The organism is Pandoraea sp. NE5 (genome assembly GCF_024363545.1).
GTDB lineage: Bacteria > Pseudomonadota > Gammaproteobacteria > Burkholderiales > Burkholderiaceae > Pandoraea > Pandoraea cepalis.
Genome location: NZ_AP025517.1, coordinates 2,680,779 through 2,911,464 on the forward strand (window position 1 = coordinate 2,680,779; position 230,686 = coordinate 2,911,464).

195 protein-coding genes, 4 tRNA genes, 3 rRNA genes, 2 pseudogenes and 1 riboswitch (2 of these 205 only partly in view) are annotated in these 230,686 nt (G+C 63.7%); of the genes and pseudogenes, 110 read left to right on the plus strand and 94 right to left on the minus strand.

Annotated features, from left to right (window positions below):
* The 4 genes from nadB to radC form a co-directional block, all read right to left on the minus strand.
* Positions 1–462: the start of an L-aspartate oxidase gene (nadB, locus tag PanNE5_RS12300; RefSeq protein ID WP_261938061.1), read on the minus strand. 1,143 nt of this gene lie to the left of the window's left edge; 462 of the gene's 1,605 nt are visible here — the first part of the coding sequence; its start codon is at positions 460–462; the stop codon falls past the left edge of the window.
* A gap of 242 nt (positions 463–704) precedes the next feature.
* Positions 705–872 (minus strand): 50S ribosomal protein L33, encoded by a 168-nt coding sequence (gene rpmG / locus PanNE5_RS12305; RefSeq protein WP_017232785.1) that lies wholly within the window; start codon positions 870–872, stop codon positions 705–707.
* A gap of 16 nt (positions 873–888) precedes the next feature.
* On the minus strand, positions 889–1,122 hold the full coding sequence (gene rpmB, locus PanNE5_RS12310; protein WP_017232786.1) for a 50S ribosomal protein L28: 234 nt from the start codon (positions 1,120–1,122) through the stop codon (positions 889–891).
* Between the two features lie 225 nt (positions 1,123–1,347).
* Positions 1,348–2,022, minus strand: coding sequence for a RadC family protein (radC, locus tag PanNE5_RS12315; RefSeq protein ID WP_017232787.1), 675 nt, complete (start codon positions 2,020–2,022; stop codon positions 1,348–1,350).
* A gap of 162 nt (positions 2,023–2,184) precedes the next feature.
* Here radC and PanNE5_RS12320 point away from each other — a divergent pair, with 162 nt between their 5' ends.
* The 7 genes from PanNE5_RS12320 to PanNE5_RS12350 all read left to right on the plus strand — a co-directional run bounded on the left by PanNE5_RS12320 (position 2,185) and on the right by PanNE5_RS12350 (position 9,378).
* Complete coding sequence (locus PanNE5_RS12320; RefSeq protein ID WP_150562640.1) at positions 2,185–2,640, plus strand: peptidylprolyl isomerase; 456 nt, start codon at positions 2,185–2,187, stop codon at positions 2,638–2,640.
* Positions 2,641–2,648: 8 nt separating this feature from the next.
* Positions 2,649–3,623, plus strand: coding sequence for a 4-hydroxy-3-methylbut-2-enyl diphosphate reductase (gene ispH, locus PanNE5_RS12325; protein WP_017232789.1), 975 nt, complete (start codon positions 2,649–2,651; stop codon positions 3,621–3,623).
* A gap of 720 nt (positions 3,624–4,343) precedes the next feature.
* A complete protein-coding gene (locus PanNE5_RS12330) occupies positions 4,344–5,552 on the plus strand; it encodes a branched-chain amino acid ABC transporter substrate-binding protein (protein WP_017232790.1) in 1,209 nt (402 codons plus the stop codon).
* A gap of 212 nt (positions 5,553–5,764) precedes the next feature.
* The gene (locus PanNE5_RS12335; protein WP_017232791.1) at positions 5,765–6,715 is read left to right on the plus strand and encodes a branched-chain amino acid ABC transporter permease; all 951 of its coding nucleotides are present in this window, start codon (positions 5,765–5,767) and stop codon (positions 6,713–6,715) included.
* An 18-nt stretch (positions 6,716–6,733) separates the two neighbouring features.
* Positions 6,734–7,870, plus strand: coding sequence for an ABC transporter permease subunit (locus PanNE5_RS12340; RefSeq protein ID WP_017232792.1), 1,137 nt, complete (start codon positions 6,734–6,736; stop codon positions 7,868–7,870).
* Positions 7,871–7,891: 21 nt separating this feature from the next.
* Positions 7,892–8,665, plus strand: coding sequence for an ABC transporter ATP-binding protein (locus PanNE5_RS12345; RefSeq protein ID WP_017232793.1), 774 nt, complete (start codon positions 7,892–7,894; stop codon positions 8,663–8,665).
* Complete coding sequence (locus PanNE5_RS12350) at positions 8,665–9,378, plus strand: ABC transporter ATP-binding protein (protein ID WP_017232794.1); 714 nt, start codon at positions 8,665–8,667, stop codon at positions 9,376–9,378. The genes PanNE5_RS12345 and PanNE5_RS12350 overlap by 1 nt, the downstream gene beginning before the upstream one ends.
* A gap of 118 nt (positions 9,379–9,496) precedes the next feature.
* Here the strand turns inward: PanNE5_RS12350 and PanNE5_RS12355 are convergent, their stop codons facing one another.
* The 4 genes from PanNE5_RS12355 to PanNE5_RS12370 form a co-directional block, all read right to left on the minus strand.
* The gene (locus tag PanNE5_RS12355; RefSeq protein ID WP_017232795.1) at positions 9,497–9,976 is read right to left on the minus strand and encodes a GNAT family acetyltransferase; all 480 of its coding nucleotides are present in this window, start codon (positions 9,974–9,976) and stop codon (positions 9,497–9,499) included.
* Positions 9,973–10,470 carry a GNAT family N-acetyltransferase gene (locus tag PanNE5_RS12360; RefSeq protein WP_150562643.1) on the minus strand — a complete coding sequence of 166 codons (498 nt, stop codon included), beginning with the start codon at positions 10,468–10,470 and terminating at the stop codon, positions 9,973–9,975. Before PanNE5_RS12360 ends, PanNE5_RS12355 begins: the two co-directional genes overlap by 4 nt.
* Before the next feature lie 83 nt (positions 10,471–10,553).
* The gene (locus PanNE5_RS12365; RefSeq protein ID WP_051060096.1) at positions 10,554–11,786 is read right to left on the minus strand and encodes an acetylornithine transaminase; all 1,233 of its coding nucleotides are present in this window, start codon (positions 11,784–11,786) and stop codon (positions 10,554–10,556) included.
* A gap of 320 nt (positions 11,787–12,106) precedes the next feature.
* Positions 12,107–13,141: a CDP-6-deoxy-delta-3,4-glucoseen reductase gene (locus PanNE5_RS12370; RefSeq protein WP_261938062.1), complete on the minus strand. Its 1,035-nt coding sequence runs from the start codon at positions 13,139–13,141 to the stop codon at positions 12,107–12,109.
* 15 nt (positions 13,142–13,156) lie between these two features.
* On the opposite strand from PanNE5_RS12370, the gene PanNE5_RS12375 reads away from it, so the two are divergent.
* The 4 genes from PanNE5_RS12375 to PanNE5_RS12390 all read left to right on the plus strand — a co-directional run bounded on the left by PanNE5_RS12375 (position 13,157) and on the right by PanNE5_RS12390 (position 17,197).
* A complete protein-coding gene (locus PanNE5_RS12375; RefSeq protein ID WP_261938063.1) occupies positions 13,157–14,227 on the plus strand; it encodes an SDR family NAD(P)-dependent oxidoreductase in 1,071 nt (356 codons plus the stop codon).
* Between the two features lie 560 nt (positions 14,228–14,787).
* Entirely contained in the window at positions 14,788–15,009 is a 222-nt protein-coding gene (locus tag PanNE5_RS12380; protein WP_174974972.1) for a hypothetical protein, read from the plus strand.
* A 17-nt stretch (positions 15,010–15,026) separates the two neighbouring features.
* The gene (locus PanNE5_RS12385; RefSeq protein WP_150562645.1) at positions 15,027–15,869 is read left to right on the plus strand and encodes a response regulator; all 843 of its coding nucleotides are present in this window, start codon (positions 15,027–15,029) and stop codon (positions 15,867–15,869) included.
* A gap of 2 nt (positions 15,870–15,871) precedes the next feature.
* Complete coding sequence (locus PanNE5_RS12390; RefSeq protein ID WP_026131744.1) at positions 15,872–17,197, plus strand: ATP-binding protein; 1,326 nt, start codon at positions 15,872–15,874, stop codon at positions 17,195–17,197.
* A 54-nt stretch (positions 17,198–17,251) separates the two neighbouring features.
* Here the strand turns inward: PanNE5_RS12390 and ppk2 are convergent, their stop codons facing one another.
* Complete coding sequence (ppk2, locus tag PanNE5_RS12395) at positions 17,252–18,172, minus strand: polyphosphate kinase 2 (protein ID WP_017232804.1); 921 nt, start codon at positions 18,170–18,172, stop codon at positions 17,252–17,254.
* Between the two features lie 332 nt (positions 18,173–18,504).
* On the opposite strand from ppk2, the gene PanNE5_RS12400 reads away from it, so the two are divergent.
* Positions 18,505–19,521: a transporter gene (locus tag PanNE5_RS12400; RefSeq protein WP_150562646.1), complete on the plus strand. Its 1,017-nt coding sequence runs from the start codon at positions 18,505–18,507 to the stop codon at positions 19,519–19,521.
* A 37-nt stretch (positions 19,522–19,558) separates the two neighbouring features.
* Here the strand turns inward: PanNE5_RS12400 and PanNE5_RS12405 are convergent, their stop codons facing one another.
* The 3 genes from PanNE5_RS12405 to PanNE5_RS12415 all read right to left on the minus strand — a co-directional run bounded on the left by PanNE5_RS12405 (position 19,559) and on the right by PanNE5_RS12415 (position 21,720).
* The gene (locus tag PanNE5_RS12405) at positions 19,559–19,975 is read right to left on the minus strand and encodes a VOC family protein (RefSeq protein WP_017232806.1); all 417 of its coding nucleotides are present in this window, start codon (positions 19,973–19,975) and stop codon (positions 19,559–19,561) included.
* Positions 19,972–20,529: a helix-turn-helix domain-containing protein gene (locus PanNE5_RS12410; protein WP_261938064.1), complete on the minus strand. Its 558-nt coding sequence runs from the start codon at positions 20,527–20,529 to the stop codon at positions 19,972–19,974. The genes PanNE5_RS12405 and PanNE5_RS12410 overlap by 4 nt, the downstream gene beginning before the upstream one ends.
* Positions 20,530–20,646: 117 nt before the next feature.
* The gene (locus tag PanNE5_RS12415; RefSeq protein ID WP_261938065.1) at positions 20,647–21,720 is read right to left on the minus strand and encodes a porin; all 1,074 of its coding nucleotides are present in this window, start codon (positions 21,718–21,720) and stop codon (positions 20,647–20,649) included.
* Positions 21,721–22,079: 359 nt separating this feature from the next.
* Between PanNE5_RS12415 and PanNE5_RS12420 the strand changes: the two genes are divergently transcribed.
* Positions 22,080–23,780, plus strand: coding sequence for a sulfatase-like hydrolase/transferase (locus PanNE5_RS12420; protein WP_261938066.1), 1,701 nt, complete (start codon positions 22,080–22,082; stop codon positions 23,778–23,780).
* A gap of 42 nt (positions 23,781–23,822) precedes the next feature.
* Here PanNE5_RS12420 and PanNE5_RS12425 read toward each other — a convergent pair whose 3' ends face one another.
* Both PanNE5_RS12425 and PanNE5_RS12430 read right to left on the minus strand, forming a co-directional pair.
* A complete protein-coding gene (locus PanNE5_RS12425; protein WP_198288668.1) occupies positions 23,823–25,073 on the minus strand; it encodes an autotransporter strand-loop-strand O-heptosyltransferase in 1,251 nt (416 codons plus the stop codon).
* A 218-nt stretch (positions 25,074–25,291) separates the two neighbouring features.
* Positions 25,292–26,254 carry a LysR family transcriptional regulator gene (locus PanNE5_RS12430; RefSeq protein WP_026131747.1) on the minus strand — a complete coding sequence of 321 codons (963 nt, stop codon included), beginning with the start codon at positions 26,252–26,254 and terminating at the stop codon, positions 25,292–25,294.
* Positions 26,255–26,459: 205 nt separating this feature from the next.
* Here PanNE5_RS12430 and PanNE5_RS12435 point away from each other — a divergent pair, with 205 nt between their 5' ends.
* Complete coding sequence (locus PanNE5_RS12435) at positions 26,460–28,748, plus strand: NADP-dependent malic enzyme (RefSeq protein ID WP_017232812.1); 2,289 nt, start codon at positions 26,460–26,462, stop codon at positions 28,746–28,748.
* Between the two features lie 141 nt (positions 28,749–28,889).
* On the opposite strand, the gene PanNE5_RS12440 is transcribed toward PanNE5_RS12435, so the two are convergent.
* Together PanNE5_RS12440 and PanNE5_RS12445 are read right to left on the minus strand one after the other, a co-directional pair.
* Complete coding sequence (locus PanNE5_RS12440; RefSeq protein ID WP_017232813.1) at positions 28,890–29,294, minus strand: YXWGXW repeat-containing protein; 405 nt, start codon at positions 29,292–29,294, stop codon at positions 28,890–28,892.
* A gap of 209 nt (positions 29,295–29,503) precedes the next feature.
* Positions 29,504–29,905 carry a tautomerase family protein gene (locus PanNE5_RS12445; RefSeq protein ID WP_017232814.1) on the minus strand — a complete coding sequence of 134 codons (402 nt, stop codon included), beginning with the start codon at positions 29,903–29,905 and terminating at the stop codon, positions 29,504–29,506.
* Positions 29,906–30,034: 129 nt separating this feature from the next.
* Here PanNE5_RS12445 and PanNE5_RS12450 point away from each other — a divergent pair, with 129 nt between their 5' ends.
* Positions 30,035–30,922: a LysR family transcriptional regulator gene (locus PanNE5_RS12450; RefSeq protein WP_261938067.1), complete on the plus strand. Its 888-nt coding sequence runs from the start codon at positions 30,035–30,037 to the stop codon at positions 30,920–30,922.
* Here PanNE5_RS12450 and PanNE5_RS12455 read toward each other — a convergent pair.
* Positions 30,909–31,778: an MBL fold metallo-hydrolase gene (locus PanNE5_RS12455; protein ID WP_150562651.1), complete on the minus strand. Its 870-nt coding sequence runs from the start codon at positions 31,776–31,778 to the stop codon at positions 30,909–30,911. The genes PanNE5_RS12450 and PanNE5_RS12455 overlap by 14 nt on opposite strands.
* A 109-nt stretch (positions 31,779–31,887) precedes the next feature.
* Between PanNE5_RS12455 and PanNE5_RS12460 the strand changes: the two genes are divergently transcribed.
* From PanNE5_RS12460 to PanNE5_RS12470, 3 genes are read left to right on the plus strand one after another with little or no spacing between them, the layout of a single operon-like run.
* Positions 31,888–32,250, plus strand: a complete 363-nt coding sequence (locus PanNE5_RS12460) for an ArsR/SmtB family transcription factor (RefSeq protein ID WP_150562652.1) — start codon at positions 31,888–31,890, stop codon at positions 32,248–32,250.
* Positions 32,251–32,273: 23 nt separating this feature from the next.
* Positions 32,274–32,720 carry a YeeE/YedE family protein gene (locus tag PanNE5_RS12465; RefSeq protein ID WP_130026812.1) on the plus strand — a complete coding sequence of 149 codons (447 nt, stop codon included), beginning with the start codon at positions 32,274–32,276 and terminating at the stop codon, positions 32,718–32,720.
* Entirely contained in the window at positions 32,717–33,139 is a 423-nt protein-coding gene (locus PanNE5_RS12470; RefSeq protein WP_017232819.1) for a DUF6691 family protein, read from the plus strand. The genes PanNE5_RS12465 and PanNE5_RS12470 overlap by 4 nt, the downstream gene beginning before the upstream one ends.
* Positions 33,140–33,149: 10 nt before the next feature.
* Here PanNE5_RS12470 and PanNE5_RS12475 read toward each other — a convergent pair whose 3' ends face one another.
* On the minus strand, positions 33,150–34,484 hold the full coding sequence (locus PanNE5_RS12475; protein ID WP_240756328.1) for an MFS transporter: 1,335 nt from the start codon (positions 34,482–34,484) through the stop codon (positions 33,150–33,152).
* A 124-nt stretch (positions 34,485–34,608) separates the two neighbouring features.
* Complete coding sequence (locus tag PanNE5_RS12480; protein WP_157211386.1) at positions 34,609–35,217, minus strand: GNAT family N-acetyltransferase; 609 nt, start codon at positions 35,215–35,217, stop codon at positions 34,609–34,611.
* A gap of 774 nt (positions 35,218–35,991) precedes the next feature.
* On the opposite strand from PanNE5_RS12480, the gene PanNE5_RS12485 reads away from it, so the two are divergent.
* On the plus strand, positions 35,992–36,282 hold the full coding sequence (locus tag PanNE5_RS12485; protein WP_017232823.1) for an H-NS family nucleoid-associated regulatory protein: 291 nt from the start codon (positions 35,992–35,994) through the stop codon (positions 36,280–36,282).
* A gap of 286 nt (positions 36,283–36,568) precedes the next feature.
* Here PanNE5_RS12485 and PanNE5_RS12490 read toward each other — a convergent pair whose 3' ends face one another.
* Positions 36,569–37,843 (minus strand): ATP-binding protein, encoded by a 1,275-nt coding sequence (locus PanNE5_RS12490; RefSeq protein ID WP_017232824.1) that lies wholly within the window; start codon positions 37,841–37,843, stop codon positions 36,569–36,571.
* Positions 37,844–37,964: 121 nt separating this feature from the next.
* Positions 37,965–38,684, minus strand: coding sequence for a response regulator (locus tag PanNE5_RS12495; RefSeq protein ID WP_017232825.1), 720 nt, complete (start codon positions 38,682–38,684; stop codon positions 37,965–37,967).
* 628 nt (positions 38,685–39,312) lie between these two features.
* On the opposite strand from PanNE5_RS12495, the gene PanNE5_RS12500 reads away from it, so the two are divergent.
* The 5 genes from PanNE5_RS12500 (at position 39,313) to PanNE5_RS12520 (ending at position 49,876) form a co-directional block, all read left to right on the plus strand.
* On the plus strand, positions 39,313–40,566 hold the full coding sequence (locus PanNE5_RS12500) for an MdtA/MuxA family multidrug efflux RND transporter periplasmic adaptor subunit (protein ID WP_261938068.1): 1,254 nt from the start codon (positions 39,313–39,315) through the stop codon (positions 40,564–40,566).
* 92 nt (positions 40,567–40,658) lie between these two features.
* Entirely contained in the window at positions 40,659–43,841 is a 3,183-nt protein-coding gene (locus tag PanNE5_RS12505) for an MdtB/MuxB family multidrug efflux RND transporter permease subunit (protein WP_261938069.1), read from the plus strand.
* The gene (locus PanNE5_RS12510; protein ID WP_261938070.1) at positions 43,838–46,978 is read left to right on the plus strand and encodes a multidrug efflux RND transporter permease subunit; all 3,141 of its coding nucleotides are present in this window, start codon (positions 43,838–43,840) and stop codon (positions 46,976–46,978) included. The genes PanNE5_RS12505 and PanNE5_RS12510 overlap by 4 nt, the downstream gene beginning before the upstream one ends.
* Positions 46,979–47,177: 199 nt before the next feature.
* Entirely contained in the window at positions 47,178–48,677 is a 1,500-nt protein-coding gene (locus PanNE5_RS12515) for an efflux transporter outer membrane subunit (RefSeq protein WP_232424555.1), read from the plus strand.
* 560 nt (positions 48,678–49,237) lie between these two features.
* Complete coding sequence (locus PanNE5_RS12520) at positions 49,238–49,876, plus strand: response regulator (protein ID WP_017232830.1); 639 nt, start codon at positions 49,238–49,240, stop codon at positions 49,874–49,876.
* 58 nt (positions 49,877–49,934) lie between these two features.
* Here the strand turns inward: PanNE5_RS12520 and PanNE5_RS12525 are convergent, their stop codons facing one another.
* On the minus strand, positions 49,935–52,157 hold the full coding sequence (locus PanNE5_RS12525; RefSeq protein WP_017232831.1) for an FUSC family protein: 2,223 nt from the start codon (positions 52,155–52,157) through the stop codon (positions 49,935–49,937).
* A 256-nt stretch (positions 52,158–52,413) separates the two neighbouring features.
* Between PanNE5_RS12525 and recC the strand changes: the two genes are divergently transcribed.
* From recC to recD, 3 genes are read left to right on the plus strand one after another with little or no spacing between them, the layout of a single operon-like run.
* Positions 52,414–55,830 carry an exodeoxyribonuclease V subunit gamma gene (recC, locus tag PanNE5_RS12530; protein WP_261938071.1) on the plus strand — a complete coding sequence of 1,139 codons (3,417 nt, stop codon included), beginning with the start codon at positions 52,414–52,416 and terminating at the stop codon, positions 55,828–55,830.
* On the plus strand, positions 55,827–59,648 hold the full coding sequence (gene recB, locus PanNE5_RS12535) for an exodeoxyribonuclease V subunit beta (RefSeq protein WP_261938072.1): 3,822 nt from the start codon (positions 55,827–55,829) through the stop codon (positions 59,646–59,648). The genes recC and recB overlap by 4 nt, the downstream gene beginning before the upstream one ends.
* Entirely contained in the window at positions 59,645–61,783 is a 2,139-nt protein-coding gene (gene recD, locus PanNE5_RS12540; protein WP_261938073.1) for an exodeoxyribonuclease V subunit alpha, read from the plus strand. The genes recB and recD overlap by 4 nt, the downstream gene beginning before the upstream one ends.
* Here recD and PanNE5_RS12545 read toward each other — a convergent pair.
* Positions 61,740–63,092, minus strand: a complete 1,353-nt coding sequence (locus PanNE5_RS12545; RefSeq protein WP_017232835.1) for a hemolysin family protein — start codon at positions 63,090–63,092, stop codon at positions 61,740–61,742. The two genes, recD and PanNE5_RS12545, sit on opposite strands and share 44 nt — an antisense overlap.
* Before the next feature lie 469 nt (positions 63,093–63,561).
* Between PanNE5_RS12545 and PanNE5_RS12550 the strand changes: the two genes are divergently transcribed.
* Positions 63,562–64,665, plus strand: coding sequence for a hypothetical protein (locus PanNE5_RS12550; RefSeq protein ID WP_261938074.1), 1,104 nt, complete (start codon positions 63,562–63,564; stop codon positions 64,663–64,665).
* 139 nt (positions 64,666–64,804) lie between these two features.
* Here PanNE5_RS12550 and thiC read toward each other — a convergent pair whose 3' ends face one another.
* Positions 64,805–66,721 (minus strand): phosphomethylpyrimidine synthase ThiC, encoded by a 1,917-nt coding sequence (gene thiC / locus PanNE5_RS12555; protein ID WP_017232837.1) that lies wholly within the window; start codon positions 66,719–66,721, stop codon positions 64,805–64,807.
* Positions 66,722–66,794: 73 nt separating this feature from the next.
* Positions 66,795–66,893: riboswitch (TPP riboswitch) on the minus strand.
* A 392-nt stretch (positions 66,894–67,285) separates the two neighbouring features.
* Here thiC and PanNE5_RS12560 point away from each other — a divergent pair.
* The gene (locus PanNE5_RS12560) at positions 67,286–67,741 is read left to right on the plus strand and encodes a carboxymuconolactone decarboxylase family protein (protein WP_017232838.1); all 456 of its coding nucleotides are present in this window, start codon (positions 67,286–67,288) and stop codon (positions 67,739–67,741) included.
* Positions 67,742–67,778: 37 nt separating this feature from the next.
* On the opposite strand, the gene PanNE5_RS12565 is transcribed toward PanNE5_RS12560, so the two are convergent.
* The gene (locus PanNE5_RS12565) at positions 67,779–69,464 is read right to left on the minus strand and encodes a hypothetical protein (RefSeq protein ID WP_017232839.1); all 1,686 of its coding nucleotides are present in this window, start codon (positions 69,462–69,464) and stop codon (positions 67,779–67,781) included.
* A 233-nt stretch (positions 69,465–69,697) separates the two neighbouring features.
* Here PanNE5_RS12565 and blaOXA point away from each other — a divergent pair, with 233 nt between their 5' ends.
* The gene (gene blaOXA / locus PanNE5_RS12570; protein ID WP_017232840.1) at positions 69,698–70,570 is read left to right on the plus strand and encodes a class D beta-lactamase; all 873 of its coding nucleotides are present in this window, start codon (positions 69,698–69,700) and stop codon (positions 70,568–70,570) included.
* Positions 70,571–70,643: 73 nt separating this feature from the next.
* On the opposite strand, the gene wrbA is transcribed toward blaOXA, so the two are convergent.
* The 3 genes from wrbA to PanNE5_RS12585 form a co-directional block, all read right to left on the minus strand.
* The gene (gene wrbA, locus PanNE5_RS12575; protein ID WP_017232841.1) at positions 70,644–71,276 is read right to left on the minus strand and encodes an NAD(P)H:quinone oxidoreductase; all 633 of its coding nucleotides are present in this window, start codon (positions 71,274–71,276) and stop codon (positions 70,644–70,646) included.
* 121 nt (positions 71,277–71,397) lie between these two features.
* Entirely contained in the window at positions 71,398–71,691 is a 294-nt protein-coding gene (locus PanNE5_RS12580; RefSeq protein ID WP_017232842.1) for a hypothetical protein, read from the minus strand.
* 239 nt (positions 71,692–71,930) lie between these two features.
* A complete protein-coding gene (locus PanNE5_RS12585; RefSeq protein ID WP_017232843.1) occupies positions 71,931–72,893 on the minus strand; it encodes a LysR family transcriptional regulator in 963 nt (320 codons plus the stop codon).
* 213 nt (positions 72,894–73,106) lie between these two features.
* Between PanNE5_RS12585 and PanNE5_RS12590 the strand changes: the two genes are divergently transcribed.
* Both PanNE5_RS12590 and PanNE5_RS12595 read left to right on the plus strand, forming a co-directional pair.
* Positions 73,107–74,174 carry a bile acid:sodium symporter family protein gene (locus PanNE5_RS12590; RefSeq protein WP_017232844.1) on the plus strand — a complete coding sequence of 356 codons (1,068 nt, stop codon included), beginning with the start codon at positions 73,107–73,109 and terminating at the stop codon, positions 74,172–74,174.
* Positions 74,175–74,434: 260 nt separating this feature from the next.
* On the plus strand, positions 74,435–75,946 hold the full coding sequence (locus PanNE5_RS12595; RefSeq protein WP_017232845.1) for a DEAD/DEAH box helicase: 1,512 nt from the start codon (positions 74,435–74,437) through the stop codon (positions 75,944–75,946).
* A 112-nt stretch (positions 75,947–76,058) separates the two neighbouring features.
* Here PanNE5_RS12595 and gluQRS read toward each other — a convergent pair whose 3' ends face one another.
* Both gluQRS and PanNE5_RS12605 read right to left on the minus strand, forming a co-directional pair.
* Positions 76,059–76,904 carry a tRNA glutamyl-Q(34) synthetase GluQRS gene (gluQRS, locus tag PanNE5_RS12600; RefSeq protein WP_051060099.1) on the minus strand — a complete coding sequence of 282 codons (846 nt, stop codon included), beginning with the start codon at positions 76,902–76,904 and terminating at the stop codon, positions 76,059–76,061.
* 113 nt (positions 76,905–77,017) lie between these two features.
* Positions 77,018–77,917, minus strand: a complete 900-nt coding sequence (locus PanNE5_RS12605) for a sulfurtransferase (RefSeq protein WP_261938075.1) — start codon at positions 77,915–77,917, stop codon at positions 77,018–77,020.
* Positions 77,918–78,134: 217 nt separating this feature from the next.
* On the opposite strand from PanNE5_RS12605, the gene dnaE reads away from it, so the two are divergent.
* Positions 78,135–81,728, plus strand: coding sequence for a DNA polymerase III subunit alpha (gene dnaE, locus PanNE5_RS12610; RefSeq protein ID WP_026131748.1), 3,594 nt, complete (start codon positions 78,135–78,137; stop codon positions 81,726–81,728).
* Between the two features lie 74 nt (positions 81,729–81,802).
* Positions 81,803–82,654 (plus strand): glycosyltransferase family 2 protein, encoded by an 852-nt coding sequence (locus tag PanNE5_RS12615; protein WP_017232849.1) that lies wholly within the window; start codon positions 81,803–81,805, stop codon positions 82,652–82,654.
* A 16-nt stretch (positions 82,655–82,670) separates the two neighbouring features.
* Here PanNE5_RS12615 and PanNE5_RS12620 read toward each other — a convergent pair whose 3' ends face one another.
* Entirely contained in the window at positions 82,671–83,471 is an 801-nt protein-coding gene (locus tag PanNE5_RS12620) for a glycosyltransferase family 2 protein (RefSeq protein WP_410007528.1), read from the minus strand.
* A gap of 47 nt (positions 83,472–83,518) precedes the next feature.
* Positions 83,519–85,339: a DNA helicase RecQ gene (recQ, locus tag PanNE5_RS12625; protein ID WP_261938076.1), complete on the minus strand. Its 1,821-nt coding sequence runs from the start codon at positions 85,337–85,339 to the stop codon at positions 83,519–83,521.
* A gap of 160 nt (positions 85,340–85,499) precedes the next feature.
* On the opposite strand from recQ, the gene msbA reads away from it, so the two are divergent.
* The 5 genes from msbA to rfbC are packed head-to-tail and all read left to right on the plus strand — an operon-like array spanning position 85,500 to position 90,471.
* On the plus strand, positions 85,500–87,251 hold the full coding sequence (gene msbA, locus PanNE5_RS12630; RefSeq protein ID WP_017232852.1) for a lipid A export permease/ATP-binding protein MsbA: 1,752 nt from the start codon (positions 85,500–85,502) through the stop codon (positions 87,249–87,251).
* Between the two features lie 57 nt (positions 87,252–87,308).
* Complete coding sequence (locus PanNE5_RS12635; protein ID WP_017232853.1) at positions 87,309–87,890, plus strand: peroxidase-related enzyme; 582 nt, start codon at positions 87,309–87,311, stop codon at positions 87,888–87,890.
* Between the two features lie 29 nt (positions 87,891–87,919).
* Positions 87,920–88,984, plus strand: coding sequence for a dTDP-glucose 4,6-dehydratase (gene rfbB / locus PanNE5_RS12640; protein ID WP_017232854.1), 1,065 nt, complete (start codon positions 87,920–87,922; stop codon positions 88,982–88,984).
* Positions 88,985–88,991: 7 nt separating this feature from the next.
* Entirely contained in the window at positions 88,992–89,879 is an 888-nt protein-coding gene (rfbA, locus tag PanNE5_RS12645) for a glucose-1-phosphate thymidylyltransferase RfbA (protein ID WP_017232855.1), read from the plus strand.
* 43 nt (positions 89,880–89,922) lie between these two features.
* Positions 89,923–90,471: a dTDP-4-dehydrorhamnose 3,5-epimerase gene (gene rfbC, locus PanNE5_RS12650; RefSeq protein WP_017232856.1), complete on the plus strand. Its 549-nt coding sequence runs from the start codon at positions 89,923–89,925 to the stop codon at positions 90,469–90,471.
* Positions 90,472–90,527: 56 nt separating this feature from the next.
* Here rfbC and PanNE5_RS12655 read toward each other — a convergent pair whose 3' ends face one another.
* From PanNE5_RS12655 to PanNE5_RS12725, 15 genes are all read right to left on the minus strand, one after another.
* Entirely contained in the window at positions 90,528–91,814 is a 1,287-nt protein-coding gene (locus PanNE5_RS12655) for a cation diffusion facilitator family transporter (protein WP_017232857.1), read from the minus strand.
* Positions 91,815–91,844: 30 nt separating this feature from the next.
* Positions 91,845–93,314, minus strand: a complete 1,470-nt coding sequence (gene rng, locus PanNE5_RS12660) for a ribonuclease G (protein WP_017232858.1) — start codon at positions 93,312–93,314, stop codon at positions 91,845–91,847.
* A gap of 45 nt (positions 93,315–93,359) precedes the next feature.
* Entirely contained in the window at positions 93,360–93,959 is a 600-nt protein-coding gene (locus PanNE5_RS12665) for a Maf family protein (protein WP_261938077.1), read from the minus strand.
* 213 nt (positions 93,960–94,172) lie between these two features.
* Entirely contained in the window at positions 94,173–94,952 is a 780-nt protein-coding gene (ugpQ, locus tag PanNE5_RS12670) for a glycerophosphodiester phosphodiesterase (RefSeq protein WP_261938078.1), read from the minus strand.
* The gene (locus tag PanNE5_RS12675; protein WP_017232861.1) at positions 94,949–96,046 is read right to left on the minus strand and encodes a sn-glycerol-3-phosphate import ATP-binding protein UgpC; all 1,098 of its coding nucleotides are present in this window, start codon (positions 96,044–96,046) and stop codon (positions 94,949–94,951) included. The genes ugpQ and PanNE5_RS12675 overlap by 4 nt, the downstream gene beginning before the upstream one ends.
* A gap of 2 nt (positions 96,047–96,048) precedes the next feature.
* The gene (gene ugpE / locus PanNE5_RS12680; RefSeq protein ID WP_017232862.1) at positions 96,049–96,894 is read right to left on the minus strand and encodes a sn-glycerol-3-phosphate ABC transporter permease UgpE; all 846 of its coding nucleotides are present in this window, start codon (positions 96,892–96,894) and stop codon (positions 96,049–96,051) included.
* Positions 96,891–97,787: a sn-glycerol-3-phosphate ABC transporter permease UgpA gene (ugpA, locus tag PanNE5_RS12685; protein ID WP_017232863.1), complete on the minus strand. Its 897-nt coding sequence runs from the start codon at positions 97,785–97,787 to the stop codon at positions 96,891–96,893. The genes ugpE and ugpA overlap by 4 nt, the downstream gene beginning before the upstream one ends.
* A gap of 157 nt (positions 97,788–97,944) precedes the next feature.
* Complete coding sequence (gene ugpB, locus PanNE5_RS12690) at positions 97,945–99,276, minus strand: sn-glycerol-3-phosphate ABC transporter substrate-binding protein UgpB (protein ID WP_017232864.1); 1,332 nt, start codon at positions 99,274–99,276, stop codon at positions 97,945–97,947.
* Between the two features lie 263 nt (positions 99,277–99,539).
* Positions 99,540–100,010: a 23S rRNA (pseudouridine(1915)-N(3))-methyltransferase RlmH gene (rlmH, locus tag PanNE5_RS12695; RefSeq protein ID WP_017232866.1), complete on the minus strand. Its 471-nt coding sequence runs from the start codon at positions 100,008–100,010 to the stop codon at positions 99,540–99,542.
* Between the two features lie 27 nt (positions 100,011–100,037).
* Positions 100,038–100,478 (minus strand): ribosome silencing factor, encoded by a 441-nt coding sequence (gene rsfS, locus PanNE5_RS12700; RefSeq protein ID WP_017232867.1) that lies wholly within the window; start codon positions 100,476–100,478, stop codon positions 100,038–100,040.
* Between the two features lie 62 nt (positions 100,479–100,540).
* Positions 100,541–101,272, minus strand: a complete 732-nt coding sequence (locus tag PanNE5_RS12705; RefSeq protein ID WP_017232868.1) for a nicotinate-nucleotide adenylyltransferase — start codon at positions 101,270–101,272, stop codon at positions 100,541–100,543.
* A gap of 13 nt (positions 101,273–101,285) precedes the next feature.
* Positions 101,286–102,221 (minus strand): oxygen-dependent coproporphyrinogen oxidase, encoded by a 936-nt coding sequence (gene hemF, locus PanNE5_RS12710; RefSeq protein WP_017232869.1) that lies wholly within the window; start codon positions 102,219–102,221, stop codon positions 101,286–101,288.
* Positions 102,222–102,346: 125 nt separating this feature from the next.
* Entirely contained in the window at positions 102,347–103,231 is an 885-nt protein-coding gene (locus PanNE5_RS12715; RefSeq protein ID WP_261938079.1) for a mechanosensitive ion channel family protein, read from the minus strand.
* Positions 103,232–103,534: 303 nt separating this feature from the next.
* Positions 103,535–104,812: a phosphoribosylamine--glycine ligase gene (gene purD, locus PanNE5_RS12720; RefSeq protein WP_261938080.1), complete on the minus strand. Its 1,278-nt coding sequence runs from the start codon at positions 104,810–104,812 to the stop codon at positions 103,535–103,537.
* A gap of 1 nt (position 104,813) precedes the next feature.
* Positions 104,814–105,539 (minus strand): YebC/PmpR family DNA-binding transcriptional regulator, encoded by a 726-nt coding sequence (locus PanNE5_RS12725; RefSeq protein WP_017232872.1) that lies wholly within the window; start codon positions 105,537–105,539, stop codon positions 104,814–104,816.
* 467 nt (positions 105,540–106,006) lie between these two features.
* Here PanNE5_RS12725 and PanNE5_RS12730 point away from each other — a divergent pair, with 467 nt between their 5' ends.
* Entirely contained in the window at positions 106,007–107,503 is a 1,497-nt protein-coding gene (locus tag PanNE5_RS12730; protein WP_261939841.1) for a DUF853 domain-containing protein, read from the plus strand.
* Positions 107,504–107,621: 118 nt separating this feature from the next.
* The gene (locus PanNE5_RS12735) at positions 107,622–108,557 is read left to right on the plus strand and encodes a DMT family transporter (RefSeq protein ID WP_261938081.1); all 936 of its coding nucleotides are present in this window, start codon (positions 107,622–107,624) and stop codon (positions 108,555–108,557) included.
* A 53-nt stretch (positions 108,558–108,610) separates the two neighbouring features.
* Here PanNE5_RS12735 and upp read toward each other — a convergent pair whose 3' ends face one another.
* A complete protein-coding gene (upp, locus tag PanNE5_RS12740; protein ID WP_017233957.1) occupies positions 108,611–109,261 on the minus strand; it encodes a uracil phosphoribosyltransferase in 651 nt (216 codons plus the stop codon).
* A gap of 211 nt (positions 109,262–109,472) precedes the next feature.
* Between upp and PanNE5_RS12745 the strand changes: the two genes are divergently transcribed.
* Genes PanNE5_RS12745 through PanNE5_RS12755 form a run of 3 tightly spaced genes read left to right on the plus strand, consistent with a single transcriptional unit; the run spans position 109,473 to position 111,712 of the window.
* Positions 109,473–110,252 carry an SDR family oxidoreductase gene (locus PanNE5_RS12745; RefSeq protein WP_017233956.1) on the plus strand — a complete coding sequence of 260 codons (780 nt, stop codon included), beginning with the start codon at positions 109,473–109,475 and terminating at the stop codon, positions 110,250–110,252.
* A gap of 19 nt (positions 110,253–110,271) precedes the next feature.
* Positions 110,272–110,685 (plus strand): methylglyoxal synthase, encoded by a 414-nt coding sequence (locus tag PanNE5_RS12750; RefSeq protein WP_017233955.1) that lies wholly within the window; start codon positions 110,272–110,274, stop codon positions 110,683–110,685.
* Between the two features lie 52 nt (positions 110,686–110,737).
* The gene (locus PanNE5_RS12755; protein ID WP_150562687.1) at positions 110,738–111,712 is read left to right on the plus strand and encodes a quinone oxidoreductase family protein; all 975 of its coding nucleotides are present in this window, start codon (positions 110,738–110,740) and stop codon (positions 111,710–111,712) included.
* Between the two features lie 133 nt (positions 111,713–111,845).
* On the opposite strand, the gene PanNE5_RS12760 is transcribed toward PanNE5_RS12755, so the two are convergent.
* Positions 111,846–112,136 (minus strand): YkvA family protein, encoded by a 291-nt coding sequence (locus PanNE5_RS12760; protein ID WP_017233953.1) that lies wholly within the window; start codon positions 112,134–112,136, stop codon positions 111,846–111,848.
* Positions 112,133–112,450, minus strand: a complete 318-nt coding sequence (locus PanNE5_RS12765; RefSeq protein ID WP_232424617.1) for a hypothetical protein — start codon at positions 112,448–112,450, stop codon at positions 112,133–112,135. The genes PanNE5_RS12760 and PanNE5_RS12765 overlap by 4 nt, the downstream gene beginning before the upstream one ends.
* Before the next feature lie 35 nt (positions 112,451–112,485).
* Between PanNE5_RS12765 and PanNE5_RS12770 the strand changes: the two genes are divergently transcribed.
* Complete coding sequence (locus PanNE5_RS12770; protein WP_261938082.1) at positions 112,486–113,895, plus strand: gamma-glutamyl-gamma-aminobutyrate hydrolase family protein; 1,410 nt, start codon at positions 112,486–112,488, stop codon at positions 113,893–113,895.
* A 113-nt stretch (positions 113,896–114,008) separates the two neighbouring features.
* On the opposite strand, the gene PanNE5_RS12775 is transcribed toward PanNE5_RS12770, so the two are convergent.
* A complete protein-coding gene (locus tag PanNE5_RS12775; RefSeq protein WP_017233951.1) occupies positions 114,009–115,169 on the minus strand; it encodes a porin in 1,161 nt (386 codons plus the stop codon).
* An 832-nt stretch (positions 115,170–116,001) separates the two neighbouring features.
* On the minus strand, positions 116,002–117,234 hold the full coding sequence (locus PanNE5_RS12780) for a sigma-54-dependent Fis family transcriptional regulator (protein ID WP_157211460.1): 1,233 nt from the start codon (positions 117,232–117,234) through the stop codon (positions 116,002–116,004).
* 181 nt (positions 117,235–117,415) lie between these two features.
* On the opposite strand from PanNE5_RS12780, the gene PanNE5_RS12785 reads away from it, so the two are divergent.
* The gene (locus PanNE5_RS12785; protein WP_017233949.1) at positions 117,416–118,360 is read left to right on the plus strand and encodes a LysR family transcriptional regulator; all 945 of its coding nucleotides are present in this window, start codon (positions 117,416–117,418) and stop codon (positions 118,358–118,360) included.
* 26 nt (positions 118,361–118,386) lie between these two features.
* Here the strand turns inward: PanNE5_RS12785 and PanNE5_RS12790 are convergent, their stop codons facing one another.
* From PanNE5_RS12790 to PanNE5_RS12800, 3 genes are all read right to left on the minus strand, one after another.
* Entirely contained in the window at positions 118,387–119,142 is a 756-nt protein-coding gene (locus tag PanNE5_RS12790) for an SDR family NAD(P)-dependent oxidoreductase (RefSeq protein WP_261938083.1), read from the minus strand.
* Between the two features lie 102 nt (positions 119,143–119,244).
* Positions 119,245–121,107: a TRAP transporter large permease subunit gene (locus PanNE5_RS12795; RefSeq protein ID WP_051060184.1), complete on the minus strand. Its 1,863-nt coding sequence runs from the start codon at positions 121,105–121,107 to the stop codon at positions 119,245–119,247.
* A 15-nt stretch (positions 121,108–121,122) separates the two neighbouring features.
* Positions 121,123–122,142, minus strand: a complete 1,020-nt coding sequence (locus PanNE5_RS12800) for a TRAP transporter substrate-binding protein (protein ID WP_017233946.1) — start codon at positions 122,140–122,142, stop codon at positions 121,123–121,125.
* Positions 122,143–122,727: 585 nt separating this feature from the next.
* On the opposite strand from PanNE5_RS12800, the gene PanNE5_RS12805 reads away from it, so the two are divergent.
* The 4 genes from PanNE5_RS12805 (at position 122,728) to PanNE5_RS12820 (ending at position 126,497) form a co-directional block, all read left to right on the plus strand.
* Positions 122,728–123,894 carry an acetyl-CoA acetyltransferase gene (locus PanNE5_RS12805; RefSeq protein ID WP_017233945.1) on the plus strand — a complete coding sequence of 389 codons (1,167 nt, stop codon included), beginning with the start codon at positions 122,728–122,730 and terminating at the stop codon, positions 123,892–123,894.
* Positions 123,895–123,976: 82 nt separating this feature from the next.
* The gene (locus tag PanNE5_RS12810) at positions 123,977–125,554 is read left to right on the plus strand and encodes an acyl-CoA synthetase (RefSeq protein ID WP_254440925.1); all 1,578 of its coding nucleotides are present in this window, start codon (positions 123,977–123,979) and stop codon (positions 125,552–125,554) included.
* Positions 125,551–126,087 (plus strand): hypothetical protein, encoded by a 537-nt coding sequence (locus tag PanNE5_RS12815; RefSeq protein ID WP_026131953.1) that lies wholly within the window; start codon positions 125,551–125,553, stop codon positions 126,085–126,087. The genes PanNE5_RS12810 and PanNE5_RS12815 overlap by 4 nt, the downstream gene beginning before the upstream one ends.
* Complete coding sequence (locus tag PanNE5_RS12820; RefSeq protein WP_017233942.1) at positions 126,084–126,497, plus strand: PPC domain-containing DNA-binding protein; 414 nt, start codon at positions 126,084–126,086, stop codon at positions 126,495–126,497. Before PanNE5_RS12815 ends, PanNE5_RS12820 begins: the two co-directional genes overlap by 4 nt.
* An 80-nt stretch (positions 126,498–126,577) precedes the next feature.
* On the opposite strand, the gene alaC is transcribed toward PanNE5_RS12820, so the two are convergent.
* Positions 126,578–127,795: an alanine transaminase gene (gene alaC / locus PanNE5_RS12825; RefSeq protein WP_017233941.1), complete on the minus strand. Its 1,218-nt coding sequence runs from the start codon at positions 127,793–127,795 to the stop codon at positions 126,578–126,580.
* A 175-nt stretch (positions 127,796–127,970) separates the two neighbouring features.
* On the opposite strand from alaC, the gene PanNE5_RS12830 reads away from it, so the two are divergent.
* Complete coding sequence (locus tag PanNE5_RS12830) at positions 127,971–128,300, plus strand: DMT family transporter (RefSeq protein ID WP_261938084.1); 330 nt, start codon at positions 127,971–127,973, stop codon at positions 128,298–128,300.
* A gap of 60 nt (positions 128,301–128,360) precedes the next feature.
* Here the strand turns inward: PanNE5_RS12830 and rocD are convergent, their stop codons facing one another.
* Entirely contained in the window at positions 128,361–129,578 is a 1,218-nt protein-coding gene (rocD, locus tag PanNE5_RS12835) for an ornithine--oxo-acid transaminase (RefSeq protein ID WP_261938085.1), read from the minus strand.
* Positions 129,579–129,765: 187 nt separating this feature from the next.
* On the opposite strand from rocD, the gene PanNE5_RS12840 reads away from it, so the two are divergent.
* Positions 129,766–129,842, plus strand: a tRNA-Arg gene (locus PanNE5_RS12840).
* Between the two features lie 148 nt (positions 129,843–129,990).
* Here the strand turns inward: PanNE5_RS12840 and PanNE5_RS12845 are convergent.
* Entirely contained in the window at positions 129,991–130,857 is an 867-nt protein-coding gene (locus tag PanNE5_RS12845) for a LysR family transcriptional regulator (protein WP_026131951.1), read from the minus strand.
* 100 nt (positions 130,858–130,957) lie between these two features.
* Between PanNE5_RS12845 and PanNE5_RS12850 the strand changes: the two genes are divergently transcribed.
* The 3 genes and pseudogenes from PanNE5_RS12850 to PanNE5_RS12860 form a co-directional block, all read left to right on the plus strand.
* A complete protein-coding gene (locus PanNE5_RS12850) occupies positions 130,958–132,382 on the plus strand; it encodes an MFS transporter (protein WP_261938086.1) in 1,425 nt (474 codons plus the stop codon).
* Between the two features lie 75 nt (positions 132,383–132,457).
* Positions 132,458–132,754 carry a YciI family protein gene (locus tag PanNE5_RS12855; protein WP_261938087.1) on the plus strand — a complete coding sequence of 99 codons (297 nt, stop codon included), beginning with the start codon at positions 132,458–132,460 and terminating at the stop codon, positions 132,752–132,754.
* 3 nt (positions 132,755–132,757) lie between these two features.
* Positions 132,758–132,891 (plus strand): annotated as a pseudogene (locus PanNE5_RS12860) (LysR family transcriptional regulator); the annotation flags it as partial.
* A 21-nt stretch (positions 132,892–132,912) separates the two neighbouring features.
* On the opposite strand, the gene PanNE5_RS12865 reads toward PanNE5_RS12860, so the two are convergent.
* The 4 genes from PanNE5_RS12865 to PanNE5_RS12880 all read right to left on the minus strand — a co-directional run bounded on the left by PanNE5_RS12865 (position 132,913) and on the right by PanNE5_RS12880 (position 137,341).
* Positions 132,913–133,722 (minus strand): sterol desaturase family protein, encoded by an 810-nt coding sequence (locus tag PanNE5_RS12865; protein ID WP_261938088.1) that lies wholly within the window; start codon positions 133,720–133,722, stop codon positions 132,913–132,915.
* 82 nt (positions 133,723–133,804) lie between these two features.
* Entirely contained in the window at positions 133,805–135,187 is a 1,383-nt protein-coding gene (locus PanNE5_RS12870) for an MFS transporter (protein WP_017233933.1), read from the minus strand.
* Positions 135,188–135,317: 130 nt separating this feature from the next.
* Positions 135,318–136,583 carry an iron-containing alcohol dehydrogenase gene (locus PanNE5_RS12875; protein WP_017233932.1) on the minus strand — a complete coding sequence of 422 codons (1,266 nt, stop codon included), beginning with the start codon at positions 136,581–136,583 and terminating at the stop codon, positions 135,318–135,320.
* Positions 136,580–137,341 (minus strand): alpha/beta fold hydrolase, encoded by a 762-nt coding sequence (locus tag PanNE5_RS12880; protein WP_083902299.1) that lies wholly within the window; start codon positions 137,339–137,341, stop codon positions 136,580–136,582. The genes PanNE5_RS12875 and PanNE5_RS12880 overlap by 4 nt, the downstream gene beginning before the upstream one ends.
* 314 nt (positions 137,342–137,655) lie before the next feature.
* Between PanNE5_RS12880 and PanNE5_RS12885 the strand changes: the two genes are divergently transcribed.
* A complete protein-coding gene (locus tag PanNE5_RS12885; protein ID WP_017233930.1) occupies positions 137,656–138,291 on the plus strand; it encodes a GntR family transcriptional regulator in 636 nt (211 codons plus the stop codon).
* A gap of 58 nt (positions 138,292–138,349) precedes the next feature.
* Here PanNE5_RS12885 and catC read toward each other — a convergent pair whose 3' ends face one another.
* The 4 genes from catC to PanNE5_RS12905 all read right to left on the minus strand — a co-directional run bounded on the left by catC (position 138,350) and on the right by PanNE5_RS12905 (position 141,910).
* Positions 138,350–138,625 (minus strand): muconolactone Delta-isomerase, encoded by a 276-nt coding sequence (gene catC / locus PanNE5_RS12890; protein WP_017233929.1) that lies wholly within the window; start codon positions 138,623–138,625, stop codon positions 138,350–138,352.
* A gap of 116 nt (positions 138,626–138,741) precedes the next feature.
* The gene (pcaD, locus tag PanNE5_RS12895; protein ID WP_261938089.1) at positions 138,742–139,578 is read right to left on the minus strand and encodes a 3-oxoadipate enol-lactonase; all 837 of its coding nucleotides are present in this window, start codon (positions 139,576–139,578) and stop codon (positions 138,742–138,744) included.
* Positions 139,579–139,732: 154 nt separating this feature from the next.
* On the minus strand, positions 139,733–140,878 hold the full coding sequence (locus PanNE5_RS12900; RefSeq protein WP_261938090.1) for a muconate/chloromuconate family cycloisomerase: 1,146 nt from the start codon (positions 140,876–140,878) through the stop codon (positions 139,733–139,735).
* Positions 140,879–140,983: 105 nt separating this feature from the next.
* The gene (locus PanNE5_RS12905; RefSeq protein WP_026131948.1) at positions 140,984–141,910 is read right to left on the minus strand and encodes a LysR family transcriptional regulator; all 927 of its coding nucleotides are present in this window, start codon (positions 141,908–141,910) and stop codon (positions 140,984–140,986) included.
* A 182-nt stretch (positions 141,911–142,092) separates the two neighbouring features.
* Here PanNE5_RS12905 and catA point away from each other — a divergent pair, with 182 nt between their 5' ends.
* The 6 genes from catA (at position 142,093) to PanNE5_RS12935 (ending at position 147,422) form a co-directional block, all read left to right on the plus strand.
* Positions 142,093–143,028 carry a catechol 1,2-dioxygenase gene (catA, locus tag PanNE5_RS12910; protein ID WP_017233925.1) on the plus strand — a complete coding sequence of 312 codons (936 nt, stop codon included), beginning with the start codon at positions 142,093–142,095 and terminating at the stop codon, positions 143,026–143,028.
* Positions 143,029–143,135: 107 nt separating this feature from the next.
* Positions 143,136–144,494, plus strand: coding sequence for a Rieske 2Fe-2S domain-containing protein (locus PanNE5_RS12915; protein ID WP_261938091.1), 1,359 nt, complete (start codon positions 143,136–143,138; stop codon positions 144,492–144,494).
* Positions 144,491–144,979, plus strand: coding sequence for a benzoate 1,2-dioxygenase small subunit (gene benB / locus PanNE5_RS12920; protein ID WP_017233923.1), 489 nt, complete (start codon positions 144,491–144,493; stop codon positions 144,977–144,979). The genes PanNE5_RS12915 and benB overlap by 4 nt, the downstream gene beginning before the upstream one ends.
* Positions 144,980–145,019: 40 nt before the next feature.
* A complete protein-coding gene (benC, locus tag PanNE5_RS12925) occupies positions 145,020–146,042 on the plus strand; it encodes a benzoate 1,2-dioxygenase electron transfer component BenC (protein ID WP_261938092.1) in 1,023 nt (340 codons plus the stop codon).
* Positions 146,039–146,812: a benzoate diol dehydrogenase BenD gene (benD, locus tag PanNE5_RS12930; RefSeq protein WP_017233921.1), complete on the plus strand. Its 774-nt coding sequence runs from the start codon at positions 146,039–146,041 to the stop codon at positions 146,810–146,812. The genes benC and benD overlap by 4 nt, the downstream gene beginning before the upstream one ends.
* A 151-nt stretch (positions 146,813–146,963) precedes the next feature.
* Positions 146,964–147,422, plus strand: coding sequence for a YaiI/YqxD family protein (locus tag PanNE5_RS12935; protein ID WP_017233919.1), 459 nt, complete (start codon positions 146,964–146,966; stop codon positions 147,420–147,422).
* Between the two features lie 31 nt (positions 147,423–147,453).
* Here PanNE5_RS12935 and PanNE5_RS12940 read toward each other — a convergent pair whose 3' ends face one another.
* Positions 147,454–148,326 carry a LysR family transcriptional regulator gene (locus PanNE5_RS12940; RefSeq protein WP_026131947.1) on the minus strand — a complete coding sequence of 291 codons (873 nt, stop codon included), beginning with the start codon at positions 148,324–148,326 and terminating at the stop codon, positions 147,454–147,456.
* A gap of 302 nt (positions 148,327–148,628) precedes the next feature.
* Between PanNE5_RS12940 and PanNE5_RS12945 the strand changes: the two genes are divergently transcribed.
* The 6 genes from PanNE5_RS12945 to PanNE5_RS12970 all read left to right on the plus strand — a co-directional run bounded on the left by PanNE5_RS12945 (position 148,629) and on the right by PanNE5_RS12970 (position 156,923).
* Positions 148,629–149,876: an efflux RND transporter periplasmic adaptor subunit gene (locus PanNE5_RS12945; RefSeq protein ID WP_261938093.1), complete on the plus strand. Its 1,248-nt coding sequence runs from the start codon at positions 148,629–148,631 to the stop codon at positions 149,874–149,876.
* A 2-nt stretch (positions 149,877–149,878) separates the two neighbouring features.
* Positions 149,879–153,016, plus strand: coding sequence for a multidrug efflux RND transporter permease subunit (locus PanNE5_RS12950; protein ID WP_017233916.1), 3,138 nt, complete (start codon positions 149,879–149,881; stop codon positions 153,014–153,016).
* A complete protein-coding gene (locus PanNE5_RS12955; protein WP_286798697.1) occupies positions 153,013–154,473 on the plus strand; it encodes an efflux transporter outer membrane subunit in 1,461 nt (486 codons plus the stop codon). Before PanNE5_RS12950 ends, PanNE5_RS12955 begins: the two co-directional genes overlap by 4 nt.
* A gap of 110 nt (positions 154,474–154,583) precedes the next feature.
* The gene (locus tag PanNE5_RS12960) at positions 154,584–155,477 is read left to right on the plus strand and encodes a LysR family transcriptional regulator (RefSeq protein WP_017233914.1); all 894 of its coding nucleotides are present in this window, start codon (positions 154,584–154,586) and stop codon (positions 155,475–155,477) included.
* Between the two features lie 148 nt (positions 155,478–155,625).
* Positions 155,626–156,393, plus strand: a complete 768-nt coding sequence (locus PanNE5_RS12965; protein ID WP_017233913.1) for a LuxR family transcriptional regulator — start codon at positions 155,626–155,628, stop codon at positions 156,391–156,393.
* A gap of 269 nt (positions 156,394–156,662) precedes the next feature.
* The gene (locus PanNE5_RS12970; protein ID WP_017233912.1) at positions 156,663–156,923 is read left to right on the plus strand and encodes a DUF4148 domain-containing protein; all 261 of its coding nucleotides are present in this window, start codon (positions 156,663–156,665) and stop codon (positions 156,921–156,923) included.
* Positions 156,924–157,135: 212 nt separating this feature from the next.
* On the opposite strand, the gene PanNE5_RS12975 is transcribed toward PanNE5_RS12970, so the two are convergent.
* The 6 genes from PanNE5_RS12975 to PanNE5_RS13000 all read right to left on the minus strand — a co-directional run bounded on the left by PanNE5_RS12975 (position 157,136) and on the right by PanNE5_RS13000 (position 163,051).
* On the minus strand, positions 157,136–158,647 hold the full coding sequence (locus PanNE5_RS12975; RefSeq protein ID WP_261939843.1) for an efflux transporter outer membrane subunit: 1,512 nt from the start codon (positions 158,645–158,647) through the stop codon (positions 157,136–157,138).
* 17 nt (positions 158,648–158,664) lie between these two features.
* Positions 158,665–159,630: an efflux RND transporter periplasmic adaptor subunit gene (locus PanNE5_RS12980; RefSeq protein WP_017233910.1), complete on the minus strand. Its 966-nt coding sequence runs from the start codon at positions 159,628–159,630 to the stop codon at positions 158,665–158,667.
* Entirely contained in the window at positions 159,627–159,836 is a 210-nt protein-coding gene (locus PanNE5_RS12985; RefSeq protein WP_017233909.1) for a DUF1656 domain-containing protein, read from the minus strand. Before PanNE5_RS12985 ends, PanNE5_RS12980 begins: the two co-directional genes overlap by 4 nt.
* Positions 159,833–161,842: an FUSC family protein gene (locus PanNE5_RS12990; protein WP_017233908.1), complete on the minus strand. Its 2,010-nt coding sequence runs from the start codon at positions 161,840–161,842 to the stop codon at positions 159,833–159,835. Before PanNE5_RS12990 ends, PanNE5_RS12985 begins: the two co-directional genes overlap by 4 nt.
* 3 nt (positions 161,843–161,845) lie before the next feature.
* Positions 161,846–162,319, minus strand: coding sequence for a MarR family winged helix-turn-helix transcriptional regulator (locus PanNE5_RS12995; RefSeq protein ID WP_017233907.1), 474 nt, complete (start codon positions 162,317–162,319; stop codon positions 161,846–161,848).
* A 180-nt stretch (positions 162,320–162,499) separates the two neighbouring features.
* Positions 162,500–163,051, minus strand: a complete 552-nt coding sequence (locus PanNE5_RS13000; protein WP_026131945.1) for a MarR family winged helix-turn-helix transcriptional regulator — start codon at positions 163,049–163,051, stop codon at positions 162,500–162,502.
* 144 nt (positions 163,052–163,195) lie between these two features.
* Between PanNE5_RS13000 and badH the strand changes: the two genes are divergently transcribed.
* The 11 genes from badH (at position 163,196) to PanNE5_RS13055 (ending at position 177,811) form a co-directional block, all read left to right on the plus strand.
* A complete protein-coding gene (gene badH, locus PanNE5_RS13005) occupies positions 163,196–163,963 on the plus strand; it encodes a 2-hydroxycyclohexanecarboxyl-CoA dehydrogenase (protein WP_261938094.1) in 768 nt (255 codons plus the stop codon).
* A gap of 108 nt (positions 163,964–164,071) precedes the next feature.
* The gene (badI, locus tag PanNE5_RS13010; RefSeq protein WP_017233904.1) at positions 164,072–164,854 is read left to right on the plus strand and encodes a 2-ketocyclohexanecarboxyl-CoA hydrolase; all 783 of its coding nucleotides are present in this window, start codon (positions 164,072–164,074) and stop codon (positions 164,852–164,854) included.
* The gene (gene aliB, locus PanNE5_RS13015; protein WP_017233903.1) at positions 164,851–166,023 is read left to right on the plus strand and encodes a cyclohexanecarboxyl-CoA dehydrogenase; all 1,173 of its coding nucleotides are present in this window, start codon (positions 164,851–164,853) and stop codon (positions 166,021–166,023) included. The genes badI and aliB overlap by 4 nt, the downstream gene beginning before the upstream one ends.
* A 47-nt stretch (positions 166,024–166,070) precedes the next feature.
* Positions 166,071–167,714: a cyclohexanecarboxylate-CoA ligase gene (gene aliA / locus PanNE5_RS13020; protein ID WP_261938095.1), complete on the plus strand. Its 1,644-nt coding sequence runs from the start codon at positions 166,071–166,073 to the stop codon at positions 167,712–167,714.
* 42 nt (positions 167,715–167,756) lie between these two features.
* Entirely contained in the window at positions 167,757–168,926 is a 1,170-nt protein-coding gene (locus PanNE5_RS13025) for an acyl-CoA dehydrogenase family protein (RefSeq protein ID WP_017233901.1), read from the plus strand.
* 378 nt (positions 168,927–169,304) lie between these two features.
* Entirely contained in the window at positions 169,305–171,764 is a 2,460-nt protein-coding gene (nirB, locus tag PanNE5_RS13030) for a nitrite reductase large subunit NirB (protein WP_261938096.1), read from the plus strand.
* A gap of 10 nt (positions 171,765–171,774) precedes the next feature.
* Positions 171,775–172,140, plus strand: coding sequence for a nitrite reductase small subunit NirD (nirD, locus tag PanNE5_RS13035; protein WP_017233899.1), 366 nt, complete (start codon positions 171,775–171,777; stop codon positions 172,138–172,140).
* A 47-nt stretch (positions 172,141–172,187) separates the two neighbouring features.
* Complete coding sequence (locus tag PanNE5_RS13040; protein ID WP_261938097.1) at positions 172,188–174,905, plus strand: nitrate reductase; 2,718 nt, start codon at positions 172,188–172,190, stop codon at positions 174,903–174,905.
* 90 nt (positions 174,906–174,995) lie between these two features.
* The gene (gene cobA / locus PanNE5_RS13045) at positions 174,996–175,799 is read left to right on the plus strand and encodes a uroporphyrinogen-III C-methyltransferase (RefSeq protein ID WP_261938098.1); all 804 of its coding nucleotides are present in this window, start codon (positions 174,996–174,998) and stop codon (positions 175,797–175,799) included.
* A gap of 248 nt (positions 175,800–176,047) precedes the next feature.
* Entirely contained in the window at positions 176,048–176,623 is a 576-nt protein-coding gene (locus PanNE5_RS13050; RefSeq protein ID WP_017233896.1) for an ANTAR domain-containing response regulator, read from the plus strand.
* A gap of 9 nt (positions 176,624–176,632) precedes the next feature.
* Positions 176,633–177,811: a CmpA/NrtA family ABC transporter substrate-binding protein gene (locus tag PanNE5_RS13055; RefSeq protein ID WP_017233895.1), complete on the plus strand. Its 1,179-nt coding sequence runs from the start codon at positions 176,633–176,635 to the stop codon at positions 177,809–177,811.
* Positions 177,812–177,834: 23 nt separating this feature from the next.
* Here PanNE5_RS13055 and PanNE5_RS13060 read toward each other — a convergent pair whose 3' ends face one another.
* A complete protein-coding gene (locus PanNE5_RS13060; RefSeq protein WP_017233894.1) occupies positions 177,835–178,176 on the minus strand; it encodes a zinc ribbon domain-containing protein YjdM in 342 nt (113 codons plus the stop codon).
* Between the two features lie 296 nt (positions 178,177–178,472).
* On the opposite strand from PanNE5_RS13060, the gene PanNE5_RS13065 reads away from it, so the two are divergent.
* Both PanNE5_RS13065 and PanNE5_RS13070 read left to right on the plus strand, forming a co-directional pair.
* Positions 178,473–178,808 (plus strand): hypothetical protein, encoded by a 336-nt coding sequence (locus PanNE5_RS13065; protein ID WP_261938099.1) that lies wholly within the window; start codon positions 178,473–178,475, stop codon positions 178,806–178,808.
* 136 nt (positions 178,809–178,944) lie between these two features.
* On the plus strand, positions 178,945–179,925 hold the full coding sequence (locus tag PanNE5_RS13070) for a bifunctional helix-turn-helix transcriptional regulator/GNAT family N-acetyltransferase (RefSeq protein ID WP_261938100.1): 981 nt from the start codon (positions 178,945–178,947) through the stop codon (positions 179,923–179,925).
* Positions 179,926–180,006: 81 nt separating this feature from the next.
* Here the strand turns inward: PanNE5_RS13070 and PanNE5_RS13075 are convergent, their stop codons facing one another.
* The 3 genes from PanNE5_RS13075 to PanNE5_RS13085 all read right to left on the minus strand — a co-directional run bounded on the left by PanNE5_RS13075 (position 180,007) and on the right by PanNE5_RS13085 (position 181,935).
* Positions 180,007–180,819 carry a class I SAM-dependent methyltransferase gene (locus PanNE5_RS13075; RefSeq protein WP_261938101.1) on the minus strand — a complete coding sequence of 271 codons (813 nt, stop codon included), beginning with the start codon at positions 180,817–180,819 and terminating at the stop codon, positions 180,007–180,009.
* Positions 180,820–180,976: 157 nt separating this feature from the next.
* Positions 180,977–181,053, minus strand: a tRNA-Met gene (locus tag PanNE5_RS13080).
* 153 nt (positions 181,054–181,206) lie between these two features.
* On the minus strand, positions 181,207–181,935 hold the full coding sequence (locus PanNE5_RS13085; RefSeq protein ID WP_017233889.1) for a transporter: 729 nt from the start codon (positions 181,933–181,935) through the stop codon (positions 181,207–181,209).
* A 340-nt stretch (positions 181,936–182,275) separates the two neighbouring features.
* On the opposite strand from PanNE5_RS13085, the gene PanNE5_RS13090 reads away from it, so the two are divergent.
* On the plus strand, positions 182,276–182,734 hold the full coding sequence (locus PanNE5_RS13090) for a metal-dependent hydrolase (protein WP_017233888.1): 459 nt from the start codon (positions 182,276–182,278) through the stop codon (positions 182,732–182,734).
* A 106-nt stretch (positions 182,735–182,840) separates the two neighbouring features.
* On the opposite strand, the gene PanNE5_RS13095 is transcribed toward PanNE5_RS13090, so the two are convergent.
* Entirely contained in the window at positions 182,841–183,851 is a 1,011-nt protein-coding gene (locus tag PanNE5_RS13095; RefSeq protein WP_261938102.1) for a serine/threonine protein kinase, read from the minus strand.
* A gap of 606 nt (positions 183,852–184,457) precedes the next feature.
* Here PanNE5_RS13095 and PanNE5_RS13100 point away from each other — a divergent pair.
* The 5 genes from PanNE5_RS13100 (at position 184,458) to rrf (ending at position 189,658) form a co-directional block, all read left to right on the plus strand.
* Positions 184,458–185,990 (plus strand): 16S ribosomal RNA (locus PanNE5_RS13100).
* Between the two features lie 64 nt (positions 185,991–186,054).
* Positions 186,055–186,131 (plus strand) — tRNA-Ile (locus PanNE5_RS13105).
* A gap of 46 nt (positions 186,132–186,177) precedes the next feature.
* Positions 186,178–186,253: transfer RNA gene (locus tag PanNE5_RS13110), tRNA-Ala, on the plus strand.
* A gap of 282 nt (positions 186,254–186,535) precedes the next feature.
* Positions 186,536–189,413: ribosomal RNA gene (locus PanNE5_RS13115) — 23S ribosomal RNA — on the plus strand.
* A gap of 132 nt (positions 189,414–189,545) precedes the next feature.
* A 5S ribosomal RNA gene (rrf, locus tag PanNE5_RS13120) occupies positions 189,546–189,658 on the plus strand.
* Together the 16S, 23S and 5S rRNA genes with 2 tRNA genes alongside form the textbook arrangement of a ribosomal RNA operon.
* A gap of 219 nt (positions 189,659–189,877) precedes the next feature.
* On the opposite strand, the gene PanNE5_RS13125 is transcribed toward rrf, so the two are convergent.
* Complete coding sequence (locus PanNE5_RS13125; protein WP_261938103.1) at positions 189,878–191,623, minus strand: 3'-5' exonuclease family protein; 1,746 nt, start codon at positions 191,621–191,623, stop codon at positions 189,878–189,880.
* Positions 191,611–192,135 carry a DUF2471 family protein gene (locus tag PanNE5_RS13130; RefSeq protein ID WP_017235080.1) on the minus strand — a complete coding sequence of 175 codons (525 nt, stop codon included), beginning with the start codon at positions 192,133–192,135 and terminating at the stop codon, positions 191,611–191,613. Before PanNE5_RS13130 ends, PanNE5_RS13125 begins: the two co-directional genes overlap by 13 nt.
* A 144-nt stretch (positions 192,136–192,279) precedes the next feature.
* Between PanNE5_RS13130 and PanNE5_RS13135 the strand changes: the two genes are divergently transcribed.
* On the plus strand, positions 192,280–192,999 hold the full coding sequence (locus PanNE5_RS13135; protein ID WP_017235079.1) for a glutathione S-transferase family protein: 720 nt from the start codon (positions 192,280–192,282) through the stop codon (positions 192,997–192,999).
* Between the two features lie 97 nt (positions 193,000–193,096).
* Here PanNE5_RS13135 and PanNE5_RS13140 read toward each other — a convergent pair whose 3' ends face one another.
* The gene (locus tag PanNE5_RS13140; RefSeq protein ID WP_261938104.1) at positions 193,097–194,275 is read right to left on the minus strand and encodes a GGDEF domain-containing protein; all 1,179 of its coding nucleotides are present in this window, start codon (positions 194,273–194,275) and stop codon (positions 193,097–193,099) included.
* A 128-nt stretch (positions 194,276–194,403) separates the two neighbouring features.
* Between PanNE5_RS13140 and PanNE5_RS13145 the strand changes: the two genes are divergently transcribed.
* On the plus strand, positions 194,404–194,955 hold the full coding sequence (locus PanNE5_RS13145; protein WP_083902373.1) for a DUF4019 domain-containing protein: 552 nt from the start codon (positions 194,404–194,406) through the stop codon (positions 194,953–194,955).
* Between the two features lie 126 nt (positions 194,956–195,081).
* On the opposite strand, the gene PanNE5_RS13150 is transcribed toward PanNE5_RS13145, so the two are convergent.
* Positions 195,082–195,648, minus strand: a complete 567-nt coding sequence (locus PanNE5_RS13150; protein ID WP_017235076.1) for a GNAT family N-acetyltransferase — start codon at positions 195,646–195,648, stop codon at positions 195,082–195,084.
* Entirely contained in the window at positions 195,648–196,238 is a 591-nt protein-coding gene (locus tag PanNE5_RS13155) for a helix-turn-helix domain-containing protein (protein WP_017235075.1), read from the minus strand. Before PanNE5_RS13155 ends, PanNE5_RS13150 begins: the two co-directional genes overlap by 1 nt.
* Before the next feature lie 91 nt (positions 196,239–196,329).
* On the opposite strand from PanNE5_RS13155, the gene PanNE5_RS13160 reads away from it, so the two are divergent.
* From PanNE5_RS13160 to PanNE5_RS13185, 6 genes are all read left to right on the plus strand, one after another.
* Entirely contained in the window at positions 196,330–196,842 is a 513-nt protein-coding gene (locus tag PanNE5_RS13160; RefSeq protein ID WP_017235074.1) for a GNAT family N-acetyltransferase, read from the plus strand.
* A 556-nt stretch (positions 196,843–197,398) separates the two neighbouring features.
* Positions 197,399–200,218 (plus strand): xanthine dehydrogenase family protein molybdopterin-binding subunit, encoded by a 2,820-nt coding sequence (locus PanNE5_RS13165; protein WP_261938105.1) that lies wholly within the window; start codon positions 197,399–197,401, stop codon positions 200,216–200,218.
* Positions 200,215–200,910, plus strand: a complete 696-nt coding sequence (locus tag PanNE5_RS13170) for a (2Fe-2S)-binding protein (RefSeq protein ID WP_261938106.1) — start codon at positions 200,215–200,217, stop codon at positions 200,908–200,910. Before PanNE5_RS13165 ends, PanNE5_RS13170 begins: the two co-directional genes overlap by 4 nt.
* A gap of 131 nt (positions 200,911–201,041) precedes the next feature.
* Complete coding sequence (locus PanNE5_RS13175) at positions 201,042–202,301, plus strand: cytochrome c (protein WP_410007588.1); 1,260 nt, start codon at positions 201,042–201,044, stop codon at positions 202,299–202,301.
* Between the two features lie 46 nt (positions 202,302–202,347).
* Entirely contained in the window at positions 202,348–203,031 is a 684-nt protein-coding gene (locus PanNE5_RS13180; protein WP_017235071.1) for a helix-turn-helix transcriptional regulator, read from the plus strand.
* A 162-nt stretch (positions 203,032–203,193) separates the two neighbouring features.
* Positions 203,194–203,571 (plus strand): VOC family protein, encoded by a 378-nt coding sequence (locus PanNE5_RS13185; RefSeq protein WP_017235070.1) that lies wholly within the window; start codon positions 203,194–203,196, stop codon positions 203,569–203,571.
* An 86-nt stretch (positions 203,572–203,657) separates the two neighbouring features.
* Here the strand turns inward: PanNE5_RS13185 and msrA are convergent, their stop codons facing one another.
* From msrA to msrB, 3 genes are all read right to left on the minus strand, one after another.
* Positions 203,658–204,401: a peptide-methionine (S)-S-oxide reductase MsrA gene (gene msrA / locus PanNE5_RS13190; protein ID WP_150563517.1), complete on the minus strand. Its 744-nt coding sequence runs from the start codon at positions 204,399–204,401 to the stop codon at positions 203,658–203,660.
* A 158-nt stretch (positions 204,402–204,559) separates the two neighbouring features.
* Positions 204,560–206,383 carry a cytochrome c biogenesis protein DipZ gene (locus tag PanNE5_RS13195; protein WP_261938107.1) on the minus strand — a complete coding sequence of 608 codons (1,824 nt, stop codon included), beginning with the start codon at positions 206,381–206,383 and terminating at the stop codon, positions 204,560–204,562.
* A 76-nt stretch (positions 206,384–206,459) separates the two neighbouring features.
* Complete coding sequence (gene msrB, locus PanNE5_RS13200) at positions 206,460–206,903, minus strand: peptide-methionine (R)-S-oxide reductase MsrB (RefSeq protein ID WP_410007589.1); 444 nt, start codon at positions 206,901–206,903, stop codon at positions 206,460–206,462.
* 389 nt (positions 206,904–207,292) lie between these two features.
* On the opposite strand from msrB, the gene PanNE5_RS13205 reads away from it, so the two are divergent.
* Positions 207,293–208,036 (plus strand): response regulator transcription factor, encoded by a 744-nt coding sequence (locus PanNE5_RS13205; RefSeq protein WP_017231399.1) that lies wholly within the window; start codon positions 207,293–207,295, stop codon positions 208,034–208,036.
* Complete coding sequence (locus tag PanNE5_RS13210; RefSeq protein WP_261938109.1) at positions 208,033–209,523, plus strand: sensor histidine kinase; 1,491 nt, start codon at positions 208,033–208,035, stop codon at positions 209,521–209,523. The genes PanNE5_RS13205 and PanNE5_RS13210 overlap by 4 nt, the downstream gene beginning before the upstream one ends.
* On the opposite strand, the gene PanNE5_RS13215 is transcribed toward PanNE5_RS13210, so the two are convergent.
* The 6 genes from PanNE5_RS13215 to PanNE5_RS13240 form a co-directional block, all read right to left on the minus strand.
* On the minus strand, positions 209,507–210,631 hold the full coding sequence (locus PanNE5_RS13215) for a hypothetical protein (protein ID WP_261938110.1): 1,125 nt from the start codon (positions 210,629–210,631) through the stop codon (positions 209,507–209,509). The two genes, PanNE5_RS13210 and PanNE5_RS13215, sit on opposite strands and share 17 nt — an antisense overlap.
* Positions 210,628–210,816 (minus strand): DUF2256 domain-containing protein, encoded by a 189-nt coding sequence (locus tag PanNE5_RS13220; RefSeq protein ID WP_150553297.1) that lies wholly within the window; start codon positions 210,814–210,816, stop codon positions 210,628–210,630. The genes PanNE5_RS13215 and PanNE5_RS13220 overlap by 4 nt, the downstream gene beginning before the upstream one ends.
* Positions 210,813–211,388, minus strand: a complete 576-nt coding sequence (locus PanNE5_RS13225; protein WP_261938111.1) for a lipocalin family protein — start codon at positions 211,386–211,388, stop codon at positions 210,813–210,815. The genes PanNE5_RS13220 and PanNE5_RS13225 overlap by 4 nt, the downstream gene beginning before the upstream one ends.
* A gap of 108 nt (positions 211,389–211,496) precedes the next feature.
* Positions 211,497–212,189, minus strand: a complete 693-nt coding sequence (locus PanNE5_RS13230) for a sigma-70 family RNA polymerase sigma factor (RefSeq protein ID WP_261938112.1) — start codon at positions 212,187–212,189, stop codon at positions 211,497–211,499.
* 45 nt (positions 212,190–212,234) lie between these two features.
* Entirely contained in the window at positions 212,235–212,966 is a 732-nt protein-coding gene (folE, locus tag PanNE5_RS13235; protein WP_261938113.1) for a GTP cyclohydrolase I, read from the minus strand.
* A 41-nt stretch (positions 212,967–213,007) separates the two neighbouring features.
* Positions 213,008–213,901 carry a MerR family transcriptional regulator gene (locus PanNE5_RS13240; RefSeq protein WP_261938114.1) on the minus strand — a complete coding sequence of 298 codons (894 nt, stop codon included), beginning with the start codon at positions 213,899–213,901 and terminating at the stop codon, positions 213,008–213,010.
* A 534-nt stretch (positions 213,902–214,435) separates the two neighbouring features.
* Here PanNE5_RS13240 and atzF point away from each other — a divergent pair.
* Genes atzF through PanNE5_RS13285 form a run of 9 tightly spaced genes read left to right on the plus strand, consistent with a single transcriptional unit; the run spans position 214,436 to position 223,748 of the window.
* Positions 214,436–216,280, plus strand: a complete 1,845-nt coding sequence (atzF, locus tag PanNE5_RS13245; protein WP_261938115.1) for an allophanate hydrolase — start codon at positions 214,436–214,438, stop codon at positions 216,278–216,280.
* Positions 216,281–216,311: 31 nt separating this feature from the next.
* A complete protein-coding gene (locus tag PanNE5_RS13250) occupies positions 216,312–217,409 on the plus strand; it encodes a BMP family ABC transporter substrate-binding protein (RefSeq protein ID WP_261938116.1) in 1,098 nt (365 codons plus the stop codon).
* 36 nt (positions 217,410–217,445) lie between these two features.
* Positions 217,446–218,561, plus strand: a complete 1,116-nt coding sequence (locus PanNE5_RS13255; protein ID WP_261938117.1) for an ABC transporter permease — start codon at positions 217,446–217,448, stop codon at positions 218,559–218,561.
* Positions 218,554–219,480 carry an ABC transporter permease gene (locus PanNE5_RS13260; RefSeq protein ID WP_261938118.1) on the plus strand — a complete coding sequence of 309 codons (927 nt, stop codon included), beginning with the start codon at positions 218,554–218,556 and terminating at the stop codon, positions 219,478–219,480. Before PanNE5_RS13255 ends, PanNE5_RS13260 begins: the two co-directional genes overlap by 8 nt.
* A gap of 23 nt (positions 219,481–219,503) precedes the next feature.
* A complete protein-coding gene (locus tag PanNE5_RS13265; protein WP_261938119.1) occupies positions 219,504–220,196 on the plus strand; it encodes a cysteine hydrolase family protein in 693 nt (230 codons plus the stop codon).
* 2 nt (positions 220,197–220,198) lie between these two features.
* Positions 220,199–221,845: an ABC transporter ATP-binding protein gene (locus tag PanNE5_RS13270; protein ID WP_261938120.1), complete on the plus strand. Its 1,647-nt coding sequence runs from the start codon at positions 220,199–220,201 to the stop codon at positions 221,843–221,845.
* A 56-nt stretch (positions 221,846–221,901) separates the two neighbouring features.
* Complete coding sequence (locus tag PanNE5_RS13275) at positions 221,902–222,564, plus strand: cysteine hydrolase family protein (protein ID WP_261938121.1); 663 nt, start codon at positions 221,902–221,904, stop codon at positions 222,562–222,564.
* A gap of 2 nt (positions 222,565–222,566) precedes the next feature.
* Positions 222,567–222,965: an oxalurate catabolism protein HpxZ gene (gene hpxZ, locus PanNE5_RS13280; protein WP_261939845.1), complete on the plus strand. Its 399-nt coding sequence runs from the start codon at positions 222,567–222,569 to the stop codon at positions 222,963–222,965.
* 45 nt (positions 222,966–223,010) lie between these two features.
* On the plus strand, positions 223,011–223,748 hold the full coding sequence (locus PanNE5_RS13285) for a GntR family transcriptional regulator (RefSeq protein ID WP_410007529.1): 738 nt from the start codon (positions 223,011–223,013) through the stop codon (positions 223,746–223,748).
* 83 nt (positions 223,749–223,831) lie between these two features.
* On the opposite strand, the gene PanNE5_RS13290 is transcribed toward PanNE5_RS13285, so the two are convergent.
* Positions 223,832–224,941, minus strand: a complete 1,110-nt coding sequence (locus tag PanNE5_RS13290) for a porin (RefSeq protein WP_261938122.1) — start codon at positions 224,939–224,941, stop codon at positions 223,832–223,834.
* Between the two features lie 472 nt (positions 224,942–225,413).
* On the opposite strand from PanNE5_RS13290, the pseudogene PanNE5_RS13295 reads away from it, so the two are divergent.
* Positions 225,414–226,694: pseudogene (locus PanNE5_RS13295) on the plus strand (IS4 family transposase).
* 56 nt (positions 226,695–226,750) lie between these two features.
* On the opposite strand, the gene PanNE5_RS13300 reads toward PanNE5_RS13295, so the two are convergent.
* Entirely contained in the window at positions 226,751–227,770 is a 1,020-nt protein-coding gene (locus PanNE5_RS13300) for a LysR family transcriptional regulator (protein WP_261938123.1), read from the minus strand.
* 134 nt (positions 227,771–227,904) lie between these two features.
* On the opposite strand from PanNE5_RS13300, the gene PanNE5_RS13305 reads away from it, so the two are divergent.
* The 3 genes from PanNE5_RS13305 to PanNE5_RS13315 all read left to right on the plus strand — a co-directional run.
* On the plus strand, positions 227,905–229,239 hold the full coding sequence (locus PanNE5_RS13305; RefSeq protein WP_261938124.1) for an MFS transporter: 1,335 nt from the start codon (positions 227,905–227,907) through the stop codon (positions 229,237–229,239).
* Between the two features lie 98 nt (positions 229,240–229,337).
* Positions 229,338–230,411, plus strand: coding sequence for a porin (locus PanNE5_RS13310; protein ID WP_261938125.1), 1,074 nt, complete (start codon positions 229,338–229,340; stop codon positions 230,409–230,411).
* Between the two features lie 56 nt (positions 230,412–230,467).
* Positions 230,468–230,686, plus strand: partial view of an FAD-dependent monooxygenase gene (locus tag PanNE5_RS13315; protein ID WP_261938126.1) — the 5' portion only. 1,281 nt of this gene lie beyond the right edge of the window; only the first 219 of its 1,500 coding nucleotides appear in the window; its start codon is at positions 230,468–230,470; its stop codon lies off the right edge, out of view.

The following is a 230,686-nucleotide window of genomic DNA, read 5'->3' on the forward strand; positions in this document are numbered from 1 at the left end:
CGCGAAGTGATTCTCGAAGACGGTGATATTCGGATGCTGGCGCACGCGTTCGGTGAGCGTGGCGATCACGGCGTGCCCAGTGGCGTCGGCGGCATGAATGATGCGGCGGTGGCTATGGCCGCCTTCGCGCGTCAGATGGAAGCCGAGTTCGGCGGCGTCGTCGCGGGTGAACGGCACGCCTTGCGCGATGAGCCATTCGATGGCTTCGCGGCTGTGTTCGACGATGAATCGCGTGGCGGCTTCGTCGCACAGGTCGGCGCCGGCGATGAGGGTGTCCGCAACATGCTCGTCGACGCTATCGGTCGAGTCGAGCACGGCGGCGATGCCGCCCTGTGCCCAGTCGCTGGCCCCTTCGGGCATGGGGCGTTTGGCGACCAGCGCTACGCGGCAGGTTTTGGCCAGGTGCAGGGCGACGGACTGGCCGGCGAGCCCACTGCCGACGATGACGACATCGAAATTCATGATACGCGCGCTCTCTGGAATCGACGCCACGGGCGTGGTGCCATTCTCGTGATGGGAAATGAGCCAGTATAGCGAGTCAATACGCGCGCGACACATGACCCTATGCGCACGTCGGAGAAATTCTGTGTTGCGTGACTACGCATAGCGTAGCGTTGCGAATTTCGGGACGCCCAAACGAAAAACCCCGCCTGTGGCGGGGTATCGAACGCAGCAGCGAACCGCTGCGAGAAAACCTGTTGATCTTATTTGATCTTGGTTTCCTTGTAAGCCACATGCTTACGAGCCACCGGATCGAACTTGCTGATTTCCATCTTTTCCGGATGGGTACGCTTGTTCTTGGTGGTCGTGTAGAAATGACCCGTGCCAGCGGTCGATTCCAGCTTAATCTTGTCGCGAGCGCCTTTTGCCATGATGATCTCCTAAAACTTAGATGGCGTTGCGCGAACGCAGGTCCGCCAGAACGGCGTCGATGCCGTTCTTGTCGATCAGGCGCAGGCCGGCCTTCGAAATGCGCAGGCGCACAAAGCGGTTTTCGGTCTCAACCCAGAACCGGCGATTTTGCAAGTTCGGAAGAAAACGACGCTTGGTTTTGTTGTTGGCGTGGGAAACGTTATTGCCGACCATCGGCGCTTTCCCGGTCACTTGACATACGCGTGCCATGAAGCACTCCTAACCCAGAATTCTGTGTAAAAAAAGGTGAGTCGAAAAGACAGACCGCGATGATACCACAAAAATCCCAGACAAATCAATCGCTTTCGCGATGCAGGATGCGAGTCCCTGGCGGGAAACGTCTGTCGGAGATTCGGGAAGGGACGGATTATAGCGCAAGCGCTGCGCGAACGCGACCCAACTGCCAAAATTCTGTGCAGATGTTGTTGTGGGGTGTCACAGCTCGCCGTTCTCCGCGAGTGAATACACGCGGGTTCCGGCCACGATGAAGTGGTCGAGCAGCCGGATTTCCAGCAGCGCCAGCGCGTCGCCCAACTGGCGCGTGAGCGCCAGATCGGCCGCACTTGGGGTAGGCACGCCGGACGGATGATTGTGCGCGACGATGACGGCTGCCGCGTGCACGTCGAGCGCGGCGCGCACAATCTCGCGCGGATAGGCGCAGGTCTGGGTGAGCGTTCCCTCGAACATGACGCGCGTGCTGATCAGCCGATGCGCGGCATCCAGAAAGAGGCACGCGAAGCGCTCGCGCGACCGATCCTGCAATGTGAGGCGCAGATAGTCGTGCACGCGCGCCGGAGAATCGAGCAGATTGCCGGACTGCATGCCTTCTCCCAGCATGCGGCGCGCCACTTCGAGGGCGGCCTGAAATTGCAGAATTTTGGCCTGACCTAGCCCCGGAATTTGCCGTAACGTCTCGAAGGGCGTGGCGAGCAGCCGAGTCAGCGATCCGCTGCGCGCCAGCAATTCGCGACCTAGATCGACGGCATTGCGCCCGTGCGAGCCCGTCCGCAACAGGATGGCGAGCAACTCGGCATCGGACAGCGCACCGGCACCGCGGGCCAGCATTTTTTCACGGGGACGCTCGGCGAGCGGCCATTGAGCGATGGACATGACGACTCCAAGGAGGGACACCATCGCGCGCATGATCGCGGGTGCCACGAATATCACAAACGATGCCGTAGACAGGAAAAAATCGGGGCTGCTTCGATGGGGAGCCGGACGCGCAACGCGCCGTCCTTTACAATATTAGCTTGACCTTGCTGTGAGACCCCCATGAGTTCTGCCGTAACCCCTGTGGTTCAAGACGATTCCTATCTGACGCTCCACTACCGGATCGCCGCCCCCGACGGCGCGGACATTGTCAACACTTTTGAAGGTACGCCGGCGACGCTGCAACTCGGCGGCGGCCAGATGGCGCCGACGTTGGAGCAGTCGCTGCTGGGGATGACGGTCGGGGAGCGCCGCCGGACCGAGCTGGCGCCGGAACAGGCATTCGGCCCGCGCAACCCGGAGCTGCTGCAACGCGTTTCGATGAAGACGTTGCAGGAAAACAGCAATTTTGGCGAAGCCTATAGCGTTGGCGATCTGGTCGAGTTCAACGCGCCGAGCGGCGGCCGCTATGCGGGCATCCTGCGAGAGTTGGGTGACGGCTGGGCCTTGTTCGACTTCAACCATCCGCTGGCCGGCCAGCCGATCGTGTTCGAAGTCCAGATTATCGGCATTCTGTAGGAATCGAAATGAGCGCCACCCAAGTCGTAGCACCGACCCTGTCGGATGCGGAAATTCTTCTGGCCCAGCCGCGCGGTTTTTGCGCGGGCGTCGACCGCGCGATCGAGATTGTCGAGCGCGCGCTCGCGATGTACGGCGCGCCGATTTACGTGCGCCACGAGATCGTGCACAACGCCTATGTCGTTGACAACCTGCGTAAGCAGGGCGCGATTTTCGTCGAGGCGCTGACCGACGTGCCGGCGGGCAACACGCTGATTTTCAGTGCCCATGGTGTGTCGCAGGCCGTACGGGCCGAGGCGGAAGCGCGCGGCCTGCGCATCTTCGATGCCACCTGCCCGCTCGTCACCAAGGTGCACGTCGAAGTCGCGAAGATGCGTAGCCAAGGGCTCGAGATCATCATGATCGGCCACAAGGGGCACCCGGAAGTGGAGGGCACGATGGGGCAGTCGGGCGAGGGCATGTTCCTCGTCGAGACGATCGACGACGTGCTGGCGCTCCAGGTCGCCGATGAGAGCAAGCTCGCCTATGTGACGCAGACGACGCTATCCGTCGACGACGCCGCCGAGGTGATCAATGCACTCAAGCAGCGTTTCCCTTCGATTACCGAGCCGAAGAAGCAGGATATTTGCTACGCCACGCAGAATCGCCAGGATGCAGTGAAGTTCATGGCGCCGCAGTGCGACGTGGTGGTCGTCGTTGGTAGCCCGAACAGTTCCAACTCCAATCGCCTGCGCGAAGTGGCCGAGAAGATGGGCGTGCCCGCGTACATGATCGATGCGCCGGAGCAACTCAAGCCGGAGTGGTTCGACGGCAAACGCCGGATTGGCGTGACGGCGGGGGCGTCGGCCCCGGAAGTGCTGGCGCAATCGATCGTTTCGCGTCTGCGTGAGCTGGGCGTCAATCAGGTCAAAGTGCTCGATGGCGTGGAAGAAAATATTGCGTTCCCGCTTCCGAAGGGTCTTGTGCCGGTGGCGGCCGGCTAAGCGCCGTCGTCGCAACAATGCCGATCGGCCAGCGGTAACCCCGCATGGCTGACAAACCGGGTGCCATATTACGTGGCCCCGGTTTTTTTATGCCTCCTTCCTTTGCCTCGCCTCCCCGCGCCGGATTCCCCACGACCCCGCGCGTCGACCCTCCCTGACGCAAGCGCCGCGTCGCTCACCGAATCGCAGATCGCGCTCGGGATTCGTCTTGCGGAATCTATGCAAAATCAAATTGAATTTCGCGGATAATCCGCGCGACGCATTTCATCGATTTTGGCGTCTTGTTAGATAAAACTTGTCGACTCGACACGCAATTCAGCGAATACAGAATTGATTGAGCAATTAGCATTCGCTTTCCAGAAAATCAATTATTTATTTATTCCCTTAATTAGAACAAGCGCTCCAGATAGCGCGGGCATGCAACTTGCATATCTAGTTATTGCTGTGTCCGAGCCCATGACTGGTGCATCGGTTGCACCATGACGTTACCCGCACCGGTGGGCACGGTGTGTAAAACCTTTAACCAATCCGGGGTTGCGCTTTTGAAAAAATCGGGTTGCACAAGTCGGTATAAAACCTTAGGCCTCCATTATGGAAAACCCTGTGGCGGCGAGCATCGCATCCGCAAAGAATGGAGTTACAATGCGCGCGTTTCGCATACGAAACGTTGAATTGGCGTTACTGGCGTTATTCATCCGCCGACAATTTGGAGATAATCACATGCAACTCAAGTTCGCGAAGGTACTGCCCGTCGTTGCCGCAGTGACGCTGTTGGCGGCATGCGGTCAGAAGGAAGAAAAGCAGGCCGATTCGGGCGCCGCTTCGGCGCCCGCCGCGACGACTGCCGCCAGCGGGGGCGGCGATGCGGTTGTAGTTAAAATTGGTCACGTTGCGCCGCTGACGGGCCAAATTGCTCACTTGGGCAAAGATAACGAAAATGGTGCACGCCTCGCTATCGAAGAAGCCAACAAGGCGGGCCTGACCATCGACGGCAAGCCGGTCAAGCTCGAACTGCTGGCTGAAGATGACGCGGCCGATCCGAAGACCGCAACGCAGGTCGCCCAGAAGCTCGTCGACGAGAAGGTCGTTGCCGTGGTGGGCCACTTGAATTCGGGCACCACGATCCCGGCCTCGAAGATCTATAGCGATGCTGGCATCGTGCAGATCTCCCCGTCGGCCACTAATCCGGCCTACACCCAGCAGGGCTTCAAGACGGCCTATCGTGTGGTGGCTACCGACGCTCAGCAGGGCCCGGCACTGGCCAACTACGCGACCAAGGCATTGGGTGCCAAATCGGTGGCCATCGTCGATGACGCAACGGCCTACGGCAAGGGCTTGGCCGACGAGTTCGAGAAGACCGCGAAGGCTAACGGCCTGAAGGTGCTCTCGCACGACGCGACCAACGACAAGGCCACGGACTTCCGCGCGATTCTGACGAAGATCAAGGGCGAGCGTCCGGACATCATCATGTACGGCGGTATGGACGCGACCGGCGGCCCGTTCGCCAAGCAGTCGAAGGAACTGGGCATTGGTGCCAAGGTGCTGGCCGGCGACGGCGTGTGTACCGACAAGGTGGCCGAACTGGCCGGCGACGCGATCGACAACATCGTCTGCTCGGAAGCGGGTATGGCGCTGTCGAAGATGGAAGGCGGCGCGGACTTCTCGAAGCGTTATGAAGCCCGTTTCAACCAGCCGATCCAGATCTACGCCCCGTTCACGTATGACGCTGTCAACGTGATCATCGACGCCATGAAGCGTGCCAACTCGACCGATCCGGCCAAGATCCTGGCCGCCATGCCGGCCACCGACTACAAGGGCGTTATCGGCCACATCGCCTTCGACAGCAAGGGCGACATGAAGGAACCGGTGATCACGCTCTACAACTACAAGGACAAAAAGAAGAGCGTGCTTGACGTGGTGAAGATGTAACTCTAAGGCATTTGCGCCATGAAACGGCACCGCTGCCTACCCGTTCGGTGCCGTTTCGATCTCTGCGGAAATACGCCGTGCCTGCATGACGGGCACGGCCCCCCCTCCTGACACAGGATTACGCCTCATTACCCGCAATTCTCTCGACCCCCTCGCGCGCCCGATCGGGCAAGCGTGTCGAGAGCCCGTTCTCGGGACAAGGAGTTAGCTTCATGGATATCTTTATCCAACAAATCTTGAACGGCCTCGTGCTTGGTAGCGTCTACGCGATCATTGCACTGGGCTATACGATGGTCTATGGCATTTTGGGCATCATTAATTTCGCCCACGCCGACGTGATGATGATCGGCGCGATGGTCGCGCTATCCACCATCAATCTCTTGTTGAAAATCGCGCCGGACATGAACCCGGCGCTCATGCTGGCCATTGCCACGCTCGTGTGTATGCCCGTGTGTGCCTTGACCAACTTCGTGATCGAGCGCGTGGCCTACCGGCCGTTGCGCAATGCGCCGCGTCTGGCGCCGCTGATCACCGCGATCGGTGTGTCGCTGCTCTTGCAGACGATCGCCATGCTGATCTGGTCGCGCAACCCGCTCTCGTTCCCGCAACTGCTGCCGACCGACGCCATGACCGTGATTCCGCAACACGGCGACCAAATCGGCGCCGTGACCAACGGCACGGGTGTCGTGATCGTGGTCGTTGCCTTCCTCGTGATGTTCGGTCTCACGCAGCTTGTGAACCGCACCAAGCTTGGCCGCGCCATGCGGGCCACCGCGGAAAATCGCAACGTCGCCGGCCTCATGGGCGTGAACCCGAACTTCGTGATCTCCGCAACGTTCGCGCTGGGCGGTGGGCTCGCGGCGCTCGCGGGCGTAATGATGGCGTCGAACTACGGCAACGTGCACTTCTACATGGGCTTCATTCCCGGGATGAAGGCGTTCACGGCGGCGGTGCTGGGCGGTATCGGCAACCTGCAGGGCGCGATGGTCGGCGGTGTGTTGCTGGGCCTGATCGAAGCGCTGGGTGCGGGGTACATCGGGGATCTGACCGGTGGTGTGTTCGGCAGTAACTATCAGGACGTGTTCGCTTTCATTGTCCTGATCGCGGTGCTCGTGTTCCGTCCGAGTGGTTTGCTCGGCGAGCGCGTGGCGGATCGTGCATAAGCGGGGAGAAACGACATCATGAATCAACCCGTGCAAACCTCCACTGGCGAGGCCACGCAGATCTCTGCGGCGGCGGCCACGCGCAAGGCCTATCGCGGCCTCGCATTCTTCCTCATTGCGGCGATTGTCGCGCCGGTGCTCGTCGGCTACGCCGGCGGCAACTACTGGGTGCGCGTGCTCGACTTCGCGCTGCTCTACATCATGCTCGCGCTGGGCCTGAACATCGTGGTGGGCTTCGCCGGCCTGCTCGACCTGGGGTACATCGCGTTCTATGCCGTGGGTGCGTACGTCACCGCTTTCCTCAGCTCGCCTCACCTCACGCTCCACTTCGCGTGGATCGCGCATCTGTTCCCGGGGGGGCTGCATGTGCCGATATGGTTCACGATTCCGATCGGGGCGGCGGTCGCGGCCACGTTCGGCATCCTGCTCGGCGCGCCGACGCTTCGTCTGCGCGGCGACTATCTGGCCATCGTGACACTGGGCTTCGGCGAGATCATCCGTATCTTCATGAACAACCTGGACCGGCCGGTGAACATCACCAACGGCCCGAAGGGGATCACCGGCATCGAGCCCGCGTCGTTTGCCGGCTTCGATTTCTCGAAGGTGCACAACTTCTTCGGGATCCAGGTCGCCTCGGTGTACATGTATTACTACCTGTTCGTCTTCCTGGCGCTGTTGATCGCGTTCGTCTGCGTGCGTTTGCAGCACTCGCGCATCGGACGCGCCTGGGTGGCCATCCGTGAAGACGAAGTTGCCGCCAAGGCGATGGGTATCAACACGCGCAACATCAAGCTGCTCGCGTTTGCCATGGGCGCGTCGTTCGGTGGTGTGGCCGGCGGCATGTTCTCGGCGTTCCAGGGCTTCGTCTCGCCCGAGTCGTTCACCTTCTGGGAGTCGATCATTGTGCTCTCGATGGTGGTGCTCGGCGGCATGGGCCACATTCCGGGCGTGATCCTGGGCGGTATCCTGCTCTCGGCGTTCCCGGAAGTTCTGCGCTCAACCATGGGCCCGTTGCAAACGAGCCTGTTTGGCAGCGTCATCGTCGATCCCGAAGTGATCCGGCAGTTGCTGTACGGTCTGGCCATGATCCTGATCATGCTGTACCGTCCGGCCGGCCTGTGGCCGTCGCCGCGTCCAGAAGAGCGGACACTGTAAGTTGAGGGAGATGACCTGACTATGAGCGAACAAATTCTTCTGTCCGTCAAGGGCGTGAACAAGCGCTTCGGCGGTCTGCAGGCCCTCACCGATGTGGGCCTGGAGATCAAGCCGGGGCAAATCTACGGGCTGATCGGCCCGAACGGTGCCGGCAAGACCACGTTCTTCAACGTGATCACCGGCCTTTATACGCCGGACTCCGGCGAATTCAGGCTCGATGGTTCGGCCTACAAGCCGACCGCCGTGCACGAAGTGGCGAAGGCGGGGATTGCCCGTACATTCCAGAACATCCGCCTGTTCGGCGGCATGACCGTGGTCGAGAACGTGATGGTCGGCCGTCACGTGCGAACGAAGATGGGTGTGATCGGCGCGATCGTCCGTTACCCGGGCGCGAAGGCCGAGGAGCGTGCCATTCGCGATCGCGCGATGGAGTTGCTTGAGTATGTGGGCGTGGCGAAGTATGCCAACTACACGGCGGCGAACCTCTCGTACGGCCACCAGCGCCGTCTGGAGATCGCGCGTGCGTTGGCGACCGACCCGAAGCTGCTCGCGCTCGACGAGCCGGCCGCAGGCATGAACGCGACCGAGAAAGTGGAGCTGCGCGGCTTGCTCGACAAGATCCGTAGCGACGGCAAGACGATTCTGCTCATCGAGCACGACGTGAAGCTGGTGATGGGCTTGTGCAACCGCATGACGGTGCTGGATTACGGCAAGGTGATTGCCGAGGGTTTGCCGCAGGATGTGCAGAAAAATCCGGCGGTGATTGAAGCGTATCTGGGTTCGGGAGGCCATTGATGAGCGCAATGTTGACGATCAAGGGCCTGAAAGTCGCTTACGGCGGGATCAAGGCGGTCAAGGGGATCGACCTGAGCATCCAGCCGGGCGAACTGGTCACGCTGATTGGCGCGAACGGCGCAGGCAAGACGACCACGATGAAGGCGATCACAGGTCTGCTGCCTTGGGCCGATGGCGACATCGAGTATCTGGGCAAGTCGATTCGCGGTGTGAAGGCGTTCGATCTGCTCAAGCGAGGGCTCGCGATGGTGCCGGAAGGGCGCGGCATCTTCACGCGCATGACCATTCTCGAGAACATGCAGATGGGCGCGTATCTGCGCAACGATACCGCGGGGATCAAGCAGGACGTCGACAAGATGTTCGGCATCTTCCCACGCCTCAAGGAGCGTCGTGACCAGCTCGCCGGCACGTTGTCGGGCGGCGAGCAGCAGATGCTTGCCATGGCGCGCGCGCTCATGAGCCAGCCCAAGCTGTTGCTGCTCGACGAGCCGTCGATGGGACTCTCGCCGATCATGGTGGAGAAGATCTTCGAGGTGGTGCGTACGGTGTCGGGCGAAGGGGTGACGGTGCTGCTCGTGGAGCAGAACGCGCGCCTGGCGCTCCAGGCCGCGCACCGCGCCTATGTGATGGACAGCGGTCTGGTCACCATGACCGGTGATGCGAAAGACATGCTCGACGATCCGAAGGTGCGCGCCGCGTATCTGGGGGAATAATCAAGCATGAGCGTCCGGCGTGAGCCGGACGACGATCGAAGGGCGCCGAAGGCAACTCCGGCGCCCTTTGTGTTTTTCGTCGAGCGCTATGCGCGCAACGCGGTCCCGTCGAACCGGACTATAGCGATGTCGACGGCGCCGCGCCCGGCGCGAGCGGCAAGCGTTTGCCGAGGCTCACGACATCGTCGGCCGCATAGCCGTGCGCGGTGTAGAACGCCAGCACATCGCGCGATTGCGTGAGCACTTGCAAGTTGAGCTTGAGGCAGCCGCGCTCGGCCAGCGCGCATTCTGCGTGGCGAAGCAGGGCGCTGGCCACGCCGCGACGTCGCAGCGCACGCCCTACCGCCAGGGAGTAGACCCAGCCGCGGTGGCCGTCATACCCGGCCATGACGGTGCCCGCGATTGTCTGCTCGCGTACGGCGACGAAGAACAACCCGTCACGCATGGCAACCTTGTTGGCGATCGAGCGGCGAGGCTCGCGGTGCGGCTTGTCGGCCGAGAGGTATTCGGGAAACGCGTCGCGCCAGAGAGCGAGCACGGCGTCGGTGTCGGCGTCGTCGAAGCCGCGGATATGAATGTCGGCGGGCGGGGCGATCATGGCGCGTCCTGTTGACTGGTGTAGATGTCGGGGCGATGGATCTGCATCATCTTGTTCACCGGGTCGAGCGGTTCGAATCCGTAGCGGGCATAAAGGCCCGCCGCGTCGGTGGTGGCGAGCAGAAAACGCCGCAACCCTTGCAAGGCGGGATGCGCCAGCACGTTCTCGCATAGGCGCTTGCCGATGCCGAGCCCGCGCATCGACGGATCAACGAACACGTCGGCCAGGTAGGCGAACGTTGCACGATCGGTGATCACGCGCGCGAAGCCCACCTGACGCGCCGCGCCGCCTTCAACCTGTGTGGCATAGGCGCCGAAGCACAGAGAGTGCGCGATGGCGCGCATGAGCGTCACGCGTGGGATGTCCTTCGCCCAATAGGTTTGCGTCGCGAGCGCGTGATGGATGAAGCCGATGTCGAGCCGTGCCGGATCGGAAGAAATGTCGACGATGGCGTCGGCGGGCGGTGTCGGGTGCGCGTGACTCAGATCGTTCATTGAGGGTGCCTCCTGTGCGATAGGGTGAGCGCCGCGCCGCCCGGCAGTGCCGGGCCTGTCGCGGCGCGCATCACGTCGATTCGTTAAGCGTGCTTGGCGAGCAGCGTGTCGAGCATCGAGAGCATCTGGTCGATCTCGTCGCGGCTCACGTTGAGTGCGGGCATGAAGCGCAGCAGGTTCGGACGCGCTGCGTTGAGCAGCAGCCCGTCGGGGGTCATCTCACGCGCAGCTTCCACCAGTTGCGGGCCAATGTCGCGCCCGAGCAGCAATGCCCGCAGCAGGCCGGCACCGCGCTCGCCCTCGCCACCGTAACGCGACGACAGGTGCTGCAATCCGGCACTCAGGTAGTCGGCCTGGGCGCGGACGAATTCGAGGAAGCCCGGTGCGCTGACCGTGCGCATGACCGCGAGGCCAACGGCGCACATGAGCGGATTGCCGTTGTACGTGCCGCCCTGATCGCCCGGCTGGAAGACCGCGAATTCGTCGCCGCAGAGCATCGCCGCGAGCGGCACGCCGCCGCCAATGCCTTTGCCGAGCGTCATGATGTCGGGCACGATGCCCGCCTGCTGATGCGAGAAGAGGGTGCCGGTGCGCCCGCAGCCGGTTTGCACTTCATCCACGATCAGCAACAGTCCGCGCGACTTCGTGAGTGTGCGCAGTTCCTTCAAAAACACGTCGGTGGCCGGCACGACACCGGCTTCGCCCTGAATCGGTTCGAGCATCACCGCGACGGTGTCGGGGCCGATGAGGGCTTCGACGGAGGCGATATTGTTCAGTTCGGCCTTCGGGAAGCCCGGCACCTGCGGCGCGAAGATCGTGTCCCAGCCGGGCTTGCCGCTCGCCGACATGGTGGCGAGCGTGCGGCCGTGGAAGGCATCCTTGAACGTGATGATCTCGAAACGAGCACCGCCCGACGGGTTCGGATGTAATTGGCCCCACTTGCGCGCGAGCTTGATCGCACTCTCGTTCGCCTCGGCGCCGCTGTTCGCGAAGAAGACCTTGCCGAGTCCCGAGAGCGTGGCGAGCAGGCCGGCCAGCTCGATCATCGGCACGTTGTAGTACGCGGGACTGGGATTGAGCAGCAACGCGCTTTGTGTGGCGAGCGCATCGCGCATCACCGGATGACAATGGCCGAGGCTGTTGACCGCCCAGCCCTGAATGAAGTCGAGATAGCGCTTGCCCTCGTGGTCATACAGCCAGCCGCCCTTGCCGTGCGTGAACACGAGCTCGGGGCGCGACGTGATGGGCAGCAACGCCTGCGTGGGGAATTCAGCGAACCTGGCGTGGCGTGCCGCCTTGGGGGCGGCGGACGCCATGGGCGATGCAGCGGCGGACGGGTTGGCAAGCGACATGACGGTCTCCGAAGGACGAGGGTGAGCGAGACGGAACAATAAAAAAAGCCACGGGGGTTGCCCGTGGCTTCGCTGTGCTTGAGAACCTGCGAGTTATCGCAGTCGATAGCGTGCCGCGCGGCATCCCGGTTGGGGCAGCGTATGGCGACGTCGGATCGAGGCGATGGCAATCAGGTTCATGTCGGCAAGCATAAGTCGGTGACGCGGCGCTTGTCAAAGGGTTCGCGCGCACTGTGGCGTGCGCGCCGCGTGGCGCCCGGTCAGCATCACTCGATTCGTGCGGCTCACAGACCGCCACCCGGGTTGTCGGCCTCGGTGGTGAACGCATCGGCGAAGAATGCCGCGTCGGGCAGGTGGTAATGCGCGATGAAGTCGCGGCGCGCCGATTCCACCATCACGGGGGCCCCGCAGGCGTAGATCTCGTACTCCGACAGATCCGGCAAGTCTTCCACCACGGCACGATGCACGAACCCTGTGCGGCCTTGCCACTGGTCTTCCGGTGCGGCGTCGGAGAGCACCGGCACGAACTTGAAGCCGGGAATCTCGCGCGCCCATTGTTCGGCCAGCTCGCGCAGGTAAATGTCCTTCAACTGTCGCGCGCCCCAGTACAGGGTCATGGGGCGCTTCAGTCCCTTGTGCACCGCATGTTCGACGATGGCCTTGATCGGCGCGAAACCGGTGCCCGACGCGAGCAGCACGATCGGCTTGTCGGTGTCTTCGCGCAGGAAAAACGTGCCGAGCGGGCCTTCGAAGCGCAGGATTTCGCGTTCCTTCATTTGAGTGAAGACGTGGTCGGTGAACACACCGCCGGGCATGTGACGCAGGTGAAGCTCAAGGAAACCTTCTTCGTGCGGCGCGGTGGCCATCGAGTAGCTGCGACGCTTGCCGTCTTTCAGAATGAACTCGATGTACTGCCCGGCGAGATATTGAAAGCGCTCATTGGCAGGCAGTTGCAGGCGCATGACGATGACGTCGTCGGCACGGCGCTCCAGCGCGTTCACGCGGCAGGGCAGGCGCTTGACCGGGATGTCGCCGAAGCCTTTGACTTCGCGCGATTCGATGACGAGGTCGCCCTTGGCATGGGCGCAGCAAAGCAGCGCAAAACCGCGTGTTTCTTCGTCCTTCGAAAGGGCTGAGCTGGAATGCGCGCCGTGCTCGACGTTGCCCTCGACCAGCTTGGCCTTGCAGGACCCGCAACCGCCGTTTTTGCACCCGTAAGGCAGGCCGACGCCCTGACGCAGCGCAGCGCTGAGTACGGCCTCGCCGTCTTCGACCTGGAACTCGCGCCCGCTCGGCACGAGGGTAACGTTGTAAGCCATACTACAATCCGAAAAATGAATAAATCGTCAAAACCCTTCGGTCGCCCGCGCCTGCTGGTGGTGGGCTGCGGCGACGTCGGCATGCGCGCGCTGCCGGCCCTCGTCAAACGCTTTCGTGTCTTTGCGGTCACGTCGAGCGATGCTCGCCATGCGGCATTGCGCGCGGCGGGGGCCGTGCCCGTTGTCGCCAACCTGGACGACGCGGCAAGCCTGCATCGCATCGGCCGATTGGCGCCGCGAGTGTTGCATCTCGCCCCGCCCACCGGGGTTGCCGGCAGCGGCACTCTGGACCGGCGAACTCGCCGTTTGCGCGCAGCGCTCGCCCAGCCGCCCAAGCCCACAATTGTACCCGAGGGAGGGCGGCGCGCCTTGTCGCGCCTGCCTCGAGCGCCGCGTCGCATTCTCGTCTACGCGAGCACCAGCGGCGTATATGGCGACTGCGGCGGCGCCCATGTGGATGAAACGCGCACACCGCGGCCGCGATCGCCGCGTGGCCAGCGTCGTGTGGACGCGGAGCGCACGGTGCGCACGCTCGGCCGACCGTCGCGGCACGGGCATGACGTGCATCGTGTGCTGGCGGCTGGGCCGGCACGCGCCCGTGCGACATCGGTGAGCGCCACGCCAGCCGTCTGGCGTTTCACCGAGCGTGCGCGCGTGCCGTGGCGAACGACGCTCGTACGCATTCCGGGGATTTACGCGGCGGATCGTCTTCCGGTCACGCGTTTGCAGAAGGGCACCCCGGCGCTACAGGCGTCCGACGACGTTTTCACCAACCATATTCATGCCGACGATCTCGCGGCGATCCTGGTGCGGGCGATGTGGCGCGGCAAGCCACAGCGCATCGTGCATGCGAGCGACGACACCGAATGGCGCATGGGTGAGTATTTCGACCATGTGGCCGACGCCTTGGGGCTGCCCCGGCCGCCGCGGATTTCGCGGGACGAGGCGCAGCGCGTGCTGGAGCCGACGCTGCTGTCGTTCATGTCGGAGTCGCGACGGCTCGCCAACACGCGGCTCAAGCGCGAACTGGGCTACCGGTTGAAGTATCCCGATGTGGCGGCGCTGCTCGTCACGCTCTCCCGCTGATCGATTCGCGATCCTGATTGAACGAGCTGTCGCCCACGGTTTGACGTTGTTGAGGCCACGACGCCAGTTCGATTCGTGCATGGCAGCGCCGAGCGGGAAGATCGGCAACGGCAGGAGAAATGTGGAGATGCGGATCGGGGTCAACGTTGCGCGTTGCCATCGGCACAATCGCCCGCGAGCAGGGGGGCGGCGGTTGCGATAGCCCAGCCGGGCAGGGGGCTGGGGGCGTTGGTGAGCAGGGTGGGACGCACAGCGGAGCGCGTCGCCACGCGGCTGCACAATGTGAAGATCGCACGCGCTGCGCGACCTCCGATGTCAATCGCGGCCTCGGCGTGCCCTCACTAAATTCGCTATAATTTACTTCTATGTCGGCTAACCTCGGTGAATTGTCGATATTTGTGCGCGCCAATCAAGGGCGACGCCGATGATGGACATCGACGCACCTTTCCAATCCTTTCTGAAATAAGGATTGAGCTGCATTTTGTAAGATGCTTCGGCCAATGCCGGTCTGGATGAACGCACACACTTCGGTGCATCTCGACACCAAGGGAGCACACGACATGACCACAGGCATAGGCGCGCCGGGTTCGGCGCTACATCGCGCCTGGCGTTTGCCGGGGCAGGGACCTGCCGCGACGCTCGGCACACGTCGCGCGTCGCCGGCGCCGGATCGATTTACGAATGCGCTGCGGGCGCTGTCCACGACCTCGGCGCCGTCTGCGGTGACGCAAGACAGTGCCGTGACACTGTCGCACGCCGCGAGCGCCCGGCGTCAAACTTAAACCACCGAGAGAATTTCATGAGTCTGCATGTTCTGCTGGTCGACGACGATCCTGTCGTTCGCGACCTCTTGCGCGAATTGCTGCATGCCAACGGCATGCAGGTCTCGGTGCTGCACAACGGGGCCTCGCTGCTGCGCCGGCTCGAACTCGAGCGGCCGTCGGTGATTCTGCTCGACATCATGATGCCGGAGCGTGACGGCTTGCGGGCGTTGCAGGATTTGCGCGCGGCCGGCGAAGACATCCCGGTGATCATGCTCTCGGCGCGTGGCGGGCCGCTCGACCGGGCGCTCGGGCTGGAACTGGGCGCCGACGACTATCTGGCCAAGCCGTTCGATCCGCGTGAGTTGCTCGCGCGGATTCACGCTGTGCTGCGCCGCCGCGGGCCGGTGGCCGCCAGCGCCCCCGACGCGCGCGCCCCGTACCGCTTCGGTCCGTTTGAACTCGATTACTCGCTGCGCACGTTGCAGCGCGAAGGCGAGCGTTTACCGCTGCGCGATACCGAGTTCGCCATGCTCAAGGCGTTCACGCAGCACCCCATGCAGGTGCTCCCGCGCGTCAAGCTGCACGCCATGCTCTATGGCGACGGCATCACGTTTCGCGATCGCAGCCTGGACGTGCCGGTGTGGCGTCTGCGACGGCTCGTCGAGGCCGATCCGTCCGAGCCTCGCTATATCCAGACGATTCGCAGCAAGGGTTACGTCTTCGTGCCGGGCGGCGAATTGTCCGATGGCGCGACGCCGGACTCGCGTGAGCGATCCAGGGCTGGCGGCGTAGGCAGTCAAGACGACGGGCGGGCGCTCGCTTCGCCCGCGCCAGTGGTCAAGCGTACGGTGCGCGGCTGGCGGGAGTCGGCGGCGTGACAATGCGTTGGCGGCTGCGCGACTCGCTCTTCGCGCGCATGGCAGGGCTAGGCATTGCCGTCCTGCTGGTGATGCATCTCGTGTGGAGTGCGTTGGTTTTCTATCAGCGTCCGCGTCAGCAGGTGGACGGATTTGCGCGCGGCCTGCTCATTGCCATCCAGAGCGTGGATCAACGCGCAGTGGACCCCGGCAGCCTCGCGCCGCCGCATGGCCTGCGTCGCGTGCCGCTGACGCGGGCGCCAGCGTTCGCCGATCGCGCAGACGACACACGCACCGCGCGCCTGCGCAGCGAATTGCTCGCGCGCTTGCCGGCCGGCACGCAGCTGCATCTGGTCGACGAGCGCAAGCAGGGTAGTTTGTGGGTCTTGCTGCCCCAACGCAGCGAGTGGATCGTCATCGGATTAGATTTGCCGCCGATGCCACCCTTCGTGCGCGAGACGGTCGGTATTCTGATCGGCGCGGTATTGCTGGCGTTGCTGGTGGCCTGGCAGATGCAGCGCCCGATTGCGCGCGTCGCCCACGCCGCGCGCGTGATCGCGCGTGGACGTCGTCCCGCCTTGTTGCCCGAGCAAGGGCCGCATGAGTTGCGCGACCTCACGCACGCCTTCAACGACATGGCCAAGCGCCTGGCCGAAGCGGAGGACAACCAGGCGATCATGCTGGCGGGCATTGCCCATGACTTGAAATCGCCGCTCACGCGTTTGCGTCTTCGCGCCGATTTGATCGACAGCGACAGCTCGCGCGACGGGTTTGTGCGCGACATCGCGTCCATCGATCACATCGTCCAGCAGTTCCTCGCCTACGCTCGCGACGAACCCGATACGAGTCCGCTTGTGGGCGTCGATGCGTTCTTGCGCGAACAGTTTCCGGCGCAGGGGGGCGACGAAGCCACGGCATCCTCGGCCACGGCGACCGAGTTGGCCGAGAGCGCGCCGCTGTTCGCCAGCCATTTGCGCGCGGGCCCGGCGTTCCAGTTGCCGCGCACGTTGCTCGACCGCGTCATGATGAATCTCGTCGACAACGCCCTCGAGCACGGCGCGCCGCCCGTGCGTCTGGCGACGTGGTGCGAGGGCGCGGTGGGCTGTATCGAGGTGAGCGACTGCGGGGAGGGGATTCCGGACGATCAGGTGGCGCTGGCGATGCGTCCGTTCGTGCGGCTCGACGCCTCGCGTGGTGGCGAGGGCCATTGCGGACTCGGTCTGTCGCTGGTGGCGCGGTTGGTCGAGGGGCTGGGCGGCGCCGTGCGTCTGGCGAGGTCGCCGGACGGCGGCCTTCGTGTCACGCTGCGCTTGCCCGTGACGCCTGCACCTGGGCTTACCGGCGGCTGAGATGATGCCTCAGGCGGCGTGCTGCCGCGCTGAGCCGCCATCGCGCCAGGCGCGTCAGTAGACCTCCGGCACGATCATTTCATCCGGCACCGGGTGACGCATATAGTCTTCGCTGCGGGCGCGTTCGGGCAATATCACCGACGAGCGCTCCACGTCGTGATACGGCACTTGCGCGAGCAAGTGATGCATGCAATTCAGGCGCGCGCGCTTCTTGTCGTCGGCCTGCACGACCCACCAGGGGGCTTCCGGAATGTGCGTGCGCTCGAGCATCACTTCCTTGGCGCGCGTGTAACTTTCCCAGCGACGGCGGCTTTCCAAGTCCATCGGACTGAGCTTCCATTGCTTCAGCGGGTCCTGAATCCGTGCGAGGAAGCGCGCCTCCTGTTCATCGTCCGAGATCGAGAACCAGTACTTCACGATCTGGATACCGCTGCGAACGAGCATCTTCTCGAACTCGGGCACCGAGCGGAAGAATTCTTCGTATTCGCTCTCGGTGCAGAACCCCATCACGTGCTCCACGCCGGCGCGGTTATACCAGCTGCGGTCGAACAGCACGATTTCGCCGGCGGCGGGCAGATGCTGAACGTAGCGCTGGAAATACCACTGCGTGCGTTCGCGGTCGTTCGGGGCGGGCAGGGCGGCCACGCGGCACACGCGAGGGTTCAGCCGTTGGGTGATGCGCTTGATCGCGCCGCCCTTGCCGGCCGCATCGCGGCCTTCGAAGATCACCACGAGCCGGTGGCGGCTGCGGATCACCCAATCCTGCAATTTGACGAGTTCGCCCTGCAGACGAAACAGTTCGCTGAAATAGTGCAGGCGGTCGCTGCGGGCCTCGGCGCTCAGGTCATTCAGCCCGGGCAGACGAAGATCGTCGATCTCCATCTCGATCTCTTCATCGTAGCTGTCGATCAGGTCATCCTGGAGGCGGCGCGCAAGCGAGGCGTCGCGGTCGGCATCGGAATCGAATTGGGTCATGGCGACGGACTCTTACGGACCAAAAAAATACGGAAGGCACCCGTCCAGCGTGGGTGAAGACAGGCCGGCACACGGCGCAGTCCCGCGTGCAGGGCGCACCCGAGAGTGAGCCAAAGTCTGCGACGATTTTATGACATTAGCATGGCGCGGACGAACGCCGCGCCAAGGCGTTTGCGTTCCGCCTCGCCCGGTGGGCGAAAGCGGCGTTGACAGGCGGTGTGCGAGGTGTGTGCGTTGTCACAAAAAAGCCATGTGACGGGGCCATGATGTCAGGTCGGCCCGCGCTGACGTACGGGTCACGCCGCCCCCACTTTCGCCTACACACCGCGCGCATGTTCGCCGACTTGGTTCACAACGCTTATGGCTGCGATCAGGCGGGTCTGATCTATGGCTATCGATTCACCGACGGCACCTCGCCTGAGCCCATCGATTCGGGCGAGGCCCTCGCGTGGCTGGCGCAGGGCGAGCGTGCGCCCGGCTTCCTGTGGCTGCATTTCAACTTCGCGCATGCCGCGTGCGAGCGGTGGCTGCAGCAGCATCTGCGCTTGCCGGACGAATTCTACGAGCATCTGAGCGAAGGTTCGCGCTCGACTCGCATCGAACATTCCGACGACTGGCTGCTGGCCGTCATCAACGATGTGATTTTCGCGTTCGACATTGCGCAGTCGGAGATTTCAACGCTGCGTGTCGCGGCCAATGCCCGGCTGCTGGTCACGGGCCGGGTGAAGCCGCTGCGATCCATCGATAAGTTGCGCGCATCGGTCAAACGTGGCGAAGCCTTCCGTTCGCCGCTGGCGTTGCTGGTGCATTTGCTGCGCGATCAGGCGGATGTGCTCGAACGCATCGTGCGCGAGACGAGCGGGCGCGTGGATACGGTGGAAGACCGGCTATTGCAGCAGCGTATCGAGAGCAATCGCGCCGATCTGGGGTCGTTGCGCCGGGTGCTCGTTCGCTTGCAGCGATTGCTGGCACCGGAGCCGGCGGCGCTTTTTCGTCTGCTGAGCCGTCCTCCGCCCTGGGGGCATGTCGAGGACGTGCAGGAGTTTCGTCAGGCAACCGAAGAATTTGCCGTCGTGCTCAATGACTTGTCGGCCTTGCTGGAGCGAATCAAGCTGCTGCAGGAAGAGATTGCGGCAATGGTCAGCGAGCGCACCGAGCGCACGATCTACACGCTCACCGTCGTGACCGTGCTCGCCTTGCCCATCAACATCGTGGCGGGTTTCTTCGGCATGAACGTGGGCGGTATACCGCTGGCGGATCACCCGCACGGCTTCTGGGTTCTGGTCGCGATTGTCGCCACGGGGACCGCCGCCGCTGGCGGATGGGCGTTTCGGCGGCGGCCGGATTGATGGTGTCACGTCGAACCGCGACGCCAACACGGGCGGCTCATTGACCGTCCGGCGCGGCTTGAATCATCTTCCATCCGTTGCCGGCCGGGTCGCGAAAGCCCGCGTCGACACTGCCGTAGCGCTCGACCGGCGCCTGCGTGAACTCGACGCCGCCGGCTTTCAGTCTGGCGTAGCTTTCCTGGCAGTCCGATACGTGAAGTACCAGTGGCGGCATGGCACCCTTGGCGACCATCGCCCGCAACGTTTGCGCGGTCGCGTCATCGTGGATGGGCGGGCCAGGGGTGAACAGGCCGAGCTGGAACGAGGGCTGGTCCGGATGCTGGACTGTCAGCCAACGGTACGGCCCGTTGCGCACGTCTGTGTGAACACGGAATCCGAGCTTCTCGACGTAAAACGCGAGGGCTTCATCCTGATCGTCGACGTACACACCGACCACTTGAATGCCTGGCTTCATAAGACCTCCTTGGTTGATGGAGGGACTGTACCTTGGGTTGCGCGGCGGCGCTTCTCCAAAACTGCGATCTTGAGATCGGGCCGCTGCGCCGCTTTCAGGACGCATGCGGGAACACGATCCAGGCAGTTGGGCGCAGTGGTCCGTGCCGACGCTCGGACGGCGCTCGGGCTTTGTCCATTGATGTCGCGAAAGATGCGGCCGAACGTGCCTACGCTCTCCCAGCCGGTGGCGAAGGCAATGTCGGTGATGCTCAGATCGGTGTCGCGCAACAGCGTGTTGGCCTGCTCGATGCGCCGTGTCAGCAGGTAGCGATGCGGAGGAATACCGAAGGCTCGCTTGAACGAGCGCGCGAAGTGCGCTTCGGAAGTGCCGCTGATCGCGGCCAGGCGCTTGACGGGCCAGGCCTCGTGCGAGGCCGAGTCCATGCGGTCTTTGGCGCGCAGCAGACGCCGCAGCAAGGCCGGGTCTTCCAACGGCGCGGTGTCGGCCGATTCGGCGCACGGGGTCGAAGACGGGGTCGGTATCGAGTCACGACGGCATTCGCGAGGGGCCATGAGTTCCAACGGCGCAGACGAGATCCGCCTAGTTTAGGCGAAACAAGGGGGGGCGGGTATGGCCATGTGCGCAAGGGGCGGCGGCGGGCGCCGCCGGAGGCCGAATTCCTGATGTCTTCAGAACGTATGGTGCATGCCGCTCAGCACAAGCACCTGATTTTCATTGCTTGATGCCCCCGCGATCGACAGATACGCCTTTGTTCCGGCGTTGGTGTGCTCGCACAGCGCTTGCAGATACAGTTGCGTCGACTTGGACAGCGAGTAGATGTATCCCACCTCGACCTGCGACCATCGGTGACCGGACATCGTCGTCGTCGCAACGCCTCCAGTCACTTGATTGGAGCGCGTTAGCTGGTACTCGGCACCGGCTTCGTAGCTCTGATACACGTCTGAGGCAACGCCTTTTTTAAGGCGAACGCGCGTGTAAAGCCCGTGAACGCGAAGATTGCCGAATGTGTACAGAAGGCCTGCACCGAATGTCTGCGAATGGTCTGCAACGTATGCAGAAGCTGCGCTTCCTTGAAATGTGGTGAGACCTGTTGCCGCCACGCCAAAGGCGCGATTGTGCTGGTTGGAGAAAATGGCTGCCGTTTTAAGATTCCCGGACGCGAAATCGACGCCGATGCTGAAGGTGTTGCCGAAGCCGAAATTGGCCGTATTGCCAAGGCCGAACACCGAACTCGCGGAGAGGCCGTGATAGTTCGCAGAACGATACTTGATCGCATTGTCGATCGATGACGTCGCCGAGTTTGCGAGATTGTCGATATTGCCAGGATGGAACGCGTTCCATGACTGTGCGAGATAGGCGTTACTGAGCGGGGTGAGCAAATCGAAGTTAAGAGAACTTTGGTGCCCGACGGTAAGGGTGCCGGTGGTCGGCGAGGCGAGTCCCACGTATGCCTGGCGATTCCACATGGTTCCGCTTGAGACGGAAGTTCCGGTGCCTGTGAAAAAACCGTTCTCCAGTCGAAAAACGGTATGTAGGCCACCCCCGAGATCTTCAACGCCTCTGAACCCCCATCGATCCGGCTGCATATTGCTCTGATTGAATTTGAACAGGGCACTGCCCGCGCTGTTACTGACATAAGCGCCCCCTGCATCCAAGCTCCCGTACATCGTGACACCAGTTTGCGCCGAGACATTGCCGGCGAGTGAGCACATCAGTAATCCAGTTGCGATCGAGACCTTCATATTTCCCCGTCGATTCGAAACGGAAGTCCGGACAAATCGAGACTTCGTTAGTTAGTCGAGATGGTGTTGTTAAATGTTCAAATATGAACATGTAGAACAAAATTTGAGATTTCGAGGCGGATGGTTACATACTCAAAATTTCCGAGATGCTAGTGATTTCACCAGTAGCGAAAGGGGAGGTCGTGATGGCTACAATTTCTCATTCGTGAATCAATGTTTCGTATGTAAAACAAAGGAAGCAAATGGATACTCGGAGCACGACAGAGACCGATGCCGATTTACGGCCGGAGGGTGAGCGCCGCCGCGCGTTCCTGAAGACGACGGGAGCCGCACTTCTGTCCACATCGATCAGCAATCTCGTGCCTGCGACCGCCGCTCCGACGCAGCACATTGCAAAATCTCCTCCGGCCTCGCCACCGACGGGTTACAACGTTCTGTTCATCCTCGTCGACCAGGAACGTTACTTCGACGAGTGGCCGATGCCGGTGCCTGGACGAGAAAAGTTGAAGCGGCGCGGGATTTCGTTCGTCAATCACCAGATCGCGTCGTGTGTGTGTTCGCCGTCAAGATCGAACATCTACACGGGCCGCCATATGCAGCACACCGGTATCTTCGACAATGCGGGACTGCCATGGCAACCCGATCTGGGGCAGGACGTCCGCACGGTCGGGCATATGATGAAAGATGCCGGCTATCACTCAGCGTACTTCGGCAAATGGCATCTCAGCGCGACCATGCATGAGTCGCGCAGCCCTTACGATGCCCCCGTCGCGGATTATGCGAAGACGATGCGGGTATATGGCTTTGACGATTACTTTGGCGTGGGCGATCTTGTCGGGGCCGCTCATGGTGGCTATATGTACGATGGCACGACGACCGAGGCGGCGGTGACATGGCTTCGGAATCGCCGACCGAACGCGAGCACCTCCGAAACGTCAGCCAAGCCTTGGTTTCTCGCGGTCAATCTGGTGAATCCGCACGACGCGATGTGGTTCGACCCTGCACCGAGCGACAAAGGGCATGCGGGGTTGCTGCCTACCCGCGGCGCGCCAAACGACAAGCTGTATGAAACGCCATGGCGAAATGTGCCACTACCGCCGTCGCGCAAGCAACCACTGAACGGTCAGGGGCGACCGGCAGCCCATGCCATGTACGGCGCGGCGCACGCAGCGCTGATCGGCAGGTTCGACTTCAGCGACAGGAGTGTCGGCCTCTATCAAGACAATTACTTGAATTGCATTCGCGATTGCGATCGGCACGTCGCACGGATTCTGGAAGAATTGGACAACCTCGGCATTGCCGACCAGACCGTCGTGATCCTGACGTCAGATCATGGGGAGCTTGGCGGATACCATCAAATGATTGACAAGGGGGCGAACGCCTACCGCCAACAAAACCATGTGCCATTCATCGTCGCGCACCCGGCATACGAAGGTGGGAAACAATGCTCGGCCATCACATCGCACGTCGACATAGCGCCCACGTTGCTGGCGTTGGCCGGGTTGCCGGAGGAAAAGGTGCGCGCCATCGCGGGAAAAGCATCGGTCGGCCGCAGTTTCGCGCATCTGTTGAAGGCGCCGGACACGGCGCCCGTGGACGCCGTTCGTCCTGCAGCGCTGTTCAACTACGCGATGCTGCTGTATTACGACAGCGAATGGATGCTCGCGGAGTTCAACACCATGCGGCAACGCGGTGTGCCGCCGCAGGAGATGCATCGACGCGCATGCGCCATGCAACCCAATCTAACGCTCAGGGGGGCGATACGGAGTGTATTTGACGGTCGTTATCGTTTCAGCCGGTATTTTGCGTTGTCGGATTTCAATCGTCCGACGACATTGGATGCGTTGATGCAACACAACGATCTGGAGCTTTACGATCTTCAATCGGACCCGGACGAAATGAATAATCTGGCGTCGCAGCCGGGGCGATATGGGACCGAGCTGCTTGCGATGAACGGCAAACTGAATGCCCTTATCGACGCGGAAGTCGGCGAGGACGCCCTAAGCAGTCTGCCGTTCATCGACAACCGGTTGCAATTCAATTTCCGGAAACATTCATAGCGAGGCGCTACCGGTGGGGGCGACTTGGCGCAAGCGCTTCCTTTACCCCGGCACGCGATCCAGCGCGGCCAACACATCTTCCGGGCGAATCTCCCGCGTGCACTCGAACGCGCGCGGCGTGTCGCGATGCCGTGGGCACCAGTGAAAGTCGTCGTGGTTGAAGCGCAGCGCCGGGTCGTGCCAGCAGCCGGTGCAGACGTCGCGCGCACTCACCCGGTAGGGCGTGGCGAACTCGTTGTGCGGCAGGGTGAAACCCGAGATCAGCACCGTAGGCGTGCCCATCGTCCAAGCGAGCCACGACAGTCCGCTCGACAAGCCGATAAAGGCACTCGCGTGCATCAGCCAGCGCGCGCGTTCGGTCAACGGCAGGTCGCCCGTGGCATCGATCGCGCCCGCCGGGATCGACTGCCAGAAATCCCCCTTGCCGTGCCGCGCCTTCTGATCGATGCACACGACCTGCATACCGCGTTCTCGCAGTCCGGCCACCACCGCATCCCATCCCCCCGGCCGATTCCAGTATTTGCATTGCGCGGTACTTTGCACGGCGATGCAGACGTAAGGTGCCGCCATCGGCCGCGACGCGTCCGGCAGCACCGTCTTCGCGCGCGCCTCGGCATCGTCTACGCCAAGAATGTGCGCCGCGGTGCGATGTAGCCCTGTCGCGCGGAAGTCGCGCGGTTGTTTCACGCGTGCCACGTCGTCGAAAAACAGGCCGATGTTGTACGTCGCGTAATACTTGCGTCGCTCCACCTTGTCCTGCGGGACGAAATCGACGTCCGGATACGCGTCGCGGAACAGCGACGCCACGGCCGGGGTAACGACACAGGCCAGACGGCACCCGTGCACTTGTGCAAAACGCAGCGCATAAGGCAGCCAGCCGAGCACATCGCCCAGGGCGGCCAATGGAAACTGGACCAGTACCGCCTGCTCGCGTGCATCGTAACGATGCGCAAAGACCTCCACGTCGTTCAGCCAGATCGTGATGCCATAGCGCACAAAATACTTGGCCGGGCTGCGCACGACGCCCGAGGAGAGGGAGACATCGGCCAGCGTGCTGTCGTCTCGCAGGTCGCTGATCCGCACGCGCCACGGCAGCGGCTGACCGAAATCGGGAATGACCACGCGTGCGCCGTCATTGAAATCGAAGCGCAGGCCGGCCGGGCCGACTTGCGTGGGCAGCAGGGCCGGCGACAGGAAAATCTGGTGCGGTGAGGGCGCAAACGGCGTGACTGCCGGCGAAGGGTCGGCGGGTGCAGTATCGGAGTGAGGCGGGGCGGGCATGGCATGGGTCATGCCCGACACCATACGCCGGACATAGCGCGAGCGATTGCGCGGCGAACGAGCGGAAAAGGGTCTATTTCTGGAAATTGGCTGGTTTTGGCGTCCAAAGGCCTTTCAGACCCTTTCGGTAATCCGTCCGGCAACGGGCCCGCAGACCCATTCGACGACGCCAAGCCCGGTCCATGGCGCCACTCGAACGCAACCGTAACCGGGGCCGCAGCGGCAAACGCTCATGCCGCGCCAGCCACCACCTGGTACTGCGCGCGCAGCGCCTGCGTGAACAGACGATGCGTCTCGCGCGGATTTTCCCGGCGCGTGAACATCGCCACCGGCGGCAGCGTCCATGTGAGCGACCAGGGTACGATCGCCACGCCGGCGATACGCACCAGCTCCTCGGCAATGTCTGCCGGCAACAGCGACACCGCGCGCTCGCTGCTGGCGAGCAACTCCCCCGTCAGCCGCGACGAGAAGCTCTCGACCACCGGCACCGGCGGTACCACGCCCGCGTGCAGGAACAGATCGGATAACTGGTCGCGCATCGGTGTGTGGGGCGCGCCCATCACCCAGTCGAGTTCGGCGAGCTGCGCCCACACCGGGGCGCTTCGTCCGAGCCGGGCGGCCAGACGGCGGTTGGCGACAACGCGCGGCATCTGGTGATGCAGCACTTCGAATTGCACCTGTGTCAGGTCGAGGCCGGCGCCCGCGCGTCCGATCACCACGTCGAGCGAGTGGTCGCGCAGTTGCGCCATCAGTGATTCGCTGGTGCCTTCATGGAGGGTGACGGTCAGTCGCTGGGGGATCTCGGCGAGCGTTTGCTGAATCGCGGCAGCCAGCGTCTTGCCGGAGATGTAGGGAATCACGCCCACCTGCAGTCGCGCCGCGTGTCCGGCCATCACGGCCTCGATGTCGCGGGTCAGGTGATCCAGGTCGTGCACCATCGCTTGCGCACGGGCGAGAACGACGTCGCCGAGCGGCGTGGGCGTCATGCCGCGCGGCGTGCGGTCGAACAGCGGGCCACCGAGCATGCTTTCCAGCTCCGCGAGGGCACTGGTGACCGCCGGCTGACTCGTCGCCATATGTTCGGCCACTCGCGTGAGCGAGCCGTGCTGCTGAATTTGCAGCAGCAGCACGAGATGACGCATCTTGAGCCGAGTGGTCAACCGCCGGACCACTTCCCCCGTGTCGAAAGGCACCGCCCCCATCTGTCCCCAATCCCCTGAAACCCCCGATGCTCCGGGCTTATAACGAAAACATGATGCCCCCATAGTAATTCAGAATCGTCCCCCGCTGGCGGCTGCCTAGAATGGCCTCACCTCTGATGCGCCAGGGCGGTAACCGTCTCCAGAATGGTCCGCGGCGCAAGGCAGAGCCGAGACATCGACCGAGGACGACACCCCCATGAGCCAAAGTAACGATCACCAGGCCGCCCTGGAATATCACCAGTTCCCGACCCCGGGCAAGATTTCCGTGACGGCCAGCAAGCCGCTCGTCACGCAGCGCGATCTGGCGCTCGCCTACACCCCGGGCGTCGCCATCCCGTGCCAGGAAATTGCCGCCGATCCCGCGCAGTCGTTCAAGTACACCGGTCGCGGCAATCTGGTCGGCGTGATCACGAACGGCACGGCCGTGCTGGGTCTGGGCAACATCGGCGCACTGGCCTCCAAGCCGGTGATGGAAGGCAAGGCCGTCCTCTTCAAGAAATTCGCCGGCATCGATGTGTTCGACATCGAAATCACCGAGAGCGACCCGGACAAGCTGGTCGAGATCATCGCGAGTCTCGAAGCCACGTTCGGGGGTATCAACCTCGAAGACATCAAGGCCCCGGAGTGCTTCACCGTTGAGCGCAAGCTGCGTGAACGGATGAAGATCCCCGTCTTCCACGACGATCAGCACGGCACCGCCATCACCGTTTGCGCCGCGTTTATCAACGGCTTGAAGGTCGTAGGCAAGGACATCCGCGAAGTCAAGGTCGTGACCTCGGGCGCCGGCGCCGCCGCGCTTGCCTGTCTGGACCTGATGGTCGACCTGGGCCTGCCCGTCGAGAATGTCTGGGCAACCGACATCGACGGCGTGGTCTACGAAGGCCGCACGGTGGGCATGGACCCGGACAAAGCGCGCTTCGCGCAGCCGACCGACAAGCGCACGCTCGCGGAAGTGATCGAGGGCGCCGACGTGTTCATCGGGCTGTCCGCCGGCGGCGTGCTCAAGCCGGCAATGCTGGGGACGATGGCGGCGCGTCCGCTGATTCTGGCGCTCGCCAACCCGACGCCGGAAATCTTCCCGGAAGAAGCGCGCGCCGCGCGCGACGACGTGGTGCTCGCCACCGGCCGTTCGGACTTCCCGAACCAGGTCAACAACGTGCTGTGCTTCCCGTATATCTTCCGCGGCGCGCTCGACGTGGGGGCGACCACGATTACGCGCAACATGGAAATCGCCGCCGTGCACGCGATTGCCGCGCTGGCCCAGGAAGAGCCGAACGACTCCGTGGCAACCGCCTACGGCGCGTATGACCTGTCGTTCGGGCCGGAGTACCTGATTCCGAAGCCGTTCGATTCGCGTTTGATCGTGCGCATTGCGCCGGCCGTGGCGCGCGCCGCCATGGAAGATGGCGTGGCCACGCGCCCGATCGCCGACTTCGACGCGTATGCCGATCAGTTGCAACAGTTCGTGTACCACTCGGGCGCGTTCATGAAGCCGATCTTTTCGGCGGCCAAGCAACTCGTGCGCGACGGCGGCAAGTCGCGCATCGTGTTCGCGGAAGGCGAGGAAGAGCGCGTGCTGCGTGCCGTGCAGGTGATCGTCGACGAAAAGCTGGCGCGTCCGATCCTGGTGGGCCGCCCGGAAGTGCTGCTCGCGCGCATCGAGAAGTTCGGTCTGCGCCTGCGTCTGGGCGAGGATGTCGAGGTGACCAATCCTTACTACGACGAGCGCTTCCACCAGTACTGGACCAACTACTGGGAGCTGCGTTGCCGTGACGGCATCACGAAGGAAATGGCGCGTGTCGAGATGCGCCGCCGTCTCACGCTGATCGGCGCGATGATGGTGCGCCTGGGCGATGCAGACGGCATGATTTGCGGCACCGTGGGCGCGTATCACGACCACCTGCGCTTCGTCGACGAAGTCATCGGCAAGCAGCCGGGCGCGAATACTTACGCGGCGATGAACATCCTGCTGCTCGACAAGCGCACCGTGGCGCTCGTGGACACGCACGTCAACGATGACCCGACGGCCGAGCAGATCGCCGAGTTCACGATGGCCGCCGCCAAGCAGATGTCGTGGCTGAACCTGAACCCGAAGGTCGCGCTGCTCTCGCGTTCGAATTTCGGCTCGGGCAGCGCCGCGTCGGGAACGAAGATGCGTCGAGTATTGGAGATGGTCAAGGCGCAGGCGCCGGAGTTGGAGATCGACGGCGAAATGCACGGCGACTGCGCGCTCGATGAAGGTCTGCGCAGCCGCATTCTGCCGCAGTCGCGTCTGAAGGGCGCGGCGAACCTGCTGGTGTGCCCGAACGTCGATTCGGGCAACATTGCCTACAACCTGCTCAAGACGGGCGCGGGCAGCAACGTGGCGGTAGGACCGTTCCTGTTGGGTGTCGGAGCACCGGTCAACGTGCTGACGTCGAGCTCCACCGTGCGACGCATCATCAACATGACGGCGCTGACCGTTATTCAAGCCAATCGCGACTGACGACTACACGGGGGGCACGCTTGGGGAGAATTTCCTGGGTGTGACACCCGTCACGGCCCCGGCCGGTCCGGCAGACGTATCGATCCGATACGCTGCCGGCCACGCCGGGGCTTTTTTCGTTTTCAAGCCTCGCGGCCCGAATCAGTTGCGGTGGTCGCGGCCGTGATCTCGGCCGTCGTGGCCATGGCCGCGGCCATGATCGTGGTCGTCACGACGATCCGGTCCCCGGCCGCGATCACCGCGATCCCAGCCGCCGCGACTCAGTGCCCAGCCGTTCGGGCCTTGATGCCAGGCCGGCGCGCGATACGCGTAGCCCGGACGGTCACGTTCCCAGTGACCGCCGCGCCACTCATGGCGATGGCCGTCCCAGTCCCAGAAACCCGGCGCCCAAACATATCCGACGCGCGGCGGCGGCATCGGCTCATAGCGCGGCGCCGGCGGCGCGCCGATGTTGATGGACACGCCCACCTGTGCATGGGCCGGGGCGGTGGCAATGCCCCCGAGCGTCGCGGTAACGAGGACAACGGTCAGCGTCAGTTTTTTCATGATGGCTCCCTTTGAGTTCGATTTTTGGGTACGTCTTCATCGTACGAGGAGCCGCGTCTGCCGCGAAGCGAATAGTCGTAAAAAAGTGTTGGAATTGTTTCGTTTTGTTTGTCGAAACGTGACGTGAGATGACGTAGCGCAAGCCGGAGCTTTGCATCGCCTGGCAGACGCTCGGGAGCGCCTCGCCAGTCAATGTGAGCGCCGAGGCGTCACGACTTCGACGCGTGCTGATGACGATATTCCTGCGTGCGTCCGCCGTAACCATAAGCCGCGCCGCGGGCATCGATCACGTGGATGTACGAGCACTCGTGCACGTTGCCGAGCAGGCCCGACAACGTTTCGAACACCTGAGCAATGAATTGCGCCTTTTCGGCCTTTGTATTCGTCTCGTCGGTCACGCTGATGTCCAGATGGAAGGCGTTTTTCCCTTGCTCCGAGAGGGGCGCTCCGCCGATGAACCAGCGCGTGTGCGGAATATAGTCGACGGTCACGGCGATGACCTCCGGCGCCTTGTGCAGCGTGTCGACGGTCAGTTGCGAGACCGCGCGAACGGCGTTGCGGGTGAGGGCGTCGTCGGGCGTGCCCGAGAGTTGCAGAACGATGTGCGGCATGGTGCGGCTCCCAAAGATTAAGCGGTGCTGAGTGATGTGAAGACAACGCCCTAAGTCTAGGGAGAGGATTGACATCGGAAAAGCTGGAATTTACGATTTGATCCATCGTTTTTGTCAATGGATGAATGCATGACGCCCGGTTTCGATTTCGATCAGTTGCGCACCTTCGTGGCGGTGGCCGAGGCGGGCAGTCTGTCGGCCGCCGCGCCGCGCGTGTTCCTGTCGCAGTCGTCAGTGAGCGAGCAGATTCGCAAGCTCGAAGTGCGCATCGGCGTGACGTTGTTCACGCGCGGCAAATTTGGCGTAAGCGCGACGCCGGCGGGCGAGCGGCTGCTCGGACACGCGCGGCAGTTGCTCGCGCAGTCCGAACGGGCGTGGCATGACGTGCGCGGATTCTCCCTCGCCGGCGAATTGCGGCTGGCGATCACAGACTACTTCCGTCCGGCCGAAGTCGCGCGCATGCTGCGGCATCTCGGCATGGCGTATCCGTCGCTGCGCATTCACGTCACGATTCTGAAAAGCGGGGAGATCGAGGCGGGCTATGACACGGGCGACTTCGACATCGGTCTGTCGATGCGCGTGCTCGGCAAGGCGCTCGGTCGCGAGGCGGTGGCCGGCACGCGCACGCTGGGGCGCGAGTCGCTCGAGTGGGTGGCGTCGCCGGACCTCGTTCTGGTGGCCGGCGCGCCGCTACCGCTGCTGGTGCTGCCCGATAGCTGTGCGCTGCATCGCTTCACCACGCAATGGCTTGACGACCACCGTGTGCCCTTCACGATTGCGCACGTGGCCTCGGGCGTGGCGGGGCTGCAATTGGCGTTGAGCGCGGGGCTCGGGGTGGCGTGCCTGAACGCGTCGGCGTCGGGACCGTCGCTTGCGCGTATCGAAACGTTGATGCCCGGGCGGCGCCTGCCCGCGCTGCCGGACGCCGAATTTCATTTGCTTCCCGCGCGCCGTGGCGAGCCTGAGTGGGTCACGCACGCGCGCGATGCGTTGGCCGAGCAGCTTACAGCGCGTTGAGGGGGATCTTCAGATAGCGCGTGCCGTTGGCTTCCGGCGCCGGCATGTCGCCTGCACGGATGTTGACCTGTACGGCGGGCAGAATCAGCGTCGGCATCTCGAGCGTCTTGTCGCGGGCCTCACGCATGGCGACGAAGGTGTGCTCTTCGATGCCGTCGTGCACGTGGATGTTGGCGCGCCGTTGCTCGTCCACGGTCGTTTGCCAGTTCGCCGCGCGTCCGGCGGGCGGGTAGTCGTGGCACATGAACAGACGCGTCGACGCCGGCAGCGCCAGCAGGCGGCGGATCGAGCGGAAGAGCGTGTGGGCATTGCCGCCGGGGAAGTCGCAGCGTGCCGTGCCGACATCGGGCATGAAGAGGGTGTCGCCGACAAACACGGCGTCGCCCACGCGATAGGCCATGTCCGCCGGCGTATGGCCGGGGACGAACATCGCTTCGGCCTGCAGCGCGCCAATGGCGAACGTCTCGCCGTCTTCGAACAAATGGTCGAATTGCGAGCCGTCGGGCGGCACGTCGGCGCCCAGATGGAACAGCGTCTTGAAGACGTGCTGCACCTCCCGGATGTGCGCGCCGATGGCAATGCGTCCGCCGACGCGTTCCTTGAGCCAGTGCGCTGCGGACAGGTGATCGGCGTGCGCATGCGTCTCAAGAATCCAGTCGACCGTGAGCTTGTGTGCGGCCACGAAGTCGAGCACGCGCTCAGCCGATTCCGTATGCGTTCGGCCGGCCTTGGGGTCGTAGTCGAGCACCGGATCGATGATGGCCGCGCGTGAGCCCGGCGCATCGAACACCACATAGGTCACCGTGGAGGTGGTGGTGTCGAAGAAGGCTTCGATGTTGGCGGGCGTGGCTGGCATGATCGGCTCCTGCATTAATTTATTAATTGATATATTATAGTCTAGTATAATGTTTATGGCGACGTGACCTCTCACCGCGCCGCAATGCTCTGAATGGTTCGATCCTGCCATGCCAAATGTGACTGCGCTATCCCCTGTCGACCGGGCCACGGCCTCCGCGGACACCGCGCCGCTGGATGTCGCACGGTTGCGCGCCGCCGCGTGCGATGCCACCGCGCTGCTGCGCGCGCTGGCCAACGAAGACCGTCTGCTGATCCTGTGCCAGCTCACACAGGGCGAACTGTCTGTGGGGGAACTGGAGGCGCAGCTCGACATTCGGCAACCGACACTCTCCCAGCAGCTCGCCGTGCTGCGTACCGAGTCGCTGGTGACGACCCGGCGTGACGGCAAACGTATCTACTATTCGGTCGCCGATGGCGCAGTGCTTGCCTTACTGGCATGCCTCTACGACCAGTTTTGTCCGAAATTCTGATTAATTGACGGGAAGCTCCGCACATGACCCTCGATACCCTTCACTTCACCCCATGGACCGCGTTGGCCGGCGGTTTGCTCATTGGCGTTGCCGCCGTCTGGCTGATGCTGGCGACCGGGCGCATTGCAGGCATCTCCGGCATTGCCGGAGGCCTGTTGCGTCCTCGCGCCGGCGATGTGGGCTGGCGCATCGCCTTCGTCGTCGGGTTGATGGCAGCCCCTTGGGCGTACCGCGCCGTGGCCGTCGTGCCCACGGCGCAGATCGACGCCAGTGCCGCGATGCTCGTGGCGGCGGGTGTGCTGGTCGGCTTCGGCACGCGACTCGGGTCGGGCTGTACGAGCGGCCACGGCGTGTGCGGCTTGTCGCGGTTGTCGTGGCGCTCGCTCGTCGCCACGCTGTGTTTCATGGCGATGGGTTTCCTGACCGTGTTCGTCGTGCGCCACGTACTCAATCTGGGAGGTGCGGCATGAAGAAGCTGCTTTTTGCGTTCATTGGCGGGCTCGTCTTCGGGCTGGGGCTGATACTTGCCGGGATGGCGAATCCGGCGAAAGTGCTGGGCTTTCTCGATTTGGCCGGCCGGTGGGATCCGTCGCTGGCGTTCGTGATGGGCGGGGCCATCGCGGTGGGGCTGGTCGGGTTCCGGCTGGCACGCTCGCAGGCACTGGCCTGGACGGGCGAGCCGCGTGCCTGGCCGGGGGCGAAAGGTTTGGACAAACGGTTGGTGCTCGGGGCGCTGACGTTCGGTGTCGGCTGGGGAATCGCGGGGATTTGCCCGGGACCTGCGCTGGTGCTGCTTGGCGCGGGTTCGGGCAAGGGACTGCTGTTCGTCGTCGCCATGATCGCCGGTATGGCGCTGCACGCGGTCATGACACGGGCCGACGCGAAGTAACGCGCGCGGCTCAGTGTTTTCTCGCCAACTCCGTGCCCGCGTCGGCAGCCAGTTGGCGGGTGACCGGAATCGATAGCCACGAGAACAGGCCGATCACGAGGAACGCCGGCAGGAAATCGCGGGTGGTCAGGTGTTCGTGGCCGGCCAGCCGGCTGCTCGCCTGCAGCACCATTCCCGAAATCGTCACGCCCAGCCCCAGCGATAACTGCTGAACCACGCTCGCAAGACTCGTGGCTCGGCTGGCGTCGGCGCTGGCAATGTCGGCGTACACGATCGAATTGAGGCAAGTGAACTGCAGCGACGGGAAGAAGCCGCCGAACGCCACGACGGCAAGCATCACGATCACCGGCGTGTCATGCGAGAAGAATCCGTAAGACGACAGCGCCAGACCGGCCAACGCCGCATTGACGATCAGCACGCGGCGAAAACCGAATCGCGCGAGCACGCGCTGTGCAATCGCCTTCATGAAAATCGCCCCGAACGCCGACGCGCAGGTAATCATGCCGGATTCGAACGGGTCCATATGCAGCCCCTCTTGCAGCGCCAACGGCAGCAAAAACGGCACGGCCCCCAACCCGATGCGAAAGAGCGATCCGCCGACGACACTGGCGTGGAACGTCGGGATGCGCAGCAACCTGAGGTCAAGCAGAGGCGCTTGCACACGATTGGCATGGCGCCAGTAGGCATAGACAAAGAGGGCCCCCACGGCGCACAGGGTGACGACAACGCTGCCGTCGATGTGGGGTTCGCCGATCATGGCCAGCCCGAGCATGAGCAGGCCGCTGCCGAGCGCGGAGAGGACGAAGCCTAGCGTGTCGAGGCGTCCGGCGTCGCCGCCCCGCTCGTTGTCGATGTATTTGCCCGCGAGGTAGATGCCGAGCAGGCTCACCGGGATGTTGACGAAGAAGATCCAGCGCCAGTGCAGATAGGCCGTGATCGCGCCGCCCAATGGCGGGCCGATGACCGGGCCGAGCAGCGCTGGCATCGTCAGGTAGCCGATGGCCTTGACCAGATCGTGCTTGGGCACCGCACGAAAGATGACGAGACGGCCGACCGGCACCATCATCGCGCCGCCCACGCCCTGCAGAAAGCGCGCGAACACGAACGTCGGCAGCGAAAACGACAGCGCGCAGAGAATCGAGCCGGCCATGAAGATGCCGATCGCCGTGCGGAAGACGTTGCGCGCGCCAAAGCGATCGGAGACCCAGCCGCAGATCGGAATGAAGATGCCGAGCCCGACCACGTAGGCGGTGAGCGCCATCTTCAGCGAAATCGGGTCTTGATGAAGATCTCGCGCCATGGCGGGCAGCGAGGTGGTGATCACCGTGGCGTCGATGTTCTCCATGAACAGGGCGCAAGCGATGATGAGCGGAATGATGACGGCGCGCGACACAATGGGGGGAATGGCTGGCGCAAAGACTCGGATTGTCCCACGATTTAAGCGACTGCTTCAATCGCCGAGGCGACGCCTAGCGCTGGTTGGCCGCCAATTCGTCGGCGTTGAGCCGGTACAGCACGTGACGGCGCATCCGGTGGCCGGCCGGAATCAGCGGATGCAGAAAGTCTTCATCGGGGCAATGGCGCATGCCGATGCGCTCCATGACCGCGCGTGAGCGAACGTTCGCGGGAACGGTGAACGACACCAGCGCGTCGAGGCCGAGCGTTTCGAACGCGAAATATGCGGCGGCGAAGGCCGCCTCGGTCGCGTACCCTTTCGACCACCAGGCACGCGCCAGCCGCCAGCCGATCTCCACGGCCGGCGCGAAAGGGGCGTCGAAACCCACGCGCATCAGGCCGACGAACCCCGCGAACGGCGTCACGCCTGGGATTTCCAGCACCCAGGGACCATAGCCATGCGTCTCGATATGTTGGGCCAGCCGGTGCGCGACGGCGTCGCTCTGGGTCCGGTCGAGTGTCGTCGGAAAGTGGCGCATGACATCTCGATCGGCATTGAGCGCGGCGAAAAGTGGCAAATCCTCCGGTCGCCACTGACGCAAGACCGTGCGCTCGGTAGTGAGCGCGCGCGCGGGGGTACCGAACGGCGAATGCGAATCCTCAGCCAGCGTCGACGTGCTCATGCGCTCAAAATTCCGTTGAATTCGCCCGAATCCGAATGGCAAATCGCCGATTGTGACAATTCTGGATTGACTTAATTCGATCTGCGCGAACATTGTGTTCGTGCCCGTCAATATTGCCATACGAACCGTGACGCGCAGTAGCGTCAGGCCCGACGGTTCTATTGTACGAAAATGCGATCGACTCGGGAGATGGCATCGACGCACGCGTTTGATGGCTACGATTCGACAATCGAGAGTGACACCAATGGCACGCCCGAGACGACGTCCGGCGAATCGCATGGATCCGGGCGCCAGTCGGGTTATCCGTGAATTACGGCGCTGGGATGCGAATAATCCGAATGAGTGAAGTCTTTCGGATCACGGAACGATCGGATAGCGATTGAATGTTTGGGGAGCACCTATTGCTCGAGGCATCGCGCAATGATGCCATCTGCGTCGTCGGCGCCAAACATGGCCCGGCAAAAAAGCCTTACGAAAACTTGCAGGGGAAAGTGTGAACTTATCATGCCGCCTCGCGTCCACATCGCACGATGGCGGGAATGCTTTTGCGATTACCGGCAATGGGGCACGCTAATGCCTCGATATCGACGAGGCCGATTTGATGATATTCCGGGAATCGCGCCCCGATTCTGTGCATTATCGGAAGCATCGATCGGACGATTCAATGCGATTTTGGCGTTTCCAGACTCATTCTCTGGAAATGCGGTTTTCAAATTATTAAAACTCGTGCTATTTTAAGTGGCGATCCATTTTAACAACCCAAGGACAGGCCAGATGGCAAGCTATAAAGAACTCGTCGCGCAGCGCGAAAAGATTGAAAAGCAAATCGAAGAGGCTCGGGCCCGTGAAGTCGCTCAGGTCATCGCTGAAGTCAAACAGAAGATTCAGGAATATGAACTGTCCGCCAAGGATCTGGGGCTTGTCGCAACCGATGGCCGTCGCCGTGCCGCGCGCGCCCAGATTGCGCCGAAGTACATGAATCCGGCCACGGGTGAAACGTGGTCAGGCCGTGGCCGCGCCCCGAAGTGGGTCGGCAAGAACAAAGAGAAATTCCTGATCAAGTAATTCGCTGACCCAATCCGAACCGGTACTGCCGGTCACATGTCAGGGGGGGGCGGGGAGCCACCATCGCTGCGCCGCGGTCACGTCCGCGGCGGCGAGCGTTGGCCGCCGTGTCCCTGTGCGCACTAGCGCAGCCATCCAGTCGTCGCATTGCCCCCAACCCGGATCGTCTGGCTGTGGCTTGATGTGATGCCGTGCCGTAAAGGACAAAACCCGCCGTTCGTACACCGACGGCGGGTTTTTTATGGTGTGTGCCGTGTATCCGGCACGCGTCGTACGCAGAGTTCGCTTATTCCGAGCCCGGATTCTCCGGCGGAAACATCAGCGTGACCTGCAAGCCGCCGGTGGGCCGATTGCTGAACGACACGCGTCCGCCCAGTTGCTGGGTGAGCTTATCGACAATGGCGAGGCCGAGCCCGCAATGCGCATTGCCGCCGCGAGCCGGATCAAGCCGGACGAACGGCCGCACGATGCGATTGATGTCTTCATTGGCAATGCCCGGACCGCTGTCTTCGATCACGAGACGCCATCCGCTCGCGTCGTGTGACGTGCGAATCGCGAGCGGCGCCTGTCCGTACGTCACCGCGTTATCGAGCAGGTTGTTTACGATGCGCTCGAGATAGGTCTGCCTGAGCTTGAAGCCCGGACCGGCCTGAAGATCCAGTTCGATGGCATAACCTTGATCGAGGAACGGGGCGACCAGTGCGGGAATGCGGGCTTCCACCGGCGACGTCGCACTTTCCATTTCGATCCCCCGGGCAAACAGCAGGAACTGATCGACGATGCGAGTCATCGATTCGGCGTCGCGTGTAATGCCCTCGCTCATCTGGGCGTCGTCGAGCATTTCGGCACGCAGACGTAACCGTGCAAGCGGCGTTTTCAGATCGTGGGCAATGCCGGCAAGCATGGTGTTGCGCTCCCGGTCGGTTTGCACGATGTCGTGGCTCATGCGATTGAAGCGCTCGGTCAGTTGACGCAACTCCAACGGGCCGCGCTCCTTGACCTGGGTGCGAATGCGATGGGTGGCGAGTTGCTCGGCGGCGGCGGCCATGTCCCGCACCGGCCGCTGCAATTGCCACGCCGCGAACAACGCAAAGATGACGGTAATGCCGAGGACTGCGGCCAGACCCGGCAAAATCATGGCCGTGCCTGGCGGATTACGCACGGACAGCACCGGCGTGGCGATCCAGTAGTCGCGGCCCGGCAGGCGGGCCCAGATGCGAGGCGGTGGCGTGCGCTCCACGCGCAACTGCGTGCCCGCGGGAAGGCGCCGGGCGAGTTCGGTCGTCAGGCGGGCGGTCTTGCTGGCGGCCTCGAAGACGTCGCCATGCGCGAACGAGACCGGCACGACCTGCACGAGATCCGGCAATGTGAGCGTCGAGCTGCCGTCGTGCACTTCGGCCGCCGCCTTGATGATGAAGGCCATTTGCTCAGCGGCATTTTGCACACGCGTCTCATCGTGATCGCTGCGCAGGATCGTGAGATATGAGAAATGGCTGATGACCAGCGCTGCGATGATGAGTAGCGCGAGCCGGCCAAATAAAGTGTCGAAACGGCCTTTCATGCAGGGCTCTGCCTGTGGGCTGGGGTAAGCAGTATCGGCAGCATGCCGGCGTCCTTGTCAGACGGGGAGGTGACGTCGTCGAACAGGGCGACGACGCAGCGTTGTGTCCGGCGCCGGGCCATCAACCGGTGGCCATGTCGGCGCGTTGACCGTCGGGAACGAAGATGTAACCGCGCCCGCGCACGGTCTGGATGAAGCGCGGGCTCTGCGCGTCTTCGTCGAGCAGACGGCGCAGGCGCCAGATCTGCACGTCGATGCCGCGATCGTTGACATCGCTGTCCGCGCCGTAGAGCAGTTCGATGATGCGCTCGCGCGAGAGCACCTGCATCGCGTGGTTGACCAGCAGGCGCAACAAGCCGTATTCGCCGTCCGAGAGCGTGAGCAACTGCGCATCGCGGGTGAGCGTGCGGCTGCGGAAGTCGAGCACGAACGGGCCGAATGTATAGTTCTCGCGCTGCTCGGGCACCGCGGCATCGGGCTGCTTGCGACGGCGCAACACGGCATTGATCCGGGCGAGCAGCTCGCGCGGACTGAACGGCTTGCCGAGATAGTCGTCGGCACCGATTTCCAGTCCGACGATGCGGTCGATCTCGTCGCTGCGCGCGGTGAGCAGGATCACCGGCACATCGTCGTTGCGCGCGCGCAGGTCCCGCAGGGCGGTGAGGCCATCGACCTTGGGCATCATCAGGTCAAGCACGATCAGCGACGGACGCTCACGCTCCAGGCGTGCGGCCAATCCGTCGCCGTCATGCATCACCGCCACCGAGAAGCCGTGGCGGCTCAGGTATTCGCGCAGCAGATCACGCAGATCGGGATCGTCGTCGACAACAAGAATCTTCATATTCGTTCGGACAGGGAGTGTTGTCATGATAGTGGCCTCCCCGCGCACCTTGACGCGGGTATTGTTTCCAGACATTACAGCATTGGTCACCCGTAACGTTGCGTAATAATAGAGCCAGCGCCGGTGATACACGAAATTCGTCCCCATCGCATAAGGTTCGATCTAACCGGCAAGCCACCCTGCCGGTGGCCGATTCCGCACACCCAGTCGTACGTCTCGCGTTGCGAGAGCGCTGCGACAAGGCAATGCAGCGCATCGCGACGCGCGGTGCCAACGCTGTCATGCGAACCATCGCGCGCGCGGCCGGTCTTTCCTTTGCCGCGCCAAGCGCGATTCCCCTTGGGGAAAGCGGGTGTAATCAGCCGTCCTATCGGGCTTCGACAACGGTCTGCTATGCTGATTGGCCGGATCTGGCGTGAGGCAAGGCCCCCGGGGTTGACGGACGCTTTGCTGCGCCGCGGCACTCGATCGCAAGACCATCGTCCACACGGGACGAATCCACCTACCACTGCGCTGTAATGAGGAAGTCATGACCGAGCACGGTCCCCACGGTTCCGAACCACCGAACGGTTCTGATCGGCCCGCACCCGCCACTGCCGGCACGCAACGCGACACCGGGCCAGCCCCTGTGGCTTCTGGCACGCGCCGCTGGCTCGTGCCCGCCGTGATCGGACTGATCGTCGTGCTCATCGCCGGAGGTGTTTATTACCGCCTGCATTCCCAAAGTGCGCAAGGTCCTGCTCAAGCGGGCGGGCGTCGCGGCGCAGCGCCGGGCGGCATGGCGGGTGCGGGTGCACCCGCCACGCCGGTGACGGCGGTCGAGGCGAAGACGGGCGACCTGCCGGTCTTCCTCAACGGGCTGGGCACCGTCACGCCCACGCGCAGTGTGACCGTGCATTCGCGTGTCGACGGACAGCTCATGAAGGTGCACTTCAAGGAAGGCGACATCGTCAAGGAAGGCCAGTTGCTCGCCGAAATCGATCCGCGTGCGTTCCAGGTACAGGTCACCCAGATGGAGGGCCAACTCGCCCGCGACCAGGCGTTGCTCAAGAATGCGCAACTCGACCTCGCCCGTTACGAGACACTGCTCAAGCAGGATTCGATCGCCGCGCAGACGGTGGACACTCAACGTGCGCTCGTCAAGCAGTACGAAGGAACCGTCAAATCCGACGAGGGGCAGCTCGGCAACGCCCGCCTGCAACTGAACTATGCCAGCGTGATCGCGCCGGTGTCGGGGCTCGCGGGGCTGCGCCAGGTCGATCCGGGCAACATCATTCACGCGTCGGACACCAACGGCATCGTCATCATCAACGAGGTGACGCCGATTACCGTCGTCTACACGATTCCCGAGGACAACCTGTCGAAGGTCCTCAAACGCTCGCGAGACGGGGAGACGCTGCCCGTGGAAGCCTTCGACCGCGCCGGCAAGGTGAAGCTGGCCACCGGCAGGCTCGCCTCCATCGACAACCAGATCGACACGACAACCGGCACCGTCAAGCTCAAGGCCGAATTCGCCAATCGCGATGGCTTGTTGTTTCCGAACCAGTTCGTCAACGTGAAGATGCTCGTCGACACGCTCAAGGGCGCCACGCTGATTCCGAGCGCCGCGGTACAGCGCGGCACGCAGGGCAGTTTCGTCTACACGGTGCAGCCGGATCAGACGGTCAAGCTCAAGACCGTGAAGCTCGGACCGACCGACGGCACCAACGTCGCGGTGGAGTCTGGCATCGCGCCCGGCGAGAAGCTCGTGATCGACGGCATGGACAAGCTGCGCGACGGCGCCAAGGTCGAGGTGATCACGGCCGCGAGCCGTGCGGCGGCCGTTGCGCCGCCCGCGCCGGGGGACAAGCGCAACGGCGGTCATCGCCGTCCGGCGCAATAGGGCGGTCTCGCGTGACGTCGCACGACCTCCCGCGTCCACGCCTCGCCCACGTTTGGCCCACGGCCCCCCAGAGACGCCCTTCGACGTAGCCAATGAATCCGTCCCGCCCGTTTATTCTCCGACCGGTCGCCACCTCGTTGCTGATGGTGGCGATCCTGCTTGCCGGTTTCGTCGCGTACCGGCTGTTGCCGCTCTCGGCATTGCCGGAAGTCGACTATCCGACCATTCAGGTGGTCACGCTCTACCCGGGCGCCAGCCCGGATGTGATGACCTCGTCGGTGACGGCCCCGCTGGAGCGTCAGTTCGGCCAGATGCCGGGCCTGAACCAGATGTCGTCGACCAGTTCGGGCGGCGCGTCGGTGATCACGCTGCAGTTCTCGCTCAATCTCGGGCTCGACGTTGCCGAGCAGGAAGTGCAGGCCGCGATCAATAGCGCCAGCAATCTGCTGCCCACCGATCTGCCGATGCCGCCGATCTACAGCAAGGTCAATCCGGCCGATACGCCGATCCTGACGCTGGCGATCATGTCGAAGACCCTGCCGCTGCCCAAGCTCGAAGATCTGGTCGACACACGTGTGGCGCAGAAGATTTCGCAATTGCCCGGCATCGGTCTGGTGAGCCTCTCGGGTGGCCAACGCCCGGCGGTGCGCATTCAGGTCAATCCCCGCGCGATTACGTCGTACGGGCTGAGTATCGAGGACGTTCGCACGTCCATCGCGGCGGCCAACGTCAACCAGGCGAAGGGCAGTTTCGACGGTCCGCTGCGTGCCTCGACCATCGACGCCAACGACCAGCTCGCGTCGGCCGACGAGTACCGCAACCTGGTCATCGCGTACAAGAACGGTGGCCCGATCCGTCTTTCCGATGTCGCCGACGTCATCGATGGCGCCGAGAACACCAAGCTTGCCGCATGGGCGGATACCACGCCGGCCATCGTGCTCAACGTGCAGCGTCAGCCGGGCGCCAATGTGATCGAGACAGTCAACCGGGTCAAGGCGTTGCTGCCGCAGTTGCAGGCCTCGCTGCCCGGCAGCATCGACGTGAAGTTGCTGACCGACCGTACCACGACGATCCGCGCCTCGGTCTCCGACGTGCAGTTTGAACTCCTGCTCGCGGTGGCCCTGGTGGTCATGGTGATTTTCCTGTTCCTGCGCAACGTCTCGGCGACGATCATCCCAAGCGTGGCCGTCCCGCTCTCGCTCGTCGGCACGTTCGGCGTGATGTACCTGGCCGGCTTCTCGATCAACAACCTCACGCTCATGGCGCTCACCATCGCGACCGGCTTCGTGGTCGACGACGCGATCGTGATGATCGAGAACATCGCGCGTTACATGGAGCAGGGGGAAAAGCCGCTGCAGGCGGCGCTCAAGGGCGCGGAACAGATCGGCTTCACCATCATTTCGCTCACGTTCTCGCTGATCGCCGTGCTCATTCCGCTGCTGTTCATGGGCGACGTTGTCGGCCGCCTGTTCCGCGAGTTCGCGATCACGCTGGCGGTGTCGATCCTGATCTCGGCCGTGGTGTCGCTCACCCTCACGCCGATGATGTGCGCGAAGCTGCTGCGTCACGTGCCCGAAGAGAAGCAGGGCAAGTTCTACCGCAAGACCGGCGAGATATTCGACCGCATCATCGCGAAGTACGGCGAGTGGCTCTCATGGGTGCTCGATCGTCAAACGGCCACGCTGCTCGTCGCGCTCGGCACGCTTGTGCTCACGGTGCTGCTGTATCTGTGGGTGCCGAAGGGCTTCTTCCCGGTGCAGGACACGGGGGTGATCCAGGGGATTTCCGAAGCGCCGCAGTCGATCTCGTTCGCGGCAATGGGCGAGCGCCAGCAGGCATTGGTCGCCGCCGTGCTCAAGGACCCGGCCGTCGAATCGGTGTCGTCGTTCATCGGCGTGGATGGGGTGAACACCACGCTCAACAGCGGGCGGCTGCTCATCAATCTGAAGGACAAGGCCGTGCGCGGACTCGACGCCTCGGCGGTGATCCGCCGCATCCAGCCCGAGGTGGCGAACGTGCCCGGCATCGCGCTCTATATGCAGCCGGTGCAGGATCTGACCATCGAAGACCGCATCAGCCGAACGCAATATCAGTTCACGCTGCAGGATCCGAGTCTCGATACGCTCGGCATCTGGGTGCCAAAGCTCGTCGACAAGCTGCAACACGTACCGCAACTGGCCGACGTGACGAGCGACCTGCAAGTCAATGGCTTGCAGGCTTACGTGGACATCGATCGCGACACGGCGAGCCGCCTGGGCGTGACGCCGGCGGCCGTCGACCAGACGCTCTACAGCGCGTTCGGCCAGCGACTGATTTCGACGATCTACACGCAGGCGTCGCAGTACCGCGTGGTGCTCGAAGTGGGTAACGATTTCCAGCGCGGCCCCGACGCGCTGAAGGGCATTTACGTTGCGTCGACCTCGGGGGTGCAAGTGCCGCTGACATCGTTCGCGAAGATCGTGGAGAAGCCCACCCCGCTGGCCATCAACCACCAGGCCCAGTTCCCGGCCGCCACGATCTCGTTCAACCTCGCCAAGGGCGCATCGCTCGGCGATGCCGTGAAGGCGATTACCGCGGCCGAGGCGTCCATCGGCCTGCCGGTGAGCACGCAGACGACCTTCCAGGGTGCGGCGCAGGCGTTCCAGGCGTCGCTCTCGAACACGCTGTGGCTGATTCTCGCGGCGGTCGTGACGATGTACATCGTGCTGGGGGTGCTCTACGAGAGCTACATCCATCCGATCACGATCCTGTCGACGCTGCCCTCGGCCGGTGTCGGCGCGCTGCTCGCCCTGATGGTCTCGGGCAACGACATCAGCATCATCGCGATCATCGGCATCATCCTGCTGATCGGCATCGTGAAGAAGAACGCCATCATGATGATCGACTTCGCGCTCGAGGCGGAGCGTGAACGCGGCATGGCGCCGCGCGAGGCGATCTATCAGGCCTGTCTGCTGCGTTTTCGGCCAATCCTGATGACGACGATGGCCGCTGTGCTGGGGGCGCTGCCGCTCATGCTTGGCTCGGGCGTGGGGTCCGAGTTGCGGCAGCCGCTCGGGATCACCATGGTGGGCGGGCTGATGGTCAGTCAGGTGCTCACCCTCTTTACCACGCCCGTGATCTATCTGTGGTTCGACCGCTTGGCCGCACGGGCGCGCGCCTGGCGCGATCGGCGTTTCGGTACCTCGGGGCCGCCGGACGATCCGGGGCACGGCGATCATGGCACGCCGGGCGGCGGCAGTGACGGCCCGGCCACCACAGGCGGCCCAGCGCGATGAACCTGTCGGCTGTCTTCATCAAGCGCTCGGTCGCGACCGTTCTGCTCACCATCGGGGTGACGCTGGCGGGCATCGTCGCGTTCGGGTTGCTGCCAGTCTCGCCGCTGCCGCAGGTCGATTTTCCAACGATCTCCGTTACGGCGTCGCTACCCGGCGCGAGTCCCGAGACGATGGCCGCGAGCGTGGCCACGCCGCTGGAGCGCTCGCTCGGCCGGATTGCCGGGGTGACGGAAATGACGTCGAACAGCACGCTGGGCTCGACCCGCATCACGCTGCAGTTCGATCTCTCGCGCGATATCAACGGCGCGGCGCGCGACGTGCAGGCGGCGATCAACGCCGCGCGCAGTCTGCTGCCGTCGGGCCTGCCGAGCAATCCGACCTATCGCAAGGTGAATCCCGCGAGCGCACCGGTGATGATTCTTGCGCTGACGTCGGACAGCATGACGCGCGGGCAGATGTACGACTCCGCGTCGACCATCCTCGCGCAGAAGATCTCTCAGCTCGACGGCGTAGGCGATGTCACCGTGGGCGGCAGTTCGCTGCCGGCGGTGCGGGTCGAACTCAACCCGACGGCACTCAACAAGTACCAGATTCCGCTCGAGACGGTGCGCACGACGATTCAGGCCGCCAACGCAAACCGCCCGAAGGGTGCGCTCGAAGACGGCGATCAGCGCTGGCAGATTCTCGCCAACGATCAGGCGAAGACGGCCAAGGACTATCTGCCGGTCGTCGTCAGCTATCGGGACGGCCGTCCGGTGCGCCTGTCCGATGTCGCCGACGTGGTCGATTCGGTGCAGGACTTGCGCAACGCCGGGTCGGCCAATGGCAAGCCGTCGGTGGTGCTCATCATCACGACGCAGCCCGGCGCGAACATCATCAAGACGGTCGACGGCATCAACAAGATCCTGCCGGTGCTGCGCGCCTCGATCCCGGCGGCCATCAATCTCGACGTGGTGATGGACCGCACGCCGACGATCCGGGCATCCCTCAAGGAAGTCGAGCGCACGCTGCTGATTTCGATTGCGCTCGTCATCCTGGTGGTGTTCCTCTTCCTGCGGAACTGGCGGGCGACGCTCATCCCGAGCGTCGCGGTGCCCGTGTCGCTGATTGGCACGTTCGGCGTGATGTACCTGTGCGGCTTCAGTCTCGACAACCTGTCGCTCATGGCGCTCACCATTGCGACGGGCTTCGTGGTCGACGACGCCATCGTGGTGCTCGAGAACATTGCCCGCCATATTGAAGATGGCCTGAGTCCGTTCGCCGCCGCGCTCAAGGGCACGCGCGAAGTCGGCTTCACGGTGCTCTCGATGAGCATTTCGCTGGTGGCGGTTTTCATCCCGCTGCTGCTCATGGGCGGCATCGTGGGGCGCCTGTTCCGCGAGTTCGCCGTCACGCTCTCGGCCGCTATCCTGGTCTCTTTGGTCGTCTCGCTCACAGCGACGCCGATGATGTGCGCGCGTCTGCTCAAGGGTAAGTCTGCGCCGGGCGCCGCCGCGCCGCCGCCGCGACCATCCGTCTGGACACGGATCGGCGGATGGACCGAGCGCATGTTCGACGGCATGCTGCGCGAATATGAGCGCTCGCTCTCGTGGGCGTTGCGCCACGGGCCGCTCATGCTGGGGATTCTGTTTGCCACGATCTGCCTGAACGTCTGGCTGTATACCGTCGTGCCGAAGGGCTTCTTCCCGCAGCAGGACACGGGGCGGATGATCGGCTTCATTCAGGCCGATCAGGCGATCTCGTTCCAGGCGATGGAAAAGAAGCTGGCCGACTTCATCAAGATCGTGCAGGCCGATCCGGACGTGTCGACCGTCACGGGCTTTACCGGCGGATCGAACCGAAACGGGGGCTTGATGTTCGTTACGCTCAAACCGTTGGGCGAGCGCAAAATCTCGGCCGATCAGGTGATTGCGCGATTGCGGGGCAAGCTGGCCAAGGAGCCTGGCGCAATGCTCTATCTGCAGTCCGTGCAGGACATTCGCGTCGGCGGGCGGGCGAGTAACGCGCAGTACCAGTACACGCTGCAGGCAGATGATCTACAGCAGTTGCGCGAGTGGGAGCCGAAGGTGCGCAATGCGCTCTCGCATCTGCCGAATCTCGTCGACGTCAACACGGACCAGCAGGACAAAGGCTTGCAGACGACGCTCGACGTCGATCGCGATCAGGCGTCCCGCCTCGGTCTGACGATGAGTCAGATCGATAGCGTGCTCAATGATGCGTTCGGGCAGCGGCAGGTCTCCACGATCTACAATCCGCTCAATCAGTACAAGGTTGTAATGGAAGTTGCGCCGCAATGGTGGCAAAGCCCCGAGTCGCTCAAGGACATTTATGTGGTGACCTCGGCGGGGGCGCAGGTGCCGCTCTCGGCATTCGCGCGGTATCGGCCGACCAATACGGCGCTGGGGGTCTCGCACCAGGGGCAATTCGCGGCGAGTACGATTTCGTTCAACCTCCCGCCGGGGGTATCGCTGTCGCAGGCGCAAGCCTCGGTCCAGGACGCCGTCGGCCGGCTGGGCATGCCGACGTCGGTGCATGGCAGCTTCCAGGGCACGGCGCAGGCGTTCCAGTCGGCCTTGTCGTCGCAGCCGATACTCATCCTGACCGCGCTGCTCACGGTATATATCGTGCTCGGCGTGCTCTACGAGAGCTACATCCATCCGCTCACCATTCTGTCGACGCTGCCGTCGGCGGGGGTCGGGGCGTTGCTCGCGTTGCTGCTCTTCAATACCGAGTTCAGCATCATCGCGCTGATCGGGGTGATTCTGCTGATCGGTATCGTGAAAAAGAACGCGATCATGATGATCGACTTCGCGCTCGATGCCGAACGGCGCCAGAACATGCCGCCGCGCGAGGCCATCTACCACGCGTGCGTGCTGCGCTTTCGCCCGATCATGATGACGACGATGGCCGCCATGCTCGGTGCGATTCCGCTTGCGTTGGGCACGGGTGATGGGGCGGAGCTGCGTCAGCCGTTGGGGATTTCCATCGTGGGCGGCCTGCTCGTGAGCCAGGTGCTCACGCTTTATACGACGCCGGTGGTGTACCTCTATCTCGATCGCTTGCGGCTGCGCTGGGCGCGATGGCGTGCGCGTGGTCAACGCGGCCAGGGCGACGTCGGGGAGGTGGGGCATGGCTGATGCCGCGCGCTGCCTGCACCGTGCGGGTCCGTGGGCGTCGCGTCCCGGAGCGTCTTTTGAAACTTCTGTTCTGGCCGAAGGGCCGATGCGTGCCATGTCCCGTAACCTGAATCGTCAAGTCGCCACCGCTGGATCTCATCCGCCCGCTGCACCCGCAGCGGTTGCGCTGCAAGGGCGAGGCGCGAGGACGCCGCCGCGCATGCGTCGCGCCGCCACGTGGCTTGCGGCAAGCGCCGTACTGTGGCTCGCGGGCTGCGCGGTGGGGCCGGACTATGTGCGTCCAGCCATCGACACGCCGGCCGCGTTCAAGGAGACGGGGGACTGGAAGCTCGCCGAGCCCAGCGATGCGGCGTCCAAGGGCGAGTGGTGGGCGATCTATCAGGACCCGGTGCTCGCCGACCTGATGGCGCAGGTCAACGTCGACAATCAGAACATCAAGGTTGCCGAGGCCAACTATCGGCAAGCGCTGGCCGTGGCCTCGCAGGCGCGCTCTGCCTTCTTTCCGACGATCGGCGCCGACGCCGGTCTCACACGCGCCAGCTCGCGCGTGAGCAGCTCGGCGGTGAGCGGATCGGGGGCGGGCGGGATCTCGAACAGCTACAGCCTGTCGGGCACGGCGAGCTGGGAACCGGACATCTGGGGTAGCGTGCGCCGCTCGGTCGAGGCCGGCAACGCGAGCGCCGAGGCGAGCGAGGCGGATCTGGCCAATGCACGTCTGTCGGCGCAGGCGCTGCTCGCCCAGAACTACTTCGACCTGCGGGTAACGGACGCTCAGAGGGCGCTGCTCGACCGTACGGTTGCGGCATACGAGCAAACGCTCAAGCTCACGCAGAATCAATACGCCGTCGGTGTGGCGCAGCGCTCCGACGTGATTCAGGCGCAGACGCAATTGCAATCGGCGCAGGCCTCGGCGCTCGATATCGAGGTGACGCGCGCTCAACTGGAGCATGCGATCGCGCTGCTTGTCGGCAAGGCGCCGGCGGCGTTCTCGCTTACGCCGATGCCGCTGCGCGCCGCGTTGCCGATGGCGCCGGTGAGCCTGCCGTCGACCTTGCTGGAACGGCGACCCGATATTGCGGCGGCCGAGCGCTCGGTGGCGGCGGCGAACGCGAAGATCGGCGTCGCCAAGGCGGCCTTCTTCCCGACCCTTACGCTCTCGGCGACGGGCGGTTTCCAAAGCAGCAGCTTCGCCGACTGGCTGACGCTGCCGAGCCGCTTCTGGTCGGTCGGTCCGGCGTTGGCGGCCACGCTCTTCGACGGCGGCCTGCGTCGCGCGCAGACCGACGCGGCCATCGCGGCGTACGACGCACAGGTCGCGACCTACCGTCAGACGGTGCTCACGGCATTCCAGTCGGTCGAAGACAACCTCGCCGCGCTGAATTATCTGGGCCGTGAGGCTGCCGTGCAGAACCAGGCGGTGCAGTCGTCGCGCGAGGCGCTGCAACTCATCCTCAATCAGTACAAGGCGGGCACTGTCGGGTTCCAGAACGTGTTGACGGCGCAGACGACGGCGTACACCACGGAGCGTACGGCGCTGACGATTCTCGGCCGTCAGTTCACGGCCAACGTGCTGCTCGTGACCGCGCTCGGCGGCGGCTGGCATGGTTTGTCGTCCGCGGGCGAGAACCCTGGTGCGTCGCAGGCGGTGAAGGCGTCCACGAACGCCAGCTCCGCCGATGGCCGCGACGGGCAGAAGTAACGCGCCTAATGTGCGTAACGTGCATAACGCGCGTAACGTGCGTAACGTGCGTAACGCGCCGTCCGAACCGCCTCGTCAGCGCCCGGTCGAGGTGTTCGCGACCGGGGCACACCCTCGGAATGTCCCCCTGCGCCAACTACGCATATTCCGACGCGCACAACGAGCCGATCACTAAATCGGGCGTTGGTGTTTAAGGTAATTCCGAACTTCGAGATTGGAATGTCGGAAGCGCTCACCGCGAATCGTCCGAATACCGGTAACGCGAGTAGCACAGACTGTGCTGCCGGACGTCTGAGCAATTTCACCTCCGGGCGAGTCCCGTCAAGCAGTTAGGCCGCAGTACCCGCTCTATCGGGCAGCATGCGGGCCGCGCGCGCATTGACCACACCGCGTGGCAAGGCGGCCCATGCGCATCGTCTATGTGACGTTTCCCAGCCGGTCGGGAGGATCCCTTTTTGCCAGAATGGACTCGCTTCGCGGCAATGGCAGGCGCGAAGCACCGTACGTGTCGTGCGGCGATGACGGTGCTGCCAGATGACGAATAAGGGGAGGGGGCAACGATGACGATCAATGTCGTGGTCGCGGACGACCATCCGATTGTGCGCTATGGAATACGACGTCTGCTCGAAGAGCGGGAAATGATTCATCTGGTCGGCGAGGCGGCCAATTCGTCAGAACTCGTGAATTTGCTGGCCAAGGCGCCATGCGACATTCTCGTGACCGATTTTTCAATGCCAGGGGGAAATTTCAAGGACGGCCTGTTTCTGATCGGCTATGTGCGCCGATATTTCCCGAACATCAAGATCATCGTTGTCACGATGCTGGAAAATCTGGCGATTCTTCGCGGCATGCTCAAGCTCGGTGTGCATTCGATTCTCTCCAAGCTCGACGAGCAGAGTTCGATTGCCGATATCGTGTGCGTGGTCGCGGACGGCAGCCGCTATATTCCGGCGGGACTGGCGACGCGCCTGCACGACTCGGTGGTCGACGACACCGAGATCGATGCGTCGAAGCTCTCGGGTCGCGAAGTGGAAGTGGTGCGGCTGTTCGTTTCCGGGCTCACCATCAGCGAAATCGCATTCCAGCTCAGTCGCAGCGTCAAGACGGTCAGCTCACAGAAGACCAACGCCATGCGCAAACTCGGGCTGGACCGCGACGTCGACCTCTATCACTACGCCACGCGCACGGGCATCGCCTGACGGAATCGTTGAACCCGCCGGCGAAGGGGGCGGCGGGGCCGCGATGCCCCGCGCGCGGTCAGGCCGGCAGGCGAATGGCTCGCATATCGCGCAGGATCAACTCGCCCGCCCGGAGCATCTGTTTGAGCTGATGCACCACCTGCTTGATTTCCTGGACGTGGGCCTCCGGCGTGTCCGATTGCTGCTCCTGGGCGACGACCAGCGCGTCGAGGCGCCGCGTGTAGTCGCGCATCGCTTCGCTCGCGGCCTGCGCATCCGTTGGCACCGAGGCGGCCGGGGCCGCCACGGCCTGAGAAAGCAGATCGCTGATCGCGGAGACGACCTGCGCCAGCTCGCCGCTCTTGTCCGCTGCAATCTGACGCGGCAGCACGTCCGACATCCCCGTGATGTACGACGCCATCACATGGTTCTGCACCAGCAGATCGTTGAGCTCCCCGACCGAGACCTGTTTGGACTTGGGCTCGAGCATCATGCGCCTGAAGGCCGCGCCGAAATTTCCGAACGCAATGTGCATGTCCTTGCGCGCCATGCGATAGGCGAGCTCGTCGCGCTTGCCGTCGCGGCCGGTGCACGATTCCAGGTACGCGCGCGTCGACTGCACCGCCTGCCGGATGAGAGGCCCCATCAGGCGGTATTCCCAGTACGGGAAAAGATAGGAGCACACCAGCGCCACGGCGGAGCCGATCAGCGTGTCGATCGCGCGCTCCCCGATCACCGACAGCGACCCGGGGAGCAGGAAGTGGAACAGCAACAGCACGTAGGACGACATGAATACGACCGACAGGCCGTAATTGAACAGCGACAGGCTGTTGCCCATGACCATGCAGAAGAACATGAGGGCGAGCAGCACCCACGCCTTGTGCACGAAGGCCAGAATGATCAGCACGCTTACGCATCCCACCAGCGTGCCGGTCAGACGTTGCGCGTTCTTCTGTTTGGTCAGGCTGAAACCGGGCTTCAGAATCACGATGATCGTGAGCAACACCCAGTAACTGTGGGCCTGCCCGGCGAGCAGCGACCAGTTCTCGCAAATGATCATTCCGGCCGTGATGGCGATCGTCACCCGCAAGGCATGGCGAAAGCTCGGTGACGAAAAAGTCAGATTCTTCCAGAGCAATTTCGGAGAATAGCTCTGTCGTGAGGTGAAGCGCACGAGCGCCTGATCGATCTGGACTTCGGTGGCCGACCCTGCCGTGGCGAGATTCGTGTTGCGGTGCATGCGTTCCACGACACGTGTGCTGCTCCAGACGCGGCGGAAGGTGCTCGTCAGCGCCTGATAGGCTTCGGGCGCGCGCTGCGGCAACGACTGCTTGCGCATCAGCTCGATCTCGTACTCGATGGCCCGCAATTCCGCGCGCCAACTGCGCTGCGCCCGCGATGGTTCGTTGGTGGCGATGGCGTAGCCGATGGCATCGACTTCGTTGGCGATCTTTCGGATCATGTCGCGGAAGAACAGGAGCACGTCATGGTCGGCGAACTCCCGGCGCAGCATCGGGTAATCGGTGTGCACCGACACCACGACCTCATGCAGGTCGACGATGTTGATGAACAGGTTGAACAGCATCGTGCGGCGCGGCTCCAGCGTGCCGGTGCGCAGGCGGGGCAGGTTGCGCAGAATGATCTCGCGCGCCGCCTGCTGCTTTTCCACGACGTTGACCTGCGCGGCGATCAGTCGCCGGTAGCATTCGTCGATGTCGGTCGACGTGTCGTAGAACGCCGCCTTGGCTTCGAGATACTGCGCCGTGACGAAGAAACACTCGGCCAGCGTCTGCTGTTCGATGCGAAACCACCAGACGCGGCAGACGACGAGGCTGAAGTAGGTGTACCAGAGGCCGCCCGCGAGCACGGCGCCGGCATCGAGCACGGCCTGATGCCGGGTGAGATCGCCCTCGACGTTGAGCACCATCATCATCAGGCAGGCGAAGCTCACGAGCGACGCGCGATAGCCGTAGATCACGAGCATCGACAGGCCGAACGTCAGGGTTAGCGACGTGATCCAGAGCTGCCACGGTTGCGCGGCGGTGGCCATGCCGGTGATCAGTACCGTAAGGGCGCCGAGCAGCGTGCAACTGAGCAGCTCCGCGTGCTTGTGACGCAGCGGTCCGTTGATGTCGACCACGCTCGCGCACAGCGCCCCCGAGGCGACCTCGATGCCGAGCAGGTGCTGGTCCATCCCCCAGAACAGCACGAGCGCCGGCAACACGACCCCCAACGCCTGACGGGTGCCGGTGAAAAAGTAATGGCTGAAGAGGAATTTCTTGATATCGGTCTGGTAGTCCATGCGTCGGGTGCGAGGGTTCCGCAGCAAAGCCGGCCGCGCGGCGGGGGGAGGGCGCGGTGCAGACAGAGTCTAGCCGAAGCCCCGCGTGGCGCGAAGAGGGGATGCCGCCGGTGACGGCCCACATGCCGACGGACCGGTAACGGCGCCTGACGCTGCCGTCACTCATGTCGGGGCAAGTTTTCGGATCTGCCCGATGGGCTTCGCGAGGAGGCTTTTGTTATGCTTGCGAACAGACTCGCTCAGCCGCCACGCCCGCATGCTCCACCTATTCTTTTCCAACCGGTTCACCACCCTTGAAGCCGCCCTGTTGCGCGATCTCGCCCAGGCGCCCGGCAGCACGGGGAAAGCCGGTAATCCGTTCGAGACGGAAACCATCGTCGTGCCAAGTGTGGCCGTGCGGCGCCGGCTCGAACTGGACTATGCCGATGTGTTCGGCGTGTGTGCCAACGTTCGTCTGACCTATCTCGCCCAGTGGCTGTGGGACATGGCGGGGCAACTGGTCACGGTGCCCGAGAGTTCGCCGTTTGCGCCGGACCGGCTTGTCTGGCCGCTGTATCAGTGCCTCGCCCAGCCGTGGGGGGACGCCTCGCCGCGACTGGCGGGCTATCTGACGGGCGCGGACGATGTCATGCGCTTCGAATTGGCCGACCGACTGGCGCATCTCTACGACCAATATCTGACCTATCGGCCGAACTGGCTTGAGCGGTGGCAATCCGGGGAGACGATCGCGCCGGGCGCCGCCACGGGCTGGGGTGAGACGCAGCGTGCCGACGAAGTGTGGCAGAGCGCCTTGTGGCGGCAGGTGTTGGCGCATCTGGAGATTCGCGAGCGTCACCCAACGTTGCGGGCCATCGACCGGATCGAGGCGTTGACGCCGCAGACGGTGCCTGCCGGATGGCCGTCACGCGTGTCGGTGTTCGCGCTGTCGTCGATGCCGCCGCTTTCGATGGCGCTGCTCAAGGCGATGTCTCGTCTGATCGAGGTGCACCTGTATGTCCTGAATCCGTGTGAGAGCTATTGGTTTGACATCGTGTCGCCGTCACGACTGTCGTATCTGGCGCGGCGCGATGGGGGGGCGCACCGGGAAGTGGGGCATCCGTTGCTCGCCGAATGGGGGCGCCAGACGCAGTCGCATATCGATGCGCTGTATGCCGACCTCGCACCGCAGGCGGTGGAGGACCGGGCGCTGTTCCAGCCCAATCCCGCACCGACGCTGCTCGCCGCCCTGCAAAACGGCATTCTCACGTTGGACGATGGCCGTCACGGCGCGCCCGATGGCGTGAGCGTCGACGGGTCGGTGCAGGTGCATGTGTGCCACAGCCTGGCGCGTCAGATCGAAGTGCTGCATGACCGGTTGTTGGCGTGCTTCGACGAGATTCCCGATTTGCGTCCCGATGATGTGCTCGTGACCGTGCCGGATCTGGGGCGCGCGGCCCCGCTGATCGACGCCGTGTTTGGTACCGCGACACCTCGCATTCCTTATCTGGTGACGGGGTTGCCGCCGACGCGGACCAACCCCGTCGCGCGGGCGTTCGCCGCCATCCTGGCCTTGGCGCAGCAGCGGGTGGCGGTGTCGAGTCTGGTGGAACTGGCACGCACGGAGGCCATCGCACAACGCTACGATCTCGGCGGCAATGCGCTCGACACCGTTCAAAACTGGTTGCATGCCGCCGGTGCACGACGCGGCTGGCGCGGTGATGCCCTGCTGCGGCTCGACGCGCCGCAGGCGTGCGCGCCGACCGGGGCCGATGTCTCGCCGGCGTTGGAGCGGCACACCCTGGGCGATGCGATGATGCGGCTGTTTCTCGGCTACGCCTTGCCTGATGACGCCTTGCCGGTCGACGATTGGCTACCGGTTGGGGGAATCGAGGGCGGCCGTGCCGAATGGCTCGGGCAGCTGGCGCGGCTCGTCGACGATCTCGATGCCACCGCCGTCACGCTGCAAACGATGCGCACGGGGCTCGCGTGGCGCGATCAGCTGCTGGCGATGCTGGAACAGTTCTTTTCCGACGAGCCTCGTTTTGCCGACGATGTTGCCGAGGTGCGCGTGGCCATCGAACAGATCGGCTCGGCTATCGCTGATGGAGCGCCCGAAGTGCGGGTACCGGTTGACGTGGTGGCGCGCGTGCTGGCCAATGCCCTCGACGATCCGACGCGTGGCGGCGTGCCATCGGGGCGTGTGACGTTTGCGGCGATCCCCAGCCTGCGCCTGCTGCCGTACCGCGTGGTGTGCATGATCGGCATGGACGACGGGGTGCTGCCGGGACGCGTGCGCGCCGACGAATTCGACCTCATGCGCGCGTTGCCGCAACGTGGCGATCGCCAGCGGCGCGACGACGAGCGCAATCTTTTCCTCGATCTGATGTTGAGTGCGCAGGACCGGTTCCTGATCACCTACACGGGCCGAAGCGTGCGCGATAATGCGCCGCTGCCGCCATCGACGGCTGTGGACGAATTGCTTGACTTCGCCGGGCAGTTGCTCGCACCGGTGTCCCAGGGGTACTGCCTCGACGATCAGCGCGAAGCCCGCGAGCGGCTTGCGGTGTCGCATCCGCTTCAACCGTTTTCTCCTGCGTATTTCGATGGGCACGACCCGTCGCTCTACAGCTACGACGTGGCCAATGCCGAGGCGGCGCAGCAATTGGCGGATCAACTGGCGTCCCCCACACCGAATGCCCGCGCCGCGCCATTCGTGCGTGAACCGTTGCCCGCTGTCGTACAAACCCATTTGACGTTGGACGACCTGCTGCGTTTCTGGCGTCATCCCGGCAGAGCGTGGGCGCGTGACCGGCTGGGACTCTCGCTCGGCGAACTGCTCACGGAGGTCGACGACGAAGAGCCGTTCATGCTCGACTGGGCCGGACGCGATGCGCTGGCGGCGCGTCTGCTGCCGCGCCTGATGCGCCACGACGCACGCGACGCCCGCGCGCATGCCGACGCCATTGAGCGTATTGCGAAGGTCAGTCACGAGTTGCCGGGCGGGGCGACCGGTGCCGTCTGGCGCCGCAGAGCGTTGGGCGGCCTGCGCGCGCTGGCGTCGCAGGTGCGAGACGCGCAGGCGGAAGGCACGCAGGAGCTGCTGGTGACGCTGCCTTTGACGCCGGCGCTGCCGCCGTCATGGCGCGAATCGACGCAGGCCGCCTGGCATGGCGATGCCACGTTGCGCGCAGCCTGCCTGTTGCAGGGACGCTTGGCCCCGGTGTCGCGCTATGGACTGGTCATGTATCGATTCGGCAGCCAGCGTCCGAGCGATCTGCTTGCCGCATGGCTGGCCCATCTGGCGCTTTGTGCGCATCTCCAGCAGCCCGAGCACGCAGGACTGGACGTAGCCGCCAGAACGCTCTGGTACGGCGAAGACGAGACATTCGCGTTGCGGCCGGTGGAAGACGCGGCGACGCTGTTGGGGCAATGGGTGGCGCTGTACCGCCTCGGGCAGACGCGGCCGTTGCCATTCTTTACGCGAAGCGCGTGGAAGTTGGCGAGTACCGGCAAGCCGGGCGAGGCGCAAGGTGCGTGGCTCGGTTCGGCATTCGCTCGGGGCGACGCGGACGACCCGTACACGCGACTGATCTGGCGCGGCGTGGACGATCCGCTGGCGCCGCCGTTCGATGCTCTCGCCAATCTACTGCTCGGCCCTCTGGTGCAACACCTTGACGTGGCGGAGGGCGCATGACGCAGCTCATCGACCTCGACGTCTTCAGTTGCGATCTCGACGGCGTTTGCCTGATCGAAGCGTCGGCCGGCACTGGCAAGACCTGGAACATCTGCGCGCTGTACGTGCGGTTGCTGCTCGAGAAGCGATTGACGGTCGAGCAGATTCTTGTCGTCACCTTCACCAACGCGGCCACGGCCGAGTTGCGTGAGCGGATTCGCGCGCGGCTGGCTGCGTTGGTGGCTGCGATGGCGCCGGTCTTCGAGGAGGAGGACGAGAACGACGATATCGTCGACTTCGATCCGGACGCCAGCGACGATCCGTTGTTCAATGTCATGATCGCGGGGTTGATCGAGCGCGGTGACGTGACACCGAAGGCCATTCGCGATTGCTTGCAAACGGCATTGCGCGGCTTCGATCAGGCCTCGATTCACACCATTCACGGGTTTTGCCAACGTGCTCTGGCGGAGGTGCCGTTTGCGGCCGGATTGCCGTTTGCCTACGAGCTGGTGCCGGACGACAATGGCGTGCGGCACGATCTCGCGGTCGAATTCTGGCGCCGTGTGGTCGAACCGCTGGCAGCGCAGGACGACGGCTTCGCCGCGTGGCTGGTCGATGCGAAACGCTCGCCCGGCACGCTCACCGACCAGTTGGCGCGTCGGCTGAAGAAACCCATGTCGGAATTGCGCTGGCCGTCGGCGGTCGAGTCAGACGCTCAAGCGTCGTCGGACCCGGGATGGTTCGCGACCTACGCAGCGGCCTGCGAGTGCTGGGCCGCCGAGGCCGCGGCAATTACCGATCTGATGCGCGCGGCGTTGCCGTCGTACAAGAAAAACATTTACGACGCGGTATCGCTTGCGCAAGCCGTATCGGCCTGGGCGCGCTATCTTGGCGCGCGCGATGCCGGGGCGCCGTTGAGTCCGAAGGCGGAATTGCTGACCACCACGCGCCTCGCCAAGGACATCAAAAAGGGCGAAACGCCGCCCGATCACCGGTTTTTCGGCATGGCCGATGCGCTGGTGCAAGCGCGCGCCGACGCGCACGAGCGTTACGCGATTCAGTGGCTGCGGATGCTGCGCGAGTGGCTGATGCAAGCCCCGGACCAGTTGGCGCTTCGCAAGCGCGAGTTGCGGGTGGTGTCGTTCGACGACCTGCTTGGCAATATTGCACGCGCACTGAACCAGCACCCCGATCTGGCCGAGGCCTTGCGCGAGCGATACCCCTGCGCACTGATCGACGAGTTCCAGGACACCGATCCGCTGCAGTTCGACATTTTCAGCGCCGTGTACGGTCGGCGGGAGACGGCCGCATCGAACGTCGGGCGGGGGCCGATGTTCATGGTGGGTGACCCGAAGCAGGCGATCTACAGCTTCCGGGCGGCGGATCTGCATACGTATCTGGCCGCGCGCGAGAACGCCGACGCGGCGTACACACTGGCGGTGAATCAACGCTCGACACCGGCCATCATCGAGGCGGGCAATCGCCTGTTCGGGGCCAACGACCGGGCGTTCGTGCTCGACGGGCTCGAGTACCCGCCGGTGCGCCCGGGGGCGCGGCAGCGAGCGCCGTTCACCGACGCTCGCGAAGTGGCCGACTTCACTGTCTGGTGGCTTCCGGACGATGACGAGCCGCTGTCGAAGGACGACGCGCAGCAGGCGTGTGCGCGGGCGACGGCGGCCGAGGTGGCGCGCTTGCTCGCGGGCGCGGCGCGCGGTGACGTGCGCGTGGGCGAGCGACCGCTCGCGCCGGGCGATATTGCCGTGATCGTGCAGACGCACCGGCAGGGCGCGCTGATGAAATCGATGCTTGCCGAGCACGCGGTGGGCAGCGTGGAGCTGACGCAGGACTCGGTGTTTGCCAGTGACGAGGCACAAACGCTGTTGCGGGTGTTGCGTGCAGTGGAGTCTCCCGGCGACGTGCGGGCGCTGCGCGCTGCGCTGGCGACCGAGCTGTTCGGGCTCGATGCCACGGCGTTGTATCGCATGCAGACCAGCGAAGCCTCCGATGCCGAGGCGATCGCGTGGATCGAGCGACTACAACGCTATCGTCAGTTATGGATCGACCGCGGCTTCTCGGCGATGTGGCGCACGTTGATGCGCGAGTTGGGCCTCGCGGCACGTCTGGTCGCTCAGGCCGGCGGCGAGCGGCGTCTGACGAACTTCATGCACTTGGCAGAGCTTGCACAGGCCCGCTGGGCCGAGCAGCCCGGCATGCCGGCGCTGCTGCGCTGGCTGGCCTCGCAGCGCAATGCGAGCGGCGGTGAAGACGCGCAGTTGCGTCTCGAGTCGGATCAGAATCTGGTGCAGATCGTGACCGTTCACAAGTCGAAGGGGCTTGAGTATGGCGTGGTGTTCTGTCCGTTTCTTTGGGACGGCGCAGTGCGCGACGGTGGGCGTCTCGACGGACTCGAGTATCACGATGGTTCCACGGCCGTCATCGACTTCACCGATGCGGCGGGCAAGGGGTCGCCCGCCGCCGCCGCGCTGCGGCAGGAGCAATCGGCAGAGCAGGCACGACTGCTGTACGTAGCGCTGACGCGCGCGGTCTACCGTTGCTACCTGGCGGCCGGCATTTATGCGTCGCGACGCAGCGTGAAGGAAGCGTGCGGCGGCATGCTCAACTGGCTCGCGGCAGGGCAAGGCAATACGTTCGATACGTGGGTTTCGTCGACGCTCGATACCGACGAGCGGGTGGCCACGATCCGGTCGGCATGGAAGGCGCTGGTCGGTGGCCCACTGGCGGTGGTGCCGTTGCCAATGGGCGATGCGTTGGATGCCGACATGCGTGTCGTCCACGACGCGGCGCCGCAACTCACCCCGCGCGCGAGTACTCGCGCGTTGCGCGAAGTCTGGCGGATCGGGAGCTTCTCGGGGCTGTTGGCGGGGATGCACGCCGGTCCGCAACTGGGCGGCGGTCAACTCAGTGCGCCGGAGCGTACGCGTCCCGATTACGACGCGCAGGCCAATGCCGGGCCGACGTTCGCCCTGCCGCCGGAGGGGGACGATGCCTGGCCGCCCGCCGATGACATTCTTCGTTTTCCGCGCGGACCGGCGGCCGGCGAGAGTTTGCACCGTGTGTTCGAACTGGCTGATTTTCAGGCGCGCGCGCAATGGCCACATGCGGTCGCTAGAGCCTTGCGCGAACGACCGCCCGGGCGCGGAGCCGAGCACAACGATACGTGGCGCGCCATGATGATGAGCATGCTGGCCGATACGCTCGCTACACCGTTGCGACCGGGTATGCAACTGGCTGACGTGGCGATGACCGAACGGCTCACCGAAATGGAATTCACCTATCCGGCCGATGCCGTGTCGCTCGAGGCGCTGCGCGGCGTGTTGCGCCAGTTCGGTTACCCGGACTTGCCGCTCGACGCCACGGTGCTGCGCGGCTACCTCAAGGGGTTCATCGATCTGGTGTTCCGGCACGGCGGCCAGTGGTGGATCCTCGACTGGAAGTCGAACTACCTCGGCACTGCCCCGGAAAACTACGGCGCCGACGGCCTGCGCGAAGCGATGGCCGAGCACGGCTATCACCTCCAATACCTCCTCTACACATTGGCGTTGCATCGCTACTTGCAACGCCGATTACCCGACTACCGATACGACCGCGATATGGGCGGCAGCCTCTACTTGTTTGTCCGGGGCGTTCGGCCCGACTGGGCGCGTGCGCATCTGGCCGGTGACGATGTGCCGGGTGTCTTCTTCGACAAGCCGTCGCGTGAGATGGTCGACGCGCTCGATCGGCTCTTCGCCTCGGGCGACAACGCTGCGCTGGCGCAAGCGTTGTCGCCGGACGTTCAAGGTGACGACGCGGGCGCTGCCGACCGGGAGGGCGCATGAGCGATCGACGAGATCGGGGGGACGTGGCCGGGGCACCGTTGGCCGACAGCGGCGTGGTGCGATTGGCGCAGGGGTTCGCGCGTCGAATGGCACTGCTCGCGCGCGGTCACGGGGCGGACGAGCCGACGTGCCGCTATGTGTGGCGTGCCGCCCTCGCGGTGAGCCTCGCCACGGCCGAGGGGCACGTCTGCGTGCCGCTCGATAACCTGCTCGACGGGCAAGCCAGCGGCGAACTGTTTCCGGGTGACGCCCCCGCCTTGTCCGTCTGGCGCGAGGCACTCTTTGCCAGCGGCTTGTGTGCCCCCGCCAGCTTGGCGCTGGCGCGCACCGACGACGTCCAGGCCGACGCCTTCCCGCTTTTGCTCGACGACCACGATCGCCTCTATCTCGCACGTTATTACAGCTATGAGGCGCGGCTGGCGACGGCGCTCGGACGTAAGTTGTCGCTGACCGAACGCACACCGGTCACCGCGGCGGATCGCGCTCGTCTGCATCGTTACTTTGGCGAAGGCGCGCTTGTGTCGTCCGACGGGCAGCAGGAACCGAACTGGCAGATGGCGGCGGCGGCGCTGGCGCTGCAACGCTCGTTGGTTGTGCTCAGCGGCGGTCCCGGCACCGGCAAGACGACCACCGTGGTGGGCTTGCTCGCCTGTCTTCTCGAGCGAGACGCCAACCTGCGCGTGGCGCTGGCCGCGCCCACGGGGAAGGCGGCGCAGCGCATGCAGGAGGCGTTGACGGCCCGTCGGGATCTCCCGGAAACGGTGCGCAGGGCATTGCCCGAGGCGGCGGTCACGTTGCATCGCCTGCTGGGTGTCTTGCCGGAGTCGGCCGAGCAAGCGGGGCGGCGTTTTCGACATCACGCGGCCAACCCGCTGCCCTACGATCTGATCGTCGTGGACGAGGCGTCGATGATCGATCTGTCGATGGCAACACAATTGCTCGAAGCCGTGCCGGAAAGCGCCCGCCTGATCCTGTTGGGCGACAAGGATCAGTTGGCGGCGGTTGAAGCGGGGGCCGTCTTCGGAGAGTTGAGCGCGCACCGCAGGTTCTCACCGGACATGCGTAGGCGATTATTGTCCGCGCTCGAATGGCCCGTCGATGCGCTGCCCCGGTCGGGACCGTTGGCGGCCGTCGTAGGGAACGGCGCGCCGGATGCGGCCGCAGGAAGCGCCCGAGTGTCGCAAGGGCTGGAAGACACCGTCGTCTGGTTGGAGCGAACTTATCGCTTTGGAGAGAATTCTGCGATTGGTCGCCTGGCAACCGCCATCAAGTCGGGCAAAGTGATTGAGGCGCGCAAGGCCTGCACCCTTGCGGACGACGGGGCGTTCGCCGGCATCGGTTCGACTTCAGCACCAGCGGCAAGCGACGCCGACCGCGTGATGTTCAGTGAGGACGGCGGCGTGCAGTTGTCGCCCGCCAGTCTGCACGCGCTGGCGGACGGGTATTCGGCCTATCTCGCCGCGCTGGCCGAAGCGGTCGCGACGATCGAGCAACTGGGCGATCCGGCGACGGTAACCGCCGCCGATGTCGCCATGGTCGCGCAGCCGGTATTTGCGGCGTTCGGTCAGTTTCGCGTGCTGTGCGCGACACGTGGCGGGCGACGCGGCGTCGAGTTGCTCGGCGCGCAACTGACGGCGGTACTCGGGCGTCGAGCCGGTATGGCGCTCGGGGCTGGCGGGGGCGCCTGGTTTGCCGGGCGCCCAGTGTTGGTCACGCAGAACGAATACGCGCTGAACCTGTTCAACGGCGACATTGGCATCGCGTTGCCGCTCGGGCCGTCCGGCACACTACGTGTCGCGTTTGCCACGCCGGATGGGGGATACCGCCTTTATTCCCCGGCCAGTCTGCCGGCGCACGAGACCGCATTTGCCATGACGATCCACAAGTCGCAGGGATCGGAATTCGAACGCGTGGCGATGGTGCTGCCAGAACAGGCGAGCCGGGTGCTGTCGAGGGAGCTGATCTATACGGGGGTGACGCGAGCGCGCCGTCAGGTATGGCTTTACGCGCCGTGGCAGGTCGTCGCGTCGGCCATCGCGCGGCCCACGCAGCGCGACGGCGGCTTGACCGACCGGTTGATGGAGGTGCTGGCTACGATGCCTCCTTCGGTGCCTGCGCCGCCGCTGCCGCGATAGCAGCCTCGGCCACCGAGCCCAGCCGCGTGACGAGCAACTGGTCGATCTTGTAGTTGTCGATGTCGACCACTTCGAACTTGTAGCCCGCGGCCTCGGTGGCTTCCGATTTCTTCGGAATGCGCTTGAGCTGATAGATCATGAATCCCGCAATGGTCTCGAACTCGCCTTCACCAGGAAGCTCGTCGATATCGAGTGCTTTCTTCACGTCTTCGACGGACGTGACACCGTCCACGAGCCATGAGTGCTCGTCGCGCTGCACGATCTGATCTTCGTCCGCCGGGTGAATCACGTTGCCCATGAGCGCGCCCACAATGTCGTTGAGCGTCACCACACCGACCACCAGACCGTATTCGTTGATGATGACGGCAAAGCCTTCGCGGGTTTCCTTGAAGCGGGCCAGCGCTTCCGAAAGATTCAGGGTGTCGGGGATCACCAGCAGCTTCTTCGCATACAGGCGGTCGAGATTGCGAATCACGCTCGACAGGTCTTCGCTCGCAATGCGCTGGAGCAAATCCTTCGAGTCGACGTAGCCGAGCACGTTGTCGATTTCGTCCCGGCACACGAGATACTTCGAATGCGGGCTTTGGATGATCTTTTCGCGAATACTGCGCTCGTCCTCGGCGATGGTGAAGTACACCACGTCGTCGCGAAAGGTCATGACCGAGCCGACGGTGCGCGATTCCAGCTCGAAAACGTTCTCGATCAAATGGAGTTCCTGCTTGCGCACCACGCCGGCTTGCGCGCCCGCGCCGACCATCGCCGCGACATCTTCGGACGTAATGTTCTCGATGGCATGCGTCGGCAGCTTGAACAGACGCAGAAACAGGTTCGCCACGCCGTTGAAGAGGTAGACGAGGGGCCGAAGCACCTTCAGGCACAGCAACATCGGATCAATGATGCCCATGGCAACGCGCTCGGGGTTGACCATTGCGAGACGCTTGGGAATCAGGTCGGCGAACTGAATGAAAGCGATCGTGATGAACAGGAACGAGCCAATGCCTGCCAGGCGCAACGCCAGCGCCTGATCGGTGAGCGGCGAGAGCCACGCGAACAGATAGCCGGTCAGGAAACTCTCGCCAAGCACGCCGCCGAGCACGGCGACCGCGTTCACGCCGATCTGCACAACGGTGAAGAAATTGCCTGGCTGCCCCTTGAGGGCGAGCACCTTGATTGCCTGCGGGTTGCCCTTTTCCATGAGCACGTGCAGCTTGGTGCGCTTGGCGGCGGTCAACGAGATTTCGGCGGCGGAGAAGAATGCGCTGGCCAGAACCAGCACGAAGATACTGAAAAGAAAGCCGTAACCACTCATGTTGTCATCCCTGTAAATGCGAAGGCGGGTACACAGCCGCGACGCTGGCCGGACCGACGAGCAAGGGAGCGGGTCCGGTGGGCAGGGAGACATTTCAAAACAAGCCCGGCGGGCCGTCATTTTGAGATGCCTTCAGGCGGGTGCGCGGAAGGCGCGTACCCGGTGCGGTGTCGTCTGCGAGCCAAAAATGCCGCCGACGCCATTTTTGCGGGCCGCGTCAGCCGCGTAGGCTGTGCCGCTGTCCGATAGCATGCCATAAGTTCGGGGCTTGCCGACACCCATGCCCCAACGATTGGGCGAGCGCTGGGGCGCCGCTGTCTACTTTCGGACGGTGGCTTGCGCGAGCTGCGCGACACCGTGTTCAGAACCGACAATGGGCGCACGCCGCCTCGGGCATCGTGAACTTCGCCGCGACACCTTGTCGAGGCCGTGGCGACCGGCCACGTATCTCCCTACTGAGGATCTCACGATGATGAACGGCATCCAGGCATTCCACTATTCGCCGGGGTTGGGCAACGTTGCGGCAGCAGCCCCCATTGCGCTGACGCCAGGAGCAGGGCTCGCCAACGCCGCCGGCATTCCGCTGGTGCGCATCGCCAACGCTCGCGCCGACAGCCTGACGCACCCTTGGACCGCGAGCGCGGTGCGTGCCGTGCCAGTATCCCGCGGCATGGACAAGGCCTTCGGCAGCGATTTCCTGGGCGCATCGGCGGAAATCGAGGCGTCGGGCGAAGTCGCTGCCGGACGGTTCATACCCGAGGGGGGCGGCATTGACAGCGGCGAACTGGCCGCACTTGCGCTCGACGTTCCCGCGAATGGTGCAACGCGTGGCGCGCAACCGGTCCTGAGCGCTTCCGCCGTGCAAACGCTTCATGTGTGCGCCAGTGCGCAGGACACCGGCACACGAGGCGTATCGCCGGACGGTCGCAATCATCCTGTGGTCATGCCCGACGGGCGCAGCGAGCGGGCACAGATCTGCCGGGAGATTGTGAGCGGCTCGCTGCTCGGCACGGGCGGTCGCAACGGAACGGTGGCGTTCGATACCCGTCGCGACAACGTGGCGACGATCGTCGCGGATACCGCGCGCCGATGGACGGGCAAGCCGGCGCTGGCAGGGAGAAAGGAGTGGTCGAAGGCGTGCGAGGAACTGGAGTCGCCCGCCACGTTCATCGGGAAAGTGAACGATCGGCTGCACCAGGGATCGCGGGTCCTGCCGTCGCGCGAGAGCACCGAATGGATGCTTCGCGTGGGGTTCGCCGACGGCTTGCCGATGCACCAGGCCATGGTGCGCGCCGATCTGCCGCCGTCCGTCGGACTGGGCACGGACGAGTGGGTCAAACTCGCCCTCGGGGTAGAGCAACTGGGCGAGCGCCACTGGGCGCTTCGTCACACGGAGGTGATGAACGCGGCGGCGCTGCCCGCGACGAACACGAAGGCCTTCACGGCACTGGCGACGACGCTGTCGTCGCGGCCGCCGCATATCGCGACGCAGCGCCTGCGCAATCAACTGACGATGCGCGGTGTGCCGACGGTTCCGGCCAGCACCACGATCGACCCGTCTGCGCACGGCTAAGCGGGTTCGCCGGCTGATGGCCAAGCGTCATCCATGATAAAACGCGCCCGGTTTGACCCGGGCGCGTTAGCGGCCATCGTTGACGACGGGCAACCGTGCGACGGCGCGAGGCGAAACCCTCGCCGCCGCGTGCGTATCGTCAGGTACGACGATAGATCTCGGCGCCGTTCTTGACGAACTCCACGGCCTTGACTTCCATGCCCTGCTTGAGCGCCGCTTCGTCGGAAATGCCTTGCTTGGCGGCGTAATCGCGCACGTCCTGCGTGATCTTCATCGAGCAGAAGTGCGGTCCGCACATCGAGCAGAAGTGGGCAACCTTGGCGGAGTCCTTCGGCAGCGTTTCGTCGTGGAATTCGCGCGCCTTGTCCGGATCGAGACCCAGATTGAACTGGTCTTCCCAACGGAACTCGAAACGCGCCTTCGACAACGCATTGTCGCGAATCTGCGCGCCGGGGTGGCCCTTGGCGAGATCGGCGGCGTGCGCGGCGAGCTTGTACGTGATGATGCCTTCCTTCACGTCGTCCTTGTTCGGCAAACCGAGGTGTTCCTTCGGCGTGACGTAGCACAGCATGGCGGTGCCGTACCAGCCGATGGTCGCCGCCCCGATGCCCGACGTAATGTGGTCGTAGCCGGGGGCGATGTCCGTCGTCAGCGGTCCGAGCGTGTAGAACGGGGCTTCGTCGCAGTACTCGAGCTGGAGATCCATGTTCTCCTTGATGAGCTGCATCGGCACGTGGCCCGGGCCTTCGATCATCACCTGCACGTCGTGCTTCCACGCGATCTGTGTCAACTCACCCAGCGTCTTCAGCTCCGAGAGTTGTGCTTCGTCGTTGGCGTCATAGATCGAGCCCGGACGCAGGCCGTCGCCCAGCGAGAACGCGACGTCATAGGCCTTCATGATTTCGCAGATCTCTTCGAAGTGCGTGTACAGGAAGCTTTCCTTATGGTGCGCGAGGCACCACTTGGCCATGATCGAGCCGCCGCGGCTCACGATGCCAGTCATGCGGTTGGCGGTCATCGGTACGTACGCGAGGCGCACGCCGGCGTGAATCGTGAAGTAGTCGACGCCTTGCTCGGCCTGCTCGATGAGCGTGTCGCGGAACATTTCCCACGTCAGGTCTTCGGCCTTGCCATTCACCTTCTCGAGCGCCTGATAGATCGGCACCGTGCCGATGGGTACCGGGCTGTTGCGCAGGATCCATTCACGCGTCTCGTGGATGTGCTTGCCGGTCGACAGATCCATCACCGTGTCGCCGCCCCAGCGGATCGCCCACGTCATCTTGTCCACTTCCTCGCCGATCGACGAGGTCACGGCCGAGTTGCCGATGTTCGCGTTGATCTTGACGAGGAAGTTGCGGCCGATGATCATCGGCTCCGATTCCGGGTGGTTGATGTTGTTCGGGATGATGGCGCGACCGCGTGCGATTTCGCTGCGCACGAATTCCGGCGTGATTTCGGCGGGGAGGCTCGCGCCGAAATGCTGACCCGGATGCTGGCGCGAGAGCAGCTTGGCCAGACGCTCGCCCTGCGGGCCGGCGTTGCGCACGCTCTCGATGTATTCCTGACGGCGCAGGTTTTCGCGAATGGCGATGTATTCCATCTCGGGCGTGATGATGCCCTGACGCGCGTAGTGCATCTGCGTCACGTTCTTGCCGGCCTTGGCGCGGCGAGGCGTGCGATGCAGGCCCGGGAAACGCAGCTCGGCGGTGGCGTCGTCGGCGGCGCGCTCGCGGCCGTAGGCGGACGTCATGCCCGGCAGCGCTTCGGTGTCGCCGCGCTCCTCGATCCATGCCGCGCGCAGGGCGGGCAGGCCGGAGCGGATGTCGATCTGGGCGTCCGGATCGGTGTACGGACCGGAGGTGTCGTATACGAAGATCGGCGGATTCTTTTCACCGCCAAAGCTTGTCGGCGTGTCGGCTTGCGAGATTTCGCGCATCGGGACACGGAGGTCGGGGCGCGAGCCTTCGACGTAGATCTTGCGGGAATTCGGCAGCGGTGCGATCGCGGCTTCATCCACGCGCGCATTGGCTGAGAGGAACTTCGGATTGGCGTTCATGCAATGTCTCCTGGCGGGGCACGTGTTGACGCCGACAATTTCGGCGAAAAGCGGCTCAGGAGCATGAACGGGGGCGAGGAATTTCTACGCTCCCTGCGCTGGCATTATCCAGATCAGGTTCTAAGGGTATTTCTCACCCACAACTCACGTTGCAGGACCCCTGCGCTAGCTTTGCGGCAACAATACACTGACATGCCCGGCAAACACAAGCACGATACGTCCCGAAAAACGTGAACGGCCAATGCTGCGATGCGGCATAACACATGCGGGCGGACGCAAACGCTGGTTGGGCGGCGGCGTCAGGCGAGGGCGCGCGCGCTGACGTCGCCGAGCGTGCGCGCCAGTCGTAGTGCGATGTCACCGGCCGGCGCCTTGGGCACCGCATTCCCGGATGTGCGGCTTGGCTCACTTTGGCCTGACAATTTTCGCCGGTCTTGGCCCTTCCGGGGGCGACAAGAGCTGCGTATCGTCGAAGGCGTGGAGGCATGGCAAGCGTGACAACGGCATGCCACCGGTGGGTGAAGCCTATTCTGAACGGAATTGAACGGAACGGAGAATCGATTCATGCTACGACTGAACTACATCAAGGCCGCGCCGCGCCCCTACGAACAAATGAGCGTGCTGAGCCAGTATTTCCATGACTGCGGCCTGCCGGGCGGCCTGGTCGAGCTGGTTTGGCTGCGAGCCTCGCAACTCAACGGCTGCGCATTCTGCATCGACATGCACGTGGTCGACGCCCTGAAAACGGGCATCGAACCGCGCCGTCTGCATTTGCTCGACGCCTGGCGTGAAACCGAGCTGTACTCGCCGGCCGAGCGTGCGGCGCTGGCATGGACGGAAGCCGTCACCAACGTCCAGGACGGGCATGTGCCGGACCCCCTGTTCGCCGAGCTGCGTGCGCATTACGACGACAAGCAGATCGCCGATCTGACGTTCGCCGTCGCCACCATCAATGCGTGGAACCGTATGGCGATCGCGTTTCGCGCGCCGCTGCCCAAGACGCCGCACGGCGTGCGGTGAGGGCAGGCCCGGCGCCACGTACGTCCTGACGCCATCGCTACTGCGCCAGGCGCACTTCGCGCTGAAACTCGCGCGGCATCAGCCGTAACGCGTCGCGGAAGAACCGCCGGTCGGGCGGGGGCAGGAGTGGCAGCACGCGGCCCAGCGACTGGGCGGCATGCACCGCCTGCGGCGAGTCGCCGTCCTGGTGCAGCGCGAACCACAACATCTCGAACCACAAGTTGGCCAGCTGCAACGGCTCGAAGCAGACGCGTCCCTCTTCATGGTCGGCGAGCGTCGTCGCCAGGACATCGGTCCAGCGCTGGAAACCCTTCGCCCGCGAGAAGGGCGCGCCGAATGGCTGCACGGCGTCGAGAAAGGCGTCGACAGTCAACGGCGTGCTCGCGCGCAGCGTCGCCAGATCGGGGTCGCGCCGCGCCGGCACGGCACCGCGCGCAATGCGTAACAGGAAGACTGTGTTCCAGACGGAATTGCCACCGACACCGAACCGGTCGCAGATCCACTCCGAGAGTCCGATCCAGCGCAGCGCCTGCCGCTGAACGTCCGTGGCGGCGAGCCGTCGGCCGGGATCGATGAGCGCGCCTTGCCAAAACAGCCACAACGACAGCCCGATGTTGGCCGCGACATGCTGCGCGAGTTCAATGGAGTCGGCTTCGAACGCGGCTTGCAGGGCGTCGGAAAAGGCGGCCAGCGCGTTCGCCGCCGACTGCTCCCGCGCGGGCATCGGGCCGCCGCGCGCGGCGTGCGACTTGTGCAGCAACGCCTGCAGGTTGCGGCTCTCGAAGCGAATGCGCGGGTTGTAGACGAGACAGGGGGCGAGCGAGGCATCGTCGGCGATGCGTTGCAGGTGGGCGAACGCGCCGGCCTCGTCGCGTGACCCGTAGGCTTGCCAAGCCTGCACGATCCAGTGCATGGCGCGCAACGTGGGCGAGCCCGGCGGGTTCGCGCCAAAGGTCGCGGCGAGCGTTGCCAGCGTTCGATTCGTGCGTGCCGCGTCGCCCATGCGACGCCAGGCGATCGTCTCGGCAAGCAGGGCGATGCCGCGTTGCACGTCGTCCACGGCACACACCTGCGCCGCATGAAACGATGGAATCGCGCCGGTGCGCGGCTGGCGGCGTACCTCGCTCTGCGATGGCGCTTGGGGCGGCGCGAAGAACACGCCATCCTGCATATCGCGCTTGCCCAGCGTCAGGTGATGCCAGAACGCAATGTCCTGCATGACGTAATCGAGCGCCGGCGATGGGGTATCCGACGCCGCATCCTGTGCAAGCCCGAGAAACGAGGCGATCGCGCGACGCGGGTCGGCGGGCGTCGAGTCCTCGATCGTCACGGCGATGCGCGACATCTCATCGCGGGCGAGCCAGAATGGCCCTTTGCCCCGTCCGCGCGTCGGCAGCAGACGCGCATCGGCGAGTACATCGTCGCCCCAGCCCACGGCAACGCCCCAACGTGCAAAGTCGGAGAACGCGCGGCTGACCAGCATACGCAGATCGCCCGCCGCGCCGGCTTGACTGAACCGGATCTTCAACGAGGCAAGCGAGACCGACGACATCTCGTAATGCGCCGCATAGTAGACCCGCATCAACAACCAGAGGCTCTGATATCGCACCGGTTGGCCGTCGATATGCTGGGGGGCGTCGAGGCGGACGACGAGCGTAGGTGCGCCCGTGGCGGAGGCCGACGTGACGGGCGTTGTGCTGCGCGAGGGAGGGGTGTCGGACATGGCGTCGAGGCGAGTCGAGTGGCGTCGGGCCACGGACGACGGCCGCACACGCGACGGAATCTACGAATGGGGTGCACCGATGATACGGCGGTTACGACGGTTACGGTAGCGTTGCTTTGTGCCTGCCGAAACGCAGACTATGCTGCAAACGCTCCCGGAAGCGGGCGCCTGGCCGGCGCCACCGACGTTCTTCCTGCCACCCCGATGGCACGAATTTAAATCAGGATAACGAAATGAAAATGAAGATCTCTCGCTGGGGACGCGGTGTTGTTGCCCTACCGGCGGCTGCGGCTGCGGCTGCCGCACTCGTCTCGGCGACTTTGTTCACCCCGCCGGCACAGGCAGAGGAAACCAAGGCATCGACGCAGGCGGCACCGGTGCGCATTATCGAGCGTGCCGACTGGGGCGAACGTTTCGCGGCGGAAGGGGTGAAGGGCACGATCATCGTGCTCGACGGTCACACGCGAACGTATCAGGCGTTCGATACCGCGCGTGCCGAGCGACGGGTATCGCCCGCATCAACTTACAAGGTCTTCAACAGTCTGCTCGCGCTGGAGTCGGGCGCGCTCGAGAACGAGCGCGAGATCATTCCCTGGGATGGCAAGCCGCGTCAGGTGAAGGCCTGGAATGCCGCGATGGATCTGCGCAGTGCGTTCCGGGTGTCGTGTCTGCCGTGCTATCAGGTCGTCTCGCACAAGATCGCGCGTGAATACGCGCAGGCAATGCTGGACGAAACCGGTTACGGCAATCGCACCATCGGCCGCGCCGCCGACGCCTACTGGGTCGACGACAGCCTGCGGATCTCGGCCCGCGAACAGGTCGACTTCTTGCAACGGCTCGCACGCGGCACACTGCCGTTTTCGGCGCACACGCAGGACATCGTGCGTCAGATCTCGATTGTCGAAGCCACGCCGGACTATGTGCTGCACGCCAAGACGGGCTGGTTCGACGAGAAGACGCCCAATATCGGCTGGTGGGTCGGCTGGATCGAGCGCGAAGGCAATATCACGAGCGTGGCGCTGCACATCGATATGGCGGGGGCCGCGGATGCGCCGAAGCGCGCGCGCATCGTGCGGGCCGTGTTGCAGGATCTGAAGCTGATCTGAGGACGGCGGGCGCCGTGGTAAGCCTCGCGCGGTGCGTAAGCCAACCGGCGGCGCGCCGCTCGACGAAAGCGGGCTACAGCGCGCGTCCGTGCTTAAGTGCGGACGCGATTTCCGCCACGTGACGGCCTTGCGTCCTCGCGATCTTCAACTCGTTCTCGCTGGGTTTGCGAGACCCATCGGCCGCGGCGAGCGTGGTCGCCCCGTAAGGTGTGCCGCCGGTGATTTCGCCCATGTTGGTGAGGCCAGGCTCGGTGTAGGGCACGCCGACGATGACCATGCCGTGGTGGAGCAGCGTGGTGTGAAAGCTCGTGATCGTCGTTTCCTGTCCGCCATGCTGCGTGCCTGTGCTGGCGAACACGCTGCCGACCTTGCCGACGAGCGCGCCCTTGGCCCATAGGCCACCGGTCTGATCCAGGAAGTTGCGCATCTGTGCGGTCATGTTGCCGAAGCGGGTCGGGGTGCCGAACAGGATCGCGTCGTAGTCGGCCAGTTGGTCGACGCGGGCGACGGGCACGTTCGCGAAGGCGGCGCGCGCCGCTTTCGCGCCGCTCTTTTCGAGCACTTCGTCGGGTACCAGCTCAGGGACTTGCATGACGGTGACATCGGTGCCGGCGACGCTGCGTGCGCCGTCGGCGACAGCTTCGGCCATCGTGTGGATATGCCCGAACATGCTGTAGAACACCACCAGGATCTTGGCGTTGGCCATGTGAATCTCCTTAGGGGTCGAGAGAGGCCGGCGTCACGGGCAATTCGCCGCGCGAGGCGAGCCGTTCCATGATAGTCGACGCTCGGGACGAAACACCGAATTCGTTGGGGGCCAGCCGCGCTTAACGCAGGCGCGCACCGATGAGGCAACCGAGCGCGAGTGCCGCGATGAGCACGGTCACGCTCGCCGATACCCCGCCCGCCAGCGCGAGCCCAGTGGCCGCCATGCCATGCGCCATGACTGCGGCCGGCACGAGCAACATGGCGCTCACGACACACCAACGCATCACATATCGCCACATGAAGCGACTGATGACATGCATGCGCGCGTCGAGTTGATGCCGTTGCCAGAATGACAGATCGGCCGCCGCGTGGAAGAGCCACAGCGGACTGAAGTATTTGATGAACAAGTCCATGACGCCATACCGGAAACATAATGCCCGCAGGGCGCGGGCATGTCGTCGAGGCACGATGGCGGGGCAAACGCCCGATGGCACAGTCATGCGCTTTGTGGGAGTCGACGCTCGATAATTGTAGCAGGCACTCACTTACATAGTGGTGCTGGCGTGCGGTGGGACAAGAGAAAATTTCACCGAAGTTCGCGCAATTCTGCTCGAAATTTCGACATCATGTCGCATCTCCCATCATGTCAGGGTCAGGTTGGGCTGTCGTGTGCCTCCCCACGTTTTCCCGGCGGGGCAGTCAGCGCGTGCGACGTCTTGGCCGTGATTTCCTGGATCAATGCCCAGACCGACTGTGCGGCGGGCGAGAGCGTGCGGTTCTTGCGGCGCACGAGCATGATGGTGCGGTCGAGTTGCGGCACGAGCGGCAGGGCGACAAGGCGGTCCCCATGCGCCGGTAGTCCCGGCATCGCGGGAAGTGCCAGAGCCGGCATGATGCTGATGCCGATGCCCGCTTCGATCATTCGGAAGACCGTGATCGCATGCCCGACTTCCTGCGCCACCTGGCAATAGGCGCCATGTTCGGCCAACGCCCGGTCGATCAGCGGTCGGCTACCCGACGCGTAGTCGAGCAGTACGAGCTTTTCGCCGTTGAGTTCCTCCCACGTCACCTGTGTCTGTGTCGCAAAACGATGTGAGCGGTCGCACACGACGAGAAACGGTTCCACCATGATGGGCTCGCCGACCAGATCCTCGGTTCCTTCCGACGCGACGATGACGCCGAAATCCACTTCACCGTGTCGCACGCTGTCGCTCGCGAGCGTCTGCACCTGATCGCGCAGCAAGAGCGTGATGTCCGGGTAGCGGGCCGCACAGGCGGAGATGCATTCGGGCATCAGATTGGCGGAAATCGTGGGCGCGCTGGCGACACGTACCCGGCCTCGCCGCTCTTCGGCCAAACCATGGGTGTCGCGCAGGGCACTCTCCAGCTCGTCGAGCACCCGGGCGAGCGTTGCCGAGAGGCTAGCGCCCACTTCGGTCAGGGTGACCTCCCGCGTGGTCCGGTCCACCAACTTGAGTCCGAGTTCTTGCTCCAATTCACGGATACATCGGCTGACGGCAGGCTGGGTCAGGCCGATGTCCTCGCCGGCACGGCTGAAACTCCCGTGGTTGGCCACTGCGAGGAACACTTTGAGCTGGCGCAGCGAAATATTCATGCGTGTTTGGTATGAATAATTTTTTTAAATGAATTTGTATTTTAACTGCCCTTGCGCTCTAATACGTAAAAACCCGTATCGCGAGCGCACACTTCCGGTCATCCTCGATCGTTTGTCGATCGGCTGACCGACGATCGCTGGCGGCCGCCGCGCCGTCGCGTCCTGTGTGCTGGCGGACGGGCTTTGTCTTTTCCGACGGATTCGAGATCGACGATGGCCAGACCGCGTTACCTTCCCGACAATTTCACGCTGATGCTTGTGGCGACTGTCGCGCTTGCCAGCTTCCTGCCAGCGCACGGCGAAGGGCGAGTCGCTTTCAACCTGCTCACCAACGTGGCGATTGCCGCCCTGTTCTTCCTGCACGGCGCCAAGCTCTCGCGCGAGGCGGTGCTCGCCGGTGCGACGCACTGGCGTCTGCACCTGCTGGTGTTCGCCAGCACGTTCGCCGTCTTCCCGATCGTCGGCCTGGCGCTCAAGCCGATGCTCTCGTGGATGGTGACGCCGGATCTGTATCTGGGCATCCTCTTTCTGTGTACGCTGCCGGCAACGGTGCAGTCCGCCATCGCATTCACCTCGATCGCCCGGGGCAATGTACCGGCGGCGGTGTGCAGCGCGTCGGCGTCGAGCCTGTTCGGTATATTCATCACGCCAGTGCTCGTCGGCCTGGTGGTCATCCATCACAACGGTGCGAACGGCGCGTCGCCGTTCGCCTCCATCGGCAACATCATGTTGCAACTGCTCGCGCCATTCATCGCGGGGCAAGTGTCGCGCAAGGCCATCGGCAAGTGGGTCGAGCGCAATCGCGGATTGCTCAAGATCGTCGATCAGGGCTCGATTCTGCTGGTGGTCTACACGGCGTTCAGCGAAGCGGTGAACACGGGCTTGTGGCACCAGGTTTCGCCGCTGGCGTTGCTCGGCCTGCTGGGTTGCTGCGCGGTGATTCTGGCGATCATGCTCGCCTTCACCACCTATTCCGCCCGCTGGCTCGGGTTCTCCCGCGAGGACGAGATCACTATTGTCTTCTGCGGATCGAAGAAGAGCCTTGCGAGCGGTATTCCGATGGCAAAGGTGCTGTTTGCGACCGGGCCGCTCGGCGCCATCGTGTTGCCGCTGATGCTGTTTCACCAGATGCAGCTGATGGTGTGCGCCGTACTCGCGCAGCGCTACGCCAATCGCCAGCGCGCGGCCCAGGCGGGCAGGACGATCAAGGCGGGCGCGGCGAAGCCGGCCTTGCGTGACGGCAAGCCCGACAATAGCGCCAACGCCGGCGCGGGCCGCTGAGCGCGGAATCCGGGCAGAACACAGCCCGTCAACGGCGACTGTCACACGTTGGTCGTGCGCAAGTGCTAGAATTGCGCTTGTTTTGCTTCTTCATGACCTCCCTGGTCCGGCGGCGCCCGACGCATCTGTCCCTCGACAGGCCCCTCTCGCGCCAGCCCCGAGCATGGCGCGCAGCGCCCCTTGAATCTTCGCGAGTGAGCTTTGATGCGGAATCCTTCCGCGTGGCGGCCCCCGTTTTTTAAAAGAGATGTCCCTCCACCATGGCTGATGTAAATGCTGTTCCGACCCCCGGCTTCGATAGCTTTGGGCTGCATGCGGACATCTTGCGGGCCATCGCCGAGCAGGGCTACACCCAGCCGACGCCGATCCAGGCGCAGGCCATCCCGGTGGTGCTGTCCGGACGTGACGTCATGGGCGCCGCGCAAACGGGAACGGGCAAGACCGCCAGCTTTTCGCTGCCGATCATCCAGCGCTTGCTGCCCGAAGCCAACACGAGTGCATCGCCTGCCCGTCACCCGGTGCGTGCGCTGATTCTTACGCCGACGCGCGAACTTGCCGATCAGGTTGCCGAGAACGTGCGCGCCTACGCGGGGCACACGCCGTTGCGCAATACGGTGGTGTTCGGCGGCGTCGACATGAATCCGCAGAAGGATGCGTTGCGACGCGGCGTTGAGATACTGATCGCCACGCCAGGTCGCTTGCTCGATCACGTCGAACAAAAGACGGTGAATCTGAGCCAGGTGAAGATGCTCGTGCTCGACGAGGCCGACCGCATGCTGGACATGGGCTTCCTGCCTGACCTTCAGCGCATTCTGAATTTGCTGCCGAAGCAGCGCCAGACGCTTCTGTTTTCGGCCACGTTCTCGAACGAGATCAAAAAACTCGCGTCGAGCTATCTCACGAATCCGCTCACGATCGAAGTCGCCCGCCGCAATGCCACGGCCGACAATGTCGAGCAGGTTGTCTATCAAGTGGATGAAGACGACAAGCGCGCCGCCGTGGTGCAGATTCTGAAGGAGCGCGATCTCAAGCAGGTCATCGTGTTCGTCAACAGCAAGGTCGGTGCGAGCCGACTGGCGCGCCAGTTGGAGCGCGAGGGCATCGTAACGGCCGCGATTCACGGCGACAAGTCGCAGAACGAGCGTATGCAAGCGCTCGAAGCGTTCAAGCAAGGCGGTATTCAGGCGCTTGTGGCCACCGACGTTGCAGCGCGCGGGCTGGACATCTCGGATCTGCCGGGCGTGATCAACTACGATCTGCCGTACAACCCGGAAGACTATGTGCACCGTATCGGTCGCACGGGCCGCGCGGGTGCGTCGGGTGAGGCAATCTCGCTGTGCGCCCCCGACGAACGCAAGCAAATCGTGGAAATCGAAAAGCTGATCAAGCACGAACTCAAGCGTGGAGAGTTGGTGCTGGAGCGTCGTAGCCGGTCGCGCGACGACCGCAGCGAGCGCGTTGTTGACCGCGGCGATCGCGGTGACCGTAGTGAGCGCGGTGAGCGTAGTGACCGTAGCGAGCGCCACAGTCGCCACGACGGCCTGCGGGCCAGCCGTAGCGGCGGCAGTGCCGCACCGCGCCGTGTTCGTCCGGAAGACGAGTTCTTCTACAAGCCGTACGAGCCGTCGCCGTCGGCGAGTGAGCCGCAGCATGATGCTCGTTCGTCGCAGGAGTCCGCTGTGCCGACGTCGTTTGGTGGGTTGCCTGACAAGGCGCCGAAGCGTCAGGTGGCGGCGTTGCTTGCCGGCTTCCCGCGCAAGGCGAGCCACTGAGTCGATGATGGATGGCGGCGCGCATTGAAGATGCGTGTTGAAGTTGAAAAGCCAGCGTAGTTGCGCTGGCTTTTTTCATGTTGGGGAACGGTAACGAAGGCAGGTGCGGGCTTCATTGCCTGTGCTGAGCCCGCCAAGCCTGTATCGCTGCGGCGTAGAAGTCTTCACGATGGGAGACGTGGGTGAGCGTCGCCGGTAATCCGAGATGTGCCGCGGCGTCCTTGAGCGCGCAGAGCGTCGCGTTTGCCGTGTCGAGGGCAAGCGGGGCCGCGCCATTCTGTTTGCTCAGCTTTTCGCCGTCGTCGGCCATGACCAACGGTACGTGCAGATAGCGTGGCGTGGGGGCATCGAGACACGCCTGCAGATAGATCTGGCGCGCCGTCGAATCCAGCAAATCCGCGCCGCGCACGATATCGGTCATGCCTTGTGTCTGATCGTCGACGACCACGGCCAACTGATAGGCCCATTGGCCGTCGGCACGTTTGAGCACGAAGTCGCCGACCTCGGTCGCCAGATCCTGCGTCTGCGGGCCCATCCAGCGATCCTCGAAACGGATGCGAGCGGCCTCGCCGTCCGGGACTCGCAAGCGCCAGGCGCGAGGTGTTTTGCCGTGAAGGCCGTGGCGGCACGTGCCCGGATACGCGAGCGTGCGGTGGCGCGCGTGCACGCGGGTGAGCGAATCGGCGATTTCGCGTCGCGTGCAGCCACAGGGGTAAACGAGGCCGCGCGCGATGAGCGAGGCGAGCGCCTGTTCATACTGCGCGTGTCGCTGACTTTGCCAGACGACCGGCTCGTCCGAATGCAGGCCCAGACGCGTCAGCGTCGCGAGAATGGCGTCGGCCGCCCCCGGCTCACACCGCGGTTCGTCAAGATCTTCCATACGGACGATCCAGACGCCGTCGTGCGCGCGGGCATCAAGCCAACTGGCCAGGGCGGTGACGAGCGAGCCACGGTGCAGCGGCCCAGTCGGGGAGGGCGCGAAGCGGCCCCGGTAACGCGTACCCCGGTAGCACGCATCAGGGCTGGCGGGCGGCGCGGCGTCGTGCGGGCGGGCGTGAGCCACCGGCGCGCTCAGGCAGACGGGGCAGATGGCGCTGACGGGGCGGCAGTGATGGCCTTCTCAAGCGTGTTGGCCGCCGTGCGGCTGCCCACACACGCAGGACAATGCTCGCCTTCGACGTAAGCCGGGCTGCGCTGATCCTCGGCGGTGACCACGGCGCGACAGGCGAAGCACTGCTGGGTCGTCGACGGCGTGAGGTCTGGCGTGAGCGCCGTGCGGTAATCGAACACGAAGCAGTCGCCTTGATAGTGCGCGCCGCCAACGTCCTCGAAGTATTTGAGAATGCCGCCGTCGAGCTGATACGTATGCTCGAGGCCGATGTCGCGCATGTAGATCGCGGCCTTTTCGCACCGAATGCCACCGGTGCAGAACGACACGATGGTCTTGCCTTCGAAGTCATCGCGGTGAGCGGCAACGACGTCGGGGAATTCCGAGAATTTGGTCAGACGATAGTCGACGGCGTTGTCGAACGTACCGACATCGACTTCGAAGTCGTTGCGCGTGTCGAGCGTTACCACCGGGCGGCCTTCATCGTCCTGGCCGGCGTCGAGCCAGCGCTTGAGCGTGACCGGATCGATGCCGGGCGCCCGGCCGTCCGCCGGCTTGATGACCGGCATTTTCATCGTGATGATCTCTTTCTTCGGGCGCACCAGCATCCGGCGGAACGGCTGCGCCTCGGAGAGACTTTCCTTGACGGCCAGATCGGCGAACCGGGCGTCGGCGCGCAGTTCGGCGAGGAAGGCGTCGACGGCTTCGCGCGAGCCGGCCAGAAACAGGTTGATGCCCTCCGGCGCGAGCAGGATGGTGCCCTTCAGGTCGAGCGCCTGGCAGCGTGCCTGCAGGGCGGGACGGAGGGTCGCGATGTCGTCGAGCGTGACGAACTTGTACGCAGCGATGTTGACGATAGACATGGCAACGGGATTTCGCAAAAGCGTGAAGCAATAAAGCGCCATTATCGCCGATTCGGCGCGAACGCACTTTGATTTCACCCCGGATTTCGCCGAATCGGACAGCATCCCGGTCACGGCGGGGAGGAATTCCGAGTGCCCGCCCGGTCTCATCCGAAAAGCGCGCCAAAGTGGGACGTTTCGCGACGCGGGGCGCTGTATCCGGGGGCGGCGCGTTACAATACGGCCCATGTCAGAACCTCGCTTCGTCCACCTCCGTCTCCATTCCGAATACTCGATCGCCGATGGCATCGTGCGGCTCGACGACGTCGTCAAGGCCGCCGCCAAGGATGGTCAGGGCGCGCTCGCGCTGACCGACCTCGCGAACATGTTCGGCGCCATCCGTTTTTACAAGGAAGCCCGCGGCAAGGGCGTCAAGCCGATCATTGGCTGCGATGCCTGGATCACGAATCCGGTCGACCGCGACAAGCCGTCGCGGCTGTTGCTGCTCGCACGCGACAGAGAGGGCTATCTGAACCTGTGCCAGTTGCTCTCCAAGGCGTGGCTCGGCAACCAGTGGCGCGGGCGGGCGGAGATCGAATCGTCATGGCTCCAGGCCGACGGTCTGGCGCGCGGTCTGCTGGCACTCTCCGGGGCCCAGATGGGCGATGTCGGTGCGGCGCTGGCGGCCGGCAACCCCGAGCAGGCGCTGCAATGCGCGCAGCACTGGGCGAGCGTTTTCCCCGGGGCGTTTTATATCGAGTTGCAGCGCACCGGCCAGGCGGGCATGGAGATGTACGTGCAGCAGGCGGTGCAGCTGGCGGCGAAAGCGGGCCTGCCGGTCGTTGCCACGCATCCGATTCAGTTCATGACGTCGGACGACTTCACCGCGCACGAGGCGCGCGTGTGTATTTCCGAAGGCGAGATGCTGGGCAACGCGCGCCGTGTGCGGCGGTTCACGCAGGATCAGAGTTTCCGCACGCAGGACGACATGATCGCCGCGTTTGAAGACGTGCCCTCTGCAGTGGCGAATACCGTCGAGATTGCCAAGCGCTGCAACGTGACACTCGAGCTCGGCAAGCCGAAGCTGCCGCTGTTCCCCACGCCGGACGGCATGTCGCTCGACGACTATCTCGTGCACCTGTCCAAGGAAGGGCTGGAGACGCGTCTCGCCCAACTGTTCCCCGACGAGGCCGAGCGCGACGCGCAGCGTCCCGAGTATTACAAGCGGCTCGACTTCGAGACCGGCACGATCATCAAGATGGGCTTCCCCGGCTACTTCCTGATCGTGGCGGACTTTATCCAGTGGGCGAAGAACAATGGTGTCCCGGTAGGGCCGGGGCGCGGGTCGGGGGCGGGTTCGCTCGTGGCTTATGCGCTGGGCATCACCGACCTCGACCCGCTCAAGTACAACCTGCTGTTCGAGCGCTTCCTGAATCCGGAACGCGTTTCGATGCCCGACTTCGACATCGACTTCTGTCAGGACGGGCGCGATCGCGTCATTCAGTATGTGAAGGACAAATACGGCGCCGACGCCGTCTCGCAGATCGCAACGTTCGGCTCGATGGCCGCGAAGGCGGCGGTGCGCGACGTTGGCCGCGTGCTCGATCTGGGCTACAACTTCGTCGACGGTATCTCCAAGCTGATTCCGTTCAAGCCGGGCAAGCACGTCACCATCGACGACGCGCTCAAAGAAGAGCCGCAACTTGCCGAGCGCTTCCAGACCGAGGACGAAGTCAAGCAGTTGATCGAGCTGGCGCAGCGCGTTGAAGGCCTCACGCGTAACGTCGGCATGCACGCGGGCGGCGTGTTGATCGCACCGGGCAAGCTGACGGATTTCTGTCCCCTGTACACGCAGGGCAGCGGCGAAGATGCCAGCGGCGTGGTGAGCCAGTACGACAAGGACGACGTGGAAGCCGTCGGCTTGGTGAAGTTCGACTTTTTGGGTCTGACCACGCTGACGATCCTGAATTGGGCCGAGCGCTACATCAAGCGGCTGCATCCGGAGATGGCGGACTGGTCGCTCGACCAGGTTTCGCTCACAGATCCGGCCGCCTTCAGCATCCTGAAGAAAGCCAATACGGTGGCGGTGTTCCAGCTGGAAAGCCGCGGCATGCAGGGCATGTTGAAGGACGCCCAGCCGGACCGGTTCGAGGACATTATCGCGCTGGTGGCGTTGTATCGTCCGGGCCCGATGGACCTGATCCCGAGCTTCTGCGCCCGTAAGCACGGCCGCGAGAAGGTAGAGTACCCGGACCCGCGCGTCGAGCCGGTGCTCCAGGAGACCTACGGCATCATGGTCTACCAGGAGCAGGTGATGCAGATGGCGCAGATCATCGGCGGCTACTCGCTAGGTGGCGCCGATTTGTTGCGTCGCGCTATGGGCAAGAAGAAGGCTGAGGAGATGGCTCAGCACCGCGAGATTTTCGCGCAGGGTGCGGCGGCGAACGGCCTCACACGCGAAAAGTCGGACGAGATCTTCGACTTGATGGAGAAATTCGCGGGCTACGGTTTCAACAAGTCGCACGCCGCGGCGTACGCACTGCTGGCCTATTACACCGCGTGGCTGAAAGCACACCATCCCGCCGAATTCATGGCCGCCAATATGAGCTTGGCCATGGACGACACGGACAAGGTCAAGATTCTCTACGAAGACTGCCTGACCAGCGCCAATGGCCTGGGCGTGCTGCCCCCGGATGTGAACGTCTCCGCCTATCGATTCGAGCCGGCCGACGCGAAGACGGTGCGTTACGGCCTGGGCGCGATCAAGGGGAGCGGTCAGTCGGCCATCGAGGAAATTCTGCGGGCGCGCGAAGGGAAACCGTTCACCGATCTGTTTGACTTCTGCGCCCGCATCGATCGTCGTGTGGTGAACCGTCGCACGATCGAAGCGCTCATTCGTGCCGGTGCCTTCGACAGCATTCATGCCAATCGTGCGCAGTTGATGGCGTCGGTGCCGTTGGCGATGGAAGCCGCGGAGCAGGCGAGTGCGGCGGCCAATCAGGTCAGCCTGTTCGATCTTGGTGACGAAAGCCTGCAGGCGCCGCTCGAGCTGGCCGACGAGCCGGCCTGGACCGACAAGCGCAAGTTGCAGGAAGAGAAGCAGGCGCTCGGCTTCTATCTGTCGGGCCACATGTTCGATTCCTACGCCGAGGAAGTGCGGCGCTTCGTCCGGACCCGCATTCGAGACCTGACAGAGGGCCGCGACAGGCTGGTCGCCGGCGTGATTGCCAGCATGCGCACGATGATGACCCAGCGCGGCAAGATGCTGATCGTACAGCTCGACGACGGCACGGCAACGCTCGAAGTCACGATCTTCAACGAGCAGTTCGAAGCGAACAAGCACCTCTTCAAGGAAGACGAACTACTCATCGTGCAGGGCAACGCACGCCCGGACAGCTTCACCGGCGGCCTGCGCTTCACCGTGGAGAGCTTGATGGATCTCGGCCGTGCGCGGGCGCGTTTCGCGCGTGCGCTCAAGTTGTCGTTCAACGGCAATGCCGATTGGACGCGCCTGCGCGCCACGCTGCAACCGCACTGCACGATGTACCGCGTCGCGGCAATGGCAGGCGCGGGCGGCGGTTCCCGTGGGGGCGGCGGCGGCTTCAACGGCGGCGGAGGCGGCGGTGGCGGTGGCCGGAGCGGTGCCTTCGGACGTCGCAATGACGACGACAACGACAAGCAGAACGGCTTGCCGGTGCACATCGTGTATCGCCGTCCTGATGCCGAATGCGAGTCGCGACTGGGTGACGACTGGAAGGTCCAGCCGGGCGACGAATTGCTCGGCGAGCTTCGCCAGTGGCTCACGACCGATTCGGTACAAATCATCTATTGAGGCAGGCGAGGCGGTGCGGCGTTGCATGACGCCGCGAGATGCCGTGCGTCTTTCGATACAACAAGGAAATCCGGATGTTCTCCATCATCGTTCCGACGTGGAACAATCTCGCCTTGCTGCAACTTTGCGTGCGCAGCATTCGCGAGAATTCGAGTCATCCGCATCAGATCATCGTCCACATCAACGACGGCTCAGACGGCTCGCTCGACTGGGTGCGGGCCGAGGGGATCGAGCATACGGCGTCGCCGGACAACATCGGTATCTGCTACGCCGTGAATCAGGCGGCAGCGCTTGCCCGTGAAAAGTACATCGTCTACCTGAACGACGACATGTATTGCTGCCCGGGCTGGGATCGTGCGCTGATCGAGCGTGCCGAAGCCATGCCCGACAAGGCCTTCATGCTCTCGGGCACTATGATCGAGCCGGTCGACACCGGCAATCCCTGCGTGCTTGTGCAGGACTTCGGCCGCGACGTCGATACGTTCGATGAGGCGGGGCTGCTCGCTGCCGTGCCGACCTACCGCAAGCCGGACTGGTTCGGCGCCACTTGGCCGCCGACGCTCGTGCACCGCGATTGGTGGTTTCTCGTCGGCGGTTACAGCACCGAGCTTAGCCCTGGCATGAGCAGCGACAATGACTTCTCGATGAAGATGTGGGCAGCGGGCGCACGCCGTTTCGTTGGCGTTGGCGCGAGCCTTGTGTACCACTTTCAGTGCAAGAGTACGGGCAAGGTGGTGAAGAACGACGGTCGCACGCAGTTTCTGCGCAAGTGGGGCATGACACAGTCCATTTTCGACCGCTATTACCTGCGCCGTGGCAAGCCGGTGCCGGCAGGTAACGACGGACGGCTGCCCGAGCCGGTCAATGACGGCAAGCTGCGCTGGGAATTGTTCCGCTCGCGTGTGAAGCGGGCGCTCGCCAAGTAATTGGGCCGAGGGTGCGTCAGGCGTCTGCGCGCCGCAGCAGCGCGTACTTCAGAAACGCGCTGCGGGCATTCATCCGCGCAATCGCGGCGCCCGTGGCGCCGTCGAGAAATCCTCTGCGCAGTAAATACGTGCGCACGAACGCCCATCCGCCATTGATCCAAGGTTTCAGCGGCGAGACGCGTTTGCCGCGCAACGCCATCTCCGTCGCCCCCGCGCGCGCATACCGCTGAACCTTGTCTTCGACCTGACGAACCTCGGTATAGCTGTAATGCAGCAGGTGATGCGCAAGGGTGCCGATCTCGCCGTCGACGATCACCCGCTCGTGCACGAGATTGTCGGAGAAGCGTCCGGCCTCGCGCCGAAACAGTCGCAACACGTAGTCCGGGTACCAGCCGCAATGCCGCACCCAGTGTCCGAGGAACTGCGACAGGCGAGGCATGCGGAAGCCCGCGTAGCCGCCGCGGTCACTGCTGGCAATCGCCGCCGCAATCTCGGCCGCCAGTTCTGGCGTGACGCGTTCATCGGCGTCGAGTGACAGCACCCAGGGCTGTGTCGCAAGCGACAGCGCGCGATTCTTCTGGGGGCCGAAGCCGGGCCAGTCGTCGGTGACGTGCACCTCGGCGCCTGCGGCGCGAGCGATGTCCGTCGTGCCGTCCGTGCTCGCGTTATCGAGCACGACGATCTGCGACGCCAACGACTGCACCGACGTGATGCAATCGGCAATGTTGTGACGCTCGTTGCGCGTGAGAATCGTTACCGTGAGCGGCAGACGCGGCGAACATTCGAGCGAGGTGGCAGGCGATGAAGCTTCAATCATGACAACTCACGAAATGGCGGCGTCCGATTGCCGGACCCGCGCGGTGATCAAGCGTTGGCAACGTCGTTGAGCAACTCGACAAGCGCTTCACCGTAGCGTTCGATCTTGGCTTCGCCGAGTCCGGTGATATCGGCCAACCCCTCGCGATGGCGGGGGCGACGCTGGGCGAGTTCGCGCAGTGTCCGGTCGTGCAGGATAACGTAGGCGGGCACCTGCTGCGTCTTGGCGATCTCCTGCCGCCAGGCCCGCAGCTTTTCGAACAGTTGCTGATCGGCAGTATCCAGCTCGATCGCCTGCGACGACGCATACCCGGCAAAACGGCTCTTCTTTCCGACGGAGGCCCGCTGGCGCCGCAACGACAGTGTCGTTTCCCCCTTGAGCACCGGGCGTGCCGCCGCGTTGAGCGTCAGCGCGCCGTATTGGCTGCTGTCGGGCTCGATGATGCCATGCGCGATCAACTGCCGGAACACCGCGCGCCAGCCTTGATCGTCGAGTTCACCGCCAACGCCGAACGTCGGCAGGGCTTCGTGCCCGAACTGACGAATCTTGTCGGTGCTGCGCCCGCGCAGCAGATCGACCAGATGCCCGGCGCCAAAACGCTGGCCCGTACGCAGTATGGCCGAGAGGGCCTTCTGGGCGGCGATGGTCCCGTCGAAGACTTCGGGCGGACTCAGGCAGACATCGCAGTTGCCGCACGGCGCGCTCGATTCGCCAAAATACGACAGCAGCACGGTGCGGCGGCAGCGCGGCGCTTCACAATAGCCGAGCAGGGCGTCGAGTTTCTGGCGTTCGATGCGCTTTTGCTGGTCGGGAGCGTTCGACTCGTCGATGCGGCTGCGATGCACCACGACGTCGTTCAGCCCATACGTCATCCAGGCTTCGGCGGGTTCGCCGTCGCGCCCCGCGCGCCCCGTCTCCTGATAGTAGGCTTCGAGGCTCTTGGGCAAATCCAGGTGGGCGACGAAACGCACGTCGGGCTTGTCGATGCCCATGCCGAAGGCGACCGTGGCCGACATCACCAGCCCTTCCTCGCGCAGGAAGCGCTGTTGGTGCGTGCGGCGCACGTCCGCGTCCAGCCCTGCGTGATAGGGCAGGGCCGGAATGCCCTGCGTCTCGAGCCAGGCGGCGGTTTCTTCCACCTTCTTGCGCGACAGGCAATAGACGATGCCCGCCTCGCCCCGGTGCCGCCCCAGAAACGCGAGCAACTGCTTGCGGGGATTGTCGCGATCGACGATCTCGTAGCGAATGTTCGGCCGGTCGAAGCTCGAGACGAACAACCGCGCCTCGGTCAGGCCAAGCCGCGTCTGGATGTCCTCGCGCGTCGCGGCGTCCGCCGTGGCGGTCAGCGCGATGCGCGGTACGCGCGGATAACGTTCGTGAAGTGCCGAGAGCTGAATGTATTCGGGACGGAAGTCATGCCCCCATTGCGAGACGCAATGCGCCTCGTCGATGGCGAACAGCGCCAGTTGCCCGCGCGCGTCGAGTCGGTCGAGCAGGTCGAGAAAACGATCGGTCAGCAAGCGCTCGGGCGCCACGTAGAGCAGATCGAGTTCGCCGCGGGCGGCGCGGCGCTCGGTATCGAGCGCTTCGTCGAAGCCGAGACTGGAGTTCAGATAGGCCGCGCGCACCCCGGCTTGCAGCAGCGCATCGACCTGGTCCTGCATGAGCGCGATGAGCGGCGAGACGACGATGCCGATGCCGGGGCGCAGCAACGCGGGGATCTGATAACACAGGGACTTGCCGCCGCCGGTCGGCATCAGCACAAGCGCGTCGCCCCCGTCGGCCACGTGGTCGACGATAGCGGCCTGATCGCCACGGAATGCGTTATAGCCGAATACGGTACGGAGGACTTCGAGTGCGCTTGCCATGGGCGGGAGTATACCGGTTCCCCCCGGCTGCGGCGCGCATCGGCCCCGAGCGCGGCCATTGTGATGAATTTTGCGGTGATGTCCGAGTCAGGCTCGGACGTGTCCCGGCAAGACCGGCCGGTACGATAGAATAGCGGTTTTTCCGCCGTCCCCCACCTACATGAGCGCACCGCACAAGCCCGTCGGACCGATTCTTCGGCGTCTGCTGGGCTATCTTCAGCCGTATTGGCACATGGGCCTGCTGGCCGTTCTCGCCATGGCGCTCGTGGCCGCGACCGAAGCGGCCATTCCGGCCGTCCTCAAGCCGGTGCTCGACAAGGGGTTCTCGGGCCAGGATCCATGGAATCTGTGGTACGTGCCTGCCGCCGTGATCGGTCTGGCTGTCATCCGGGGGGTAGCGCAATATTCGGCCAACTACATGCTCTCGTGGGTGTCCAACCGCGTGCTGCTCGACCTGCGGGTGCGCATGTTCGACCGCCTGCTGCATGCACCGGCCGTCTTCTATCAACGCGAGACGACGAGCACGCTCATCAATGCGCTCGTCTATGAAGTCAACCAGGTGCTCGGCGTACTGACCACGGTGCTCATCACGCTCGTGCGCGATTCGCTCACTGTCGTCGGCCTGCTGGGCTACCTGTTCTATCTGAACTGGCGCCTTACGCTCGTCGTGGCCGTGATTCTGCCGTTCATCGGCTGGCTCGTCGGCAAGATCAACCGGCGCCTGCGTCGTTTGAACCGCGAGCAGCAAACGCTGACCAATGCACTGTCGTACGTGGTCGAAGAGGCCGTGGGCGGCTACAAGGTGGTGAAGATCCACAACGGCGAAGCGTACGAAAAGTCGCGCTTCGACAAGATGACGAGCACGCTGCGCGGTTATGCCATGCGCGTGACCGTCTCAGGCGGTCTGGCGCAGCCGGTGACGCAGGCCCTCGCCTCGCTGGCACTGGCCATCGTCATTACGGTGGCGATGATCGAGTCGTCGTCGGGCGAGATGACCGTGGGCGGCTTCACGGCCTTCGTCACGGCGCTGCTGCTGGTCGTCTCCCCGCTCAAGCATCTGATGGATGTCAACCAGCCGCTGCAGCGCGGCGTGACGGCCGCGGAGCTGATTTTCGAAGTCATGGATGTCGAAGTCGAGCCGACCGGCGGCGAGCGCACGCTCGAGCGCGCCAAGGGGCGCGTGACGTTCGATCAGGTGAGCTTCCACTATGGTGCCAGCGAGCGTCCGACGCTCGATCGGATCTCGCTCGAGGTGGCGCCCGGTGAGATGGTGGCGCTGGTGGGGCCCTCCGGCAGCGGCAAGACCACGCTGGTCAATCTGGTGCCGCGCTTCTACGATCCGACCGGTGGCCGGATTCTGCTCGACGACATTGCGCTGACGGACCTGCGCCTGGCCGATCTGCGTCGTCAAATTGCGTTCGTGAGCCAGGACGTCGTGCTGTTCAACGACACCATCGCCGCAAACGTGGCCTACGGCCAAGAGATCGACGCCGAGCGCGTGCAGGCAGCGCTGCGGGCGGCCAATCTGGCCGATGCGGTCGCGGCCATGCCCGAAGGCGTCGAAACGCTCGTGGGCGACAACGGCATGCGCCTGTCGGGCGGTCAGCGTCAACGTCTGGCCATCGCACGCGCGATTTACAAGGATGCCCCGATCCTGATCCTGGACGAAGCAACGTCCGCGCTGGATTCGGAGTCCGAGCGCCACGTGCAGGCCGCGCTGGAAGTCTTGATGGAAGGGCGAACCACGCTGGTGATCGCGCACCGCCTCTCGACCATTGAGCGCGCCGACCGGATCGTCGTGCTTGAACACGGCCGCATCGTGGAGCAGGGCTCGCACCAGGCGCTGGTGGCGCATAATGGCCTCTACGCGCATCTGCACCGTATTCAGTACGCGCAGCAGCAGGACGCCTGACGTCGCCGTCGCGTCGCGAACGTCAGCGCTTATCCGCCCGACCTGGAGAAGATCACGATGAGTCAGCCGCCGATCAGCCGTTTCCCTGTGCCCGACCTTGCCGCGTTGCCGGCCGATATTCGGGCACGTATCGACGACGTGCAGGAAAAGGCCGGCTTCATCCCGAACGTGTTCCTCACGCTGGCGCATCGCCCCGCTGAATTCCGCGCTTTTTTTGCGTATCACGATGCGCTGATGGCCAAAGAAGGCAATCTGAGCAAAGGCGAACGCGAGATGATCGTGGTCGCCACGAGCGCGGTGAATCAGTGTCTGTATTGTGTCGTTGCACACGGTGCGCTGGTGCGCATTTATGAAAAGCAGCCGCTGCTCGCCGATCAGGTGGCCGTCAACTATCTGAAGGCGGACCTGAGCGCGCGTCAGCGGGCGATTCTCGACTATGCGATGAAGGTGTGCGAGCGCTCCCACGAAGTCGGCGACGACGATTACGCGGCGCTGCGCCAACACGGTCTCGACGACGAGGACATCTGGGACATCGCCGCGATCACGGCGTTTTTCGGCATGTCCAACCGCATCGCCAACGCCATTTCGATGCGGCCGAACGACGAATTCTTTTTGATGGGACGCGTGCCGCGCAAGTAAGGCCGCTCCCCCTTCTTTATTTTTAGCCCATGATCTTTGTGACTGGCGGTGCCGGGTTTATCGGTGCGAATTTCGTTCTTGACTGGCTCGTGCAGCATGACGAACCTGTGTTGACCATCGATAAGCTGACTTACGCGGGCAATCTCGCCAATCTTGCGGGTATCGAGCATGACCGGCGGCATCGCTTTGCCCAAGTCGATGTCTGCGACCGCGACGCCCTCGGTCGGCTGTACGCCGCGCATCGGCCGCGCGCGGTGCTGCACTTCGCGGCGGAGAGCCACGTCGACCGTTCCATCCACGGCCCAGGTGACTTCGTGCAGACGAACATCGTCGGCACGTTCACGATGCTCGAAGCCGCACGCGCCTATTGGGGAACGCTCGACGGCGAGGCGCGCGATGCCTTCCGCTTCCTGCACGTCTCGACGGACGAAGTCTATGGCTCACTGAGCCCGAGCGATCCGGCCTTCACCGAGACCACGCCGTACGCCCCCAACAGCCCGTACTCGGCGTCGAAGGCCGGTTCCGACCATCTGGTGCGTGCCTATCACCACACCTATGGCCTGCCGGTGCTCACGACCAACTGCTCGAACAACTACGGCCCGTACCAATTCCCCGAAAAGCTTATCCCGCTGGTGATCGCCAATGCGCTGGCCGGCAAGCCGTTGCCGATCTATGGCGACGGCAGCAACGTGCGCGACTGGCTGTATGTCGGCGACCATTGCTCCGCCATTCGCGAGGTGCTCGCCAGAGGCGTCACGGGCGAGGTGTACAACGTGGGCGGCTGGAACGAGCAGAACAACCTGTCGGTCGTGAAGCACCTGTGTGCACTGCTCGATGAACTGTCGCCGCGCACCGACGGCAAATCGTACGGCGATCAGATCACGTTCGTCACCGACCGGCCGGGCCACGACCGCCGCTATGCCATCGACGCGCGCAAGCTCGAGCGCGAACTGGGCTGGCGCCCGGCCGAGACGTTCGAGACCGGCATGCGCAAGACGGTACAGTGGTACCTCGCCAACGGGGAGTGGGTGCGCCAGGTGCAGTCAGGCGAATACCAGCGCTGGATCGAAACGCACTATCAAAAGAACGACTGAGGCACGCATGAGTATCAAGCGCAAGGGCATCATTCTCGCGGGCGGCTCCGGCACCCGACTGTATCCGGCGACGCTCGCCGTCTCTAAGCAGTTGCTCCCGGTCTACGACAAGCCGATGATCTATTACCCGTTGTCCACGCTGATGCTGGCGGGGATTCGGGACGTGCTGATCATCTCGACGCCGCAGGACACGCCGCGCTTCGAGCAACTGCTGGGCGACGGCAGTCAGTGGGGATTGAACCTGCAATACGCCGTGCAACCGTCGCCGGACGGACTGGCGCAGGCATTCCTGATCGGCGCGGACTTCATCGGTCGCGACCCATGCGCGCTGGTGCTTGGCGACAATCTGTTCTACGGCCACGATTTCGCGTCACTACTTTCGGCAGCGAATAACCAGACGGAAGGGGCTTCTGTGTTCGCCTACCGCGTGCACGATCCAGAGCGATACGGCGTGGTGACGTTCGATGAAAGCGGCAAAGCCATCGACCTCGTCGAGAAACCCAAGGCGCCGAAGTCGCGCTACGCCGTGACCGGTTTGTACTTCTGCGACAACGACGTCATAGAGATTGCTCGCTCGATCAGGCCGTCGGCGCGTGGTGAGCTGGAAATCACCGACGTCAACAACGAATACCTGCGTCGCGGCAAGCTCAACGTCCAGATCATGGGGCGGGGTTATGCATGGCTGGATACCGGCACGCACGAATCGATGCTCGAGGCGAGCACATTCATCCAGACGATCGAAAGCCGTCAGGGCCTGAAGGTCGCATGCCCCGAAGAGATCGCATACCGGCGCGGCTGGATCGATGCCGCCGCCATCGAGGCACTCGCGCAACCGCTCGCCAAGACCGGTTACGGCCAATACTTGCTCTCGATGTTGCGCGAGCGGTTGTTCTGAGCTTGCCGCGACGCTTTCCTTCGATCCTAACCGGTATCTCGCTATGCAAGTGACTCCCACCGCCATTCCTGCCGTTCGCGTGATCGAACCGAAGGTCTTTGGCGACGCTCGCGGCCATTTCTTCGAGAGCTTCAACCAACGCGGCTTCGACAACGCGCTCGGCGAGGCGCTCACATTCGTGCAGGACAACCAGTCGCGCTCGGTCCGTGGCGTACTGCGCGGCCTGCACTACCAGGTCAAGCAACCACAGGGCAAGCTCGTGCGCGTGCTGCACGGCGAAATCTACGACGTGGCGGTCGATATTCGTGAAGGCTCGCCGACCTTCGGCAAGTGGGTCGCGGAGGTGCTGAGCGCCGAAAGCAAGAAGCAGCTATGGATCCCGGTAGGTTTCGCCCACGGTTTCGTGGTGACGTCGGAGACGGCCGAAGTGCTGTACAAGACCACGGATTACTGGGCGCCGCAGTTCGAGCGCTGCATTCGCTGGGACGACCCGACGCTTGCGATTCCCTGGCCGCTCGACGGCATCACGCCGATCGTCTCGGACAAGGATCGGCAGGGCATGCTGTTCTCGGAGTACCGGCACGAAGACTGATGTCGCCTACGGAACACCGTTCCGTAGGGGTACCCTCGGCCGCTTCAGCCCGGTCGTCAATCGACGGCGGGGCCGGCGGCGGCCGTGGCTTTTGCGGGCGGCGCTGCGCGGTTGGCGACGTCTGCCTCGCCCGGTGCGGCAGACGTGTCGCCCGTCACCCGCAGTATTCTCACGGCGCGCAGGCCAAAGCGCGCGGTGAGCGCATCGGCCACGCTCTGCGACGACGGTTCGATGCCGTCGTCGATGGGCACGCCCTCCGCGCCCGAACTTGCCGGTTCACGCAGCCCTTCGACAATCACGTCGGCTTCCAGCCCGTTGTTCAGATAGTGCAGTTTGACGTCGTGCAGCGCCAGCGCATTGGCGCGGCACAGCGCCTCTGCCGCGCTGACCACGACCGAGCGCGCAGGCCATTGCTGCAATGCGGTGCCCTTGGTGTCGCTCTCCGGATCGACGTGTACGAGTACATCGAGAATCTGCGGCTCCAGCATGACCGTCGCGCGCGCCTGTTCCGCGATGTAGTGTCCCTCCGAGACCGACAGACGCGCATCGACGAGGATGTGCACATCGACGACGATTTCATCGCCCATGCGCCGCGTGCGCAGCATGTCGATGGTGCGCACGCCGGGCGTCGCGAGTAGCCGTTCCCGAATGGTGACAGTCGTGGCGTCGTCCACGCCGCGATCGATGAGATCCTGCAACGCGTTCCAGCCGAACTTCCACCCGGTGCGTCCGATCATCAGTCCCACGAGGGCGGCGGCCAGCGGGTCGAGAATGCGATAGCCCGCAAGGTTGCCCAGAATACCGAACGCCACGACGAGCGACGAGAGCGCGTCGGAGCGCGCGTGCCACGCATTGGCCACGAGCATCGCCGAGCGCACGCGCTGCGCGGCGCGCAGCATATAGCGAAAGAGGCCTTCCTTGCTGACCAGCACCAGAACCGCAACGACCAGCGCGATCATGTGCACTTCCGGAATGTCTTCCGGATGCAGCAGCCGCTCGATGCCGCGCCAGAGCATTCCCGCCCCCACCACGAGCAGAATGACGCCAAGAAACAACGACGCCGCGTTTTCGTAGCGGCTATGACCGTAGGGGTGGTCGGCGTCCGGCGCACGGGCGCTGCCCCTTGCGGCGGCCAGCACGACGAAGTCCGAGACGATGTCCGAGAGCGAGTGAATGCCGTCGGCAATCAATGCCTGCGAACGGGCGAAGATGCCGATGACGATCTGCGCCGTCGTGAGCACGATATTGACCCAGATGCTGACCCAGGTTGTCTTGCGCGCGACAGCGTGTTTGTCGAGCGCCTCGCTCGATGCCGCCAGGTTGTCGTAGTTCGAGTAGGGCATGACGTCGGAACGTGGGAGCGTTGAGTGCGGTTACATCAAAATGATGTCGTACTGTTCCTGATGGAACGACGACTCCACCTGCAGCGAAATCGGCTTGCCGATGAAGTCGATCAGCATCGCGAGATGCTGAGACTCCTCTTCGAGGAACAGATCGACGACTTCCTGCGAGGCGATCAGGCGGAATTCGCGCGGATTGAACTGACGCGATTCGCGCAGAATCTCGCGCAGAATGTCGTAGCACAGCGTGCGCGGCGTCTTGACCTGTCCCTTGCCCTGACAGACGGCACACGGCTCGCACAGCACATGGGCGAGCGACTCGCGCGTGCGCTTGCGGGTCATTTCGACGAGTCCGAGCTGGGAGAAGCCGTTCACGGTAATGCGCGTCCGGTCGCGGGCGAGCGCCTTCTTCAGTTCGGCGAGCACCGAATCGCGATGCTCGGTGTTCTCCATGTCGATGAAGTCGATGATGATGATCCCGCCCAGATTGCGCAGCCGCAACTGGCGCGCGATCATCAAGGCCGCTTCGAGGTTCGTTTTGAAGATCGTGTCGTCGAAGTTGCGTGCGCCGACGTAGCCGCCGGTGTTCACGTCGATGGTCGTCATCGCCTCGGTCTGATCGATCATCAGATACCCGCCGGACTTCAGATCGACGCGACGCGACAACGCCCGCTCGATTTCCGTCTCGACGTTGTACAGGTCGAACAGCGGCCGCTCGCCGGTGTAATGCGTGAGCTTGCCGAGCACCGCCGGTGTATAAGTGGTCGCGAATTCGGCCAGCTTCTGGAACGTCTCGCGCGAGTCGACCAGGATTTTGCCCGTCTCCTCGTGCACGAAATCGCGCAGCACGCGCTGGGCAAGGTTCAGATCCTGATACAGCAGGGCAGGCGCAGGCACGCGCGTGCTCTGCTCGCCGATGGTTTGCCAGGACTTGCGCAGATAGGCGATGTCGTTCGCCAGTTCGGCGTCCGCCGCGTCTTCCGCGATGGTGCGCACGATGAAGCCGCCTTTCTCGTCGGCCGGCACGAGCGCCTGGATCTTGCTGCGCAGCGCCTCGCGCTCCGCTTCGCTCTCGATGCGCTGCGAAATGCCGATGTGGGGCTCCTGCGGTAGGTAGACGAGCGTGCGCCCGGCAATGCTGATCTGCGTCGACAGGCGCGCGCCCTTGGTGCCGATCGGATCCTTGATGACCTGCACCATCAGCGTCTGCCCCTCGAACACCGTTTTCTCGATAGGCGGCTGCGGATGCGGCGTGGAGGTGTCGTTGTTCGTACGCGGATGCCAGATATCGGCCACGTGCAGGAACGCCGCTCGCTCCAGCCCGATATCGATGAACGCCGATTGCATGCCTGGCAGCACGCGCACGACCTTGCCCAGATAGATGTTGCCGACCAGGCCGCGCGAGAGCGTGCGCTCGATGTGCAATTCCTGCACGGCACCGAGCTGCATGAGTGCCACACGGGTTTCCTGTGGCGTGATGTTGACCAGAATGTCTTCGTTCATAGAGTGTCGACCCGACTCAATAAGGCTTGGCAAATTCGGTAAGCGTCAGAAGTCGACGCCGGCCTGGCGCAACAGCGCGGCGGTCTCGCACAGCGGTAGCCCCATGATGCCGGAGTAGCTGCCATCGATGCGCAGCACGAATTCGGCGGCCTTGCCCTGAATACCGTATGCCCCTGCCTTGCCTCTCGGCTCGCCCGAGGCGACGTAACGCTCGATCTCTTCACGGCGCATCGGCCGGAACCAGACATGCGAGATGTTCACTGCCTGATGGATCCGGCCGTCGGCGCAGACGGCCACGGCGGTCAGCACACGATGGCGTGTGCCCGACAGACGGGCGAGTACGGCACAGGCGTCGGCGTCGTCGAAAGGCTTGCCGAGGATGGTGCCGTCCAGGCATACCGTCGTGTCGGCCGCCAGAATGGGGGCGCCAGGCAGGCCTGCGCGGGCGAGGCGCGTGAGCGCCGCTTCGGCCTTGGCACGCGTGACGCGCTGCACGTAGTCGTCCGGTGGCTCTCCCGGCAGCACGGCTTCGAGTGCTTCGGCGTCCTCGTGGGCGCCCGGCAGCAGCAGCTCGAAACGAACGCCGAGCTGTTGCAACAGTTCCTGGCGGCGGGGACTTTGCGACGCGAGATAGATGTACGGCATGGCGGCTTGGCTTGAATTCGTCCAGCCCGGCACACGGCTTCGCAACGACTGGCAAGCGCGTGCACCGGGCCGCGGGATGGGCTGGGCGAGGGGGAACGCCCTATTATGCCGCCTTGCGCTCACGCCCGCCAGCGCGCGCGGGGGCAGACGGCGATGTCGACGGGAAAACGGGCGGATTGCCGCGGATTGCCGAGGACTCCGCGGGGCAAGCGTTCAAGCGTCGGCGAGGAAGTCGGCGCCGATCAGGTCGATGCGGTCGGTGCAGATGGCATCGACACCCCACGCCGCCAGTTCACGTGCACGGGCCGGATCGTTGACCGTGTAGACCAGCATTTGCAGGCCGGCCGCCTTGATCTGTGCGACCTGCGGGCCGTCGAGCGGCTGATGGCTCGCGTGCAGCGAGACGGTGCCGAGCTGGCGGGCGTCCTCGCGCCAATGCGCCGGAATGGCCTCGTACAGCATGCCGCGCGGCAGGTCGGGGACAGCGGCCGCCGCGGCGTCGAGCGCGTCGTACGAGAACGACGAGAGCAACGGCGGCTGGGCCTGTCCGGCCCACAGCGCCTGCACGGCCTGGGCGACCCGCTTGCCCGTTTCCGCCTCGCGGCCCGGGCACGGTTTGATTTCGACGTTCGCCGCCAGCCCCAGCGCAATACAGCGCTCGGCCACTTGGGCGAGGGTCGGCATCGCCTGACCCGCGAAGCGCTCGCCAAACCAACTGCCGGCATCGAGTTTTGCGATGTCGGCGTAGGTCATTTGCGCGGCAGCGCCGTGCCCGTTGCTGGTCCGATCGACCGTGTCGTCGTGCAGCAGGAAGACGGTGTTATCCGCCGAGAGCTTGGCATCGAACTCGACCATGCGCAGGCCGAGCGAGGCCCCCATCTCGAACGCGGCCAACGTGTTTTCCGGGGCCAGCTTACCGCCGCCACGGTGCGCGACGATGCGGGGATAGGGCCAGGCGGGCCACAAACGCGTCGGTGTCGAGGGGGCGGTCATGCTTCGACTCGCTTGCCGGTCGTCGGATCGAACAGGTGCAACGCCTTGGCCGAGATGGCCAGCGGCACCACCGTACCCGCCGCCGGCCGCATCTCGTGCGGCAGACGCACCGTGACGGGCTGCTCGCCCCAGCGGCCATGCGCCAGATTGTCGGCGCCGAGCAGTTCGAGCTGATCGACGAGGATGTTGGTCTGCGCGGCAAAGGCACCCAGGCCGTTGTGCTGCTCGGCGGGCACCAGATGTTCGGGGCGCACGCCGAGCATGAGTTCACGGTTGGCATACGCCATGCTCGTGGGCGGCAGACGCAGGGCCGGCCCGCCACCGTCGACCTCGAACGTACGGCCTTCCGAGTCTACGCGGCCCTTGAGCAGGTTCATGGCGGGCGAGCCCATGAAGCTCGCCACGAACAGCGATGCGGGGCGCTCGTACACATCCGTCGGGGTGCCGATCTGCTCGGCGTAGCCCTTGTTCATGACGATCACGCGATCCGCCAACGTCATCGCCTCGATTTGATCGTGGGTGACATACAGGCTGGTGGTCTTGAGGCGCGCGTGCAGCCGCTGGATTTCCAGACGCATTTGCACACGCAGCTTGGCATCGAGGTTCGAGAGCGGTTCGTCGAACAGGAATACCGCGGGCTCACGCACGATCGCGCGGCCCATGGCCACGCGCTGGCGCTGACCGCCCGAGAGTTCGCGCGGCTTGCGTGCGAGCAGGGGTTCCAGTTCCAGAATGCGTGCGGCGGTGAGCACGCGCTCGTCGATGATCTTCTTGTCGATGCCGCGGATCTTCAAGCCGTACGACATGTTTTGGCGCACATCCATGTGCGGATAAAGCGCGTAGTTCTGGAACACCATCGCGATATTGCGATCCTTCGGCTCCAGTTCATTGACGACTTGCGAGCCGATCAGGATGCTGCCTTCGCTGACCGATTCGAGGCCGGCCACCATGCGCAGCAGCGTCGACTTGCCGCAACCGGAGGGGCCGACGATGACCACGAATTCGCCGTCTTCGATGTCGATGTCGACACCGTGCAGGACATAGTTCTTCCGGTCGTAGGTTTTTTTGACGCGATGGAGTTTGAGATTTGCCATGATTACTTTTCCGAATCGACCAGACCGCGCACGAACCAACGCTGCATGAGCAGGACCACCGCGAGGGGCGGCAACATGGCGAGCAGCGTGGCGCTCATGACGAGTTGCCATTGGGTGGCGGTGTCGCCGCTGCCGATCATGCTCTTGATGCCGACCACGGCCGTCGTCATCGACGGGGCGTTGGTCACCAGAATCGGCCACAGGTACTGATTCCAGCCATAGATGAAGGTGATGACGAACAGCGCCGCGATGTTCGTTTTCGAGAGCGGCAACACCACGTCGACGAAGAAGCGCATCGGGCCGGCGCCATCGATGCGCGCGGCTTCGACGAGTTCGTCGGGCAGCGTCATGAAGAACTGCCGGAACAGGAACGTGGCCGTGGCCGACGCGATAAGCGGCAGCGTCATGCCCGTGTAGGTGTTGATGAGGCCGAGGGTCGAGATCACCTGTACCGTTGGGAAGATCCGCACTTCGACCGGCAGCATCAGCGTGACGAAGATCAGCCAGAAGAACAGATTGCGCAACGGGAAACGGAAATACACGATGGCGAAGGCCGACAGGATCGACACCGAGATCTTGCCGATGGTGATGACCAGCGCCATGAACAGGCTGTTGCCGAGCATTAGCCCAAACGGCATGGCGGAATCGCCCGTGCCCTGATTCCACACGGTGGCAAGGTTCTGGAGCAGGTGTGTGCTCGGGATGAGCGACAACGGAACGTTGAAGATTTCGCGCTCGTTCATGGTGGCGGCGACGAACGCCACATAGAGCGGGAAGACGACCAACAGCACGCCGATGACCAGCATGACGTGGCAGAAGATATCCAGGCCGCGACGATTCTCGATCATGCGTATTGCACCTTGCGTTCAATGAAACGGAACTGCACGACCGTGAGCACGATGACGATGACCATCAGCACCACCGACTGGGCAGCCGAGCTGCCGAGGTCGAGCCCCTTGAAGCCTTCCGAGTAGATCTTGTAGATCAGCGTCATGGTCGACTGACCCGGCCCACCGCCGGTCGCGGCATCGATCACCGGGAACGTGTCGAAGAACGAGTACACGAGGTTGACCACGAGCAGGAAGAACGTCGTCGGCGAAATCAGCGGCAACACCAGCCCGAAGAAGCGCCGGATCGGCCCGGCGCCGTCGATGGCCGCCGCTTCCACGAGCGAGCGCGGAATCGCCTGCAAACCCGCGTAGAAGAACAGGAAGTTGTAGCTGATCTGCTTCCAGATCGAGGCGAGCACGACGAGGAACATCGCCTGGCCGCCATTGAGCGCGTGATTCCACTCGATGCCGAGCTTCGCCAGGCCGTAGGTGACAAGCCCGATGCTCGGATTGAACAGGAAGGCCCACAGTACGGCCGCGATGGCCGGTGCCACCGCGTAGGGCCAGATGAGCAGCGTCTGGTAGGTGCGCTTGCCCCGCGTGACCCGGTCGGCCATGGCCGCGAGCAGCAACGAGATGACCAGTCCGCAGACCGTCACCAACCCGCTGAAGATCATCGTGGTGCGAAACGACGCGAGGTAGAGCGGGTCGCGCCATAGCGAAACGAAGTTGTCCAGGCCGACGAACTCACTGGACAGCCCAAAGGCGTCCTGCGCCGATGTCGATTGCCACAGGGCCTCGCCCGCGGGCCACAGGAAGAACACGACGGTGATAAGGAGCTGCGGGGCGACGAGCGCGTAGGGCAGCCAGCCGGTTCCGAAGCGAGGGCGTTCTCTGGAGTTATGCGCCATAACGTAATGAGCAGAAAAAACCAACCCGGCCCGTGTTGTCGACGGGCCGGGTGGTCATAGTAACGTCGCGACGGTAACGCCGCAATGCGCGCCGCGAACGCCATTCATTCGCCAATTCGCCGGCTTGGCGTGCGCGATCGTGCGTTTTGAGGACGGCTTAGCCGCCTTGTTTCTGGAAGCGGCGCAGCAGCTCGTCGCCACGGGCGACGGCCTTGTCCAGCGCGGCTTTGGGCGTTTGCTTGCCGCTCCACACGCCTTCGAGTTCCTCGTCGACCACCGTGCGAATCTGCGGCATGTTGCCCAGGCGCAGACCCCGCGTGAACGGCAGAGGCGGCTTGTTGAGCATCTGCTTGATGGCCACGTCGGCGCCGGGGTTCTTCGCGTAGAAGCCTTGCTTCTCGGTCAGTTCATAGGCGGCCTTCGTCACCGGCAGGTAACCGGTATCCTGGTGCCACTTCGCCGCCACCGCGGGCGACGCGAGGTAGTTCAGGAACTTGGCCACGCCCTTGTACTCGGCGGACGATTTGCCAGCGAGCACCCACAGGCTGGCGCCCCCGATCATGGCATTCTGCGGTGCACCCTTCACGTTGGCATCGTACGGCATCATGCCCACGCCATAGCTGAACTTGGCGTACTTGGCGATGTTGGCGAGGGCGCCCGATGAGGTAATGGCAATGCCGCAGTCGCCGCTGTAGAACTTCGAGGTCACTTCATCCTTGCGGCCCACATACGTGAACGTGCCTTCCTTGGCCATGTCGGCCAGGAACTGGATGTGCTTGATCTGCTGCGGGCCGTTGAAGTTCAGCTTGGCGTCAAGACCGTCGAAGCCGTTGTTCTTCGTGGCGAACGGCAGGGCATGCCAGGCGCTGTAGTTTTCGAGTTGCGTCCAGCCCTGCCAGCCGGTGCTGAAACCGCACGACAGGCCGGCGGCCTTGAGCTTCTCGGCGTCGGTCTTCACGTCGGCCCAGGTCTTCGGCGGGGTATTCGGATCGAGGCCCGCCTTCTTGAAGGCGTCCTTGTTGTAATACAGCACCGGGGTCGAGCTGTTGAACGGCATCGACACGAGATGGTTGGTCTTGCTGTCCGCGTAGTAGCTCGCCACGGTCGGCACGAACGCCGCTTCGTCGAACGGCTCGCCGGCGTCCTTCATGACTTGCCACACCGGCTTGACCGCCTTCTTGGCTTGCATCATCGTGGCCGTACCCACTTCGTACACCTGAAGAATGGCCGGTGCGTTACCGGCGCGGAACGCGGCGATACCGGCGGCCAGTCCCTGCTCGTAGTTGCCCTTGTAGATCGGGACAATCTTGTAGTCGCTTTGCGACGCGTTGAAATCGTTGGCGATCTGATTGACGCGATCGCCGAGGGCCGATTCCATCGAGTGCCAGAACTGAATCTCGGTTGCGGCCAGGGCCGACGTGCTCATGCCGAACGCCATTGCAGCGCCAACGCCGGCCAAAACGATACTTCGCAGGGACGGTTGCTTCATGCCAATCTCCGGTGGTTCACGAGAAGTCTAGTTGTTGTTCGCGGTGCGAACCTTGCAGCGCGGGCTAGACTACCACGTCATTGTGTTTTTTCCACCCGCAGCGCACAACGCGTGTTGCATGGCGGCGTCTAAGGGGATTGACAATCGTCTGGGGATGCCGGGCAGCGAGGCGTTGCGCGCGATTTGGCGTGCGGCGCAACGCGACGTTGCACCGCACAAGACGAATTGACTTATTTCCGACTTATTTCTGACCTGGTGTGTCGTCAGACGCGGTGATAGGGATGATTGGCATTGATGCTCCACGCGCGGTAGAGCTGCTCGGCGAGCAATACCCGCACCATACCGTGGGGCATCGTCAGGCTGGAGAGCCGGATGAGGGTGTCGGCGCGCGCCTTGAGGGCCGGGTCGAGGCCGTCTGCGCCGCCGATCACGAACGCCACGTCGCGCCCGTCTTGCTGCCAGCCGGTGAGCGATTGGGCCAGACGCATCGTCGTGAGGTCCTGTCCGCGTTCGTCCAGGCACACGAGGCGGCAGCCACGCGGCAGGGCCGCATCGATGCGCTGCGCTTCGGCCGCCATCACCGTCTCGGCCGTGCGGGAGTTGGAGCGTTGCTCCGGTTTGATTTCCTTGAGTTCGATACGCAGCTCGGGCGGCATGCGCTTGGCGTACTCGGCGAAAGCGGTCTCGATCCAGCCGGGCATCTTGTGCCCGACCGCGAGTATGAACAGACGCATGTCGGCTGAGTTCCGCGCAGTGCCGGCTTACTTTGCCTTGCGGCGTGCGGGGGCCGGCGCGTCGACGGCGTCGTCCTCGTCGTCTTCGTGATCTTCCGCGCTGGCCTTGGCGCCGGCCTTGGTACCGGCCGCTTTCAGGCGCACGGGCTTCTCGCCCCAGATCTCTTCGAGGTTGTAGTACTGGCGCAGGGCCGGCTGCATGATGTGCACGATGACGTCGCCCGTGTCGACCAGCACCCATTCGCCGACGTCTTCGCCTTCCATGCTGACGATGTCGCCGCCGGCGGCCTTGACCTTGTCCCGCACGCTTGCGGCGAGCGCCTTGGTCTGGCGATTGGACGTGCCGCTCGCGATGATCACGCGCTCGAACAGGGCGGTGAGGTGCTCGGTGTTGAACACCTTGATGTCCTGGGCCTTGACGTCTTCGAGGGCGTCGACGATCAGGCGCTGAAGTTTACGAATATCCATAGTGCGTCTTTTTGGTGAAACAGGGAGCGCCGAAGCGGCGACCGGGTAAGGGCCAAGGGCCGTCAGGCGCGATACAGGTGTTGCGCGCGGATGTAATGCCACACGGATTCGGGCAGATTCGCCGGGGGCGTGGCCGCGTCTCGCGCGTGCGCCAGCGTGGCGCGCAACTCGGTGGCGGAGATGTCGACAGCCAGTGAGTTGTCGATCAGTATGCCGCCGCATGGCGTGGATTGTACCCCGAGCGCGGACTTTTCCCGTTCGGCGAAGACTTGGCGCAGTTCTGAGGAGGCGGTGGCCCAGCGGAAACCGGGTCGCGCGGCCGCGCAGACGTGCGCGTAGTCGAACAGCTCGCGCCAGGCGTGCCAGGTATCCAGGCGCACCAGTTGGTCGGAGCCGATAAGCAGCGAGAGCGAGACCTGCGGGCCCAGGTCACGGCGCATCTCGCGCAGCGTATCGACGGTGTAGCTCGGCCCGGCGCGCTCGATCTCGCGCGTGCTGACGCGCAACCGGGTGGACGGTTGCGTGCGCGCGAGCGCTGCGGCGAGTTGCTCCGCGGCGAGGCGTGTCATAGCCAGACGATGTTCGGCCGCGGTGCTGCCTTGCTTTTGCGGCTGCTGGCCGGCTGGCATCAGGATCAGTTCGTCGAGGGCGAGTGTGCGCGCGAACAGTGCGCCGAGCGCGAGGTGCCCGGTGTGAATCGGATCGAACGTGCCGCCGAGCACGCCGATGCGCCGGATCGGACTGGCGGGCGACGGATGCGTGGCGTCGTGCCCAGTAGCGGAGGAGACGGTCATTCGCGGCCGGCCTTCACACCCACTCGCGGCGCACGAGGAAGTCGGTATAGAGCTTCGCTTCCGGGGTGTCCGGCTCGGGCTTCCAGTCGTAGTGCCATTTCACGATCGGCGGCATCGACATCAGGATCGATTCGGTGCGCCCCCCCGATTGCAGGCCGAAATGGGTGCCACGGTCCCAGACCAGGTTGAATTCGACATAGCGGCCACGCCGGTGGGCCTGGAAATCCCGTTCGCGCTCACCGTAGGGCATGCCGCGACGGCGCTCGACGATCGGGACATAAGCGTCGAGGAAGGCATCGCCCACACTTTGCATGACGGCGAAGCCCGTGTCGAAACCGCCGCCCGAGAAGTCGTCGAAGAAGATGCCGCCGATGCCGCGCGGCTCCTGGCGATGCTTCAGGTAGAAGTACTCGTCGCACCACGTCTTGAAACGCGGATACCACGCGGTGTCGAACGGATCGAGCGCGTCCTTGCAGGTCTGATGAAAGTGCCGGCAGTCCTCTTCGAACGGATAGTACGGCGTGAGATCCATACCGCCGCCGAACCAGAACGCGGGCAACTGGCCGGGAGCCGTGGCGATCAGAATGCGCACGTTGAAGTGCACAGTCGGGCAGTACGGATTGCGCGGATGCAGCACGAGCGAGACACCGAGGGCTTCGAAGCCACGCCCGGCCAACTCCGGGCGGGAGGCGCTGGCCGAACCTGGCAGCTTGTCGCCGACCACATGAGAGAAGTTCACGCCGCCGCGCTCGAAGAAGTCGCCATCGTCGAGCACGCGGGTGCGGCCGTCCCCGCGCAGTGCGCTATCGGCCGGACGTTGCCAGTCGTCGGCGAGGAAGCGTTTGCCGTCGAGGCGCCCGAGCGTTTCGACAATGCGGTCCTGAAGCCCGAGCAGATAAGTTCGCACTGCGCCCGTATCCGGCGCCGGTGCGGCGTCTTGCGCTGTCATTCTGTGACGTCCCGATGCGTGGTAATAACCGCGATTGTACCGGCAGCCACGCGGTCGGGGGCAGGCCGACGCGGCAAACGGTGGCGCCGAATGCCGCCCGAATGACCTGCATCAAGCGTTGGCGGTCACGGCGCTGGCGCGTTGGGCAGAGGACTGGCCGCTGGCGCGCCGCCCGCGGGCGCAATGGGCATGCCTTTGCCAGGGTCGCCCGGCGGCGGCATGAGGATCTGACGCGGCGCCGGCACCGGCCATTGAGCCATGCCACCCACCTCGGCGATGGCCCGGTTGGTATCGAAATATACCTGCCAGTAATCGCGGTTGTGGCAGTACGGACGCACCGCGAGCACCGGCCCGGCGGGATTGAATTCGAGAATCACCACATCGATCGCGGGCGTGCTCATCACGTTCGGGATCTGCGCGATGCGTGCCTTCAGGCGCGTTATCGCGTCCTGCACATCGACCGTGTGGGCGAGCTGCGCCGTCAAGTCGACGCGGCGAAACGCGTTGGCGTCGTACACCGTAATGTTGTCGCCGAAGACCTTCGTGTTGCCGACGTACACCCGCAGATTGTCCGCCGTCGTGAGCGTGGTGACGAACAGGCCGATCTCGTCGACCACCCCGGTCACGCCGCCTGCGCTGATCATGTCGCCGGTCTTGAAGGGGCGCAGCACGATGAGGAAGATGCCGGAGGCGAAGTTCGACAGGAGTCCGGACCAGGCCGCCCCGATGGCGATGCCGGCGGCGGCGAGCAGCGCGGCGAACGAAGTCGTCTCGATGCCGCAGACACTGAGGATGGAAATGATCAGCGCAATGCGCAAGGCGATGCGCAGCGTCGATTCGGTGTAACGAACGAGGGTGGGATCGATGGCCCGGCGAGTCATGGCGCTGCGCACGAGCCGCGCCACCACATTGATGACGATACCGCCGACGATCCAGATGACGACGGCCATCACAATCTTCAGGCCGAACGGCATCAGATAATCGTTGACCAGCTTGTCGAGATCGAACATGTAAGTCTCCGTCGAGCGAGGGTCTGTCGGGAAAACTGTATGCATTCCGCCGGGGCTGGCCGGACGCGCGGTGGTGACGCACCCGCGCCGTGTCAGCGTGCCAACTTGCTCCGCGCTTGTCAATCGCGACGCCGTGACGGCATTCGCGGTCGTGGTGCTGCCAGAACGGCCGCTAAAACGCCCGCCAAAACGACAACGGCCCGGACGACATGACGTCTCCGGGCCGTAGCACAACGATTTGGCGCTTCAAGGTCTGCCTTCAAGCGTGGCCGACCTGACGCCCGTTGCCTGACTTCGGCGGGCTTACTCCGGTTTGCGCGCCAGTGCGCGGTTGCCGATATCGTGACGATACTGCATACCGTCGAAATTGATTTGATTGACGGTCTGGTACGCCACGCTCTGCGCGCCGCGCACGGTGTCGGACAAGCCAACCACGCACAGCACCCGCCCGCCCGTCACCGTCAGCACGTCGTTCTCGAGCTGGGTGCCCGCGTGGAACGTGACGCATTCGGCGGTCTCGGCCGGCACGTCGGAGATTCGGTCACCCTTGCGCGGCGTGTCCGGATAGCCGTGCGCCGCGAGCACCACGCCCAGCGCATAACGGCGGTCCCAGTCGAGTTCGACCTTGTCGAGCGTGCCCGCAATCGCGTGCTCGACCACGACCGAAAAGTCGCCCTTCAGGCGCGCCATGATCGGCTGCGTTTCGGGGTCGCCCATGCGGCAGTTGAATTCGAGCGTCTTGACGTTGCCTTGCGCGTCGATCATCAGACCGGCGTACAGGAAGCCCGTGAAGCGGATGCCGTCGGTTTCCATGCCGCGCACGGTTGGCAGAATGATCTCGCGCATCACGCGCGCATGGATCTGCGGCGTGACGATCGGTGCGGGCGAATACGCGCCCATGCCGCCGGTATTGGGTCCCTGATCGTGATCGAGCAGGCGCTTGTGATCCTGCGACGTGGCGAGCGGCAGCACGTTCTTGCCGTCGACCATCACGATGAAGCTGGCTTCCTCGCCTTGCAGGAACTCCTCGATCACCACGCGGGCACCGGCGTCGCCGAGCTTGTTGTCCGCGAGCATCATGTCGACGGCGTGATGCGCTTCGTCGAGCGACATCGCCACGACCACGCCCTTGCCTGCGGCGAGGCCATCTGCCTTGATGACGATCGGCGCGCCCCTGGCGTTGATGTAGGCGTGGGCGCTGGCCGCGTCGGAGAACGTTTCGTAATCGGCGGTGGGAATGCCGTGGCGCTTCATGAACGCCTTGGCGAAGTCCTTCGACGATTCGAGCTGCGCCGCTTCCTTCGTCGGGCCGAAAATCTTCAGGCCACGCGCGCGGAAGATGTTGACGATACCGGCGGCGAGCGGCGTTTCGGGGCCGACCACGGTCAGCGCGATGCCTTCGCGCGCGGCGAACTCGGCGAGCACGTTCGGATCGCTGATCGGGACATTGCGCAGGCGCTCGTCGAGCGCCGTGCCGCCGTTACCCGGGGCGACATAAACCAACTGAATACGAGGCGATTGGGCAAGCTTCCACGCCAGCGCGTGTTCGCGGCCGCCCGAGCCGACAACCAGAATCTTCATCTTATTCCTCGATGACGGCGTTGGTGAATACTTCCTGCACGTCGTCGAGGTTTTCGAGCGCGTCGAGCAGCTTTTGCATCTTCACGGCGTCTTCGCCAGTGAAGACCACTTCGGTTTGCGGTTTCATCGTGACTTCCGCGACTTCGGCCTTCAGACCGGCCGCTTCAAGCTTGGCCTTCACGGCCTGGAAGTCGTTCGCCGGGCAGATGACTTCGAAGCTGCCGTCGTCGTTGGTGATCACGTCGTCGGCACCGGCGTCGAGCGCCACGTCCATCAGCTTGTCTTCCGGCGTCTCCGGCGCGAACAGGAACTGGCCGCAGTGGGTGAAGAGGAACGCCACCGAGCCGTCGGTGCCCATGTTGCCGCCAAACTTGGAGAAGGCATGGCGCACTTCGGCGACGGTGCGCACGCGATTGTCCGTCATGGTATCGACGATCACCGCGGCGCCGTTGATGCCATAGCCTTCGTAGCGGATTTCTTCGTAGTTGGCGCCGTCAAGACCGCCAACGCCGCGATCGATCGCGCGCTTGACGTTGTCCTTGGGCATGTTCGCGTCGGCAGCCTTTTCCACGGCCAGGCGCAGGCGCGGGTTGCTGTCGACGTCGCCGCCGCCCAGGCGTGCGGCCACCGTGATTTCCTTGATCAGGCGTGTCCAGACTTTACCGCGCTTGGCATCTGCCGCCGCTTTCTTGTGTTTGATGTTGGCCCATTTGGAATGACCCGCCATGAATTTCTCCGTCGTGCCGCGCTGTGCGGCGAAGTAGCCTCTGCCGGCCAGCGCAGTGCGGCGCGGCCAACCATTGAAACAGGCGCGCCCGCCACCACTGGGGGCGCGGGCGCGAATTGCCGAATCGCCTCGTTGGCGCCCATGGGTCGTGTCGACCCATCGGTCCCCCCGTCGTTTCGGGGCCAGGGCAGTCCGAGCGGCATCGTGCCGCTATAATCGGAGGCAATTTTATCATGCCGCCGCACCGTGCCACGGGTGTTTGCTGCGCCGTGTCACGAGCCACGCTGCGTCTACCGCCGAGGTCTCTCATGCCCCAGAAGCCCGTGCCGCCGCAAGCCTCGTCGCTTGCCGCTTCCTCAACGGCATCCCCGCCCGCCTCCACCGGGGCTGCGAGCCCTGCCGGCGACCCCGGCGAACGGCTTCTCATCGCACGCAACGACCAGCACGTTCTTGGCCTGCTGCCCGCCATGGGCAATCGCCACGGGTTGATTACCGGGGCCACCGGCACGGGCAAGACCGTCACGCTCCAGGTCATGGCACAGGCCTTCTCCGACATCGGCGTGCCCGTGTTCCTCGCTGACGTGAAAGGCGATCTGACGGGCATCGCGCAGCCCGGCGCCGAAACGCCCAAGCTTAAGGAGCGCATGGCCCAGTTCGGCTTCGAAACGCCCGACTGGCATGGCAGCCCCGCCACACTTTGGGATGTGTTCGGCGAGCAGGGCCACCCGGTGCGCGCAACGGTCTCCGATCTGGGTCCGCTGTTGCTCTCGCGGCTGCTGGGCTTGAACGAGACGCAGACCGGCGTGCTCAATCTCGTCTTCAAGATTGCCGACGACAACGGCCTTCTGCTACTCGACAGCAAGGACCTGCGCGCGATGCTCCAGCACGTGGGCGAAAACGCCTCGACCTTCACCACGCAGTACGGCAACATCTCGGCCGCGTCGGTCGGCGCGATCCAGCGCGGGCTGCTCACGCTCGAGCAACAAGGCGCCGACAAGTTCTTCGGCGAACCGATGCTCGATATCGACGACTTCATGCAGACCGACGCGCAAGGGCGCGGCATCGTCAACATTCTCGCGGCGGACAAACTGCTGGCCGCGCCGCGCATCTACGCCACCTTCCTGCTGTGGCTGCTCGCCGAGCTGTTCGAGCGTCTGCCGGAGGTGGGCGATCCCGACAAGCCCAAGATCGTGTTCTTCTTCGACGAGGCACATTTGTTGTTCAACGAGGCGCCGAAGCCGTTACTCGAGCGGATCGAGCAGATGGTGCGGTTGATTCGTTCGAAGGGCGTTGGCGTGTACTTCGTGACGCAGAATCCGGTCGACGTACCGGACACCGTGCTCGGTCAGTTGGGCAATCGCGTGCAGCATGCGCTGCGGGCGTATTCGCCGCGCGATCAAAAGGCGGTCAAGGTGGCGGCGCAGACAATGCGCGCCAATCCGTCGCTCGATATCGAAACGGTGATCGGCGAGCTGGGCGTGGGCGAAGCGCTGGTGTCGTTGCTCGACGAGAAGGGGCGTCCCGCCGTGACGGAGCGCGCGTACATCGCGCCGCCGGCTTCGCGCATCGGACCGATTACCCCGCAGGAGCGTGCAGCGCTCATCGCCGCGTCGCTCGTGGCTGGCGTGTACGAAAAAACGGCGGATCGCGAGTCGGCTTACGAAGTGCTGGTCGGGCGCACCCGGACGCGCCAGGGCGACGTGCCGCCCGCCTCAGGCGGAGGGGCGGTGCCGCAGGCGCCGGACGCGCCGCCGACCACCGGCGAAACGGCCGGCGGTGGCCTGCTCGACGCGGTCAGGGACTCGCTCGGCGGTTTGCTGGGCGGTGCGGGCGGCTCGCGGCGCAAGGATACGGTCGTCGAAGCGATGGTCAAGAGTACGGCGCGCACCATCGGTAGCCAGTTGGGCCGCGAAATCGTGCGCGGCGTGCTGGGCAGCATTCTCGGCGGCAGCAGGCGGCGATGACCGGGCTTGTCTGCCGCCGCGACAACACCCCCGTCCGACGATCGGTGGCGAGTGGCGCACGCCTTGCCACTGACGTATCGCCGGCACCGCCTCCCCTACATCGAACGCTCGTCCCCTCATGTCGCTGAAATCTTCGCTGGAACCGGTGCGTACCGGTGTCGCCCACGACCCGTTGTGGCTGCGCGCCGCGCCGCTGATTTTTTTGTTTCTCTGGTCGGTCGGCTTTACCGTCGCCAAGATCGGCCTGACCTATGCCGACCCGCTCACGTTCCTCGCGCTTCGCTACGGGCTGGTGCTTGTTCTGCTCGCGCCGCTGGCCCTCGTCATGCGCCCGCCATTGCCGAAGACCGTGGCCGCCTGGGGCCATCTCGTCGTCATCGGTCTGCTCATTCAGGCGCTGTACTTCAGCATGACGTATCTGGCGCTACGCCTGGGCGTGTCGGCCGGCAGCGTGGCGCTGATCACCTCGCTGCAACCGATTCTCGTGGCGCTGGCCGTGCCGCACCTGGTGGGCGAGCGCGTGAGCGGGCTGAACTGGGTCGGACTGGTTCTGGGGCTGGCGGGGGCGGCGCTGGTCATTGTGGCGCGCTCGGCGGTGGAGGCGACTTCCGCGCTGGGGCTGGTACTGACGTTCGTGGCGCTTGGCGCGATCACGTGCGGCACGCTCTACGAAAAGCGCTTCGGCGTGGGCCAGCACCCGGTTACGTCCAATCTGGTGCAATACGCCGTGGGCTTCGCGGCGACGCTGCCGCTCGCCGCATGGCTGGAGCCGATGCACATCGAATGGACGTGGCAGCTCGGCGCGGCGCTCGTCTACCTCGTGATCGGCAACTCGATCGTCGCGATTTCGTTGCTGCTGGCGATGATCCGGCGTGGCGAAGCGTCGCGTGTCTCGGCGTTGTTTTTCCTGGTGCCGCCGTCAGCGGCGCTTGCTGCGTGGCTCATGGTCGGGGAGCACATGCCGCCGCTCGCGTGGGGAGGGATGGGGCTGGCAGCCGTTGGCGTGGCGATGGCCACGCGGCGCCCGGGCCGGGGACGCCGGGGAGAGCGGTAGGGCGGGGAGGGTCGCCCCGGCACCGGCGGGCCGGGGCGTGAGAGCCGCCTGCGTCAGTTCTTGGTGCCGAACAGGCGGTCGCCCGCGTCGCCCAGACCCGGAATGATGTAGGCGTGATCGTCCAGACGCTCGTCGAGCGACGCGACATACAGCTTCACGTCCGGATGCGCGTCATGCAGCACCTTCACCCCTTCGGGCGCGGCCACCAGGGCGAGAAACGCGATGTTTTCCGAAGCCACGCCGCGCTTGCGCAGCACGTCCACGGCGTGCACGGCCGAATAGCCGGTCGCCACCATGGGGTCGCACAGGATGAAGCGGCGCTCGGCGATATCCGGCAGGCGCACGAGATATTCGACCGGACGATGCTGCTCGTCGCGATACACGCCAATGTGACCGACGCGTGCCGACGGCACCAGATCGAGCAGGCCGTCGCTCATGCCCACGCCGGCGCGCAGCACCGGCACGATCGCGAGTTTCTTGCCCGCGATGACGGGCGCGTCCATGGCGACCATCGGCGTGTCGATGCGCTCGGTCGTGAGCGGCAGGTCGCGCGTGATCTCGTAGCCCATGAGCAAGGTGATCTCGCGCAGCAGGCCGCGAAACGTGCGTGTCGAGGTTTCCTTGTCGCGCATGTGCGAGAGCTTGTGCTGGATCAGCGGGTGATCGCAGATAAAGAGATTCGGGAAGCGGAGATCTTGTTTCATGGCTGGCAATCTGGGGCAGGGCCGGTGTGGCCCGCATGGCCGCGATTTTATCCGATGCGGGCGCCGTCGGTCCGGGTTTCGCTGTCGGCCCGTGCCGATTGCCCAAGCGATTGCCCCCATAAAGCGGCGCGCGCACGATTCCCTTAGAATCGCTGCAAGACGGCGGTGTCACCGCCGTTGTCCAACGTGTCACTTGTCTTGAAGGCTGAACATGGATCTGGGAATCAAGGGGCGCACCGCGCTGGTCTGCGGCGCGAGCAAGGGGCTGGGGCGCGCGTGCGCGCGGGCCCTGGCCGAAGCGGGCGCGAACGTCGTGATCGTCGCGCGCACGGCGCAGACGCTCAACGCGGCGGCCGACGAGATTCGCGCGGCCACGGGCGTGAGCGTGACCGCCGTGGCCTGCGACATCACCACGCCAGAGGGGCGCGCGCAGGCGCTGGCGGCGTGCGGACAACTCGACATTCTCGTGACCAACGCGGGTGGCCCGCCGCCGGGTGACTTCCGCGACTGGCAACGCGACGACTGGATTCGCGCGCTCGACGCGAACATGCTCACCCCCATCGAACTGATCAAGGCGTGCGTGGACGACATGATGGCACGCGGCTTCGGCCGCATCGTGAACATTACGTCGTCGGCCGTGAAGGCGCCCATCGACATTCTCGGGTTGTCCAATGGCGCCCGCTCCGGGCTGACGGGGTTCGTCGCAGGACTGGCGCGCACGACCGTTGGGCACAATGTGACCATCAACAATCTACTGCCGGGCGCTTTCGATACCGACCGCCTCGCGGCCACCCTGCAGGCATCGGCGACCAAGAGCGGACAGACGGTCGAAGAAGTCCGCACCAAGCGGGCTGCCGCAATTCCGGCCCGCCGTTTCGGGCAGCCCGACGAGTTCGGCGCGACCTGCGCGTTTCTCTGCAGCGCGCAGGCGGGCTACATTACCGGACAGAACGTGCTGATTGACGGTGGCGCGTACCCGGGCACGTTTTAACCTTTTTGAGATCGCTTCAATGACTGTATCGACGGTACCCAGCGTCCGGATTGCGCTCATCGCGCACGACAAGAAAAAAGACGACATTCTGGCGGTGGCGCATGACTACGTCGACGTGCTGCGCCAGTGCAAGCTCGTCGCAACGGGCACGACGGGCGGACGCATCGCCACCGAGCTTGGCCTGGACGTCGAGCGCATGCTCTCCGGTCCGCACGGCGGCGACCTCCAGATTGGCGCGCAACTGGCGGAGGGGCGTGTCGACATGGTGCTGTTCCTGCGCGACCCGATGACGCCGCAACCGCACGAACCGGATATCAACGCCCTCGTGCGGGCGTGCGACGTACACAATGTGCCGTGCGCGACCAACAGCGCCACGGCGCGCATGCTGCTCGAGCAGTTGATCGTGCGTCTGGCCGCGCAGCCGGTGGCGTGACGCCGAGAACCGACAGTTCACAACACACTTCACACGAGTGAGAGGAGCGAGGATGACCAAGGCAATTCGCATCGAACAGAATGGCGGCCCGGAAGTGATGAAGTATGTCGACGTCGAAGTGGGCGACCCTGGGCCGGGCGAGGCGCGTGTGCGCCACAACGCCGTCGGGCTGAACTACATCGACGTGTATTTCCGCACCGGCCTGTATCCGCAGCCGCTGCCGGCCGGTCTGGGCATGGAAGCGGCCGGCGTGGTCGAGGCCGTGGGCGAAGGCGTGACACTCGTCAAGGCGGGCGACCGTGTCGCCTATGCCAGCCGTCCTTGTGGCGCCTACTCGCAGGCCCGCGTGATGCCGGTGGCCTCGCTCGTGCGTCTACCGGACAGCATCAGCGACGATCAGGCCGCCGCGATGATGCTGCAGGGCATGACCGCGCAGTACCTGTTGCGCCGCACCTACCCGGTCAAGGCGGGCGACACGATCCTCATCCATGCGGCCGCTGGCGGCGTGGGGCTCATCGTGTGCCAATGGGCCAAGGCCTTGGGCGCGACGGTGATCGGCACGGTCGGCTCCGATGAGAAGGCGGCGCTCGCGCGCCAGCATGGCTGTGACCATCCGATCGTCTATACGCGTGAGAATTTCGTCGAACGGGTGAAGGAGATCACGAGTGGCGAAGGTGTGCCGGTCGTCTACGATTCCATCGGCAAGGACACGTTCATCGGCTCGCTCGACTGCCTGCGGCCGCTGGGCATGATGGTGAACTTCGGGAGCGCGTCGGGGCCCGTCGCGCAGATCAACACGGCCGACCTTGTGTCGCGCGGCTCGCTGTTCTTCACGCGACCGACGCTCTTCAGCTACACGGCCAAGCGGGCCGACCTGGAAGCCACGGCCAACGACCTGTTCGATGTCGTCGCCAAGGGGGCGGTCAAGATCGAGGTCAATCAGCGTTACGCATTGGCCGACGTGGCCCAGGCCCATCGCGATCTCGAGGCGCGCAAAACCACCGGGTCGACGTTGCTCATGCCCTGAGTGGGGGCGAATGACGCTAACGCCAGCAGGCATCAATGCGATGTGCTCCCGGACGCCGGACGCTGGTCCAACGTTCGGGGAGACTCGGCCAAGGTCCGTTGCTCATGGCCGACGGCGTCGTCAACGTCCCGACTCAGGCTCGCTGCCTGAAGCCGTGGGCGCCGTGGGCGCGCGCATCCTCGCGCACCTCCTCGGGCAAACGGTTGATGAGCCAATGCGCGACCAGCCCGATCACCACGACATCGTCGAGCAGGCCGAAGATGGGCACAAAGTCCGGAATCAGATCGAATGGACTGACTAAATAGACGGCGAGCAGCGCCAGCGCGGGCAGCAACCAGCGCGGGCGGCGCGGATCGCGAGCCGCGTGCCAGAGAACCCGGAAATCGTGGCGCGCAACTTGCCACAGACGCAGAAAACGCTTCACTTGCAGGCTCCTGAACGAATATCGCCGCCGAATGTGGCAGGTGTCTTCATTGTATTGATGGAAACGTCGCTCATTGATTCTTTAAGTTGTCGCATCGCGCGCTTATCTCTCTGCCGTGCTGCATCGCCCGTAGCGTGCGGGCTCATACGCACGATGCGTGATATTGTGGTTCGACCCCGCCGAGGCGGGGTGGTTTCATCGTACATCGAGTCCTGTCCGGTGCCGGGGTGCCGGATCTGGCGGTCGATCGGCTTTCCCGGTTGCGGCAGGATCAGGCCGGCGGGATAATTTGCCAGCCGCAGTGGTCCATCCATTTTTCCCCCTTCGCGGACGCCATCCAAACGCCACCATGACTGACGCTCAAGATCCGAAATCGCCGCAGCCGTCGCCGCCGTCGAATAAGCCAGAGTCCGATACGAGCAAGAGCGCAACGCCACCGCAGACGCCGCCGTCCACCGACGCCGGTACGTCGCCAACGCCGGCCTCGCAGGGCGCGTCCGAGTATGTGGAGCCGCCGACAACGGCGACGTCTCATGCGACGGCGAAACCCGTTGCGGGCACGGCCGAGGCTTCGGGCAACATGCCAGCGAACCCCGACACGCTCACGCGTCCGGCGCCCGCGCCCGAGGCGCCGCCAGGGGCTCCTGCCTCGGCGACGAGCCCCTCAGTTCAGGCGTCTGCAGCCGAAGTGGCCGCCGACCGTAATCCGATTGGCACGCCGGCGCCAAAGCCGAGCGAAGCGACCAGCGTGCCCAGCAGCGTCGGTGGCACGGGCAGTGAGACTGCGACCGGCCGTGCCGGCAGCGACGAGCCGGCGCATCAGCCGACATTCGGCCCAGGTGCCGCGCGTCCTGGCAGCCCTGCCTCGATGGGCACCCAGCCGTCGTACCTGCAGGCGGGCGATTCGCCGTGGTCGGTGCTGCGTCGTATCACGTCGGCACGATTTCGCGCGTGGTACGACCGCGCGGGGCAGCGCATCACGCAGCGCACCCTGAAGATCGGCATTTCAGCGCGCATCTTTCATCCGGAGCCGGGGTCGAAGGGGCTGCGCAGCAAGACGCTTCAGTACCTCGAAGAGTCGATCGCGCACTGGGTGATGTCGCGCGATGTGCTGGTGTTCATGATTCCCACGGTCGACACGCAGGGGCTGCTGCACCCGAGCCATATCCGTCTGCACGATTACGCGAAGCATCTCGACGGACTGGTGTTGCAGGGCGGGGCGGACGTCTCGCCGCACAGCTATTCGGAAGTGGCGACGCGCCACGAATGGCAAGGCGATCGCATGCGCGACATGTACGAACTCGAATTGCTGCATGAGTTCGTGGAGCAGGGCAAGCCGATTCTCGGTGTGTGTCGAGGCTGCCAGCTCATCAACGTGGCATTTGGGGGCACGCTGCACCAGGACATTGCTACGGATCTGCCCGACGCGATCCCGCACGTGACCGATACCTACGAACACAACCGTCACACGCTGACGTTCCCCGAGGGGTCATCGCTCGCGCAGATGCTGGGGCCGGTCGACGTGCCGATCGTCAACTCGATCCATCACCAGTCGGTGAGAACGCTTGGGCGCGACCTGAGTGTGGAGGCGGTGTGCTCGGAAGATGGGGTGGTGGAAGCCATTCGCTATCGCAAGGCGCCGTTCGTGATGGGGCTGCAATGGCACCCGGAATTTCACCGGGCGGGTGGGCCGGAGTATCTCGATTGCACACCGGTGCTCGACAACTTCCTGCGCGCTGCGCGCGAAACGCGGTTCTGATTGGGCTTCTGATCGCACCGCGATCGACGCAATGAAAAATGGGCAGCCGCGAGGCTGCCCATTTTCATGTCAGGCGCACCGGCATCATGCCGCCGGTGTGCGCGCCGCGTCGATTAGAAGCGGTGACGGATGCCCGTGCCCACAACGGTTTGCGAGCTGGTCGACGACATACCGCCGGCAGCGCCGACACCGGCTTGGAGGCCCGTGCCTTCGTTGTCGGAGATGTGCTGGTACGAACCGGTCAGGTACACATCGGTACGCTTCGACAGACGGTAGTCGGCTTGCAGCGTCACGGTGTGGAACTTCGGCTTCTTGTCCGTCGAATCTTGCTTGGCCATCGTGTACGTGTACGCGGCGGACAGCGAGACTGCCGGGGTCAGCATGTAGCGACCGTTGACTTCGAAGTTGTCGAACTTCAGGCCGTCGTTGCCGAAGGCAACTGCGGTGCTGTTGAAGTTCAGGCCGGTCAGGCCTTGGAGTTGCGTGTGGGTGTACACCAGGCCGACGGTTGCCGGGCCGAAGGCGTAGTTACCACCGATACCCCAGACGCGTTGCTTCGAGGCGCTGAACACCGAGTCGCCGCCAGTCGACGTGTCGACTGCGCCGCTGGTGTTGTTGGCGCCCGTGTTGCCTTGGCGTTCCAGGTAGGCAGCGGCCACGGTCAGCGGGCCGTTCGCGTAGTTCACGCCGGCGCTGAAGGCGCGGTTGTTGGCGAAATCGCCAGCCTTGTTCGAGAAGCCATACAGGCCGCCGAAGGTCAGGCCGTTGTAGTTGGCGCTCGAGTACTTGACCGAGTTGTTCACACGGAACGAGTTGTTCGTGTTGTCGTTATCGTACGGGTGCGCTGCGATCGTGCCGCCGAACGACGAACCGTTCAGGGTCAGCGGTGCCAGGTAGTCAACCAGCGAGTCGTATTGACGGCCGATCGTCACCGAGCCGAACTTGTCGTTCTGCAGGCCAACGAAAGCCTGACGACCGAACATGCGGCCGTTTTGGCCCGAGGTGCCGTTGTTGATCGAGAAGCCGTTTTCCAGCACGAAGATGGCCTTGTTACCGCCACCCAGATCTTCCGCGCCCTTCAGGCCCCAACGGCTGCCGTTGATCAGGCCGCTCGTTGCGCGGAAGTTCTTCGAACCCGAAGCCGTCGAGGTCGTCGAGTTGCTGGTGTAAGCGACGCCAGCGTCGATCAAGCCATACAGGGTGACGCTGCTTTGCGCTTGGGCGCTCGCGGAGAACGCGCCGACAACGGCAGCGGCAAGAAGAGTTTTTTTCATGGTTTAAGCTCCAGTAACGTGACACGAATCGCAGAATTCGCGTGTAAACAGAACGCGGCGAAACAGAACATGTCGAGGTGACGGTTTGTCATTCGCGGACCCGATCAAGTATCGGCACTGCTCTGTTGACAGGGGGCAGTGTATGAGTGAGCGAGACCCGCGCCTATTTCAGAATCCGCAAGAATCTATTTCAGATACGGGAAGAATCCGCCGAATGTGCCGAAAAGCGTTGTCCAATAAGGGATTGGCTTGATTAAGCCTAGGCGATAAATGACCACGCAAGCGACGTGTGTTGCGCTTGGGACACAGTGCAGAGGGCAAGCGGCATCGCTCGCGAAGCATTGCCAGCACTGGATCTACACGCGACATGGGGCAAGGCGTTAAGTTCCAGCGACACGTGATCTCCGCGATGGCGATCATTGACCCACGTCACGCGCCGAACGAAATAATGCCTTCGATAAAGGTACCTTCCGTTGCACGATCGGTGAGGTTTTGTGATGGCTATACGGCGAGGTGTAGGGGGGCGGTGCGGGTAGACGTCATGATCGCGTCATTGCGCGTACTGAAGCACACGCGATGAGGAAAATCCGAGATGCCGACAGGCGTGAACAATTGACTCGCGCCAAAAAGTCATTTGTTGATAGCGTTTTACGGACTATTGCGAGTCGCCGAATAATGCATTGCGCCGAATGATGAGAATGATTCGGGAGGCCAGACCCTATACTACGTTCCGCGAGAAGTAGACTTTTGCGTTGAGTGAAAAGTCTCCAAACCTTGGCGCGGCCTCATTGGCCGCGCTTTTTTTTGTCTGCGTTTTTTGCCGCGTGTTCGGCTACGCGTAATGGCTCGCGCCGAGGGCGTCGCCGCAATCGCGCACGTGCGGAATGCGCAACTGCTTGAGCTTGCGATACAGCGACGCCCGGCAGAAGCCGAGGGTGCGTGCCGCTGCGGAAATGTTCCAGCGGTGTTGCGCGAGCGCCTGCAGAATGCGGTCGCGCTCTCGGTGGTCGTGCGGCGATGCCTGCGCACTTGCTTCGTTCGGGGCGGCGACGGGGCTCGACGCCACAACATCTCGCGCTTCCAGGGCACGCATCGCGACATTGCCATCCACATTGCGCGCCGGCGACGGCATGACAAGCTCTGGCGGCAGGTCGTCCATCTCCAGCATATTGCCAGCCATTACCGCGCACGCGTAACGCAACGCGGCGCGCATCTGGCGCAGATTTCCCGGCCACGCGTGGGAGAGCAGGCACGCCAAGACGTGCGGCGCTACGCGAGCCAGTGCCTGATCAGCGCGCAATCCCGGCCACTCGTCGCATAGCATGCGCGCGATCAACTCGCGCTTGTCGTCGCGCTCGCGCAGTGTCGGCAGCGTGAGTACACCCACGGCGATGCGGTAGTAAAGATCTTCGCGGAACGTGCCCTGTGCCACTGCACCGGCGAGATCCTGATGCGTGGCGCAGATGAGCTGAACGTTGACGGGCACCGGGCGACTCGCGCCCAGCGGCGTGACTTCCTGCTCCGAGAGCACGCGCAGTAGCCGCGTTTGCAGCGCATAAGGCATGTCTCCGATTTCGTCGAGGAACAGCGTGCCGCCGTCTGCCTGCTGCAACTTGCCTTTCATTCCGCCGGGCAGGGCGCCCGAAAACGCGCCGCGCTGATAGCCGAACAATTCGCTCTCGACGAGATGTTCCGGCAGCGATGCCGTATTGATCGCGACGAACGCTTGCGCGCGCCGCGCGCTGTACTCGTGCAGCGCGCGGGCCAGAAACTCCTTGCCCGTTCCCGTCTCGCCGAGGATCAATACCGGCAGTCCGCGATCGACGAAGCGCTTGCCGCGCGAGAGCAACGCGCGCATTCGGGCGTCGGTGCCGCACAGATCGTCAATGGCGAGATAGTCGGGGCGCATCTGAGGTGCGGCGGCGGGGGCGGCCGGTACCCGATGGATGCGCTCGGCGAGCGCGGTGACGTGGCTGAAGGCGGTACTGGCAGTGGCGGCGCCGAGGGGGGCGGCGGGGCCGACAGGTCGAGCGGGGGCTGACGCTACAGCAAGGTGAGCGGGCATGACTTGTCTCCTTCTCGTATCGGTACGAAAGGGCGCCGTCGGTGGCTTGTGGCCTGGCGATTCCTGACGTCTCTTTATGTCGCAGCCAGCTCGGGTGGCCAACCGCTGATGCAGGATACGACTGCCCAGTCATAACATCCAATACAATATAGATGCGCCATTAATACCTTTGGGGTATCAGATGATTGAGCTGCGCCATTTCCAGTACTTTGTGGTGCTCGCCGAGACCCTTCACTTCGGCCGAGCCGCCCAGCAATTGCATATCTCCCAGCCGCCGCTGTCGCGCCAGATTGCGCTGATGGAAGCAGAGCTGGGTGTGCAGCTTTTCGAGCGAACGCGCCGCAGCGTGCGCCTCACGCGCGCCGGCACTCGCCTTTATCAGGACGCGGTGGAAATTCTCAACTCGGTCGATCGGGCGCGCCGCAACGTCGTGGCGGCGAGCCGGGGAGAGGATGGCGCGATCACCGTCGGCTTCATGATGTCCTCGGCGTACAACATCCTGCCCGCGCTCACGCGCACGTATGCCGCCGCATATTCGCGCGTCGACATGAAATTGGCGGAAACGTTACCGAATCTGCTCGCCGAATCCGTGCGAGCTGGGCAGACCGACGTCGGCATCATGTATCGCCCCGAAGACCTGACCGGGCTCGATACGGCGACCGTGTTTCGCGAGGAGATGGTGGCGGTGCTCCCACGCACGCACCCGTTGGGGAAGGCGCGGGTGCTCGACGCCGCGCAACTGGCCGAAGAGTCGTTCGTGAGCATTCCGCGTGAAATCGCGCCGCTTGTCTATGACCTGGTCGTCGACCATTGCCGTCGCGCGGGATTCTCGCCGCATATCCGGCTCGAAACCAACCTGCAGCAGACCATCATCAACCTGGTGGGCGAAGGGCTGGGCGTGGCGATGGTGCCGATGTCGATGAGCAGCACGAGCGCGTTCGGCAATGCGGTTTTCAGACCGTTGCGCAACGCCCCGGTGGCGGAAGTGGCGCTACTGTGGAGCCGCGACAATCACAATCCGTGCGTCGAGACGTTTGTGGAGAACGCGCGAGCGGTGTGGCGCGACATGCAGCGCGCGCCGGGCGCTCGGCTGGTGCCCGATGGGCCGGACACCAGCGCGCGCTGAAGGCGGCGCGAGAGACAAGCGGGACGTCAGATTTCCAGAATGCCGGCGGCCACGAAGCCGCCGTCGACCGGCAGGATATGGCCGGTCACATACGAGGCATCGTCCGACGCGAGAAAGCTCACGGCGCCAGCGATCTCACGCGGCTGCCCATAGCGGCCGAGCGGTGTCGTCTCCGTGTAGTGGCGACGCGAAATGTCGGAATGCAGTGCCTGCGTGAGCGGCGTGTCGACGGGACCGGGAGCGATCGCGTTGGCGGTGATGCCGAACGGTGCCAGTTCGATGGCCATCTGACGCGTGAGCCCGATGACGGCGGCCTTCGACGTGCCGTAGGCGGTGCGTCCGGCGCTGGCCAGAATGCCCGCCACCGACGCCAGATTGACGACGCGCCCCCAGCGTTGCTCACGCATAAGTCGTGCGGCGTGCTGCCCGCACAACAGCGTGCCCGTGAGGTTCACGGCCATGACCTGATGCCAGTGATCGAGTGGGTAGTCGAGAAACGGAAACGTCTTGGCGATACCGGCATTGTTCACGAGCACGTCGCAGCGGCCATGGCGCTGCGCAATCTTTGCGAAGCCGTCGGCAATCGACGCCGCGTCGCCCACATTCATGCCCAGCGCCCACGCCGTGCCGCCCGCCGCGCTCAGTTTCTCCGCCGTTTCGGCGGCGGCGCCTTCGTTCAGGTCGGCGACCACCACGGTCATGCCGTCATTCATCAATCGTTCGCAGATGGCGGCACCAATGCCCATTCCGCCGCCCGTCACCACCGCCACTTTCCTCATCATAATACGGACTCCTAAATGTAATGATTTTTACAGTCCGGGCTCCGCCGCCCGCAGTGCGGCGGAGCCCGTCGGTGAGATTGCGAAACCGTTAGCGGATTTGCGTTACTTCAGAAAGCCGATCGAGATCCAGGGGACGAGTACCACGAGCAGCAATGCGATGAACAGCGCGCCCATGTAGGTCCACATCCGGTTGAAAACCTTGTCGGGCGATGTCTTGCCGATGGCGCACGCAGCGTAGAAGCCAACGCCCAGCGGCGGGGCGAACAGTCCCATGCCCATCGAAAGAATTACGACCATCGCGTAATGCACGTCATGAATGCCCAGGGAGCGTGCCACCGGGAACAGCAGCGGTCCGAACAGCACGATGGCCGGAATGCCTTCGAGCACGCTGCCCAGGATGATGAACACGACCATCGAGATGAGCAGGAAGCCGACCTGACCGCCGGGCATGCCATGCATCAGACTGACCAGCGCGGCGGAGAACCCGGATTGCGTGAGCGCCCAGGCCATGGCCGTGGCCATGCCGATAATCAGCAGGATCGCGCCGGAGAGCGCGGCCGTTTCCGTCAACAGCGGATACAGACGTTTGAAGTTCAGGTGCTTCTTGAATGCATGCACGATCAGGCCGATCACGACCGTGTAGGCGATACCGACGGTCGAGACTTCGGTGGCCGTGGCGGCCCCCTCGATCACGGCCGTGCGGATGAGAATCGGCAGGGCGAGCGCCGGCAAGGCCACGATGAACGTCTTGCCGATCACGCGCCACGGCGCGCGGCGGGCCGCACTCGGCGCTTCCTTGCGCGAACGTGCGAAACACACCACGACGATGGCCAGCGTTGCGATGACCGCGGGCAGCAGGCCGCCGACGAAGAGCGAGGTGATCGACACACCGCACACGGCGCCGATCGTGATGAGCACCAGGCTCGGGGGGATCGTCTCCGTCATGGCGCCGGTCGACGAGAGCAGCGCCACGAGATCTTCCGGCTTCGAGCCGCGTCGCTGCATCTCGGGGAAGAGCGCGGGCGCGACGGCCGCCATGTCGGCCGCTTTCGATCCGGAAATGCCCGAGACCAGGAACATGGCGCCGAGCAGCACATATTGCAGGCCACCGCGCACGTGCCCGAGTAGCGCGGCCATGAATTCGATCAGGCTGCGTGCCAGCCCGCTCATTTCGATGAGCGCGCCGAGCAGTACGAACAGCGGCACCGACAGCAGGATGAGGCCTGACATTCCTTCGTCCATGCGGCTGACGACGATCTGCAGCGGGGCGTCGGTCACGAGCGCCAGATACGCCAGTGTTGCCGTCCCGAACGCAAACGCAATCGGAATGCCGCCGGCCACGCAGACGCCGACGATCAGCACGAAGAACACCAGCAGGTTGTAATTGCCCATGGCGATGAGCGCGGGGCGCCCAAGCCAGAGCGCGGCACCCAGCGTGGCCACGACCAGCACACCGAGTCCGAGCTGGCGCAGGCTCGAACAGCGCGCCAGGCGCGAGACGGCGGCAATGAGCATCAGCACCGCGCCCACGGGCAGGGCCGCGGCGCGCAGCCCGTCGGGAATTTCCAGCGCGGGCGTGGTGATGTCCATCTGCTCGATGGCATGCGAATACGCGGGCACGATAATGAGTGCGACGAATACGCAAACCGTGAGCGCGGCCATGGTCTGAAACCAGTCACGCCATGCCGCCGGGAGTTTGTTGACGATGGCGGACAGCCGCATGTGCTCGCCCCGGTCGAGCGCGAGCACGGCACCGAGCATCGATAACCAGATGAACAGGATCTGTGCCAGTTCGTCCGACCAGGTGAGCGGATTGTCGAACCCATAACGCGAGATCACCCCCGCGAGCAGGATGAGCGTCTCGGCCACCACCAGCAGCACGGCAACCGCTTCGGTGACTTTCATCACCGCGCGGTTGACGTGGCAGAAGAGGCGGGCAAGCGCGTGCGTCGGCTCGGCCGTCATCGTCAACGTTTCCATTTACGCAAGCTTCCCGGTGTACTTTTCGAGCATCGACCACGCCTCATCGCCGAACTTCTTGTGCCATTCGGCATAGAATCCGGCGGCGCGAAGCTTGTCGCGGAACTGCTCGTTGTTCGGTGCATTGAACACGAGGCCCTTCTGCTTGAGTTCGGTCGTCACGCTGTCGTTGAGCTTGCGCACATCGTCGCGTTGCGCGAGCGCGGCGGCGTTCACGTTGGCGGTGACGATCGCCTGCAGGTCCTTCGGCAGTTTGTCCCACTTCTGCTTGTTGCCAAGGAACCAGAAGCCGTCCCACATGTGGTTCGTCATCGACACGTACTTCTGCACTTCGTACAGCTTGGCCGTGGTCAGAATGGCCAGCGGATTTTCCTGGGCTTCGACGATGTGCGTCTGCAGGGCCGAATACACTTCGGAGAAGTTGATCGACGTGGGCGCGGCGTCGAAGGCGCGGAACATCGACGTCCACAGCGGGCTCGTCGGCACGCGGATCTTCAGGCCCTTGAGGTCGGCCGGCGAATTGATCGGGCGGCTGCTGGTGGTGATCTGGCGATACCCGTTTTCCCAGATCTTGTCGAAGGCGAACACCGAGGTCTTTGCGATCTGGCTGCGTACGTGGGCGCCCAGGTCGCCATCCATCGCGGCCCATACCTGACCGTAGTCCTTGAACGCGAAGCCCACGCCGGAGATCTGCGCCGAGGGCACGAGCGTGCCGAGAATCAGCGGCGAGAGCGTGAAGTAGTCGATGGCGCCCGAGCGAACCTGGCTCAGCATGTCGCTGTCGCTGCCCAATTGATTGTTCGGGTAAATCTGGAAGTCGATGCGACCTTTCGACTGCTCCGCAATCTTTTGCGCCATCTCTTTGGCGCGAACGTTCATCGGGTGGCTGACGGGAAGATTGTTGGCGAACTTCAGCGTGAATTCGGCAGCGTGCGCTTGCGTCTGATACAAGCCCGTGGCGGCGGCGGCCGACGTGGCGGCCACGACTTTGATGAAGTGGCGGCGATCCATGTTGCTCATACTGCATGTCTCCTGTTTTTAGGTTTGGTGACTGCGTCTGAAGCGCGAGGTGGGCGGACGTGTTGCCCTGCAACGCCTCGGCCATCTCGTAAGGCGAGCGTGAAGTGGCTCGCAAGTGGCTTGGCTATCTTACGCAAATCGAGTGCCAGATCGTCGTTCGAACGGGAAAACCCTTACGTTATTAAGGATTGTTGACCTCCCGCGCCGCGGACATTGTTTGGTTGGCCGACAGATCGTGCGACACCTGTCGCATCGGCCGCCCGTGCTGCGACACCTGTCGCATGCGGCAGGCGACAACGATGCGACAGGTGTCGCTGGGTTTCAGGTACGAGATATCGCGTTGCGGTGCAGCAAACAGCGCTGACCCGGCGCGCCGACAAATTCGCTTGATGGGCCATCGACGGCGGCTTTACGCTTACGTCAACGGCGAGTGCGCCACGCACGCGAACGCGGCGAGGAGGACGCAACGAGACGGCGATGGAGCGCGGGCGCTCGTGCGCCACGCACGGCGGGGCTGTGCCGCACAGGTCTGGCATTGAAATTGCTCACCGGAGCGGGATGACCTCATTTTTCCGGAGACACTTCATGGTTGCTGCATGCCTCACCGGCTGGGCCCACTCCCAGTTCGGAAAACTCGATAACGTCGATGCCGAAGTCCTGTTGGCCGATGTCGCCCAAGCCGCGCTCGACGACGCGGGTCTCGCGCCCGAGCAGATCGATTCCATTCACGTCGGCACGTTCAACGGTGGCTTCCTGTACCAGGACTTTCCGTCGTCGCTCGTTTTCAATCGCATTCCTGGACTACGTTTCAAGCCGGCCACGCGCTACGAAAATGCGTGCGCAACGGGGTCGGCGGCCGTGCACGGCGGTTTGCAGTCCATCGAGGCGGGCAAGGCCACCCACGTGCTCGTGATCGGGTTCGAGAAGATGACCGAATTGGCGACGCCGCAGGTTGGCGAAGTCCTGCTCAAGTGTTCGTATGCACGCGAAGAGGCCGACATTCCGGGCGGCTTCGCAGGCGTGTTCGGCACGATCGCGCAGGCCTATTTCGATCGCTATGGCGATCAGTCCGATGCCCTGGCAGGCATCGCGGCGAAGAACCATCGCAATGGGTCGGTGAATCCTTACGCGCATATGCGTCGCGACTTCGGTTACGACTTCTGCCGCAACGTCTCCGAGAAGAATCCGTTCGTGGCCGGGCCGCTCAAGCGCACCGATTGCTCCATGGTGTCCGACGGCGCGGCGGCGCTCGTGATCTCGAAGGCCGACGTGGCGCGCACGATGCCCAAGGCGGTCGGTTTTCGCGCGGCGGTGCAGGTCAACGACTACCTGCCGCTCTCGCGGCGCGATCCGCTGGCGTTCGAAGGCGGCCAGCATGCGTGGCGTCAGGCATTGGGGGTAGCCGGTGTGTCGTTGAAGGATCTGTCGCTGGTCGAGACGCATGATTGCTTCACGATCGCTGAGCTGATCGAATACGAGGCGATGGGCCTGGCCAAACCGGGGCAGGGTGCGAGTCTGGTCGCCGAGGGCGTGACGGAGAAGAACGGTCTGCTGCCGGTCAACCCGTCGGGGGGCCTGAAGGCGAAGGGCCATCCGGTCGGCGCCACGGGCGTGTCGATGCACGTGATGGCCGCGATGCAACTGACGGGGACCGCGGGCGAGATGCAGATTCCCAACGCGCGGCTCGCGGGCGTGTTCAACATGGGCGGTGCGGCAGTGGCCAATTACGTGAGCATTCTCGAAGCGCGCTGATGCTTCGCTTGAACGGTGGTGAGGCAGGCTGCCCGGCATTTGCCGGGCGGGACTGAGCGAAATGAACGAGGAGACGAGCGACATGCTCAAGAAGGTCATGAATCTCGGCCGCCTGCTGGCCGACGTTGCCCGACGTCATCCGGACGAGCCCGGCCTGATCGTCGGCGACAAGGTCAGCACATGGGGCGAGATCGATGCGCGCGTGAACGCCGCCGTCGATGCGCTGCGCAAACTGGGCGTGGGCAAGGGCGACAAGCTGCTGGTTCACTCGCGCAACAACCTGCCCATCTTCGAGAGTGCATGGGTCGCCTTTCGACTGGGCGCGGTGTGGGTGCCGACGAACTTCCGTATTACCGCACCGGAGGCGGCGTACCTGGGCCAATCGAGCGGTGCGTGCGTGATGATCTACGACGCTGGCTTCGAGGGGCACGTCGACGCCGTGCGCGCCGCATCGCCCGCGTTGCGCCATGTGATCGCGCTGGGCGAGCCACGCGCAGGGGAATTGCATTACGAGACGCTGGTCACGGAACATCAAGGCGCGCCCGGCTACGAGGCGGAAGTCGAGTACGAAGATCCACTGTGGTTCTTCTATACGTCGGGCACGACCGGGCATCCGAAGGCGGGCGTGCTCTCGCATGGGCAGATGGCGTTCGTCGTGACGAATCACCTGGCCGACCTGATGCCCGGCATCACCTATCGCAGCCGCTCGATGGTGGTGGCGCCGCTCTCGCACGGTGCGGGCATTCACGCCATCGTCAATACGGCGCGTGGGGCGGCCAGCGTGCTGCTGCCGGGCGAGAAGATGGATGCCGAACAAGTTTGGCAGGCGATCGAGCGTCATGGCGTCGACAACATGTTCACGGTGCCGACCATCGTCAAGATGCTGGTCGAAGACCCGGCCGTCGATCGCTACGACCATCGCTCGCTGCGGTTCGTGATTTACGCCGGGGCGCCGATGTATCGCGCCGATCAGAAATATGCGCTGCGCAAGCTGGGGCGGGTGCTGGTGCAGTACTACGGGCTGGGCGAGGTGACGGGCAACATCACCGTGTTGCCGCCGTGGCTGCACACCGATGACGACGACGCACCCGACGCGCGCGTGGGCACCTGCGGCGTGCCGCGTACCGGTATGGAGGTGGCGATTCTCGACGAGCGTGGCGAGCGTCAGCCGCCGTTCGCGTCGGGCGAGATCTGCGTGCGCGGTCCGGCGGTCTTCATGGGATATCACAATAATCCGGAGGCGAATGCCAAGGCGTTCAAGGACGACTGGTTTCACACAGGCGATCTCGGACACGTCGATGCGCAGGGGTTCCTGTACATCACGGGCCGCGCGTCGGACATGTACATCTCGGGCGGCTCGAACGTCTATCCGCGCGAGATCGAGGAAGCGTTGCTCACGCACCCGGCCGTGTCGGAGTGCGCGGTGCTTGGCGTGCCCGACCCCAAATGGGGCGAGAGCGGGCTTGCCGTGGTGGTCGCCCGGGAAGGCATGGCCGCTCAGGCCGATGAACTGCTCGGACATCTCGAAGCGCGTATCGCCCGCTACAAGTGGCCGCGGCGCTTCGTATTCTGGAATGCCATGCCCAAATCGGGCTACGGCAAGATCGTGAAGAAGCAAATCAAGACGATGCTCGAAGAGCAAGGAGACTATCGACTATGAAACCTGCGCTTTCACGGATCTATCGACATGCAGGCGCCCCCACGTTACCCCGTGTGGAAGACTGCGTGTTGAGCGGGCAGCACGAACTGCGCGTCACGATCCGGTCGGGTGCGAATCTCGGCGAGTCCTTACGCGAAGCGTTATCCCGCTATGCGTATGGTGGCGGCGTCGGCCGTTTCTGCGCGGGCACCGCGCGAGGTCTGCGGTATCACATGATCGAGACCACCGCCGACGCGGAGCGTCCCTTTGGCTATGGGGCACCGGTCGACGAAATCCGGGAGGTGGATCTGATCGGTGGCGCGATCACTGTGGGCCGCACGGCCGACGGCGCCACGCTGCTGCATTGCCATGCGGGATTTTCCGACCCGAGCGGCGAGTTGCATGGCGGCCATCTGATTCTCGATCACACGTGGGCCGGCGACGAGCCGGTCGTGATTCGCCTGTGTTTGTTCGAGCGCGGCGGCTACGTGAGCGCGGATGACGAGGAGACGCGTTTCCGTCTGCTGCATCCCATCGCGGGAGATCTCTCATGAGCGCCGAACTGGATATCCCGGTCGACATCGAGAACGGCACGCTGGGCAGGTTGGTCGTGGCGCGTCTCAAACCCAATCAGGACTTGACGGAAAGCATCGAAGCGCTGTGTGTGGAGCATGCCATCTCGCGCGCCATCGTGCGCGGTGCCGTGGGAAGCCTGATCGACGCGCGGCTGGCGTTTCGCGCGGGCGACGGCTGGCGCGAACAGCGGGTGAGCGGCCCCGGGGTGGAAATCCTCAATGTGTTCGGTGAGGTCGACGTACGGCCCGAAGCCGTGAGCGAGCTTCCCACGCTGCACGGGATGGTCGCCGATACCGACGGGCGCATGTTCGCCGGGCGCTTCGTGCGCGGCGGCAACCTCTCGTTCATCACCATTGAAGTGACGCTGCAGGAGTGGTTGCCCGCATAGGGGGCGTAGGCATCGATCAGGGCAAGGCAAACGGGGAGTCTTCGGACTCCCCGTTGCTTTAGGGCGTACGCCGTAGCGGCTCAGGCGACCGTCGGGTGCACCAGCCCGTCTTCACGGAACATGTGCTTGACGCCGCGCACGGCCTGACGAATGCGCGACTCGTTCTCGATCAGGGCGAAGCGCACATATTCGTCGCCGTACTCGCCGAAACCGATGCCTGGTGAGACCGAGACCTTGGCCTGCGCGAGCAGCTTCTTCGCGAATTCGAGTGAGCCGAGCGCGCGATACGGTTCGGGAATGCGCGCCCAGATGTACATCGACGCGCGCGGCAGATCGACGTCCCAACCCGCTTCCGTCAGGCCTTTGTAGAGCACGTCGCGGCGGCGCTGATACTGTGCGCGAATCTCTTCGACGCAGTGTTGATCGCCTTCGAGCGCGGCGATGGCGGCGACCTGCAGCGGCGTGAACGTGCCGTAGTCGTGATAGCTCTTGATGCGCGCGAGCGCGGCGACGAGTTCGGCATTGCCGACCATGAAGCCGATGCGCCAGCCGGCCATGTTGTAGCTCTTTGAGAGCGTGAAGAATTCGACGGCCACGTCCTGCGCGCCGGGCACTTGCATGATCGAGGGCGCCTTGTAGCCGTCGTAGACGATATCGGCGTAGGCCAGATCGTGCACGACGAGAATGTCGTGCTTGCGCGCGAGGTCGACCACCCGCTCGAAGAATTCGAGTTCGACGCACTGGGCGGTAGGGTTCGACGGGAAGCCGAGGATCACCATCTTGGGTTTCGGATGGCTTTCTCGAATGCCGCGCTCAAGTTCGGTGAAGAAGTCGATGCCGGGCGTCATCGGCACGGAGCGGATGTTCGCGCCCGCGATGACCGCGCCGTAGATGTGAATCGGGTACGACGGATTCGGCACGAGCACCGTATCGCCTTGATCGAGCGTGGCGAGCATCAGGTGAGCGAGGCCTTCCTTCGAGCCGATCGTGACGATGGCTTCGCGCTCGGGATCGAGGTCGACGTCGTAACGATCCTTGTACCAGCGTGTGATCGCGCGGCGCAGACGCGGAATGCCGCGCGACGTCGAATAACCGTGGGTGTCGGGGCGTTGCGCGACTTCGACGAGCTTGTTGACGATGTGCGGCGGGGTCGCGCCGTCGGGGTTGCCCATCGAGAGATCGATGATGTCCTCGCCACGGCGGCGCGCGGCCATCTTCAGCTCGGCGGTGATATTGAAAACGTAAGGGGGAAGACGATTGATGCGCGTAAAGCTGCGCGAGCCCTGAGAGCTGGACATGAGAATCCTGGAACGTAAGCGCCCGGAACCGTCCGAGCGACGCCGGTGTGCTGGCCACACCGTGACGGTGACTGTAGCGCGACGCGGGGCGCTTGGGCAAGTGAATTTTGCGGGGCCAGGCGGAGAACCCGTCGGTTATGATGATCGGCCGCGAATTCGAGGAAAAGGAGTGTCGATGGCGTATCTGTACCTGCTGGTGGCAATCGTGGCGGAGGTGATTGCCACGTCGGCGCTGAAGGCCTCGGAGGGATTCACGCGCGTCGGGCCGGTGGCGCTGGTGGTCGTGGGCTACGGCGTGGCGTTCTACATGCTGTCGCTCACACTGCGCACAATTCCCGTGGGCGTGGCTTATGCGATGTGGTCGGGGCTCGGCATCGTGCTCATCTCGATCACCGCACGCGTGTTGTTCGGTCAGAAGCTCGATGCCCCTGCGCTGATCGGCATGGCGCTCATCATCGCGGGCGTGTTGGTGATGAATCTCTGGTCGAAGTCGTCGACGCATTGACGGGCGCGGTGCTTGAATGCACGAGCGCTCCGGCGCGCATGCGCCTGACCTGGCCTCGCGTCAGGCTTCGTGTCGGGCCTCGTTCTCCGCTTCGGCCAGCACGGCCTTGAGGGCGGAGATGCAGGTGTCGATCTCCGAGCGTTCGATGACGAGCGGCGGTGCGAGGCGCAGCACGGTCGCGCGCGTTTCCTTGGCGAGCACACGACGGCGCAGCATGCGCAGGGACAGGTCGTGTGCGTCGGCGCGTGCGGGATCGATTTCGATGCCGGCCCAGAGGCCGCGGCCCCGGACTTCGCGAATGAGCGGCGAGTGAATCGCGTGTAATCGCGAGAGCAGGTATTCCCCCATCTCGGCACTGTGTCCCGGCAGGTCTTCGTCGGCCATGACGTCGAGCGCTTCGAGCGCGACGGTGGCGGCGAGGGCGTTGCCGCCGAAGGTCGAGCCGTGGCTGCCGGGCTCGAACAGGTCGATGATGTCGCGTCGTGCCACGAAGGCCGACACAGGGAGCAGGCCGCCGCCGAGTGCTTTACCGAGCATCACGCCGTCGGGCACGATGTCTTCGTGCTGATAGGCAAACCAGCGGCCGGTGCGTCCGAGGCCCGACTGGATTTCGTCGAGCAGCATGAGCACGTTGTGTTCTGTGCAGAGCTGTCTCAGGGCGCGCAGGAAGCCGTCGGGCGGGACCACGATGCCGCCTTCGCCCTGAATCGTTTCGAACAGGACGGCGCAGGTGTTGGGGGTGATGGCGGCGCGCACGGCGTCGATATCACCGAAGGGCACGCGCACGAATCCGGGCGCAAACGGGCCGAAGTCGGCGCGATAGGCGGGCTCGGACGAGAAGCCGACGAGGGTGGTGGTGCGACCGTGGAAGTTGCCGTCGGCGACGATGATTTCGGCTTTGTCGGCGGGAATGCGTTTGGCGCTGTAGCCCCAGCGGCGGGCGGCCTTGATGGCGGTTTCGACGGCTTCCGCGCCGGTGTTCATCGGCAGTGCGCCGCCGAGTGTGGTGAGGTCGCACAACCGTTCGAGGAAGGCGCCGAGCCGGTCGGTGTAGAAGGCGCGGGAGACGACGGCGAGGCGTTGTGCCTGCGCGGTGAGCGCGGCGACCAGGCGAGGATGCGCATGACCGTGGCTGACGGCGGAGTAGGCACTCATCATGTCGAGATAGCGGTTGCCCTCGACATCCCAGACCCAGACGCCCTTGGCGTGCGAGAGCACGACGGGCAGCGGCGCGTAGTTGTGGGCGCCAAAGCGTTGTTCGCGTTCGATTTCGTTCATGCTCGCGCTCCTCCACGTTACCAGTCTAAAGGCGAACGAGACGGCACGCAAAGGGGGACATCTCCTGAAGCGACGCCGATGAAATTGGCATGCGCGTGCGCTATAATCGTCGATTGCTTGGGCGTGATGCGTTATCGCGCCACAGCAAGACCCGCCGGCAGCGACGTCTTGTCGCTGCCATCACGCACTGCCCATAGCTCAGTTGGATAGAGCATCGGCCTTCTAAGCCGACGGTCGGGGGTTCGAATCCCTCTGGGCAGGCCAACTTCCCATGCGATTTCTTTCGATTGTGCGGGTCGGTTTGCGAAGCATCTATTGTGTCTGATGTCGGGTGCCTTTTGCTTTAGGGAAGTATTCTCGTCTTGATCAGCTTCTGAACTCATAAGACTGCTACAACTCGTAGCGTAGGCATCTAGATGGTCAACATCGGGGTTTCGGAAACGATGGTCGCGATGTAATCCATCACCACGCGGACAGGTTTTGATCGACGTAAGTCGCGATGAACTACTAGCCAAATATCTCGCGCGAACGCACTTCCGTCGTGTTCCAGCCTAACCAGATCCCCTTCGGTATCGCCCATGAAGCACGGAAGTCCCGCGACACCGGCGCCACCGCGCGCGGCGGCGAGATGGCCGCTGATGTCGCTCAATGTGCATCCCACCGGGCGGCCGTTTGCAATCTTCAATAGCCATTGTTGCTGAGGCATGTCGGCCAACGATGCGTCGTAAGCAATAAACGTCCAATCGGCCGGCGGCACCGTACGCGCGTAATCCTTGTGCGCGTATAGCGCGAAGGGCATGCGGCCGATGCGCCGCGCCACATTGCTGGGCTCTTTGGGCCGCACCAACCGCAGTGCGATGTCCGCTTCGCCGCGACTAAGGGATATTTGCTGAGCCTGGGCCAGTAGAGAGAGTTGAATTCCGGGGTGCGTCTCACGCAAGCTGGCCAGACGTTTTGCCAGGAAGTGGGCGACCAGTACCGGTGGCGCACTCAAGGCGACCTTCCCGTCCAGTGGGGCATGTTGAGCGCGGGCAAGTCGGGCAATGTCAAAGGAAGCCGTCTCCATATGCTTGGCGAGTTCCAGAACCTTCTTTCCGTCGGGCGTCAATCGGCACGAGCGCGGCAGCCGTTCAATCAGAGACATTTGCAGTTCAGCCTCGAGAGCGTTCAATCGCCGACTCACCGTCGCGTGATCGACGTGCATCGCACGCGCTGCGCCAGAAAGCGTGCCTGCATGAGCGACGGCCAGGAAATGACGTAAATTCTCCCAATCAAACATCTGTGCATTTTCTCCAGGTTGAGTTGCAATTATAGGTAATTTACGCACAGACATCGACTGCCTAACATGGCATCAGTTTGTTACGTCAAGGATGTGCGTCATGCTCTCTTCCAGACCTTCGTCGCGTGGTACGTTGGCGGCTTCCGCCTTGGGATTGGTCGTTGTGCTGTTGGACGTTAGCGTTGTCAATGTCGCCCTGGAGGCCTTGCGACAGAAATTTTCGACTGATGTTGCGGGGTTGCAGTGGGTGGTCAACGCTTACACCTTGGCGTTTGCCGCGTTACTGTTGACTAGCGGAGCGATGGGCGACCGCTTTGGGGCGCGGCGCGTTTTTTCCTGGGGGTTGATCCTTTTTACATTGGCGTCGCTCATCTGTGGGCTCACGGATGAACTGAGCGGGTTGGTTGCCGCGCGGCTGCTTCAAGGTGTGGGTGCCGCGATGCTGGTGCCCAACTCGCTTTCCATACTACAAAGGGCGTTCCAACCGGGTGAGGAGCGTGGCCGCGCCGTGGGTTGGTGGGGGGCAGTGGGAGGCCTGTCACTGGCCGCCGGTCCGGTCTTGGGCGGCCTGCTGGTGACGCATTTGGGTTGGCGCTCGATTTTTCTAGTCAATCTACCCGTCGGGTTGATTGGCATTTACCTGACCTTGCGCTACGTAACGCCTGACGGGGAAGGTCACCGACGGCGTTTGGACTGGCCCGGACAGGCAACGGTGGTGTTTGCACTAGCGTCGATGACTGCCAGCCTTATCGAAGCCAGTAGCCTTGGATGGGGTGATACGCGGGTTCAATCGGGGTTGTTGCTGGCTATCGCCGCGCTGTTTGTCTTTGTCTGGATCGAGTGGCGCACCCAAGACCCGATGTTGCCAATGACGTTGTTTCGTGCGCCAACGTTCATGGCTTCAACGGCTTCGGGTCTGATTGTGAACTTCTCGTATTACGGCCTGGTGTTTGTGCTGAGCCTTTTCTTCCAGTCGCAGTGTCGGTTTTCTCCTCAGCAGACGGGACTCGCTTTCTTGCCGATGACCGTCATATTGGTCGCGGCAAACATTGTGGCAGGAAGGCTCATCACCCGCCTTGGGGCGCGTCGCATCATGGTGCTTGGTTTGGGGCTGGCCGCGTGTGGATATTTACTGATGCTGCTGGCAAGCTTCGACGGGCGCTACGGCATGCTGATCGTACCTATGTTAATCGCGGGTAGCGGCGTCGCGTTGACGATTCCCACCATGACCAATGTGACACTTTCATCGGTGGAGGCGTCGCGCGCAGGCATCGCATCCGGCGTTCTTAATTCCGCGCGCCAGATCGGCGGAATGTTAGGGGTCGCCGTGTTTGGCTATCTGGTTCGCGACACGGCTTCACACGCGTTCTTGCATGGCATGCACGCGGCAATGGCGATTGCGGGTTCTCTACTATTTCTGTGTAGCATGATGTGTTTGTATTGCATGCCAAAGCGAGAATATCGGGAATTCGTCGTTGGATCGACGAAGGCGAATTCTTCATCCGAACTGTGTGGACGTGGATGAGCCGGTTCGGAAGGTGAACGAAATGAGGCAGGCCCGGTTCTCGGTAGAATTCCACTGATCGTTTCAGGAGGAAAAATGTTCGTTGTTCTCTTGCATTACCTTCAGCCGCTGGCCGACATCGAGGCGTTCCTTCAGGAGCATCGCGAGTATCTTGAGCGTCAATACGCTGCCGGTCACTTCGTGGCGTCGGGGCCTCAAGTCCCTCGGGTTGGCGGCGTTATCCTGGTGCGCAATCTAGGACGGGAAGCGTTGGATGTCGTGTTGGCGCAGGATCCGTTCTACCGAGAAGGCATCGCTCAGTATCAGATCATTGAGTTTGCTCCGAACAAGTTCGCGGCGGGTGCGCAATGGGTACTCTGTGGGGATCACTGACAGTCGTCGCAGACGTCGTTCCTGGCCAGTGCGATTCAGCGATTCCGTGAGCCGCCGCCGGGTTGGCGAATTCGCATTGTTCCGGGATGTCGCTCAATCTACTGGCGCAGGTCGACTCAGGCGAGATCGCCCTCGCCGCTGCCACGCACATCAATACCTCATATAGCCGTCATCGCTTCGCGCTCTTCAGCCGTGAGAATGGGGCCGTCCAAAGTAACTTGCGAGTGGTCGTCTCTGAACTTCGCGATGATCGGCTTCAGCTCGCCCTTGATGTGCTTTTCGCTGTAGCCGTTGAACAGGTGGCCGAGCAGGCCTCGACGCAAGTCGCTGCTCCCCATGTACCAGTCGGCAATCGGGAACGTCAGGTTCATGTTGTATTTCATCATGATGCCCATGTTGTGGTGGGCGGTGTGATGCCGGCGAATCGTATTGATGAAAGGCACGTTGCGCACGAACCAGTTCTCATGACAGTGACAGCAGTAATGGAACGTCTCGTAGATCACATACTGGCCGACCATCGTCAGAAAGACCATCCAGCCGGCATTCGGCCCCAGGATCAGTGAGGTCAGATAGCCGAGGGCACCGCCGCCAACGCCCAGCGTCATCAGCACGCGCCACGGAAAGAAGACGATGCGAAATTCGCGCGTCGTGTCGATCGTCGACAACTGGTCGCTGAAGTATTGGTGGTGCTGGCGAGTGTGGCGGTTGTAAATCTCGCGCAAGCCCCAGACATTCACGCGACGATGCATCACGAAGCGATGCATGAACCACTCCACGAAGTTGCCTGCCAGGAAGACCGGAATCATCAACAGCCATTCCCAGGTCGGATGCTGCAACCGGCTGACGGCATAGACGACTGCACCGATGGCCACGATATACATCACGACGATGTGCAACAGGCCGTTGTACATCGGGCTGATGTCGGATTTGTACTGCTCTCGGAATTTCAATTGACGCTCGGTAATCATGGGTTGTCTCCTGCGTTTAAATCAATCGGATGGCGCTCGTGGAAGGGGGATCGGCGGGCAGGATTGCCCGCCGATCAGCGCGTCAATGCGAAACGTCTTCAAGCGATCGGCCTTTGGTCTCCACGCCCAGCAGCAACACGGCGAGCGCTGCAATGACGAAGGAGAGGGCGCCCAGGGTGAAGACGCCCGCCTGTCCCCACGAGGGAAGCAGTACGCCAATGGCAAAGGGGCCCGCCAGGGAGCCGACGCGTCCGATGGACGACGCGAAGCCGGAGCCTGTCGCGCGCGTGCGGGTCGGATAAAGCTCGGGCGTGTAGGCGTACAGCACCGACCACATGCCGAACAGGAAAAATTGCATCATCAGTCCGGCGGCAATCAATTGTTCGATAGGGGCCTTGGTGCCAGCGGCCTGACCGTAAAGGTATGCGGCTGCCGCACTTCCCAGCAGCATCAGTGCGCACGTTGGCTTGCGGCCCCATTTCTCGAGCAACCACGCCGAGAACATGAACCCGGGAATCCCCGCCAGTGAGATGTAGACCGTGTAGAGAACCGATTTGGTCAGCTCATAGCCGGCCTGTTGGAGCAGCGCGCCCAGCCACGTCGTCAGTCCGTAGTAGCCGAGTAAGGCGAAGAACCACGTGGTCCAGAGCATGACCGTCCGTTTGGCATAGATGCCGGTCCAAAGCTCGGCGAAGAGCGCCTTCCTGCCGGTTTGGGCGCGAGGCGCGCTCGGCGTCGATGTGGGCGCGGGCAACTTGCGTCCGTAGGCTTTCTCCACCTTGGCCTCGATGCTATTCATCACGTCCGAGGCTTCGGTCATCCGTCCAGTGTCTTCGAGCCACCGAGGCGACTCGGGCACCACGCGCCGGATGACGAACACAAACACGGCCGGGACCGACAAGGCGATGAAAATGCCACGCCAGCCGATGACCGGAAGCATGAAGTAAGAGAGCGCGCCGGCAACGATGAACCCGATGGGCCAAAAACCTTCCAGGATTGCTACATACTTGCCACGGCTTTTGGCCGGCACGATCTCCGAGACCATCGACAGGCCGATGGGGAACTCCATGCCCATGCCAAAGCCAAGCACCACCCGGTACAACATCAGCGAATCGACGTTGTGCGCGAAGCCGCACATCAGACTACCGACGCCCCAGAAAATCATGCTGATCTGGAAGACCGGCTTTCGGCCGAATTTGTCCGCGAGCAGGCCCGCTATTGCAGCGCCGGCAAACATCCCAAGGAAGCTGGCGCTGGCCAGTAGTCCTGTTTGCGAGGCCGAGAGGCCGAATTCCGTCTTGATCGACCCCAGAACAAAGGTCATCAGACCCAGGTCCATGGAATCGAAGAACCAGGCGGTGGCAATGATCGAGAACAGCGTTCTCTGGTAGCGGGTCATCGGCAGCCGCTCTAGACGCGCGGCAACCCCAACACCCAGCCGCGAAGCGGCGACGGACATATCCATATTTGTGTCTCCTCCAATGTATGTTGCTGATAATCAGCTAACATGTTAGACATCGAGGCGCAAAGAGGCCGGTAGGCCCGGCCGAATTCTAGTGGTGTCTTTGCGTCGCTACAGCGCCGGGCAGAAAGGCTCAGTCTGCGGCGAGTCTCGCTGTCGTCTCGTCTTGAAGACGGTTATGCCACGCGTTATTGATAATGTCCGCATAGCTGTCTTCAATATTCCCAACCGGGAACGCTTTCGCCAACCGAGTCACGCCAAGCGAATCGGTGAGCAATTCCTGTAGCGATGTCCGCGTGACGCCAAACGCGTTGAGATCGGTGGGAATCCCAAGCTTGCCGACCAGTTCGCGTAATTGGTGCGGTAATGCGCGCACCGCCTGGACTTCGTCGGCCGTCTGAATGCCGAACATTCGGGCGACCTCCAGAAGTTCGGCATGTCGGGACTCGCGCAGGGCGTCGATGACATAGGGCAAGACAACGGCATTCGTCGCCCCGTGGGATTGGTGCGTCAGAGCGGCGACGCCGTAAGCAATGCCATGCACCGCATTCAGCCCTGCGCTGCCGTAGGACATCGCCGCATAGACGCTCGCATAGCACATGCCGACCCGTGCCTCGACATCGTGTCCGTCCTGATAGGAACGAAGCAGATACTGGGCGCAAAGCCGGATGGATTCGCGCGCAAACATCATGGTCAAGCCGCTGCGACCGCTATAGCCCGGGTCGACGTTGCCGCCTCGCTCGAACCGGCTTGAGTCAAGGGTGACAAACGACTCGAGCGCATGCGTCAGGGCGTCGATGCCGGATTCCGCCGTGACTTTGGGCGGGCAGGTGAAGGTGAGTTCGGGGTCGATGGCGGCGATGACCGGGCGAAGCCGATTGTCCATCACGGCGGTCTTGATACCGGTGGACGTGTCGAACAGAATGGTGCCGGGGGTCAGCTCAGAGCCCGTGCCCGCCGTCGTGGGCACCGAGACGTGGTCGATGACCGGTGCATCGCTCGTGATGCCGGCACTGAAGTCGCGAATGGGCCGCCCTGCAGTCAGGGTGACGCACAGCGCCTTGGCCAGATCGATGTTGCTGCCGCCGCCCAGGGAAACGATGTGGTCGGGCAGATGACCGTCAAGATGGACGCGCAGTTCGGCCGTCGCACGGTCGCACAGGTCGGTCGTGGGGTCGGGTTGGCCGCCCGCAAAGACATCGACGTGAATACCGAGGCGTTCGCAGGCGCTCACGTAGTCGTTCACCCAAGGGGTTCGATCCGAAAAGAAGCGATCGGTGACGAGCAATCCTCGCCGATAGCCGATGCGCTGCAAAAGATGGGGAAGCTTTTGACGGTAGCCACGCTCGATGATCAGTCGGGAGGGGGCACAAAAGTGGATGCAATCGTCAAGCCTCATGAATTTGTCTCCGGGGTGCTCGGGCATCGGGATGCCGTGCTGTATTGCGTGAGAAAGTGGCGCATGGCGACGCAGACCGCTTGCGTGTTCTGCGTCAGGATCGAGTGGCGCGCGCCCGGAATCACTTGCAGCGTTGCGCAGCGAATTCCCTCTCGCACGCGATGTGCGTGCTCGATGGGACAGTCTTCGTCGTCGCTGCCGTGGATAAGCAGCGTGGGCACGTCGACGTGCACCAGATGCCGGAGGTGGGACATCCGCTTCAGCGCATTCCATGTCCACGACACAGTGAGCGGATCCGCCGCGTGCGTCAGACCCAAGCGCATTTGCCTGTGCCGAATTTCGTTGAGTAGGGCGGTCTGTTCGGATGCCTTGAACCAGGCAACCTCGTCCAACTGCGCGGTGCCGGACAACAGCACAATGGCCGCCGGCGGGTGATGACGTGCCGTGCCGTTCGCCAACTGCGCCATCAACTCGAGGATGACCGATACCCCCATGCTCCAGCCGGCCAGCGCATAAGGACGAGCGCCGACTTCCTGTTCAATCGACAGGCTGGCAATCCGCGCGAAGTTGTCGGCGCTGCATGCCTTTGGCCCGCTTGGCGATTCGGCGTCGCCGCGACCGGGCATGTTGGGCAAGACGAAATGGAATGCGTCTCCCAATGCGGTCGCGACAGGAATCCAGGAGTCGCTCGTGCCTTGAATGCCATGCAGGGCGACGACCGGAAAGCCCTCGGGCATTCCTACATGGCGAATATCCATCGCGTGCCCCTCCTGTTAGTAATATATTAGTTGATTAATAATAGCATGTTAGTTTGTGAAAACAAGTCGTCGACACCGAGGGAAAACTCGGGGGGGTAGGCGAGGGGCGAGCAAAAATGGCGAGGTGATGTGGCACTGCGCACCGCAGACGTACAGCGCGCGGTGCGCCGTCGAAGCCTTGAGAGCAGGTGATATACAATTAATATTTGCTCTGAAGCATCGACCCAATGGCGACAAAAAAAGCGACGCAACGCACGGGGAAACCAGTGCCCCATGTCCCGGATGACGCACGGGAAGCCATCCCGCGAGGTCGCATGGTCGATATGGCTTACGAGTGGATTGAAGAGGCGATCGTGACGCTGCGGCTCGCGCCGGGGTCGACCTTGTCGGAACTGCAACTGAGCGAGATGACGGGCTTCGGCCGAACGCCGATCCGGGAGGCCGTGCAGCGACTGGCCCGCGAGCATTTGATCGTGGTGTTGCCGCAACGAGGGTTACTCATCCCGCCGATGGACGTCGCCAAGCAACTGCGCTTGCTGGAGACGCGACGTGAGGTGGAGCGCTTGATTGCGCGAAGCGCAGCAAAGAAGGCGACGGCCGAACAGCGCGAGCATTTCACGCGTCTGGCGAAGGCATTCAAGAGTTCGGCCCGCAGCGGCAAGGATGTGGAGTTCGTGCGCGCTGACCGCGAGTTCAACGAATTGTGCCTCGTGGCCGCGCGCAACGAGTTCGCCGAGGGCGCGATGCGTTTGTTGCACGGACTGGCGCGTCGCTTCTGGTACTACCACTACAAGGAAGCGGCCGATTTGCCCACCATGGCACGCCTGCATGCGGAAGTCGCGGAAGCGATTGCCGCGGGCGAAGTGAAGCGCGCAGGCGACGCCCTCGATGCGCTGTTGGACAATATCGAGGCATTCACGCGAGCCACGGTGCTGGGCGAGCGAGCCTAGTGGCGGAATTTCCCCTGGCTTGTCCGACGAAGGCGGCGACAGGCGCGCCGCCCCAAACTCAAATCGCCGACGGGTGGCGCGCCAGCGGCGTAACCGAGATGTCCATGTACGGAAACAGGGGCAACTGGCTCAGCAGCGTGTGCAGCTCGTCGTTGCTCTCGACATCGAAGATGCTGTAGTTGGCATATTCCCCGACCACGCGCCAGATGCTGGGCCACTTTCCCGAGCGTTGCAACGATTGCGAATACTCTTTTTCCGCCGCCTTGATACGCGCAGCCTCTTCCGCCGGCACCGTATCGGGAATCCGAACGATCATATGAACCAGATACAGCATTTCACTCTCCTTGAAGCGCGGGCGAAGTGCCCTTGACAGTCACAGGTGGGGCCACGCCACGACGACTGTGATATGAATCGCGCGGAGATCGGTTGCGACCTCCGATGCGCCTCGCGTCAGGCAAGCGCCCTGGCGAGGAACTGGACCAGCGCGGCCTCGAACTGCGCCGGCGCCTCGATGTTCGACAGATGCGAGGCCGGCACCGACACCACTGTCGATCCGGCGATGGCGCGTTGCATCGCCTGCGCATCGGCCGCCGTCGTCACCGGGTCGAACTCGCCGGCGATCAACAGTGTCGGTACCTTGATCGCCGAGATCTCGTCTCTGAGGTCAGAGGTCGCCAGGGCGTCGCAGCACGACGCGTAGCCTTCCGGCGCAAGCGCCGCAATCCCGGCCTGCGCGAGCGCCACGCGCGCCGGCTCGCGCGCGATGAAGCCCTCGGTAAACCAGCGCGACGGCGAGGATGCGGCCAACGCCGCCATCGCAGCTTTTCCATCTGTACGGACCTGCGTGGCGCGGGTCGTCCACCCCTCGATCGTGCCGATCCTGGCGGCGCTGTTGCACACCGCAATCGCGTTGAAGCGCGTTGGCGCATGCAGACCCAGCCACAAGCCCGTATGCCCGCCCATCGATACGCCGCAGAAGCTCGCGCGAGGCACGTCCAGCGCGTCGAGCAGCGCGACGACGTCATCGCCCAACTGGTCGAACGTATAAGGCCCCTGCGTGACGATGCTGCCGCCGTGTCCTCTCGTGTCGTAGCGCACGACACGGAAGTCGCGCGCCAAACCCGGCACCTGCGCGTCCCACATCTCCAGCGTCGTGCCGAGCGAGTTGCTCAGCACCAGCACCGGCGCGGATACCGGGCCGGAAATCGCGACGCGAAAGCGGCCGTTTCTCGTTTCGATATACGTGTCGCCGGGCGTTTCAATCGCCGTGTCGAGGATGGCGGACATACGGTGTCTCTCTCAGGTCGGCGGGAATGGCGGCACGTGCGTGCCGCCATTCGGTGCGCCATGGGGTTTGGATGGAAGGCGATGGGCATGCACCCGTGTCGTTCGGCGCAACACCCGGCGGGCCGCAGTGCGCAGGTCGCTCGCGGAACCTGGCCTATCGCGCGCCAGTGACGACGCGCTGCGTGTCGCGACGATAGTGGGCGAGCTTGTCCTCGTCGATCGTGACGCCCAGGCCCACGCCGGTGGGCAGGTGCAGCGCGAACTCGCGGTAGGTCGGCCGCTCGACGACGATATCGTCCTTGAGCAACAGGGGCCCGAACAGCTCGGTACCCCAGGCGAGTTGACGAAGCGTGCAGAAGCAGTGCGCCGCCGCGATCGAGCCGATCGTGCCTTCGAGCATGGTGCCGCCATAGAGCGCGACACCCGCGGCATCGCCAACGGCGGCGGCACGCAGCGTGCCGTAAAGACCGCCAGCCTTGGCGATCTTCAGAGCGAACACATCGGCACAACCGCCGCGCACGAGTTCAATGGCGTCCTCGGCACCGAGGATCGCTTCGTCGGCCATGATCGGCACGACAAAGCGAGCCGCCAGTCGCGCCAGGCCGGCGCGCTGGTCGCGTGGGATCGGTTGCTCGATCAGGTCGACGCCGGCGGCTTCGAGCGCGGCGATGCCCGTGGCCGCTTCCGCTTCGTTCCATGCCTGATTGACGTCCACCGTGACGCGCGCACGGTCGCCCAGGGCGCGCTTGATCGCGGCAACGTGGGCCACGTCATCGCTTACGGCCCGCCGTCCGATCTTGAGCTTGAAGGTGTTGTGGCGGCGCTCGGCCAGCAGGCGCTCAGCCTCGTCGATGTCGCGTGAGGTATCGCCACTGGCCAGCGTCCAAAGCGTCGGGAGCGTTTCGCGCACCGCGCCACCCAGGAGCGTGACGAGCGGCACGCCAAGACGCTTCGCCTGGGCATCGAGCAAGGCCGTTTCCAGCGCAGACTTGGCGAAGCGATTGCCGCGCGCGACCTTGTCCAGGCGCACCATGGCCGCGTGCACATTGGTGGCGTCGACCTCGCTCAATGCGGGCGCAAGATAGGTGTCGATCGCGAGCTTGATGCCCTCCGGGCTTTCCTCGCCGTAGGACAACCCACCGATCGTGGTGGCCTCGCCGATGCCTTCGATGCCGTCGCTGCAACGCAGCCTGACGATCACCAGTGTTTGCTTCTGCATCGTCGTCATCGCGAGCTGGTGCGCGCGAATGGTCGGCAGGTCGACCAGAATGGCCTCGATGGAGCTGACGGTTGGTTTCATACCCGGGAGATACAGTTAGACAGTGAATCGCAGTATGCAAGCCGCGTTATGTCGCTGTCCAAGACCGATGGCGTCTTGTTCAATACCTGCCGGGTATGGTGTCGATTAGGGTGAGCCGAGGTCCGAGGGCGGGAGGTGCTCCATGTTCCCCTCGACGTAGAGGTCGTAGATCAATTCGAGCATGGCGCGAATATCGGGCGACTCGTCGAGCAATCGCATGCTCAGGATAATCGGCGATACAAGATTGGGATCGTCGAGTTCCTTATAGGCGATGTCGTCGCGTTTGAGGCCATTGACGCTCTGCGGCACGATGGCGATGCCTTCGCCAGCCGCGACAAGCCCGAGCGCAATCTGCAACTCCCGTGTCTCGTAGATGCGCTCCGGCTTGAGCGCACGATCGTGGAAGGCTGCAAGCACCTGATCGGCATAGCTCGGGCGAGGGGCTTGGGGAAAAATGATCAGCGTTTCCGACACGAGGTCGTGCAGCGACAGAACTGGCTTGGTCTCGATCAACGGATGGCCGAGCGGCAGGGCGACGATCATGCGTTCCTCGCGTAGCACCACGCGACGAATGCTCGGGTCTTCGTGACGAATGCGGCCGAAGCCGACATCGATACGGCCTTCCTTGAGCGCCTGGATCTGATCCATTGTCGACATCTCGTGCAGACTCAGCGCAACCGTGCTGTTCTCCCCGCGAAAACGCCGGATGATCTTCGGCAGCATGCCGTAGAGCGTCGAGCCGACAAAACCGACCGACAGGCTGCGATCGATCTTGCCCACGCGCCGCGTCATCGATTCGAGTTCGGAGGTTTGCGCGAGCAACTGCACCGCGTGCGAATAAAAAAAGCGCCCCGTGTCGGTCAGTTTGAGCGGGCGCGAGTCGCGCTCGAACAGTTGAACGCCGAGCAACTCCTCGAGTTGCTGAATCTGGCGACTGAGCGGCGGCTGTGCGATATGCAGCCGTGCGGCGGCGCGCGTGAAGTTGCGTTCTTCAGCAACCGCCACGAAGTAGCGCATATGGCGCAACTCAATATTCATTTCATACCTTTCAGATATCGCGCCGATACTAAATCAGTGTTGGACGGTGCTATACCCCGTCATTATCCTGACTTCATGCTCTGCATCAGTGCTCGATTATACCTATCGCGTATGGACGACGAATGCTTGGTGCACGGGTTAACCCCAGCAAAATTCGAATAGAGGTAGGAGAAGACATGAGCGTGAAAGTATTCGACACGAGCGAAGTGCAAGCGCTGTTGAGCGCCGCTGCCAATCTCGGAAATCCGACCGGCGATACGCGCACCAAGCAAATCGTGCATCGCTTGCTGAGCGACCTTTTCAAGGCGATCGACGACCTCGATATTACGCCGGATGAAATCTGGGCCGGCGTCAACTATTTCAACAAACTGGGCCAGGATGGCGAGGCGGCACTGTTGGCCGCCGGCCTCGGCCTCGAGAAGTATCTCGACGTGCGCATGGACGCCGAGGACCGGGCCGCCGAGATTGAAGGCGGCACGCCGCGCACCATCGAAGGCCCGCTCTACGTCGCTGGTGCGCCGCTGCGCGACGCGGTGTCGAAGATCGACCTCGATGCGGATGCCGACGCTGGCCCGCTGGTGATTCGCGGCAAGGTGACCGGCCCTGACGGTCAACCGGTGGCGGGCGCTGTCGTCGAGTGCTGGCATGCCAACTCGAACGGCTTCTATTCGCACTTCGATCCGACGGGCGCGCAATCGCCGTTCAATTTGCGCGGCGCCGTGCGCACCGATGCGCAAGGCAAGTACGAATTCCGCACGCTGATGCCGGTGGGCTACGGTTGTCCGCCGCAAGGCGCCACGCAGCAACTGCTCGACGCGCTGGCCCGACACGGCAACCGTCCGGCGCACGTGCACTTCTTCGTGACCAGCGAACAGCATCGCAAGCTCACGACGCAAATCAACATCGAGGGCGATCCGCTGATCTGGGACGACTTCGCCTATGCCACGCGCGAGGACCTGATCCCGCACGTGGTCGAGAAGACCGGCGGCGCTACGCTCGGCCTGAAAGCGGACGACTACAAGGAAATCGAATTCGATATCCAGTTGAGCCCGCTCACGCATGGCAAGGACAACCAGATCGTCCATCGCCTGCGCGCTTCGGCGGCGGCATAACCGCCCGCCACGGCGGCGGCGCCAGTGCGCAGCCGCCCATCTCATCGTTCCACCTTTGATACCGACGCGATCGCTCCCCGGTGGGAGCACGCGCGGGGAGAGCCCCCATGTCCTCCATCACCCAAACCCGCTCGCCACTGGATGCGCTGCTCGATACGGCCGTTCAGGACGACAAGCAGGCCGGCGTCTTCCGCTGCCGTCGCGACATTTTTACCAATGCCGAGTTGTTCGAACTCGAGATGAAGCACATCTTCGAGAGCAATTGGGTCTATCTGGCCCATGAAAGCCAGATCCCGAACAACAACGATTACTACACGACGTGGATCGGTCGTCAGCCCGTGGTCGTCACGCGCGACAAGAACGGTGAGCTGCACGCGGTCATCAATGCCTGCGCACACAAGGGGGCCATGCTGTGCCGTCGCAAGCACGGCAACAAGGGCAGCTTCACATGCCCGTTCCACGGCTGGACGTTCTCCAACACCGGCAAGCTGCTCAAGGTGAAGGAAGAGAAGACCACGCAGTATCCGGTGCAATTCAATACGCACGGCTCGCATGACCTGCGCAAGGTCGCGCGCTTCGAGAGCTATCGCGGTTTCCTGTTCGGCAGCCTCAACCCCGATTCGATGCCGCTCGCGGACTATCTCGGCGAGACCCGCGTGATCATCGACCAGATCGTCGACCAGGCGCCGCAAGGGCTGGAAGTCGTGCGCGGCAATTCCTCGTACGTCTACGACGGCAACTGGAAGATGCAGATGGAGAACGGCTGCGACGGCTATCACGTCAGCACCGTTCACTGGAACTACGCGGCGACCATGGGCCGACGCAAAGACGATGGCACGAAGGCCGTCGACGCCAACAGCTGGAGCAAGTCGGTGGCAGGTGTCTACGGCTTCGAGCACGGGCACATTCTGTTGTGGACCAACACGATGAATCCGGAAGTTCGCCCGGTCTACGCGCATCGTGACGAAATCAAGGCTCGCGTCGGCGACGTCAAGGCCGATTTCATCGTCAACCAGACGCGCAACCTCTGCCTCTACCCGAACGTGTTCCTGATGGACCAGTTCAGCACGCAGATTCGCGTGGTACGCCCGCTCAGCGTGGACAAGACGGAAGTTTCGATCTTCTGCTTTGCGCCCAAGGGAGAAAGTGCCGAAGTGCGCGCCCACCGCATCCGCCAGTACGAGGACTTCTTCAACGTCACGGGCATGGGCACGGCCGACGACCTGGAAGAATTCCGTGCCTGCCAGGCGGGGTATGCCGGTACCACGGCGCTGTGGAACGACTTGTCGCGCGGTGCGCCGCTGTGGATTGACGGGCCGGACGACAACGCCCGCAAGATGGGCCTGACACCGCGCCTGTCCGGCGAGCGCAGCGAAGACGAAGGATTGTTCGTCTGCCAGCACGAATACTGGGTCGAAGTGATGCGCGACGCCCTGAAGAAAGAACAGACGGAGGCCACGGCATGAACTTCGATTACGCAACGATTTGCGCCACGCTGTATCGCGAAGCCCGTCTGCTCGACGACCGTCAGTGGGACGAGTGGCTGGCGTGCTATGCCAACGACGTCACGTACTGGATGCCGGCGTGGGACGACGACGATCGCCTGACCGACGACCCCCAGAGCCAGATCTCGCTGATGTACTACGCGGACCGTGGGGGATTGGAGGATCGCGTGTTCCGCATCAAGACCGAGCGTAGCAGCGCCTCGATGCCGGAGCCCCGCACCGCGCATACCGTCGCGAATGTGGAAGTGCTGGCGCAACGCGACGACGAAGTCGACGTGCGCTACAACTTCAGCACGCTCAGCCATCGTTACAAGGCGACCGATCAATTCTTCGGCACGATGTTCGTCACGTTGCGCCACGACGGCGATGCGCTGTTGATCGCCAAGAAGAAGATCGTTTTGAAGAACGACTATATCCGTCAGGTACTCGACGTTTATCACGTTTGACGTTGACTATCGCATCAGGACTGGCAGTCGAGGAGGCTATATGTCCAGCTACAACGTAGCGCTCAATTTTGAAGACGGGGTGACCCGCTTCGTCGAATGCAAGGCCGGCGAGAAGGTGCTCGACGCCGCCTTCCGCGCCAAGATCAATCTGCCGATGGATTGCTCCGACGGTGTGTGCGGCACTTGCAAGTGCCGTGCCGAGAGCGGCAGTTACGACATGGGCGACGACTACATTGAAGACGCCCTGAGCGCGGACGAGAAGGACAGTGGCCTCGTCCTCACATGCCAGATGGTGCCGCAGAGCGACTGCGTGATTGCCGTGCCGGCGTCGTCAACGGCGTGCAAGACGGAGCAGAGCCGATTCGCCGCGACCGTCACCAAAGTCGAGACGCACAACGACGCGGCGGTCGTGCTCGAACTCGATGTGGGCGCCGCCGCGCCCGTATTCCTGCCCGGCCAGTACGTCAACATCGATGTGCCTGGCAGCGGTGTGCGTCGCTCGTATTCGTTCTCGTCCGCGCCGGGCGAATCGCGCATCGGATTCCTCATCAAGAAGATTCCGGGCGGGGCCATGAGTTCGTGGCTCGATCATGCGCAACCCGGTAATGCGCTCGAGATGACCGGCCCGCTCGGTAGCTTCTATCTGCGCGCCGTCGAGCGCCCGTTGCTGTTCCTCGCGGGCGGCACGGGGCTGGCGCCGTTCCTGTCGATGCTCGAAGTCCTCGCGCGCACGTCGTCGCAACAGCGCGTGCATCTGATCTACGGCGTGACGCGTGATCTCGATCTGGTCCAGGTTGAGGCGATCGAGGCCTACACAGCCAAGCTGCCGAATTTCACCTTTGCCACGGTGGTGGCGGACGCCGAATCGGAACACCCGCGCAAGGGCTGGGTGACGCAACACATCCCGGCGGAGGCGCTCAACGATGGCAACGTCGACGTGTATTTGTGCGGGCCGCCGCCCATGGTCGATGCCGTGCGCAAATACTTCGATGACAACGGCGTGAGGCCCAAAAGCTTCCATTACGAGAAATTCACGCCCAACGTCGCAATGGTGGACGCATGACAACGCAACGATTTGCCGGCAAGGTCATGGTCGTGACCGGTGCGGCGCAAGGCATCGGTCGGGGTGTCGCGCTGCGCGCGTCGGCCGAAGGGGCGAGGGTGGTCTTCGTGGATCGTGCCGAATTCGTCGCCGAGGTCGCGGCCGAAGCGGTCGGCGAGTCGGCCGGCTTCGTGGCCGATCTCGAGACCTACGAAGGTGCCGCCGCAGCCATGGCGTTCGCCAACGAGCGCTTCGGGGGCATCGACATTTTGATCAACGGCGTGGGCGGGGCGATTCGTATGCGTCCGTTCGCCGAGTTCGAGCCGGCGCAGATCGACGCGGAGATTCGCCGCTCGCTGATGCCAACGCTCTATACCTGCCACGCGGTGCTGCCGTACCTGCTAAAGCGTGGTGGCGGCACGATCGTCAACGTCTCGTCGAATGCGACTCGGGGTATTCGACGCGTGCCTTACTCCGCAGCGAAGGGCGGGGTGAACGCCATCACGCAATCGCTGGCGATGGAATACGCCGAGCACAATATTCGCGTCGCGGCGACTGCGCCGGGAGGCACCACGGCGCCGCCCCGCCGGATTCCACGTAACGCCGCGGGCGACAGCGAACAAGAGATCGCCTGGATGAACGAGGCGGTCGCGCAGGTGACCGAATCGACGTTCTTCAAACGTTACGGCACCCTCGACGAGCAAGTCGCGCCCATTCTTTTCCTGGCCTCCGACGAAGCGGGATACATCACCGGTACGGTCTTGCCGGTCGCCGGCGGCGATACGGGCTGACGCCGGGCGCCGAGAGATCATTGAATAAATGGGCGTTGCGCAAGCGCGTCGGCATGGCCTGCCGGTGGGGCAACAACGCCTGCTGCCGAGGTGGCAGATCGGCGGTTGGCATATGATGAACGGTCTTTGACTCCCCTGGAACGACCTTTCCATGCAAGTTTTTGTCGACGCTGACGCCTGCCCCTTTGCCATCAAAGAGATATTGTTCCGGGCCGCGCGACGTGAGGAAGTGCGGGTGACGCTGATCGCGAATCAATTCCTGCGCACGCCGCCGTCACCGTTCATCAAGGCGATTCAGGTGCCGGCAGGCTTCGATGTGGCCGATGCCCGCATCGTCGAACTTGTCGTCCTGGGCGATCTGGTGATTACCGCGGACATCCCGCTTGCCGCCTTGGTGCTCGACAAAGGGGGGCTGGCGCTCGATCCACGCGGGAATTGGTTCACGCGTGAAAACATCGAGGAACGACTGAGCATGCGCGACATGATGGATCAACTGCGCAATGCGGGCATCGAGACCGGCGGTCCTGCTCCCTTCAGCGCGCGCGACAGTCAATCGTTCGCCGGGCAACTCGATCGCTTCCTCGCCCGTCATCGCGCGTCGCGCCGGTAAGCGGTCCGTGCCGGAACGCGCCAAAACAGACTTACTCCGCTTCCGAACTCGCCCGCAACAGTTCGCCAAACCGAGTGTTGCACCATTGCATCACGTCGTTGGGTTCTCGCCCAAAACGCCAGAGCATGCGCACGGGGAGTTGCGGCAGGCCGAGGTCGTCGCAGCGCAGTTCGTGAAGTTCATCGTACTTCGCAATGTCGATCGGCAGCACGGCCCAGCCGAGTTTGTCGAGCACCATGCTGGCGATCAGGTATGAACTGTCCGCCCGCCAGATTGACGGGCTCAGTTGCCACGGCGTGAAATCATCCATCTGCAGCAGAATCTGGCGGTACTTGGCCAAATCGCCGCGCGTGACCTGATCGCGGTAAGCGAGCGGATGATCGCCAGCGACAAATACGCCTTGCACGGCCGACCCAACATATTTGTGCCCCAGCGCCAACGAGATCGCGCCGCGATCCACGTGAAAGCCAATGTCCGCGCGCTGCTTCTCCACATACTCGGCCACTTCCGTCGAGGTCCCGTTGAGTATCGTCAGCTCCAAATAAGCGAACTGGTACGCAAGATCGCGGACCAGTTCGCTCACGACTTGATACGGCAACGCTTCGTCGATTGCCAGCGACAACTGCGGTTGCTCGCCGAACGCCAGCGCATTTGCCCGATGGTTCAAGCCCTCCGCCTGACGCAGCAACTCCTTCGCCTCGAGCAACATGACCTCCCCCTGCGCGGTGAGTCTCGCGTTGCGACGGCTGCGGTCGAATAGTTCAAATCCCAAATCGGCCTCGAGCAGCGAAATCGCCGAACTCAACGCCGACTGGGCTTTGCCGAGTCTTCGGGCGGCGGCCGATATCGATCCTTCCTCCGCGGCAGCCACAAAGTAGCGCAATTGCTCTATTGTCCAGTTCATTCATCCATTTTATCGATAGGTTCCAACTTTTTCTAACAGAAATTTCGCGGCAGAATCGCGATTCTCCAATGTAGGACGCCAAATTGAATCGCCAACATAGGCGAGGCGGCAGACGACCGGATCTTCCGGTCCGGTGGTCTCGGGTTCTGACCCCCTTCGCGCAATGCGCACCTGCCACCCACGGCGAGCCTGGAGAGATGCGGGCCCCCGGTACCCCATCCGTGGCTGCGCCATGGGTCGACGTCGCGCACTGAGCGCGGTCTCGACACCCCGACCGGTTGTCGTCAATCCAACGTACTTACATGTCATCGAATATTCATTACCGAACTCGCTTCGGACGGCTAACCGGCCTGTCAGCCAGCCTGATCGCCAGTATTCTCGTGCTCGCCGCCTGCGCCGACAGAGATCCAAAGGACGAGGCCGATGCGACGCCGGAAGCGGTCGTGCGCATCGTCGAGCGCCGTGCACAGACCCTCACGACGCAGCAGCCGGGACGACTGGCCGCCTACCGCAGCGCCGATGTGCGTGCGCGTGCGGGCGGGGTCGTCGTCGAACGCCGATATCAGGAGGGGCAGACCGTCGCCAAGGGCGACGTGCTGTTCCGCATCGACCCGCAACCATTGTCGGCTGCGCTGGACGCCGCGCGCGGTGCACTCGCCAAGGCACACGCTGAACACGACGCGGCTCGCGACAAGGTCGAACGATATCGCGGCCTTCTGGAAGCGCGCGCCATCAGCGCTCGGGAGGACGCCGAGTCTCGCTCGGCCGAAGCGCGTGCGCGCGCGGAGGTGCTGGCCGCTCGCGCGGAAGTCCGCAAGGCGGAACTCAATCTCGGCTATACGCGTGTCGTCTCGCCCATTGCGGGGCGCGTGCGCGGTGCCGAAGTCACGGAAGGCGCGCTGGTCGGTCTCGACTCGGCCACGCTGCTCACACGCGTTGAGCAGATCGATCCGATCTACGTGAACTTCTCGCAGCCGGCCGCGGAGGTGTATGCGATGACGCGCGATTTGCGCGCCGGCAAGCTGCAGCACGGCAACGCGTCGGCCGCGCCTCCGGTGCATGTGACGCTGCCCGACGGCCGTGAATACGCGCTACCGGGCCAATTGCTCTTTACCGATCTGGCGGTCGATCCGGGCACGGACACGATTGCCATGCGCGCCGTGCTGCCAAACCCCGACGGCGTGTTGCTGCCCGGCGCGTTCGTGCAGGTGCGCCTGCAGGGGGCGGTGAATCCGAACATCGTGCGCGTGCCCCGCGAGGCGCTCACGCGTACGGCCAATGGCGCCGTGGTGCGCGTGGTCGACGCACAGGGCACGGTGCGCGACACGAAGGTGCATGCGGATGAGATCGACGGCCGCGATTGGCTCGTCACGGAGGGCCTTGCGGGCGGCGAGACGATCATCGTGCAGAACGTCGCGCAGTTCTCCGACGGCATGCACGTCAAGGTCAAGGCCGAGGCCAAGCAGACGGACGACGCGAAGCCGAAAGACAATGGCGGACCGGTCGAGCCTGCGCGCGCCGGACCAGCCTCCCACGCGGAGACGCAATAATCATGGCTCGCTTCTTTATCGATCGCCCGGTCTTTGCCTGGGTGATCGCCCTGTTGATTACGCTCGTCGGCGTGCTCGCGATCCGGGCGCTCCCCGTTGCGCAATACCCCGACATCGCCCCGCCGACGGTCAGTGTCTGGAGCAGCTATCCGGGCGCGTCGGCCAAGGTGGTCGAAGACGCCGTGACGGCGATCATCGAGCGCCAGATGAACGGCGCGCCGGGGCTGATGTATACGTCGGCGTCCAGCGGCAATGGTCGTTCGTCGGTCAATCTCACCTTCCGGCAGGGCACCCATCTCGATCTGGCCGCCGTCGAGGTGCAGAACCGCTTGAAGACGGTCGAATCGCGTCTGCCTGAAGTCGTGCGCCGCGATGGCGTCGTCGTCGAGCGCGCGGCCGACAATATTCATATGGTGGTCACGCTGGCGTCCGCGAATCCGGCGATTGGCGAATCCGATCTCGGCGAGATCGCCGCGGCGCAGGTCATCAACCAGCTCAAACGCGTGCCGGGCGTCGGACAGGTGCAGTTCTGGGGCACGGAGAAAGCGATTCGTATCTGGCCCGACACAGCGAAGCTCGTCGCCCTCGACCTGAGTGCTTCGGACATCGTCTCAAAGATCCGGGCCTACAACGTGCGCGTAACCGTCGGTGATATCGGCGCAGGCTCGACGCCCGCGTCGGCCCCGATCAACGCCAACGTGGTGTCGGAAGGCTCGCTTTCCTCGCCCGAAGCCTTTGCCGGGATTCCGTTGCGCGTGCGTGCCGACGGCTCGGCGATCCGACTCGGCGATGTCGCTCGCGTGGAATTGGGGGCGGCCGATTACGCCTATTCGTCGCGCGTGGACGGCATGCCGGCCACCGCGATGGGCATCAAGCTGGCCGCCGGCTCGAATGCCGTCGCGGTGATGAAGGCGGTGCGCAAGGTGATGGACGAACAATCGGCGCTGTTTCCGGCCGGTGTTTCGTACCAGATCCCTTACGAGACCGCGTCGTTCGTCAAGGTTTCGATCCAGAAGGTCGTGAAGACGTTGCTCGAAGCCGTGGTGCTGGTGTTCCTGGTGATGTACCTGTTCATGCAGAACCTGCGCGCCACGCTCATTCCCACACTGGTGGTGCCGGTCGCGCTGCTCGGCACCTTCGGCGTGCTGCTGGGACTCGGCTATTCGATCAACACGCTCACGATGTTCGGCATGGTGCTGGCCATCGGCATTCTCGTCGACGACGCGATCGTCGTCGTGGAGAACACCGAACGCATCATGGTGGAAGAGGGACTCTCGCCCTATGCCGCCACGGTCAAGGCGATGAAGCAGATCAGCGGGGCCATCGTGGGGATCACGGTGGTGCTGGTCGCGGTGTTCGTGCCAATGGCGTTTTTCCCCGGTGCGGTGGGCAACATCTACCGTCAGTTTGCAATCACGCTCGCGGTGTCGATTGCCTTCTCGGCGTTCCTTGCCCTCTCGCTCACGCCCGCGCTGTGCGCCACGCTGCTGCGTCCGATCGCGGCCGGCCATCACGACAAACGCGGTTTCTTCGGTTGGTTCAATCGGACTTTTGCGCTGGGTACCGAGCGCTACACACGGACCGTAAGCAAGACGTTGCGCCGTCCGTGGCGCGCGGTGCTGGTGTATGGCGCGGTGTTGATCGCCGTGCCGCTCGCGTTCATGCGTCTGCCCTCGTCGTTCATTCCCGACGAGGACACCGGCAGCTTCATGGTGATGGCGTCCGAGCCGCAGGGCGCCACGTTGCCCGAGGCGATGTCGGCGCTCGAGCGCATCGAGCAATACCTGATGCGGCACGAGCCGGTCAAACACGTCTTTGCGCTGGGCGGATGGAACGAGTTCGGTTCGGGCCCGGGCGGCGGCATGCTGTTTGTCACGCTCAAGGACTGGCACGAACGCACATCTGCACACGACGAGGTGAGCGCCATTGTCGAGCGCGTCAACGCCAAGTTTGGCGGTCGGCCCGATCGCATGGTGATGGCGATGAACAGCCCGGCGCTGCCGGAACTGGGTTCGTCGAACGGCTTCAATCTGCGCTTGCAGGACCGGGCCGGTGTGGGTAAGGACGCGCTCACCGCCGCGCGCGATGCGCTGCTCAAGAAGGCGGCGCAAGATCCTGTGCTCAGGAACGTGATCTTTGCCGGTCAGGGCGACGTGCCTCAAATCGACGTCGCCATCGACCGGCACAAGATGGAAGCGCTCGGCGTCAAGATGGACGACGTCAATACGACGCTCGCGACGATGTTCGGCTCCGACTATGTCGGCGACTTCATGCTGGGCGCGGAGAGTCGCCGCGTGATCGTGCAAGCGGACGGACGTCAGCGCGTGTCGCCGGAGGACGTCGGCAATCTGCGCGTGCGCAACGCGAATGGCGAAATGGTGCCGCTTTCGGCATTCGTCTCGCTCAAGTGGAAACTCGGCTCGCCGCAGCTCAGGCGATACAACGGTTACCCCTCGTTCACGATCCAGGGCGAATCGGCACCGGGCAAGAGCAGCGGCGAGGCGATGGTGCGCATGGAGCGACTGATGGCCGACCTGCCCCAGGGCATCGGTTACGAGTGGAGCGGCCAGTCGCTCGAGGAGCGCATCTCGGGCGCACAGGCGCCGGTGCTGCTCGCCTTGTCGGTGCTGGTCGTGTTCCTCGCGCTCGCGGCGTTGTACGAAAGTTGGGCAATTCCGGCGGCCGTCGTCATGGTGGTGCCGCTCGGTGTGATCGGGGCGCTCGGCGCGGTGAGCTTGCTGGGCATGCCCAACGACATCTACTTCAAGGTGGGGTTGATTGCGACCATCGGCCTGTCGGCGAAGAACGCCATCCTGATCGTGGAAGTCGCCAACGATATGACGAAACAGGGCATGGCCTGGCTCGATGCGGCGGTCGAAGCCGCGCGTTTGCGCCTGCGCCCGATCGTGATGACGTCGCTGGCGTTCGGCTTCGGCGTGGTGCCGCTGGCCATTGCCTCGGGCCCGGCGTCGGGCGCGCAGCGCGCCATCGGTGTGGCGGTGCTCGGCGGGATCGTGACGGCCACGGTGCTGGCGATCTTCCTGGTGCCATTGTTTTTCCTGTGGGCCGGCCGCTTCGTGCGCCGGCCAAAGACGAATGCGTCGGGCGATGCCGCACCGGCTATCGAGGGGAAGGTATGAAGACGTTTCGACCCCGCATGCGCGGGATAGCTGCGCCCGGCGTGTGTTTGCTGGCATTGGTCGGCGGATGCACGTTGGCGCCGACCTATGAGCGCCCGGCGGCACCGGTGCCGACCACGTACGAGGCGGCACCGTCGGGCACAGGTGCGCGTCTGGCGCTCGCCGAGCCGCTCGCGGCAGACGCGGATTGGGCCGACGTATTCACCGATCCCGCCTTGCAGACGCTGATTCGCCGCTCGCTCGCGCAGAATCGCGACTTGCGCCTGGCGTCGCTACGGGTGCAGGAAGCGCGTGCGCTGTATGGCATCGAGGCGGCCAATCTGCTGCCGAGCGTGCAGGCAGGCGGCGCATTCTCCCGTCAGCGGTACTCAGGGGCCGCGGGCCAGCCTGAGGGCAGGGGCACCGCCGCAGGTTACGTCGCCAACGACTTACGGGCGACGCTGGGCGTGAGCGCCTTTGAACTCGATTTCTTCGGGCGCGTGCGCAGCTTGAGCGACGCGGCGCTGCAATCGTATTTGGCGAGCGAGGAAGCGCAACGGGCGGCGCAGGTGAGTCTCGTGGCGGAAGTAGCCACGTCCTACATTGGACTCGTGGCCATCGACGAACAGATCGCCTACGCGCGGGAGGTGCTGGCGGCACGCGAGGAGGGCATTCGCGTGGTTCGCCTGCGCGCCGAGCGCGGGCTGATCGACGATCTCGACCTGAATGCCGAGACCACGCAGGTCGAAGTCGCGCGCGCAGCACTCGCCGAGCGCGAGCGGCAACGCAGCGAGATCGTGCACGCGTTGCAGGTCCTGACCGGCGACGTGAGTGCGAAGCCAGTCGCGGCGGCATCGCTCGACGACGCATTCGTCATGCCCGTGGCCGCCGGATTGCCGTCCTCGTTGCTGATACGTCGTCCGGATATTCGGCAGGCGGAGGCGCAACTGCGTGCGGCCAACGCGGATATCGGCGCCGCTCGTGCGGCGTTCTTCCCGTCGATCAAGTTGACGACGGATGTCGGCACTGCCAGTGCGGGGATTGCGGATCTGTTCGGCGCCGGCACCGGTGTATGGTCGTTCCTGCCGCAGATTACCGTGCCGATCTTTACGGGCGGGCGTCACCGGCAAGGGTTGAATCTGGCGAACGTGCGCAAGGAGATGGCCGTGGTGTCGTACGAGCGTGCGATTCAAACGGCGTTTGCCGAAGTGGATGACGCCCTGACCGCGCAAGGGCTGCTATCGCGCCAGTTCCAGGCGCAAAAGCGCGTGTCGGACGGCGAGCGCGAGCGGCTTCGTCTGGCCCATCATCGCTATACCAACGGCGTGGCGAGCTACCTCGAACTGCTCGACGCGCAGCGCAGCGCATTTCACGCGGCGCAACAGTTGATCGATGTGAAGCAGCGAGTACTCGTGAACCATGTGGCGCTGTACCGAGCGTTGGGCGGCGGATGGCAACCGGAGAGCGGCACGTCCTGAGACGGTGGGCTGCGGGACCGCATGGCGAGCAACGCATTGACATGGCGCATCGATAACGTCTCTTGGTAAAGTCTTGACATGCCCCTACGGTTCATAAGGAAAACTTTGAGATGCGCCGCCTGAATCTGGATCAGCTTCACACGTTTTCCGAAGTCCTCGACGCGGGGAGTTTCTCCGCGGCCGCCGCGCGGCTCGATCTGTCGCAGCCCGCCGTGAGCTTGCAGGTTCGTCAGTTGGAACAGCGATTGAACGTCCGGCTGGTTGAGCGCGTGGGCAAGCGGCTCAAGCCGACGTCCGCCGGGCTGACGCTGCTGGACCATGCCCGCCGCATCGATGCTGTCGTCGAAGACGCCATGCATGCGCTGTCCAGCCATGCGAGCGGCGAAGTCGGTGAAGTGGCGATCGGAACCGGAGCGACCGCCTGCATTCATTTGTTGCCGCCGATACTGCGAGCGATGCGCAAGCGCCACCCGATGCTCGACATCCGCGTGAGCACCGGGAACACCGACGACGTGGTCGCCGCGGTGACCGAGAATCGGCTCGATATCGGTCTTGTCACCTTGCCCACTGCCGGGCGCAGCCTGCATATCACGCCCGTATTGCGCGACGCGTTCGTCGCCATCGCGCCCGCCGGCGACTCGCACTGGGCGACGGAGGTCACGCCGCAGATGCTCGCCGCGGCACCGATGGTCGCGTTCGAGCCGGGGAGCAGCACCCGGTTGTTGATCGATGAATGGTTTCTCCAAGCGGGATTGCGTGTGCGGCCAGTCATGGCGCTGGGCAGCGTCGAAGCCATCAAGGAAATGGTGGCGGCCGGCTTGGGTTACAGCATCGTGCCCAGGCTTTCCGTCAACGCGGCGCACTACCGGCGGGGCTTGCGTGTCTCGACGCTCACACCGGGGTTGACGAGAACGCTTGCGGTCGTCATGCGCCGCGACAAACCGCTGACACCGGGATTGCGCAGGGTCGCATCGGCACTTGAGGCGTTGGGCGATGCCGCCTGATGGCAACGCGGAAATGATTGGTAATTCACAGTAAATCAGTTTGCGGCCCGGTCACGTAGAATTGCCAACCGTGACCGCATAAAGATAGGACTACCATGCGAGAATACGGGAAATTTTCCGGAAATCATGGAGAAGCGCGCAATTCGCAATGCATCATCCTCTTTATCGATATGAAGGGCTGCTCGGTGCCCGCTCGGTCGATGCACTTGACGCCGAGTTTCAGAAACTGACGCAATCCCTGGGATATGAAGCGTTGTTCTATGCGCCGCTGTCACCGCGTCGCGAACGGGAGGCGGCTACATTCCAGATGGGGGACCAGCGCATTACCTCGCAGGGAATGCCCAGCCGGCACATTTTCACGACGTTTCCGGCCGCCTGGATCGAGCGCTATCAAAGCGTGGGATATGCCGAAGTGGATCCCGTATTGATTGCCGCGAATTTGTCGCCGCTGCCGATTCTCTGGCGAACCTTCCTCGCACAGGCGCAGCCGCACCCCATCTTCGCGGACGCGCGCGCGCACGGCCTCGGGTCCGGGGTGTCGATTCCGATCTACGGTGCGACCGGCGAGCGCGCGATTTTCAGTGCGGCGACGGCCGCGTCGCCGGAAGCCTCGGCCGAGCACGAAGCGCGCATGCTCGGAGAGATTTATCTGACGGCAGTGTATTTTCACCAGGCGATTCAGCAGCTCGACATGCAATGGGTGGCGAGTCGCAGCACCGGCAAGCTCAGCCCGCGTGAGATCGAAAGTCTGCTGTGGGCGGCACGCGGCAAAACGGCGTGGGAGATCGGTTTAATTCTGCGCATCTCCGAGCATACGGTGACGTTTCACCTCAATAACGCCAAGCGCAAGCTCGGTGCGGTCAATCGGCACCAGGCCATTGCCGCGGCGATCAGCAGCGGGGCGATATCACCCTGAGGCATCGTCGATGCCGTCATCTCCCGTGAGCGTCCTCGACGTAACGCTCGCGCGGCCGCTTCGCCTGCCATCCCCGCCCCGGTTTTGTTTCGTTTTCGCGTAATTCCTTCATCGGATTGCGAGGATTTCACAGCGTTTGTGAAACAGTGTGTTGTCGCTTTAGGGCTGGTTCATTAATGAGGGAAAACTATAATTTACCTATGGCGAAAACTGATTGAGTGCGGTTTTCGTGTCCATGCGTAACCGATGAACGATAAAAGGAGTTTTCCATGAAAAAGAACCTGTTGAGCGCTGTCGCCCTCGTTGGCTTGACGATCGCTGCCGGCTCGGTATTCGCCGAAGGGCAGGCGCAAACGACCGGTGTCACCCGCGCCCATGTGCGCGCCGAACTTCAGGCAGCCCGTGAACTGGGTCTCTCGCCGGTGACGGAATTTAACTTCCCGTACACCTATGAGCAGTCGGTCCAATTGCAGAACCTGACGGCCCAGATCGAAGCGCGCAATCAAACGGCGACCCCGGCCGCCAACTGAAGGTGATGCGATAACCGTCGACAGGTTATCGATGGCAGTGCCTGGATTCGCCGACGGCCCGCCTGACTCGCCACCGAGTCCCGCCTGCGCCGTGCGAATCACCCCACCGACGCCGCAGCGCGTCCTATCACAGCCCCGCCCGAGGATTCGTTCCCGACGGGGCTTGTGTGTTTCTGGAGGCGCGGCGTCGCGAAGACGCCACCTGCCTCATCTCAACGGGTGGATACTGAAGATGCCGTGGAGGTTGCCGGCGTGTTGTTGCTGCCGGCCGTCTCATGGGATGCCGTCGGCGACGCCTTGTCGTGACTTGCATTCGCGGCACTCGATTGCCAGCCACCGCCCAACGCCAGGAACAGATTGACCTGGTCCAGCGCGACTTGTGTCTCGGAGGCGGCCAGCGCGGCCTCGGCACTGGCGTGCGTGCGCTCCGCGTCAAGACTCGTCAGATACGGCGCGCGACCGGCCTGGTAGAGCTTGTGGTTCTGTTCGGCGGCGGTGCGCGATTTGTCGCGGGCATCGCGCAGGGCGTCGTCGCGCTGCAGCTCACGCGTGTATGCCGAGAGTGACGTCTGTGTTTCTTGCAGGGCCTTGAGCACGACGCCGTCGAAATGCGCGAGCGCGGCATCCGCCCCGGCTTCCATGCCCTTGATGTGTGAACGCACGCCGTTGGTCGGCAGCGACCACGTGATCATCGGTCCCACGCTCCACTGCTCGGTGCGGCCTTGCCCGAAGTGTTCCAGGACACCGCTCGCCCCGATCGACGCACCAATGCGGATCGACGGATAGAGGTCTGCCGTGGCGACACCGATCTTTGCCGTGGCGGAGGCGAGTTCGCGCTCGGCCTGACGCACGTCGGGGCGGCGCTTGAGCAGCGCCGTGCCGTCGCCGACCGGCAGCGGTTGCGCGAGTTGAGGAATGCGGCGGCATTGCGCCGCGCTTGCGTCGAGCGTGCCCGGCACCTTACCGAGCATGACGGCCAGTCGGTACGTCGCCGCGTCGTGCTGCGCCTGGAAGCGCGGCAGGGCGGCACGCAAGGTGTCGGCCTGCGCTTGCGCTCGCAGCAGATCGGTCGGCTGATCGCGCCCGGCGTCGACGAGCTTGCGCGTAATCGCGACGCTCTTTTCCTGCAACGCCAGTTGTTCGTTGGCAATGTCGAACTCGTGGTTGGCGGCGCAGCCTTGCACATAGGCGCGCACCGTTTCGGCGGCCACGCTCACACGCACGACGTCGAGGGCCGCCTGACTGGCTTCGGAGGCGGCCAGCGCGGCTTCATCGGCGCGCGCGAGTTTGCCGAAGAAGTCGATCTGATACGAGATGGACAGGGCGGCGGCGGCCAGATTGACCACCGGCAATTTTTCTTCCTTCAGGAAGCTCTCGCCGGAGATCTGCGCGCGGGCGGCTTCGGCTTGCACGCCGCCCTGCGGCAGATTCTCCGATTCGACTTCGTGGTACATCGCGAGCGCGCGCTGCACGTTGGCGGCGGCCACGCGAATGTTCGTGTTGGCGGCCAGCGCCGTTTTCACGAGTGCGTCGAGCTTGGGGTCGTCGTAGAGTTGCCACCAGTCGTCGGGCACGGCACCGATCGAGACACCGCGCTGCGCTGCGTTCGCGATGGGGCCATTGGCTTCGGGCGAGCGCATGAGCGCGTGGTCCGGAAGATGATAGTCAGGCCCGACGGTCGTGCAACCGGCAACGAGCGCGGCGGCCACTGCCACGGCGCTCATCAGGCATACGCGTGATTTCACCGCTGGGCTCCCGGTTGGGCGGACTTGGCCGACGTGGCCGACGTGACCGACGAAGGAGATGGCGTCGTCGGTTGCGATTGACCGGCGGTGTCCTGCTGACCTTCCACGACCGTCACGGTCGCGGTGCGCCCGGCGACCAGGCGCATGTCCTTGGGCACATCGTCGAGCGCAATGCGCACCGGAATGCGTTGGGCGAGACGCACCCAGTTGAAGGTCGGGTTGATGTTGGGCAGCATCGACGCACCGCTCGTGCGGTCGCGATCCTCGATGCCGGCGACGATGCTCTGGACATGACCGTGCAGCACCTGGCGCTCGCCCATCAAACGCACCTCGACCTTGTCGCCGATGTGGATGCCGCGCATCTTCGTTTCTTCGAAGTAGCCTTCCACGTGCAGCGAGTTGGCATCGACCATAGAGAGCACCGGGCGGCCGGTGCTGACGTAGTCGCCAACCCGTGGCAGGCGATCGTTCAGGTAGCCGTCGGCGGGCGCGAGCACCCGGGTGCGCGCGAGGTTGAGTTTCGCCAATCGCACGGCGGTTTCCGCCTGGGCGACCGCCGCCTCGCCCGATTCGACCTTGGCCTGGCCGGCTTCGACGACTTCCTTGGCGACGACTTCCGTCAACTGATGGTTGCGCGCATTTTCGCGGCGCGCCTGTGCGAGCGTGGCGCGCAGCGCCGCGACGTTGGCCTCGGCCTGCTGCACTGCCAGCGTGTAGCGGTCGGGGTCGATCACGAACAGCAGATCGCCACGGTGCACCGGCTGATTGTCCTTGACCTCGACATCGGTGATGAGGCCGGAGACGTCGGGGGCGACCTGCACGATGTCGGCGCGAATGCGGCCGTCGCGTGTCCAGGGGGCGACGGTGTAGTAGTCCCACAGATGCAGCAGAACGAACACCGCGATGCAAGATACCGCGAGCGTCAGCGCGACGGGGCCGATGGAGCGAAATTTCAGTTTCATGGTTGGCAAGCGTGAGCGATGGCGACAATGCCGCCCAGCGCGATGATGTACACCGCAAGGTTAAACAGGGAACGGTGCCAGACGAGCTTGTAAAAGCCCAGGCGCGCGAGTACGAAGCGCAGCGCGCCGGTCAGGACGAAAGCCACGACCATCAGCACGAGCAGCGTCGGTACGAACACGCCGTAGATATCGATCTCTCCGCTCATTGAGCACTCCCGGGGCGTGTGGTGGGGAACAGCGCGACGTGGATGTCCATGAGCGACGCGCGCGCGCTGCGCGACGCCTGGTCGGTATGCGCCACCATCGAACGCACGGCACCCAGCAGTTTGTCTTGCAGCGTGGCGTCGGGGATGCTGACCGATTCGTCGAGCCGCGCCTGATAAAAGCGCGCCACATCGGTGAGCACAGCCTCAACGGCGTCGCGCTGCGATGCACTGAGATGCGGCAACTCTCGCTGCAACGCCAGCGCCGAGAGTTCGACGCGCACTTCGGTAAAACCATCGCTCGACGTTTCGCTCTCGCTCGCAGCCAGGCGCGGCACGAGCTGGCCCAACCGATCGAGCAGACGCGTGCGCAGACGGTTATGTTCGGCAACGGAGCGCCCGAGCGCGTTGCGCGCGATGTCACGCCAGCTCGAATGAATCAGTCGGCGCATGGCAACGCGCGTACCGAACGGGCGCGTCTGAAGTGTCCAGAGCAAGGCGAACAGCACGCCGGCCAGTCCGGCGAGATTGCCGTTGAAGAACGCCTGGAAGTCGGCGCTGTATCCGCCCTGAATGCCCACGAAGCTCGCCGTATTCACCGCGACGAGCATGGCCACCATCGTGAAGCGCGGTTGTGGAATCAGCGTGCCCAGCAACAGATACGGAATGGCGAACAGCGCGACGAGCAGCCCGAAGTCGTGCGCATTCGTCAGGATGAAGAACACGTACACAGCGGCGAACACCACGCACACGGCGGTCGCCCAGAAAAACGAGCGGATGAACGGCGCGGGCTCGTCCATCGCGGCGAAGAAGCAGCAGGCCACGGCACCGAGCGAGACGCCGGCGGCGCCATCGTTCCAGCCGGTGTAGATCCACGCCATGCCCATGAGGAACGTGCACAGTGCTGCTGACACCGTCGAGAACAGCAGGAGTCCGTGGTCGTAGTGACGCGCGCCGCCCAACTCCCAATGCTGGAAGGCGGGCGTCCAGTCACCCTCGCCCTCGTGATGCTCGCGCTGACCGAAGCGGCGCTGCAGCGACGCGCAATCCTGCCAGAGCTGTACAAGCGAGCGCAGACGGTCTTCGGTGGCTGCGACCAAGGCGCCATACCAGTCCGAGGCCTCACCGGCCGATGGCGCCGGACTCAATAAATGCGCCGGGGCGGGCATCGGCGCACCGCGACGCAGCCAGGCGACCACGTCGGCCATCTTCGCCTCGAGCGTCCCGGGCGCGCCGCTCGGATGCTCGCGCAATGCCTGCACGAGCGATGCGACCGTCGAGAGCACGGGCATCATCATCGTCATGCGACCGCGCAATTCCTGCGCATCGCGCACGCGTTCGGACGTGTCGGCGTCGTACGAGAGCTGGCTGATCAACTGGTCGAGGGCCAGAATGTCGGCGGCCATGCGGTGCCGGCTCATGTGGCGCGTTGCCTTGCCGTCGGGGTCTGCCGAGAGCATGTCGGTCGTCCAGCGCGCGGCGTCGGTCAGCCAGCGCGCCGAGCGGTCGTGCAGGACCTTGGCCACGCTCGTGGGCAGGACCACGGCGCCGACCACGCTCGCACAGACGATGCCGAGGATGATCTCTTCGGAGCGCGCGACGGCGATATCGAAGATGACGCCAGGCGTGTTGACGGCCGGCAGGGCGATCAGCGGCAGCGTGTACGAGGCGAGCAGGAACACATAGCTGCGCGGCGAGCGATGCAGCAGCGAAATATAGAGCAGCGTGCCGGTCCACAGCCCGACGGCCGCCATCAGCAGCTCGGGCGTGTTGACGAGCGCCGGCACGAAGACGACGGACGCCGCGGCGCCGAGCAGCGTGCCGAACACGCGATACAGTGCCTTGGAGCGCGTGGCGCCCGTGAGCGGGTGCGACACGATATAGACGGTGGCCATCGCCCAGTACGGACGCGGCAGGCCGAGCGCGAGCGCGATGTAAAGCGCCAGCATCGAGGCGAGGAACGCCTTGATCGAGAAAATCCAGTCGCGGGAGGAAGGCCAGGTGAGCACGGTTTACTTCTTGGGGGGAGCCAGTGCGAGGATGGACCCATCGGGGCCCGCTGCGCGAGAGAGCACTTCGAACACGCGCAACACCGCTTCGAAATCCTCGCGCGGAATGTCGGCGAACACCTTCGCGCGCAACTGGCTGAGTTCGATTTCGAGCTTTTCGGCGAGCGCTTCGCCCGCCGCGGTCAGTCGCAGCGCATTGGCGCGGCGGTCGCTTGCGTCGACTTCGCGCAGCACGAGACCGGCCCCGCACAACTGATCGAGCAGCCGTACCAGCGACGCGCCTTCGAGCCCGACATATTCGGCAAGCTCGACCTGACGCACGCCCTGACCCAGCCGGCGGATGAACAGCAACGGGCCGGCGCTCGCCGCCGAAATACCGTATTCGGCGATCGCGCCTTGCGATAGCTGGCGCCATTGTTTGCCGGCCAGCAGCAGATGGCTCGTAAAGACAAAGCGGAGCGATTCCAGGGAGGTCATGAGAAAGATTATATGTTAACTAATAATTAGCATGCTAGTTAATAGGGTATTGCGTGTGATAGCGATGTCGCGGGAAACCCAAGCCTGTATTGGGTTTTCGGGAGATCGTCGCGCGCCTTGACGGCGCTTCGGCGGACGATTTCGGCGCCGTTCGCCTGTTTTATTTTTGGTGAAGCGATTTCAGGCGCCCTGGCGAGCGTGCCCGTCGTCTGCGCGTTCTCCCTCGCTTTCTCCATCGGGCGGGCCGCCTGCCGCCTCGTCGATCCGCTTCATGTTGTCGAGCAATTTGAGCAGATAGTGCAGCGTGTGCGTCATGTCTCCCGTCGAGAATTCATCGAGCGCCTGCGCGTAATAGTCATGAATACGCGGGACCGCCTCGCGGTGCCAGACCGCATGCCCATGCTCGGTCATGGTGATGCGGCGCGATCTCCGGTCACGGCCGTCCGGTGCGCTCGCGATATGGCCGTCGCGCTCCATACGGCCGATCAGGCCCGACAGATTCTGGCGACTCACCATCAGATAACGCGCGAGATCGCCCACACTCATGCCGTCGGGCACCTCCGGGCGCGAGAGCGCACCGAGGACGGCCCATTGCTGCGTCGTCAGGCCCAGACTTTCCACCGCTCGTGTACCTGTTTTATGCAACATGTTGGCGCATTGATAGAGGCGGAAGAACAGCCGGTTCGCCAGCTCCATGCGCGTTATTTTCGTATTATTGCTAGGGTTTTCCATATCAATTTCTCCGCTTTCGCGTGCTTGCGCATCGTCGAGGTCGCGTCTAGTATACGTCAACATATTGACGTAATTTTATCGATGGGCCGGGATCTCCAAGGTCAACAAGGATACCGCGCCCACCTGTGACTCTGGAGGCGAGACATGCGGCGATTCGAGGGCAAGACGGTCATCGTGACGGGCGGTGGGGGCGGGATAGGCGGGGCGACGTGTCGCCGTTTCGCCAGTGAGGGCGCGGCGGTGGCGGTATTCGACCGCGATCTTGCGGCGGCCGAGCGCCGGGCGGGCGACATTGTGGCAGCGGGCGGACGTGCCCAGGCATTCGCATGCGACATCACGGTGCGTGATCAGGTCGATGCCGCCGTCGCTGCGGCATCGGCGGCGTTGGGGCCGGTGGATGTCCTGGTCAACAACGCCGGTTGGGACATTTTCAAGCCCTTCACCAAGACGACCCCGGCGCAATGGGAGTCGCTCATCGCGATCAACCTTCTGGGCGCGCTGCATATGCACCACGCGGTGTTGCCCGAGATGGTGGCACGGCGCAGCGGACGCATCGTAAACATCGCGTCGGACGCGGCGCGCGTCGGGTCGTCGGGCGAAGCGGTGTACGCCGCGTGCAAAGGTGGGCTCGTCGCGTTCTCGAAGACGCTTGCCCGCGAGCACGCGCGCCACGGCATCACCGTCAACGTGGTGTGCCCGGGGCCGACCGATACGGCGCTCTTTGCCGATTACAAGGAAGGCGCGGGCAATCCGGAAAAGCTGGTGGAAGCGTTCACCAAGTCCATTCCGCTCGGCCGCATCGGCCAGCCGGACGACCTGCCGGGGGCGATTGCCTTCTTCGCGAGCGACGACGCCTCGTTCGTCACCGGTCAGGTGCTGAGCGTATCGGGCGGCCTGACCATGTGCGGTTGATCCCGACTATTTCCCGATCTCTCTTATCGATATCACCATTGGCGCGCGTCGCGGCTTTCAGCGATACCCCACGACAGCGAGCGACGCGCAGCGGCAAGGAGCGACACCATGCAATACGAAGACATCCTGTATGAAGTGCGCAACGGCGCGGCGTGGATCACGATCAACCGTCCGGACAAGATGAACGCCTTTCGCGGGCGTACCTGCGACGAACTGATTCATGCCATCAACAAGGCCGGCTACGACCGCGAGATTGCCAGCATTGTGCTCGCCGGCACAGGCGAGAAAGCATTCTGCACCGGGGGCGATCAGTCGGCGCACGAGGGGCAGTACGACGGACGCGGCACCATCGGGCTGCCGATGGAGGAACTGCACAACGCCATTCGCGACGTGCCCAAACCCGTCATTGCCCGCGTGCAAGGCTATGCCATCGGCGGCGGCAACGTGATCTGCACCTTGTGCGACTTCACGATTGCGTCCGAGAAGGCCGTGTTCGGGCAGGTCGGCCCGAAGGTCGGCTCGGTTGATCCGGGCTTCGGTACCGCATTTCTCGCGCGCGTCGTCGGCGAGAAGAAGGCGCGTGAGATCTGGTATCTGTGCCGTCGCTATCCGGCGACCGAAGCGCTGGCGATGGGTCTCGTGAACACGGTCGTGCCGCACGATCAACTCGACGCGGAAGTTCAGAAATGGTGCGACGAGATTCTGGAGCGCAGCCCGACGGCGATTGCCATTGCGAAGCGCTCGTTCAACATGGACACGGCGCAACAGGCGGGCATCGCGGGCATGGGGATGTACGCGCTCAAGCTCTACTACGAGACGGAGGAGTCGCGCGAGGGCGTGCGTGCATTCCAGGAGAAGCGCAAGCCCGAGTTCCGTAAATACGCCAAATGAGCGAGGCGAACGCGATGCAGAATCCGTATCTCGACGACGATCTCGTTGCGCTGGCCGAGCACACGCGGCGATTCGCCCAGGCGCGCGTCGCCCCCGGCTTTCTCGAGCGTGACAAAACACGCGTGCTCGATCGCACGCTCATGCGCGAGATGGGGGAACTTGGCCTGATCGCGCCGGAGCTGCCGGAAGCCTTCGGTGGGCAGGGCATGGGGCGTCTCGCGGCGGGCGTGATACACGAAGCAATTGCGCGCGCGGACCTGAGCCTGTCGTATGTCAATCTGCTGGCCTCGCTCAATGGCCAGATTCTCGCGGCGCATGGGCAGCCTGAAGTCGTTTTGCCTTGGCTGCGCAAGCTCACGCGCGGCGAGACGTTGCTCGCGATCGCACTCACCGAGCCGCGCGGCGGGTCGGACGCCGCCAACTTGCGCATGCGGGCCGAATTCGACGGGACACATTACGTGCTCAACGGAGAAAAGACCTCCATCTCCGCCGCCGATCAGGCCGACGCCGCCGTTGTGTTCGCACGCACAGGCGACGTGGCGTCGGGTGCACGCGGCATCTCGGCGTTCCTCGTCCCGCTCGACTTGCCGGGTATCACTCGGCAACGCTTCGATTGCCATGGGCAGCGTGCCATCGGCCGCGGCTCGCTGTTCTTCGAGAACGTGAAGATCCCGGTCGACCACGTACTGGGCGCGCCGGGCGAGGGCTTCGTGCAAGTGATGCAGGGCTTCGACTTCTCGCGCGCGCTCATCGGCTTGCAGGTGCTGGCCGTCGCCCGCGCCTCGCTCGACGAGACTTGGGAATACGTGGCCCAGCGAGAAGCGTTCGGCAAACCGCTGTCGGCGTTTCAGGGCGTCTCGCATCCGCTGGCGGATTTCGACACGCAGGTCGAAGCGGCGCGTCTGCTCTGTCTTCAAACGCTGTGGCTCAAGGACCGCGGCCTGCCGCACAGCGCCGAGGCGGCCATGTGCAAATGGTGGGGGCCGAAGCTCGCTTACGACGTCATCCATCAATGCCTGCTGATGTTCGGCCATGGCGGTTACGACCGGGGCGTGATGGAGCAGCGTTTGCGCGACGTGCTCGGTTTCCAGATCGGTGACGGCACCGCGCAGATCATGAAGACGATCATCGCGCGCACGCGCGCCGGCCGGCAGGCAGTGCCGGTTTGACCGGCCGGCGGCTGGATGACATCCGCGACAGCATAGGAGACGATGCGATGGAGTTCGATGCGGTATTGCTTCCCCCTCGACGTGAGCACAGTGTGGCGCGCGGCTGGTGGCCCGAGCGCACAATCAACGACGCGCTCGACGCGGCGCTCGCGGCATGGCCCGACAAGGTGGCACTCACGGCGGTCTCGACGGCCACCGGGCAGACCACGCAACTGACCTACGCCGCGCTCGCCGATGCGGCGGAGCGTCTCGCGCTGGGTCTGTTGCGACGTGGCGTCGGACGCGGCGACGTGGTCGCGTGCCAACTGCCCAACGGCTGGCCGTTCGCGGTGACCTACTTGGCCTGCGCCCGTATCGGCGCGGTGCTCAATCCCCTCATGCACATCTTCCGCGAGCGCGAGCTGTCCTTCATGCTGCGCCATGGCGAGGCGAAAGTGTTCATCGTGCCGCAGCAGTTTCGCGGTTTCGATCACGCGGCGATGGCGCGCGCGTTGCAGCACGAGCTTGACGCGCTCCGGCATGTGATCGTCGTTGGGGAGGCTGCCGCAGAGGAGAGTTTCGACGCCGTGCTCATGGCTGGCGAACCTGCGGCGACCGACGCGGAGCGCGCGCAGATGCAGGCGTCGCGGGCGCGTCCGGACGACGTCATGCAATTGATGTACACCTCCGGCACCACGGGCGAGCCGAAGGGTGTGATGCACAGTGCGAACACCACGTTCTCGAACATCGACGCTTACGCGCAGCGCATGCGCCTCGGTCGCGACGACGTGATTCTGATGGGCTCGCCGCTCGCGCACCAGACCGGCTTCATGTACGGCCTGATGATGCCCATCATGCTCGGCGCGAGTGCGGTCATGCTCGACGTGTGGGACCCGTCGAATGCCGTGCGTCTGATCCAGGCGCACGGGGTGACATTCACGATGGCGTCCACCCCGTTTCTCACCGATCTGACCAAGACGGTGGCGGCTGGCGGCGAGACTGTGCCGAGCTTGCGCGCGTTCCTGTGCGCGGGGGCACCCATTCCCGGCCCGGTGGTCGAGCAGGCGCGCAAGGTACTCGGCGCGAAAATCGTGTCGGCGTGGGGCATGACCGAGAACGGCGCCGTGACGCTTACACGCCTTGAAGACGACGACACGCGCGCCTCCACGACGGACGGTTGTCCGCTGCCGGGTGTCGAGCTACGCGTGGTCGACGTGGACGATCGTGACCTGCCCACAGGCGAAACCGGCCGTTTGCTCGTGCGCTCGTGTTCGAATTTCGGCGGCTATCTCAAGCGCGCGCAATGGAACGGCACCGACGCCGCCGGGTGGTTCGACACGGGCGATATGGCGTGGCTCGACGCCACTGGCTACGTGCGCATCGCCGGTCGCAGCAAGGACGTGATCATTCGGGGAGGCGAGAATATCCCCGTCGTCGAAATCGAGGCGCTGCTGTACCGCCATCCGGCGGTCGCGACAGTGGCCATCGTGGCGTATCCGGACGAGCGGCTCGGCGAACGCGCGTGTGCGGTGGTGGTGCCGCGCCCCGGGCAGTCGATCGATCTGCCCGCGCTCACCGCTTTTCTGGCGTCGCACAAGGTCGCCCGGCAGTATTGGCCGGAACGGCTCGAAGTGCGCGAGGCGCTGCCGACCACCCCCACGGGTAAGATACAGAAATTCAAATTGCGCGAGATGCTGCAGACGGGCGAGTGAAAGCCCGCACGCGGCGCGGCGTACTTCAAGGATGAAAGGTCGATGACATCGAAGGGACTGGATAGCGAATCGTTCGAGCTGTTGCTCGCCGCGGTGCAACGTTTCATTCGCGAGCGGCTGGTGCCCGCCGAGAACGACGTGGAAGAGCACGACGACGTGCCGGCCACGCTCGTCAATGAGATGAAGGAGATGGGCCTGTTCGGCCTGTCGATTCCCGAGGCATTCGGCGGCATCGGCTTGTCGATGACGCAGGAAGTGCGCGTGGCCTATGAGTTCGGGCAGACGTCGCTGGCATTTCGCTCGGTGTTCGGCACCAACGTGGGCATCGGCTCACAGGGCATCCTGATGGACGGTACCGAAGCGCAAAAGCGCGACCTGCTGCCGCGCGTGGCGAGTGGGGACCTGATCATGTCGTTCGCGCTCACGGAGCCGGACGCGGGATCGGACCCGGCCGCGCTCAAGACACGGGCCGTACTCGACGGCGACACCTATGTGCTCGATGGCGTGAAGCGCTTCATTACCAACGCACCGCGCGCCGGGGCGTTCACGCTGATGGCGCGCACGGGCGGCGAGGGCGCGGGCGGGATCTCGGCGTTCATCGTGCCGGCCGACACGCCGGGCCTGTCGCTGGGCAAGCCCGACAAGAAGATGGGGCAGCGCGGAACGAAGACGTGCGACGTCGTGCTGCAAGGCGCGCGCGTGCCGGCGGCGAACATCATCGGCGGCGAGGCGGGCAAGGGCTTCAAGACGGCGATGAAGGTCCTCGACCGTGGGCGCTTGCACGTGGCGGCGCTGGCGTGCGGCATGGCGCAGCGAATTCTCGATGAGTCCGTGGCCTATGCACGCGAACGCAAGCAATTCGGGCAGCGCATCGGCGACTTCCAGCTCGTGCAGGCGATGCTCGCGGACAGTCAGGCGGAACTGTACGCCGGATGGTCGATGGTGCAGGACTGTGCCCTGCGTTACGACGCGAAGCCCGAAGGCAAGCGCGACGCCGACGTCAGCACGCGGGCCTCGTGCGCCAAGCTGTTCTGCACCGAGATGGTCGGGCGCGTGGCCGATCGTGGTGTGCAGGTGCACGGCGGCGCGGGCTACATCAACGAATACAAGGTCGAGCGCTTCTATCGCGACGTGCGACTGCTCCGTCTCTATGAAGGCACCACGCAAATTCAACAACTGATCATCGGGCGGGCCCTGATGCAGGACGATTGAGGTCGCGCGCACCGCTGGCGGTGCGCCGAGTCGTACACGCGGCGCATCATGCTGGTGCGCGTGATGTCAGAGCCGCACCGCCTTGCACTGCTGCGGTGCAACAGATTCCACTCGATTTTCGGGCGTTTCCCATAGACAAACCAACTGTTCTGCGTTGACCAGCAACGCTTTGTCGAACTTTCTGCGTCACTTGGCACGCTTGTTGCATTAGTGTGTGTGCCAGCGGCAAAGACGTCGCCGGCCATGAATTCCGGTACGGCGTCAGGCGAGCGCGCCTGCGACGTACCCACAGGACAACGGCGTCCCTCCGTGCTTCGGCACGGTCGGACGCCGTTTTGTTTTTCGGGCGCTGCAAGCGCTGCAACAGGAGAAGACAGCATGCGCAAACCTCGTCTGGTCGTCATCGGCAACGGCATGGCCGGCATCCGCACGCTCGAAGAGCTGCTGGAAATCGCACCGCATCAGTACGACATCACCGTATTCGGTGCCGAGCCGCATCCGAACTACAACCGGATCCTGCTCTCACCGGTGCTCGCCGGCGAGCAGTCGTTCGCCGACATCGTGCTCAATCCGCTCGACTGGTATGCCGAGAAGGGCATCACGTTGCATCTGGGCAAGGAAGTCACGCAGATCGATCGACCGCGCCGTGTCGTGCGTTGCGCCGACGGCACCGTGGCGCCGTACGACCGTCTGTTGATCGCCACCGGCTCCAGCCCGTTCATTCTGCCGGTGCCCGGCAAGGATCTCGATGGCGTGATCAGCTATCGCGACATTCGCGATACCGAGATCATGATCGAGACGGCGAGCATGAAGCGTCATGCGGTTGTGATCGGCGGCGGTCTGCTCGGCCTGGAGGCGGCCAACGGTCTCAAGCTGCGCGGCATGGACGTGACCGTCGTGCATCTGGCCGAGACGCTGCTCGAGCGCCAACTCGACAGTACGGCGGGCAAGCTGCTGCAACAATCGCTCGAAGCGCGCGGTCTCGCGTTCCGACTGTCGCATCAAACGGCAGCGATTCTTGACGACGGCAACGGCAACGTGCGGGCCGTGAAGTTCAGCAACGGCGAAGAAATTGACGCGGACCTCGTTGTCATGGCCGCAGGAATTCGGCCGAATACGACGCTGGCCGAAGCGGCCGGTCTGTATTGCGCCCGTGGCATTGTCGTGTCCGACACGCTGCAAACCTACGATCCGCGCATCTACGCGGTGGGCGAATGCGTGAGCCATCGCGGCGTAGCCTACGGTCTCGTGGCCCCGCTGTTCGAGCAGGCCAAGGTCTGCGCCAACCACCTCGCGCTCATGGGCATCGGCAGCTATCGCGGCTCGGTGCTGTCGACGAAGCTCAAGGTCACGGGCATCGACCTGTTTTCGGCGGGCGACTTTCTCGGCGGCGAAGGCACTGAGGAGATCGTGTTGTCCGATCCCGCGAGCGGCGTCTACAAGAAGCTGGTGATTCGCGACGACAAGCTCGTCGGCGCGTGTCTGTACGGTGACACGGCTGACGGCGCCTGGTACTTCAAGCTGTTGCGCGACGGGCGTGCGCTGGGCGAGTTGCGCAGCAGCATCATGTTCGGCGAGTCGAGTGTGGGCGACGTTGGCACGCAAGGGCAGAACCGCGCGTCGGCCATGTCCGATACCGATGAAGTGTGCGGCTGCAACGGCGTGTGCAAGGGCACGATCGTCAAGGCGATCACCGAGAAGGGCTTGTTCACGCTCGATGAGGTCAAGAAGCATACGAAGGCTGCCAGCTCGTGCGGTTCGTGCGCCGGGCTGTGCGAACAGATCCTGATGAGCACGCTGGGCTCGACCTACGACGCGACACCGAAGGAGAAGGCGGTGTGCGGTTGCACGGATCTGTCGCACGCCGACGTGCGTCGCGCGGTGCGTGAGCATCACCTCACGTCCCATCGTGCCGCCTTCGACTTCCTCGAATGGCGCACGCCCAACGGGTGCGCCACGTGCCGTCCCGCGCTGAACTACTACATGCTCAGCACGTGGCCGAAGGAAGCCGTTGACGATCCGCAAAGCCGCTTCGTCAACGAGCGCGTGCACGCCAACATCCAGAAGGACAACACGTTCTCCGTCATCCCGCAGATGAAGGGCGGCGTGACGAACCCGAGCGAGCTGCGCCGCATCGCCGACGTGGCGGACAAGTACCAGATTCCGATGGTCAAGGTCACGGGCGGTCAGCGTATCGATTTGCTCGGCGTGAAGAAGGAAGATCTCGTAAGCGTCTGGCGCGACCTCGGTATGCCGTCAGGGCATGCCTACGGCAAGTCGATCCGCACCGTGAAGACGTGCGTGGGCAGCGAATTCTGCCGCTTCGGCACGCAGAACAGCACGCAGATGGGCATTGATCTGGAGACCATGCTCGCGAACATGTGGTCGCCCCACAAGGTCAAGCTGGCCGTGTCCGGCTGCCCGCGCAATTGCGCCGAGGCCGGGATCAAGGACGTGGGTGTGATCGCGGTCGACTCGGGGTGGGAGCTGTATGTCGGCGGCAACGGCGGCATCAAGACCGAAGTCGCGCAGTTCCTCGTCAAGGTGAAGACCGCCGACGAGGTCAAGGAGTACACGGGCGCGTTTCTCCAGCTCTATCGCGAGGAAGCCTATTACCTCGACCGCACGGTGCATTACCTCGACCGGGTTGGCCTCGACTACGTGAAGCAACGCGTGGTGAACGATGCCGCCAATCGTCGCGCGCTGTACGAACGGTTGCTCTTCTCGCTCGATGGCCTGCCCGACCCGTGGCAAGCGCGTATCAACGGGGCGCAAGCCAATGAATACCGTCCGCTGACCTCGACCGTGCCGATGAGCGTCGAGCCCGCGACTGCCTGAGGAGAACACCATGACGCAATCCAAACCGATCTGGCTGCATGTCTGCGACGTGGACGCGATTCCGCGCCTGGGCACGCGCGTGCTGACCCATCCGAGCGGCGACATCGCCCTTTTTCGCGCCGAGAGCGACAAGGTTTTTGCGTTGCGCGACAAGTGCCCACACAAGGGCGGTGCGCTTTCGCTGGGCATCGTGCACGGCGAGAAGGTCACGTGCCCGCTGCACGCCTGGAACATTGACCTGACGACCGGCGAAGCCTGCGCACCCGATGTGGGCTGTGCAGAGCGCTTCGCCGTGCGGATCGACGCGGGCGAGGTGTATGTGTCGCTCGACGAGGCGATCGGTACCGAGGTGAGCGCGGCGACGGCTGCCGCTTGACCCGCTACCCCCGCCCCCCTGACCCCTCGCGATTGCCGGAGCCCCCCATGACAACCCTCACGCAAACCACCTGCTGCTACTGCGGCGTCGGTTGCGGCATGCTCGTCGAGAGCGACGGCGAGCGCATCGTCGATGTGCAGGGCGACCCGGCGCATCCGGCGAACTTCGGGCGTCTGTGCAGCAAGGGCATGACGTTGCCGCTCACCGCGCAGTCGCTTGCCGGACGCGTGCTGACGCCTGAGTTGCGCACCACGCGCGACGCCGAGCGCGCGCCCGCCAGTTGGGACGACGCGCTGGAGACGGTGGCGTCGCGCTTCGCCGACGTTATCCGTCGGCATGGCCCGGACGCCGTCGCCTTTTACGTGTCAGGACAGTTGTTGACCGAGGACTACTACGTCTTCAACAAGCTCGCCAAGGGGCTGGTGCGCACCAACAACATCGACACGAACTCGCGACTGTGCATGTCGAGCGCCGTGAGCGCCTACAAGATGGCGCTCGGCGCAGACGGGCCGCCCACCTGCTACGACGATCTCGAAGCGGCCCGCACCGTGCTGTTCGCCGGCAGCAACATGGCCTACGCGCACCCGGTGCTGTTCCGTCGACTCGAAGCGGCCAAGGCGGCCGATCCGTCGATTCGCTGGATCGTCGTCGATCCGCGCCGCACCGATACGGCGGCGATGGCCGATCTGCATCTGGCCATCGTGCCGGGCACCGACGTTGCGCTCTTTCACGGCATGCTGCACCACCTGATCTGGGAAGGACGCATCGACCGGCGCTACATCGACGCCCATACCGAAGGCTTCGATGCCCTCAAGCAGATGCTGCGCGGCTATACCCCGCAACTGGTGGCCGACATCTGCGGCATCGAAGAATCGGCGTTGCGTCAGGCGGCCGACTGGTTTGGCGAGAGCCCGGCGGCGCTGTCGCTTTATTGCATGGGGCTGAATCAATCGAGCCACGGCACCGAAAAAAATCTCGCGCTCATCCATCTGCATTTGGCCACCGCGCAGATCGGACGCCCGGGCGCCGGGCCGTTTTCGCTCACCGGTCAGCCCAATGCGATGGGGGGGCGTGAAGTGGGCGGGCTGGCCACCATGCTCGCCGCGCATCGCGAGATCGGCAACGCGGCGCATCGCGCCGAGGTCGAGCGCCTTTGGGGCGTGCAGGGGCTGTCGGACCGGCCGGGCCTGCCGGCTGTGGAGATGTTCGACGCCGTGCGCGACGGCCGTATCAAGGCGATCTGGATCGCGTGCACGAACCCCGTGCATTCGATGCCGGACAGCGAGCGCGTGCGTGAAGCGCTCGCCGCTGCGGAGTTCGTGGTGGTGCAGGAGGCGTTTCACCAGACCGACACCGTTCCTTATGCCGACGTGCTGTTGCCCGCAACGAGCTGGGGCGAGAAGGCGGGCACGGTCACGAACTCGGAGCGGCGTATCTCGCGCGTGCGGGCCGCCGTCTCGGCGCCGGGAGAGACCCGGGCCGACTGGTGGATTGCCAGCGAGGTCGCCCGGCGTCTTGCACCCAAGCTCGACGCGTCGCCCGAACCGTTCGCGTTCTCGTCCATCGAGGCCATCTTCGACGAGCATCGCGCGCTCACCGTGGGACGCGACCTCGACATCGGCGGTATCGATTTCGCGCTGCTCGAGCAGCGCGGACCGCAACATTGGCCGTTTCCGGCCGGCGCGGCGCAAGGCGTTGCACGCCGCTACGAGGACGGCGTGTTCGCTACGAGCGACGGCCGTGCACGTTTTCATGCGTTCGAATACCAACCCGTGGCCGAGCCGATCAACGCCCGCCATCCGCTGCGACTGATTACCGGCCGCCTGCGCGATCAGTGGCACGGCATGAGCCGCACGGGGCGTGTGGGGCAGTTGTTCGAGCACGCCCCCGAGCCGGCGCTCACCATGCATCCGGCCGACGCGGCGCGTCGAAGCCTGCGTGCGGGCGATGTCGTGCGGCTATCGAGCCGTCGCGGCGAGCGGGTGTTGACGCTGGCGGTGAGCGACGACGTCGCCTCGGGCACGGTGTTCGTGCCGATGCACTGGAGCGGGCAGTTTCTCGGCGGCGGGGGCGTGAACGACACGACCCTCGGCGCCGTCGACAAGTATTCGAAGCAGCCCGAACTGAAGCACGCCGCCGTGCGCGTCGATCCGATCGCACTGCCGTGGCGGGTGGCGGCGGTGCGGCGCGGCGACGCCCTGCAATTGCACGCGGCGGTGCAGCCATTGTTGGCCGAGCGTCGCTTCGCGACGGTGCGTCTGGAGGGCGACGACCGGATCGTGGTCATGGCCGCCGACAGCGAGCCGGACGCCGATTGGCTGGAGCGCCTGCACACGGCGCTGGCTCTGCCGCGCGACGAATCGCTGCTGGAGTATCGCGATGCGCGCCGGTCGATGACCAAACGCGTGGCATGGTGCGATACCTTGATCGATGGCGTGCTGGTGGCGGGCAGTGAAGCCGATGTCGCCGCGTCGACGTCGCTACTCGCGCGTGTTCGCGAAACGTCTCCCTGGACGCGCGCGCGCCATGCGGTCTTTGTGGCCGACAGCGGGCCGGCTGTGCCACGCGATCGCACGGTGTGCCAGTGCAAGTCCGTGACGGCGTCGAGCATCAACGCGGCGATCGGTGCGGGAGCGGACGTCGCACAGCTCAAGGCGAGGCTCGGCTGCGGGACGGTCTGCGGCTCGTGTGTGCCGGAGTTGCAGCGCATGTGCGCGGCGCCGCTCAACGCTGCGACGCAGCCGCGCGCGACGAATGTCGCTTGAGCCCGGGACATGGGCAGCGCATCGTGAACGTACCGACTGGATTTGAATTGGGCGACATGCAGACCATCGAGGAATTGAGGGAGAACGATCATGAAGAACGGCAAAGTCACCCTGCTGAGCGCCGGTCCCGGCGCGCTGGATCTGCTGACGTTGCGCGCGGCACGCGTGCTCGGGGAAGCCGACGTGCTGCTCGTCGACGATCTGGCCAATCCGGAGATCGCCACGCTCGCGCCGCAGGCCCGCGTGATTGCCGTGGGCAAACGCGGCGGCTGCCGCTCGACGCCACAGGCGTTCATCGAGCGGCTGATGTGCCGCTTTGCGCGACGCGGCGCGCACGTGGTGCGCGTGAAGGGGGGCGACGCGCTGATGTTCGGGCGTGCGGGCGAGGAAATCTCGGCGCTGCGTCGCGCGGGGGTGCCGGTGGAGATCGTCAACGGGGTGTCGTCGGCGTTCGCGGCGGCGGCCGGTTTGGGGATGTCGCTCACCCATCGCGACCACTGTGCGGGCGTGACGTTCGTCACCGCGCACCGGCAGGACGGCAGTGCCCCCAACTGGGCGGCGCTCGCGGCGACCGGCACCACGTTGGCGATCTACATGGGCCTGCATCGGGTCGAGGAACTGAGCGAAACGCTACTGGCGCATCTCGATGCGGCAACCCCGGCGGGGGCGGTCCAGTGGGCGGGCTCGCCGCAAGAGCGGCGAATGGTCACGTCGCTGGGCCGGCTGGCGGCCGACATTCGCACCGCGGGGTTTGCCAGTCCGACTATCCTGCTCGTGGGCGGCGCGGTCGGTGAAGCGGCGCTCGCGGCGGTCGAACCGAGCACGGCAACGGGTGTCGATGAGGGGGATGCCGCCGCGGACACGGTGCGCGACGTTATCGCCAGGGCGGCCTGATGCGTTGTATCTTCACTACCTATACTGAACAGCGCGTGTTCGATTAGCACAAGAGACGTCGCCGACGGGGCGCAGCCGATGCAGCCCCGCAACGGCGACGTGGATGGAATTTCACTGACCGGCCGAGCGCATTGGCCCCCACGAACTTGCCGAAAACACCGGATGCCGGGGACGTCGATCCTCAGGCCGACACGCCCCGCAAAGCAGCAGTCCCTGCCGCCCCTGTCACGACAGCGGGGGCGCACGGCATGCTGCGCGTGCTGCTCGTCACGGATACCGACAAGCCGATTGGCGAGTTGCGGACTGCGCTCGCGCGTCTGGGGTGCGAGATGCTGGTGGAAGTCGCCAAGCCGCAGGCGCTGCCGCGTGTGGTGGAGAGCGAGCGCCCGGACGTCGTCATCATCGATACCGAATCGCCGTCGCGCGACACGCTGGAACAACTCGCGGTGATGAACGCGGCGGCGCCGCGTCCGGTGCTGATGTTCTCGGCCGACGGCAATCAATCGCTGATTCGTGCGGCCGTCGATGCCGGGGTGACGGCATACTCCGTCGAGGGACTGGCGGCAGACCGGCTCGCGCCGATTCTCGAAGTGGCGCTTGCGCGCTTCGCCCATGAGGAAAAGCTGCGCGCACGACTGGCCAAGGCCGAGACCGAACTGGCCGACCGAAAGCTGATCGACCGCGCCAAGCGGCTGCTGATGGACCGACGCAAGATTTCCGAGCAGGAGGCCTACGCCATCCTGCGCAAACGGGCGATGGATCAGGGCGAGAAGCTCGTCGAAGTGGCGCGCCAGCTCGTCTCGATTGCCGAATTACTGGGATAGACACTGCTCATGTCGACGTCATCATGGTTGGCTTCTGACGCGCAATGGCCGGACGGCGTGCCAGAGAAACGTCATCTGCGCGTGGGGTTCATCGCGCTGTCCGATGCGGCGCCGCTGATCGTCGCGAAGCGTCTGGAGCTGGGGCACGAACATGGACTGACCCTGGAGCTGAGCCGCGAGTCGTCGTGGGCGGCCGTGCGCGACAAGCTGCTCACGGGCGAGCTGGATGCCGCGCACTCGCTATATGGCCTCGTGTACGGGGTGCAGTTGGGCATTGGCGGCCCGCGTGAAGACATGGCCGTGCTCATGGTGCTCAATCGCAACGGGCAGGCGGTGACGGTCACGCCGTCGCTGGCCGAGGCGATGGCGCGCACGGGCGACTTGCGCGCGGCGCTGGCGTCGCTCGGGCGCAAGCCGGTCTTCGCGCAGACGTTTCCGACAGGCACGCACGCGATGTTCCTCAATTACTGGTTTGCCGCGCAGGGCATCGATCCGCTCACCGAGATCTCCAGCATCGTGATTCCCCCGGCGCATATGGTTGCCGCGATGGAAGAGGGCGGGCTCGACGGGTTTTGCTGCGGCGAGCCGTGGCATGCCGTGGCCCAGGCGCGCGGGCTGGGGCGCACGGTCGTGGTGTCGAGCGACATTTGGCCCAATCACCCGGAGAAGGTGTTGGCCTGCCGCCGGGACTTTGTGTCGCGCTATCCGAAAACGGCACAGGCGCTGGTGCGCACGCTGCTCAGCGCGTGCCGCTGGCTGGATATGCCCGGGCATCGGGCGGAAGCGGCGGGATGGTTGGCGGAGCCGGCGTGGGTCGGGGCGCCACGCGACCTGATCGCGGCGCGTCTGCTGGGCGACTTCGGCCGCCTGCAAGGACGGCACGCGTTGCTGCCCGTGAGCTTCTTCGACGAGGGCGTGGTGAATTACCCGCACCCTTCGGATGGCATGTGGTTCATCGCGCAATATCGGCGTTGGGGCATGGTGGGCGATGCGGCGGTGGCCGGTGCCGCGCAAACGGCGGCAGCGGTGAGCCAGACGGCGCTGTTCGAGGCGGCGGCACGTGCGGAGGCCGTGCCGGTGGAGGCCACGCCAGCGCACGAGGTGCTTTGCGACGGCAAGGCCTGGGATGCGGCCGTCGCCGGCGATTTACGCGCGTACGTCGATGGATTCGATATTCGGGCCCGGTGATGTCGACCGGCGTGGCGACCGGATCAGACCTTTTTGACGAATTCCGATTTCAGGCTCATGGCGCCAAAGCCGTCGATCTTGCAATCGATATCGTGGTCGCTGTCCACCAGCCGAATGTTCTTCACCTTGGTGCCCATCTTGATCACGCCGCCCGATCCCTTTGGCTTCAAGTCCTTGATAACGGTCACCGTATCGCCATTCTGCAGAAGGGTTCCGGTGGCGTCGCGATAGACGCGTTCGGTGGGTTCCGTTGATGCGGCAGCCTGGGCCGACCATTCATGCGCGCACTCGGGGCAAATGTAGACACCCCCGTCTTCGTACGTGAATTCGGAGTTGCATTTCGGGCAAGCGGGCAAAGTACTCATGTCGATGGGTCCTGAAAGGCCGACGAAGGCGATCAAAGCGCGAAATTATATCGCGGTCGGCGGATTCGCCCGGGCAGTGGTGTTCCCGCGGCAGGGCGCCGCGATCGCGGTCGGGCTTCGATGACATCCCTAATTGATTCAAGCAACCGGATTACGGACACTCGAACGATCGATAATGCAGATTCGATGTTAGTCCCGCCAACGCCCTCTGTTCGTATTCTATGGTCGACGAGACCCGCTTCCCAATCCGCAAGGAATGCCCCCCGGGCGCCTGTACCTGTGATCGGGATAGCCTCATGCAAGACCCGCACGGTGATCGCCGCCTCCTGCTGTTGACGCAGGCGGAGGAGAAACGGCTGATCGCGCGCATCGAAGCCGTGACCAGTTACGCCGATCTGCGACGCGTAGCTGACCTGATGCAGGCCCAGCTCGGGATTTCACTGCAGATCGCGCCGAGTGTGAACGAAGTCCGGACGGTCCGCGGCATCAGCATTCGGTTGGTGGCCAAACCGGGCCTTTGCCGGAAGCTCCACGCGTCGATTCCCGCCGCCGTTCGCCGATGCCTTGATAGTCGTCCCGGTATTGCCTACGCGATCCTGGATGCGCACGATTTGCTGGGTGGCGGTCAATGACGCCGTGACGGCGGGACTCGGTCACGCTGGACGGTCTTCCTCGCTTGTCGAGCACGTGCAGTCACAGTCAGCGACTTGCGCAAGTTGCGCATCGCAACTATATTGGTTGCGATGCGCAACTGATAGGGGTTGAGATATGGATATCGTCGATCTACCTGGCAAGGCTCGCGAAGCGGAGATTCTGGAACTCCGCGACTTCTCGCGTCGACTGGTTCGCGAACTCGGCTTCATGCGAACGACGCTGGCCGACAGCGATCTCGCGCCGTCGGCGGTTCACGCCATCATCGAGATCGGGGCGACGCCCGGAATCAGTGCCAAGGACCTGGGCAACCTGCTGCGGCTGGATAAATCGAACACGAGCCGGCAAGTGGCGAAGCTCGAGGCCAGCGGGCTCGTGAGGCGCACGACGGCAAGCAACGACGCGCGTGCCTCCGAACTCTCTCTGACCGAAGCGGGGCAGCGGCTTCGCAGCAAGATCGACCGCTTTGCTACCGATCAGGTGTCCAGCGCGCTGCGGCGCATCGTGCCCGCGGATCAGGCGGCCCTGGTCCGGGCGCTTGCCCTGTACGCGGACGCGCTCGCACAGGACAACTCGGCCAAAGGCGTGATCGAGGGGGAAGTCTCCGCACAAGTGGTCGAAGGCTATCAGCCGGGGTGTATCGGCGACATTGCCAGCCTGCACGCGCGCTTTTACGCAGAGCACTGGGGGTTTGGCGTGTTTTTCGAGAAGAAGGTGGCAACGGAACTGGCGGCGTTCGCCAGCGGGTTGCCCGCCGACGGCAAAGCGCTGTGGCGCCATGTGGAGAATGGGCGCACGCTGGCCTCGCTCGCGATCGACGGCGACCTTGCTACCGGTGTCGCGCATTTGCGCTGGTTCATCGTCGACGATTCGATGCGTGGGTCCGGGGTTGGGCGGCGTCTGATGGCGCAGGCCATGGCCTTCGTCGACGCGCGCTATCGCGAAACGTACCTATGGACGTTCAAGGGGCTCGATGCCGCGCGGCATTTGTACGAGTCGTTCGGCTTTGCGCTGACCGACGAATCGGAAGGCGAGCAATGGGGGAGCCGGGTTGTCGAGCAACGGTTCTGTCGTCGTGCGGGTAGTGCGCCGTCATAGCGCTCGCGCCCTCAGGCTGCCGGGGGTGGTCCAATGCCGGCGTGCGCCATTTACGATGCATCGGCGGTCCAGGAGCTGCCGCTATCGCGCCGCCACGATCACATGCGCCTGAATTTTGCCAGCGACCGGACCGTTGCCGTGGCGCTGGGCTATCGCCTGCGTTGCCCGCTCGGTGGCGAGTTGAAGCAAGCTGGCGTCGCGCGCTTCGATTTCGTTGCGCAGCGGCGTTCCGAGGCAATAGGCCGTGGCGACGTCGCGCGCCGAGGCCCCGTAACTCACCTTCTCGCGAGTTTCGATCGTCATGTGGACGAACCCGGCGTGGCTTAGGTCCTCCCGGATGCGTGCGACATCGTAATATCCGTGCGGCGTGCGCGCGAGGAATCTTGGCGGGTCGTGCGGAAACAACGCGCCGATGGCTTGAGTGATCTCGTCGGCGAAGGCATTCTCTTCGATGCGATCCCATACGGTGAAGACGAAGCGGCCGCCCGGCGTCAGCATGCGACGCGCCTCGGCATAGCCGGCGGCTCTATCGGGAAAAAACATCGCGCCAAATTGGCAGCAAACGACGTCGAACGATGCATCGTCAAACGGTAGGGCGAGCGCATCGGCCTGCGTCCATTCGATCCGGGCGTCGGTCGGTTGCCTGCCGGCCGCATAGTCGAGCATTGGCTGATTGAGATCGGTGACCACGTAGCGCACGTCAGCGCCGAGCTTCGGCGCGAGCGCTCGCGTGAGCGCACCGCTGCCGGCGGCGGTCTCCAGGATGGATTTGGGCGAGGTGGCAGCGACAATCGCTGCCGTATCCACGGCGTAGGTCTCGAAGATCAACGGCACCATCAGCGTGTCGTAGCACTTCGGAATCGACCCTGCAAATACCTTGTCGGGCTCGAGCATGATGCCCCCTTGAATGCACTGACGATGGCCCCGGGTTACCCAACCGCCTGTTCATTCTAGGCGGACCAAGGCCAGCCCGTTGCCGCATTCGTCGGCGAGAAGGATCACCTGGAATGACAAAAGCCCGTCGACCTTGCGGCCGACGGGCTTTCGAATTTGGTTGCGGGGACAGGATTTGAACCTGTGACCTTCGGGTTATGAGCCCGACGAGCTGCCAGACTGCTCCACCCCGCGTCTGAGAACTGAATAATACGAGAGTTCCGCGCATCGTGTCAAGCATTTATGACATTAAATTTATGGACCTCGGAAAAACATGCGCGACGTGTGCATTTTCGCCGCATCCCGCGCGCACGCCGTATCACTCGGAAGTGAACGTCGTGGCGGCGCTCACCAGCGGATCGTGGCGCCCGCCTGCACGGAGTGGGCGAGCGACGCCGGGTTCAGGCCGCGCTTGTAGCCGAGGTCCAGATCGAGGTCCTTCGTCGGGCTGTAGATCGCGCCGACCAGCGCGTAAGCGGGCTTTGTCCGGGTCGTGGCGTCCGGATTGGTCGCGAGACCGATGTCGGCAACCAGGCGCACAGTGTCCGTCGCGCTGAAAAGCACGGCCGTGGACGCGTTCCACAGGCTCTGTCGGTTGCCGGTGCCGTTGTTGTTCCACGTATAGCCGGCGTTGGCGAGGAATGTCCAGCGATCGAGGTTGTATTGCATCAACAGATTCGCGCCGGTGGTCGCGCGCCCGTTGCCGAGGCCGCGATCCTGGCTGGCCGTCGGCAGCGAGACGAACGGCTTGAGGCCGAGGCTCCACTGATCGGTTTCGAGAAAGCGCCATTTGGCTTGCAACTGGAGGTCGGTGACGCCGCTGGTCCAGCCAGCGCCATCGGGTCGCGTGCGCTGGTAGGGCGCCTGGATGGCGACGTCGAGGTTGGGCATCACACCGTACGTCAGCGTGTTGTTCCATTGTTGCTGGCGGGCGCTCGGCATGGTTATCCACTCGCTGTTCAGCTCGAGTTGCCAGTTGCCGGTGTCCTGTGTGCCGGTGTCGTCCGTTACAAGCGGGTTGGTGGCGTGACCGGTAAGCGGCGCGAGCGCTGCGGCAAGCATCAGAAACTTCTTCATTGAAAACTCCTGCGGGGCGATTGATGTGTCCCGGTGCGAAAGACTGAAAATCCGTCGCGCGGATCGTACGGGGGGCATGTGACACGGTCAACCGAAACCCGCCGAATGTGCGGTATTCGAGATTCGTGTCTTGGGAGCGTTGCTCGTTGACGGGGCTTCGTGGTGGGAGGTAGGGAGGTAGGTAGGGGATAGAGGCGTGGAGACGTGGAGAGGCGCGGAGGTGGAGATGTGAGGGTGAAGAGGCGCACGAAAGGGACGCCGAGGCTGCCTACGTCGTGTATCGAGTGGTAGACTTCGGGCCCATTTTTAGCGGGGCCGGGCGCACCGCCGCCGACTCACCATGCAAGCCAGAAGTCATCTCATTTTCGGTATCGGCGCAACTTGGCTGATGCATCGCACCGGGTGGGCCGCCAGCGTCCACGCCTGGCCCTTGACGCTCGTTGGCGCATTGCTGCCCGACATCGATCACCCGAAGAGCATGCTGGGACGCCGAGTCGCACCGGTGTCGCTCTTGGTCTCCGGTCTCTTCGGCCATCGTGGCATGACGCATTCGCTGCTGCTGCCGATCCTGGCGGTCGTGGGCTGCCTGTATGGCTGGGGCCATGTGCCGGCGTGGATGCTTGCGTTGGCGGCCGGATATTTGTCACATCTGCTGGCCGATTGGCTCACGCCGTCCGGCGTGCCGCTGTGCTGGCCGTTGCGAACGCGCTTCCGTTCGCCGCTTTACGTGACGACCGGGTCGGCGGCAGAGTGGTGCGTGGCCGCGGCACTCGCGTTCGCCATGTGGCGATGGTGGTGAGTGCGCGCGGACGCGCCGGCGGAATCAGCGGAATCAGTGGTAGCGGCGTCGGCTGACACGGCTAACTCGGCTGACAGGCCCGCGAGTCGGCCCGCGCGGATGTCGGTCAGCGCCAGAACAACGGCGGCTCGTCCATGAGGGCAACCTGTTCGCGAAGCTCCAGGATGCGGTCCTGCCAGTAGCGCTGCGTGTTGAACCAAGGAAAGGCGGCGGGGAACGCCGGATCGTCCCAGCGCCGGGCCAGCCAGGCGCTATAGTGCAGCAGGCGCAGCGTTCGCAAGGCTTCTGTGAGATGCAGCTCGCGCGGGTTGAAGTCGGCAAAGTCCTCGTAGCCGGAGAGGACTTCATCGAGCTGGACCGTCATCTCTTCGCGCGTGCCCGAAAGCAGCATCCACAGATCCTGCATCGCCGGCGCCATGCACGTATCGTCGAAATCGACGAAGTGCGGGCCGGCATCGGTCCACAAGACGTTGCCGCCGTGGCAGTCGCCGTGTACGCGCAGCAGTTTCACGTCTCCAGCCCGCTCGTAAGCGCGCGCGACACCGGCGAGCGCCAGGTCGACAATACTGCGCCAGGCGTCGCGCAGGTCGTTCGGAATGAAGTCGCTCGCCCACAGGTAGTCGACCGGGGTGTGTCCGTACGTGTCGATGTCCAGGGTGATGCGGTGCCGGAACGGCTGGATGGCGCCGACTGCGTGGATACGGCCGAGAAAGCGACCGAGCCAATTGAGCGTGTCGGGATCCTGCAGTTCGGGGGCTCGGCCGCCGCGTCGAGGGAAGAGGGCGAAGCGGAAACCGTTGAAATGGTGCAGGGTCGTGCCTTGCGTCTCGAGCGGGGCAACGACCGGAATCTCCTGATGGGCGAGCGCTTGTGTGAAGGCGTGCTCCTCCAGGATGGCGTCGTCGGTCCAGCGCTGGGGGCGATAGAACTTCGCGATGAGCGGAGGGCCGTCTTCCATCCCTACCTGATAGACGCGGTTCTCATAACTGTTGAGGGCGAGCAGGCGCCCGTCGCTGAAATAGCCAAGCTGCTCGACGGCGGCAATGACGGTGTCGGGCAGGAGGGTGGAGAAAGGATGCGCGGGCGCGGAGGCGTCCTGTGAAAGATCAGTGTTCATGGGCGCTATTGTGCCAAAGGCGGTGCGACGGGCGCCGGTACTCTTCTCTATAGCGTCTGGATACAGATAGGACGCGGTGGGACAGGGACGCGAAAACGCAGAAAATTGCATCGCGTTCAAAAAAGTTTCACAAAGGGCTTGCGCGGTTGGTCGAACCTGTCTAATATTCCGTCTCTCGCAACGACGGCGACGCAGCGAAAGCGGCGAAGCGGTGGGGGCGACGGGCTGGAAAGCCCGGTGGTTGGTGGTTTTGGAGCTGGTGAGTTGCTACGGCGACGAGCGAAGAAGGCGAAAAAAACTGTTGACGACGACGAGAAGCTACGACATAATCTTGCTTCTCTGCTGCAGATGCAGCGACGCAGAAAACGAAGCGACGGCGCGGTAAGTGTGCGACGAAGCGAAGTTCGATGCGATTGATCTTTAAAAACTAGACAACCGATAAGTGTGGGCACTCGATGAATGGTGCGTCTGCTTCGGCAGATAAGCTTTAAATTTATTGAGGCTCACATAAGTAATAGGTAAGTTAAGTAATTAACTTGTCAGCATACTTTGAGAGCGACCGGTTCGAGTGATTTATCACGAAAAACCGAAAACAGTAACAGGTTTAAACTGAAGAGTTTGATCCTGGCTCAGATTGAACGCTGGCGGCATGCCTTACACATGCAAGTCGAACGGCAGCACGGGTGCTTGCACCTGGTGGCGAGTGGCGAACGGGTGAGTAATACATCGGAATGTACCTTGTAGTGGGGGATAGCTCGGCGAAAGCCGGATTAATACCGCATACGCTCTGAGGAGGAAAGCGGGGGACCTTCGGGCCTCGCGCTACAAGAGCAGCCGATGTCAGATTAGCTAGTTGGTGGGGTAAAAGCTCACCAAGGCGACGATCTGTAGCTGGTCTGAGAGGACGACCAGCCACACTGGGACTGAGACACGGCCCAGACTCCTACGGGAGGCAGCAGTGGGGAATTTTGGACAATGGGCGAAAGCCTGATCCAGCAATGCCGCGTGTGTGAAGAAGGCCTTCGGGTTGTAAAGCACTTTTGTCCGGAAAGAAATCCTCTGGGTTAATACCTCGGGGGGATGACGGTACCGGAAGAATAAGCACCGGCTAACTACGTGCCAGCAGCCGCGGTAATACGTAGGGTGCAAGCGTTAATCGGAATTACTGGGCGTAAAGCGTGCGCAGGCGGTTTTGTAAGACGGATGTGAAATCCCCGGGCTTAACCTGGGAACTGCATTCGTGACTGCAAGGCTAGAGTATGGCAGAGGGGGGTAGAATTCCACGTGTAGCAGTGAAATGCGTAGAGATGTGGAGGAATACCGATGGCGAAGGCAGCCCCCTGGGCCAATACTGACGCTCATGCACGAAAGCGTGGGGAGCAAACAGGATTAGATACCCTGGTAGTCCACGCCCTAAACGATGTCAACTAGTTGTTGGGGATTCATTTCCTTAGTAACGAAGCTAACGCGTGAAGTTGACCGCCTGGGGAGTACGGTCGCAAGATTAAAACTCAAAGGAATTGACGGGGACCCGCACAAGCGGTGGATGATGTGGATTAATTCGATGCAACGCGAAAAACCTTACCTACCCTTGACATGTACGGAATCCTGCTGAGAGGTGGGAGTGCTCGAAAGAGAACCGTAACACAGGTGCTGCATGGCTGTCGTCAGCTCGTGTCGTGAGATGTTGGGTTAAGTCCCGCAACGAGCGCAACCCTTGTCCTTAGTTGCTACGCAAGAGCACTCTAGGGAGACTGCCGGTGACAAACCGGAGGAAGGTGGGGATGACGTCAAGTCCTCATGGCCCTTATGGGTAGGGCTTCACACGTCATACAATGGTCGGTACAGAGGGCTGCCAAACCGCGAGGTGGAGCTAACCCCAGAAAACCGATCGTAGTCCGGATCGCAGTCTGCAACTCGACTGCGTGAAGCTGGAATCGCTAGTAATCGCGGATCAGCATGTCGCGGTGAATACGTTCCCGGGTCTTGTACACACCGCCCGTCACACCATGGGAGTGGGTTTTGCCAGAAGTAGGTAGCCTAACCGTAAGGAGGGCGCTTACCACGGCAGGATTCATGACTGGGGTGAAGTCGTAACAAGGTAGCCGTAGGGGAACCTGCGGCTGGATCACCTCCTTTCTAGAGCATGCACTGGAAGTTGAGTGTTCACGCTTATCGGTTGTTGACTGCGTAGATCTAAGTCGGGTCTGTAGCTCAGGTGGTTAGAGCACCGTCTTGATAAGGCGGGGGTCGAAGGTTCAAGTCCTTCCAGACCCACCAAGCTTAACCACCGCTTGACCAAGTCAGACGGTAAATGGCTTGATTTGGGGGCATAGCTCAGCTGGGAGAGCACCTGCTTTGCAAGCAGGGGGTCGTCGGTTCGATCCCGTCTGCCTCCACCAATTCCTTAGATCGCACATCGATGTCAGTCAAAAGCTTTTACGTCTGTGGTAAATCCCCAAGTGTGAATGTTTTTGAATGACAGCAATGTCATGCAGTATTTGTTCTTTAACAATTTGGAAGAAGTAGTAGTACAACGGAAGCGCGTTAGAGATGGCGCGTGGAAATTGTACGGGTTGTGATTGTATCAACTAGTATTTAAGTGATCGAAAGATGACTTGGAATACGGCACAACGCGAAAACTCAACCTATAGGGAATGTGCCGAAAGACACACTCGTTATAGGGTCAAGCGAATAAGTGCATGTGGTGGATGCCTTGGCGATTACAGGCGATGAAGGACGCGATAGCCTGCGAAAAGTTGTGGGGAGCTGGCAAATAAGCTTTGATCCACAAATGTCCGAATGGGGAAACCCGGCCCTTTGGGTCATCCTAGACTGAATACATAGGTCTAGTGAAGCGAACGCGGCGAACTGAAACATCTAAGTAGCTGCAGGAAAAGAAATCAACCGAGATTCCCAAAGTAGTGGCGAGCGAAATGGGACCAGCCTTCAAGATTTAGCACCGGTGTTATCAAAACGGAATGGAAAGTCCGGCCATAGTGGGTGATAGCCCCGTATGAGAAAACCCTGGTGTGGAACTAAGCTTGAGAAAAGTAGGGCGGGACACGTGAAATCCTGTCTGAAGATGGGGGGACCATCCTCCAAGGCTAAATACTCGTAATCGACCGATAGTGAACCAGTACCGTGAGGGAAAGGCGAAAAGAACCCCGGGAGGGGAGTGAAATAGATCCTGAAACCGCATGCATACAAACAGTAGGAGCCTCGCAAGGGGTGACTGCGTACCTTTTGTATAATGGGTCAGCGACTTACATTCAGTGGCAAGCTTAACCGAATAGGGAAGGCGTAGCGAAAGCGAGTCCGAATAGGGCGTTCAGTCGCTGGGTGTAGACCCGAAACCAAGTGATCTATCCATGGCCAGGTTGAAGGTGCGGTAACACGTACTGGAGGACCGAACCCACTAATGTTGAAAAATTAGGGGATGAGCTGTGGATAGGGGTGAAAGGCTAAACAAACTTGGAAATAGCTGGTTCTCTCCGAAAACTATTTAGGTAGTGCCTCGTGTATCACCTTCGGGGGTAGAGCACTGTCATGGTTGAAGGGTCCATTGCGGATTACTTCGCCATAGCAAACTCCGAATACCGAAGAGTGCAATCACGGGAGACAGACATCGGGTGCTAACGTCCGGTGTCAAGAGGGAAACAACCCAGACCGCCAGCTAAGGTCCCTAAATATTGCTAAGTGGGAAACGAAGTGGGAAGGCTAAAACAGTCAGGAGGTTGGCTTAGAAGCAGCCACCCTTTAAAGAAAGCGTAATAGCTCACTGATCGAGTCGTCCTGCGCGGAAGATGTAACGGGGCTAAGCAATATACCGAAGCTGCGGATGCGAGCTTGCTCGCATGGTAGGAGAGCGTTCTGTAAGCCTGTGAAGGTGTCTTGTGAAGGATGCTGGAGGTATCAGAAGTGCGAATGCTGACATGAGTAGCGATAAAGGGGGTGAAAGGCCCCCTCGCCGTAAGCCCAAGGTTTCCTACGCAACGTTCATCGGCGTAGGGTGAGTCGGCCCCTAAGGCGAGGCAGAGATGCGTAGCTGATGGGAAGCAGGTTAATATTCCTGCACCGTCGTATGATGCGATGGGGGGACGGATCGCGGAAGGTTGTCCGGGTGTTGGAAGTCCCGGTCCCTGCAGTGGAGAAGGCGCTTAGGCAAATCCGGGCGCGTAATTCAAGGCTGTGGGGCGAGTACCTTCGGGTACGAAGCAATTGGAAGTGGTTCCAAGAAAAGCCTCTAAGCTTCAGTCATACGAGACCGTACCGCAAACCGACACAGGTGGGCGAGATGAGTATTCTAAGGCGCTTGAGAGAACTCGGGAGAAGGAACTCGGCAAATTGGTACCGTAACTTCGGGATAAGGTACGCCCTTGTAGCTTGACTGGCCTGCGCCAGGAGGGTGAAAGGGTTGCAATAAACTGGTGGCTGCGACTGTTTAATAAAAACACAGCACTCTGCAAACACGAAAGTGGACGTATAGGGTGTGACGCCTGCCCGGTGCCGGAAGATTAAATGATGGGGTGCAAGCTCTTGATTGAAGTCCCGGTAAACGGCGGCCGTAACTATAACGGTCCTAAGGTAGCGAAATTCCTTGTCGGGTAAGTTCCGACCTGCACGAATGGCGTAACGATGGCCACACTGTCTCCTCCCGAGACTCAGCGAAGTTGAAGTGTTTGTGATGATGCAATCTACCCGCGGCTAGACGGAAAGACCCCATGAACCTTTACTGTAGCTTTGCATTGGACTTTGAACCGGTCTGTGTAGGATAGGTGGGAGGCTTTGAAGCAGGAACGCTAGTTTCTGTGGAGCCGTCCTTGAAATACCACCCTGGTTTGTTTGAGGTTCTAACCTAGGTCCGTAATCCGGATCGGGGACAGTGCATGGTAGGCAGTTTGACTGGGGCGGTCTCCTCCCAAAGTGTAACGGAGGAGTACGAAGGTACGCTAGGTACGGTCGGAAATCGTGCTGATAGTGCAATGGCAAAAGCGTGCTTAACTGCGAGACTGACAAGTCGAGCAGGTGCGAAAGCAGGTCATAGTGATCCGGTGGTTCTGTATGGAAGGGCCATCGCTCAACGGATAAAAGGTACTCTGGGGATAACAGGCTGATACCGCCCAAGAGTTCATATCGACGGCGGTGTTTGGCACCTCGATGTCGGCTCATCTCATCCTGGGGCTGTAGCCGGTCCCAAGGGTATGGCTGTTCGCCATTTAAAGAGGTACGTGAGCTGGGTTTAAAACGTCGTGAGACAGTTTGGTCCCTATCTGCCGTGGGCGTTGGAAGTTTGAAGGGGGCTGCTCCTAGTACGAGAGGACCGGAGTGGACGAACCTCTGGTGTACCGGTTGTCACGCCAGTGGCATCGCCGGGTAGCTATGTTCGGAAGAGATAACCGCTGAAAGCATCTAAGCGGGAAACTCGCCTTAAGATGAGACTTCCCTGGGAACTCGATTCCCCTTAAGGGTCGTTCAAGACCAGGACGTTGATAGGTCAGGTGTGGAAGCGCAGTAATGCGTTAAGCTAACTGATACTAATTGCCCGTGAGGCTTGATCCTATAACCAGTGTGTTTTTCCTGGTGTGAGTGTCGTGCAGTGTGCCGATACAACTCACAACCCAACCAATGTAGTACTACGCTTCTTCCAAATTGGTTTTGTTGAGCCCCGCTCAGCAGAACATACAAGTTATGCCTGATGACCATAGCGAGTTGGAACCACCCCTTCCCATCCCGAACAGGACCGTGAAACAACTCCACGCCGATGATAGTGCGGATACCCGTGTGAAAGTAGGTAATCGTCAGGCTCCCCCTAAAAACCCCTTGCTAACTCGTGTAGCAAGGGGTTTTTGCTTTTACCCGGCGATAACGCCCAGCCCAGCTTGTCGCGACTGACATCTGTCTGGCTATTGGGACGGAATTCGGTCAGGGTCCCATACTGCAAACTTAAATGCGGGCGTGACGGCGACGGGGCCGAGGGTGCCCCGCAGACGGCGCATTAAGGCGGCCGTTGCCGACCGCCCGCGCTACTGAGCGTCGAACGGCAGCCGATATTGCGCAGGGTCTTCGGGGCGTGGTCGACGGCGACGCAACAGCGCCGCGCTGGGCTTGTCGGGTGCGGGGGCCGGTGGATCTAGCGAGCTGAGGCGAAACGCCGGGCGGCTTAGCGGCAGAACGGCCAGGAGTGCCGCCTTGCCGCGTACCGACGTCGGGATGTCGTCTTCCACTTCGGCCGACTGAGCGCCAGTGACGTCGTATACGACGGTATCGCTCGCCTGATGCAAGGCGGCAAGGCGTCGGCCCAGTAGTCGGTAAATGTCAGGATCAAAGCCGGTCACGGCAGGCAAGGTGTCGACGAAGGCGTCCAACGCGTCACGCGACGTCACAGTGCCCAGATACTGCCAGCGGTCGATCACGTGGTAGTCGACCTCCGAGGTATCGGCGCTGCGTTCTTCAACCGCGATAGGGCCTTCGTACGGCCACGTTTCCAACCGTAGCGTGGCGAGCGCTTGGCGAACGCGCTCGGTGTGCGCGGCGAGCGGCATATCGCCGACGCATACACCATCACAACGCTTGACCTGGTATCCGAAGCACGGCCGGCCGGCGCCCACAGTTTCCAACCCGAGCTGCGCGCAGCACAGACGATGTTCGTCCGCCAGCGTGCGCAGCGCGCTCTGCGCACGCGTGCGCGACGAGAAGGTGCCGTACAAGGCCTCGGCGCCGGCAAAATCGACCGCCTTCGCGCTGACGAGCTCGGGCATGTCGGCATCCGGCGTGAGTTGCCAGCTATAGAGTTGCGAAGCACGGCGCAGTTGACGGTTATGTACCGGCTGCAACTGCTTGACCAGTTGCGACTCCAGCAGCAACGCGCCAAGCTCGCCCACCGTGCAGCGCGCTTCCACACGCCGGATTTCCTGCGAGATACGCAGATCCTTGGCAACCTGATGATCGCTGGAGAAATGTGAACGCACGCGCGCGCGGATGTCGACGCTCTTGCCCACATACAGCAGCGTGTCGCCTTCGCCATAGAAGAGGTAGACGCCGGGGCGGTTCGGCAGGGCATCGATGGCGTCGTCCGGCAACTGCGGCGGCTGGCTCGAACGTTTGGTTACGCGTTGCACCGCCTGCTCGATCAGATCGGGCGTGTAAATCGTGTGAAGCTTTTGCCAGAACTGCCAGAGCAGATCGGCGTCGGCGAGCGCGCGGTGACGGCCCAGCGGGGCGAGGCCGAAGCGGGCGATCAGCGCATCCAGACCATGCCGCGCCGCCGAGGGAAACAGCAGACGCGATAGACGCACCGTGCACAAAACATCGGCTTGGAACGCGATGCCGGCACGCCGGAATTCGTTTTTGAGAAAGCCATAATCGAAGCGCGCATTGTGGGCAACAAACAACTTGCCTTGCAGACGTTCCGCCAATCCGTGCGCCAGCGACTCGAACGACGGCTGACCGCGCACCATCTCATTGGTGATTCCGGTCAGCTGCTGGATGAACGGGGGGATCGGTTCGGCCGGGTCGAGCAGGGTGCTCCACTGTTCCACGCCATGCGGGCCGACTTCGACCACGCCGATCTCGGTGATGCGGTCGCCGAGCGCATTGCCACCCGTCGTCTCCAGATCGACGAAGACCATCGGCGCCGGCAGCGAGCGGGCGAGCGCGTCGGGATCCATCACATCGCGGATCGCGGCGTCATAGGCGTGCTCGATTGCGATGTCCCGCATGTCATCGGTCGCGTTGCGCTTGCGCACTTCGGCCGCGCTCAGGCCGGGCATGCCGGCGCATTGGCGTGCGACGCGATCGGGCGGACGGATCGGTCGGACGGGAACGGCGCCGCGTCGTCGCCAGGCAGGTCGTCACCGGCGAATGCTGCGACGGCGGCACGGAATACCGCCGGTGCCGGGGCGTCGGGCCAGTGCAGATCGACGAGTGCATCGAGCTGCGGTAACGCGCCGTCGCGACGCAGCGCCTCGTCGCCGGGCAGGCGCAGCAGCCGCGCCAGCGTCCACGCCTCATGCCGTGCATGCAGGCCAATATCCGCCTCTGCCTCGTCGGCAATGGCGAGGAGCGTGCGCCAGTCAAGCGTCAATGCCGCTGCCGCTTCGCTCGAATTATTCGCTTCGTTCGATTCCTCAGGGGCTGTCGCAACGGCGGCAGTGCGTGCCGATATGGCTTTCGCGGTCCCCGCACGCTGTTGCGCGTAGCGCGCGGCAATCGCTCTCACGATGCCAGCAAGGTCGCGTTCGGCAGCGCTCAGTGCCAGTTGATCCCAGTCGATGGTTTCCATAAGACATTCCTCGATTGGAGGACATGATACTGTATAAAATCACAGTGCGCGAGTGACGTGACCCGACCGACCCGACGGGGTCGCCGCCGTCGTCGCCGCATGTAATACTTTGCGCCATGCCCACCCTGCGGGAACCCGACCTCGATGTTGACCCTGTATACCTTTGGCCCGTCGTTCGGGCTGCCCGACGCCAGCCCGTTTGTCGTCAAGGCGGAGATGCTGCTCAAGCTCGCCGGACTGCCCTATCGGACGGATCGCAGTGGATTTCGGCATGCCCCCAAGGGCAAGCTCCCCTATATCGATGACGAAGGTGAGATCGTCGCGGACTCCACGTTGATCCGGCTGCACATCGAGCGTAAGTACGGGTTCGATTTCGATGCCGGTCTCACGCCCGAGCGACGGGGCGCCGCGTGGATGTTCGAGAAGGCGCTGGAAGATCATTTCTATTGGCACGTCGTGCAGGCGCGCTGGTGCGACGACGACAACTTCGCCAAGGGGCCGGCCTCGTTCTTCAAGGCGATTCCCTGGCCGGTGCGCCCACTTGCGCAAGCGTTCATCCGTCGCAAGATTCGCGGCACGCTGCACGCGCAGGGCACCGGGCGCTATACGCCTCAGGAGCAAACGCAACTGCTCAAACGCGGCGCACAGGCGGCGGCCGAATTGCTCGGCGACAAACCCTATTTTTTCGGTGATGCGCCGTGCGGCGCCGATGCCACGGCTTTCGGTTTCATCGGTAGCGCCGCGTCGCCGCATTTCCGCATGGCGCTGCGCGACGAAATCGCAAGCCATCCGAATCTGATGGCCTATGTCGCGCGCATGCGGCGCGAGTTCTTTCGCGACGCGGGCGAAGGCTCGAGCGTTTGAGGCGTAACGTCCGATAGGCAGATCGGCAAATCCGCGATTTCACGACGTCACATCGCCGCGAATTGACATCGACTCTGGAGGCCGACGCCGGGCTGGATCAGCCCGCCTCGGAGGCCGTTTCGTCGCTCGGCAGCACGTCGGAGAGCACGAGGTTGCGCCCGGAAATCTTCGCGGCGTACAGCGCGCGGTCGGCGCGCATGCACAGCGCCTCGAGACTTTCATTCTCGTGCCACGTCGCCACGCCGCCACTGAGCGTGTATTGACACACGCCAAACGGACCGGCCACCAGATGTCGGCTCGCCTGACTGCGCAGGCGCTCGGCAATGCGGATTGCACCGGGTGTGTCCGTGCCCGGCAGCAGCACGGCAAATTCTTCTCCGCCCAGTCGCCCGAAGACATCGCCTTCGCGCAGGATATCGCGCACGAGCTTCACGAATTCGCGAAGCACCGTGTCGCCGCCCGCATGGCCGTGGGTATCGTTGATCTGCTTGAAATGATCGAGATCGATGACCACGATCGAGAGAGGCCAACCGCGGGCCACCGCCCGTGCCATCTCCTGACGCGCGAGGAGGTCGAAGTGTTTGCGCGAGAGCGCGCCGGTCAGATAGTCGCGGTTCGCGGCCTCTTCGGCGGTGGCGAGCATGGCGTCGTGAATCATCATGACCGCGCCCATCGTCATGGCGGGCATGACAATCGTGCCGATGGTGAGCATCACGGCGTTGAACATCGTGGGCGCGAACACATCAGGGCCGGGGGCCGGCGTCCAGCCGAAGACCACGCCGCGCACGGCATGCCCGATGGCGAACGCCGCAGCGAGGCCCGTGGTCAGCCAATAGTTGTAAGGATGCCGGCGCGGGGGAATATGTCGGGCAATGAGCACGGCCGTGGCCAGCAGCCACGCCGCGTGAAACGTCGAGACGATGACCACGCGTGCCTGTGGGTCGTCGGTGCCGTAACGCCAGAACACGATGGCGGCAGCGAGCACGCCGAGCGATGCGCCCAATGCCGGCCAATGCGGCGAGCGGCCGAGAAAGCGAGCACAGCCCGCGAAGTAAAGCAGCAGACCGCCCGCGAGGGTGACGTTGGCGACAGCAATCGACACGAAGTCGGGGACGCCGCCGCGCAGCGCAAACAGCGGCAGGGCAATGAGCACCGCAACGTTGGCGAAGCACCACTCGCGAACGCCCGCCACGCGTGAGCGTAGAAGAGACCCCATGATCAGCAACATCATGAAGCTGAGCAGTGAGGTGATCGCGAGCAAAGACGTCGTCAACATGGCGATGACCAGCGGGGGGAAGCGGACATGTGTTGTGCATTGTAATGTACGCCGCTACGCGCGTTACATGCCCAGCACGCCAGTAGAATAGTCGGATCCGTCTTTTTTGTATCAAGGAGTTTGCGTCAATGCCGACGACCCGATCCTATCCGTCAAATCGCGCCCCCCGCTTTCGCCGGCTTCCCATGTTGGCGTTGACCGTCGTGGCCGTTGCCGGTCTTGCCGCGCGCCCGGCGCAGGCGCAGCAAGAGCCGCTGCAGCGCCGCGCAGCCCAGCCGCCACTTTTCTCCAGCCCAGCCAGCAGCGCAAGCGCACCGGCGGCCGATGTCAATCGCGACGTGCGTCCCGCGCTCGAGGCCGCCAATCTTTGGCTGGGACTCACGGACATCAACCGTGGAAAGCAGAGTTGGGAGCAGGCTGCCCCGGTGTTCCAGCGCGCGATCACGGCCGGCGACTGGGCGCAGCGCCTGCAAGCCGCGCGCGAGCCGCTGGGCCGGGTGAAGTCGCGCAAAACCGCGGATGCGGTGTTTACGCGCACCCTGCCCGGGCAGCCGGACGGCGAGTATGTGGTGATTCAGTACAACACAGTCTTTGAGCACAAGGCCGAGGCCCATGAGATGGTGACGATGGTCTTCGGCATCGACAGCCGTTGGCGGGTCGCGGGCTATCTGGTGCGCTGAGGCTGCGCTGGCGGGGCCGCCGGCGGCTGGCCGACGATATCGGCAGATTTACGCCGGTCAGCCCCCCACACGGTGAGCTCTCCCTTAGACGGTGGTGGTGTCGCAGCGCTTTTGCGACGGCGCGGGTCAGAGGTGCTTGTAGTAGAACGTCGTGGCACAGAAGGCCCCGTCGGGCATCAGTGCGAATTTCGGCACGTCGCCCGCGCGTTGCCAGCCGCAGCGCAGATATAGCCGTTCGGCATCGCCGCCAGTCACGGTATCGAGTACGAGCACCTGACGCCCCTCGGCGCTGGCGACCTCGTCAACGGCAGCCATCAATTGCCGAGCCACCCCCAGCCGCCTGGCCGAACGATGAACCAGCATCTTGGCGACGTCCGCTCGATGCGGTTGGTTTTCCGGCAAATCGAGCAACAACTGCACAGTACCGACGATTTCACCATCTTGAGCCGCGTCGGCTTCATGCCGACGGGCGACGAGCAACGCACGCTCACCACGCGCGACGCCTTCAGCCACGTTGCGCCAGAATGCGGTGGCGCGCTCACGTGTAAGCGGTAGCATGAAACTCACCGATGCACCGCCCTCCACGCAGTCGATGAGTATGTCGGCAAGCACATCGATCGCCGCCAAGGCTTGGGCCCCGTCGAGTCGTTGCACGGCGACGGGCGAGGCGACTGATGATAAATCAAGCGACATCACTGTACTCTCCTTGCAGCAACGAACGGTAGCGTGACGAGCCCGACCAGGTAGCGTGCAGTGGCCGGCGTGGGATTGTGGAAGCCGATCGGTTGATCGAGCCGCATGGCCAGACAATCGCCAGTGTCGAGCCGCCACGCGACGTTGCCCAGCGTGACTTCGATGGCGCCATCGATGACCCAGATCTGCTGCCAGACCTCATTCTCGCGCGCTCCGGTATCGTAGGCGACGCGCTCACCCGCGAGAAACTGCACTTCGACAAGCTGCAACGGCGACGGCTGCGCCGGCGAAAGGTTGCGTCGCACGTAGCCCGAGTCCGGATCCGTCCAGACCGGCTGGTCAGCACGGCGTGCGAGCGGCGACGGTGGCGTGTCTTCCCGTGCCCGGTCGTCGAACAACGACGCGAGCGTTACGTCGAGCGCGGTGGCAAGCTTATCGAGCACGTTGGCCGTCGGACTGGTCTGCGCCCGCTCGATGAGCGAGATGCTCGAGCGGCTCACGCCGCTGCGTTCCGCCAGCGTATCCAGCGAATAGCCGCGCTCGCTGCGCAGATCGCGCACACGGCGGGCGATACGTTCGTTAATGTCCATGGTTTCCAGTGTACTGGAAATTAATATCCAGTAAAATGGATGTCATTGTTCACGCCGTCATCCACGGCTTCTTGTTTGCGGGACCCCTCACATGACTTCCTCGCTCATCGTGCGCGACGCCACCGACGCTGACCTCCCGGCTATTCGCGACATCTATAACGACGCTGTCGAGCACACGACCGCCATCTGGAACGAGGTGCTCGTCGACGTGGACAACCGGCGCGAGTGGCTGGCGGCACGCGTGGCGCGCGGGTATCCCGTGATCGTCGCCGAGCGCGACGGCAAGGTCGCGGGATACGCGTCGTTTGGCGACTGGCGCGCGTTCGACGGCTATCGTCACACGGTCGAGCACTCCATTTACGTGGACAAGAACGCGCGTGGCGGCGGCGTCGGCGAGACGCTCATGCGCGCGCTGATCGAACGCGCGCGCGCCATCGGCATTCACGTGATGATCGCGAGTATCGAAGCGCAGAACGCACCGTCGATTCGGCTGCACGAAAAGCTCGGCTTCCTTACGGTCGGCACGTTCAGCGAAGTCGGCACGAAGTTCGGTCGCTGGCTCGATCTCACGTGCATGGAATTGCGTATCGACGCCACGCGTTGAAACACGCGCCGCCGGCCTCGTTCGATGCCGCTATGTCAGAAATGATATAGCGGCATTTCTCATTGGGCATAGGCAACATCACCCGCTTCGAATAACGACTGCCCGCGCCCGCTGCACGGCGTGCATTGGGCGACAGCACATGCGCATGCTCTCGCGGTGCGCCATGGCCAACCTTGTCATTCCTGGACTCGGCGTGTAGCCTTGCTACGTCCGGTGTCACTCATGAAGCGTCTTCTCACCGAATTTCACGAGCGCATCACGGCAGGTGAATGTCACGCATCGTGACCATGCCTCGTGGGTCGAGTCGGCAAGTGTCCGATGTCTCGCCCCGGTTCTCGTTGCGGTGCCGTTTTGTGCGCATTGGTGTCCGCGCGAGCTTGGTGATCGTGATGCATCCCCCCAAAACAAGACGGACGGAACGCTTATGCCGCGCCTGCCAAGAAAGCCCGCTCCTCCCGCGGTTGTGTCGAGCGACGACGCTCGTCACGATGCCGCCGCCGAATCTCCCGCGTCTTCCCGAAGCTCCCAGCGTCCCGATGGCGCCCCCGGAGTCGCGGTGACGCGTCGCGGGTTTCTCAAGGCGTCGGTGATTGCGGGTATCTCCGTGTATATCGCTCCGCTGGGCAGCCGGGCGTTCGCCGCGCTGTTCGAAGACAAGAACCTCACGCCGGTCGCGTGGGACGCCGTCAAGGGACAAGCGAAGTTCCGTATCGACGGCACGGCCAAGGTGACGGGTGAAAAGATCTTCGCGCGCGACGTGCGCTCGCGCGACATGCCGGGCTGGCCCGTGCAGCAAGCCCATGCCTTCGTGCTGCGCGCGACGCATGCCGACCGCGCATATCTAGGCTTCGACCTCTCGCGTCTGAACGATGGTCTGCAACCCGATCGTGTTGTGACGGCCGACGATCTGGCGCGCGACGGGATCGCGTTCCCCGGATTCTATGGCGACGACATGTTGCTGCCGGCCGGCAAGACGCCGGCTTATCTCGGCCACGCCGTCGCGATCCTGATCTATCGCGACTTCACGCGCTTTCGCTTCGCCAAGGACAAGCTCAAGTTCCATGACGAGATCATTCGCTACGGCGGCGTGACGGGCCCGCTCGAGCGCGATCCGTGGGGCAGCTTCCGCTTCGTGCGCGTGGGCGGCAAGACGGCGTATGACGATGACGTCTACTCGAGTCTGAAGGACGCGCCGATCTTCCCGAGCATGATGCGCAAGCATCTGCCCGTGTGGCCGGATGGCAACGACCACGGCAAGCTCGACGAGCAAGGCATGGCGTACGCGGCCAAGATCGGCGAATCGCTCTCGCACCCGCCGGAGAACTGGCTGGTGATGTCGCGCGAGTACCGCACGCAGTCGATCGACACGGCAGCGCTCGAACCCGATAACGCCAACTGCTGGTACGACGCCGCCACGCAGACGCTGCACATGGTGGTGCCCACCCAATCGCCGTCGGAAGTCGCGGAGAACGCGGCGGCCATGGCGGCCAAGGGCCACTTCCCGGTCAAGCGCCTGATCGTCTATCCGTGCTACACGGTGGGCTACGGATCGAAGGATCACTACAACATGCCGTTCTACGGTCTGGCCGCCGCGATGTACGGCGACGGCCTGCCCGTGCGCCTGGCCAACGACCGCTACGAGCAGTTCCAAACCTCGCTCAAGCGTCACGCGTTCACGCTGCGTTATCACCTAGGCGTCGACAAGGAGAGCGGACTGCTCCAGGCGTTCGCGGCCGACATGGAATGCAACGGCGGCGGGCGGATGAATTTCTCGCCATCGGTGGCGATGGTCGGGGCGACGGCAGCGCAGTCGATCTACTACATCCCGCAAAGCGATCTGGCGAGCGTGGCAATTGCGTCGCGGGCCGTCGATGCCGGTTCGGCGCGCGGTTACGGCACGCTGCAGTCGATGGCCGCCACGGAAATGATGATCGACGAGATGGCGGCGCAGCTTGGCGTCGACGCCATTGAGTTCCGTCTCAAGAACGCGCTGCGCTCGGGCATGAAGAACACGCAAGGGGCGATTCCGGCGGGCGCGGTGCGAGTGGATGAGGTGCTCGCTCGCGCGAAACGGCATCCGTTGTGGACGCAGCGCGAAAAGAAAAAAGCGGAGTTCGAGGCAGCGCATCCGGGACGCCGTTACGGGGTCGGATTCGCCTGCGTGCAGAAGGACTTCGGCACCGGTGCCGAGACCTCGTTCGCGCGTGTCGAGATCGACGAGACGGGCAAGATCGCGTTACATCACACGGCCGTGGAGATCGGTACGGGCACGTCGACGTCGCAGGCGGTTGCCGTGGCGAAATGGCTTGGCATGCCGGCCACGGAGGTGCATGTGGCGATCACCGACTGGCCGGAGTTGCCGGTCGTGACGAGCGGCGATCCGTATCTGATGTCGCAGGCCGATCAGGACAGGCTCGCCGCCAATCCGCGTTGGTCGCCGGGATACGCCTCGCCGTCGAGCGCGACGAACTCTGCCTACTACTTCACGCACAGCACGCGAGAAGCGGCGCGGTTGCTCTTCATGCAGGGATTGTGGCCGGCGGCGCTGTCGATCTGGCGTCGCGGCCTCGGCGGCGGACAGGCCGCACCGCTCGTGGTGCGCGCGGAAGACGCACGCTGGGTCGACGGCAAACTCACGGCTGCCGGGCTCGAAGCGCTGCCGTTACCCATGCTCGCGAAGGCGGCGCACGAACTGGGCCTGGTGACCGGAGCGACGGTGCATGTCTTCAATCGTTGGCAGTGGGCCGAAGCGGACTGGGATCTGGGCAACGGCGCGATGCAGCGACTGCCCGTCGATGGCATTGCGTTGCGCTTCGGACAGGGCGGGGCCACGCCGTCGACCGCCACTGCGTCGTCGTCGGCCACCGGCTATCGCAGCCTCGATCGCAAGCGCGTGTACTACCCGCCGGTGCAGCGTAACAACGCAGCGGTGACTTACTACAGTGCCGTCGGCACGCTCGTGGCGCTGTCGGTGCACGAGGCAACCGGCAAGGTCGAACTGCTCACCCATCATTCCATTGTCGAATGCGGCAACCAGATCTCGCCGCAACTCGTCTCGGGCCAATTGCAGGGCGGTCTCGCGATGGGGATCGGCCATGCGCTGCACGAGTATCTGCCGCTTTATGAAGACGGCCCGGGCAATGGCACATGGAACTTCAATCGGTATCACCTGCCGCGTGCGGTCGACGTCGCCGTGTGGACGCAAACCGGAGAGGTGTTACCACCGATCTCCGAAACCGACGTTCCGAAAGGCATTGCGGAAGTGGTGATGATTCCCGTGGTTGGCGCGATTGTGAACGGCCTCGCGCATGCGATCGGCCATCGATTTACGACGTTGCCGGTGACACCGGAGAAGATCCAGGAGGTACTGGCATGACAAACGCTTCGAGCACACCGCAGGCCGCGTCGGACGCCACGGCGTCGACGGGCGGGGGACAACCCATGAGCGCGGCGAGTGCGGCAGCGGCACCGCTTACGGCGAATGCGGCGGCAGGCACGGCAGCCCCGGCAAACGGCAAAGCACCGTGGGAGACGTTGCCCGTCACAGTGAAGGTGAACGGTGTGTCGCATGGCCCGATGGACGTGCCGGCCGGTTTGATGATGATCGACTGGCTGCATGAGACCCTGGGCCTGACTGGCTCGCGTCTGGGCTGCGGGCAGGGCATCTGCCACGCCTGCGTGGTGATCGTCGATCACGCCGACGGCAGCAGCGAAACCGTACGCACGTGTATCACCGGGACAAACTATTTCGACGGCAAGACGGTGCGCACGGTGGAAGGCCACGCGGTGCGCGATGCCGACGGCAAGCTCACGCTCGCACCGATCCAGAAGGCGTTTCTCGATCACTTCAGTTTTCAGTGCGGCTACTGCACGCCGGGCTTTGTGAATGCTGCAACGGTGTTGATCGAACGTCTGAAGCGCCACCCGGTCGCGCGTGCCGATCTCGAAGCGGCGATCACCGAAGGACTCAACGACCATATCTGTCGGTGCACGGGGTATGTGCGCTATTACACGGCCGTGCGCGATGTCGTGCTCAAGACGCCCGGTTGTATCAGGGATGCGAAATGAGGGGGGACGCCATGCGCCTGAATCGCGCCACCCGCTGGAGCGCGCGCGCGGCTTGTCTTGTCGCGCTGCTGCTCGTCGCCGCCTGCAACGACTCGACGGTGCCCAAACCACCCAAGCCCGCTCAGCCGCCAATGCCCAGGACGACGGCGGCGCCCGCGCTCGTGACGAGCGGGATGGCTGCGGATGCACCGAGTCCCTCGGCATCGACGGCCAGCGGTGGGGCGGCGGCATCGCCTTCGCCGTCGCCGGCGGCGAAGGCATCGCCCGATCTGATCGCTCGCGGCCAATATCTGGCGCGAGCGGCCGATTGCGCCGCCTGCCACACGAGCGCGAACGGCGCGCCGTTTGCGGGCGGCGTGCCGCTCAAATCGCCCTATGGCACGTTCTACGGCACCAACATCACCCCGGACAGGACAAACGGCATCGGCGGCTGGACCGCCGACGACTTCTACCGCGCGCTGCATGACGGAATGGCCCCGGACAAGGCCCTGTATCCGGCCATGCCGTACACGTCCTATCGGCAGATGACCCGCGCCGACAGCGACGCCATCTACGCCTACCTGATGTCGGTGAAGCCGGCGGCCGTGCCCAATCGAAAGCACGATCTCTCGTTCCCCTACAACGTGCGCCCGGGCATGCGCGTGTGGGACTGGATGTTCCTGAAGGACACATTGCCCGATGCCTCGAAGGGACAGTCCGCCGACTGGCTGCGGGGACGCTATCTCGCGAACGCCTTGGGCCACTGTGCCGAATGCCACACGCCGCGCGGCACGTTCGGCCAGCTCGACAGCGCGAAGCCGCTCGGCGGGGCGGCGCTCGCCCGGATTGCCGCGCCCGATCTGACGCCCGACGCCCTGGCGGCACGCGGCTGGACGGTGAAGGATCTGCAGTCGTTCTTTGGCACGGGAATCGCCCCGCAAGGGTCGGCATTCGGCGAGATGTATCCGGTGGTGCATCTGAGCACGCAATACCTCACGCCCGACGATCTGCGCTCGGTCTCGACGTATCTGCTGGGCGACGCGCCTCCCGCGCCGGCCCCGCTCCCGGAGCGTCCTGACGCGAGCCAGTTGAAGGCGGGACGCAACCTCTATCTCGCCGTGTGTGCGGGCTGCCATGCGGCGGACGGCACCGGCAAGCCGCATGTGGCGGTGGCGATGCTAGGCAATTCGACGGTGCGTCAGAAGGATCCACGCAATCTGATCGTCGCGATTCTCGACGGCATCGAGCCGCAGCGGTTCCCGGGGCTGGAGGCGATGCAGGACATGCCGGGCTTCGCCCGCCAGTTCACCGACGCGCAGATTGCCGAGCTGAGCAATTACCTGCGTGTGGCCTACGGCGCTCAGGCGGGCGACGTGAATTCCGAGATCGTCAGACAGCTGCGCCAGAAGTGATCCGACGCACTGTCACGCGCAACGGCTTGGCGCATAATGTCGCGCCATGTCCCGCACACAACGTCTCTTCTCATTGATGCAGCTGCTGCGCCGCCACCGCTACCCGGTGGCGGGCGCGGCGCTGGCCGACTCGCTCGGCGTGAGTCTGCGCACGCTCTACCGCGACATCGCCATGCTTCAGGCGCAGGGCGCGCACATCGAGGGCGCGCCAGGGCTGGGCTACGTGCTGAAGCCGGGCTTTCTGCTCCCGCCGCTGATGTTCTCCGAGGAGGAGATCGAGGCCATCGTGCTGGGCTCGCGGTGGGTCGCCAAGCGCACCGACGGCGCCCTGGCCGAAGCCGGCGCGAACGCGCTGGCCAAGATCGCGGCGGTGTTGCCGCCGGACCTGCGCTCGTCGCTCGAGGCCTCGACCCTGCTCATCGCGCCGGGCGAACCGTTACCGCCGACGATCGTCGACATGACGGTCATTCGCGAAGCGATTCGCGCCGAGCGAAAACTCCAACTGTCCTATCGCGACGAAGCGGGTCGCCTGTCCGAGCGTGTCATCTGGCCGTTTGCGCTCGGCTTCTTCGACCACATGCGCATGATCGTCGCGTGGTGCGAACTGCGCGACGACTTCCGTCATTTCCGCGCCGATCGCATCGAGGCGCTGACGGTGAGCGCGACGCGCTACCCGCGCGGGCGGCGCGCGCTGCTCAAGGCGTGGCGCGAAACGACAGGCAATCGGTGAGGTCCGCCGGCCTTCGCGATGCTTCGCAGGCGCCGGTCGACTGCTGACAAAAATTGACAGTATCGGTTCGTACGATGTGATGCATGACAGTGCACGACGGCACCGCGGATGCGGGGACCGGCCGGGCAAAACGTCATCCATCCCTATCGACAGGAGCGAGTCATGCTGCATCCGAACTTGGTCATTTTGTATGTTTCGAGTCCCCCCGAAAGCGCGGCGTTCTATGCCGAATTGTTCGACCTCGAGCCGGTTGAAGCATCGCCCGGATTCGCGATGTTCGTGTTCCCTTCGGGGATGAAGTTGGGACTGTGGGCGCGCTATGGCGTGGCACCGACGGCCATCGCGCCGCCCGGCGGCAGCGAAATCGTGCTGCCGGTGGCGTCGAACGCCCACGTGGACGCCACGTGGGAGGACTGGAGCGCGCGAGGCATCACGATCCTGCAGGCGCCGACGACGATGGACTTTGGTCGCACGTTCGTGGCGTCCGATCCCGATGGTCACCGGGTGCGCGTGTACAAGCTCGCCGACACGCCGCGATAAGCCGAGCGTGCGGCGGAGGTAGGGGGCGAAGGGGGCGCCAGCGTCGCGGGCCGCCCGCGCCCATCGCCCATCGCCGCGGCGACGCCTTACATCGCGGTGGCGGACTTCACGAGCACGGGCGTGTCGCGATACTGTGCAGGGAACAGACGCTTGAGGTCTTTCACCTTCGGCAGGTCGTTGATGACGATGTACGGATACGTCGGGTGCTCGGTCAGGAAATCCTGATGATAGGTCTCGGCCGGATAGAAGCCCGAATACTTTTCCAGGCGGGTGACGATGGGCTTGCTGTAGACATGCGAGGCGTTGAGCTGCGCGATATATGCGTCGGCGACACGGCGTTGCGCATCGCTCATCGGGAACACGGCTGAGCGATATTGCGTGCCGGTATCCGGTCCCTGGCGATTGAGTTCGGTCGGATTGTGTGCGACGGAGAAATAGATCTGCAGCAGCGTTCCGTAGGACACTTGCTGCGGGTCGAACGTCACTTCCACCGATTCGGCGTGGCCCGTCGCACCGCTACTGACGGTTTCGTAATCGGCCGTCTTCGCGGTGCCGCCCGCGTAGCCGGACACGGCTTTCGTCACGCCCTTCACATGCTGGAATACCCCTTGCACCCCCCAGAAGCACCCGCCGGCGAACACAGCCGTCTCGGTGTGAGCCCCCGTGGCGGGCTCGTCGAGCTTGGGGGCGGCGATGACGACGGCCGCCTCGGCACCGCCGAAGGCGTACGCGCCAACTTGCCAAACGAGTACCCCGACGGCGGCGGTGCCAAGCAGCAGGCGTCGCACTCGCGAAGCGGGCGTCGTGCGGCGGGGCGATTGGTCTGGCATCTCGTCGCGGGCCTGCGACGGGTGAATCGGATCGAACGGGTTCATCTGAAAACTCCCGGCGTCGGAGGACGCCTCGATGGCAGCGGTCTTTCGAAGTCGCTGCCGGGTCATTGGGTTTGAGGACGGGGCGCGGCGCTGTCTACCGAACGCCTTCGACCTCAGCCGAAGGTGAACGCGTAGGCCGACACGCCCGGATCGAGAAACTCGATGCTGAACGTACGGTCGCGCACGTCGCCTGACTGGCGCACCAACTGGTACAGGCGCTGGGAGGCGACGGTGCCGGTACCGTCGGCGCCCACGTCGGTGCCATGCGCGTCGCCCGGCGGCTTGCCGTCGACCGTTACGCGAAAGCGCACCGGTTCACCGCCGGCCTTCGGGCCGAGCACGAGATGCAGGTCACGCGCGTGGAAGCGATAGACGATACGCGCCCCGGCCTGCATGGCGGTGGCCTGTTCCGGCCCCACGCGCCAGTCGCCGGCCAGTGCCCATTGGTTGAGAGACGGCGTTGATGGCGCGCGGTAGTCGCTGGCCTGATCGCGCACGGCACCGCCGGGGGAGGCGAAGTGCTCCGCGCGCGTGTAGCCAACATAGGTCTCCGGCGAGCGCACGTCGCCCATGTCGGCCGCTTGCTGAATGCCACCGGCCTGCACGTCGGCAATGCCGCTCGCGACCTGCTTCGCTCCGGCCTCGCGCAACAACTGCTGGATCACGCGTTCCGACTCGGCGTAATTGCCTTCGCCGAAGTGGTGGTAGCGCACGCGCCCCTGGGCGTCGACGAAATAGTGTGCCGGCCAGTATTGATTGTGGAAGCCGCGCCAGATGGCGAAGTCGTTGTCGATGGCCACCGGGTAGTCAACGCCCAGATCGTGAACGGCCTTTTTCACGTTGCCGATGTCGCGCTCGAACGCGAATTCGGGCGCGTGCACGCCGATGACGACGAGCCCTTGGTCGCGATACTTCTGCGCCCAGGCTTTGACGTATGGCAACGTGCGCAGGCAGTTGATGCAGGAATACGTCCAGAAGTCGACGAGCACGACCTTGCCACGAAGGGCCTGCGCCGTGAGTGGCGGCGAATTCAGCCATTGCACGGCGCCGTCCAGCGCGGGCAACTGGCCTTCGACCGGCAACGGTGCCGGGGCATCGGCGGTGCCGCGCATCGTCGTATCGCGCACGGGCATCATGGTCGGGCCGGCGGTGTGGCTGTCGACGCTTGCGCTCACCTGAGCGGCGGCGCGGCGTGTACCAAGCGCGTCGACGAGCCGCTGCTCGATACCCCCTGTCGACGCCGTCGAGAGTTGCGCCAGCGCGCCGGTGTCGAGCCCGAGGGCGATGGCGGCGACACCCGCGAGCATCAGCCCGCCGAGCCCGCGACGAATCCATTCGCCCGCGCCGAGCGAGCGCTTCATGGTGGCGAAGACGCGTCCGCCGACCAGGAGGGCCAGCCCAAGCGACGTGGCGGCGCCGGCCGCATAGGCGGCGAGGAGCAACGTGGTGCCGGCGCTGGCGCCTTGCAGCGCCGCGCCGGTGAGCACCAGCCCGAGGATCGGACCGGCGCAGGGCGCCCAGAGCAGGCCGGTGGCGATGCCAAGCAGGAACGACGCGCCGGGACGGGCCCCCGTGTTCGCATTGCCCGTGGCGGCGCTGCGCCCTTGCGCGGACTGCGACAGACGATCACCCAACGACACGAGCGGATGCGTGAGCCGTTCGGCGAGCTTCGGGAAGAGGAGCGTCGCACCGAACAGGGCAACGAGGGCGAGCGCCAGCCAGCGGCCATACTGGTTCGCCTGCACGACCCAGCTTCCGCCAACGGCGGCGAGCGTTGCCACCAGCGCGAACATCAGCACCATGCCCGCGAGCATGGGCAACACGCTGCGCGAGAACGATTGGCCAGCCCGCGAGAAAACAAACGGCAGTACCGGCAGGATGCACGGACTGACGATCGTCAGAATCCCGCCGAGGTAGGCGAGGATGAGCAAAGTCATGAAGCGCTCCTTGAGCCGCACCCGTTGGCGGGGTGACGCGGAGGTGGGTAACTTGACGACGGCGGACGCATGGCGCTCAGGCGGGTTGCGGCTGGAACGACATCGCAAGGCCGTTCATGCAATAGCGCAGGCCGGTCGGCTTCGGACCGTCGTCGAACACATGGCCGAGGTGGCCGCCGCAACGTCGGCAATGGACTTCGGTGCGAACCATGCCGAAGGTCGAGTCGGTGTGCGTGCCCACGGCATGGTCCAGAGGCTTCCAGAAGCTCGGCCAACCCGTGTGACTGTCGAATTTCGTGCGCGACGAGAAAAGCGGCAGCGCACAGCCGGCGCAGGCGAACGTTCCGGCGCGGTGTTCGTCATTGAGCGGGCTGGAATAGGGACGCTCGGTGCCCGCCTGACGCAAGATCTCGTACTGGGCGGGCGTCAGACGCTTGCGCCATTCGGCATCGCTGTAGGCGATCTCGAAGTGCTCGGAATCCGTGGCGCGACGGGCATCGTCGGCGTGCGCGGGGCGCATGAGGCGCGGCACCAGCCCGGCGGCGACGGCGGCGGCTGCCGCAGTGGCGCTCAGCAGGAACGCGCGGCGCGACGGCGTCGGGGCAGCCTTCGCGGCGTGCGTGCGCGACGGCTTGCGCGGTGGGTTATCGGACAAACGCATGACATCCTCCGGTCAGTAGGGCGATCCGGCGCGGGGCTGGCCCGCCGCCGCGTGTTCAGGGGAGCGCGACGGCCGTGGTTCGGCGCAGCAGACACAGCAGGCGTTCGCGCCGGATCGATAATTGAAGGGTAGTGCGCCGGCGATGGCAAAGTCCTCACGTAAAATTAAACAATTCGTGATACCTCGCGGTGCGGGAACTGCGCACAATGGGGCCTTCAAGACCCACTTTTCCGGGAGCCGTGCCTGCGATGGAATCGCCGCGCCGTGTTCTGCTCGTCGAAGACGACGTGCATATCGCCGACCTGCTTGCGCTGCATCTGCGCGACGAGCGGTTCGAGGTCGTGCATTGCGCCGACGGCGACGAAGGTCTTCGGCGATTGTCCGAGGGGGGCTGGGACGCGCTGGTCCTCGACCTGATGCTGCCCGGCGTCGACGGACTGGAAATCTGCCGTCGCGCGCGGGCGATGACCCGCTATACGCCGATTATCATCATCAGTGCGCGCGCGAGCGAAGTGCATCGTATTCTCGGGCTGGAATTGGGCGCCGACGACTATCTGGCCAAGCCGTTTTCAGTGCTGGAGCTGGTGGCGCGGGTCAAGGCGCTCATGCGGCGGGTCGATGCGCTGGCGCGCAACGCGCGCATGGACGCCGGCAGCCTGGCGATGGCGGGGTTGTTCATCGACCCGATTGCGCGGGAGGCATCGCTTGGCGGGAAGCGGCTCGATCTCACGCCGCGCGAATTCGATCTGCTGTACTTCTTCGCTCGCCAGCCCGGCAAGGTGTTCTCGCGCATGGACCTGCTCAACGCGGTGTGGGGCTATCAGCACGAGGGTTACGAGCACACCGTCAACACACACATCAATCGCCTGCGTGCCAAGATCGAGGCGGATCCGGCGCAGCCCGCGCGTATCCTCACGGTCTGGGGACGCGGCTACAAGTTCGCCAATGACGGTGGGCCCGACACCACGGGTGCCGAGGCGGGAGGCGCATGATGCGTCGCTGGAATCTCACCCTCACGCAGCGCCTGTCGCTGGTATTCGCGGGACTGCTGCTGGTGTGCTGCGGCACGTCGGCGTGGATGCAGGTGCGCGCCAATCGCATGCACGAAGCCGAAGTGATTCAGGGGCTCTCGCGCGGACTGGCGGAGCATATCGCCGCGAATGCCCAGCTCATGGATGCGAATGGCATGAAGCCCGACGCCGTGAGGCGTCTGTTCGGGCAACTCATGGTGGTGAATCCGAGCGTCGAAGTGTATCTGCTCGACATGCAGGGGCGTATTACCGGTCACGCGGCGCCTGAAGGCCATCTGCGGCGCACGCAGGTCGATCTGGCGCCCGTGCATCGGCTGATCGATGGCGAGGCGTTGCCGATCTATGGCGACGATCCCCGTAACGCCGATGTCCGCAAGGTATTCAGCGCCGCACCGCTGCGGGTGGACGGTCGCGAGGTCGGCTACGTCTACGTCGTGCTGGTCGGCGAGGCGCACGACCGCTTCGCGGCGCGCGGGGCGACGAGCGCGGCGCTCGATACCGCGCTATGGTCGATCGGCCTGGTGGCGGCGCTGTGCCTGATAGCCGGTCTGGCGGCGTTCGCGCTGATTACGCGTCCGTTGCGCCGCTTGACGGATTCGGTGCGCGAGTTCGATATCGACGCGGCCCCGGTGCCGCTGCCCGCCGTCTCCGCGGATGAACTGGCGTCGCAGCAGGCACGGCCGAACGACGAGATCGTGGTGCTCGAACGTGCCTTCCGACAGATGGTCGAGCGACTGGGCACGCAGTGGCGCACGCTCACGCGTCAGGATCAGGAGCGGCGCGAACTCATCGCCAACATCTCGCACGATCTGCGCACGCCGCTCTCGTCGCTGCACGGCTATCTCGAGACGCTCTCGCTCAAGGACGCCACGCTCACGCCCGCCGAGCGGCGGCGCTATCTGGGCATCGCCCTCGATCAGAGCCGCAAGGTCGGCGCGCTGGCGCAGTCGCTGTTCGAACTGGCTCGTCTGGAACATGGCTTCGTGCAGCCCGAGGCCGAGCCGTTCTCCGTGACGGATCTGATCCAGGACGTCTTTCAGAAATTCGAACTGAGTGCCGAGTCGCGCGGTGTCGCGTTGCGCGCGCAACTCGCGCCGCAAATTCCCGTGGCGCGGGCCGACCTCGGCCTGATCGAGCGCGTGTTCACGAACCTGCTCGACAACGCGCTGCGCTACACACCGTCGGGCGGTGAGATCACGGTGGCGGTGGCGCCGGTGGGCGCCGACATCGAAGTGTTGGTGAGCGACACCGGTCCCGGCATTCCCGAGACCGCGCGCGAAGGCCTGTTCGAGCGGCCATTCACGGTCGGCGGCGCCCGCCGCGAGGGCGGGCTGGGTTTGCGCATCGTGCATCGCATTCTGCAACTGCACGGACGGCGCATCACGCTGGTCGACACGCCCGGGCAGGCCGGGCAGGGGGCGACGTTCCGTTTTACTTTGCCGACGTGAGTTGGTTGGGCGCCGGGGCAGCCGGCGCCGCGTCGAAGTAGGTCAGCTTGCGCACGAAGACATTGGCGAACGGGTCGACCTTCTCGCCATGCGCGGCGGGCGAGGTGATCACGACGCGCACGATATTGCCGTGCGCGTCGTACTTGTAGTGGTACTCCGACACATGACGCTCGCCCGTGGCGGCGTCGGTGCGGGTCACGCGCGTGAGTTCGTGACGCGGTGAGTATTGCGCGACCTCGTTGTCCCACGCCAGCGCGAGCCATTGACCGTCGATGAGGGCGGCGGCGCCGTTGTCGCGAACGATGCGCTCGCCATCCGGCTTGCGCTCCACGCTGGCGAACGTCCGGTAGGAGACCCGCTTCGGCGCTGGACGCACCTTGCCGTCGGCCGTGACGACCTGACGTGCTGCGTTGGGCGCCGACCATTGACGCGAGAGCGCGAAACACTCGTCGTCGAACCGTCGCGCCTGCAGGCTGCCCGCACGGTGAGAATGTGCGCCGTTGGCGGCGGCGATGAGGCTGCGGGTCCATTCCCACTGCCCGTTGTTCTCCTGGCGCACTTGCTCCTTCCACGCGGCGCGACGTCCCGGGCCGTGCACAACCCAGGCGTCGGCGCTCTGCCACTCGACGGGGGCGCCATCGATGCTCTCCAACCGGCCGCTGGCGTCATACGAATAGTGGCCGCGGTCGGTGTTCGCGAGCAGGTGACCTTGTGCGTCGAAATCCATGACGAAGCGATTGCCGTTGTCGAGCGGCCCGACCTTGCCAGTGGCGCGATCGTAGCTGGCGATGAAGCGGGTTTCTTCGATCCGGCGAACGCCGGCGGGAATGCCGCCGAAGTTGCGCATCAAGTCATCCTCCTCGCGTAGCGAGGTCTGCACGCACCACGGCAGTGGCGCGGCCACCTGCGGCGCGTCGGCGGCGGGCGGCGGACTCGTCGGGGCGGGGGGCGACGTGCTGGCGGTTGGCAGGGTCTCCGGTGTGGCCTGCGGCCGGGGACCCGCGCAGCCGGCCAGGGCGGCGGCCAGTGCTGCCAGGGCAAGCGCTGCCCGGACAGGACGGGCGGAAGGAGCTGAACGGATGAGGCGGATGGATGAAACTGACATCATCGGAAGGGTTTGCCGAAGGTATTTTGTCCCGATTGTACCGGCTCCGGGCGACGCACCCGCCGGCATCGCTCGGAACAGTACCTGACGTCGTCCCACACCCTCGCCCATTTCTTGCGCCAGGTGAAGGGCCGGCCGCACGCTTGACACACCTTGCTGGGCAGAAACGCCTTGCCATGCTGGGTCATTTGGCGGGATCGACACGATCATGAGACACCCAGACAAGCGACGCCGTATCGACACCCAGCGCTTGCGCACGCGCCACAATGCGCTTCATCTCGCTCGCGTCGAGATGCTTCTCCCTTGCGAGAATCCAGCAGTAACCGGTATTCGGCCCCACCACCAGCGCCCAGCGATAGTCGGGGCCGATGGCGGCCACGTGGTAACCGCCGTAGAACGGCCCGAAGAACGATACCTTCAGCGATGCGACAGACGGCGACCCGGTAAACAGCGCCTTGCCGGTCACCGCTTGCCACCGACCGTTCGACGTATCGAAGCCTCGGTTGAGCACGCGAATACTGCCATCTGACTGCGGCGTGTAGGTGGCGGACACGTCCGTCATGCCGCGCTCGAACGCATGGTCGAGGCGTGCCAGTTCGTACCAGCGGCCCTGATAGCGACTCGCATCGAATGGCGACACGGGGGAGACCCCAGGCGGCGGACGCGTATTGGCGCACCCGGAGAGCAGGAGGAACGCGAACGAGAGCGCGCTCAGCCACCGCAGCGCGACGGATCGTTTGGCGGGAACAGCGTTGGTCATGGAAGTCCCTGTGTCGGTGAATGGAAAGCCTGTGTTTGCGTCCGTCGTCCATCAAGCACGTTGGCATCGACTATCGGTATGCGCAAGCGTGACCGCCGGCGCGAATTTTCAGGACTCGAGCACATCCCGGAGCTTGGCGAGGCCTCGACGAATCCAGCTTTTGGCAGTGCCCTCCGGTACACCCAGCGTTCGTGCAAGTTCCGTGTAGGTGAAACCGCCGAAGTAGGCGATCGTAATGGCCTGCCGCTGTTGCGCAGAGAGGGCGGTCATTGCCATCGAGAGTCGTTGCTTTTCGCGATCTCTTTCGGTCAGTTCCGGCGGCGGGGCGGAATCCGCAGCGATGGACGACATGAGGGTCTCGTCCAGCGGAATCGGTTGTCGTTTGCGTAGATAGCTGATGGCTCGGTTCCGGGCGATGGTCGACATCCACGGAAGCACGTCGCCGCGTTGCGCATCGAACACCAGACGACGCTGCCACAACGCCATATAGACGTCCTGAAGAATATCTTCGGCTTCGGCGCGATGATGAATCACGCGGAGGATGACGCCGAACAGCACGGACGAGGTATGCCGGTACAGCTGCGCGAACGCATCCTCGTCGCCGAGCTGGGCAAGCGTCAGCAGACCCGTCAGGTCGGTGCAATCGCCGAGGGAAGGACGAGCCGACACGCGGACGGCACCCGCGCTGTCACCGGCCGCACTCGAGCACGCACTCGCACTCGCGGGCGCGTTCTTCGACGCGCCACCCGCGACGCCCGAGTCCGTTGGACAAGCGTATTGACTGATGTCGATGGTTGTCATCGCGGCGTCTCCAGGGAGGATGCTGCGGGATCGATGCCTTTGCCTTTACTGCGAGCGGTCGGGCATCAATGCCAGAAACTCGCGGCGCAACGCGGGATCTTCGAGGAAACGTCCCCGCATGACACTGCTTACCATGCGCGCCCCGTCGTCTTTGGTCCCCCGCCAATGCATGCAGAAGTGGTCCGCCTCCAACACCACGGCGAGTCCGTCGGGGGCGATTTTTTCTTCGAGCAAGTCGGCGATCTGCTTGACGGCTTCTTCCTGAATCTGTGGTCGTGCCATGACCCAATTCAGCAAGCGGGCGTATTTGGACAGACCGGGCAGGTTCGAATTCGCCGCGGGCAAAACGCCAATCCACGCGCGACCCATGATCGGACAGAGATGATGCGAGCATGCGCTCCGCACGCGAAGTGGCCCGATCAGCGTGAGTTCGTTCAGTTGCCCGATGTTCGGGAATTCCGTGACCGCGGGCGGCAGTTCGTAACGGCCCGAGAACACTTCGCGGACGAACATCTTCGCCACGCGCTTCGCGGTTTCACGCGTGTTGTGGTCGTTGTCGACGTCGATGACGAGCGCGCGAAGCGCGTTCTCGATATGCGTCGCGACTTCGCCCTGCAATGTGTCGACGTCGCCTTCGCGCAGGTAGGGGGCGATGTTGTCGTTGGCGTGAAACCGGACACCGGCGTTGCGCAAGCGCTGCCGGACGACTTGCGACAACGGGATGCCCTCTGCGGCACCCTTCGTGATGGCCGGTTGCGAATCGATAATCGCGCCCATGAGGTTCTCCGGAAAAGGAATGCGCCGATGCGTCTCGCCGTTCAGCGGTCTCCGGGCGTGGTCGCCGGAATGGGCCAGCCTTCGTGCTCAGCCACGGCGGCGAGGGCGGCTTCGAACATGGCAACGGCCTTGTTGGCCGCGTCGCCGAGGTGTCGATGGAGCAGCGCGTCGGCCGGTGAGCGCGACTCGCATTCATCGCTATAACGCTCGAACGCGGCAATCTGCAGCACCAGTTCGGCGAGATGCTTGGGACACTCGCAAGCGATGGTCGTGGAGCGGGAGACCACGCTCGTCAGCGTGTCGTTGTCGAACCGGCGTGGCGTCCTGCGCCAGATCCGCTCACGGCCTGCGTTGCCGGAATCTCGGTGGTGCAACGACTGCAGGTACTCGGAGAGGAGTTCGTTCGCGTGCAGCGTGGCGTTGGGGGCGCGTTTGAGGTTGATGCCCTCCAATCGCGCGAGTTCGGCCGCCCGCGTCGTGCCGAAGGTGTATACGACGAGGACGTCATCGCATAGCAGCCGCTGCGCGGCCGAGACGATCGCCAGGACCACGTCTTCGTGAAGCGCCTCGACACGGATGACGGCGCAGGTCTCGGCGGAATCATCGCCGTTAGCGCAAGGGATATCCTGAATGGTTTCGAGCCGGACGGCATTGACGACCTTCGGCATCTCAAGCGACACGCTTTCGCCAAATCCGACGATGAACAGGTTCGTGTCTCGCATGGGGGCGTCTGACACCGCAGGGTTGCGGTCTGCGCTGGCCAAGTGCCTCAACTGATCGCCATCCAAGTGGGCAATCGAGCTGATGGCGTGTCCCCGGTTCACCAGCGCCTTGATCGTTCTCAGGCGGTGGACATCAACATCGGAATACAGGCGCTGGCCCGAGGCGCTGGTGGGGGGCGACACCACACCATAGCGCTGCTCCCAGATGCGCAACGTCGCCGCAGGCATGTCCGCGAGTTTCGCCGCCTCGCCGCTTCGATACCGTCGAACTGTATCCACCCTATCCTCCACCGTCGGGACGCTGTTATTGAAAGACCGTCACGTAGTTCAAAATTAACTCATGAAACCTATTGAGTCAATAAAATTGACTCAATATGAGAATTCTATGATTTATAGAGTCAATAATTGGACTCGTATCGATGAAATTCTGCAGCGTTTTGACACGTGATCGGGGGTGACTGTCGGCCTGCCATGGCCCGGCGCGCCGCGAGGCGGCGAGATCCGTGCGGCATGCGACCGCTCAACGGGAGTCCATAAGCGCTCGTCGCTGCACCATTGTTGGGATTGACGCACCACGATCTGCATCGGCAGTGCTGCTGGCGGTTCAGGGTGGGCTACACGGAAGGCATGCCACGGACATGGCAAACCGCCCGCCGCATAAGACTCCGTAAGCGGTTCCTGGGGATTTCATGACCCGATGGCACGGTTCATGCTTTGTTGTTCAAACTTGTATTCAAGATTGAACTCATGAACGATTCCACAAATATTCGCGCCGCGCTGTCGGTTCGCCTGCTGGCCGATCGATATGCTCACGGTAGCCTCACACCGACGCGTTGCGTCGACGAAACGCTGCAACGAATCGAGGCGATCGATCGCCCTGAGATCTGGACGCGGCGCGTGAGTGCGGATGCGCTGCATGCGCGCGCCGCACAACTCGAAGCGCTACATCGCGCCGAGGGTTCGGCGGTGTTCGAGCGGATGCCGTTGTACGGGGTGCCGTTCGCGGTCAAAGATAACATCGACGTGGCGGGCATGCCGACCACTGCGGCATGTGTTGAGTTTGCCTATACACCGCAAGCCACGGCATTTGCAGTGCAGCGCCTGCTCAACGCCGGCGCGATCCTCATTGGCAAAACCAATCTCGATCAGTTTGCAACGGGGCTGGTCGGCGTGCGCTCGCCCTATGGCGCGGTGCGGCAGGTCACGTTCCCCGATTACGTTTCAGGCGGCTCCAGTTCTGGGTCGGCGGTCGCGGTGGCGGCCGGTTGCGTCGCATTTTCGCTCGGCACTGATACTGCCGGCTCAGGCCGCGTGCCGGCCGGCTTCAACGAACTTGTTGGACTGAAGCCCTCGCTCGGGCTCGTCAGCAAGCGCGGCGTCGTTCCAGCATGCAAAAGTCTCGACTGCGTGTCGATCTTCGCGAACGACGTTGCCGATGCCTGGGAAGTCATGACGCAACTTGCGCACTTCGACGCGCTCGATAGCTTCTCGCGCCGCGTACCTGCGTTGGGATTGGCGCACCACGGGGCATTGCGTATCGGCACGCCCGCGTATGCCGAGTTTTACGGCGACACGCAGGCCGAGGAGGCGTTTCGCGCAACGCTTGATACGTTGCTTTCCCGTCTGCCTTATGAGTCGGTCGGTATAGATATGGAACCGCTCACGCAAGTCTCGGCGCTGCTTTACGACGGCCCGTGGGTCGCCGAACGGCGGGCGGCGATCGGCGCGTTCTTCGATACGCAGCGCGCGGCTATCGACCCTGTCGTGGCGGCGGTGATCGGCAAGGCAGACGGCTTCAGCGCTGTCGATGCCTTCAACGCGCAATACCGGCTTGCCGAGTTGAAGCGGCAAGCACAGGCGATCTTTGATGACATCGACGTGCTGATCGTGCCGACGACGCCGACACATCCCACCATTGCGGCGGTGCAGGCCAATCCGATCGAGCTCAACAGCCAACTGGGCTATTACACGAATTTCGTCAACCTGCTCGATCTATGTGCGCTGTCGGTGCCGTGCCTGAGGCGCGGCGATGGCCTGCCCGCAGGGGTGACGCTGATCGCGCCGGCGGGCGCCGATCACCGGCTTGCCGTGCTGGGCGCCAAGATTCAGTCGCTTTTCTTCGGGCAACACCGTCCAGACGGCATCGAATTCCGGCCGCTGCCGACCGATGAGCCGTCGGTCACGCTGGCGGTCGTCGGCGCGCATCTGCGCGGGCAACCGTTGAACTGGCAACTGCTCGAAGCCGGCGCGCGCCTGATCGAGGCCACGCACACGACGCCCGACTACCAGCTCTTCGCGCTCGCGGACACAACGCCGCGCAAGCCCGCGCTCGTTCAGATGCCGGCTGCGGCGGCGAACACGCGCGCCATCGCGATCGAACTGTGGCAAGTGCCGCTGCGCCATTTCGGACGGTTCGTCGCGCAAGTGCCTGCGCCACTCGGGATTGGCACGGTGCAGGTCGCCGATGGCCGCCGCGTGAAGGGTTTCATCTGTGAGTCATCGGCGCTCACGTCGGGCGCGGGCGCTCGCGACATTACCGAATTCGGCGGCTGGCTCGCCTATCTCGACAGCCTTGCCGCACAAGCGCAGTAACTATTTCAACCCCACGCAAACGGATTACGTCATGAACCATCGTCGTCACTTCCTCAAGCAGGCTGGCCTGCTCTCGCTCGGCAGCGTGCTGCCCTTCGAATCGGTATTCGCTGCGAACCCACTGACCGTCGGTGTGATTTATGTCGGCGCGCGTGGCGACTACGGCTACAACCAGGCACAGGCGACCGCTGCCGCCGTGATCAAGACGCTGCCGAACGTCAAGGTGGTCGAAGAAGAAAACGTTCCCGAAACCGTCGCAGTGCAGAAGTCCATGGAGGCGATGATCGAGCAGGACGGGGCAACGCTGATCTTCGCGACGTCGTTCGGTTACTTCGACCCGCATGTGCTGAAAATGGCGGCGAAATATCCGCGCGTTCACTTTGCGCATTGCGGCGGACTGTGGAAGCCGGGAAATCCGTCGAACATCACGAGCTACTTCGGCTATATCGACGAGTGCGAGTACCTGGACGGCGTCGTGGCGGGGCATATGAGCAAGAGCAAGAAGCTCGGCTTCGTCGCGGCCAAACCTATTCCGCAGGTGCTGCGCAATATCAATGCATTCACGCTTGGCGCGCAATCGGTCGACCCGTCGATCACGACGCACGTGATTTTTACCGGCGACTGGTCCATGCCGGTCAAGGAAGCGGAGGCGGCCAACAGTCTGGTCGATCAGGGGTGCGACGTCCTGACCTGCCATGTCGATGGTCCGAAGGTGGTGATCGAGACGGCGGAGAAGCGCGGCGCAATGAGCTGCGGTTATCACGCAAGCCAGGCGGCGCTGGCGCCAAAGGGCTATCTGAGCGGCGCGGAATGGGCCTGGGCGACGCCATACAAGGCCCTGGTCGCCGGTGCACAAAGCGGCAAACCGCAACCGAACGTGTTGCGCGGTGGCCTCAAGGAAGGCTTCGTCAAGACCTCGCCGTATGGTCCGAAGGTCAGCGCCGATGCGAAGCGGAACGCGGACTCGGTGAAAGCGAAAATGATGGCCGGCGGATTCGTGATCTTCAGAGGGCCGATCAAGGACAACAAAGGTAGCGTGGTGGTCGCAAACGGCACGCAACATCCGCAGACCGATTACACGCTCGAGAGTATGAACTACCTGGTCGCGGGTGTGGTGGGGCAGATCTGATGCACGCGGGGTTCGACCATTTATCGAGGTGTGGTCATGCGTCCTAATGCGAGTTCTGCCCGGCTGATGCTAGGGGTGCTCCCGGTCTTGCCCACGCTATTCGCGCTGGCGAGCACGCTGTCGCTGTTCTGGCTGTTCCTGCTGGTGCAGGGCGCACCGGCGCTCGACGCGATCGGGCTGATTTTTCAAGGCGCGTTCGGTTCGTCGTTTGCATGGCAAAGCACGTTGCTGCGCGCATCGCCGCTGATGTTGACGGCGCTGTGCGTTGCGCTGCCGGCGCAGGTCGGGCTGATCGTGATCGGCGGCGAGGGCGCGCTCGCGCTCGGTGGGTTGGCCGCCGCCGTGGTGCCGCAATGCCTGCCTGCGGGGACGCCGTGGCTCGTCGCCGCGCCGTTGATGGCGCTTGCAGGCATGCTCGCGGGGGGCGTTTGGATCGGTGCGGTCGGCGCGCTGCAGCAATGGCGAGGCGTCAACGAGACCATCGGCAGCCTGCTGATGTCGTACATCGCGATCGCACTCTTCAAGTTTCTCGTCGAAGGGCCGTTGCGTGATCCGGCAAGTCTGAACAAGCCGTCGACGCTGCCGGTGCCCGACGCGCTGATGATCGGCTCACTGCCGGGCCTGGAAGTGCATTGGGGCCTGTTGTGGGGCGTGCTGGCATGTGTCGTGGCGTGGGTGTTCGTCAGGCACAGCACGAAGGGTTTTGCGATGCGTGTGGTTGGCGGCAACCTCCGGGCGGCGCGTCTGGTCGGGCTACCCGTCGGCATGCTTGCGCTTGGTGCCTGTGTCCTTGGCGGCGCTGGCGCCGGTTTGGCGGGGATGTTCGAAGTGGCCGCGGTGCAAGGCAGCGCGAACGCCTCGTTGCTGGCGGGCTATGGTTATAGCGGCATTCTCGTCGCTTTTGCCGCCCGCCAGAATCCCCTGGCGATCATTGCGTGCGCGGTGGTCATCGGTGGTATCGAGGCGAGTGGCAGCCTCTTGCAGCGGCGGCTCGGTTTGCCCGATGCGACGACACTGGTATTGCAAGGTTTGCTGTTCGCGAATCTGCTCGCGTGGGAGGCGATCGGCGGGCGCATGGCGGCATGGCGCGTGACGTTGCAATCGCTCGCCGTGTCCGACGCGTCGGCACAACTGGAGAAGACCCATGCCTGACATGCATTCCCCCGTCGTGGTGTTGTTGCTGTCGCTGTTTGCGGGGGCGATTCGTGTGAGTACACCGTATCTTTTCGTGAGCCTCGGCGAGTGTTTGACCGAGAAGGGCGGACGCGTGAACCTCGGCCTGGAGGGCATTCTCGTGTGCGGCGCGATGAGCGGCTATGCGGCGTCCTGGTGGGCCGGGTCGGCGTGGATCGGTGTGCTCGCCGCCGGTCTCGTGGGCCTGCTCCTCGGTTGCTTGCACGGACTGATTTGCTCGTTGCCACGTGTGTCCGATATCGCATTCGGGATCGCCTTGATGTTGCTCGGCACAGGCGTTGCCTTCTTTCTTGGCAAGCCGTTTATCGAGCCGCAGGCGCCGATGCTCGCGTCGATCGATCTGGGCAAGTGGGCTGTCTCGCCGCAACTCCACAACGCGCTGCACATCAATCCGTTGTTCGTGATTGGTCTGGCGCTCGCGTGCGTCCTGCAATGGGGCTTGCGCAGCACGCGCTGGGGCATGGCGCTGCGTCTCGTCGGCGATCACGCCGAGAGCGCGCGTGCGATGGGCTATCCGCTGACACGCATTCGTGTCGCCGCGACAGCGGCGGGCGGCTTTTTGGCCGGTGTCGGCGGCGCGTATTTGTCACTCGTCTATCCGGGTAGTTGGAACGAAGGACTCTCGAGCGGGCAGGGCCTCATGGCGGTCGCGCTCGTGATCTTCGCGCGCTGGCAGCCGTTGCGCTGTCTTTACGCAGCGCTTCTGTTCGGGGCCGCCGGTGCGCTGGGTCCCGCGCTGCAGGCGATCGGCGTGACGAGCGGCTATTACCTATACAACGCCGCGCCTTACGCGCTGACGCTACTGATCATGATTGTCAACTGCCGTCCAGACCGCACGCTTGCCGGGGCGCCGGGCGAACTCAGCCTGACGCGCTGATACCGAATAAAGGAGTGTGAACCATGAACCGATTCATCGACGCGAGGCCCTATCCGTGGCCGTACAACGGCGATCTGCGACCGGAAAATACGGCGCTGGTCATCATCGACATGCAGACGGATTTTTGCGGCTACGGCGGCTATGTCGACAAGATGGGCTACGACCTGTCGCTCACTCGTGCGCCGATCGAGCCGATCAAGGCCGTACTCGCGCGGATGCGCGAGCAGGGCTTCACGATCATTCACACCCGCGAGGGCCATCGCCCAGACCTGTCGGACCTGCCTGCCAACAAGCGCTGGCGCAGCCGCCGTGTGGGAATGAACGGCGTGGGCATCGGTGACGTCGGCCCGTGCGGAAAAATTCTGGTGCGCGGCGAGCTGGGCTGGCAGATCATCGAAGAACTCGCACCCTTGCCGGGTGAGATCGTCATCGATAAGCCGGGCAAAGGCTCATTTTGCGCAACCGATCTCGAGCTGATCCTTCGGACACGGGGCATCGAGAATCTCGTGCTGACGGGCATCACGACCGACGTCTGCGTCCATACGACGATGCGTGAAGCGAACGACCGCGGCTTCGAATGTACGGTGCTCGCCGATTGCTGCGGTGCCACGGATGCGCGCAATCACGATGCCGCGCTGCACATGATCACGATGCAAGGCGGCGTGTTCGGTGCGGTATCGGATTCGCGCGCGCTGCTCGCCGCGCTCGGGCGCTGATCATGGCTGAGGTCGCTCAATCGAAGTCCCGATCGCATGCGCTTGGCATCGAAGTCGTGGGGGCATCCAAGTCGTTCGGCGCGTTCCGGGCGCTCGACCGGGTGTCGATCAAGGTCGCGCCGGGCACGATTCACGCGCTGCTGGGCGAGAACGGGGCGGGCAAGAGTACCTTGGTGAAGGGCCTTGTCGGATACGGCTTGCTCGACGAAGGACAGATCGTGGCGAACGGCCGTGAAGTGCGCATCGCGTCGCCGCGAGATGCGCAGACGCTCGGCATCGGCATGGTTTATCAGCATTTCACGCTCGCGTCGGGCCTGTCGGTCGAAGAGAACCTGCTGCTGGCGCGCGGCGGGCTGCCGTGGAAGATCGACTGGCGCGCTGAGCGCGCGGCGCTTACGGCCTTCATGGCGCAAATGCCCTTCCGCCTGCCGCTCGATGCGCCGGTGGCGGGACTCGCTGCGGGCGAGAAGCAGAAGCTCGAGATTCTCAAGCAGCTCTATCTGCGCCAGCGCTTCCTGATTCTCGACGAACCGACTTCGGTGCTAACGCCGCAGGAAGCGGATGAGGTTCTTGGCCTGATGCGCGACCTCGCGGCGCATGGGGAGCTTACCGTGCTGATGATCACGCACAAGTTCCGCGAGGTGATGGCGTATGCCGACGACGTGACGGTCTTGCGCAAGGGGCGCCAGGTCGGCACGGCGGCGGTGCGCGATACCGACCGCGATCAGCTTGCGCGTTGGATGATGGGAACTGCGTCCGCGGTCAAGACCGATCTATCGGCCGACGCGGCGCCGGCGCGGGCGGAGGTTGTGGTGCAGCGCGCGGCACGCCGGCCGCTTGACGCGCAGGCAGCCGTGCGGCTCGAACTGCGCGGCGTCTCGATCGAAGACGATCGCGGCCACATGGCGGTGCGCCACGCCACGCTCGCCGTGCGCGCGGGTGAAATTCTCGGCCTCGCCGGGGTATCGGGCAACGGCCAGAAGGAACTGGTGGAGGCACTGGTTGGGCAGCGGCGTCTAGCGGCGGGGCAGATGTGGATTGCTGGCGTGCCGTATCGGGCGACGCGCGGCGAGATGAGTGCACGCCGGGTGTTCGCGATTCCTGAGGAGCCATTGAAGAACGCGTGCGTGGCGGGCATGAGCATCGCCGAGAATCTGGCCTTTCGCGACTTCGATCGCGCGCCGCTTTGCCATGGAGGCTGGCGGCTCGACCGTCGTGCAATGCACGCTCGCGCGGCGCGTTTGATACGTGAATTCAACGTGCGACCGCCGATGCCGGAGCGTGCGATTGGCACGCTCTCCGGTGGCAACGTGCAGCGTGCAGTGCTTGCGCGCGAATTGGGCCAGACAGTGGACGTGCTGATCGTTGCGAACCCCGTGTTCGGTCTCGACTTCGCGTCGGTTGCCGATATCCATGCGCGGCTGATCGCGGCGCGCGATGCGGGCGCGGCGGTGCTACTCGTCAGCGAGGATCTCGATGAACTCCTCGAGCTGGCCGACCGGATTGCCGTGATGGCGGAGGGCCGGCCGGTGTTCGAAACGCCAGCGGAGGGTGCAGAGCGCGCTGTGCTTGGTCGTCACATGGCGGGCCATGCCGACGACGCGGCATCCGGTGCGCATCGACGCGACGCCGGGCGCGTGCCTGTTTGAACGACAACCGTGTTGGCGCAGCGGTCATGCGTGCCGACCCATTGAAGGATTGAAGCATGGCAATCGAAGTGAACGCGTTACCGGGGCCGTTCGTGTTCGAGCCGTCGCGCACGGCACTGGTCATCATCGACATGCAGCGCGACTTCATCGAGCCTGGCGGCTTTGGGGATTCGCTGGGCAATGACGTGTCGCTGCTGGCGGAAATCGTGCCGGTCGTCGCCGAACTGCTGGCGCTCGCTCGGGCATCGGGCTGGTGCGTGGTGCATACGCGCGAGTCGCATGCGCCGGATCTCTCCGATTGCCCGCCTGCGAAGCGGATGCGGGGCGTGCCGCGGATGCGCATCGGCGATCCGGGGCCGATGGGCCGCATTCTGATTCGCGGCGAGCCGGGCAATGCAATTGTGGACGCGCTTGCGCCGGTCGATGGCGAACTGTTGATCGACAAGCCGGGTAAAGGCGCGTTTCATGCCACGACACTCGCTGACGAATTGCAGCGACGCGGCATCACGCATCTGGTGTTCGCTGGCGTGACGACGGAAGTTTGCGTGCAGACCACCATGCGCGAAGCCAATGACCGGGGCTACGAATGCCTGTTGATCGAAGACGCAACGGCGAGTTACTTTCCTGCCTTCAAGCAGGTGAGTCTCGAGATGATTCGTTCGCAGGGCGGCATTGTCGGGTGGACCGCGCCACTTGCAGCGTTGAAAATGGGCCTATGAGCATGGACGTCAACCAACCGAACATCGTCGCGGAAGTCGCCGCGGCCTTTGCCGATTATGAAAGGGCGCTGGTCGAAAATGACGTTGAGGCTATGAATGGGCTGTTCTGGCATGCACCGCAAACGGTGCGTTACGGGATCGCGGAAGTGCAGCACGGTGGCGACGCGATCCGCGTGTGGCGCACTGTCTGTGAACCGGTGCCGGTGTCGCGGCGCCTGCATCGCACGATCGTGACGACCTTCGGGACCGACTACGCCACGGTCGGTACCGAGTTCACAAGCGACGCTACGCCGCTGCTAGGTCGACAGATGCAAACGTGGGTGCGGCTGGGTTCGTCGACCGATGCAGGCTGCGGCTGGAAGATCGTTGCCGCGCATGTGAGTCTTATCCCGACCCCGTGAAAGCCTGATAATGGATGGAACAACTCAGCTAGGAGATGCGGCGAGATGCCTGAATTAGAGACAAGCGACAAGAAGCCGGAAGGCGCCATGCCGGCGGCGAACTCACCCAATGCGCTTGCCGAACAGGTGTACCAGCAACTGAAGGACGATATCTTCAGCTTCCGGCTCTTTCCTGGCGATCGGTTCTCCGAGAGCGACATCGCGCAGCATTATGGGGTGTCTCGCACGCCAATGCGGGACGGGCTGTTCCGACTCCAGCGCGAGGGGTATCTCGAAGTGGGTTTCCGGCGCGGCTGGAAGGTCTCGCAGATCAACTTCGAACAACTGGATCAAATCTACGATCTGCGCATTGTGCTGGAATTGGCGTCGATCGAGCGGTTGGGCGCGGGCAATGTGTCACATGCGGCGATCGATGCGCTCAAGGCAGTATGGTGCATCGCGCCCGAGCAGCAGGAGAGCGACCCCGTCACGATGTTCACGATGGACGAGGATTTTCATCGACAACTGGTGGCCTCGACGGGCAATGGCGAGATGGTTCGCGTGCACAACGAGGTGACGGAGCGCATTCGCATCGTGCGCCGGCTGGATTTTCTGAAATCGCATCGCACCAGCGCAACCTACAACGAGCACGGCAAGATACTGCAACTCGTTGAACGTAACAGGCTGTCCGAGGCGGCCATTCTTCTGCGCGCGCACATTACGCAAAGCAAGCTCGAAGTCCGCAAGATCACCTTGTCGATGCTCGCCGCCGCTCGGGATCAGAGACTGCCGTTCGTTTCGTAGCGATTCGCGGGAGAGAGTGCCGTGGAGACACCCAGTTGGCGACCGGCTCAGGGGCGCGCGCGCCCCGTGAGCATACGGATCAATCAGAACGTCGTGCGAATGCCGGCGCCATAGGTTTCGCCGGTCGACTCGCCGCTGATGTGATCGTTCATGAAGGCCGCATAGATGTCGGTGTGCTTGGAGAGGGGATAGTCGTAGCCGAACGACCAGGTCTGACGTGTCTGGTCCAGGCCGCCGCCGTCGCGAGAGTAAGCGTACGATGCCAGGATCGAGCCCGGACCGGCAGGGACGCTGATGCCGCCTTGCACGGTGTTGACGTGCCAACTGGCTTCCTGCCGGTCGTTGTACGTGTACATGTACTGACCGAAGACCTTGACGTATTTCAGATTGTAGGACAGGCCAAGCTGGCCGACGCTCTGACTTGTGAATGGGACCGGGTTGAATGGGTTCGAGCTGCCGAGATCGCCGGGGGCGCTGTTGAAATTCACGTACTGGTAGACGCCGGTTGCGGCAAACGGGCCGTGGAAATACAGAAACTGTGCGCTCCATTTCTTGGCGCCGTTTTGGCTGGCTGAGTTACCCAGCGCATACATCACGTTGCCGCTCATACCGTTGAAGTCCGGTGTCGAATACTGGACCGCGTTGTTCCAGCCCGAGTCGCCGGTGACGCCCTGATCGGTCAGGTAGCTTGGCCCAGTACCGAGACCGAGGTATACGTGGGCAATCATCGGCGAGAACACATACGAGCCGACGAACGGATTGAACAGGATCGTGGAGATGAAGAGCGGGGGCGTCAGACGGCCGGCCGTCACAGTACCGTAAGGAGATTCGACCCCGACATAGGCGTTGCGCGCAAAGAAGGTGTCGCCCTGAAAGCGGCCGTACTGACCGCTCTCGGCACGCAAGAAGCTCTCCAGCTTGAAGACAGCCTTGTAACCGCCGCCCATGTCTTCCGTACCCTTCATGCCCCAGTACGAGGTATCCATTCCGCCGCCGGACACCTGCCAGGAACGCTGGCTGCTCGGGAATTGCTGCGCACCGAGCCATTCGTCGACTTCACCATACAGTTGCACATTCGACTGTGCGAATGCCGACGACGCTGCGGCCAGCAGACCTGCGGCGATGCTCGCCTTGAGGACGATTTTCGGCGCTGGGCCAATCGCTGCTTGTTTCAGTTTCTCTCTCTTCTGCATCTGTGTTCCTGTCTCTACCAAAGGGCATAGGATGGGTTGGCGCCACGCAAGTGGCCTCATCAGGACCGGTGAGAATCCCAGGAGGTTTGCGCTGGGAAATTCATGCGTCCAATCTTGAATACAAGATCGATTTGGTAGAAGCACAGTTCGTGCCACCGTTGAGGCCGCCGTTCGGCGGGCGCTTGTAACGGCTCATGCAAAGCGGGTGGTGCGTGTTCGAAGGGAGCTTGGCGGTGGCGCAACGACGACGCACAGGCGTGTTGGGGGCACCATTAGTGGGGCAAATTTCCCCGCAGCGGGGCAATGATGAGCGGTTATGGACGCGATCTGCGTCGGATGGGGCATCGTCTTATACACAAGTCTGTCCTCCGCAACCGTAGGCCGGAACAAACGGTCGTCGAGCAATGAGATGGCCCGGGGGCTTGTAAACTTTCGGCGCGTCGCGTTTACTCTCGCTTGTTGCGTGAACGCCTTGGCCCTGGAAGCACCGTGCTGGACGGAAACCGAATTTGCTGACCTCGACCTTGGCGACGCGCGCCTGAACAAGCGAGCGAGGACATTGATGGAGCGATTGGCAGCCAAGCCGACGGCTGGCGTGGCACAGGCGTGTCTGGGCTGGGGCGAGACGATGGCGGCGTACCGCTTCTTCGACAACGGCGAGGTCGAGTGGAGTGCGATTCTGGAGCCGCACTGGCGGCAGACCGAACAACGAATGGCCGCTCGGTCGGTCGTGTTGTGCCTGCAAGACACCACGGAAGTGGATTTCAACGGCCGGCAGGCCGGGTGCCTTGGCCACTGTCTTACGAGATGCAGCGCGGGATGTATTTGCATCCGACCAATGCGGTGACGCCTGAGCGGGTGCCGCTGGGTGTACTCGACGCGTGGATGTGGGCGCGTGAGCCCAAGGACGCGCAGGGCAAGCGCGGCGGCCTCAAGGAAAGCCTGCGCTGGATCGAGGGTTACGAGCGGGTGGCGGAAACGGCATCGAGCCTGCCGCACACGCGACTTGTGTACGTCGCTGATTCGCTCGGCGCACGACCGCGCGCTGCCCGAGGGAGCGAGGCTGTGGGCGGCGGCGACAGAAGGTGCACCGCTCGGCGAGATTGCCTTCACGATGGGCTCGCGTCACGGCTTGAAGGCGCGCCAAGTGCGCCAGCACATATGGTTGCGGCGCATCGAACTGCCAGCAGGCGTTGGCCAAAGCGTAGCGGCCACGTGCCTGGTGGCGCGTGAGTTTGATGCACCAGGCGGCGTCAAGCCGATCGAATGGCGCTTGCTGACCAACCGCGAAGCCACGACGCGGCAGGAAGCGATTGAACTGATCGACTGGCATCGGGCGCGCTGGGAAATCGAGATCTTGTTCAACGTGCTGAAGAACGGTTGCCGTGTCGAGGCGCTGCAGTTGGGTGCAATCGAACGGCAAGAACGCGCGCTGGCGCTGTTTCTGGTCGTGGCTTGGCGAATCGTCCATCTGATGCCTATGGGCCGCAGTTGCCCCGATCTGGATGCCGAACTGTTCTTCGATGTCGATGAAATTTGCGGCGCCTATTTGCTGACCGACGTCAAGCAGCCGGCCAAGCCCAAACTCAATGAGGTGTTGGGCTTGATCGCGCGCTTGGGCGGATTTTTCGGCCGCAAGGGTGATGGCGAACCCGGCGCGAAAGCTATTTGGCTTGGACTCAAAGAGGTTCATGTCGCTGCCAAGACATTGCAGAAGTTACGTGCCGGCGGTCACGCTGGAAATTGTGTATAAGCCGATGGACCAAACCATGACAGCGTCGATGCAACGTGGATGGAACCAGGCGCCGGCTAACGGGCGGCTTTCGTCCGCCTGATTTTCGGTTCGGTGCTCGGCTTTGCCCGACTTTCCCGGGGCGCGCCGCGAGATCCATGGGATTCCTCTTCGCCGGACCCTGCGAGGGGGGGGAGGCATTGCGCGGTTTCACGAAACAGTGACCGAAGCCACGTGATAGCCGGATCGCGCTCTTGGAACTTGTGCCATTGAAGGTTTTCGGTGAAGGCTGGAATGCCGACCGGGCATTCCAGCACGCGAAGCGGGAAACGTTGTGCCATTTGATGCGCCAGTCGGGAGGGGAGCGTGGCGATCCGAGACGTTCCCACGAGCAATGCCGGGACGAGTGTGAAGGTTGGCGCGATCACCGTCTGGCGCCGTGTCCGCTTGCTCGTGGAGAGTAAGCGGGCGTCAAAGGTAATGCGACGACCGCCCCCCCATTCCACACCAACATGAGCGGCGTCGAAGTACTCGTCTTCCGTCAGCCGGTCACCCGCCATTCGGTACTCGGCGCACACGAGACACGAAAACGTGTCGTCGAACAGAGGCTCCGCCGGATGGCCGGCAACCTTGGCGAACTCTGGTGCGATCAGCAGTTCTGCCTCGCCGTTCTCCAGATGCTCGGGCGTCTGCGGACTGATCGCGCGCAAATCGAACTGCATCAGGGGCGCCAGCGTTGTCGCCCGCTTGACCACTTCCGACAGGAACACACTGATCACGTAGTCGGACGCCTCTATCGTGAAGCGACGTGTCGATGTCGCAGGATCGAACGTGGGACGTGCGCGCGTGATCGTCTGGATTTGGAGCAGGACGTCCCTCACGGGTTTTGCCAACTCCTCGGCTAGCGGTGTGAGTACCTGCGTTTTTCCCACCGGCACGAGCAACTCGTCCTCGAAATACTCGCGCAGGCGGGACAGCGAACAACTGGTCGCGGGCTGGCTCAAGAACAAACGCTCGGCGGCTTTGCCGACGCTGCGAGTGGATAGAAGGGCATCGAGTACCACGAGTTGGTTGAGATCGAGCTTATTGAATCGCATGACCTTTTTGATATTTACGGTGTGGATGCACCGTATTTAAACAATAAATTATATAAATGTCATGCGATACCTATAATCGGCTCAACAGGCAGCCATAGCCTGGAAACCAACAAGCATCACGGAGACATGAACCTATGCAGGCGTATCGTAAGGCGGGCTCGCGGCTTGCCCAGTGGGGGCTGGTCGGCACCTTGACACTGATGACCATGCTGGCCCAGATCGACAAGAACATCCTGGTACTCATGGTCGCGCCGATCCAGCGTGATTTCGGTGTGAGCGACGTGCAAATCAGCTTTTTGATTGGGGCGGCATTTGCTGTGGCCAATATCGTGGTGGGATTGCCGGCGGGCTGGCTGGCCGATCGATTCGACCGTCGTCTGATCATTGCCGCCGGGGTGTTGGTGTGGTCACTGGCAGTCGCGGCCAACGCTGCAGCGACCACCTTTGCCGTCCTGGTGGCCGCGCGCGTCATTGTGGGTGGGGCCGAGGCGTTGATTCCCCCGTCCTCGTATTCACTGATTCGCGACGGTGTGGACGAAAGTCGCCGCGCCCGGGCGCTCTCCGTCTATACGATGGCATTGATGCTTGGCACCGGATTGTCGCTGGTCCTTGGCGGTCCGTTGATGAGCGCCATCCACTCGTCCGGTATGAACACCATCCCGTTCCTTGGGAACGTGACGGCCTGGCAGATGACGCTGTTCCTGATTGGGTTGGTCGGCGTGCCGATGAGCGTGATGATTTTCCTGAGCAAGGATCCGGGGCGTCAACGCGACGGCGCGACGAACCTGCCGCGGCGCACGCACCACCTCGCCACGTATCTCTGGGCGAATCGTGCCATCTTCGGACCGCTGTTCCTCTTTGTCGTGGCGAACGCCATCATCACGTTCGGCCTTGCGGCGTGGCTGCCAACCGTGATCGTTCGACGCTTTCATCTCGGCATGAGGGAGATTGGGCTGATTCAGGGGGCCGTGCTGCTGACCATGGGGCCGCTCGGGCTCTGGTTGGCAGGAATGGCGATGGAGCGCGGAGCGGCGGCGCTGACCAGCGTCGCCCGGGTGGGCATGGTGACGAGTATTGCCGTTGCGGTACTCACGGTGGCGCTGGTGCTGACGGGAACGCTGCAGACGTTCTGGATCGTCGATGCGCTGGTTGTTCTTTTCTCCTGGACCTTCATGTCCGTCACCTCGACGATCGTGGCGCGCGTCGTGCCCACGCAGTCGATCGGCATCGTCATGGCGATCGTGCTCGTGTTGAATGGGTTGCTGGGTCAGGGCTTTTCGCCCACGCTCATCGCCCTCGTCGGGCGACTCCTGTTCGCCGGTAGTGCCGATGCCTTGCCCAATGCAATGGCAGTTGTATTCGCCGTGGCAGGAGGGATCGCACTGGTGGCGTCTGCAGCGCTGTATCGGAGTGTGTCGCGTACCGAAAGCGTCATGTCGGACGTTGCGCCGCAAGTGGGTGCGCCTTGATTCGGTCTTGATCTTGCTTAACAACGCACCCGCGTGCGACTGCGCATTGCGACATGCGTGAGGTGGGAAACACAAAACAATAGCCAGGAGACGCTTCAATGAAGCTCGTAAAAATAAAATTTATTAGTACTGCGATATTATTATCGGCAAGCGCATCCATTCATGCTCAATCGAGCGTGACGCTCTCTGGGCTGCTTGGTATGGGTGTTTCGTACACCAGTAACGCCAGCCGAATCGGTGGCGGAGCACTGTGGCAAGCCACCAATACCCACGCCGTGCCGTTCTTTGCGATCTCGGGTAAGGAAGTGATCGACAGCGACACCTCCGCGGTATTCCGCCTGAGCCGCTACGCTTTTCTCAATAACGGAACCGACGCGCCATTCGAGAGCTTCGTCGGGTTGAGTTCCGCGAGCAAAGGTACGTTGACCATGGGTTCGATGTACGACTTGCTGGCCGACCTGGTGCCCTTCACCTCCGAGCGGTTTACGTCACTTCTCGCGACGCATCCGGGAAACCTTGACAGAACGGTCGGCAACGCCCTGAACAACTCGTTCAAATACAAGTCACCCCTCTATGGCGGATTTCAGTTCGGTCTGATGTACGGGATTGGGCAGGCGGGCTCGACCACCAACACGGGCCGCGTCGTCGGTGCCGAAGTGGCTTACACGGCGGGGCCGTGGCAATCCGTTGCCGTTTGGGAGTCCGTCAATGGCGTTCCGTATGCGCCGGGGCTCAAATTGGGTGTGTCGCACCTGTACGGTCTGGATTTCACGAAGACGCCTGCGGTATCGGTATTCCAGAACCAGAACACCAGCACGGTGGGCGTCGCGTACGTGAACGACGGCTGGCGCGTGATGGGTAACTACAGCTACACGCGACTATCGGCTGCTGGCGCATCGGCCACGGCGCAATCGATTGATGTAGGCGCCTACAAATACGTGACGCCGCAGACGCGAATTGGCGGTGGCTACTCGTACACAAAACTCGAGTCTTACAAGTGGAATCAGTTTCACGGGCATATCGACTATGCCCTTTCGAAACGCACCAGTCTTTATCTTCTCGGCGTGTTTCAGTTCGCAGGGTCAGGCCAGTTTGCTGTGCTTCGAAATCAACCGCCGGCGTCGGCATCGCACCAGGCGGTACTTGAGGCCGGTGTCACACACTTCTTTTAACCGGCAACGTGAACTTGTCGGCCGGTTCAGTCTCGGGTTCTGATGGAGAAAATGCAATGCAGTGGGATGTGATTGTTGTCGGCGGTGGCCCGTCGGGTTTGACGATGGCTGCCGAGTTGGCTGGCGCCGGCGTAAAGACGCTTGTCATTGAGCGACGCACCGAAGGTGTGCAGTCGCGCGCAGGCACGATTTTGCCGCGGGTTCTGGAGCTGTTCGATACCCGAGGCATCGCTGATCGACTGATCCGAAAGACGAGTGAAATTGCGGACTATCCG

Coding starts and splice junctions, on each gene's coding strand:
- rpmG (WP_017232785.1), bottom strand. CDS start 872: ATGGCAAAAGGCGCTCGCGACAAGATTAAGCTGGAATCGACCGCTGGC.
- rpmB (WP_017232786.1), bottom strand. CDS start 1,122: ATGGCACGCGTATGTCAAGTGACCGGGAAAGCGCCGATGGTCGGCAAT.
- radC (WP_017232787.1), bottom strand. CDS start 2,022: ATGTCCATCGCTCAATGGCCGCTCGCCGAGCGTCCCCGTGAAAAAATG.
- PanNE5_RS12320 (WP_150562640.1), top strand. CDS start 2,185: ATGAGTTCTGCCGTAACCCCTGTGGTTCAAGACGATTCCTATCTGACG.
- ispH (WP_017232789.1), top strand. CDS start 2,649: ATGAGCGCCACCCAAGTCGTAGCACCGACCCTGTCGGATGCGGAAATT.
- PanNE5_RS12330 (WP_017232790.1), top strand. CDS start 4,344: ATGCAACTCAAGTTCGCGAAGGTACTGCCCGTCGTTGCCGCAGTGACG.
- PanNE5_RS12335 (WP_017232791.1), top strand. CDS start 5,765: ATGGATATCTTTATCCAACAAATCTTGAACGGCCTCGTGCTTGGTAGC.
- PanNE5_RS12340 (WP_017232792.1), top strand. CDS start 6,734: ATGAATCAACCCGTGCAAACCTCCACTGGCGAGGCCACGCAGATCTCT.
- PanNE5_RS12345 (WP_017232793.1), top strand. CDS start 7,892: ATGAGCGAACAAATTCTTCTGTCCGTCAAGGGCGTGAACAAGCGCTTC.
- PanNE5_RS12350 (WP_017232794.1), top strand. CDS start 8,665: ATGAGCGCAATGTTGACGATCAAGGGCCTGAAAGTCGCTTACGGCGGG.
- PanNE5_RS12355 (WP_017232795.1), bottom strand. CDS start 9,976: ATGATCGCCCCGCCCGCCGACATTCATATCCGCGGCTTCGACGACGCC.
- PanNE5_RS12360 (WP_150562643.1), bottom strand. CDS start 10,470: ATGAACGATCTGAGTCACGCGCACCCGACACCGCCCGCCGACGCCATC.
- PanNE5_RS12365 (WP_051060096.1), bottom strand. CDS start 11,786: ATGGCGTCCGCCGCCCCCAAGGCGGCACGCCACGCCAGGTTCGCTGAA.
- PanNE5_RS12370 (WP_261938062.1), bottom strand. CDS start 13,141: ATGGCTTACAACGTTACCCTCGTGCCGAGCGGGCGCGAGTTCCAGGTC.
- PanNE5_RS12375 (WP_261938063.1), top strand. CDS start 13,157: ATGAATAAATCGTCAAAACCCTTCGGTCGCCCGCGCCTGCTGGTGGTG.
- PanNE5_RS12380 (WP_174974972.1), top strand. CDS start 14,788: ATGACCACAGGCATAGGCGCGCCGGGTTCGGCGCTACATCGCGCCTGG.
- PanNE5_RS12385 (WP_150562645.1), top strand. CDS start 15,027: ATGAGTCTGCATGTTCTGCTGGTCGACGACGATCCTGTCGTTCGCGAC.
- PanNE5_RS12390 (WP_026131744.1), top strand. CDS start 15,872: ATGCGTTGGCGGCTGCGCGACTCGCTCTTCGCGCGCATGGCAGGGCTA.
- ppk2 (WP_017232804.1), bottom strand. CDS start 18,172: ATGACCCAATTCGATTCCGATGCCGACCGCGACGCCTCGCTTGCGCGC.
- PanNE5_RS12400 (WP_150562646.1), top strand. CDS start 18,505: ATGTTCGCCGACTTGGTTCACAACGCTTATGGCTGCGATCAGGCGGGT.
- PanNE5_RS12405 (WP_017232806.1), bottom strand. CDS start 19,975: ATGAAGCCAGGCATTCAAGTGGTCGGTGTGTACGTCGACGATCAGGAT.
- PanNE5_RS12410 (WP_261938064.1), bottom strand. CDS start 20,529: ATGGCCCCTCGCGAATGCCGTCGTGACTCGATACCGACCCCGTCTTCG.
- PanNE5_RS12415 (WP_261938065.1), bottom strand. CDS start 21,720: ATGAAGGTCTCGATCGCAACTGGATTACTGATGTGCTCACTCGCCGGC.
- PanNE5_RS12425 (WP_198288668.1), bottom strand. CDS start 25,073: ATGACCCATGCCATGCCCGCCCCGCCTCACTCCGATACTGCACCCGCC.
- PanNE5_RS12435 (WP_017232812.1), top strand. CDS start 26,460: ATGAGCCAAAGTAACGATCACCAGGCCGCCCTGGAATATCACCAGTTC.
- PanNE5_RS12440 (WP_017232813.1), bottom strand. CDS start 29,294: ATGAAAAAACTGACGCTGACCGTTGTCCTCGTTACCGCGACGCTCGGG.
- PanNE5_RS12445 (WP_017232814.1), bottom strand. CDS start 29,905: ATGCCGCACATCGTTCTGCAACTCTCGGGCACGCCCGACGACGCCCTC.
- PanNE5_RS12450 (WP_261938067.1), top strand. CDS start 30,035: ATGACGCCCGGTTTCGATTTCGATCAGTTGCGCACCTTCGTGGCGGTG.
- PanNE5_RS12455 (WP_150562651.1), bottom strand. CDS start 31,778: ATGCCAGCCACGCCCGCCAACATCGAAGCCTTCTTCGACACCACCACC.
- PanNE5_RS12460 (WP_150562652.1), top strand. CDS start 31,888: ATGCCAAATGTGACTGCGCTATCCCCTGTCGACCGGGCCACGGCCTCC.
- PanNE5_RS12465 (WP_130026812.1), top strand. CDS start 32,274: ATGACCCTCGATACCCTTCACTTCACCCCATGGACCGCGTTGGCCGGC.
- PanNE5_RS12470 (WP_017232819.1), top strand. CDS start 32,717: ATGAAGAAGCTGCTTTTTGCGTTCATTGGCGGGCTCGTCTTCGGGCTG.
- PanNE5_RS12475 (WP_240756328.1), bottom strand. CDS start 34,484: ATGGAGAACATCGACGCCACGGTGATCACCACCTCGCTGCCCGCCATG.
- PanNE5_RS12480 (WP_157211386.1), bottom strand. CDS start 35,217: ATGAGCACGTCGACGCTGGCTGAGGATTCGCATTCGCCGTTCGGTACC.
- PanNE5_RS12485 (WP_017232823.1), top strand. CDS start 35,992: ATGGCAAGCTATAAAGAACTCGTCGCGCAGCGCGAAAAGATTGAAAAG.
- PanNE5_RS12490 (WP_017232824.1), bottom strand. CDS start 37,843: ATGAAAGGCCGTTTCGACACTTTATTTGGCCGGCTCGCGCTACTCATC.
- PanNE5_RS12495 (WP_017232825.1), bottom strand. CDS start 38,684: ATGAAGATTCTTGTTGTCGACGACGATCCCGATCTGCGTGATCTGCTG.
- PanNE5_RS12505 (WP_261938069.1), top strand. CDS start 40,659: ATGAATCCGTCCCGCCCGTTTATTCTCCGACCGGTCGCCACCTCGTTG.
- PanNE5_RS12510 (WP_261938070.1), top strand. CDS start 43,838: ATGAACCTGTCGGCTGTCTTCATCAAGCGCTCGGTCGCGACCGTTCTG.
- PanNE5_RS12515 (WP_232424555.1), top strand. CDS start 47,178: ATGCGTCGCGCCGCCACGTGGCTTGCGGCAAGCGCCGTACTGTGGCTC.
- PanNE5_RS12520 (WP_017232830.1), top strand. CDS start 49,238: ATGACGATCAATGTCGTGGTCGCGGACGACCATCCGATTGTGCGCTAT.
- PanNE5_RS12525 (WP_017232831.1), bottom strand. CDS start 52,157: ATGGACTACCAGACCGATATCAAGAAATTCCTCTTCAGCCATTACTTT.
- recC (WP_261938071.1), top strand. CDS start 52,414: ATGCTCCACCTATTCTTTTCCAACCGGTTCACCACCCTTGAAGCCGCC.
- recB (WP_261938072.1), top strand. CDS start 55,827: ATGACGCAGCTCATCGACCTCGACGTCTTCAGTTGCGATCTCGACGGC.
- recD (WP_261938073.1), top strand. CDS start 59,645: ATGAGCGATCGACGAGATCGGGGGGACGTGGCCGGGGCACCGTTGGCC.
- PanNE5_RS12545 (WP_017232835.1), bottom strand. CDS start 63,092: ATGAGTGGTTACGGCTTTCTTTTCAGTATCTTCGTGCTGGTTCTGGCC.
- PanNE5_RS12550 (WP_261938074.1), top strand. CDS start 63,562: ATGATGAACGGCATCCAGGCATTCCACTATTCGCCGGGGTTGGGCAAC.
- thiC (WP_017232837.1), bottom strand. CDS start 66,721: ATGAACGCCAATCCGAAGTTCCTCTCAGCCAATGCGCGCGTGGATGAA.
- PanNE5_RS12560 (WP_017232838.1), top strand. CDS start 67,286: ATGCTACGACTGAACTACATCAAGGCCGCGCCGCGCCCCTACGAACAA.
- PanNE5_RS12565 (WP_017232839.1), bottom strand. CDS start 69,464: ATGTCCGACACCCCTCCCTCGCGCAGCACAACGCCCGTCACGTCGGCC.
- blaOXA (WP_017232840.1), top strand. CDS start 69,698: ATGAAAATGAAGATCTCTCGCTGGGGACGCGGTGTTGTTGCCCTACCG.
- wrbA (WP_017232841.1), bottom strand. CDS start 71,276: ATGGCCAACGCCAAGATCCTGGTGGTGTTCTACAGCATGTTCGGGCAT.
- PanNE5_RS12580 (WP_017232842.1), bottom strand. CDS start 71,691: ATGGACTTGTTCATCAAATACTTCAGTCCGCTGTGGCTCTTCCACGCG.
- PanNE5_RS12585 (WP_017232843.1), bottom strand. CDS start 72,893: ATGAATATTTCGCTGCGCCAGCTCAAAGTGTTCCTCGCAGTGGCCAAC.
- PanNE5_RS12590 (WP_017232844.1), top strand. CDS start 73,107: ATGGCCAGACCGCGTTACCTTCCCGACAATTTCACGCTGATGCTTGTG.
- PanNE5_RS12595 (WP_017232845.1), top strand. CDS start 74,435: ATGGCTGATGTAAATGCTGTTCCGACCCCCGGCTTCGATAGCTTTGGG.
- PanNE5_RS12605 (WP_261938075.1), bottom strand. CDS start 77,917: ATGTCTATCGTCAACATCGCTGCGTACAAGTTCGTCACGCTCGACGAC.
- PanNE5_RS12615 (WP_017232849.1), top strand. CDS start 81,803: ATGTTCTCCATCATCGTTCCGACGTGGAACAATCTCGCCTTGCTGCAA.
- PanNE5_RS12620 (WP_410007528.1), bottom strand. CDS start 83,471: ATGATTGAAGCTTCATCGCCTGCCACCTCGCTCGAATGTTCGCCGCGT.
- recQ (WP_261938076.1), bottom strand. CDS start 85,339: ATGGCAAGCGCACTCGAAGTCCTCCGTACCGTATTCGGCTATAACGCA.
- msbA (WP_017232852.1), top strand. CDS start 85,500: ATGAGCGCACCGCACAAGCCCGTCGGACCGATTCTTCGGCGTCTGCTG.
- PanNE5_RS12635 (WP_017232853.1), top strand. CDS start 87,309: ATGAGTCAGCCGCCGATCAGCCGTTTCCCTGTGCCCGACCTTGCCGCG.
- rfbB (WP_017232854.1), top strand. CDS start 87,920: ATGATCTTTGTGACTGGCGGTGCCGGGTTTATCGGTGCGAATTTCGTT.
- rfbA (WP_017232855.1), top strand. CDS start 88,992: ATGAGTATCAAGCGCAAGGGCATCATTCTCGCGGGCGGCTCCGGCACC.
- rfbC (WP_017232856.1), top strand. CDS start 89,923: ATGCAAGTGACTCCCACCGCCATTCCTGCCGTTCGCGTGATCGAACCG.
- PanNE5_RS12655 (WP_017232857.1), bottom strand. CDS start 91,814: ATGCCCTACTCGAACTACGACAACCTGGCGGCATCGAGCGAGGCGCTC.
- rng (WP_017232858.1), bottom strand. CDS start 93,314: ATGAACGAAGACATTCTGGTCAACATCACGCCACAGGAAACCCGTGTG.
- PanNE5_RS12665 (WP_261938077.1), bottom strand. CDS start 93,959: ATGCCGTACATCTATCTCGCGTCGCAAAGTCCCCGCCGCCAGGAACTG.
- ugpQ (WP_261938078.1), bottom strand. CDS start 94,952: ATGACCGCCCCCTCGACACCGACGCGTTTGTGGCCCGCCTGGCCCTAT.
- PanNE5_RS12675 (WP_017232861.1), bottom strand. CDS start 96,046: ATGGCAAATCTCAAACTCCATCGCGTCAAAAAAACCTACGACCGGAAG.
- ugpE (WP_017232862.1), bottom strand. CDS start 96,894: ATGATCGAGAATCGTCGCGGCCTGGATATCTTCTGCCACGTCATGCTG.
- ugpA (WP_017232863.1), bottom strand. CDS start 97,787: ATGGCGCATAACTCCAGAGAACGCCCTCGCTTCGGAACCGGCTGGCTG.
- ugpB (WP_017232864.1), bottom strand. CDS start 99,276: ATGAAGCAACCGTCCCTGCGAAGTATCGTTTTGGCCGGCGTTGGCGCT.
- rlmH (WP_017232866.1), bottom strand. CDS start 100,010: ATGCGTCTGTTCATACTCGCGGTCGGGCACAAGATGCCCGGCTGGATC.
- rsfS (WP_017232867.1), bottom strand. CDS start 100,478: ATGGATATTCGTAAACTTCAGCGCCTGATCGTCGACGCCCTCGAAGAC.
- PanNE5_RS12705 (WP_017232868.1), bottom strand. CDS start 101,272: ATGACCGTCTCCTCCGCTACTGGGCACGACGCCACGCATCCGTCGCCC.
- hemF (WP_017232869.1), bottom strand. CDS start 102,221: ATGACAGCGCAAGACGCCGCACCGGCGCCGGATACGGGCGCAGTGCGA.
- PanNE5_RS12715 (WP_261938079.1), bottom strand. CDS start 103,231: ATGTTCGATCTCGACAAGCTGGTCAACGATTATCTGATGCCGTTCGGC.
- purD (WP_261938080.1), bottom strand. CDS start 104,812: ATGAAGATTCTGGTTGTCGGCTCGGGCGGCCGCGAACACGCGCTGGCG.
- PanNE5_RS12725 (WP_017232872.1), bottom strand. CDS start 105,539: ATGGCGGGTCATTCCAAATGGGCCAACATCAAACACAAGAAAGCGGCG.
- PanNE5_RS12730 (WP_261939841.1), top strand. CDS start 106,007: ATGGGCAATCGCCACGGGTTGATTACCGGGGCCACCGGCACGGGCAAG.
- PanNE5_RS12735 (WP_261938081.1), top strand. CDS start 107,622: ATGTCGCTGAAATCTTCGCTGGAACCGGTGCGTACCGGTGTCGCCCAC.
- upp (WP_017233957.1), bottom strand. CDS start 109,261: ATGAAACAAGATCTCCGCTTCCCGAATCTCTTTATCTGCGATCACCCG.
- PanNE5_RS12745 (WP_017233956.1), top strand. CDS start 109,473: ATGGATCTGGGAATCAAGGGGCGCACCGCGCTGGTCTGCGGCGCGAGC.
- PanNE5_RS12750 (WP_017233955.1), top strand. CDS start 110,272: ATGACTGTATCGACGGTACCCAGCGTCCGGATTGCGCTCATCGCGCAC.
- PanNE5_RS12755 (WP_150562687.1), top strand. CDS start 110,738: ATGACCAAGGCAATTCGCATCGAACAGAATGGCGGCCCGGAAGTGATG.
- PanNE5_RS12765 (WP_232424617.1), bottom strand. CDS start 112,450: ATGGATGGACCACTGCGGCTGGCAAATTATCCCGCCGGCCTGATCCTG.
- PanNE5_RS12770 (WP_261938082.1), top strand. CDS start 112,486: ATGACTGACGCTCAAGATCCGAAATCGCCGCAGCCGTCGCCGCCGTCG.
- PanNE5_RS12775 (WP_017233951.1), bottom strand. CDS start 115,169: ATGAAAAAAACTCTTCTTGCCGCTGCCGTTGTCGGCGCGTTCTCCGCG.
- PanNE5_RS12780 (WP_157211460.1), bottom strand. CDS start 117,234: ATGCCCGCTCACCTTGCTGTAGCGTCAGCCCCCGCTCGACCTGTCGGC.
- PanNE5_RS12785 (WP_017233949.1), top strand. CDS start 117,416: ATGATTGAGCTGCGCCATTTCCAGTACTTTGTGGTGCTCGCCGAGACC.
- PanNE5_RS12790 (WP_261938083.1), bottom strand. CDS start 119,142: ATGATGAGGAAAGTGGCGGTGGTGACGGGCGGCGGAATGGGCATTGGT.
- PanNE5_RS12795 (WP_051060184.1), bottom strand. CDS start 121,107: ATGACGGCCGAGCCGACGCACGCGCTTGCCCGCCTCTTCTGCCACGTC.
- PanNE5_RS12800 (WP_017233946.1), bottom strand. CDS start 122,142: ATGAGCAACATGGATCGCCGCCACTTCATCAAAGTCGTGGCCGCCACG.
- PanNE5_RS12805 (WP_017233945.1), top strand. CDS start 122,728: ATGGTTGCTGCATGCCTCACCGGCTGGGCCCACTCCCAGTTCGGAAAA.
- PanNE5_RS12810 (WP_254440925.1), top strand. CDS start 123,977: ATGCTCAAGAAGGTCATGAATCTCGGCCGCCTGCTGGCCGACGTTGCC.
- PanNE5_RS12815 (WP_026131953.1), top strand. CDS start 125,551: ATGAAACCTGCGCTTTCACGGATCTATCGACATGCAGGCGCCCCCACG.
- PanNE5_RS12820 (WP_017233942.1), top strand. CDS start 126,084: ATGAGCGCCGAACTGGATATCCCGGTCGACATCGAGAACGGCACGCTG.
- alaC (WP_017233941.1), bottom strand. CDS start 127,795: ATGTCCAGCTCTCAGGGCTCGCGCAGCTTTACGCGCATCAATCGTCTT.
- PanNE5_RS12830 (WP_261938084.1), top strand. CDS start 127,971: ATGGCGTATCTGTACCTGCTGGTGGCAATCGTGGCGGAGGTGATTGCC.
- rocD (WP_261938085.1), bottom strand. CDS start 129,578: ATGAACGAAATCGAACGCGAACAACGCTTTGGCGCCCACAACTACGCG.
- PanNE5_RS12845 (WP_026131951.1), bottom strand. CDS start 130,857: ATGTTTGATTGGGAGAATTTACGTCATTTCCTGGCCGTCGCTCATGCA.
- PanNE5_RS12850 (WP_261938086.1), top strand. CDS start 130,958: ATGCTCTCTTCCAGACCTTCGTCGCGTGGTACGTTGGCGGCTTCCGCC.
- PanNE5_RS12855 (WP_261938087.1), top strand. CDS start 132,458: ATGTTCGTTGTTCTCTTGCATTACCTTCAGCCGCTGGCCGACATCGAG.
- PanNE5_RS12865 (WP_261938088.1), bottom strand. CDS start 133,722: ATGATTACCGAGCGTCAATTGAAATTCCGAGAGCAGTACAAATCCGAC.
- PanNE5_RS12870 (WP_017233933.1), bottom strand. CDS start 135,187: ATGGATATGTCCGTCGCCGCTTCGCGGCTGGGTGTTGGGGTTGCCGCG.
- PanNE5_RS12875 (WP_017233932.1), bottom strand. CDS start 136,583: ATGAGGCTTGACGATTGCATCCACTTTTGTGCCCCCTCCCGACTGATC.
- PanNE5_RS12880 (WP_083902299.1), bottom strand. CDS start 137,341: ATGGATATTCGCCATGTAGGAATGCCCGAGGGCTTTCCGGTCGTCGCC.
- PanNE5_RS12885 (WP_017233930.1), top strand. CDS start 137,656: ATGGTCGATATGGCTTACGAGTGGATTGAAGAGGCGATCGTGACGCTG.
- catC (WP_017233929.1), bottom strand. CDS start 138,625: ATGCTGTATCTGGTTCATATGATCGTTCGGATTCCCGATACGGTGCCG.
- pcaD (WP_261938089.1), bottom strand. CDS start 139,578: ATGTCCGCCATCCTCGACACGGCGATTGAAACGCCCGGCGACACGTAT.
- PanNE5_RS12900 (WP_261938090.1), bottom strand. CDS start 140,878: ATGAAACCAACCGTCAGCTCCATCGAGGCCATTCTGGTCGACCTGCCG.
- catA (WP_017233925.1), top strand. CDS start 142,093: ATGAGCGTGAAAGTATTCGACACGAGCGAAGTGCAAGCGCTGTTGAGC.
- PanNE5_RS12915 (WP_261938091.1), top strand. CDS start 143,136: ATGTCCTCCATCACCCAAACCCGCTCGCCACTGGATGCGCTGCTCGAT.
- benB (WP_017233923.1), top strand. CDS start 144,491: ATGAACTTCGATTACGCAACGATTTGCGCCACGCTGTATCGCGAAGCC.
- benC (WP_261938092.1), top strand. CDS start 145,020: ATGTCCAGCTACAACGTAGCGCTCAATTTTGAAGACGGGGTGACCCGC.
- benD (WP_017233921.1), top strand. CDS start 146,039: ATGACAACGCAACGATTTGCCGGCAAGGTCATGGTCGTGACCGGTGCG.
- PanNE5_RS12935 (WP_017233919.1), top strand. CDS start 146,964: ATGCAAGTTTTTGTCGACGCTGACGCCTGCCCCTTTGCCATCAAAGAG.
- PanNE5_RS12940 (WP_026131947.1), bottom strand. CDS start 148,326: ATGAACTGGACAATAGAGCAATTGCGCTACTTTGTGGCTGCCGCGGAG.
- PanNE5_RS12945 (WP_261938093.1), top strand. CDS start 148,629: ATGTCATCGAATATTCATTACCGAACTCGCTTCGGACGGCTAACCGGC.
- PanNE5_RS12950 (WP_017233916.1), top strand. CDS start 149,879: ATGGCTCGCTTCTTTATCGATCGCCCGGTCTTTGCCTGGGTGATCGCC.
- PanNE5_RS12955 (WP_286798697.1), top strand. CDS start 153,013: ATGAAGACGTTTCGACCCCGCATGCGCGGGATAGCTGCGCCCGGCGTG.
- PanNE5_RS12960 (WP_017233914.1), top strand. CDS start 154,584: ATGCGCCGCCTGAATCTGGATCAGCTTCACACGTTTTCCGAAGTCCTC.
- PanNE5_RS12965 (WP_017233913.1), top strand. CDS start 155,626: ATGCATCATCCTCTTTATCGATATGAAGGGCTGCTCGGTGCCCGCTCG.
- PanNE5_RS12970 (WP_017233912.1), top strand. CDS start 156,663: ATGAAAAAGAACCTGTTGAGCGCTGTCGCCCTCGTTGGCTTGACGATC.
- PanNE5_RS12975 (WP_261939843.1), bottom strand. CDS start 158,647: ATGAGCGCCGTGGCAGTGGCCGCCGCGCTCGTTGCCGGTTGCACGACC.
- PanNE5_RS12980 (WP_017233910.1), bottom strand. CDS start 159,630: ATGAAACTGAAATTTCGCTCCATCGGCCCCGTCGCGCTGACGCTCGCG.
- PanNE5_RS12985 (WP_017233909.1), bottom strand. CDS start 159,836: ATGAGCGGAGAGATCGATATCTACGGCGTGTTCGTACCGACGCTGCTC.
- PanNE5_RS12995 (WP_017233907.1), bottom strand. CDS start 162,319: ATGACCTCCCTGGAATCGCTCCGCTTTGTCTTTACGAGCCATCTGCTG.
- PanNE5_RS13000 (WP_026131945.1), bottom strand. CDS start 163,051: ATGGAAAACCCTAGCAATAATACGAAAATAACGCGCATGGAGCTGGCG.
- badH (WP_261938094.1), top strand. CDS start 163,196: ATGCGGCGATTCGAGGGCAAGACGGTCATCGTGACGGGCGGTGGGGGC.
- badI (WP_017233904.1), top strand. CDS start 164,072: ATGCAATACGAAGACATCCTGTATGAAGTGCGCAACGGCGCGGCGTGG.
- aliB (WP_017233903.1), top strand. CDS start 164,851: ATGAGCGAGGCGAACGCGATGCAGAATCCGTATCTCGACGACGATCTC.
- aliA (WP_261938095.1), top strand. CDS start 166,071: ATGGAGTTCGATGCGGTATTGCTTCCCCCTCGACGTGAGCACAGTGTG.
- PanNE5_RS13025 (WP_017233901.1), top strand. CDS start 167,757: ATGACATCGAAGGGACTGGATAGCGAATCGTTCGAGCTGTTGCTCGCC.
- nirB (WP_261938096.1), top strand. CDS start 169,305: ATGCGCAAACCTCGTCTGGTCGTCATCGGCAACGGCATGGCCGGCATC.
- nirD (WP_017233899.1), top strand. CDS start 171,775: ATGACGCAATCCAAACCGATCTGGCTGCATGTCTGCGACGTGGACGCG.
- PanNE5_RS13040 (WP_261938097.1), top strand. CDS start 172,188: ATGACAACCCTCACGCAAACCACCTGCTGCTACTGCGGCGTCGGTTGC.
- cobA (WP_261938098.1), top strand. CDS start 174,996: ATGAAGAACGGCAAAGTCACCCTGCTGAGCGCCGGTCCCGGCGCGCTG.
- PanNE5_RS13050 (WP_017233896.1), top strand. CDS start 176,048: ATGCTGCGCGTGCTGCTCGTCACGGATACCGACAAGCCGATTGGCGAG.
- PanNE5_RS13055 (WP_017233895.1), top strand. CDS start 176,633: ATGTCGACGTCATCATGGTTGGCTTCTGACGCGCAATGGCCGGACGGC.
- PanNE5_RS13060 (WP_017233894.1), bottom strand. CDS start 178,176: ATGAGTACTTTGCCCGCTTGCCCGAAATGCAACTCCGAATTCACGTAC.
- PanNE5_RS13065 (WP_261938099.1), top strand. CDS start 178,473: ATGCAAGACCCGCACGGTGATCGCCGCCTCCTGCTGTTGACGCAGGCG.
- PanNE5_RS13070 (WP_261938100.1), top strand. CDS start 178,945: ATGGATATCGTCGATCTACCTGGCAAGGCTCGCGAAGCGGAGATTCTG.
- PanNE5_RS13075 (WP_261938101.1), bottom strand. CDS start 180,819: ATGCTCGAGCCCGACAAGGTATTTGCAGGGTCGATTCCGAAGTGCTAC.
- PanNE5_RS13085 (WP_017233889.1), bottom strand. CDS start 181,935: ATGAAGAAGTTTCTGATGCTTGCCGCAGCGCTCGCGCCGCTTACCGGT.
- PanNE5_RS13090 (WP_017233888.1), top strand. CDS start 182,276: ATGCAAGCCAGAAGTCATCTCATTTTCGGTATCGGCGCAACTTGGCTG.
- PanNE5_RS13095 (WP_261938102.1), bottom strand. CDS start 183,851: ATGAACACTGATCTTTCACAGGACGCCTCCGCGCCCGCGCATCCTTTC.
- PanNE5_RS13125 (WP_261938103.1), bottom strand. CDS start 191,623: ATGCCCGGCCTGAGCGCGGCCGAAGTGCGCAAGCGCAACGCGACCGAT.
- PanNE5_RS13130 (WP_017235080.1), bottom strand. CDS start 192,135: ATGGAAACCATCGACTGGGATCAACTGGCACTGAGCGCTGCCGAACGC.
- PanNE5_RS13135 (WP_017235079.1), top strand. CDS start 192,280: ATGTTGACCCTGTATACCTTTGGCCCGTCGTTCGGGCTGCCCGACGCC.
- PanNE5_RS13140 (WP_261938104.1), bottom strand. CDS start 194,275: ATGTTGACGACGTCTTTGCTCGCGATCACCTCACTGCTCAGCTTCATG.
- PanNE5_RS13145 (WP_083902373.1), top strand. CDS start 194,404: ATGCCGACGACCCGATCCTATCCGTCAAATCGCGCCCCCCGCTTTCGC.
- PanNE5_RS13150 (WP_017235076.1), bottom strand. CDS start 195,648: ATGTCGCTTGATTTATCATCAGTCGCCTCGCCCGTCGCCGTGCAACGA.
- PanNE5_RS13155 (WP_017235075.1), bottom strand. CDS start 196,238: ATGGACATTAACGAACGTATCGCCCGCCGTGTGCGCGATCTGCGCAGC.
- PanNE5_RS13160 (WP_017235074.1), top strand. CDS start 196,330: ATGACTTCCTCGCTCATCGTGCGCGACGCCACCGACGCTGACCTCCCG.
- PanNE5_RS13170 (WP_261938106.1), top strand. CDS start 200,215: ATGACAAACGCTTCGAGCACACCGCAGGCCGCGTCGGACGCCACGGCG.
- PanNE5_RS13175 (WP_410007588.1), top strand. CDS start 201,042: ATGCCCAGGACGACGGCGGCGCCCGCGCTCGTGACGAGCGGGATGGCT.
- PanNE5_RS13180 (WP_017235071.1), top strand. CDS start 202,348: ATGTCCCGCACACAACGTCTCTTCTCATTGATGCAGCTGCTGCGCCGC.
- PanNE5_RS13185 (WP_017235070.1), top strand. CDS start 203,194: ATGCTGCATCCGAACTTGGTCATTTTGTATGTTTCGAGTCCCCCCGAA.
- msrA (WP_150563517.1), bottom strand. CDS start 204,401: ATGCCAGACCAATCGCCCCGCCGCACGACGCCCGCTTCGCGAGTGCGA.
- PanNE5_RS13195 (WP_261938107.1), bottom strand. CDS start 206,383: ATGACTTTGCTCATCCTCGCCTACCTCGGCGGGATTCTGACGATCGTC.
- msrB (WP_410007589.1), bottom strand. CDS start 206,903: ATGCGCCCCGCGCACGCCGACGATGCCCGTCGCGCCACGGATTCCGAG.
- PanNE5_RS13205 (WP_017231399.1), top strand. CDS start 207,293: ATGGAATCGCCGCGCCGTGTTCTGCTCGTCGAAGACGACGTGCATATC.
- PanNE5_RS13210 (WP_261938109.1), top strand. CDS start 208,033: ATGATGCGTCGCTGGAATCTCACCCTCACGCAGCGCCTGTCGCTGGTA.
- PanNE5_RS13215 (WP_261938110.1), bottom strand. CDS start 210,631: ATGATGTCAGTTTCATCCATCCGCCTCATCCGTTCAGCTCCTTCCGCC.
- PanNE5_RS13220 (WP_150553297.1), bottom strand. CDS start 210,816: ATGACCCAGCATGGCAAGGCGTTTCTGCCCAGCAAGGTGTGTCAAGCG.
- PanNE5_RS13225 (WP_261938111.1), bottom strand. CDS start 211,388: ATGACCAACGCTGTTCCCGCCAAACGATCCGTCGCGCTGCGGTGGCTG.
- PanNE5_RS13230 (WP_261938112.1), bottom strand. CDS start 212,189: ATGACAACCATCGACATCAGTCAATACGCTTGTCCAACGGACTCGGGC.
- folE (WP_261938113.1), bottom strand. CDS start 212,966: ATGGGCGCGATTATCGATTCGCAACCGGCCATCACGAAGGGTGCCGCA.
- atzF (WP_261938115.1), top strand. CDS start 214,436: ATGAACGATTCCACAAATATTCGCGCCGCGCTGTCGGTTCGCCTGCTG.
- PanNE5_RS13250 (WP_261938116.1), top strand. CDS start 216,312: ATGAACCATCGTCGTCACTTCCTCAAGCAGGCTGGCCTGCTCTCGCTC.
- PanNE5_RS13255 (WP_261938117.1), top strand. CDS start 217,446: ATGCGTCCTAATGCGAGTTCTGCCCGGCTGATGCTAGGGGTGCTCCCG.
- PanNE5_RS13260 (WP_261938118.1), top strand. CDS start 218,554: ATGCCTGACATGCATTCCCCCGTCGTGGTGTTGTTGCTGTCGCTGTTT.
- PanNE5_RS13265 (WP_261938119.1), top strand. CDS start 219,504: ATGAACCGATTCATCGACGCGAGGCCCTATCCGTGGCCGTACAACGGC.
- PanNE5_RS13270 (WP_261938120.1), top strand. CDS start 220,199: ATGGCTGAGGTCGCTCAATCGAAGTCCCGATCGCATGCGCTTGGCATC.
- PanNE5_RS13275 (WP_261938121.1), top strand. CDS start 221,902: ATGGCAATCGAAGTGAACGCGTTACCGGGGCCGTTCGTGTTCGAGCCG.
- hpxZ (WP_261939845.1), top strand. CDS start 222,567: ATGGACGTCAACCAACCGAACATCGTCGCGGAAGTCGCCGCGGCCTTT.
- PanNE5_RS13285 (WP_410007529.1), top strand. CDS start 223,011: ATGCCTGAATTAGAGACAAGCGACAAGAAGCCGGAAGGCGCCATGCCG.
- PanNE5_RS13290 (WP_261938122.1), bottom strand. CDS start 224,941: ATGCAGAAGAGAGAGAAACTGAAACAAGCAGCGATTGGCCCAGCGCCG.
- PanNE5_RS13300 (WP_261938123.1), bottom strand. CDS start 227,770: ATGCGATTCAATAAGCTCGATCTCAACCAACTCGTGGTACTCGATGCC.
- PanNE5_RS13305 (WP_261938124.1), top strand. CDS start 227,905: ATGCAGGCGTATCGTAAGGCGGGCTCGCGGCTTGCCCAGTGGGGGCTG.
- PanNE5_RS13310 (WP_261938125.1), top strand. CDS start 229,338: ATGAAGCTCGTAAAAATAAAATTTATTAGTACTGCGATATTATTATCG.